Genomic DNA, 230,686 nt, shown 5'->3' with positions numbered 1-230,686 from the left:
AATACCCGGGTTCGCAACGACAAGATCCGCATTGAGCAACCAGTCCATTTGCCAGCTTCCTGCATGCAATTCAACATGCTCAGGTAGCTGTTCACGTCCCGGTGGGTTATCGCGAGTATCGATGACTTTAACTTCAAGCTCTAGAGGTAAACGAGATAGGTGCTTAACAACAGAGAGCCCGGTAATACCGAGCCCTACTACGACAACCTTGTTTATCCCCTGCCAATGCTGCATGGACATGGTGTGTTTTCCTTAACGTACTTTCAGAGTCGCTAGACCAATCAGTACCAATACAATTGAGATAATCCAGAATCGAACGATAACGCGAGGCTCTGGCCAGCCTTTTAGTTCGTAGTGATGGTGAATCGGCGCCATACGGAAGATACGTTGACCACGTAACTTGTATGAACCAACCTGTAGAATCACGGACAAGGTTTCCATTACAAACACACCGCCCATAATCACTAGCACAAACTCTTGACGAACCAATACCGCGATAGTACCTAGTGCACCACCTAAAGCTAATGAGCCAACATCGCCCATAAAGACTTGAGCAGGATACGTGTTAAACCATAAGAAGCCTAAACCAGCTCCGACAATCGCAGTACACACCACCACCAGCTCAGAAGCATGAGGGATATGAGGAATATGCAGGTAGTTAGCGAAGTTGACGTTACCTGTCGCCCAAGCAATTGCAGCAAAACCAGCAGCAACTAACACAGTAGGCATAATCGCAAGACCATCTAGGCCATCCGTTAGGTTCACCGCGTTACTGGTACCTACGATAACGAAGTAAGTCAACACGATGTACATCAAACCAAGCTGCGGCATTACTTCTTTAAAGAAAGGCACGACAAGTTGAGTCGCTGCGGTATCTTTACCATGAGCATACAGTGCGAATGCCACAACTAGAGCGATAGCAGATTGCCAGAAGTACTTCCAACGAGCGATTAGACCATCAGTGTTTTTACGTACCACTTTGCGGTAATCATCGACAAAACCGACGGCACCATAACCGCCAAGAACGAAGATCACGGCCCATACATAAGGGTTAGATAAGTCCGACCAAAGCAAAACGGTAATAATAATAGAAGATAGGATCATGATACCGCCCATCGTTGGCGTACCACGTTTGCTAAAGTGCGACTCTGGCCCCTCATTGCGCACCACCTGACCAATTTGCAGCATCTGCAAACGGCGAATCATACGTGGCCCCATCCATAATGAGATACCTAGCGCAGTCAATACGCTTACAATCGCTCGGAACGATAGGTATTCAAATAAACGGAAAAATGAGAAATATGGCTGTAGCAGCTCTGCAAGCCAAATGATCATGAATACATCTCCTTCAAAGCAGCGGCTATTTTACTCATACCCGCACTATTTGCGCCTTTAACAAGTAAAGTTTGAGGCTCAGAATGTTGCGAGATTCGCTGCTTAATAAATTCAATCATAGTGTTGTGAGTATCAAAGTGAGTACCTTGGCAAACCTCGCTAATTGCTTTGGTATCTTCGCCGTAGGTCAACACATACTCAAAATTAAATGGGGCTGCATGTTCCCCGACTTGGCGGTGAAGTGCAAGACTTTCCTCGCCTAACTCTGCCATGTTACCCAAAATGAGCCAATGGATGCCGCTAAAACCAGCTAACAGATCAGCAGCAGCCTTCATTGCCGGTACGCTCGCATTATAGCTGTCGTCGATCAATTTGATCGTATCCGTCAGTTCAATAGCCTCAACTCGACCTTTTGCTTGGCTTGGATTTGCTAAACCCGACACGACCATATCTAAGCTTGCGCCTAACTCTACCGCCAATGCAGTCGCAGCCAAAGCATTCGCCACATTGTGTTGGCCAATAATACCGAGATGAATCGATTTCGAACCTAGTGGTGAATGTAGATTAAACGACGCTTCGCCAAGATCATTCAAACTCACGTTGTCTGCGTAATAATCGGCGCTACGATCGGTAATCGAGAACGTTTTAACTTGCTTATCAGCCAGAGCTTGCTGCCAGTAGTCACCACCGTGACTATCTAAGTTCACAATCGCCACACCACCAGATTTCAAACCTTGATAGATTTCACCTTTGGCTTGTTTAACACCATCAATCGAACCAAAACCTTCTAAGTGTGCTGCTGCAACATTATTAACCAGCGCCACATCCGGTTTCACTAATTCAGAGGTATAAGCAATTTCACCAATGTGGTTCGCACCAAGTTCAATCACCGCATAATCATCTTGCTCGGTTGAACGAAGTAACGTTAATGGCACGCCGATATCGTTGTTAAAGTTACCCGCAGTAAACAACACCTGGCCTTGCTGAGCCATAATGCTGGCGACCATTTCTTTTACCGTCGTTTTACCACAACTACCGGTAATCGCGACGGTTGGCGTTGCTGCTTGTTGATGTACATAAGCGCCAATTTTACCAAGAGCAATACGCGTATCAGCAACCACCAATTGAGGAATCTCAATCTCCAACTGGCGACTAACGAGTACCGCTGACGCGCCAGCATCAACAGCTTGCTGAACAAAATCGTGCGCATCAAAACGTTCGCCAATCAACGCCACAAATAAAGAGCCCGATTCAATCTGACGCGTGTCGGTCGATACCAAATCAATTTGGCAATCATTGCCAACTAACTCAGCCTCAATCTCTGGGCAAATTTGCTTCAAGCTAAATGAAATCATGCGGATAATCCTAGTAACTGCTGAGCCGATTCACGATCTGAGTAATGGACTGTTTCAGTGGCCAATACTTGGTAATCTTCATGGCCTTTACCAGCCAATAAAATAATGTCTTGCGGTGATGCGTTATCTAACGCATGTTGCAACGCTTTGAAGCGATCATGCTCGACGATGGCGCTTTGTGGAGATTGCATACCCGCCAGCATATCTTTGATGATGGCTTGTGGGGATTCACTGCGTGGGTTGTCATCGGCTAAAATGACGTAATCCGCTAATCGCTCACCAATTTCGGCCATCATCGGACGTTTACCTGCATCGCGGTCACCGCCGCAACCGAAGATAGCCCAAAGCTTACCTTGGCAGTGAACACGCAGCGCCAGCAGTGCTTTTTCTAGCGCATCTGGTGTATGGGCGTAATCTACCACCACTTTAGCTTGGCTCGGATTAGCAAATAGCTCCATGCGACCTAATACCGGAACAAGCTGAGTCGCAGTTTCAATCAACTGCTGCTTATCAATACCCAATGCCAGCAAAGTAGTAAATGCGAGTAAGGCGTTACTCGCATTGAATTCACCAATCAGCGGAATACTCAGTTCACCTGAACCAAAACTGCCATCAAATTGAATATCGATACCCGACTCTGAGTAATCCACTTGATTGGCCCAAACTGCACGTTCAAACGCAGTCGGCTTAAGAGACACAGCAATGGCATTGTCTAAGCGAGCCATCCATGCATGGCCAACGTTATCATCCACATTGATGATCGCTTGATCGCATTGATGCGTACTAAACAGAGTAAACTTCGCTTCGCCGTATTCTTCCATCGTGCCATGGTAATCGAGATGGTCACGGCTCAAGTTTGTAAATACGCCAGCAACAAAAGGCAGCGCTTTAACTCGGCCTTGGACAAGGCCATGTGAAGAGACTTCCAACGCCGTGTAATTAGCACCTTGCTCGGCTAGTTGAGCAATCGAGCTTTGTACTTCAACCGCATTACCGGTCGTGTTCGCAGCGGGCTGAAGATTGTCTAGAAAGCCGTTACCCGTTGTGCCCATTACCGCTGCACGTTGACCAACTAAATCTAGCCATTGCGCAATCAGTTGGGTGATAGTGGTTTTACCATTGGTGCCGGTTACACCAATCAATTGGTTGTTATGGTCAGCGTATAAACGACCTGCTAGCTCAGACAAAATCGAGCTCAAATCAGCAAGATACACCACCAATACACCATCATGGTGCTCAGTCACACCATGACTTTTCTGCTCGCATGCCTCAGCAATAACCGCATTAGCGCCTTGTTTAATGGCTGATGGGATAAATTTCCGACCATCAACAGCATGACCTTTAATGGCAATAAAAGTCGTTCCATTAATGACTTTACGGCTGTCCAGCTCTAGAGAATGAACTTGGATATTTGAACCTTGCTGCTCAAACGAAGGTTCAAGCCATGGCGCAAGTAGTTCTGATAGAGTGAGTCTTTTCGACATTCCTAACTCTCACTATTCCTGTTTAAATCTATTTTCGTCCGGTGCGACGTTTAGGATCTGCAAGCTACTTTTCATTATTTCAGAAAAGACAGGGCCCGCGACCGAACCGCCGTAGTAGTTATCACCTTGAGGTTCATTAACCACCACCACCAACGCAACCCTCGGGTCACTAGCAGGTGCCACACCGGCTGTATAAGCAAAATATTGGTCACCATAACCGCCTGCGACCGCTTTACGTGACGTACCGGTTTTAGCCGCTACTCGATAGCCTGGCACGGCGGCTTTCGTTGCCGTACCACCGGGTTGAGTCACCGTTTCAAGCATACCCAGCACTAATCGAGCATTGTGCTCATCAATCACTTGGCGTGAAAAATCTTGCTGGTTATTTTCGATAATATGAACTGGCTGATATTTACCATAATTACCTAACGTTGCATAAGCATGAGCGAGCTGCAAAGGCGTAATGGTTAAGCCATAACCAAACGATAATGTCGCAATTTCAAATTTCGACCAGCGTCGGCGGTTAGGGAAAATACCTTGCGTTTCACCCACTAGGTTTAAGCCAGACACCTCACCAAAACCAACCGAGCTATACATACCGAGTAACGCTTCTAATGGCATATCAAGCGCCAACTTCGCGACACCGATGTTACTCGACTTTTTCAAAATAGTCGTAAGGTCCGCTTTGCCTACTTTAGATACATCACGCACACGACTACCACCCACTTGCATAATGCCGTGACCAGTATCGATGATCGTATTTTCATCCGCGGTGCCGTTTTCTAACGCGGCTAGAACCACAAATGGTTTAATGGTTGAGCCCGGCTCAAACGCATCCGTGATGACGCGGTTACGCATTTTTGCTGATTGCAAATCAGAACGGTTGTTTGGGTTATAAGAAGGCGCATTCACCATGGCTAACACGGCGCCGGTTTTTACATCTAAAATAACCGCAGAGCCAGACGTTGCTCGGTAGTCGGCAACGGCCTGCTTAATCGCTCGATAAGCAATCGCTTGAAGGCGCTGATCGACAGTTAACTCTAACGGCTTACCCTCTTCACGCTCTTCTAAAGAAATATTTTCCACCACACGGCCGTATCGGTCTTTACGGATAATGCGCTTACCCGCTTCACCAGTCAGCCATTTATCGTAACTGCGCTCTACCCCTTCCAAGCCATGACCATCAATACCAGTCACACCAACTAAGTGGGCACTAACTTCACCTGCTGGGTAGTAGCGACGAGATTCCGCCTTCAAACCGACACCGGCTAGCTTAAGTTCACGAATATAATTTGCCATCGCAGGGCTAACTTGACGCTGTAAGTAGATAAAACGGCGCTTTTTATTAGCATTGATTTTATCGATCAAACCTTGGCGCTCTAAGCCAAGTACATCGGCTAGCGCATGCCAACGGTCTACATCTTCAAGACCGCCTTTTTTGAAAATAGTGGCAGGGTCGGCCCAAACCGCTTCTACTGGCACGCTCACTGCCAAGGCTTCACCATTACGGTCAGAGATAATACCGCGTGCAGAATGCAAGGTTTTGGCGCGAATCGAACGCATGTCGCCTTGTTTAATTAAATTATCCGGTTCAATGATTTGGATATAACCGATGCGCGCCACCAAAGCAGCAAAGATAAGAAAAACAAAGAATAGGACGAGATAAAAGCGCCAGCGAATCAGCTGTGGCGGCTCAGGTTGGGTTTGTTTAGCAGCAGGCTTGGCTTTCGTTGAACTCATGGTAAATCAATCACCACTTCTTTATCAGAGTCAGGGCGCTTCATTTCAAGTTCTTGCTTGGCGAACTCTTGAACTCGGCTATGCTCCGCCAGTGCAGTTTCTTCCAATAACAAGTTGCGCCACTCGTTGTCGAGGCGCTCACGCTCGACCAAAGCTTGGTCTTTTTCTGAAATGGCTTGTCGGGTGTGATGGGTGGTAAATACCACTCCCATTGCGCTAGCAAAAATAACCATCAGCATAAATAGTGGGAGCTTGCCAACAGTGAGCAAGTCGAGCGCGATAATTTTAGCTAGGTTAGGAGTGGCTTTTGACATGATTAATTACAGCTTTTCGGCAATACGTAATACTGAGCTACGCGAGCGAGTATTGTGCTCAACTTCTTGTTTGCTTGGCTTAATCGCTTTGCCGATTGGCTTCATATTCGCGCTTCCAAGCTCTTTGATCTGAGCCTCTGTCAGTGGGATGCCATGTGGCACTTCAGGGCCTTTACTCTCTTTACGAATAAAACGTTTCACCATGCGATCTTCTAGTGAATGGAAGCTGATGACAGACAAACGACCTTCTGGCGCAAGAATACTTGCCGCACCTTTCAACGCCGTATCAATCTCTTCTAGTTCACTGTTGATGTAAATTCGAAACGCTTGGAAAGCACGAGTCGCAGGGTGCTTTTTCTCTTTAAAGCTTTTTGGCGCAACATCTGAGATAAGTTTTGCCAATTGACCAGTACGCGTTAATGGTTCGTTCTCTTCGTTTTCACGATAAGCCACAATCCCTTTAGCGATGCGACGTGCGTGTTTGTCTTCACCAAACTCACGGATGACCCAAGTAATATCATCAAGGTCTGCTTCCATTAGCCATTGAGATACTGGAATGCCTGACGTTGGGTCCATACGCATATCTAATGGGCCATCTTTCATAAAGCTAAAACCACGTTCAGCATCATCAAGCTGTGGAGAAGAAACCCCAAGATCGAGTAGCACACCGTCTACCTTACCCACTAAGTTGTAGTCTTTCGCGTATTCAGCCATACCGGAGAATGGACCATGAATAATGGTAAAGCGAGGATCGTCAATTTTGTTCGCTTCTGCGATGGCTTGAGGGTCACGGTCGATGCTGTATAAGCGGCCGTTTTCACCTAGCTGAGATAAAATGGTACGGCTATGACCGCCGCGGCCAAAAGTACCATCAATGTAAATACCGTCAGATTTGATCGCTAGGCCATCAATGGACTCATGCAACAATACCGATACGTGTTTAAATGCTTCTGTCATAGTTATCTCTTCTCGCCGTCGCATTGACGCGCTTTAACTCTTCAGTGTACTGATTTAGTCGCTTATCGCCACCCTTGAACGCATGCATCACGTGACATTGCGCTAAGTTTATCGCTTGAGTTATTGTTTTCGTCAATAAAAAGCAAAAAACCCACCATAACCGTAGGATTATGGTGGGTCTCGAATAGGTGGAGTCGACGTATAAGCCGGGTTCTGTTCCGCTTGCGCGGCAGTAGCCATTCGTCTAGGCCAGCAATCGCTCACTGGCTCAAGCAACCTACCCGCCTCCTTACGCGAGCAACGCAATGTGGAGGCCTATTTGGTCTTGCTCCGGGTGGAGTTTACCCTGCAACGAACTATTGCTAGTCGTCCGGTGCGCTCTTACCGCACCCTTTCACCCTTACCTGATCCCTTACGGGCCATCGGCGGTCTTCTCTCTGCTGCACTTGTCGTAGGCTTACGCCCCCCAGGCGTTACCTGGCACCCTGCTCTTTGGAGCCCGGACTTTCCTCCCCTTTGTCAGTCTCCCGAAGGACGTCAACGCCAGTCTCCCAAAGGACTTCAGCGTCAGTCTCCCGAAGGACATCAACAAAGCAGCGACTACCCAGTCAACTCCGAGGGCGGATTGTATAGGGATTGCCTCACAGTGTCTAGCGAGATCACAGATATGATGTAATGCACCGCTCAAGTGCCGTGTTTTTGTACAAATTAGCCTAAAAGATTAATCTAGGTTGTCTAAACCCCATTTGTACAATGCGTTTTTCTTCAAGTTATAAATTTCAGCGGCTAAAGCGGCTGCTTTTTTCAATGGCAGTTCTTTAGTCAAAATGGCAAGCGTGCGTGTTGCTTCTTCAGGTAAGCTCTCTTCTACAGTTTCACGATGACCGTGAATTAGAAGCACCATTTCGCCACGCTGTTGATTTTCATCTTGTTTAACCCATTCAACCAATTCACCTAATGGTAGACCTTGGAAAGTCTCAAACGTTTTGGTGATCTCACGAGCAAGCACCACTTCACGCTGCGGGCCTAAAATGTCGAGCATATCGGCTAATGAGTCTAAAATGCGGTGTGGTGATTCATAAAAGATACAAGTGCGTTCCACTTTCGCGATTTCAAGAAACTTATCTTTGCGGCCTTTGCTCTTAGGTGGTAAGAAACCTTCAAAACTAAAGCGATCAGATGGCAATCCTGAGGCACTTAGTGCGGTAATAACGGCACATGCACCAGGAAGAGGAACAACTTTAACGCCCGCCTGACGACACTGAGACACAAGGTGGTAACCTGGATCACTAATAAGCGGCGTACCAGCGTCTGAAACCAGCGCAATAGACTGCCCAGACAGTAATTTCTCAACTAATACTTGTGCTTTTTGTTGCTCATTGTGATCATGGAGCGGATAGGTTTTGGTAGTAATGCCAAAATGAGACAACAATTTCCCCGTATGACGGGTATCTTCTGCAGCAATCAGATCGACACTTGATAGCACTTCTATCGCGCGTTGGGTAATATCACCCAAATTACCGATTGGAGTCGGTACAATGTAGAGAGTTGGGATCTGTGCAGGTAAGGTTTTGTTATCTGTCATTTGTTTAGCATCACTTCAACGATTAATATAGACACAATTTTATACGGAATTAACGAAGAACTCATGGCCAAGAATAACCAAAAGCGATTAAGTGTATCACGCTTACTCACTCCTGTAGCCCTTGCAGTGACATTAGCGGCGTGTTCGTCTACTTCATCGACGTCAAACTACAATTATGTCGACATCACGCTCGATCCTGTTCAACCAGCGACCAACTACCTAATGCGAGCTGACAGCAGCGAAGGCAGTATGCAAAACGACTGGTTGATCATGGCACTTAAAGCCGCGGTAAAAGCCAATGACACCCAACAAGCCGAATTGCTTATCAAACGCCTGTCTCGCCAATCTTTGACCGATAAACAGCAAGCAGAATGGCAACTTGCACGTGCAACGCTGCTTAACGACCAAGAGCAATATCAACAAGCTCTTGAACTACTTAACTTCCGCCCATCATGGCGATTAGTCGATGAACAGTGGCGTGAATATCACCAGCTAAGAGCCGATCTGTTTGGCGAACAGCAAAACTACTTCGAAGCGGCACGTGAGCTCTCTCAATTGTCTCAATACGAAGCTCGTGATCAACAAGCGTTCATTGCAGAAGCAATTTGGCAAAACCTAACGCAATACCCTGAACAGCAAATCACGGAATTCTCTATCGATGTTAACGATTCTGAGTTTGATGGCTGGCGTCAACTAGCGATTTATAACGCGACATTGGGTAGTAATATCAGTCAGCTGAAAAATACCATTGAGCAATGGCTGGCAGAAAACCCAACGCACCCTGCTGCAGAGTACACACCGCAGTCAATTCAAGACATCTTGAATCTTGAAATATCGAAGCCTCTAAATACTGCGCTGCTGTTGCCACTAACTGGTAAGTTTGCCAAACAAGCTGAACTTATCCGTGATGGTTTCATCCTACAGATGATGAACGATCCTCAGCGCGATGCGAACGCAACGTTAACCGTCATTGACACCAACACAACGGATGTTGAGTCGTTACAAGCGACCTTAATTGAAAAACAGGTCGATTTTGTGGTTGGCCCGCTAGTGAAAGACAACATCACTAAACTTAAGCAAACTCGTAACAGCCAAGGGTTACCAATACCTATGCTCGCGTTGAATATTCCTGACGAGCTAGAAACCGGAACTAGCGTTTGTTACCTTGCGCTTTCGCCAGAACAAGAAGTCGCTCAAGCAGCAAAACACTTGTTTACTGAAGGTTACCGTTACCCGCTAATTCTTGCGCCAAAGAACCGTTTAGGTCAGCGCGCTGTCGAAGCCTTCGATGAAGAGTGGAGCAAATACAGCAACAATAAAGTTGCCGTTAGCCTATTTACTGACAAGCGCCAACTGCAAAAAGACGTGAACAATGCGTTTGGTCTACAAGAAAGCCAACAGCACATCACCCAAATGCAATCTTTGCTACGCATTAAGCTTGAAAGCCAACCTCGCAGCCGCCGTGATGTAGATGCTGTCTATATTGTTGCTGGCAGCTCAGAGCTAACGTTAATTAAACCATTTATCGAAGTGGCGATTAACCCAGACACAACACCACCTAAGCTATTCTCAAACTCACGCAGTAATAGCGGCCGTCAGCAATACGAAGACTTAACTGGCGTGATGTTCAGTGATATTCCGTTATTGATTCAGCCAAATAGCGCAATCGAAGCACAAATGAACCAAATGTGGCCAAAAGGTTCTAATGCAGAGAAACGTTTACAGGCACTGGGTATGGATGCGTACTTACTGATGGAACAACTACCACAAATGAAAGTGGTACATGGCTACAGTATCGACGGTAACACAGGCAAACTCAGTATTGATGAGCACTGTGTAGTACAGCGCGAAATTAGCTGGGCAGAACACGGCAATGGGACTGCTGAGTAAGTTTCGAAAAGGCAAACTGTATGAGTCCGCAGCCGAGAATTACCTTAGTGGTTGCGGCCTCAAACTAATTGAGCGAAACTTCCATGCCAAAGGGGGCGAGCTTGACCTCATCATGCGAGATGGCAGTGCCATTGTGTTTGTTGAAGTTCGCTACCGCAACACAACCAATTATGGACACGCAGCTGAAACTGTTACTTATACTAAACAACAACGCCTGATTAAGGCTGCAAATGTTTGGTTGCTAAAACAAGGCTTGTCCGTTTACACCACCGAGTGTCGATTCGATATAGTCGCTATTCATCAACAAGGCGACGATATCGAATGGATTAGAAACGCAATTACTCAAGGATAATCAATGCTCGAAAGCATTAAAGAAAGTTTTACTGAAAGCATTCAAATCCAAATCGCAGCGGCAGAAGCGCTGCCGGATGCCATTACCCATGCCGCTCAGGCTATGGTTTCAAGCCTACTTAACGGCAACAAAATCCTTTGTTGTGGTAATGGAGGCTCTTCGTCTAACGCGCAGCAGTTTGTCTCTTGTTTACTTAACCGTTTTGAAACTGAACGCCCAAGCTTACCAGCTATGGCTCTGACGTCAGACAACACCACGTTAACCGCAGTCGCCAACGACTACCATTACGAGCAAATCTTCTCGAAGCAAGTACGTGCGTTTGGCCAGCCGGGTGATATCTTACTGGCGATCTCGACCAGTGGTAACAGTAAAAACATCATCAAGGCAATGGAAGCCGCGGTAACTCGTGATATGACCATCATTGCGTTAACTGGCAAAGATGGCGGTGAAATGGCAGGTTTGCTCGGCGAGCACGACGTTGAAATTCGAATTCCTTCGCAACGCACTGCCCGCATACACGAAGTGCACATGGTGACCCTACACTGCCTATGCGATCTGATTGACCAAGTTTTATTCCCAGCTCACGAAGAGTAACGAAATGAAATTATTAAAAGCCCTAATGCTCAGCGCAGTACTCCTCTCAACCACTGGTTGTGCTGGGGTGTTTGTTGCTGGCGCTGCGACAACGGTAAACCTAGTCACTGATACTCGAACCACAAAAGAGATCTGGAATGACAATAACATTGAGTTTGAAGTTGCAGGCATCACTAATAAAGCCCCTTACCAAGGGCAAGTGCGAATCACAGCAAGTTCATACCGAGGTACAGTGGTATTGATGGGACAATCCAAAGACGAACAGCTTTTGGATCAATTTATTCAGCAAGCTCGCGAAGTGAAGGGGGTGAATCAAATTCACAACCAAGTTCGCATTAAAGAGCCACTCTCACTTGGCCAAATCAGCCATGACAGCTGGATAACGACCAAAGTGAAATCAGCACTCCTCACCAATGAAGAACTTAATGGCATCAAAGTGAAAGTGATCACTGAAGATAAAGAAGTGTTCTTGCTTGGCTACGTATCGCGCCATCATGGGGATGTCGCGACTGAAGTTACGCGTAATATCTCTGATGTGAAGCAAGTGATTAAAGCTTTCCAATATGGCGATTAATCGAGCTTAACGCATACAAAAAATAACGAACACAAAAAAAAGCAGCGTTAATACGCTGCTTTTTTATTACTCTTTGACTACTTGACCACTCGTAAGCTCGGGCGACCTTTTGGTCGTGGAGGCTCATCGTCAGGTGTCGTAGCGTCTGATTCAGCTTCGGTTTCTGTCGCTAGAGAAAGAGATGAAGGCTGCTCATCAACCGTGTCGATAAACTCTTCTTCAATTTCGTCAAACTCTTCCATGTACGCTTCTTCTGGCTCAAACATTGTACCTGCGCCGTTTTCACGAGCATAGATAGCTTGAACCGCATACAAAGGCACAATCACAGTATGTGGACGGCCACTGAAGCGAGCGTTGAAAGTAATCTCATCATCACCTAGCTGTAGGTTACCAACTGCACGAGGAGCAACGTTCAGGATAATTTGTCCATCTTGGATGAATTCTTCTGGTACGCGCACGCCTGGTAATGTTGCCGCCACAACAAGGTGAGGAGTTAGATCGTTGTCCACCAGCCAATCATAAAATGCACGAAGCATATATGGTCGGCGTGGTGTCATGTTAGCAATATCCATTAGCTCGAGATTAACGAACTAGACGCATTTCGCGCTCAGCTTCTGTTAGAGAAGCTAGGAATGAATCACGCTCAAATACACGGTTCATGTAAACTTTAAGCTCTTTAGAACCAGGACCAATCAGGTCGATACCTAGTTGAGGAAGACGCCATAGTAACGGTGCTAGGTAGCAGTCGATCAGGCTGAATTCTTCACTCATGAAGTATTCGTATTCTGCGAATACAGGGCCAAGAGTAAGCAGGTCATTACGCAGTTTGTTACGTGCTGCTTCTGACTCTTCTGCTGTACCGTTAACAACTTTCTCAGCCAGTGAGTACCAGTTCTTTTCAATACGGTAGATCATCAGACGGCTGTTACCACGAGCAACAGGGTAAACCGGCATTAGAGGTGGATGAGGGAAACGCTCATCTAAGTACTCCATGATGATTTTAGAGTCGTAAAGTGCTAGTTCACGATCTACTAGAGTCGGAACCGTTTTGTATGGGTTTAGCTCAATCAATTCCGCAGGTAAGTTTGCTTCATCAACTAACTCAACTTCTACGCTTACGCCTTTTTCGGCTAGTACAATGCGTACCTGATGGCTATACATATCAGATGCACTTGAGAATAGAGTCATTACGGAACGTTTATTGGCAGCTACAGCCATGGAGCCCTCCAGCACACTTACAGAAATAAAAAACAATGGAGGCTATGCCTCCATTGTAAACAGTCAAATATGGTAATTAGCACGGTATGATAGCATAATTAATGCACATCACGCCAATACTCTTTCTTCAGCAACACGACAAGTATTGTGAAGATCACTAAGAAGCCCATTACCCACCAGCCTAGAGCATGACGCTCTAGTTTTACGGGATCGCCTGAGTATTCGAGGAAATTCACCAAATCTCGCACTGCATCATCGTACTCTTCTTGGTTTAACTCCCCAGTACCGTCAGACTCTACTCCGACAATCACTTGAACAGTTTCACCATCTACCTGTTTCTCACCGTAGATAGGCATTGGAATACCTTGCAGCTCTTCTAATACATGCGGCATACCTACGCTTGGGAAAACAATATTATTCACACCAAACGGTCGCGCAGGGTCGGCGTAGAATGAGCGCAAATAAGTGTACAACCAATCCGTCCCCCGAACACGAGCCACTAAAGTGAGATCAGGTGGCGGCGCACCAAACCATTGTGCAGCAGATTTATCAGGAATCGAATTTTCCATCAAATCACCAACCTTGGCATTAGGGTCAAAGATCAGGTGCTCTTTCATCAATTCGATCGGAATACCAATATCACGCGCCACACGTTCATAACGTTGATATTGAGTTGAGTGACAACCAAAACAGTAATTCATGAATAACTTAGCGCCATTTTGCAGTGACGCTTGATCGTTCAGATCATTATTCGCTTTATCTAAAGGTACGTTTGCGCCCGCAGCCATGGCTAAAGATGGCAACAAAGCAAATAGCATTACAATCCACTTTTTCATTTGAATGTCACCCTCTCTGGTAATGGCTTCGTTGCTTCATTTTTACTGTAGAAGAACAGCAACACGAAGAACATGAAATACCCCAAACTGAAGATACGTGCGAGCAATGTATATAAATCGGTTGCTGGCAACGCCCCGAGAATGCCGAGTGCGATAAAGCTAATGGTGAACTGGATAATGTTAATTAGGTGGAACTTACTGCGATAACGATAAGAACGCACTTTACAGCGATCTAACCATGGCAGTAGGAACAACACGACTATCGCCCCGCCCATGGCTAACACACCTAACAACTTGTCAGGTACGGCACGCAAGATGGCGTAAAATGGCGTGAAGTACCATACCGGAGCGATATGCTCAGGAGTTTTAAGTGGGTTTGCCGCTTCAAAATTTGGTGGCTCAAGGAAGTAGCCGCCCATTTCTGGGTTGAAGAACAACACATAACAGAACAAGAACAAGAAACCAGCGACACCAATCAAGTCTTTAACCGTTCCGTATGGGTGGAAAGGAATCGAGTCAATGATGTCATATTTCTTCGAATAGTAATCATGGAACTTAAACTGAGTTTTATAGTTTTCACCCATTGAACCTTTCGGTAGCTTGGTTTCAATACCGTCAGGGTTGTTCGAGCCGACTTCGTGCAACGCCAATACGTGCAGTACCACAAGCAGCAGTAACACAATCGGTAGCGCGATAACATGTAAAGCAAAGAAACGGTTCAATGTCGCGCCTGAAATGACGTAATCACCACGAATCCAAAGCGTCAGGTCATCCCCAATCACCGGGATAGCACCAAATAGAGAGATGATTACTTGCGCGCCCCAATAGGACATCTGTCCCCATGGTAATAGATACCCCATAAACGCTTCTGCCATCAGCACCAAGAAAATCAACATACCAAATATCCACAGTAGCTCACGTGGCTTTTGGTAAGAGCCATAAATCAGCCCACGAAACATGTGTAGATACACGACAACAAAAAACGCCGATGCCCCAGTTGAGTGCATATAACGCAGCAACCAACCGTATTCGACATCACGCATGATGTATTCAATCGACGCAAAAGCGCCATCTCCCGATGGCACATAATTCATGGTTAACCAGATACCAGTAAGGATTTGATTCACTAACACCAACATGGCGAGCGAGCCAAACAGATACCAAAAGTTAAAGTTCTTTGGCATTGGGTATTCAGACAAATGCTTTTTGTATGCATTCATCGCTGGTAAGCGTTTTTCAAACCAATCGAGTAGTGCTTGCATTATGCTTCTCCCTCTTCATCCAAACCTATGATGATCTTGGTATCACTTAGGTACATGTGTTTGGGAACCACTAGGTTTAATGGTGCAGGAACACCTTGGAATACACGACCAGCCATATCGAATTTAGAGCCGTGGCATGGACAAAAGAAGCCTGATTTCACACCTTGAACTTGTTCATTAAAACTGTCAGGTAAATAGGTAGGAGAACAACCAAGGTGAGTACAGATCCCAACAGCGACGAAATATTCTGGCTTGATGGAGCGGTAGGCATTTTGAGCATACGTCGGTTGTTGTTCTTCGCCGGATGCGGGATCACGTAATTGACCGTCTAATGCCGCCAGCGCATCAACAATCGCTTGCGGTCGACGAACTACCCAAACAGGCTTACCTCGCCACTCGACTCGAACCATCTGGCCTTGTTCTAACTTACCGATATCGACTTCTACCGGAGCACCAGCGGCTTTCGCTTTATCACTTGGGTTCCAAGATTTTATAAAAGGGACGGCGACCGCAGCTGCACCTAACCCACCAACAACTGCTGTTGTCGCGGTTAGGAAGCGCCTACGTCCGTTATTTAAGGGCGCATTGCTCATCCAAACATTCTCCCATTGGCTCCGTATGGATGTTTGTTATTCCTTCTCCAAGAGCACGGCTAACAAACTTATTTTTGTTGTATTTATCTGATTAAAAAATGATAAATAAAACCCTACTTTTTGACAAGGTAAAGCTACTTTTTTGTAACATTTATGAACAACAACGCCAAAGGCGTCACAAAAGAAAGGGTTTTTCAACAAGTATAGAATTCAGGAATGAGAGTGGGAGAAATTATAGAGATTTAGAAAAACAAAAAGCCTGGCATATAGCCAGGCTTTGAATCCACATCCAGCATAAGCTGTAAGCGATATCTTCGTAAAAAGATTAACGCTTAGAGAACTGTGGACGACGACGTGCTTTACGTAGACCAACTTTCTTACGTTCAACGCAACGAGCGTCACGAGTAACGTAACCAGCTGCACGTAGAGCAGGACGGAAAGACTCATCGTATTCCATTAGAGCACGTGTGATACCGTGACGGATCGCACCAGCTTGACCTGAAATACCGCCACCTTTAACAGTAACGTATAGGTCTAGTTTCTCAGTTAGTTCAACTAGCTCTAGAGGTTGTTTAACAACCATGCGAGAAGTTGGACGACCAAAGTACTCATCAAGGCTACGCTTGTTGATTACAATGTTGCCGCTGCCTGGTTTAATGAAAACACGTGCAGCTGAGCTTTTGCGACGGCCAGTGCCGTAGTATTGATTCTCTGCCATTTTCGAAATCCCCGATTAGATGTCTAGTACTTGTGGTTGTTGAGCAGCATGGTTGTGCTCAGCGCCAGCGTAAACTTTTAGCTTACGGTACATAGCACGGCCTAGAGGACCACGTGGTAGCATACCTTTAACAGCTAGCTCTAGAACCATTTCTGGCTTACGATCGATCAGCTTTTCAAAAGTGATTGATTTTAGGCCACCTGGGAATTCAGAGTGACGGTAGTACACTTTGCCTTTAGCTTTGTTGCCAGTTACAGCAACTTTCTCAGCATTGATAACAACGATGTAATCGCCAGTGTCAACGTGAGGAGTGTATTCAGCTTTGTGTTTGCCACGTAGGCGAGATGCAATTTCACTTGCTAGACGGCCAAGAGTTTTACCTTCAGCGTCTACAACGTACCAGTCGCGTTTTACAGTTTCTGGTTTAGCAACGAAAGTTTTCATGCTAATAATAACCCGTTAAATTAATTTAAACTTAAAGGAGCAAATGCTCCCACTGTCTAAGAGCCCAGTCATCACCCCTTCGAGTGGTTGGCACTCTCGACCTCAATTTCGAAATAACTTCGATATTAGGTCTGCAGTAACGGTGGGTCGCAGGATTATAGAGAAGTGAGCTGAAAAAATCACCTCTTTTTTCAACAAAAATCTGACTTTTCCGCCTCTATCCCTTAAATAGCGCCGAATGCAGTAAATATGCCTGTTAATCCAGAGCTATCAGACAGAAATATTATTTAGTGCGCTTCAATTTATGAAGCATCACTTTATCTATACCACCTAGTTGTCGTTAAGCGAGGTGCTCTTTTGCTAAATACTCGTGGCTTTGCATTTCCGTTAAGCGAGAAAGACAGCGTTTGAATTCAAATTCCAATTGCCCCTGAGTGTATAACGCCATCATATCCACTTCTGCGGAGATAATAAGTTTTACATGACGTTCATAGAACTCATCCACTAAAGCAATAAAGCGGCGCGCCGCATCATCTAACGTATGTCCCATCTGTTTCACATCCGCTAGCAATACCGTGTGATAGATTCTGGACAGTTCTATATAGTCGTTTTGACTGCGGGCTGTTTGACAAAGCTGAGCAAAACTTGCGTGCAGTACGCCATCAGTCGCCTTTATAACGTCAAGCTGGCGATGGTTAATCTCAATTTGAGTTTCCGAGCTTTTACCTTCACCTGCCAACTGAATGTAGTAGCGGTTTAAATTATCATGCGCTTGCTGATCGAGTGGGAAGTGATAGATCTCTGCTTGATCTAACGTTCTGAGACGATAATCAACGCCACTATCAACATTTAATATTTTGCAATGTTGCTCAATCAGTTTAATCGCAGGTAAAAAGCGCGCCCTTTGTAGACCATTTTTGTAGAGATCATGAGGAGGGATATTCGAGGTCGCAACAAGCACGACGCCTCGCTCAAATAAGCACTCAAATAGCTTACCCAAAATCATCGCATCGGTAATATCCGATACAAAGAACTCATCAAAGCAAATGATCTCCGCTTCCTGCTTAAACACATCCGCCACTTTTTCTAATGGGTCACTCACTTCGCCTAAAGCAGAGAGCTCATCATGTACTCGATGCATAAATCGATGAAAGTGCACACGCATTTTTTTATCTGTCGGTAGCGTGTCAAAAAAGGTATCCATCAAGTAGGTTTTACCACGCCCCACCCCGCCCCAAAAGTACAGACCTTTGGGTTCTTGTGGCTCTTGCGGCTTCTTACCTAACCATTTTTGCAAACGAGAAACAGGCACAACGGGCGTATTCAAATAGTCGATAAACTCACGGTATAAGTTATCCAGAGCTTCAACGGCCATGTGCTGAGCTGGGTCTTTTTGAAACCCATTATTTTCAATATCGTTATGGTAAATCTGTAGTGGTGTCATTGGGCGGCCTTCTAAATTCTTCTTAAATGACTACATAGAGAAGACAAAAATAATCGACACGATAACCGTATGGATGTGGGTATTAGGTCTCGCGCATTTTTCTTTATTGGATGAGTTTCTCATAGTACCATGTCGTATAAGCATGTGTAACCACCCGGTAAATAACATGTTAAATCACAATAATAAGGAGCAATTATGCCTTGGATTTATGCCCTTGTCGGTCTGCTAGTGGGTACTGTGTTAGGAATGATCATCTCGCGCCTTACTACCCCTGGATACAAAAAACAAAAGAGTGTTCAAAAAGAACTTGATGCTGCAAAGTTCGAGTTAGAGCAGCAAAAACAAGACCTCACTGATCACTTTGCTCAAAGCGCAGAAATGCTTGATACCATCGGTAAAGAGTACACCAAGCTTTACCAGCACATGGCCAAAACTTCTTCAGAGCTACTGCCAAAACTGCCTGAGCAAGATAACCCATTTGCTAAAAAAATTACTGAAAGCAATGCGCAATCAGCAAATTCTCAATCCGATGACGCTAGCTTAGAACAAGCACCAAAAGACTATGCGTCTGGCGCAACTGGTCTGCTAAAAGAACAGAAAAAAGAAATCTTAGATTCCGGTGAAGTCGTTACCGCTAAGGCTTCTTAGCTGTTGAACTTGTGAACTTTGTTCAGTTTTTCAAGTCATAACTTCTATAACAATGATTGGCTTCCCTATTCAATAAGTAGCGGAAGCCTTAATTGAGCCTCATTGAGTTGTTACCCGTAACAGTCAATAAAGCGCTTAATAAGTAGATCAGTATCAACAGGAGTTATGCAATGAAAAAGCAATTGCTTGCCTTAACAATTCTCTCTCTTAGTGTCAGTTCAGCTTTAACCACTCTTCCGGTCTCTGCGGCTATTCCACCAGCCGTATCAGGCCAACAACTCCCTAGCCTTGCACCAATGCTAGAAACAGTAACCCCTGCGGTAGTCAGCATTGCAGTTGAAGGGACACAAGTCTCGAAACAACGTATTCCAGAACAATTTCGATTTTTCTTTGGCGATGAGTTCCCAGTAGAGCAACTTCAAGAGCGTCCATTTCATGGTTTAGGCTCAGGAGTCATCATTGATGCGAAGCAAGGCTATGTGGTCACCAACTTCCACGTTATTCGCGGCGCAGAAGAGATTCGCGTAAAACTGGATGATGGACGCGAGCTCGATGCTGAACTCATCGGCGGAGACGAGAAAGTAGATATCGCATTACTCAAACTTGAAAGCGCGAAGAATCTCACTCAAATAAAAATCAGTGATTCCGATGACCTTCGCGTTGGCGACTTTACGGTGGCTATCGGTAACCCATTTGGCTTAGGTAAAACGGTGACATCAGGGATAGTCTCTGCCCTAGCCCGAACTGGCTTAAACATCGAGAACTTTGAAAACTACATTCAAACCGATGCGGCCATTAACAGCGGTAACTCGGGCGGTGCGTTGGTTAACCTCAACGGTGAGCTAATTGGTATCAATACCGCAATCTACGGGCCTAACGGCGGCAACGTAGGTATCGGCTTTGCCATTCCAGCAAACATGATGAAAAACCTTACTGACCAAATAATTGAATTTGGTGAGGTCAAACGTGGTCTGCTCGGTGTGCAAGGTAGAGAACTCTCTCCTGAACTCTCTGAGGCGATGGGGTATGACTCAAGCAAAGGCGCGTTTATCCAACAAATCGTGCCTGACAGTGCTGCTGAAAAAGCGGGGCTTCAAGCTGGAGATATCATCACCTCAATTAATGGCAAAAAAGTGGATAGCTTCTTAGAGCTACGCGCCAAGATTGGTACCATTGGTGCTGGTAAGTCAGTCGAGCTTGGTGTGTTCCGCGATGGAAAACACAAAACCTATAACATTACTTTAGGCGAGCAGATCGACATTAAGACTAGCGCGAAGAAACTTCATGATGGCTTAACGGGTGCAGAACTCACCAACACCACCTCTAGCGATACGATTGCCGGCGTAAAAATTTCGTCCGTAGCGCAAGGCTCACCTGCTGAGGCCTACCAGCTGCAAAAAGGCGATATCATCATTGGTGTTAACCGTCAGCGCGTGAAGAACTTAGCGACACTACGTAGCTTATTAGAAAAGCAACCAAGTGTATTAGCACTACAAGTGCAACGTGGTGAACAAACACTCTATATCGTTATTCGTTAGATTAATGAGAAGTTGATTTCAAAGGGCAGTCCCATGTGGGTCTGCCCTTTTGTTATTTGCTCATCTAATGCTATTCTTCCCTGTTCAATAACTGCCTAATTTATTTGAGGAAGGTATGCTCAATTTCCTACTGCGATCAATTGCTCTCGGCTTAGCTACTGCTGTCTTGCTTTTGTTAGCTGTCCCTTCATTGCGTTCCAATATCCTTCCCGAGAATATTACTAACCCTGTGACCAGCTTTGATTCGCTGCAAGTCTCGTTCAATGAAGCGGTAAGACGCGCTGCACCGGCGGTAGTTAACATATACAGCCGTAAGTACACCGAAGAAGATCGCTCAAAGCTTTCAACCCAAGGGTTGGGCTCTGGAGTAATTGTCAGCGAAAAAGGCTACATCATTACCAACTACCATGTCGTTGCACAAGCTGATCAAATTATCGTGGCCTTACAAGATGGCCGCGTGGCAGCGGCACAATTAATCGGTAAGGATCGCCGCACTGATATTGCGGTATTACAAATCGAAGGCAATAGCCTACCCGTTATCCCTCTCAACCCTGATTACAAAGCCAAAGTGGGCGATGTTGTGCTCGCGATTGGTAACCCATACAACCTAGGTCAAACCACCACCTTTGGTATTATCTCTGCGACAGGTCGTTCATCGATCAGTGCTGGCGGCCGTCAAGCCTTTATCCAAACCGACGCTGCGATCAACGAAGGTAACTCAGGTGGTGCTTTGGTGAACACGCAAGGCGAGCTTGTCGGCATCAATACCGCCTCATTCCAGCAAGCAACAGACTTTGAAACCTACGGTATCTCCTTTGCGATCCCTTACTCGTTAGCCAATCGCATTATGAACCGTATTATCGCCGATGGTCGTGTTATCCGAGGCTACATTGGTATTGATGGCCAAGACATTACCGCCGTCACTGCGCGACTATTAGGTAACGAGCATATTGGTGGCATCGTTGTACTTGGTGTTGATCCAAATGGCCCTGCGGCGAATGCCGGCTTTGAAGCCCAAGACATCATCTTGAAAATAGATGGTCATAAGGTGAATGGTCGCCAAAGTGTACTTGAGATAGTGACCGATTTACGTCCTGGTACAAGCGTCGAAGTGTTGATACTGAGAAATGGCGAAGAGATAACGTTACCTGTCACTATCGAAGAAGACACGCGCGAATAGCGGTCAAGCAAACATAAGCATAAAAAAATCCCAGCTCTATAAGCTGGGATTTTTATTTTATCTTACTAGATTATTCGTCTTCGCTTGATTCACTCGCGCCTTGTTCAGCTTCCACTTCAATACGAGTGACGCGTTGCAGACCTCTCGGCAGCAAGCCACCACGGCGACCACGCTCACCACGGAAGTTTTCTAAATCGCTAGCCTTCAGTCCAAGCTTACGCTTACCTGCGTACAGAGTAACTGAACACCCTTGAGGAATAGAGATAAGGTGCGAAACAATCTCTTCACGCTCCTTCGCTTTCGCAGCAGGAATATTGATGATCTTGTTACCCTTACCTTTACCTAACTGCGGCAGCTCCTTGATTGGGAACAACAGCATACGGCCTTGGTTAGTAATCGCTAAGATTTCATCGCTATCTAAATCACCAATGGTATGCGGTTCCATCACTTCAGAATTTTGCGGCAAGCTGACTAACGCTTTACCACTCTTGTTCTTAGACAGCAAATCACTGCCTTTACATACGAAACCATAGCCCGCATCTGAGCCTATCAGCCATAGCTGATCTTCTTCACCCATGATCACTTGGCGAATCGACGTACCCGCATTGATGTTTAAGCGACCTGTAATTGGCTCACCTTGGCTACGTGCAGAAGGTAGTGAGTGCGACTCAAGTGAGTAGCTGCGACCATCGCTGCCAAGGAACACAGCTTGCTGATTACTCTTACCTCGAGCTGAAGCAAGGTATTTATCACCTGACTTGTAGTTGAGGTTTTCAGCGTCTACGTCATGGCCTTTAGCATGACGAATCCAACCTTTATCAGAAAGCACTACAGTGATTGGTTCACTTGGTACTAGGTCGCGCTCTGTTAACGCTTTCGCTTCAGCACGCTCAACCAGTGGCGAACGACGGTCATCACCGTACTTCTCTGCATCGGCTTTGATTTCTTTCTTCAGTAGCGTGTTTAGACGACGCTCAGAACCAAGTAGCTGTTCTAGCTTCTCACGCTCTTTTTCTAGCTCATCTTGTTCACCACGAATCTTCATTTCTTCTAGCTTCGCTAGGTGACGAAGTTTCGTATCTAAAATCGCATCCGCTTGAATATCAGTAATGCCGAAACGTGCCATTAGCACGGCTTTCGGGTCGTCTTCCGTCCGGATGATTTCAATCACTTCATCAAGGTTTAGGTACGCAACCAACAAACCTTCTAAGATGTGTAAACGTGCCAACACTTTATCTAGGCGGTGTTGGAGACGACGACGTACAGTAGTACGACGGAACTCAATCCACTCAGACAAAATTTGAACTAAACCTTTCACCTGTGGACGGTTATCAAGGCCAATCATGTTCAAGTTAACACGGTAGTTACGCTCTAAATCCGTTGAGGCAAACAGGTGGTTCATCAACTGTTCGCTGTCTACACGGTTTGAACGAGGCACAACTACGATGCGTGTTGGGTTCTCGTGATCGGATTCATCACGCAAATCATCAACCATCGGCAGCTTTTTCGCGCGCATTTGATTAGCAATTTGCTCAAGCAGCTTCGCACCCGATACTTGGTGTGGCAAAGACGTGATAACAATATCCGAGCCTTCTTTGTGCCAAACCGCACGCATCTTAATGCTGCCACGACCAGTGCGATAGATTTTTTCCAGATCCGCTTTTGGCGAGATAATTTCCGCTTCTGTTGGATAGTCAGGGCCTTGAACAAAGTTCATTACATCTGACAGTTCAGATTTCGGATTATCAATCAGGTGAATCGCCGCTTCCGCCACTTCACGTACGTTGTGAGGTGGAATATCCGTTGCCATACCAACAGCGATACCCGTAACACCATTCAGTAGAATATGAGGCAAACGCGCAGGCAACATTTGAGGCTCTTTCATCGTGCCATCAAAGTTCGGCTGCCACTCAACGGTGCCTTGGCCTAATTCACCAAGCAATACCTCAGCAAACTTAGACAGTTTCGCTTCGGTATAACGCATTGCCGCGAAGGATTTTGGATCATCCGGCGCACCCCAGTTACCTTGACCATCAACCAGTGGGTAACGGTAAGAGAATGGCTGAGCCATAAGCACCATGGCTTCATAACACGCTGAGTCCCCGTGCGGGTGGTATTTACCCAACACGTCACCAACGGTACGCGCAGATTTTTTGTATTTTGCAGCCGCTGATAAACCCAGCTCAGACATTGCGTAAATAATACGACGTTGAACCGGTTTTAGGCCGTCACCAATGTATGGCAACGCACGGTCCATGATCACGTACATTGAGTAATTTAGATAAGCGTCTTCAGTGAACTTGCGCATTGGCAACTGTTCAACGCCATCATAAGTAATTTCTGTCGACATTCGTTAAACCTCTGCCATATCGCCGTTGCTTTGTAACCAAGAGCGACGATCGTCTGCTCGTTTCTTACCAAGCAGCATATCCATCATTTCCATGGTTGCTTCGCTATCATCAATAGTTAGCTGTACCAAACGGCGTGTGTTTGGATCCATGGTGGTCTCGCGCAGCTGAAGTGGGTTCATTTCACCCAAACCTTTGAATCGCTGTACGTTGATCTTGGCTTTCTTCTTCGATAGACGCTCTAAGATGCCATCTTTCTCGTCATCATCAAGGGCATAGAACACTTCTTTGCCACAGTCGATACGATACAAAGGCGGCATTGCCACATAGATATGACCCGCTTCCACAAGAGCACGGAAGTGACGAGTAAACAGCGCACAAAGTAGAGTAGCAATATGAAGACCATCCGAGTCCGCATCGGCTAGGATACAGATCTTACCGTAACGTAAGCCTTCAAGATTATCGTTGTCCGGGTCGATACCCAAAGCAACAGAGATGTCATGAACTTCTTGAGATGCAAGCACTTGGTCAGCTGAGACTTCCCAAGTATTCAAAATTTTACCACGCAGTGGCATCACAGCTTGGAACTCACGATCACGTGCTTGTTTTGCAGAACCGCCCGCCGAGTCACCCTCGACAAAGAAAATTTCAGTGCGGTTTAAGTCTTGTACTGAACAATCCGTCAGCTTACCCGGTAGTGCAGGGCCTGAAGCAACCTTCTTACGCACCACCTTTTTGCTCGCACGCATTCGGCGGTGAGCATTGGCAATACACACTTCAGCTAGCTGTTCAGCTAATTGAGGACGTTCGTTTAACCATAAGCTGAACACGTCTTTTACAACACCAGCAACAAATGCAGCGGTTTGACGAGAAGATAGGCGCTCTTTAGTTTGACCCGCGAACTGCGGATCTTGCATCTTCACCGATAACACGTAAGAACAACGGTCAAAGACATCATCGCCAGTTAGCTTCACACCACGAGGCAGTAGGTTGCGGAATTCACAGAACTCACGCATTGCATCTAATAGACCTTGGCGTAAACCGTTAACATGCGTACCGCCTTGAGCCGTAGGGATCAAGTTAACGTAACTTTCGGTGATCATCTCACCGCCTTCTGGCTGCCAGATTACCGCCCAATTGGCCGCTTCAGTTTCCGCAGAAAACTCACCAGCGAATGGAGCTTCGGGCAAAACAGGGAAGCCTTTTACGCCTTCCGCTAAGTAATCATTTAGGCCATCTTCGTACAGCCACTTGTGCTCATTACCATTTACTTTATCGCTAAAGGTAATTTCCAAGCCTGGACAAAGAACGGCTTTTGCTCGTAGGTTATTCACCAAACGAGTTACAGAGAAGTTAGCCGAATCAAAGTATTTCGCTTCTGGCCAGAAGTGTACGCTAGTACCTTTGTTGCGACGGCCACAAGTACCTGTCACGGTCAGGTCAGAAACTTTATCGCCATGCTCAAATGCAATTTCATACACTTGACCATCACGACGTACTGTCACTTCAACACGCTTAGACAGCGCATTCACAACCGAGATACCTACCCCGTGCAAACCACCTGAGAACTGGTAGTTCTTGTTCGAGAACTTACCACCAGCGTGAAGCTTACATAGAATCAACTCCACCCCTGAGACTTTCTCTTCAGGGTGAATATCCACGGGCATGCCTCGACCATCATCAATTACTTCTAATGATTGGTCAGCATGAAGAATAACTTGTACCTTTGAGGCATGTCCGGCTAGCGCTTCATCGACACTGTTATCGATAACTTCTTGGCCCAAGTGGTTCGGGCGCGCTGTATCCGTATACATCCCTGGTCGGCGACGTACTGGCTCCAAGCCATTAAGAACCTCAATGGCCCCAGCATTATATTGTTCAGTCATAATACGGAATATCGTCGTAGAGATTTAATTGGTCACTTTGCAGGCAACTGAGTAAGTATTGTGTCTATTCGGCTAAATATTGACTCAAACGCTGAATCTATCAGCGTTTTACAACTGCAATAGTCTAGGGAGAACATAGTCTGGAAGAGACCTGTTCATGTCAAGCGAGTTAGGTGAGTAACTCGCAAATTTATGACTCTTCCCTCAGAGATATGGGTAAGTCGAGAAAATTATGGCTATGAGTGAAGAAAACGAGAAACGCTTATTTCATGGGTTACAGTGCTAAGAACTGGATAATCTGCTCAGGGTATCGCTCAAAGTCGATAAAACTATGGTCACCACCCTGCTCAACCGTTTGTTTAGAGTCAGCATACTTCGCTACCGCTTGGCGATAATCGAGTACTTCATCTTCAGTCTGCTGCAACAACCAAAAATCTTCAGGCTGCTTCAATACATTCACATCCAATTGTTTAAGCTCATCAATATGGTGCGGTTCAAGCAAGTAACGTTCATGAGTATATGGGTTTTCTTGCTCGCCGAGATAATCAATAAGTAACTCATATGGCTTCACCGCAGGGTTTACCAAAACCGCTTTAAAGCCAAACTGATTATTCAGCCACGTCGACATATATCCGCCGAGCGAACTGCCCACTAAGCCAATCTGATAGTCTGCTTGGTATTGCCCAACCAAAGCTAACAAGTGCTCCGCCGCTTGTTTAGGAAAACAAGGCAATTGAGGCACTACGACTTTGATATCCGGACGATGCTGCTCACAATAACTCTTCATCACATTCGCTTTGTGAGAAAGCGGAGAACTATTGAAGCCATGGATATAAAGGAGTAGTGACGGTTTCATGCTTAGTAACCTGTAGAGTCAAAATTCGGTAAGAACGAGCCTTTCGCTAAACGTTTAACACGTGTATCAAAACGACCGTCAGCATGAAGCTCAAGCTCACGCCAACCAGGGGACGTTTCATCCAGTGCAAAGTCATCGCTGTTCGGCTTAAATTGGACACAAGTCGATGGCGTTGCCATTGCAATCGCGCCGCTTTTTTCTACCTGCATATCTTGGTGCACGTGGCCACACAACACCGCCTTAACGTTATTGTGTTTTTCAATAACTTGCCAAAAATGTTCAGCATCTTTAAGCGTATGCTGATCGAGCCAAGCACTGCCCACAAGAATGGGATGATGGTGAAGCAACACAAGGGTGTGTTTGTCAGGGTGCTCTGCTAACTTTCGATCTAGTAATTCAAGCTGCTGATCGCTTAAGCGACCGTGAGGCACACCAACAACTTGAGAATCGAGCAAAATCATTTGCCAATGCTCACCAAGCATAACGTGCTGGGTTTGAATGATTTGCGGAGATGGTAAAACAGAGTCCATGCTTGGCTTGTAGTCATGGTTGCCCGGCAACCAGTAACAAGGCTTCTGTAAAGGCACAATCCCTTGCTCAAAGCGTTGGTACGATTTATCAGTATGGTCTTGAGAAATATCACCAGTGGCAAGAATTGCATCGAATTCAAAATCAGTATTTTGAATCGCTTCGACGACCGCTTCAAAACTACCATTCGTGTTGACGCTCAACAAACATCCATCCTCATTTTCAAACAAATGAGTATCGGTAATTTGGAGTAATTTGATGCTGTCTTTCACTGCTGAACTTGACGTCACTTTCAAAATAAAAACCTAGATATTTAAGGGTGTTCGGCTAATACCATGTCTGAGACAAAACGATAACCAATCACCTAAAAAACGGTTCAATTGTGCTTTTTCATCCTTTTGAACCATTTTGTCATTCGGGTAGTCATATCGAGCTTGAACTCGATTAACGTATTCACTACTGCATACTTCTGCCACACGAGCATCGTGGTAGAGCCTGACAGACATTTTTGGCAATGGAAACACAGGAACGTCATCACTTTGACAAATATCAACCAAAGTTGTGTACTTTGTGACTTCTCCCACCTGTATTTGGTACGACATACTAGCAGCTTGATAGCAACGAACATCTCCTACCTCTGCTCTTTGCGGTATCAAGGCATTGAGCTTGGCATAATTCGTTTCATATACACGCATCAATTCTGTTAAATCAACATGATACGGTTTGTTTGGTGCTAGTTGTCCCATTCGGTCTTCAAATGCTGATAATTAAGTTGCAACCATTGCAAAGCAATTATTGATGCGCCGTTTTCAAAACGACCATCAACCACCCACTGATAGGCCTGCTCTCTGCTCACGACATGAACGCGAATATCTTCACCTTCATAGTCTAAACCATGTACGCCGTGCGCGGTGCTGGCATCGACTTCGCCCACATACACATCAAGCATCTCTGAGCATCCGCCAGAGGAGGGATAATAAGACGTGACCTTTTCAAGACGAGATACATCGATGCCCGCTTCTTCAACGGCTTCACGACGAACAACCTCTTCCGCTTGCTCATCTCGGTCAATGATGCCTGCAACAATCTCAAGCTGCCAAGGGTGAGCATGCTCTAATGCGCCCACTCGGATCTGCTCGATCAGTACAACTTGGTCTCGTACCGGGTCATAAGGCAACATTGCCGCTGCATGACCACGCTCAAACATCTCACGTTCAATCTCTTGGCTCCAACCACCTTCAAACAACTTATGCTTAAAGCGGTACTTCACCATTTTAAAAAAACCTTGGAACAGCGTTTGTTTTGAGATTATTTCCACATCTTCAGGTGTAAACTGAGTGGGTTGTTTTTCAGACTGTTGCATTTGGCACCTCTGTCAGTGAACCTTATAGTTTACTTGTAGACTTATTAATGCGCTATCGACCTACTTCAACTTTTTATACAAAATTTATATTTATTTTTAAATCGAAGTGGTTTTTATTGCACAGATGGACAATTAAGTGTAAAAGAATGCAAAGTTTAGAGTGAATTAGCATCAATATGAGTTAAACTCTTGAACAATAGAACTCAATTTTAATTTGGCAGGAATCAAACCCATGAAAAAATTGCTTCCACTATTCATCAGTGCAGCATTAGGTAGTCTCAGCACTTCTGCTTGGGCAGATACGCTGGCAGACATTTATAACCAAGCAAAAGAAAACGATCCTACGCTGCTTAGCGCCGCTGCAAATAAAGACGCAGCTTTTGAAGCTATCGAAGAGAGCCGCGCGCCATTACTTCCTCAAATCAGCTTAACTGCGGGTTACAACTTAACTCGTGGCGAAACCAATCTAGACGCAGCAAATGCGCCAGATCGCGATAACGACCAGAACGCACTGACAGCAGGCATTGCCTTCTCGCAAGAGCTTTACCAACGTTCAAGCTGGATTTCACTTGATACGGCAGAAAAAAGCGCTCGCCAAGCAGATGCAAGCTATGCATCTATTCAGCAAGCGTTAATTTTACGCGTTTCGACCGCTTACTTTGACGTATTACGTGCGCAAGACAACCTAGAATTCGTTCGTGCCGAGAAAGCAGCCGTAGGCCGCCAACTTGAGCAAACTAAGCAACGTTTCGAAGTCGGTCTATCAGCGATCACTGACGTACATGACGCGCAAGCTCAGTACGATGCAGTATTAGCTGATGAAGTACTGGCAGAAAACAGCCTAGTAAACAGCTACGAAGGTCTGCGTGAAATCACAGGTCAAGAACACTCAAACCTTGATGTACTTGATACTGCTCGTTTCTCGGCAAGCAAAACTCAAACAGCAATCGATACGCTGATTCAAGAAGCTCAAGAGAAAAACCTTAGCCTACTGAGTGCTCGTATCAAGCAAGATATTGCTAAAGATAATATTTCACTAGCAAGCTCTGGCCACCTACCATCGCTGACGTTAGATGGCGGTTACAGCTACGGCGACATCTCAAGCAGTGCTGACTCGGATGGCACAACCAACAACTTTACAGTTGGTGTTAACCTAGCAGTGCCGCTATACACAGGTGGTAAAATCACTTCAAAAACTAAGCAAGCTGAATTTAACTACGTAGCTGCTAGTGAAGATCTTGAAGCTGCTTACCGTAGCGTAGTAAAAGATGTGCGTGCGTTTAACAACAACATCAGCGCATCTATTGGTGCACTACGTGCTTACGAGCAAACAGTGGTATCAGCGCGCTCAGCTCTTGAAGCTACAGAAGCTGGTTTCGATGTTGGTACTCGTACTATCGTTGACGTACTAGACTCAACACGCCGCCTATACGATGCGAATAAGAGCCTATCTAATGCTCGTTACGATTACATCCTAAGTGTTCTACAACTTCGCCAAGCGGTTGGCACACTAAGCGAACAAGACATTCTAGATATCAACTCAGGTCTAAAGCCAGCAAGCTAACCTCTGCTTGATAGCCGAAGATGAAAAAAGCCAGCTCATTGAGCTGGCTTTTTGTTTTATGGATGATCCAGCGCTACACAGTCGTGTCTGAGATAAGATTGTGCTTATTGAGCAATCGATACATGGTTGCACGCGAAACACCTAACTCTTTCGCTGCCATTGAAACTTGCCCTGAGTGGGATTCAAGCACCAATAGCAAAGCATCACGTTCACTACGTTCACGAATGCTTTTCAGGCTACGTTTACCATCACTGCGCTTTGGTAAGTCCAAATGCGGCTCATCAAGCATCACAGTGTCAGACATTAACACCACGCGTTTAATCTGGTTCATTAGCTCACGAACATTACCCGGCCAATGGTAACGGGTTAACGCGCGAGTCGCCTCTTCAGTAAAGCTACGCGCTTGTGCGTTATATTCTTTGGAGTATTCCATTAAGAAATGACGCGCCAAAATAGAAATATCACCAGCGCGCTCTTTCAAGCTTGGTACATTAATTCGCAATACATTGATGTAGTGGTACAGCTCTTCATTGAAGTCACCATCGATCAACGCTTTTTCAATATCAGCGGAGTTCGCAGCCAAGATGCGTACATCCACTTCTTTACGACCCTCTTCTGTTTCCACTGTTCCCTCTTGAAGGAAACGCAATAGATTCAGCTGCTGTGATCTCGGCAGTGTGAGGATATCGTTGAGCAATATCGTTCCGCCATCTGCTCTTTCTAAAATCGAAGGTTCTGAACTGTCTTCTCGGTGAATACCAAACAAATCGCTTTCGATACGACGCTCAGACATGGCACGACAGTTCACCGAAAGAAACTCTTTCTGCGCGCGAGCTGAGGTATTATGGACAGCGCGCGCTACGGTCTCCTTACCAGTGCCGCTCTCCCCATAAATTAAGATACTGACGTCAGTTGGACCAATGCGCTTAATTTGATCACGTAGACGCTTCATTGGCACTGATTCACCAATCAGCCCCATATCGTTGTTGTTACCATAGTGAGGCCAGACTTTTTTCTCGAGTTTGAGCATACCAAGTTGGTGCCCAATGGTACTAAGCAGTTGAGCATCTGGAATTGGCGCGGTAAAAAAGTCGATACAGAAGTTCACAATGAACTGACAGATCGTATCTGAGCTTAACTGTGACTCTCGAATAAAAGCAATCCAACGAACTTGCTTGTGGTTACTAACCAAATTAGCAATGCCATTTAAACTAAATTCATCGTGACTTAAATCAACTACACCAATACAAGGGCCGGTTTCAGCAAAGAGCGTATTTGCTTTACGTAAATCTGCGCATTGAGTACAGCGCCAACCTACTTGCTCTAATACTGATAGCCATGGTTCATAACTACCACCAACCACAATCAACGAGCCAGGGACAGAATCCATTCGGAATTGACTACCCATTGAACTTCTTCCTTATATTAATCATTTTATAATTATTAGTGCCGCCATGAGCACATCAACAAAGTTGATACACTATAAGGGGCTGACGATAATAATCTGTCTCAAAATTAAGACATAGTCGCAAATTATGTTTTCACCAAATTGTTCTGCGATTCCTATTCAGAAAAAACATGTAACAAAGGTTACTAATGCCGCATACATTCACTGCCAGGTCATGCTAAATGCTGCAAATAAACTGTGACTAAGCATCATTAACGACAGAATTTTGGGTATAAAAAAACCACCCGAAGGTGGTTTTGCTAGTCAACTCAAGGTTATTTCCGTACCGATTACGCTTGAGGACGCATCGCTGGGAATAGGATCACGTCACGGATAGTGTGCGTGTTGGTAAATAGCATCGCTAGGCGATCAATACCGATACCTTGGCCAGCTGTAGGCGGTAGGCCGTGCTCTAGTGCAGTGATGTAGTCTGCATCGTAGAACATTGCTTCATCATCACCTGCATCTTTTGCATCAACTTGCGCTTTAAAGCGAGCATCTTGGTCTTCTGCATCGTTAAGCTCTGAGAAACCATTCGCAACTTCACGGCCACCGATGAAGAACTCAAAGCGGTCTGTGAAGAATGGGTTGTCATCGCTACGACGTGCAAGTGGAGAGATATCCGCTGGGTAGCCAGTGATGAATGTAGGTTGGATTAGCTGAGGTTCAGCTGTTTCACCAAAGATCTCTTCAAGTAGCTGACCACATGTCCAGAACTTCTCTACGTAGATATCTAGTGATTTAGCAATAGAAACCATTAGCTCACGATCTTGAACACCTTCTTCTGTTAGCGCTTGAATATCAGCGTGATCAGGGTTGTAGTGTTTGATCGCTTCAAGCATAGTCATACGCGCGTATTGACCACCAAACTCAACCGTTTGGTCACCGTAAGGCATTGATGTCGCACCTAGCACTTCTTGCGCTACTGAACTTAGCATGCTTTCTGTTAGGTCCATCAGATCTTTGTAGTCTGCGTACGCCATGTAGAATTCAATCATTGTGAATTCTGGGTTGTGACGAGGAGAAAGACCTTCGTTACGGAAGTTACGGTTAATTTCGAATACGCGATCAAAACCACCAACAACAAGGCGTTTTAGGTAAAGCTCCGGAGCAATACGTAAGAACATTTGTTGATCTAGTGCGTTATGGTGAGTGATGAATGGACGCGCAGAAGCACCACCAGGAATCACTTGCATCATTGGTGTTTCAACTTCCATGAACGATTTAGATTCCATGTAACGACGAATCGCAGAGATCAGCTTAGAGCGAATCTTAAATGCCGTACGAGAGTCTTCGTTCACGATAAGATCTACGTAACGTTGACGGTAACGCATCTCTTGGTCAGTTAGACCGTGGAACTTCTCTGGTAGTGGACGAAGTGCTTTAGTTAGCAACTCGTACTCTTCCATGTTTACGTATAGGTCGCCTTTACCAGATTTGTGCAGCGCACCTTTAACACCGATGATGTCACCGATATCAAGACCTTGGTATTTCTCTTTAAGCTCTTTCTGTACGTCTTTTGCAGCATAAGCCTGAATGCGGCCAGAAGTCTCTTGGATAACAAGGAATGGACCACGCTTAGCCATAATACGACCAGCAATTGCCACTACATGGTTAAGCTCTTCTAGCTCTTCCTTCGTCTTCTCACCGAACTCTTTCTCTAGGTCGCCCGCTAGTGCATCACGACGGAAGTCGTTTGGGTGGCCATTTGCTTTGCAGCTCTTTCGGATCTCATCCAATTTCGCGCGGCGCTCAGCAATCAGCTTGTTTTCTTCTTGTAGATTTTCGTTTTGAACAGCATCAGTCATTTTCGATGTATCCTGTCGTTGGTCGGTGAAAAGCTTACAGGCCTGATTTTAGGCTAGCTTCAATAAATTTGTCTAAGTCGCCGTCAAGAACCGCTTGAGTATTACGGTTTTCAACGCCGGTGCGTAAATCTTTAATGCGCGAATCATCCAATACGTAAGAGCGGATTTGGCTACCCCAGCCGATGTCCGATTTCGCATCTTCGTTCGCTTGCTTCTCAGCATTCTGTTTTTGAATCTCTAACTCAAACAATTTCGCACGTAACTGCTTCATCGCTTGGTCTTTGTTCTTATGCTGAGAACGGTCATTCTGACATTGCACTACTGTGTTGGTTGGTACGTGGGTAATACGTACCGCAGACTCAGTGGTGTTAACGTGCTGACCACCAGCACCTGATGCACGGTATACGTCGATACGCAGATCAGATGGATTGATATCGATTTCGATGTTGTCATCAATCTCTGGGTAGATAAATGCAGACGCAAATGAAGTATGACGACGGCCGCTTGAGTCAAATGGTGACTTACGAACCAAGCGGTGAACGCCCGTTTCTGTGCGAAGCCAGCCGTAAGCGTACTCACCAGAGATCTTCACAGTTGCGCCTTTTAGGCCAGCAACTTCGCCCTCTGATACTTCAATAACTTCAGTTTTGAAACCTTTCGCTTCAGCCCAACGTAGGTACATACGTAGCAGCATTGAAGTCCAGTCTTGAGCTTCTGTACCACCGGAACCTGATTGCAAGTCGATGTAACAATCTGAAGCATCGTGATCACCAGAGAACATACGACGGAACTCTAGTTTCTCAAGTTTTGCTTCAAGCTCAGCCAGCTCTGGCTCGATTTCATCAAAAGTTTCTTGATCTTCTTCTTCAACAGCCAGCTCTAAAAGACCATCTACGTCTTCCACACCCTGTTCAAGTTGATCGATCGTTTCAACAACCGCTTCTAGTGATGCACGCTCTTTACCTAGTGCTTGTGCACGCTCAGGCTCATTCCATACATCCGGTTGTTCTAGTTCTGCATTGACCTCTTCTAGACGCTCTTTCTTGGCGTCATAGTCAAAGATACCCCCTCAGGATACTTGTGCGCTCAGACACATCCTGCAGACGGTTTTTAATAGGATTGATTTCAAACATGGTTGCTCAATATCTATGAGTAGAATTTAACCGAGGAATTGTACTGAAAACTGTGATGAAGATACAGGAATTTTTTATTAGGCATTCGATAAACAAAAATAAAAAATCCCCCGCCACGCTTGACGTGACGGGGGATTATTATTCTTATTCGATGATGAATTTATGCAGTTTTACGCTCTAGATTCACTTCATTTGACTTACTAATGAAAAAGGCACAAATCATTGCAGCTACTGTTGGTAGCAACCAAGCCATACCTACATCAAATAATGGCAACATATCCAGAGCAGAAACGTCAGCACCAATGAATTTAGCCGCATCAATCAGAGCAAATAACAACGCTACTAACATCACTACAGGGTAAGCCACACGAGGGTTTGGCAGCTTATGACGGATGAACGTCAATGCAATCAGTGCAATCGCTACTGGGTAAAGTGCGAATAGAACTGGGATAGATAGCGTGATTAGCTGAGATAGACCAACGTTAGCGACAACAGCACATGCTACGCCGTTGATTAATACCCATTTTTTGTAAGAAATAGGCGTTAGTGAACTAAAGTAGTCAGAACACGCTGAAATTAGACCAATTGCCGTTGTTAAACATGCAAGCAATACAATCACTGACAGTACGATTTGACCGTAAGGACCAAATAGCGCTTGAACGTATAGACTTAGAATTGCACCACCGCTTTCAACACCAGCCGCAATCGCTGAACTTGTCGCACCTAGATAGAATAACGAGATGTAAACGAACGCTAGACCCGCAGCAGCGATCAGAGCAGCAAAGATCAGGTATTTAGCCGTCGCACGTTGCTCAGTAATGCCTTTATTGCGGATTGCTTCAACAATCAAAGTACCAAACATCAGCGCACCAAAGGTATCCATGGTGTTGTAACCATCTAGGAAACCTTTTTGTAGCGGGTGAGATAAGTATTCACCTTGAGCTGCCACAATTTCACCTTGAGGGTTCAAAAATACCGCTGTAGCCAAGATCACTAAACCGATAAATAGTACTGGCGTTAGTACCTTACCAATCACATCAATCAGCTTACCTTGAGACCACGAGAACGACATCGCGACTGCAAAGAAAATGATAGAGAAGATGGTCAAATGCATTTGCTGAACGTCAGCAAAGAAAGGCATTACTGCCATTTCGTATGCCACAAGGCCAGTACGAGGCGCAGCAAAAGCAGGGCCGATAATGATAAAAATAAGCACAGTCATCAAGACTGCTGCTTTAGCCGGGATATCTTGAGTCAGTTTTTCCCAAGAGCCACCCGCAACAGCAATAGCAACGATGGTAATTAGAGGAAGACCTACCGCTGTTAATAAGAAACCTGTCATCGCAGAAAGTACATTTTCACCGGCAAGTAGACCTGCTGGCGGTGGGAAAATGATGTTGCCTGCACCCAAAAAGAACGCGAAAAGCATAAAGCCCAACGCAAGAATATCTGTTATTTTTAACGTCTGATTCACAGATTAACCTTTACTTTAATGATAGATGTTGTGTCTGCCTAGATGAGCAAAAATGCCCTCTGAGCTATATAATTTAGAAAAGAATAATGACTAAATACACAACTATCCGCAACACTAAAGCAAAAAACACCATATAAATTTACACATTAGAGCAAAAAGCAGTGATTATCACTACGTGAGAAATTTATACCAGTGTTTTACACTAAACAATTTCACAACAAAACATTATATAAATAGAACATATATCTATACATTAGATCCACAACAGTAAATATCACTTTATATCAATTTATTTTCAGAACAATTAATGAGCAAAGAAATTCGTAAAACAAAAGGCTTTAGATTCAAACAGTTCGAGATTGATGGCGGACAATGCGGCATGCCAGTCAGCACCGACGGGGTACTTTTAGGTGCTTGGTCAAACATTCAACAAGCCCACTCAATCCTCGATATCGGCACAGGCACTGGATTGTTGGCACTAATGTGTGCACAAAGAAATCCCCATGCTCAAATAAAAGCGATTGATATCGACTTGGAAGCGGCGAACACCGCAAACTTGAACTTCAGCAACAGTCCTTGGTTAGCACGTCTAAATGTCACGCACTGCAACTTACTCAGTCATCCGTTTGAACATCCGTTTGACGCCATTATTTGTAACCCGCCCTACTTCAACAGCGGTGAACAAGCGAATAACCAACAAAGAGCAACAGCAAGGCATACCGACAGCCTGAGCCATATTGATCTATTGAAGAAGTGTAAGTCACTGCTTTCAGAAAGCGGTAATGCTAGCTTTGTTTTGCCGATAACAGAGGGAGAAGAATTTATTCGCCTAGCGCTAGAGATGGGCTTTGCTCTTAATAGACGCTGTGAAATTAGCCCTACTGAGACTAAACCCGTCAATCGACTTCTGATCGAATTGGCCTTAACTCACAGCACTACAACCCGTCAGCAGCAGTTAACCATTCGCAACAAGTTGGGTTACACTGAGGACTTTATTGCCTTAACTAAAGATTTTTATTTGAAGATGTAGCAAATAAGGTGTGATCCTAATCACCTTACGCACTATACTATGCAGCCTTATTTTTACGTCCTAACTTTTCATCCTTAGGAATCACGCCAAAACGGCTTGTGGAGACTCTACTGTGATCAAAAATTTTGCAGAACTCGATTTAGATCCAAACCTGCTCATTGCCATTGAAGAAATGGGTTATGAACGCCCAACTCAAGTGCAAGCACAAGCGATCCCGCAAGCATTAGACGGTCGTGATATTTTAGCCTCTGCGCCAACGGGTACAGGTAAAACAGCGGCATTCGTATTGCCTGCTCTTCAATACCTACAAGACTTCCCACGTCGTAAGCCGGGGCCTGCTCGTGTACTTATTTTGACGCCAACTCGCGAACTTGCCATGCAAGTCGCTGATCAAGCGCGCGCGTTAGCCAAACACACTAAGCTAAACATCTTCACTATCACTGGTGGTGTTCAGTACCAAGAACACGCAGATATTCTATCGACCACTCAAGATATCGTCGTAGCAACGCCTGGCCGTCTGATGGAGTACATCAACGCTGAGCGTTTTGATTGCCGCGCAATTGAATGGCTTATCTTAGATGAAGCAGACCGAATGCTAGACATGGGCTTTGGCCCAACCGTCGACCGCCTATCTCAAGAATGTCGCTGGCGTAAGCAAACGCTATTGTTCTCTGCAACATTAGAAGGTAAAGGCGTTGAAGGCTTTACTGCGGATCTTCTTAAAGAACCAGCAGAGATCGATGCGGAGCCTTCTCGTCGTGAACGTAAGAAGATCGCTCAGTGGTATCACCGCGCAGACACGATGGAGCACAAGCTCGCATTACTAAAAGTGATTGTGACGGAACAAGCTGAACGTTCAATCGTGTTCCTAAAAACACGTGAGCGCCTAGCTGAGCTTCGCATTGAACTAGAAAAAGCGCAAATTCCGTGTGCATGGATTCAAGGTGAAATGCCTCAAGATCGCCGTAACAATGCGATTTCTCGTTTCCGTGATGGCACTGTAAACGTTCTACTGGCGACTGACGTTGCGGCTCGTGGTATCGACTTGCCAGACGTAAGCCATGTAATTAACTACGACATGCCACGCAGCGCTGATGTTTACCTACACCGTATTGGTCGTACCGCTCGCGCAGGTAAAAAAGGTAATGCTGTTTCTCTAGTAGAAGCGCACGATCAGCCAATGCTAGACCGCGTGGCTCGTTACGTGAAAGAAGACATTAAAGAACGCTTCATTAAAGAACTGCGTCCAAAGCACAAAAAGCCAGTGTTCAAGAAAAAGAACAAGAAGAAAGACGACAAGAAAAAGTCTGCGGCTAAAAGCAAAAAGAAAGTCGCGAAGAAGAAAAAGTAACGCGAACTGAAAGCTTAAATCACTAATAATAAAAATGCCGCTTCAATCATGAAGCGGCATTTTTGTATCTATCATTTCAGCTCTAAAACAAAGCGATGACCAAGCTCGCATTGAACACTGAAAGATTTCTTCAAAGCATTTGGCGTAAGAACAAGGCGATAAGTAAACTCAGCCTTGGGAAATCACTACCAGTACATCTTCTAAGTAGTTGGTGTCAGAACAAGGCGACGAGATAACTCATCGCCATGAACATAGTTTACCTATGTGATTGGTGTGAGTTAACGAAGTCAACACAGTTATCACACCAAATACAACGAAGATTAGTGTTCGCGAGTCGCGCGGAACTCTACGTCTGGGAATCGCTCCGATGCTAAGTTCAAATTAACCATAGTTGGTGCAATGTACGTTAGGTTATCGCCACCATCTAGTGCTAGGTTTGACTGGTTCTTACGTTGGAACTCGTCCAGTTTCTTCGCATCACCACACTCTACCCAACGCGCTGTCGCCACGTTTACACCTTCGTAGATGGCTTCTACGTTGTATTCTGCTTTCAAGCGAGCAACAACCACATCAAACTGAAGCACACCTACTGCACCTACGATTAGGTCGTTGTTTTGTAGCGGACGGAATACCTGTACGGCACCTTCTTCTGAAAGCTGAACTAAGCCTTTTAGTAGCTGTTTCTGCTTTAGAGGATCTTTTAGGCGAATACGACGGAACAGTTCTGGCGCAAAGTTTGGAATACCTGAGAACTTAAGGTTTTCACCTTGAGTGAAAGTATCACCAATCTGAATTGTACCGTGGTTATGAAGACCAATGATGTCACCTGCGTATGCTTTTTCGGCACGCGCACGATCACCCGCCATAAAGGTAACTGCGTCAGATATACTCACTTTTTTACCTGTACGAACGTGGTTCATCTTCATACCTTGGCTGTATGTACCTGATACGATACGCATGAAAGCAATACGGTCGCGGTGCTTTGGATCCATGTTCGCTTGGATTTTGAAAACGAAGCCCGAAAACTCTTCTTCGTTTGCTTCGACATCACGCTCAACCGCTTTACGAGTTTGTGGCGCTGGCGCCCACTCTGTTAAGCCATCAAGCATATGGTCAACACCAAAGTTACCTAGTGCTGTACCGAAGTAAACTGGCGTTAGTTCACCGGCTAGGAAAAGTTCGTGATCAAACTCTGGACAAGCACCGATCACTAGCTCTAGCTCTTCACGCACGCTTTCAGCCAGATCTGCACCCACTTTTTCATCAAGCTCTGGGTTGTCTAGACCTTTAATGATGCGAACTTCTTGAATCTCATGGCCGTGGCCTGATTCGTACAGAATCGTCTCATCGCGGTGAATGTGGTACACACCTTTAAATTCTTTACCACAGCCGATAGGCCATGTGATTGGCGCGCAAGACATGCCCAGTTCGCTTTCAACTTCATCCATTACTTCCATTGGATCACGAACGTCACGGTCAAGTTTGTTCATAAACGTTACGATTGGCGTGTCACGTAGACGCGTAACTTCCATCAGTTTACGAGTACGATCCTCGACACCTTTCGCTGCGTCGATCACCATCAAGCATGAGTCAACGGCCGTTAGTGTACGGTAGGTATCTTCTGAGAAGTCTTCGTGTCCCGGAGTATCAAGAAGGTTTACAAGGCAGTCATTGTATGGGAACTGCATTACAGAGGTCGTTACCGAGATACCACGCTCTTTTTCCATCTCCATCCAGTCCGACTTCGCGTGCTGGTTAGAACCACGGCCTTTTACAGTACCCGCTTTTTGGATCGCGTTTCCGAATAACAGAACTTTTTCAGTAATTGTGGTTTTACCCGCATCCGGGTGAGAGATAATCGCAAACGTTCTGCGCTTGCTAACTTCTTGTAGGAAAGACATAACCGCCCTTTGATGATCTTAAAGCGTAAAAAGGGCAGTAAACACAATACTGCCCTTGAAATTTGAGTGCGGATTATACAGAAGTCGAGGCTGTTTCTCTATAGGAACAGAAAACTCATGATGATGGCGTCTTCTTTGCCGTTAGCCGTTGGGTAATAGTGACGGCGACGGTCTACTTCATTAAAGCCTGTCGACTCATACAAGCCAAAAGCAACTTGATTACTTTCACGTACTTCAAGCCAAGCGCTTTCCGCTTTTGCTTGCTCACACATGCTGAGGAAATGCTCGAGTAATACTTTACCGTAGCCCTTGCCTTGCTGACTTGGATCCACCGCTACGTTGAGTAACGTCACTTCTCCCACGATGTTCTGCGCGTAGAAATACCCCACCAGCACTTCATCATCAAACAAAACATGATGGCAAGCGCCACGACTGTTGACGTCGCGAATCATTGATTGTGACCAAGGGTGAGAGTGAGCCGACTGCTCTATTTGCCAAATCGTATCAAGATGGGATTCAGCTAAAGGAATAAGTTGTAATGACATTTGGGTTCTAAAACCTAGTTGTAAGAACAGATTTGCTGCCAAAGAGCTTTACGATATTGAGTGTTACCTTCAATCTCGCTCAATTGAGGAGAGGTAAGCACCTTCGCTTGAATATCGCCATTCGACTCGCAACCTGCAAACCATAACCACTCAATTTGATCCGCACTTAACTGAGGTAACTGCTCCGGAAATAAGTGTAATGCTTGCTGGAGAGAAAGCTTCATACTCTTTAGCACACGCTCAAACAGTTCCGCACTTTCACCTTGTGGTAAATCAGGCGACACTAACAACAATTTACATTCACTTGGTAGCTCAATTGCAGGTGCTTGATAGCCAGCTAAACGCTGGGGATGAGCAAGCTGATAGGCATCAATACCCATTTGCTGTAAGTAAGCGATCTCATCATTTTGCATGGGTAAAATTTCGTCTTAAACAGTCTGTTGATATGCGGGCTATCCTAACACAAAGGAGTGGCCAACAAAAAAGGGGCACCAGCCCCTTTTACGCGATGATTACTCTGTAAAGATCCAGAACTATAGCTCTGAGAACTCAGGGCAGTATTGGATTAATCCTTGGCGTTGGTCAAATTCACCTTCTGCCATTGCCAGTACTTGGAAAGCGCCCGCTGGGACATCCCACTCACAGCGCATTTGCTTACTTTCAGCAGCTTCAAAACCAAAGCGGCCGTAGTAACTTGGGTCGCCAAGTACAACACAAGCTGGGTAACCAAACTCAAACAGTGAAGATAAACCTTCACGAATCAATTTATCGGCAATACCTTGCTTGCGGTATTCTTCTTTCACAGCCACTGGTGCTAGGCCTTGCCAGTTTAAGTCTTCACCTTCGAGAGTGACTGGACTAAACATCGCGTGACCAACCACTTCACCTTCATCAGTACAGGCGACAAGGGATAGAGTTAAATGGCTGTTTTCACGCAGCTTCATCACCAGATTGGCTTCAGCTTCTGTCTCAAATGCAGATTTTAATAGGCCATCAATAACCAGAATATCTGCTGGAGCTTCAGTTCGTATAAGCATTCGCTACCTCATTTTGTATCACTGGGGATTGTACGCCCTTATGAACAAAATCGGCTAGTTGATTTAGTAGCATTTGTAACGGCTTTGGCAGAAGTTCAAGGTCTACGCTGTCCATTAGGTTCTTCACTTCAAGACCTAGCTCGGTATCCCCTTCAATAGAAAGGCGACGCTGGAAGAACAAAGTATCTGGATCTTCTTTACGACCGGCAATCAGCACTAAGTCATTTAAGTTACCGCTAAATGACACGTCTTCTTCTACCTCGCCATCAGCAACAATCAGCTTGTCGTCTTCGTAGCTGATATACCAATGCAATTTCATATCTTTTACTTCAACTTTCAACCACTTGTCTTCAAGGAACTCAAAATCGCCATCTTCTAAAGCCTCTTTAAAAACCATTTTCAAGCTATCTAGCAAGGCTTTTTTTTGTACAGACTGAGGCAATAAGTGGACTGGAGATCGCAAAATTGATGCTGCATTTTGAACTAATTGAGTGCGAATCTTGTTAATCACGCGGGTTATCCGTTACTTTGTAAAAAGAGATGTTCATCATAAGCGATGAATCACGGACGATACCTGTTATGTATCAAAAAATGACGTAATGACAACAACTCTTTAAAGTCACTACAATCGCAGTTATAGTAGGCCATTCGCTACATAACAACTGCTAAGATGTTTTGTGTCAGCCATATGGAGAATTGGTACACCTCTGATGCCATCGCAACAACTACAGCATTGGTTTAAAAAAATCACGGCCCACGGTCCGTTTTTTTCCGCCATTTTGGATAGCCAACATAACTATGTCATGGTTAATGATCGCTATTGTGAAATCGCCGGGCTGACCAATGATGAACTGATCGGCATGAATGATAGCCAAATCCTTGGTGAGCAGTTTTATTCACACCTCAAACCTTACTATCAGCGCGCTTTCTCAGGCGAACATCTTGAAGCTGAAATTACGCTTGATGAAATTGATTTAGAAACCTGCTTCCATTGCAGTCTTTCTCCTATCGAACTTGACGGCAAAATCCAATTTGTTGTTCTTCACGCGATTGATACGTCAGAAAAACAAATTTTAGTCCGCTCATTAGAAGAGTCTGAAAGTAAGTTCAGCACACTGACCGCCCTGCTTCCTGATGGTTTGTTGTTGGTTGAAGATGATTGCATCTTATCCGCAAACCCAGCCGCTGTGCGCCTTCTCGGTTTTGAATCTTCCGCAGATTTATTAGGCGAAGATTTAACTCGCTTGTTCATTGATGAAAAGACCAAGACTGTATTCAACAACAAGCTGAGCTTGCTCCTGCAAAATTCACCTTTTGTCTGTCTAACGGGCCCCCGCTGTGGATTTGAACGCAAGGTGCAGCTAAAAGCAGACAGCGCCGTTATTTTGGGCAGTGATTCTCAGATTGTCTTGATCCAAGATGCTGAGCAAAACGCCGCACCAACTACTGCTGGCACAGTGGAAGATGCCAATATCGACTCACTGACAGGCACATACAACCGCTTTGGTTTTACTAAGCGCCTAGAGCAATTGATTAAGAACGAAACGCCTTTAATCATGCTCTATCTTGATATCGACAACTTTAAGAACATCAATGACTCACTGGGTCACCATATTGGCGACAAAGTCATTAAAGAAGTCTCTTCTCGTCTTAAACGTCTTCTGCCGCAACAGGCGGTATTAGGGCATTTAGGAGGAGATGAGTTTGGTTTGATCTTGCCTGAGCCAGAAAACAACCGCATGGTTGAGATGCTGTCAGATAGAATCATTTCACTCATTAACCAACCTTTCGATTTACACCACTTCAGTAAGCGCCTTGCTTGCTCAATTGGTAGTGTGGCTTATCCGGGCGATGGCAATGATGCACGTATCCTACTGCAAAATGCCGACACCGCCATGTACGAAGCAAAAGATCGCGGCCGCAACCGTCTGATTAAGTTTAACGATCAGATGAACAAAGAAGCGCGCATGCGTCTATGGCTTGAAATCGAACTACAAAAAGCGCTGCAACAAAACGGCCTTGAGGTTTGGTACCAACCAAAAGTGAACGCCCGTGATTTCAGCATTAATGGCGCAGAAGCACTGATTCGTTGGAAACACCCAGTCGAAGGCTACATCAGCCCGGGAGCCTTCATCCCTGTTGCTGAGCGTGCGGGTCTAATCGAACATTTAGGCCGCGTGGTCATGCGTGAAGTTTTCAACACGGTCAAACGTTGGAAAATCCAAGGTATTTTACCGGGACGTGTTGCCATCAACCTATCGCCAGAACAGTTTGGTAACCCAAAACTTATCGACTACATGGAAAAGCTCCTGCGTACTACGGAGTTAGACCCTAGCTGCATTACGTTTGAGTTAACAGAAAGCGCAGTAATGAGTGACAGCGACCACACGCTGCAAATGCTTAACGCGATTAAAAAGTTAGGCTTCTCGCTGTCCATTGACGATTTTGGTACAGGGTACTCATCACTTTCTTACCTTGCGCGCTTCCCGTTAGATGAGCTTAAAATCGACCGCGCGTTTATCAATGAAATCGACACGCTACCGAAGCAGGTGACGGTGATTGAAAACATCATTAATCTTGGTAAATCACTAAACCTCACCGTAGTTGCTGAGGGTGTTGAGACTCAACAACAAGCAACACTGCTTTCCAACCTCAACTGTAACTCAATTCAAGGCTTCCACTTCTATCGCCCACAGCCAAAACAAGAAGTCGAAGAGCTGTTTGTGCAAAATCGCCGACATAAGAACTAACACACCTATAACACGTCCTCAAAAACCTACTCCATTGGAGTTAATTGCTAGTTAACTCACTCAAACCTGCCTTACATCAAATTTGCCATTCATAATTCTTCATAAAATGCGAGGCAACTATGAAAGCAATTGGTTTAGTAGAGCAATGGAACTTCTATGCCCAGCAGGTAACTTACCTGCATTGAAAACAGCGATAGATTGCGGAGCAGACGCGGTGTACATCGGCTTTAAAGATGATACCAATGCTCGCCATTTCGCTGGCTTGAACTTCACTGGTAAAAAACTCGATAAAGCAGTCCAGTACGTTCATGACCATAATAAAAAAATTCACGTTGCGTTGAACACGTTCGCTCATCCTGATGGCTTTGAGCGTTGGACTAACGCTGTCGATCGCGCTGCAGATGTCGGCGTGGATGCTCTTATCGTGGCGGATATCGCGGTATTAGAATACGCTGCGCGTAAATACCCTAACTTAGAGCTGCACCTATCCGTGCAAGCTTCGGCGACCAACGTAGCCGCTATCGACTTTTACAAAAATAATTTCAACGTTAAACGCGTTGTCTTGCCACGCGTACTTTCGATTCATCAGGTAAAACAGTTATCACGTAATATGACCAGTGATGTTGAGCTAGAAGTGTTTGCTTTTGGCAGCCTATGCATCATGGCGGAAGGTCGTTGTTACCTATCGTCATACATGACTGGTGAATCACCAAACACGGTTGGTGCTTGTTCTCCAGCTAAATACGTTCGCTGGCAAGAAACCGATAAAGGTCTAGAATCTCGCCTTAACGATATTTTGATTGATCGTTATAACCAAGGTGAAAACGCGGGCTACCCTACCCTATGTAAAGGTCGTTTTACCTCAGACCTCGAAGGGGGCGAAAAGCCATACCACGCACTGGAAGAGCCAACGAGCTTGAATACTCTGTCGCTTCTGCCTGAGTTGTTTGCAGCTAATGTTGCCTCAGTGAAGATTGAAGGTCGCCAACGCAGTCCTGCTTACGTAGAGCAAGTCACTCGAACATGGCGCGCAGCCATTGATCGCTACTTAGCTAACCCAGAGGCTTACCGAGTGGAAGCAGCATGGGATGCTACCTTAGCCAATGTCTCCGAAGGTACACAAACTACCTTGGGTGCTTACCACCGTAAATGGCAATAAAGCAGAGAGTAAGACAATGAAATATGCATTAGGCCCACTGCTTTACTTTTGGCCAAAGCAAGACGTAGAAGGTTTCTACCAGCAGGCGCAAGACAGCTCTGCCGATATTATCTATTTGGGTGAGACGGTTTGTTCAAAGCGCCGTGAAATGAAAGCTGCCCATTGGTTTGATATTGCTAAACAACTGGCAGACAACGGCAAGCAAGTGGTGCTTTCAACCATGGCTTTGCTTGAAGCGCCAAGCGAAGTTAACGTAATGAAGAAGTACATCGACAATGGTGACTTCTCTATCGAAGCGAATGACGTATCTGCGATTCAACTTGCCCATGAACATAAAGTGCCGTTTGTGGTTGGCCCTGCCGTCAACACTTACAACGCCCACACGCTAAACCTATTCCTAAAACAAGGGATGACACGTTGGTGTATGCCTGTTGAACTTTCTCGTGAATGGTTGAGCAATGTGCTGACTCAGTGCGATGAGATCGGTATTCGCAACAAATTTGAAGTAGAGGTGTTTAGCCATGGTTATCTACCCCTTGCCTACTCTGCTCGCTGTTTTACAGCTCGCGCAGAAGACAAAGCAAAAGATGACTGTGAAACCTGCTGTATTAAATACCCAACCGGTATTCAAGTGCGAAGCCAAGAGGGCCAAGAGGTGTTTAACCTTAATGGCATTCAAACTCAATCTGGCTACTGTTACAACTTAGTCAACGATCTGCCAAGCATGCAAGGTTTGGTCGATGTGGTTCGCTTGAGTCCATTAGGTGTTGAGACTTTCTCTGAAATCGAAAAATTCCGCGCTAATGAACAAGGCAACAGTCCTGTAAGCGCACTTGATCGTCAGTGTAACGGTTACTGGCATCGCTTAGCGGGTTTAGAGGTTAAAAGCATCTAAGCCAATTTAAACGCCGATATACACAAAAGGGCTCAATTGAGCCCTTTTAGTTTTTATTGAGCGAGAGTATTACGCTTGCTGCGCCGCTAACTCTGGCATTTGATGGCGTCGCACGTCCTTTATCAGCATAACAATCACCACCAAACTTAGTGCAATGTTGGATAGCGGGAATGCAATCCAAATACCGTTAATTCCAAACAGTTTTGGCATTAACCACAAGAATGGTAATTGCACTGCCATGTTACCAATGGTCACGAACATCGCTTTACCACCGCGATTCACCGCTTGATAGTAAGCTCCTGCCACCACTAAGAAACCATCTAAGAACAGCGCAAACATGTGCAGTCTCAAACCTAAAATAGCATTCTCAATTAACGCTTCATCTTGATTGTTGAATACCGCCACGAACTCACGTGGGAAAAGGTTCAACAACACAACAAACGCAACACCACCGAGCACTGCAACACCCATCGCCACTTTTAACAACTTCAGGATATTCTCATTGTTTTTAGCGCCATGGTTATAACTGACTAACGGCTGCATACCATTAGCAATACCTTCCGCTGTGAGGTAGTAGACCGTTACGATATAGCCAAGGATGGCATAAGCACCAATCAACACTGAGCTACCATATTGAGCAAACAATGAGTTATGTAGCGCCACCATCATAGAGCCATAGGCATACATGAAGAAACTCGATACACCAATCACAAAGATCTGTGGCACGACAGACCAGTTAATACGTAAATCATCGATACTTAGACGTAGCTTCGCTCGGCTAGAGAAGAAGTAAGCCAAACCAAGCCCAGTTACCACCATCTGCGCAATCGCAGTTGCGATAGCTGCGCCCTGCAACTCCCATTGCAAGTGAGCAATAAACAGGTAATCCAATACGATGTTTATCACTGCGCCAATCACCATCAGCAATGTGGCCAGATTTGGGCTGTCGTCATTACGCAGTAAAAATGGCATCGCAATCGAGCCTAACGTAAACACACTGGCGATGATCAAAATATGCAGATACTGAGCGCCTAACTCAAACACACGTCCGGTCGCCCCCTGCCAAAGCAGAAAATCATCAGCAAATAAAAACAGCGCTCCCGACACTACAGGCGTCAAAGCGAGCAATAATAACAAGCCCGTTGCCAGAATATGTTTCGCAGCAGCTAAGTTTTTCTCGCCTTGCTTAATTGAAGCAAGCGCGCCAGTACCTACGCCCACCAGCATACCAATACCGAGAATAGAGCCAATCACCGGCCATGCGACATTAATACCCGCTAAGCCATCTGCCCCCACGTAGCGCCCAATGAAAATACCATCGACCACCTGATATAAACCGTTGACCAGCATCGCGGCAACCGTTGGGATCGCATAGCTCCAAAATTGTTTGTATATCGACTTTTGCATTCTTCTTACCAAACGATAATCAATCTAAGCGATTGAATAAAATAGTTAGCAAAGCTAACTAAAACGGCAAATTTTTACTTCAGTGCTTTGTTGAGCAGTTGAACTAGAGATTGAGCTTCTTGCTCCGAGAGATTGGCATTCAGATCGTTAGCGATCTGTTTATACACCACTTGTTCAAGTGACAGATCCTTAATCACTTTTTCGGTCAATATAACCCGCTTAGCACGCGCATCTTCACTGCACGCAACGCGTCTTACTAGACCTTTCTTTTCCAATCGAACCACCATATTTGAGGCGGATGGCTTGGTCACTTCAAGCTCTTGCGCTAGATCGGTAATTCTGACCCCTTGCGGGTATTGCTGAATCACCTTTAGGTAATCAAACTCGTTAAAGCTGAGCTGACACATAGGATCTTCTTTGGCATGCACTCGCCACGCCTTGGAACAAAAACGTTCTAGGCTAATTAAACTTTGTTCTAATTGCATTGCGCTTCAACTTAGTTAGCAAGGCTAACTATTTTAGCCATTTTTTAATCATACGCAATAAAAAACCGCCTTGCGGCGGTTTATGTCAATTGCGTTGGTATCACTACTGCGTTTTCTGCTCTAATTTTGCTTTCGCTAACTGCTCTTCTTTCACTTGATTAAAGATACGAGTTAACTCCAAAAACGAATATCTGTGCTCAACGTATTCAAAGACATTAAAGGAAATCGCTAGCTTATACATAGAAATAGCTCGAGCGTAATCGCCTTCTTTTTGATAGCGCTTACCTAGATAAAAGTAAGTTTCCGTTAAGCGCTGTGCGAGTACCGTATTATCACGAGTTCCAGCTAAAATCGCTTTAAACGTTTGTTCTTCTGAAATTTGGTTCAATGAGATAGCGACCAATACCCAGCCCCATTGATCGTCACGCTGCTGATAAAGCGCCATCAACTGCTCACGCGCAGCAACCGGATCTTTCTCTAACTTGATCAAATACAACCAAAGCGCACGGAATGGATCGGTTGGATCTTCTGCAAAGTGTTTTTCCATATCTTCCAAAGCAAGATCGATACGGTCACCGTAATAAAGTGCAATAGCGCGATTGCGCACTGAATATGAGTTAGTTGGATCTAAATCGAGGGTTGAATCAAACGCTTCATAAGCGGCATCAAACTCACCGACTTGAGTAAGGTAGACACCTAGCAGGTTAAAGACATCTGGCTGAGCCGGATTGAGCTTTAGAGAGTGATTGTAGTCTAAACGCGCAAGATCCCTTAAACCAACACTGTCGTAGTAATTACCACGCTCAAACAGCATCTTCGCTCTTACTTCATCAGGGAGGTTTGGACGTTGCAATAGTTGGCTCAAGCGAGCAATTTGCACTTCCTGCTGCACACTGGCTTGCAACGGCACTGCCATTGGTGGGTATAGCCACTGCTGCTGGCTATCCTTGGTTGATGCACAACCCGTCGCAACCAAAATACTCAAGCTAAGCGTTACGGTTTGAAACCATTTCACGTATATCTACTCCTATTATCCACTTTACAGTGTATACCCAAACTGAGTATCCGTTGTCTCTTTGTCTGGCTACCACGTTAAGCCGATAAATTAACCGATTCATTGCGCATTAAAAAAGGGAGCGCGAGGCTCCCTTTATATCATGCTTTTAGCGTTACACGCTAATCTGAGAATTATTCAGCAGCAGGTTTTTCGTCTGCAGCTTCAGTTTTCTCTACCGCTTCTTTCATGCTTAGACGAACACGGCCTTGACGGTCGATTTCAAGCACTTTAACTTGAACTTCTTGGCCTTCAGCAAGGTAGTCAGATACTTTCTCTACACGCTTGTCAGCGATTTGAGAGATGTGTACTAGACCATCTTTACCAGGAAGGATAGTAACGAATGCACCAAAGTCCGCTAGACGTGCAACTTTACCTGTGTAGATACGGCCTACTTCAACTTCAGCAGTGATCTCTTCGATACGACGAATTGCTTCTTTCGCAGCTGTACCTTCAGTTGCAGCAATCTTGATTGTGCCGTCGTCTTCAATTTCGATAGTTGTACCAGTCTCTTCAGTTAGAGCACGGATAACTGCACCACCTTTACCGATAACGTCTTTGATCTTCTCAGCGCTGATCTTCATAGTGTGAATGCGAGGAGCAAACTCAGAGATATCTTCACGAGCACCAGAGATAGCTTCATCCATTACAGATAGGATGTGCTTACGTGCACCTTGCGCTTGGTTAAGAGCAATTTGCATGATCTCTTTAGTGATACCTTCGATCTTGATGTCCATTTGAAGTGCAGTGATACCAGTGTTAGTACCTGCTACTTTAAAGTCCATGTCACCTAGGTGGTCTTCGTCACCAAGGATGTCAGAAAGAACAACGAAGTCGTCGCCTTCTTTAACAAGACCCATTGCGATACCCGCAACAGAAGACTTGATTGGAACACCAGCATCCATAAGCGCTAGAGACGTACCACATACAGAAGCCATTGAAGAAGAACCGTTAGATTCTGTGATTTCTGATACTACACGAACTGTGTATGGGAACTCATCTACAGATGGCATTACTGCAGCAATACCACGCTTAGCTAGTTTACCGTGGCCGATTTCACGACGCTTAGGAGAACCTACAAAACCAGTTTCGCCTACACAGTATGGAGGGAAGTTGTAGTGTAGTAGGAAGTGATCTTTACGCTCACCTGTTAGCTCGTCGATGATTTGAGCGTCACGTTGTGTGCCAAGAGTCGCTGTAACGATAGCCTGAGTTTCACCACGAGTGAATAGTGAAGAACCATGAGTACGAGGAAGAACACCAGTACGAACGTCTAGCGCACGAACCATGTCTTTTTCACGGCCATCGATACGTGGGTTGCCCGCGATGATGCTGCGACGTACAACTGTCTTCTCTAAATCGTGGAAGATAGTGTGAACTTCTTTTAGGTTCAGCTCTTCATCTTCTGCTAGAAGTGCTTCGTTAACTTCAGCTGCAATCTCGTGGATGCGGTCGTAACGAGCCATCTTTTCAGTGATTTTGTAAGCATCAACTAGCTTAGCTTCCGCTAGCTCAGCAATCTTAGTAACAAGCGCTGTGTTTTCAGCAGGCGCAACCCAATCCCATGCTGGAGTAGCAACTTCAGCAGCGAATTCGTTGATTGCGTTGATAACAACTTGCTGTTGCTCGTGACCAAATACAACGGCTGATAGCATCTCTTCTTCAGTTAGGTTGTCAGCTTCTGATTCAACCATAAGAACAGCGCCTTCAGTACCTGAAACAACAAGGTCAAGCTTAGAAGTCTCTAGCTCAGTGTTGCTTGGGTTAAGTACTAATTGACCATCGATGTGACCAACACGTGCTGCACCGATAGGACCGTTGAACGGGATACCAGAGATAGCTAGTGCTGCAGAAGTACCGATCATTGTAACCATGTCTGGTTGAACGTCAGGGTTAACAGACATTACTGTCGCGATAACTTGTACTTCGTTTTTGAATGCGTCTGGGAAAAGTGGACGGATTGGACGGTCGATTAGACGAGCCGTTAGTGTCTCACCTTCAGATGGACGACCTTCACGCTTGAAGAAGCCACCAGGGATTTTACCAGCAGCGTAAGTACGCTCTTGGTAGTTTACTGTTAGCGGGAAGAAGTCTTGACCTTCTACTGCTTCTTTTTTGCCAACTACAGAAACGAATACAGATGTATCGTCCATAGTTACCATAACTGCAGCCGTAGCTTGACGCGCAATAACGCCAGTTTCTAGAGTAACCGTGTGGTTACCGTACTGGAACGTTTTAACAACTGGTTTTTCGAACATGAAAATTCCTTGTTGGATTTTGAGTGAATCCACCACTACCAATCGCGACTAGTGAAAGCAGGCTACCTCACCTCCCATTGAGCCTTGTCAAAAGAAAGACCAATAAAAAGCTAACCAACTTTTAATAGCCGCGACCATTTGGTCGACTTACGTGACTGTAGTTAGTGGACAAAAATGCCGCTATTCCGAAACCTATCGCAAGGTTACGAAAATAGCGGCACGATTATAGACTAGTTCGAGGGTTAAATCCCGTAGAATTTGTTGAAACTGGTCAACGCAAAAGGGACCGCAAAGGGCGAATATCTGAAAGCGAAACAATGACCATCATTATTGCTTTTCATATGTCGCATCCACGTGACTTTAAGAATTTTTATCTTAGTATCAATTTAAAGCACACCACTTTGCCCTTAGGCGTCCTCTAGAATTTCACAGTCAGGGAACGCATCGCGGAATTTTTGCGGAGCCCTTATCGACTCATAGCCCTGCTCTGCGTCATAGCCCCAGCGGTACAGAGGCTCTGCCGCACGACGCAAGTCGAGCTTCTTCAGTTTTTTTAGCTTGAACAGCACCTTGGGAAACTCAGTAAAGTGGTTAAAGGAGAGATCCAGCTCCTCCAACTCAGTTAGCTCAGCCAATTTCGGCGGCAACTTTTCCAAATGATTGAAGCTCAAGTTGAACTTCTTCACCTGCAAGTAGCGTTCAAAATTAGCAGGCAGCGCATTCAAGTAGGAGTTGTGCAGGTCAAGCTCAGTGATCCGCGTCTGCGCTGGCAGCGCTTCCGGTAAGCGAGTCTTCGGACTACCTAACTCATAGCTGTTCTGCATGTAGATGTCAGGGGAGCGATGGCAATTGGTCAAATGCTCCTCATCGGCACCTTCCAGCACCAACTCAAAGCCACAAGCTCTATTCCAGTTGAGGCACTCCCCTTCCACAAACGAGCGGGTAATGGCTTGGCGGCGCTCACACTCCTCTTTCTGAGTCAGCAACCACAACAGACCCTCGCCATAGCGGTCAAAGTAGGCTTTGGAGAAATCGATACACAGAGGACGTCCCCAACGTTTAGTCAAGCCCTTGAGCTTCTTAAACATCGGCCCTTCACCGGTTGGGTGGCCCTCCCAGTTCAAACCTCGCAGATCCGCCTCGAAGAAGATGCGATCTTTTACCGCCAACTGGAACAGGTCGTCCCCCTTGCCTGCCAACAATTGCTGTATCGATTTACGCAGTGCTTTATCGCTGGTGGTTTTCAGAATCAGGAACAGCGGCATCCACATCACTTCAGTGACGCCCCCTTGAGCTAACATCTCCACCGCCACTTGATGGGAGGCTTCATCTGGGGAGTTCAGCATCGTCATCACGGTATCAACCATACCGCTGTCTATGGCTTGCTCCTGCTGCAAAAACTGCGGCGCCGCCTGCTCAAACCACTGGCTTAGGGCAGTATCGTCGATCAACAGATGATGCTGCAGATCCAGCAGCTCGGTCTGCTTCGGATTGGCGCCAACCAACACGTGGGTCACACTGTCGGTCAACTTCTTGCTGATGCTAAAGCCCAGCTCCTCGGCCTTGGCCTTGAGCTCAGTGACCTTAAACCCACTCTTACCGCATACAAACAGCACAGTATCGCTACCTAAGGCCCGACGAGTTAACGCCTGCTCGGCGTTGGCCCTCAACCAGGCGTGGGCATGTTTCTTAAATGGAGAGTACTTCGCCTCAAGGAAGGTCAAATGGAAGCGTCCCTCCATCTGAGGAAGGTCTCTTGGTTTTGGCGCATGATACAGCTGTTGCCAATATGTTTGGCGCTGCTCAAGAGTTAGCGGGGCATTAAGCAAAATCTTCCGCTGTTTGTTGAGGGCTTCACTACGAGCCACTTGGTCGTAGATGCCAAACTCCACCTCAATCTCTGGAGGCATTCGCATCAAGAAGTCGGTGCGATCGCCGCTTTGTGCCGTTAGGTCAAGAGCCAGACGATTTAGCGACGGTGCGGTCAGCAGTTGATCCAATGCAGGCAATGTTGTGCACGGACCATGATGGCTAAACTGCTCGATTCTAATCTCGGTGACGCCGGTCATGGCACTCAGATCCCCAAGTTGCTCGGTAGGTCCGTTGCTCACTCGAAGCCGAGTAATGCCGGAATGCTGACGCAATGTTAACGGCAGCTCTACATCGGTAAAACCTTCCAGCTGTAAATAATCCAATTTGGTTAGCGCGCTAAGCACCTTAGCCTCGCCCAACTCTCCCGAGTCACGCAGCTCCAATTGAGTCAGCTGTGGTGAGTTTTTCAGGCCGTCCAGTTGCGTAAATGGCACACCGGTGGCAAACAGGTGCTCCAAGTACGGCAAATTAAGATCACCAACCACTCCTTTGCCCTCTGAGAACAGATAGATTGAAGTTAAGGATTGCAGCGGCGCTACCAGTTCCGTCAAGTTATAACTGGCGTTGTGAGGCAGGAACATCAAACGCTCAGCGCTGCCCAGTTGGCAAAAGAGATCACTGGCAACCTCAGTGCCATTTAATCCCACATTTAGGTGTAGCTCCTTCACAGATTTAGCTCGAATCAAGCCCCCGGGAGCCACAATTAACTTATCGGCCTCCAGTCGTATCTCATCAAGTTCAGCGTTTCCAGCATCGATAATTCGCTCTATCTGCATCTGGCAATGGGGAGAAATAGAGATCTTCTTAATTGAGTCGGGCAGCAGCAATTGCTCTACCTGCATCTTGTAAGACTCACCATTGTAGTGGCGACAATAGAGGTGTAGCTCCTTCAGCTCCTTGGCCCCAGAGAGGTTTAAGGCCAGTCGTTCAACTTCATCTACCCGCAGATGTAACGATTGGAGGCGGCTTCCTTCAGGCAGCTCCAAAACCAAAGGTCCCTTCTCCACCTCAAGGTAGAGCTTGGTGAGAGCCTGACAGTGTTTGAGATAACCCAATTGGTTGGCTTGGGTAACCACCGCTCCCCGAATCGCCTTAAGGTTTTTAACCATCTCAGGCTTAACATCGGAAAGCTCCAGCGGATTGTTTTCGCAGTTGAGAATCTTGAGATTAGGAAACGCCCTGAACATCTCGGCATCAATGGGGCGCAGAGGCTCCAGATAGCTACCGAAATAGAGCTCTTCAACGTTGGGGAAAGCTCGACCGATCTTGTTCCAGTCAGGGGCAACTTCACTCACGCGGTAACGCAGATTGGTGACGTCCGGGTGGATATGTTCCAACTGTTCCAGATCATAGTCATACAAAGAAGCTTTTTTTGTCATCGAAAATTGTATCCTAATTCATTAATCCTGAAGCACTTCGCACTCTGGGCAGGCTTCTAAAAATGCCTGCGGCACACGCAATTTGTGATAGTGCGAGCCATAATCATCATCCAGTCCTGGACGAGTGGCACGACGAAAATCGAGCTTCTTCAGCCAAGGCATCTTCAATAACACCTTGGGAAATTCACGGAAGTGGTTAAAGGAGAGATCCAGCTCCTCAAGCTGGGTGAACTTAGTCATTGCGCTCGGCAGGGAGTCCAACATGTTGTGGACCAAGCTTAAACTGGTGATCTCGGTAAATTGGTCGGCACCTTTTGGCAGCGTACTCAATAGGCAGTTGCCCAGATCCAGACGACGAATAGTACGCCCGTTGGCCAACTCCTTTGGAATCTCGACTTTCACTGCGCCCAGTAGGTTATCTCTATTGAGATAGAACATCGGATGCCAGTGCAAGTTAATCTGGGATTCCCTGTTCCAGAACTCCTGAATCTGATCCATCCCCATGCCTCGACGCCAGTTAAGACAATCACCCTCAACCAGTGATTCCAGCATCGACAAACGCAGCTCAGCTGGGGTCTTTTGCAGCATCACGTAAATAAGGCCTTCGCCATAACGCCTAAAGAACAACTGCGCAAACTCCATGCACAACACGTCGCCCCACTTTCTGCGCTGCTTCTTAAGCTTATCGACCATCACGCCCTGCCCCTTAAGGTTGCCATAATCGTCGAGGCCGCGGCAGTTGTGAAACAGGATGCGATCGTTCACCGCCAGTTGGAAAGCTTCATCCCCCATGCCCGCCAGCAGATGTTTGATCTGCTTACGAAAGCCATTGTCGGCAGTGGTTTTCAAAATAAGGAACAGCGGCAGGCGCATCGCTTCGGTCACCCCGCCCTGTTCCAACATCTGTACGGCAACCTTGTGGGATGCTTCATCGGGAGAGGCCAACATCTCCAATACACTGGCCTCCATCGATTCGCCGCCCTGCTGCTGCAGAAACTTAGGCGCGTTAGCTTCGAAGCACTGCTGCAGCACCGAATCATCAATGATGGCGTGGCGATCAAGATCGAAACTCTCGGTGTTCTTAGGTGCGCTGCCCAACAAAATGTGAGTGACCTTGTCATCCAGTTTCTTGCTGAGGCTAAAGCCCACTTCCTCGGCTTTAGCTTTGAGTTCAGTAGCTTTAAAGCCACTGCGTCCGGAAACAAACAAAATACTGTCGGCACCAAAAGGTCTCTGCTGCTGATTGTGCTGAGCCAATTGGCTTAGCCACGCTTTGTGCTGCGCTTTAAAGCGGTTGTACTTAGCCGCCATCATCGTCAAATGGAAATTAGCCGGCATCGTTGGCAGCTCAGCGGGCTTATACACAGTAGCCAAGATATTCAGGTAGCCCAAAGACTCCTCATCACTTAAGTGAGAGCGCTTTAAGATCTGCCACTCCGCCGCCAATTTTTCACTGCTGATGTCTAGTTTCAACTCCGTATTTAAGTTGATCCAGGCGGGATCAAACTGGTTCAGTTCGATGTCTAGGCGCAGCGATTCTAGTGCGGGAATGGTGACCAAGTCCTGCTGATCTGGCAATGATGCTTGCTCATGACGCCAAGGCTGAATCCATACGTCAGCAAGAGCGGTCATCTGACTCATGTCCCCCAGTCGAGGCAAGGTAACTGAGAGCAAGTTCAGACGCTCAATGGTGCTACTGCTCAGTACCGACGCCGGTAGCTGCTCCAGTTCTCCCCCTCGCAGGGTCAAACTGGTAAGCTCCGGCAGCTCAGGCATCTGCGACACTATGCCCTTTAGTAAAAAATTACAGTCGTTCAGTTTTGGGCTGTGAGCCAACCAATCCAGTTGATCGCCGTTTAAGCCAAAAACCCACGCTCTGGTCAGCTTTGGCAGTACCAACTCATTGGCTTGCTCTAGCGTCCCACTGGCATTGCGGTAATTAAAATCCTCCACCACCATCCCATGAGGCAGCAGTAGCCCTGGAATCTGGGTCTGTTCGCACTTAAGTTCAAACTTAGTAGCCCGAGTCAGCTTGGCAAACAGCGCCGGAGGCAAAGGCGGTGTCGGCTCGGTTAAGGTCAGAGTAAGTCGATTCAACTCCTTAAGTTCACCAAGAAGATCCTCCGCAAGCTCAGCGGAGCCCAGATTCAGAGTTAACTGGTTTAAATTTTGGTTGGCACCTAAGATAGAGCCGGGCAGTTTGCCGACACAATGGGCATCTAAGGTGAACTCTTGCAGTGAGCTTGGCAAACAAAGCTGATTCACAGACAGAGCCGCCGGGCCATCATCATAGTAATCCAGTTGCCCCAAAACTACGGAGGTCAGTTGGCTGTTCTCAAGATCACAACTAAGCGCACTCACCTGAGACTCCAGCCCCACCTTAAGTACCTTCAAAGAGGATTGGTCACTGATGGCAACCTTAACGCTGGACTGGTATAGGCGCACTGTCAGCTCGGTTAATTTTGGCAGGCTTGAGAGCAGCGCCAGATCCTCATCGCGGCATTGGCTCAGTTTTAGTTTTTCCAAATTGGCCAGGTGCTCTGGATTGACGTTCTCCAATCTCACCGACAACTTATCGCGACTTCGAGTCGGCATCTCCAGTTCAGACAAGTTAGGGAACTGCTGGAAAAACTCCGCATTGATCTCTTTGCGACCACCCACGCGGCCAAGCTCCTCAAAGGTCAGCTTACGCAACCGAGGGAAGGCTCGGCTGAGCTGCTGCCAGCTCTCCATCGGCTCATCACTATCATAAAACAAATGCTCGACATCAAGGTGTACTGATTCCAACAGGGAGTCGTGATTATAATCTTCCAGTTCCACACTCTGCATGGAGCCTCCTTACGGTTCTGTTCTGGGTGGGGACGCGACAAAGGCACGGCAACAAGGGTGACTAACGTGAATCACCTCTAAAATTCGATTAGGTTCAACTTCGAAACGCAGAGTGGCAACAGAAATTTATTCGCTCAGTCGAGCATGGTGGATAGGTTTCTAGATGAGTACTGCGAGGTTTCGTCTGTGTACGATTACTGCGCGTACCGGGCTTTACGTTAAAATCACCAGCCATCGCTTTCAACGAAATGCTCCTAAAGCTCTTACTATTAAAATCGAACGTGGATTGACCACCTGAGCATTATATGGATAATTCATGTTAAATCATATAGTTAATCTGGTTCACGCTATAAACAACGCCAATCTATCACGAATCCTAGTCAAACTGATGCTCAATGAGCCCTTTTACGGCCATTATCTGAGTAGTTTTCATAAGGCTACCCTAGAGCGAGACGACGAAGGAACCGCTCCTCTTGAGATAAAGCTCAAAGAAAACAGTAACATTCAGTTCATATGCCACTTTGTACCTTGGGGCGCATTGAGTGAGTCTCAACAGCTGGGGGCACTAAAACATGAAGCTCTGCACTTAGTATTAGGGCATCCCTTCGGCCGCCACCAATACGCAGACTCAGCCCGTTTTGATCTGGCGGCCGATCTAGTGGTAAATCAATATCTCAGCCCTGACCAATTGGCGCCAAATGCCCCAACTCTCGAACGGGTAAACCAGTGGCTGACAGGGCTCGGCCATCCAGAGTTAGAGCCCCATCGCGAACTGGGCTACTACTACCAAAGACTGCCCCAAAGCAACCAACTCCCGGGCAATCAGGGCTTTGACGGCGCAGGGCTTGGGCACCAAAGCTGGAACGCACTGGGCCAACTCGATGAAGCTCATCGCTCTCTGGTGAGTCAGCAACTAGACAGTAAGCTGGAGGAAAGCGCTCAACGCACCGAGCAAGTAAACACCAGAGCGCGAGGCCTTTTGCCCGCAAGCGTACTGGAAGCACTTGCCCAGGCCATTGCTCGTCGTCGCCCTACAGTTAACTGGCGTCGCCTACTAAGGTTGTTCGCCTCTAGCGCTCGGCGCACCTCAGTAAAAAACACACTAAGACGACCTTCGAAACGCTACGGTACCACTCCCGGAACCCGCATTCAGCCTCATCAACACATTCTGATCGCCATAGATACTTCGGCCAGTGTCGATGACCAACAGCTCAAGTGTTTTTTTGAGGAGCTACACCATATCTGGCGTGCCGGCGCCGAACTCACCATCGTTGAATGCGATACCGAGATTAAAAGTCAATACAGTTACCGTGGTGAACCGCCGAAAGCGATCAGTGGACGCGGAGGCACCAGCTTTGACGCACCCATTGAAATGGCCAATCGACTGCGGGTTGATGCCACCATCTACTTCACCGATGGTGAAGCGCCGCCGCCGGAGATTTCGGCGCGGGCACCTATTCTGTGGCTTATCCATAACGACAGAACTTCGATAAAAAACACACCTCTTCGCCAATGTGGTCGGGTGATCCCCATGGCCGATACCAATACCATCACCGAAACCAGCACGAGACATTCATGACACATAGCCACAACTACAGCTACTACGGTTTAACCTGCCAAGCGCCGGAAGTGCGCAGCTTCATCGAGCATCTGCTACCTAAATTAGGTCAGCGCAGCGTTCCTGTCTGCATCTGGGGCCGTCACGGCATAGGTAAAACCCAGATGGTGGAGCAGATCGCCAAAGAGAGAGGAATGCAGTGGCGCACCATTGCTCCAGCTCAGTTTGAGGAGATGGGGGATCTGTTGGGAATGCCTCAGGTAACCCAAAATGAACAGGGAGAAAACGTAACTCAATTTGCCGCTCCCCACTGGGTGCCGACCGAACCCGGCCCAGGTATCCTACTGATTGATGACGTTAACCGCGCCGACGAGCGCATCCTTCGAGGCATCATGCAGCTGCTGCAAAACCATGAACTCATCAGCTGGGCACTGCCTGAAGGCTGGCAAATTGTGCTTACCGCAAACCCAGATGGTGGCGACTATTCGGTCACACCAATGGACGACGCTATGCTGACTCGCATGATGCACATCACCATGGAGTTTGATGCGAAAGCGTGGGCATTGTGGGCAGAAGGTGCCAACATTGACCCTAGAGGCATCGACTTTGTGTTGACCTACCCCGAGCTGGTCAGCGGCGAGCGCACCACCCCTCGCTCTCTGGTGCAGTTCTTCCAAGCCATTGCGCCAATTGAGGATCTTAAGTCTCAGCTGCCACTAGTGAACATTCTTGCTCGCTCCTGTTTGGATGAGACCACCTGTGCCGCGTTCATCGCCTTTGTGGAACAGAACCTAAGTAAGCTAGTTTCGCCTCAGGCGATGGTGGAGGCCAAATCCTTCGATAAGGAGATCGCTCCGCAAATTGAGCGCATCGCCGGCGGTGCCGCACCACGAATCGATATTCTGGCCACCCTGTGTACCCGCCTCCACCACTATCTGAAAGTCAGTGGCATTAAGCTAAAACCAGCTCAAATTGGCAATGTGCAGGCGTTTCTTAAGCTGGGCTTCCTGCCAAACGATCTGCGTCTTGGACTGATGCAGGATCTGATGAACAGCGGCAATGCTTCAGTGAAAGGGGTATTAGCAGATGCGGAACTGGCTAAGCTGTTCCTAAGTAACGCTTAACCTTGTTACCCCTTCCCCAAAGAAAAAATGCCAGTTCGCTTAGCGAACTGGCATTTTTATTTAAGGCAATTGATCACTTACTTTTCAGTAAGGACATAACTAATAGAACTGTCAATTTATGAATTTCAGATACAAAAAAGGGGCATATAGCCCCTTTTAAACAAACTGTTCTATGCAGCCGCTGATTAGCGACGTAGGCCTAGACGCTTGATTAGGTCTTGGTAACGCTCTAGGTTCTTACCTTTTAGGTAATCTAGAAGCTTACGACGACGAGAAACCATACGTAGAAGACCACGACGGCTGTGGTGATCGCCTTTGTGTGCTTTGAAGTGACCTTGTAGGTGGTTGATAGAAGCTGTAAGTAGAGCTACTTGAACTTCTGGTGAACCAGTGTCGCCTTCGCCTTGTGCGTATTCTGCAACGATTGCTGCTTTAGTTTCTGCATTCAGAGACATAATTCTCTCCTAATAAGAGTAGGTTTAAAGTTGTAGCAGCCGATCTCTGATTCAGCCGCTACGCGAAGCGCGGATTATATGAGATGTATAGCGCTTAAGCAAGCTGTTTCCAGTTCGATGATTTCTGGTACACTTAGCAACAATGCAAACTACCCCAAACAGTTGAAGTCACCGCTCATTTGATACATAAAAGAGCGCCCCAACCGTCTGGGTTCAGATCTATCTGATATTTACAGGACTCACTATGAAAATCGGCATCATTGGTGCAATGGAACAAGAAGTTTCCATCCTTAAACAAGCTATCGAAAACTGCCAAGAAGAGAAAAAAGCAGGTTGTACTTTCTTTTCTGGTCAACTGAATGGTGTTGACGTTGTTCTGCTTCAGTCAGGTATTGGTAAAGTGGCTGCTGCTGTCGGCACAACAATCCTACTTAACGAGTACCAACCTGATGTAGTCATTAACACAGGTTCTGCGGGTGGCTTTGACTCAAGCCTAAACCTTGGTGATGTGGTTATCTCTACCGAGGTGCGTCACCACGATGCTGACGTAACGGCATTTGGTTACGAAATGGGTCAAATGGCACAGCAACCAGCGGCTTTCATCGCTGATGCAAACCTAATGGGCGTGGCAGAAAAAGCACTGGCACAAATGGAAGACAAGCACGCGGTACGTGGTCTTATCTGTACTGGCGATGCGTTTGTTTGTACTGCTGAGCGTCAAGCATTTATTCGTAAGCACTTCCCATCTGTTATTGCAGTAGAAATGGAAGCATCAGCGATTGCACAAACTTGTCACCAATTCCAAGTACCATTTGTTGTAGTACGTGCGATTTCTGACGTAGCAGACAAAGAAGCAAGCATGAGCTTTGACGAGTTCTTACCTCTTGCTGCTAAGAGCTCATCAGAAATGGTGATTAAAATGGTTGAACTGTTGAAGGCTTAATTGCTTACGCTCATGGAAGAACTATTTCATCAGTTTTATTCAAACGGCGCACTCCTTGTTCTTTGGGGCGCGCTGCTTTGCCAGGCGATTCTCCCTTTCCCTCGAGAAGCCCATCCGGCCATTTTATGGCATAAATTTGCTGAGCTATTAGCAAGCAAAGTAAATAACAATAACAGTTATTCTCAAAGCCTGCTTTCTGGCTCATTAGCTTGGCTGCTTATGTTAGCGCCAATGCTCGCTGTGTTAATCGCACTAAAGACCCTCGTTTGGCAACCGGTATTGTTTGAACTCGCGTTTCTTATTCTCGCTTTAGATTGGCGAAATACTGAAAGGTTTGCCAATCAATTTGGTCAACTGCTGGCCAAAGAGGATAAGCAAGCGGCCAAGCAACTGATTGATCCGCTTATCAACCGCTCAACAGATACCCTATCTTTGATGGGGCTAGGTAAAGCAGCAACAGAAACCGTTATCATGAGTTACAGCCGTAACGTGGTTGGTGTGCTGTTTTGGTATGCCATTGGTGGTGGCATTGGTGCCTTTATGTATCGAATGGCAATTGAACTTGCTCGTGCTTGGTCACCTTCCCGTCAACGATTTAGCCCATTTGGCATTCCAGCCATTCGCGCTTTAGCAGCGCTTGATTTCATTCCGTTGCGACTGTTTGCGCTAATGCTGTTGGTTGGTCAACGTAGTAAAGCGACAATGCAACTGCTCAAACAGCAAGCAGCATCATGGCCATTACCCGGCCCTGCTTGGGTTCTGGTTACTGTCGGCAGTAAACTTGAGTTATCCCTATGCGGCCCTGCCATTTATGACGGTAAGAAAAGTGTTCGCGCAAAATTAGGCGGACGAATTGCCCCATCCGCGATTCACTTAGATCAGACCCGTAAATTGTTACTCAGCCGAATTTGGGTTTGGCTCGTACTTCAAAGCCTTATCATGGGCTTCATCTATCAAGGATTGTAATGTTCCGTTTTTCTCTACTGTTGTTCAGCAGTTTGGTTTCTTTTTCCTCTTTGGCGCAATCGTTTGAGCGAGTAATCAGCCTTGCCCCTTCTGCCACTGAGCTGGCCTTTGCCGCAGGGCTTGGTGACAAGCTTATTGCCGTGAGTGAACGCAGTGATTACCCACCAGCCGCCAATCAACTAGAAAAGATCGCCAATTACAAAGGCATTAATGTCGAGCGCATCATCGCTTTACAACCAGATCTAATCATTGCTTGGCCATCAGGCAACCCACCAAGAGAATTGGAAAAATTACGTCAATTTGGCTTTAAGATGTATGAAACCAATACTCGCTCACTGGAAGATATTGCGCGCAATATCGAAGACCTGAGTCAGTTTGCGGATGACCCAACTCAGGGTAAGAAAAACGCACAACAGTTTCGCCAGCAACTTTTAGCCCTTAAGCAGCGTTACCAAACGGATAATACCGTCAGCTACTTCTACCAACTGAGCGAAAAACCAATCATTACGGTGGCTCAGGGGAAATGGCCAAGTGAGGTATTCAGCTTTTGTGGTGGTGAAAACATTTTTGAAAAAGCCGCGGCCCCTTACCCACAAGTTGGCCAAGAACAAGTGCTATTGGCAAACCCTGAAGTAATTTTCACTTCTCGTCACGCAATCGAAAATAACACCATGTGGCAACCATGGTATGACCAACTGCGAGCGTTACAAAACGACCATGTTTGGACACTGACCTCTGACTGGCTGAACCGCCCGACCCCACGAACTGTGCGCGCCATTGAGCAAGTTTGTGAGCACTTCGAAAATGTGAGAAAAAACCGTTAACGGTACTAGATTTTATTTCGTACTATGCCTCGCCGAGCAAACGTTACCTGCTCGGTGAAAATATCAACAGCTAACAACAATATGAGAACTTAGTAACATGGACTCCATGCTGCTTTATACAATTGACCTTTTTGGTACTGCTATTTTTGCTATCTCTGGCGTGCTGCTTGCGGGCCGCTTAAAAATGGACCCATTTGGTGTCGCGGTGCTTGCCAGCGTAACCGCGATTGGCGGCGGTACTATTCGTGATATGGCTTTAGGTGCGACGCCTGTTTTCTGGATTACCGACACCAATTACCTTTGGGTGATTATTATTACCTGTCTACTGACGATGCTGATTGTACGTCGACCGAAACGCTTAGCTTGGTGGATTTTACCTGTCTGTGATGCGATTGGTCTTGCGGTCTTCGTTGGCATTGGCGTCGAGAAAGCCATGGCTTATCAAGACTCTGCGATGGTCGCGGTGATCATGGGGGTAATAACCGGTTGTGGCGGCGGTATTATCCGTGATGTGCTGGCTCGTGAAGTACCAATGGTACTACGAAGTGAAGTCTATGCGACCGCCTGTATTGTCGGCGGGGTGTTCCACACCACAGCACTGGCTATGGGTTATAGCAACTCAACTGCATTCTTAGCTGGGGTCTTCTTTACCCTATTGATTCGTCTCGGTGCAATTCGCTGGCATTTATCTCTGCCAACATTTGCTTTGCACAAGCCTTCAAACTAAAGCTCAGAGAAAGAACAAATAAAAAGGTCGTCTAATTTAGACGACCTTTTTCTATTCCGCTGCACTTACGTTCAGTCTATGGCTGAACGCGACGCAACACTTGCTTAAGTGCATCAAAATCGTTTGCGAGATCTTCTGACAGTAGATCCATCACCGCATGTTTAGCTAGTGGGCCCGGCAACTCAATATCGCTACCTAAAATGTCATCCACCACTTCCTTAAACTTCGCAGGATGCGCAGTACATAGGAATAGGCCTGTTTCACCTTCCGCCAATTGCTCTTCAAGCACACGGTAGGCAATAGCACCATGTGGCTCACATAGGTAACCTAGTTCGTTTAGATCACGCACAGATTGAGCACTTTGCTCATCAGTCACTGCACCTTTACCTAAGGTTTCTAAACCCCATTCTTTCACTCGGCAAAGTTCTTCAATGCGAGGCCAGTTGTTTGGTTGGCTAACGTCCATTGCATTTGATGTGGTTGCCACTGTTGGTTTTGGATCCCACTTACCTGTTTCTAGGTAACGTGGCACCGTATCATTGGCATTGGTCGCGGCAATAAAGCGCTTGATTGGTAACCCCATTGCTTTAGCTAGCAAACCCGCAGTTAGATTGCCGAAGTTACCACTTGGCACTGACACAACCAAGTTTTCTCGTTGTTGTTTAGTCAGTTGAGAAGCGGCTTCGAAGTAGTAACAGATTTGCGCCATTAGACGGCTAATATTAATTGAGTTAGCCGAGTTCAAACCAATCTCTTCACGCAGCTCAGCATCATCAAAGGCTTGCTTCACTAGCGCCTGACACGCATCGAAATCGCCATCAATCGCAACGGTATGAATGTTCTTACCTAAAGTACAGAACAGCTTTTCTTGCAGTGGGCTGATCTTACCTTTCGGGTAAAGAATCACGACATTGATATCTTCCATACCGTAGAAAGCGTGCGCCACTGCCGCACCCGTATCACCAGATGTTGCAGTTAAAATAGTAATCTTACCGCCATTTGAAACCGCGGCTAAAGATTGCGCCATAAAGCGACCGCCAAAATCTTTAAACGCAAGGGTTGGGCCATGAAAAAGTTCGAGCGCGTAAACGCCGTCTTTAACTTGCTTAATCGGTGCTGGGAATTGGAATGCCGCATCAACCATAGAATTAACTTGCAGCTCTGCAAGCTCTTCACCGATCAATGCCGATAGAATCTTGGTACTGCGAGCAACGAAATCTTGCTCCAGTAGCGCATCCACATCATCAAACTTAGGCAGTTCAGATGGGAAAAATAGGCCTTGATTACGACCTAACCCTTGGCGAACGGCTTGGCCAAAGGAAACTTGTTCATCATTTTCTTTTATATTGTAAAGCTTCATAGCTCACTTCCTGTTACTTTCGAACCTTGCTTGTCTAAGCGACAAACGTGAACGAATCCTTCCTGATTTTGTACATAATTTTGTTCGAGCCATCGAGCTACACGCTCAGCAGTATCCTGCTCTTTACAGACACTAAACAGTGTTGGGCCACTGCCTGAAATACCTGTTGCTAGCGCACCTGCCGATGCCGCATATTTACGTGCATCAGCAAATCCCGGTAGCAGTTTCTCACGATATGGTTCTGCGATCACGTCTTTGATCATTTTTGCAGCGAGTTCAGGCTGGCCTGAATGACACGCATGGATAAAACCCGCTAAGTGGCGGCCATGGGCGATGACATCTTGGCGACGGTATTGCGATGGCAAAATAGAACGCGCTTCCGCCGTAGACACTTTAATGCCCGGATAGGCCATGACCCAATACCACTCATCAAAACATGGTACTTCTTGGCTAATTACACCTAACTCTTCAAGCATCAACTGCAAGCCACCTAGGTAGCATGGCGCAACATTATCGTAGTGAATGCCACCTGAGATTTGGCCTTCCATCTCACCCATTAACGCCAGCAGTTCTGTCTCGTTTAATGGTTTAGCATGAAATTGGTTCAACGCGTCTAACGCAGCGACAATCGAACACGCACTTGAACCTAACCCCGAGCCAATCGGCATGTTTTTCTCTAGCGTCATTGCGACAGGTAGAGCTTCAACACCTTTCTTTTCCAACTCGCGACAGTAAACTCGCCAGCAGTCATAAACGATGTTTTCTTTAGGATCAGTAGGTAGCTTTGAAACAAAGTCACCCGCAGTATCTAGCGTGAATGGTTGCTCGCCTTTTTTGACCAATACTCGGTCACCCAAGAGCGTGCCATCAATCGGCGACACTGCTGCCCCCAATACGTCAAAACCAACACTGACATTACCAATTGAAGCGGGCGCGTAAACAACCACATCCATACCACTACTCATATCACTGCTCATCATTAAACCCCTAGCTTCCAACCTAACGTGCGCATCACATCAGAGAACACACCTGCGGCAGTCACCGCTGTACCCGCTCCGTATCCACGCAGCACCAATGGAATTGGGCTGTAGTAACGGCTGTAGAACGCCAGTGCGTTTTCGCCATCTTTAATCTTAAACATTGGGTCATCACCATCCACTGCAGCAATGCTCACTCGGCACTTACCATCGACAATCTCACCCACGTAACGCAACACTTTGCCTTCTTCTGCCGCATCTGATGCGAGTTTTTGGAAATAAGCATCCGCTTCAGGTAGACGAGCCATAAACTCTTCTACGCTGCCTGAGTCATCAAAACCTGGTGGCAGTGCTTGGTCAACAATCACATCTTCAAGCTCTAGGTTCATACCTGCTTCACGCGCCAGAATAAGTAACTTACGCGCGACATCCATACCCGATAGGTCATCACGTGGATCCGGCTCAGTAAAGCCATTATCTTTAGCAATGTTTGTAGCTTGGCTTAGCGTCATGCCTTCATCAAGCTTGCCGAAGATGTAAGACAGTGAGCCAGATAGAATGCCAGAAAAGCGCTCTAGTTCATCACCTGCCGAAATGAGATTTTGTAGGTTTTCGATAACCGGAAGGCCCGCACCTACTGTTGTTTCGTACATCAACTTACGACGAGAGCTACGCGCAACATCACGAAGTTGGTGGTAGTAAGCCATACTCGCTGTATTAGCCTTCTTGTTTGGCGTCACAACATGGAAGCCCGCCGCTAAGAAATCAGCATACTGCTCGGCGATTTTTTCGCTCGACGTACAATCAACCAATACTGGGTTAATAATATGGTTACGCTGAACCAATGAGGTCAAACGCGGTAAGCTAAACTCTTCGCTGATACCGTTGAGGCGATCACGCCAGTGATCTAGCGGTAGGCCTTCTCCATCAAGTAATACGCCCTTACTATTCGCAAGACCACAAACTCGTAATACGATGCCCTTCTCTGCCAATTTAGCTTGTTGACGCTGAATCTGATCCACCAGCTCACCGCCAACGCCGCCAACACCAACAATGAAGACATCTAAGAAGTGTTTCGAGTTAAATAAGTTCTCATGACACGCTTTAATTGCCTCTGAGATTTTATCTTCAGGAATCACCGCCGAAATTGCTCGCTCTGAAGAGCCCTGAGCAATCGCAACGATATTTACGTTAACTTCGGCTAATGATGAGAAGAACTGAGATGCCACGCCACGAGATGTACGCATACCGTCACCAACCAGTGTCACGATAGCCACATGGTCAATAAACTCGACTGGCTCTAGAAGGCCATCTTTTAACTCAAGTTCAAAAGAATCACGCAATGCTTGTTGCGCGCGCACTTTGTCTTCAGCCTCAATACAAAAGCTAATGCTGTACTCAGAAGAAGATTGTGTGATCAGCACAATTGATACACCCGCAGATGACATCGCGCCAAATACGCGGCTTGCCATACCAACCATGCCCTTCATGCCCGGGCCTGACACGTTAACCATTGTGAGATCGCTTAGTGTCGTGATGCCTTTGATAGCAAGGTTGTCTTCACCGGTATCTTGACCAATCAGCGTACCTGCACCTTGCGGATTAAAGCTGTTTTTAATCAGGCATGGAATGTGGAACTGAGCGATTGGGGCAATAGTCTTCGGATGCAGAACGGACGCACCGAAATAAGACAGCTCCATCGCTTCTTGGTAGCTGAGTGACTTAAGCAGACGAGCATCATCAACCAAACGAGGGTCGCAGTTGTAAACGCCATCAACGTCAGTCCAAATTTCACAGCAATCCGCACGTAGACATGCCGCTAACACAGCAGCCGAGTAATCTGAACCATTACGGCCTAGTGTCACCAACTCGCCTTTTTCATTACCCGCAGTAAAGCCCGGCATGATGTTGACATGACCTTGAGGCAATGGGTTTTGACGGAAGTTTTGTGTTGAAACATCCACATCAACCATGGCTTCTAGGTAATCACCACGAGCAAATAAGTATTCTACCGGGTCAATCAGGCTGGCTGGCTGACCTTTTGCCTCCAGCACGGCTTTCATTAGCTGAATCGACACACGTTCACCTTTACTGATGATACGTGCGTTGACGTTATCTGGGCACATCCCCAGCAAACTGATGCCGTTTACATATTGGCGTAATTGATTCAGCGAAGTTTTAACTTGGTTGTCATAGCCACTACCATCGATATTTGGTAGCACCTGCTTTATGTCTTGGAAGAGGTCACGGAAGGCATCTTCTAAAGCCGCGATTTGCAGCTCTGCATCGCCTTTTTTTAACGACGCTTCAATCACCGCCACTAGCTTGTTGGTTGTTTTACCCGGTGCAGAAAGCACCACGGCTACATCTTCTTGTTGGGCATTGTTCGCTATGATATCCGCGGCACGTAAAAAACGATCCGCATCGGCTAACGATGAGCCACCAAATTTTAAAACTCGCATCCCTGTCTCCAAATTCTCTTATAAATTGGCATAAAAAAAGGCCTGTACCGAATGGGTTACAGGCCTTTTTTTGAATTTCTTTCGCTTAGCAGCCTGCCCCAACGCGTGTGGTGTCGGTAATAATAATGGTTGTGGTCATTACTGTTAGGCTGTTATGAAACATATGGTTTTGTTGAATATTGTGTGTTTGCTTACCCATACAATTACCTTATTCACTAACAACTAGTCAACGAAAAGTTTCTCTTTTTTGCTTTTTAACTTGTTTAATATTCAATCAAGGTGGATAAAACGACGCCAAGATCACAGTGAAACTGTGCACTTATGTCATAATAACGAATTGGAATATAAATCTTGCGACTAGTTCGGAAGTTTTATGCTTTACTTACAAGGCAGTGGAAAATGAACAGCGAATAGTCTGGAGCGGCGTATGAAAAAAATAATCAGCCTTACTCTTGCTTTGCTTAGCGGCACAGCTGTCGCGGCTGATCTACCTATTTTACCGACACACCAAAGCCATACCCCGTTTAAACCTTTTATTTCCAGTGAAAGCAACCAGTACAGTTTCGATTCTTGGACAATCGATAGTGGCTACTCTTACAGTCTGTTTGATAATCTAGATTTGTATGTAGGTGCCCGTTTGAATAACGGAAAAAATAACGAAGGTGGATTCTTAAGTGGTGTGAGTTACCAAGTGTCCCCTCGTCTATCGGTAAAAAGTACTTTGCATTCATACTCCGACATCAGCGCACCTAATGGTAAAGAAGAAGGGATTGGTGCAGAGGTATCAAGCCGCGTTCAGCTCACCGATAACATCGATTTGCATGCCACCCTCGACTATCAAGAGTGGCAGCAAGGTGTTGAAGTCGGCTTAGGGTTTCGGTTCTAGTTCCAATTAAGCAACTCAGTTGACGTCAAAATTCCATTCCAATCCGCATAGATATAATCACCCGGTTGAATCATCTGGTTTTGAATCGTCAACGTCACATTAACTTCGCCAGCGCCGCGCTTTTCGGTTTTAAATGGACAAGTGCCTAGCGCTTGAATACCAAGCTCCATCTCAGCCATCATGGCAACATCACGAACTGCACCATACACAATGACGCCTTCCCAGTTATTCTCTATCGCTAAAATCGCTAACTGATCACCCATCAGTGCTTTTTGGCAGGAGCCATTTCCATCAACAACGAGCACTTTACCTGTGCCGTCTTGCTCTAGCATGTCACGAACCTTAGAGTTATCGTGGTAGCAACGTACTGTGACGATTTCTCCCCAAAAAGCACTTCTACGACCAAAGTTACTTAGTGGTAAATTTACGTAAGTGACGTGATCTTCAAACTTGTCACAAATATCCGGCGTAATATCTCTCATGTTTCCTCCATGATGCTAATTTTGAATTCCTTATCTAAGCCGAAACAACCATTCTCCTAGATTAATTTCTGTTCGATCTGCTAAACACGATAACAAAAATAACCGCTTACCCTGTACAAAATAGATCGCATTTTGGTGATATTTTTGCGCTAGATCTATCGCTTGTTGTTTCGAGATTACAATTGCAAAGCTCTCTTCCGACCAAGAAAAGTCTTCGTTGCCCACCACAACACTAACACAAACTTTGCGACGAACATCACGACGTAAATGACTATTTTTTAAGCCATTTTCCTGTTCTGAACAAATGACACTATGGGGGTTACTTGCGGTAATAATCGCAAAATCTTGTTCGGGGAATGGGGCAGAAAACTTTAAGTAAGGATCACTATATGCCTGCCATAACTCAGCATCTATCATCATATAATCATTAATTTTACATTTATCAGTTACTATTAATATTTGTTACATCGATTCTCTTGATATAAATCAACAAAGTGCATGGAATTAACATTTGAGCATTGTTAGCATGCTGTTAACTATATAAAATTCGTTTCAACGCCTAATAGAACAAATGAGGACAAGGGACCTCTTCTGTAAGAAAGTAACACCAAGGACGGCGGGTTACCAAAGACAGTGTTTTTTTAAACTCTTTGGTTTATTATCAATAGCAAATTATCTGTATGTAATATTTTTGCCTAGAATTTATTCTATTAGCACAATTTTTTCACAAGTTTAGGTACCGCCAAATGCAAACCCCGCAGATTCTTATCGTTGAAGATGAGCAAGTAACTCGTAACACTCTAAAGAGTATTTTTGAAGCAGAGGGATACGCTGTTTATGAGGCCAGCGACGGTGAAGAGATGCACCAAGTGCTTTCTGATAACCAGATCAACTTGGTAATCATGGACATCAATCTTCCAGGTAAAAATGGTCTTCTTCTTGCGCGTGAACTTCGCGAGCAAGCTAACGTAGCACTGATGTTCTTAACTGGTCGTGATAACGAAGTAGACAAGATCCTTGGTCTAGAAATCGGTGCAGATGATTACATCACTAAACCATTCAACCCTCGTGAGCTGACTATCCGTGCTCGTAACCTACTAAACCGCTCTATGAACGCAAGCGCTGTTCAAGAAGAGAAACGTAGCGTTGAGAAATACCAGTTCAACGGTTGGGTGCTAGACATCAACAGCCGCTCTCTAGTAAGCCCAGATGGTGACAGCTACAAACTACCTCGCTCAGAGTTCCGTGCTCTACTACACTTCTGTGAGAACCCAGGTAAGATCCAAACTCGTGCCGATCTTCTTAAGAAGATGACTGGCCGCGAGCTTAAGCCACACGATCGTACCGTTGACGTAACGATTCGTCGTATCCGTAAGCACTTTGAATCTGTTTCTGGTACACCAGAGATCATCGCAACGATTCACGGTGAAGGCTACCGCTTCTGTGGTGACCTAGAAGACTAATTTAGTCTTTAGCAGAAACTAAAAAGGAGCCCATCGGCTCCTTTTTTTATTTTCGCATAACGAACAATCTTGAGGATTACTCGTTTTCTACTGGCTCACGAAAAACCACTAGGCGCTTTGGTGCAACTCGACCATGGTCATCAATCTGAGCAACACCAATAAATAGCTTCTCTTCGCCACTTGTCATACGCACTGTTCCTTCAGCTGGCGCACCCGCTACCTGTACAGGCATACCATGCTGAACAAGATCGGTCAGTTCTGCGTTCATGTTCACCTCTGGAAGGTCAGCTACCGCAGTATCCATTGGCATTAACAGTGGGTCTAAAAGCTCTTTCGGTGCTTTTTCTTCGCGATGAGCTTGCTCTAATAGCTCGTTAAGCTGCTCTAACGTGACCATTTTCTCGTACGGGTATTTTGCAACCGCTGTACGACGAAGCATAGTTACGTGAGCACCACAGCCTAGCATCTCACCTAGATCATCAACGATGGTACGAATGTAAGTGCCTTTCGAGCAGTGCACTTCCATCTCTACTTCATCGCCTTCAAAACGATGCAGCACGATGTCGTACACGGTGATCTTACGAGCTTCGCGCGGCACTTCGATACCTTGGCGGGCATATTCATACAGAGGCTTGCCTTGGTATTTAAGTGCAGAGAACATCGAAGGAACTTGATCAGACTCGCCACGGAAGCTCTCAACGCATTCCGTCAGTTTATCTAGCTCAACGTTCACCGGACGCGTTTCTACCACCTCTCCGTCCGAGTCAGACGTATTGGTACGCTCACCAAGCTTCGCGATAACACGGTAGCGCTTGTCTGAATCAAGTAGGAACTGGGAGAACTTGGTCGCTTCCCCTAAGCAAATAGGCAGCATGCCTGTTGCTAGAGGGTCAAGCGCACCTGTGTGCCCCGCTTTCTCAGCGAAGTAGATACGCTTAACTTTTTGCAATGCGTCGTTAGAAGAGATACCAGTAGGCTTATCCAACAGGATAACACCATCAATAGGACGACCTTTACGACGACGAGCCATTACTCTTCGTCCTCACGACCAGAGTCTTTTTGCTTCTGCTTATCTTGGCTTACTACTTCGCTTACCAAGTTAGACATACGCATACCTTCAACTAATGTGTTGTCGTAGTGGAAGCGAATTTCTGGAGTAAGGCGCAGACGAATGCGCTTACCTAGCATCATGCGAATGTGTGCTTCATGTTCACGAAGCGCAGTTAAGCATGATTCAGGAGTTTGCTCACCCACACATAGGAAAGTAACGAAGACCTTCGCGTAAGCAAGATCACGTGACACTTCTACATCAGAAATGGTCACCATACCTAGACGAGAATCGCGCACTTCACGTTGCAGGATCATCGCTAATTCTTTTTGCAGCTGCTGCGCTACGCGCTGCGTGCGGCTAAATTCTTTTGACATAACTTTTCTCTTATTAGAAAGAATGGGGGGATGGATAATTCCAGCCCCCCATGGCGTATTCAACAACCTATTACTGCATGCCTAGGGCTTGCGAGTAATTTTAGTCAATTAATCAAGAGTACGTTTAACTTCAACGATTTCGAATACTTCGATTTGGTCGCCTACGCGAACATCGTTGTAGTTCTTAACGCCGATACCACATTCGTAGCCGTTCTTAACTTCTTGAACGTCATCTTTAAAGCGACGTAGTGACTCTAGTTCACCTTCGTAGATAACTACGTTGTCGCGTAGAACGCGGATTGGGTTGTTACGCTTGATAACACCTTCTGTAACCATACAACCAGCGATTGCGCCCAGTTTAGGTGACTTAAATACGTCACGAACTTCAGCAAGACCAATGATCTCTTGCTTGAATTCTGGAGCAAGCATACCGCCCATTGCTTGTTTCACTTCGTCAATCAATTGGTAAATGATTGAGTAGTAACGTAGATCTAGGTTTTCGTTTTCAACAGCACGACGAGCAGATGCATCAGCACGAACGTTGAAACCTAGGATGATAGCGTTAGATGCTGCCGCTAGAACTGCGTCAGTTTCTGTAATACCACCAACACCAGAACCTACGATGTTAACTTTAACTTCTTCAGTAGACAGTTTACGTAGCGAGTCAGCGATTGCTTCAACAGAACCTTGTACGTCAGCTTTCAGTACTACGTTCAGCTCAGCAACTTCACCAGCAGCCATGTTAGAGAACATGTTCTCTAGTTTCGCTTTCTGTTGACGTGCAAGTTTCACTTCGCGGAATTTACCTTGACGGTAGTTCGCTACTTCACGTGCTTTACGCTCATCACGTACAACTGTTGCTTCGTCACCTGATGCAGGAACACCAGATAGACCTAGAATCTCTACAGGGATAGAAGGACCAGCAGTCGTTACTTCTTGGCCATTCTCATCGCGCATTGCACGTACACGGCCGTATTCTTGACCACATAGTACGATGTCGCCCTTACGTAGCGTACCAGATTGAACTAGAACAGTAGCAACTGGACCACGACCTTTATCTAGACGAGATTCAACAACAACACCAGACGCCATGCCTTCTTCTACAGCTGTTAGCTCTAGAACTTCAGATTGAAGAAGGATAGTTTCTAGAAGACCATCGATGTTAGTACCTTGTTTCGCAGAGATGTGAACGAACATGTTCTCACCGCCCCATTCTTCAGGGATAACGTCGTATTGCGCCAGTTCGTTTTTAACGTTGTCTGGGTTCGCATCTTCTTTATCGATCTTGTTCACAGCAACAATCAGAGGAACGCCTGCCGCTTTCGCGTGCTGGATCGCTTCGATTGTTTGTGGCATTACGCCATCGTCTGCTGCTACTACTAGAACTACGATATCTGTCGCTTGAGCACCACGAGCACGCATTGCAGTAAACGCCGCGTGTCCAGGAGTATCAAGGAACGTAATCATGCCGTTCTCAGTCTCAACGTGGTAAGCACCGATGTGCTGTGTAATACCACCCGCTTCACCTGAAGCAACGTGAGCTTTACGGATGTAGTCAAGTGTAGAAGTTTTACCGTGGTCAACGTGGCCCATGATAGTAACAACAGGAGCACGTGGTGTTGCTTCTGCATCGCTATCACGATCGCTTAGTACCGCTTCTTCTAGCTCGTTTTCTTTACGAAGAATAACCTTGTGGCCCATTTCTTCAGCAACCAGTTGTGCTGTTTCTTGGTCAATCACTTGGTTGATAGTCGCCATAGCGCCCATCTTCATCATCACTTTGATAACTTCTGTGCCTTTAACAGCCATCTTGTTAGCAAGTTCAGATACAACGATAGTTTCGCCAATCACAACGTCTGCTTTCGCTACAGTTGCTGTTTTGTCGAAGCCTTGCTGCATTGAAGTTGGTTTAGCAAGTTTACCTTTGTTGCGGCCTTTGCCACCACGTTGGTTGCGCTGGTTACGGTCAGGCGTTGCTGCAGCTTTTTTCTTCTTCTTACGACGTGCACCACCCTCTTCACGACGGTCTGCCGCGTCTTCCGCTTCACGAGCGTAAGATGAAGTAGTTACGTGGTAGTCAGAGTTTTCCAACTCTTTAGTTTTCTTCTCTTCTTCGCTCCAACGAGCGGCATTTTCTTCTGCTAACTTGCGCGCTTCCTCAACTAGCTTAGCTGCTTCTTGTTCAGCTTTGCGTTGAGCTTCAGCATCTTGACGACGTTTTAGTTCGTCTGCTTCTTTCTTCGCTTGGTCGTTAACTTCAGCGTTTTTTGCATTCATTTCTTTTTTAGCCTTATCAGCTTGTGCGCGTTTGGCCTTTTCTTCAGCTTGGCGTTTTGAATCCGCTTCTTGCTTCGCTTTCTCTTCGGCCTCGCGTTGTGCTTTCTCTGCAGCTTCGCGTTTTGCAAGCTCTTCAGCTTCACGCTTCGCAAGCTCTTCTGCTTCACGTTTCGCTGCTTCCTCAGCCTCACGTTGTGCGTCGTCTTCGATAGTGCTGCGCTTCACATAAGTGCGCTTCTTGCGCACTTCTACCTGAACATCCTTACTCTTGCCGCCACCAGCGTTAACACTCAGAGTGCTACGAGTCTTACGTTGCAACGTTAGACGTGTAGGCTCTGATTCACCCGACGTATCGCCGTGTTCTTTTTTAAGATGGCCAAGAAGCGCTTGCTTCTCGCTATCTGTAACTGTGTCGCCGCTTGCTTTTTTCATTCCTGCATCAGCAAGTTGTTCAATTAAGCGGTCAACTGGTGTACCAATCTCTTCACTAAGAGCTTTTACTGTAAGTTGTGTCATTCCGCTTCCTCCTTGCTGAATTATTATGCTTCTTCGCCGAACCAACAGATGTTACGTGCAGCCATGATAAGCTCACCTGCGCGCTCTTCTGTTAGTCCATCAATACCTTCTATGTCATCAATACCTTGGTCAGCAAGATCTTCTAGTGTGATTACACCTTTTGCTGCCAGTTTGAATGCCATTTCACGTTCTAGACCTTCTAGGCCTAGTAGGTCTTCTGCTGGCTCTAGACCTTCGAACGACTCTTCTTGCGCTAGGGCAATTGTCGTTAGAGCGTCTTTCGCACGGCTACGAAGTTCTTCTACAAGCTCTTCGTTTAGACCATCAACTTCTAGAAGCTCAGCTACTGGTACGTAGGCTACTTCTTCTAATGTTGAGAAACCTTCTTCAACAAGAAGCTCTGCAAAGTCTTGCTCGATATCTAGGTACTTCATGAAGTTATCTAGAGATGCTTGAGACTCTTCAGCGTGCTTCTTCTGTAGGTCTTCAACAGTCATTACGTTCAGTTCCCAACCCGTTAGTTGAGACGCTAGACGAACGTTCTGACCGTTACGACCGATAGCTTGCGCTAGGTTGTCAGCTTCTACTGCGATGTCCATTGAGTTGGTATCTTCATCAACGATGATAGATGCAACATCAGCTGGCGCCATTGCGTTGATTACGAATTGCGCTGGGTTATCGTCCCAAAGAACGATATCGATACGCTCGCCGCCTAGCTCGCCAGATACAGCTTGTACACGTGCACCACGCATACCAACACAAGCACCAACAGGGTCGATACGTTTGTCGTTTGTTTTCACTGCGATCTTAGCGCGAGAACCTGGATCACGTGCCGCACCTTTAAGCTCGATGATCTCTTCAGCGATTTCTGGCACTTCCACGCGGAATAGCTCTTTAAGCATTTCTGGCTTAGAGCGAGTCACGAACAGCTGGAAACCACGTGCTTCTGGCGCAACTTTGTAAAGTAGACCACGAACACGGTCACCTGGACGGAAGTTTTCACGAGGAAGTTGGTCATCACGTAGGATTACCGACTCTGCGTTGTTGCCTAGGTCAAGCACGATAGTCTCGCGGTTAACTTTCTTAACAACACCAGTTACTAGTTCACCTTCGTTGTCGATGAACTGCTCAACAATTTGTGCGCGCTCAGCTTCACGTACTTTCTGTACGATAACTTGTTTCGCTGTTTGAGTCGTAATACGGTCAAACTTCACTGATTCGATTTCGTCTTCAACGTAATCGCCCAGTTCAATGCTGTCGTCATCAAAACGAGCTGCTTCTAGAGAGATCTCTTTTGTTGGGAACTCTACTTCTTCTACTACTAACCAACGACGGAAAGTTTCGAATTCGCCCGTTTTACGGTCGATAGCAACGCGAACGTCGATTTCGATATCGCGCTTCTTTTTAGTTGAAGTAGCTAGAGCGATTTCTAGTGCTTCAAAAATACGCTCACGAGGTACCGCTTTTTCGTTCGATACTGCCTCTGCTACCGCTAAAATTTCTTTACTCATTTGATATAGCCTCTAAGGTCAATGTTTAGGGACCTAAAATTTAGGGATCAGGTTAGCTTTTGAAATGTTGCTTAACGCAAACTGCTCTTCATTACCTTCAACGGTAACAGAGATGGTCTCGCCATCAACAGAGTGGATAGTACCCTTCCATTTGCGACGGTTACCTACAGCCATTTTCAAAACCATGCTCACCTCGTGACCAATAAATTGCTCGTAGTGTGCTGCTTTGAAAAGTGGTCTTTCTAAACCTGGAGAAGACACTTCTAGGTTGTAAGCCACAGTGATTGGATCTTCAACGTCCATTACTGCACTCACTTGACGACTTACTTCTGCACAATCATCAACAGTAATGCCATTCTCATGGTCAATAAAAATACGCAACGTTGAGTGTTCGCCTGCGCGAATAAATTCTAATCCAACTAACTCATAACCTGATGCTGCTACAGGAGCTTCAAGCATTTCAGTAAGTTGTCTTTCTAAACCAGTCATTTAAACCACTCCAGAAACAAAAAAAGGGCTCAGAGCCCATTTTAAATTCCAAGCATTTACCCAAATTCTTCCGTTGGAAAAATTTAGATAATAAAAAACCCCGATAAGTCGGGGTTTTTTATTGCTGGACCCTGATACGTTAAACAGAATCTGCTTAACTCGCAAAGCGTAGTATTGATTGCTTTGCGCAAACTTGTCCTTTTCCATTCTTTACATAAAAAGAAAGGTATTGGTTGCGGGGGCCGGATTTGAACCGACGACCTTCGGGTTATGAGCCCGACGAGCTACCAAGCTGCTCCACCCCGCGTCCGACTTGCTGAGCATTATACGCTCAAACAAAGGTTTTACAAGTTTGTAAATCAATGGTGCCGAGAGAGGGACTCGAACCCTCACACCTAAGGCACTAGCACCTCATGCTAGCGTGTCTACCAATTTCACCATCTCGGCAGCTAAATCTTTTTCTTAGCTAAGAATGATTAGCTTATTGCGGGATTTCTTCGCTCACTGGAGCTGGAACATCACTCGCTACGTCATCAGCCACTTGCTCAACAACTTGACCAGCTGTAGGGTCAATCCATTGAGATTCAGGTTTGTGCGTTGAAATATTACCAAGCACTAGGCTGATTACGAAAAATACTGTTGCAAAAATTGCAGTCATTCGGGTTAGGAAATTACCTGAGCCGCTTGCGCCAAACACTGTGTTTGATGCGCCAGCACCGAATGAGGCTCCCATATCTGCGCCTTTACCTTGTTGAATCAACACTAGGCCGATTACACCAATCGCTGCCAACAGGTAAATCACAAGTAGAACTTCAAACATTATTTGTCCACCTATGTTCCAAATTGTTAGGCCAGCGCCGCTCTTTTATTTACTTAGCAAGTAATTTTCGGAACAAGGCTAGCGACCTCCTTAATGAAGGCCGAGCAATACTAGCGAAACACGTCAACTCTGACAAGAGAAAAATAACAAAAAAAACTAACTTGAGAATCGATTGCTCAAAAAAGGGGCAAAAGCTCAATTTCAGCTATACCCTTCTCTAACAAAGAAAAAGAGAGGCCTTACGACCTCTCTTTATCTGCTTGATTCTCAATAATTGTACGAATTAAAAACTCGCTTTTACTGCATCAGCAATTTTCAGTGCAGAGCTCTGAACTAATTCAGCATCTTCACCCTCAACCATGACACGAATCAAAGGCTCTGTGCCTGATTTACGCAGTAATACTCGGCCTTTTTCACCTAACTCCGCTTCAACAGCTGAAACTGAATCTTTCACCGCTTGCGCTTCTAGCGGGTTAGAATCGCCGCTAAAACGGACGTTTTCCAATACTTGCGGGTAAAGTGTCATGCCTTGAGAGAGTTCATGCAGTGACATTTCACTGCCCACCACTGACGCCAATACTTGTAGCGCTGCCACAATCGCATCACCTGTGGTGACTTTATCAAGTAAGATAACGTGGCCTGAGTTTTCAGCGCCAATCTTCCAGCCTTTCTCAAGCAGTTTTTCCATTACGTAGCGATCGCCTACCGCTGCGCGTACAAATGGAATACCTAGTTGTTTCAGGCCATTTTCCATCCCAAGGTTGGTCATTAGCGTACCAACTACACCACCTTTTAGTTCGCCACGGCGAAGCGCATCACGAGCGATAATGTAAGCAATTTGGTCACCATCAACTTTGTTACCAAGGTGATCAACCATGATGATTCGGTCACCATCGCCATCAAATGCCAAGCCAAGCGCTGCGCCTTCTTCAACCACACGTTTTTGTAGCGCGCGAACATCTGTCGCACCTACTTCTGCGTTGATGTTAGTGCCATTAGGCTCCACACCCATAGGAATAAGGTCTGCACCCAGCTCTTTAAACACGTTTGGCGCAATGTGGTAAGTCGCGCCATGAGCACAGTCAACCACGATTTTTAGCGATGCTAAGCTTAGCTCTGATGGGAAAGTGCTCTTACAAAATTCAATGTAACGACCTGCTGCATCATTTAGACGGCTCGCTTTACCAAGCTCTGCAGATTCCACACATTCAATTTCTTTATCCAGCTCAGCTTCGATAGCCAGCTCAACTTCATCTGGTAGTTTTGTACCTTCTGACGAAAAGAACTTGATGCCATTGTCGTAGTATGGATTGTGCGATGCAGAGATAACAATACCTGCTTCAGCACGGAACGTTTGAGTTAGGTAGGCAACCGCAGGAGTTGGCATTGGACCAGTAAAGGTGGCCTTAAGACCCGCAGCAGCAAGACCTGCTTCTAAGGCTGACTCAAGCATGTAACCAGAAATGCGCGTATCTTTGCCGATAATTACTTTCTTAGTACCTTGTTTTGCAAGCACTCGACCAGCAGCCCAACCAAGCTTTAATACAAAGTCAGGAGTAATAGGGTACTGTCCCACTTTGCCTCGAACACCATCGGTGCCGAAATAACGTCTTTTATCAGACATGATGTTTCCTTTTTATTTTTAAATTCATCGATTATTCAATGTCGCAGTGACCACTTTCACTGCATCGAGGGTCTCCTCGAAGTCGTGGACACGAATGATCTGAGCGCCTTTTAATGCCGCAATAGTAGCGCAACTTACGCTTGCCGCAACACATTCTGCCGGCGTTTTATCCAATAGTTTAAACAACATCGACTTACGTGACATCCCCGCAAGTACTGGAAGATTGAATTGATGAAACTGTTCTAAATGAGCCAACATATGATAATTATGGTCTAGCGTTTTACCAAAACCAAAGCCGGGGTCAAGAATCAACTGTTCACGCTTAATACCAACCGCTTCACAAGCATCAATACGCTCTTGTAAAAATTGCCCAACTTCTTCCATCAAATCATCATAGTGAGGATTCGCTTGCATGGTGCGAGGTTGACCTTGCATGTGCATCAAGCAAATAGGTAAACCAGCTTGTGCAGCGACTTCCAACGCTCCGGGCTCAAGTAAAGAGCGCACATCATTAATAATATCTGCGCCGGCCTCTGCCGCTTGACGCATCACTTCGGCTTTACTGGTATCAACCGAAATCCACACGTCATGCTTAGCTCGAATCGCTTTAATAACCGGAATCACGCGTTGTAGTTCTTCTTCAAGCGCAACATCCGGTGCGCCAGGTCGTGTTGACTCGCCACCAATATCAATAATCGTCACGCCCGCTTCAATCATCTTTTCCGCTTGTTGAAGGGCATTTTCTAACGAGTTGAATCGGCCACCATCAGAAAATGAGTCCGGCGTTACGTTGAGAATCCCCATTACTTGAGGCGTCGATAGATCTAAGGTTTTATTGTTCGCAGTAATTTTCATCATAAATGCAAAAACCCCGAGTTGCCCCGGGGTTTGTTCTTATTTACTTAATTACTCTGAGTCTTTCTTTTCAGACTCTTGAGTATCAGTATTATCTTGTGCTTCAGCAGTTTCTGGTTGAGTTTCTGCTGGCTCTTGCGCTGCAGGTTTTTCTTCCGCTTTCACTTCTTCAGTTTTTGCTTCAGTCTGAGGCATCTCACCCCAACCTGCTGGTTCACGAATGACTTCTTTACGTTGCATTAGGTCTTCAATCTGACCCGCATCGATAGTCTCGTACTTCATCAACGCATCTTTCATTGCGTGCATGATATCCATGTTGTCTTGGATAAGTTTCAGTGCACGGTCGTAGTTGCGATCGATGATGGCACGAATCTCAGAGTCAATCAGCTTCGCAGTATCATCTGATACGTGTTTAGTCTGAGTAACGCTACGGCCTAGGAACACTTCACCTTCTTCCTCTGCATACAGGAGAGGACCAAGTTTTTCAGAGTAACCCCATTGAGTCACCATGTTACGCGCTAGGTTAGTCGCTACTTTAATATCGTTTGACGCACCAGTAGACACTTTATCAGCACCGTAAATAAGGTCTTCAGCGATACGACCACCGTAAAGTGTCGCGATCTTGCTCTCTAGGAACTGGCGGCTGTAACTAATCGCATCTTGCTCTGGCAAGAAGAAAGTCACACCCAATGCACGGCCACGAGGAATAATCGTTACCTTATGTACAGGATCGTGCTCTGGAGACAAGTAACCCACAATTGCGTGACCAGCTTCGTGATACGCTGTCGATTCTTTGATCTCTTCCGACATCACCATCGACTTACGCTCTGCACCCATGTTGATCTTGTCTTTCGCTTTCTCAAACTCAACCATAGATACGTTGCGCTTGTTGCCACGAGCTGCAAATAGAGCGGCTTCGTTAACAAGGTTAGCAAGGTCAGCACCCGAGTAGCCCGGAGTACCACGCGCTAGAAGTGAAGGCTCAACGTCTGCTGCTAGTGGTACTTTACGCATGTGAACTTTCAGAATTTGCTCACGACCACGAACATCAGGAAGACCAACCACAACTTGGCGGTCAAAACGACCAGGACGAAGAAGCGCAGGGTCAAGTACGTCTGGACGGTTAGTTGCTGCGATAACGATAATACCTTCGTTACCTTCGAAACCATCCATTTCAACCAGCATTTGGTTCAGTGTTTGTTCACGTTCATCGTGACCACCACCAACACCAGCGCCACGTTGACGACCTACCGCATCGATTTCATCAATAAAGATGATACAAGGTGCAGCTTTCTTCGCTTGCTCGAACATGTCACGCACACGAGATGCACCAACACCCACGAACATTTCTACGAAGTCAGAACCTGAAATAGTAAAGAACGGTACTTTCGCTTCACCTGCAATTGCTTTTGCAAGGAGCGTTTTACCCGTACCCGGAGGACCTACCATCAAGACACCTGTAGGAATCTTACCACCCAGCTTTTGGAAGCGGCTTGGGTCACGTAGGAAATCTACTAGCTCTTTCACGTCTTCTTTCGCTTCGTCACAACCCGCAACGTCAGCGAATGTTGTCTTGATTTGCTCCTCGCTCATCATACGAGCTTTGCTCTTACCGAAAGACATCGCGCCTTTACCGCCGCCGCCTTGCATTTGACGCATGAAGAAAATCCATACACCAATCAGTAAGATCATCGGGAACCAAGAGATGAAAATAGTACTTAGAAGGCTTGGCTCTTCTGGTGGAGTACCTTTTACAATCACATTCAATTTGATTAGGTCATCAAGAAGTTTTTGATCGTAAATAGGCATGTAAGTTACAAACTTACCACCACTACGAGGAACGAAAGTAATTTCGCTATCTTTAAAGGTCGCTTCCTCAATCTTGCCTTGGCCAACGTCCTGTACGAATGTGGTGTAATCAACCATTCTGCCGTTGTTTTCACCAGGCCCGAAGCTCTGGAAAACCGACATCAATACTACAGCGATTACTAGCCACAGAATTAAATTTTTTGCCATGTCACTCAAGGTGTCAGCCTCTCGATAACTAATTGTAATTAAAGGTAGGGTACTACAGTTTGAAAACTGTAGCTATAGTGTTAACTGCTGCTCAAACAAGCAAATAGTTAACCTTTGTAACCAGTGGCTACGATATATACTTCGCGAGAACGAGCTCTTGAAGAATCTGGTTTGCGAATCTTCACAACTTTGAACATATCGCGAACATCTTTCACGTATTGGTCGAATCCTTCACCTTGGAAGACTTTCACCACAAAGCTACCATTAGGTGCTAGAACTTGTCGACACATATCTAATGCTAGTTCAACAAGATACATTGCACGAGGTTGATCGACAGATAAATTTCCTGCCATGTTCGGAGCCATGTCCGACATCACAATATCAACCATGTCTGGTTGTATACGATCAAGCAATGCTTCTAGTACAGAATCTTCGCGGAAATCGCCCTGCAAAAAGGCCACCCCAGCAATGGAATCCATTGGTAAAATGTCACACGCAATGACTTGGCCTTCGTCACCAACAATCTTAGCCGCATATTGAGACCAACCACCCGGAGCCGCGCCAAGATCGACAACTGTCATGCCTGGCTTTAGTAATTTGTCTTTTTCTTGAATCTCTTCGATCTTAAAGATCGCACGCGAACGGTAGCCTTTTTTCTTAGCTTCGTTTACGTATCTGTCATCAAAATGTTCTTTCAACCAACGGCCAGAGCTCGCTGAATGTTTTTGTTTACTCATCTGATTCCTAATAAATAGAGAGACGCCATGCTCTATATCTTACTCATTGTGGTTAACAACAAGTGGGCTTTGACCAATAAATTATAGTCTTCAAGCATAGATGGCGTTAAAATGACGTTTTTCAACCCTAATATTAAATAAAATTGGCCGCGTAATGAACCTAAGCACTAAACAAAAGCAGCATCTAAAAGGCCTAGCGCACAGTCTAAAACCTGTCGTGCTTATGGGCGCAAACGGACTTACTGAAGCTGTTCTAGCGGAAATTGAAATCGCTCTAGATCACCACGAGCTGATCAAAGTGAAAGTCGCTTCTGAAGATCGTGAAACGAAAAACCTTATCGTTGATGCGATCATTCGTGAAACTGGCGCAGAAAAAGTACAAGTAATCGGTAAAACGTTAGTACTTTTCCGCCAAACTGAAGAGCGTAAAATCGAGATTCCACGTAAATAATAGCGTTTACGGAACAAGAAAAAGGTCGCCTAGGGCGACCTTTTTGCTTTCTGAGTGTTCGCTTAGATGTATTCTACGCGGTCAATCTCGAAATCTTTGTCGCCACCAGGAGTGGTAATCACAACTTCGTCACCTTCCATCTTACCGATAAGGCCACGAGCGATTGGTGAACTTACTGAGATGCGACCTGTTTTAATGTCTGCTTCATCATCACCCACGATTTGGTAAGTTTTCTCTTCGTCAGTATCAACGTCAATCAATGTCACTGTTGAACCAAAGATAATCTTACCTGTGTTATCCATTTTGGTTACATCAATAACTTGAGCAACAGATAACTTGTATTCGATATCACGAATTTGAGCTTCACAGATACCTTGCTCTTCACGAGCCGCGTGGTATTCCGCATTCTCTTTTAAATCACCTAGCTCGCGCGCTTCAGCAATCGCTTCAGAGATCTGCGGGCGAAGTTTAAGTAGTCGATCTAATTCTACACGTAGCTGTTGTTCGCCACGTAATGTCATTGGAACTTTTTCCATCATATACCTCTATGCCAAAGCAAACTTTGGACAAAACAAAACTACCCAACCCGTGGGGTCAGGTAGCGAGTGCAATTATTCATTTCTTTTAGTGTAAACAAACTCTGAGACTAAATCATCTTAATTCCATTCGACTCGCCTGCTATCTCACATTGCATGCAGTTTCTTACCTTAATTTCTGCTAATTGCGGATAAATCCATACTAATAAAAGCTAAAAAAAAGAAAAAATGCACATCTTTTCGGCTCGGTTCATATAAATAAAAAGTGCCTGATAATTAGCAACTTACACCAAACACCCACCATAAAAAACAGCGTTCAAAACCCAAATTTATATCGTTTTACTAACGAACACCGGAACTTTGGCGGTACAACTTGGCTCACGAATTATCCACCCTAGCCTTAGAGAAGTGTTTGATTTTATTCGCTCTAAGTTACTAGTGGATATCGTTATGAAGTCGGGTTCTAACTGGCTTCAACTTAATAAAACGATTTATGGACAGAAATTAGGACTAATAAGATGAACAAAACTCTGATTGCTCTAGCAGTATCAGCTGCAGCAGTAGCGACTGGTGCACACGCAGCGGAACTCTACAACCAAGACGGTACATCTCTAGAAATGGGCGGCCGCGCTGAAGCTCGTCTATCTCTAAAAGATGGCAACGCAGATGATAAATCACGTATCCGTCTAAACTTCCTAGGTAAAACAGACATCGGCAACGGTCTATACGGTGTTGGTTTCTACGAAGGCGAGCTAACTACAGCAGATAAAGGTCAAGCGACTGACACAGACGCAGACAGCCTAACTAACCGTTACGCGTATGCTGGTATCGGCGGTGCATTCGGTGAAGTTACTTACGGTAAAAACGATGGCGCTCTTGGCGTAATCACAGACTTCACTGATATCATGGCATACCACGGTAACTCAGCGGCTTACAAAATTGCTATCGCTGACCGTACTGACAACATGATCTCGTACAAAGGTCAATTTGCAGACCTAGGTGTGAAAGCAAGCTACCGCTTCTCTGACATCACTGAAGTAACTCCTACAAACAGCAACAACACTCACTACGATAACAACGATGCTGACGGTTACTCACTATCTGCTATCTACGCACTAGGCGAAACTGGTCTTAAACTAGGTGCGGGTTACGCAGACGGTAACCAGTTTATTAAAGACGACGCAGGTCAAAACCACCTTACAGATCGTAGCCAATACATGCTTGCTGCGTCTTACTCAATCAACGACCTATACTTCGCAGGTACTTTCGTTGATGGTCAAGATAAAGACAAAGCAACAGGCGACAAAACTGACCTAACTGGTTACGAATTTGCAGCGGCTTACTCACTAAACCAAGCGGTATTCTCTACAACATACAACTACCTTGAGTCTAAAGAAGGTGGCGTTAAAGCTGACGAAGCAGACAACATCGCAATTGACGCGACTTACTACTTCAAGCCTAACTTCCGCGGTTACGTTTCTTACAACTTCAACCTAATTTCTGAAGATGCAAGCAAAAACATTACAAAAGCAGATGCTGAAGATGAACTAGCACTAGGTCTACGTTACGACTTCTAATTGCTGACTATAAGTCACAAACTTCAAACGCCTGCTCGCTTGCAGGCGTTTTTTTTATATACTCAAAGCAATTTTCGTCAATTTGGCTCTTTTAACCGCTATGAAATTTTCTTCGCGTGTCCTACTCACTGCAAGTGCGCTTCTGTGTTCAGCCCAAGTATTTGCCTATGCCCCGCTTGATCATCTACCAAAAGGCAGTCGCGTTGCTATTGCTATTGAACCTCTGCAAGAAACGACGCCCTACCTAACGACATCAAATCGCGATCAGTTTTTTCCACCCGCTAGCACGTTAAAAGTCGTCACCGCTTTAGCCGCTAAATTGCAGTTAGGGGATGACTTTCGCTTCACCACAAAAATCGAAACCAACCAGCGAGATGTGGTTATTCGCTTTAGCGGCGATCCAACATTAAGGTCTGACGATTTAAAACAACTACTCACCAGTGCAAAGCAACAAGGTTTAAAAGAGATTAAGGGTGATCTTTGGCTTGATGGTTCTGTATTTACAGGCTACGAACGCGCTGTAGGATGGCCTTGGGATATCGTCGGCGTCTGCTACAGCGCGCCTTCCGCAGCGATCAGCTTAGATGAAAACTGCGTCCAAGCCTCCATCTACTCGCAAGAGAATGGTGCAACGCGCGTCTACACGCCTGAGCACTTTCCTATTTACGTTAACTCAACGGCAAAAACCGTCACTAAAGAATTTTATGAAGAGAGCAACTGTGATTTAGAGTTACTGACCACGCCAGATAACCATTACCAATTGCAAGGCTGTCTTGTTGAACGTAAAAAACCATTACCGCTGAAGTTTGCGGTACAAAATCCAGCTCTTTATACCCAACGAATGCTGCACAGCACACTAAATCAATTGGGGATTAAACTGAGAGGGGATATCCGTATTGGCCAACCAAATACTGGCCCTTATCGTCAGATTGCCCGACATGACTCTGCTAAGCTGCCTGAGCTACTTAGCGTAATGTTACGTAAATCTGACAACTTGATTGCCGACAATCTGGCCAAAACTATTGGCGCTCAGTACTTTAACCAAGCTGGCAGCTACAACAATGGCACTGAAGCAATTAAGCAACTGCTATTAGAAAAAGCAGGAATTGACCTCGCCCACACCAAAATTGTCGATGGTTCGGGGCTATCGCGTAACAACCTTTTCACTAGCCAAGACATGGCATCAGTACTGCGCTTTATCTGGAAAAATGATGCTCAGCTCAATTTGATCGCATTGATGCCAACCTCTGGCGAGAATGGCACATTAAAATACCGTCGAAGTATGCGTAATGAACCTATGAAAGGAAAGCTTATTGCGAAGAGTGGTTCTGTCTATGGCAGTAAGAACATGGCAGGATACGGACTGGATAGTCATGGCAATCCAGCGACCATTTTTGTTCAATATGTCGCGGACTACCACCCAGTTAAAAAGGACGATGATAAACCTACCATCGCCCCTATTACTCAATTTGAACAGCTGTTCTATCAGGATGTGCTGAAATACAGTCAGGCTAAAGCTAAAAAGTAATTAACCACAGTGAAGTAAATCCACATCCCCGATATATCGACCACAGAGGCCAATACAGGGCTAACCAGCACCGCAGGGTCTAGCTTGCAAGCCCGAGCAACAATGGGCAGTAAGCCTCCCAACGTGGTCGATATCGTCACCTGCACAAACAAAGCCACAGCAATAGCAACAGCAATCGTGGTTAAGTCAAAGCCCCCCGCAGAGCTACTATCACTAAACAGTATCACTCGAGCGATAATGACCACCGCAATCGCAAATGCCAAACAAACCGCAACTCGGCTTTCTTTCCAAAGCACAGACAACCACTGCCGCTTACGCAGCTCTCCGGTTGCTAAAGCCCGTATGACCAAAGTTGCCGCCTGCGAACCAGTATTACCACCAGCCGCAGCAATCACCGGCATATACACCGCAAGCAATACTAACTGGCTGAGCATGTCTTCATACTGAGCGATGATTAGCCCAGACACAATGCCAAGTAGAGCTAACGCCACAATCCAGCCAATGCGCTGTTTAACATGCTCCATCACTGAAGTGGTTAAATAGCTGGCACTTAAGTTGGCTTCGGAATAGATCAACCCCAGTTGGTGCGCATAATGGCGCGCCAACTTCTCTTGGCCACTTTCTTCTAATAGTGATAAAAGCTGCTGAACATAGCCTAGCGAGCAGTGATGTAAAATCCCTACCGCTTCTTCTATCGGCATAACAGTCAACAAGTGAACCTGATGTGTTTGATCGTATTGTAAAAAGGCTTTCCTAGCCGCACCAATTTCTTCTAAAGAAAAATTGGCAGAATTTTCCATATAGATATTGTTCATTACCGTCATGGCGAATCTCCCGATTAGCTTAAGGTAACGACCATCAGATACGCCGAGCGAAATCATCGAAAAGCAGCAACAACACATAGCCACTAGCCGCATAACAAATACGCTAAGAAGTATCGAAATCTAAAATGAAAAGAGAAAAAGAAGAGGAATCAAAGGATGCCCTACCCGATAGGTAGAAGCATGGAGTGCCAATACCAAAGCGGGTTACATTTCTCCCTTCGTCTTATTCATCCCACAACTGGGAGGATGGTCGGTATTGTTCATTAATAACTCCAAATAAACTGCCGATTTAGCAGCGCGCAGATGATAGCAAATTACGACAAGCATTCCCACGATTGGGCATCAAAAGCGCAATAAAAAAGCGCCTATTAAGGCGCTTTAAATCATTCAGTGCAAATGTACTCTATTACTTAACCGTAATACGAGCGAATTTACGTTTACCCACTTGGAATACGTAAGTACCAGCTTCAGGTGCAAATTTGGCATCCGCTACTTTTTCACCTTCAATCTTAGCCGCACCCTGCTTAACCATGCGCATTGCTTCTGACGTAGAAGCACATAGACCCGCTTCTTTAAGAAGGTTGCTCACTGGTAGGCCTGCTTCAAACTCAAATTCTGGCATGTCGTCAGGAATTTGGTTTTTAGCGAAGCGGTTCACGAACTCTTGCTCAGCGGCATCAGCATCTGCTTCAGAGTGGAAACGAGCAATGATCTCTTTCGCCAGTAAAACTTTGATGTCGCGTGGGTTTTTACCTTGCTCAACATCAGCTTTGAACTGCGCGATTTCACCTAATGGGCGGAAAGACAGCAGCTCGTAGTAGCTCCACATAAGATCATCAGAGATAGACATGATCTTACCGAACATCTCGCTAGGTGCTTCACTAATACCGATGTAGTTGTGAGCAGACTTAGACATTTTCTTCTCGCCGTCTAGACCAACAAGAAGTGGCATCATTAGAACAGCCTGTGGTTTTTGACCGTTCGCTTTTTGCAGTTCACGACCCATCAGAAGGTTGAACTTCTGGTCAGTACCGCCAAGCTCTACGTCAGTCTCCATTGCAACTGAGTCATAACCTTGAAGCAGCGGATACATAAACTCATGAATAGCAATTGGCTGACCGCCAGCATAACGCTTTTTGAAATCATCACGCTCTAGCATACGAGCAACCGTTTGGTGCGACGCTAGACGAATCATACCCTCAGCACCTAAATCAGATAGCCACTCAGAGTTGAATGAAATTGTTGTCTTAGCAGGGTCTAGAATCTTAAATACCTGCTCTTTATATGTTTCAGCGTTTGCTAGCACTTGCTCGCGGCTTAGCGGTGGACGCGTGGTGTTCTTACCAGACGGGTCACCAACCATTGCAGTAAAGTCACCAATAAGGAACGTTACTTCATGTCCAAGCTCTTGGAACGTGCGCAGTTTGTTGAAAATAACTGTATGACCCAGATGGATATCTGGCGCTGTTGGATCGGCACCCAATTTAATGCGTAGAGGGCGACCCTCTTTCAGCTTTTCAATCAGTTCTTCTTCAGGAATCAGTTCCTCGACACCGCGCTTAATCTCGGCCAGTGCTGCTTCAATACTCGCCATTCTTGTTCACTCCCACAGATTTGGCAAAAAAATGGTAATTTTACATCTTACTTGAATAGCGATGCTTTTTGAAACCAGTTAGACTAATCAGCTAGCATTTTTATTGAAATTTTAGAACGGACCAAGATGTTGTCTCTTTTAGCTCGGTTGCCACGGATGCACCAAGCACTGATTGTATTTATCACATTACTTATCGTGGTGGCTCTATTGCTGCCGGACTCTAAGTCTCTGCGTACAGAAGAAGGCTTTTATAAAGTAGGCCAAACTTACCCATTAGAAATCAAACCAGAAAACTTAACCGCCACAGAGCAAGCCTCCCCACTCGCCCAACTTCGCTGGGAAAAATATCAAGTTCAATCCGGTGAAAGTGCCGCTGTCGTTTTTCAACGCGCAGGCTTATCTTCTCGTTTGCTGTACCAACTGACGACCACCAATAACGAAATTGAACGCCAATTAACTAAGCTGCGCCCCGGTGACGTATTGCAGTTTGGTTTTGACGCCAACGATGACCTTATCCAAATTAAGCGCCAGCTCAGTGCATACGAAACGTACCTCATTACCAAAAAAGGTGACGTTTTTGTCGATGAGATTGACCAAAAAGAAGTGGTACATCAATACAACTACGCCGAAGCGTCAATCACTTCTAACTTCTGGAATGCGGCGATCACTGCCGGCCTAACCGCTAACCAAATCATGGAACTTGCTGGCATCTTTGGTTGGGATATCGATTTTGCCCTCGATATCCGCACTGGCGATAGCTTTAAAATCCTCTATCAAGAAAAAATCGTTGAAGGCGAAGTCGTGGGTCGCGGAAAGATCATTGCTGCGATATTTACCAACCAAGGCGACACCTTCAAAGCGATTTTGGACGACAACACCGGCAATTATTACGATGAAAAAGGGCGCGCGATGAAAAAAGCCTTCTTGCGCTCACCGCTCGATTTTCGCCGCGTAACGTCAAACTTTAACCCGACTCGTCGCCATCCTGTAACAGGAAAAGTCCGCGCGCACCGCGGCACAGATTACGCAGCACCTGTTGGCACGCCAATTTGGGCCGCCGGTGATGGCATCGTGCAGAAATCGAGTTATAACCAGTTCAATGGTAACTACGTTTTCATCAAACATAGCAATACCTACATTACCAAGTACTTGCATTTAAAACGCCGCACAGTAAAAACAGGTCAACGCGTTAAACAAGGCCAAACCATTGGTACTTTAGGCGGAACCGGCCGCGTAACAGGCCCGCACTTACACTATGAATTTTTGGTTCACGGCGTACATAAAAACGCTCGTACAGTGAAATTGCCGCAGTCGAAATCTCTCAAAGGTAAAGCGAAACAAACCTTTATCGCCAATGCCGAGATTAGGCTGAACAAGTTAGAACGCTACCGAGAATTACTCGCGAATAAATAAAAACAAAGCGCTGGTTTCGACCAGCGCTTTTAGTTTATAGAAGCTTGAAAACGAAGTCGGCGGCTACACCTTTACTTCATCAGTTTGCTCAGATTCTTGAGCCAAATTATTACGGCTAAACATCAACAGACATGGCGTCAGCACTAGCGTTAAAACAGTTGCAAATGCCAACCCACCAGAGACAGCAGTCGCTAATTGAGACCACCATTGAGTACTTGGCGCGCCAAACTCAACCTTCTGATTAATCAAATCAATATTCATCTCAAGCACCATTGGCAGCAAACCTAAGATAGTGGTCACGGTGGTCAGCAATACGGGTCTTAAACGCTGTACCCCTGTGCGTAAAATCGCTTCTCGCTTATCTAAACCGCGCCGGCGTAACTGGTTAAAGGTATCAATCAATACAATATTGTTGTTAACCACGATACCCGCCAACGCAATCACCCCGATACCAGACATCACCACCCCAAATGGCTTTTGGAAAATCAGTAAGCCAGCAAACACCCCAACAGTTGAGAACAGCACTGCGCTAAGAATCAAAAACGCCTGATAGAAACTGTTAAACTGGGTTATTAAAATGAGCGCCATCGCCACCAAAGCAACTAAAAACGCATTTTGCAAAAACGCCGAAGAGTTTTGTTGCTCTTCATTTTGGCCACGCAATTTAAAGCCCACATTAGGATTTAGCCCAAGATCATTTAAAGCTTGTTCAATCTTTGGTAGTTCAATTGCTAAGTTATAGCCATCATTCATGTCTGCCTTAATGCTGATCACTCTTAAGCCATCAACGCGATGAATCGTATCCTGTTTTTGATCAGGCACGATACTGGCAAAGTTGGTGATCGGCACCATCCCTGCCGGAGTTTTCACCCGTAGCTCATCAAACTTGCCAATATCGCGCTTGTCTTCTGGGTAACGAACCAAGATATCGACTTCTTCAGTCGCGTCATCAGGTAAGTAATCTCCGATGGTTAAACCATTCGTCACGAACTGAACCGTGTTACCCACCAAAGTCGCGTCAGCGGCAAAGCGAGACGCGTCATCACGACGAATGTCGACCTTCCAATCAATGCCTTCTTTGCTCGAATTATCACTGATGTTGGTAAAGGCAGGATTCTTATCTGCCCACGCTCTTACCTGCTTGGCAGCAACATCAATCTCCGTTAAATCATTACCAGTGACCTCTATAACTAAATCACTTTCAACCGGAGGACCGGCATCAGGGAATTTGTATTCAATCTCCACCCCGGCATAACTGTCCGTGATCTGCTTAAGCTCAGCGATGATCTCTTTCACGCTGCGTCGGTATTGCCAATCCACTGGGGTAATTTGAATTTGACCAATCACATCATCGCCGCCAGTGCGAGTGTAGACGCTTTCAAACTCATCATGACCAATCATTTTTACTTCTATCTGGCGCATTAACTGATCTTTTTCGTTAATCGCCAGATCGCCATAAGAGCGAACTTTGATGGTAAAAAATGGCGGATCGACCTCAGGGAAAAACTCAGCGCCTAAGCCCGCTTTGGAATACGCGGTGCCCACTCCAACCGCCAGCAAAATCGCTAACCCTAAGATTTTAAGCGGATGGCCAATCGCAACTCTTAGTGTGTGGTAATAAAACTTGGTTAAGCCCGTTGCTTGGGTAAAGTCCCCTTCATGTAGCGCCATCATTCGCTTGCGGTTCGTGTCTGTCACATTTTGCGGCTTACCAAATAGGCCTCCGAGCACTGGCACAAACAACATTGCCATCACCAAAGACGCCGCTAACGTAGCAATCAATGTGAGCGGAAGGTACTTCATGAACTCACCGGTAACATCCGGCCAAAATAGTAACGGAGCAAACGCCGCTAAGGTTGTCGCGGTCGATGCCGTAATTGGCCATGCCATGCGCTTCGCCGCATCACGATAAGCTTGCTTTCGTTCAACACCTTCTTGCATTCGCCGATCAGCAAACTCAGTCACCACTATCGCGCCATCCACTAGCATACCGACTGCCATGATGAAGGAGAAAAGCACCACAATATTGACCGTAATACCAAATAAGGCCAGCACCAACAACCCGGTTAAGAATGCTCCGGGAATAGACACACCAACCAACAGTGCGGTTCTTACCCCTAAGATCGCGATGATGACAATGACCACCAAAATAATCGCCGATAGGATGTTATTTTGCAGATCGTTAAGCATCATCTTAACGTCATCAGATTGATCCCATGTGTATTTGACCAATAGGTTATTCGGCCACTCCGGCGTTTTCTGCGCTTCAGTGAGCACTTGCTTAACGAGCTCTACCGTCTCTATGATGTTTTCGCCAGCACGCTTACTGACATCAAGCACGATCGCCGACTCTCCATCTAAGCGAGCATAACTTTCTGGATCGCGAAAGGCGCGACGCACTGTGGCAACATCAGCAAAGGTGATCACCTGCTTGCCATCGACTTTAATCGGCAATTCAAGTACGTCTTTTAAAGAATCAAATACCGAAGGCACTTTGACAGAAAAGCGTCCGTAGCCAGTATCAACAAAGCCAGCAGCAACCACTCGGTTATTCAACGCAATTAGATTGTAAATATCCGCTTGATCCAAGCCATAGCTTTCCATCAGAAGGGGATCAACAACGATTTCAACAATGTCTTCGCGATCGCCAGCAATTTTCACCTCTAATACTTGGCGATAGCTTTCCAACTTATCGCGCAGTTTACGAGCGATTTGAACGATGGTTCGCTCAGGTACTGTTCCGTACAACACCAAACTCAAGACTGGCTCTTCCGAAGCCAAAGTGACTTCATTTACAGTAGGTTCATCGCTGTCTTCTGGGAGCTTAGGCTTAGCTAAATCGACCGCCTCACGCACGTCAGCCATAGCTTTATTAAGATCGACACCGACAGAGAATTCCAACACCACCGAAGCATGGCCTTCCGACGCGGTAGAGGTCATCTCTTTCACCCCTTCCAACGAGCGTAACTCTTGTTCAATAGGACGAACGAGTAAACGCTCAGCGTCATTAGGGGAAATGCCTTGGTGACCAACTGAAACATAGATGATAGGAATGGCAATATCAGGGCTCGACTCTTTAGGAATCGTAATATAGGTAATCAGCCCCGCGATTAAAATAAACACAAGCAGAACCATCATAGTACGAGTGCGCGCAAGCGCTGCATCAATGATTGCAAACATAGCGCCTCCTACTGTTTACCTTGCTCAACCGCAATCACTTGATCACCATCGCGTACGAAGCCTTGTCCGGTGGTGATGATATCCACTTGCTCACCTAACCCCGTTAGCCACACCCCATCTTGCTCTGCCTTTACCAACTGAATAGGCACAAACTTCACCGTCTCTTGCTCTAGCGTTTTCACCCCTAAATTGCCTGACTCATCTAAAGCTAACATGGCTGGAGTCACTTTAACCGCGGATTGCTGCTGAAGATTGAGCGCCACTTCCGTACTAACCCCGGCCGGAATTTTTTGCTCAGGATTCGCTACTTCGACTTCAATGGGGAAGGTATTGGTTGATTCAGAAGAAACACGCGAAATGTAGCGCACCTTACCTTGGGTCTCTTGACCATTGATAAAGCGAATAGTCGCTGGCTGATTCAGCTTAAGATCTTGAATATGGCGCTCGCTAACATCCGCCTCAATCACCAATTTACTAAGATCAATTAGGGATGCCACAGGATCGCCAATACCCACAAAATCTCCTTGCTCGATAAATAGATGATCCACAATGCCATCAAACGGGGCGGTTACTTGAGTATTCGCTAACGCGATTTGTGCATTGGTGACCGACGCTTTTGCTTCAATTAATGCAGCCTGAGCATTGGCAAAGGCAACCTCACCTTGCAAACCACGCTTTTTCAGCGCTTGAGCAGCCTTATACTCTTTTTCTCGCACATTCAGCATGGCTTTAGCACGCTTAAGTTGAATATCGAGATCACCTTTATCAATCGCAGCAATGACTTGGTTCTTAGTCACCGAGTCGCCTTTATCAACCTGCAATCGAACAATTTTACCGGCGTATTCTGCACCGAGCTTCGCTTGGCGATCCGGCGCGGTTCGACCATACAAGTCGATGGTTTTATGAGTAGGTTCTGAATGAAAAGTTTGAAACGCCACTTTGGCAAGAGGGATATTTTGTGTGGTTTGCTGTTTCTGAGCCGTTTCATCTTCAGCTTTTAGAGCACCAAGACCAAGCCAAAGGCTCAGTAGCGCAATAAGAAACAGCGAAACAATATAGGGTTTGGTCGCCAAATAACGCGACAAAGACAACTTAGCCATAACTATCCTTTTATTTACATAAGCCTACTTCCTAATGGCTCATGACGTCTTTTACTGATTTAGCAATAAGTGTGATCAGATTAGGACGGTCGGTAATTTGAAGGTTGTGACTAAAAAGCCAATTCAAACAACCTAATAAAATCAGCACTGACGTTTTTTTACTCAACCTAGAATAACAAGGATGACGCGGATAACAAGTTTATAAATTACCCTAAATTTATAATTTACTAGAATATGATATCGATCTATCTCGAATAGCGGCGCATACCAAACCATCGACAATAAAAAGGCCGCCTTATGGCAGCCTTCAGACAATTCAGTATTGAATTCAATTACACGCTAAATGACGCACCACAACCACAAGTTGTTGTTGCATTAGGGTTATTTACGAAAAAGCGTGAACCTTCTAGCCCTTCAGTGTAATCAACCACACCACCGATCAGGTACTGCAGACTCATAGGGTCCACAACCAGCGTTACGCCGCTGTTTTCAATTGTAGTATCACCGTCATTAACGTTTTCATCAAAAGTGAATCCGTACTGGAAACCACTACAACCACCACCAGTGATGTAAACACGTAATTTCAGCTCTGGGTTTTCTTCTTCTGCAATCAATGCATTTACACGCTGTGCGGCTGCATCAGAGAACTTTAGGGGAATGCTAGCTTCGCTCACGACGACCTCTCTCACTTCATAGTTCTACTTCTAGTCTAGATGGCCTATGCCATGCTTAGAAATAGCGACAATTTTTTATACTTAATGATGGGATTATCTAATACCTGAGTGTAGCGTTCAAGTATTCACCAACAATCTCTGCAAGTATCCACTGATTCACTCTGATTTCTAAGGCAATTGCGTTGAAATTGCGCAGAATGTGCTAGAAAGCATTTCTTGAAGTGGGGCAGACAGGTACAATGCCTGCCAAATTGGTCCGAGCAATCAAAAGAGGATATATCAATGACCAAATCAGCAGAACTGTATCAAAAGGCACAGAATACCATCCCAGGTGGTGTGAACTCTCCAGTACGTGCTTTTAATGGTGTAGGCGGAGCCCCGATTTTTGTGGAGCGCGCTGATGGCCCTCTTATTTTTGATGCGGACGGAAAAGCCTACATTGATTACGTAGGTTCTTGGGGCCCGATGATCCTTGGCCACAACCATGCCATCATCCGCGAAGCAGTGATCAATGCAGCGCAGCGTGGTCTGAGCTTTGGTGCTCCTACTGAACTAGAAATCAACATGGCAGAATTAGTTTCTGAGCTTGTGCCTTCAATGGAACAAGTTCGCATGGTGAGCTCTGGTACTGAAGCAACCATGAGTGCGATTCGTCTAGCTCGTGGCTTTACTGGTCGCGATAAGATCATGAAGTTTGAAGGTTGTTACCATGGCCACGCTGACAGCTTGCTAGTAAAAGCAGGTTCTGGCGCACTCACGTTAGGTCAACCTAGCTCACCGGGCGTTCCGGCTGATTTCGCTAAACATACCCTAACGGCAACATTTAACGATTTAGACTCTGTACGTGAGCTATTCGCGGCCAACAAAGGTGAAATTGCTTGTATCATCGTTGAGCCAGTGGCTGGCAACATGAACTGTATCCCACCGGTTGACGGCTTCCACCAAGGTCTACGTGAAATCTGTGACCAAGAAGGCGCGCTACTGATCTTTGATGAAGTGATGACGGGTTTCCGCGTTGCACTGGGTGGCGCTCAAGCACACTACAACATCAAACCAGACTTAACCACACTAGGTAAAGTAATTGGCGGCGGCATGCCTGTTGGCGCATTTGGTGGTCGTAAAGATGTGATGCAATACATCGCACCAACAGGGCCTGTTTACCAAGCTGGTACACTTTCTGGTAACCCTGTTGCCATGGCTGCAGGTTTTGCCTGCCTAAATGTACTTCGCAACGAAGGCAATGAAGAGCGCCTAGCAAGCAAAACTAAGCAGCTTGCACATGGCTTTAAAGATTTAGCAGACAAACACGGTATTCCATTAGTGGTCAACCAAGTAGGTGGTATGTTTGGCTTCTTCTTCACTGAGCAAGAAAGCATAACCTGCTACGAAGACGTAACGAAATGCGACGTTGAACGCTTTAAGCGCTTCTTCCACCTAATGATTGATCACGGTGTTTACCTTGCACCTTCAGCATTTGAAGCAAGCTTTACTTCTTTAGCGCACGGTTCGAAAGAGATTGAAGCAACATTAGAAGCGGCTGACCGCTGTTTTGCAATTTTGGCTCAAGACGCTTAACCAAGACTCAAATAAGTTAAAGGCTGCGAGAATCGCGGCCTTTTTTATTGCCAGTTGAAAACTACCAGCAGCCCAATACCCACCACTAATAAACTAAACCAAGGAATACGTCTCTTTGGTTTTTGATGATTTTCTTGACTACATTTATCGTTATTGCAACAACCCATAATATTAACTCTCGATTGATAACGCTCTGATTTAGAGCCATTATACTGCTAACCTCTTTACCTATTGGACAACATTGTGTCAGATAAGATCAAAATTACCTCAAGCCACTGGGTGCTCGTTGCTGCACTGCTTGTTGCAGCCGCCGCCTGTTTTTTGTTGGTCGAGCCTTATATAAACTCCATTGTGATGGCCTTCATCATCTCTTTACTGATGTTCCCTATCCACGAATGGATTGAAAGCAAGTTGCCCAATCATAAAAACGTTGTCGCTTTGCTCTCATGCATCGTACTGACGTTTATTATTGTCATCCCACTATTATTTGTCTTTGCCGCCATTATTCAACAAGGCTCCTTGTTCTCACAAAACACGTATCACTGGGTGACTCATGGTGGTATTCAGCAAGTGTTCGAGCATCCATGGGTGACAAAAGGACTCAGCTTGATCAACACTTACTTGCCATTTGACGAAATCAACCCACAGGGCATTGCCTCGAAAGTGGCCGAGTTCGCCACTTCGTTTGGCTCGAACTTAGTAGGTATCAGCGCTAAAATTCTTGGTGATGCAACTAACTTCTTGATGTCATTCTTGTTGATGTTATTTGTTCTGTTCTTCCTACTGCGCGATCACGACAAAATCATTTCAGCTATTCGTCATATTTTGCCTTTATCTCGTAGCCAAGAAGACAAACTGCTAGAAGAGATTGAGCAAGTATCTAAATCGGCGGTTATGGGATCATTCCTCACAGCGATTGCACAAGGTTTTGCTGGTGGTATTGGTATGGCTATCGCCGGATTCCCAGGTTTGTTCTGGGGTACCATGATGGGTTTTGCGTCCTTTATCCCCGTGGTGGGCACAGCCCTAATTTGGGTGCCTGCGGTCACTTACTTGTTCTTAACTGGTGATACCTTCTGGGCCTTTGCCCTGCTTGGTTGGAGCGTAGCTATTGTTGGCTCAATTGATAACTTACTGCGCCCATTCTTAATGCAAGGCAGCGCGGGCATGAATACGCTCATGATCTTTTTCTCGCTGTTAGGTGGTTTACACTTATTCGGCCTAGTCGGCTTAATTTATGGCCCACTGATCTTTGCAATCACCATTGTATTGTTCAATCTTTACGAAGAAGAGTTCTCCGACTTTCTAGACTCTCAAGATAAGACCTAAACCAAACCATACTGATAGTTTTAAGCGAGGGAGGATTGTGAGAGAATCCTCCCTCTTTTTATTTAACCGATATCAATCGAGCTAAACCATGTCTGCCTATATTGCCCCAAGCCAAATTGCCGAGCGACAACTGGCTTATTTCTCAGGAAAACACGTCGTCATCGCTGGTGAAGCGGAAGACCTTTTCCCTGTAGAACTTGCCGAACACTGTGAATCTGTCACCGTGTTTACTACTCATTATGGCTATGCGCGTAAGATGCAAGGTTACTCTAAGGTAACCACTGTATTTGGAGCGGAGTTCGATCAAGACACCCAAGCGGACATGGTGCTGCTGTACTGGCCAAAAGCGAAAGCAGAAGCTGAATTCTTACTTGCGATGCTAATGGCCAAGCTAGGTACAAATACTGAAATCGTTGTTGTGGGTGAAAATCGCTCGGGTATAAAAAGCATTGAAAAGATGTTCAAACCTTACGGCATCATCACTAAGTACGATTCTGCTCGTCGCTGTTCGTTCTATTGGGGTCAATGCACTCAAGAGGTGAAACCATTTAACCTCCAAGATTGGTTTAAGAGCTATCAAGTTGAATACCAAGGCCATCAACTAACGATTAAAAGCCTACCCGGCGTCTTTAGCCATGGAGAGTTCGATATCGGCAGTAAGTTGCTGCTCGATACCTTGCCGACACTGAAAGGTAAAGTGCTCGACTTTGGTTGCGGGGCTGGCGTCATTGGCAGCGTCATGGCAATACTCAACCCTGCAATTGAGCTAGAGATGTGCGACGTGAGCGCGCTTGCAGTAGAGTCAAGCAAAGCAACGCTAGCGGCTAATAATCTGCAAGGCCACGTATTCGCGACAGATGTATACTCTCAAGTATCATCAAACTATGAGTTCATCATCAGTAACCCACCTTTCCACTCAGGGTTAGATACCAGCTATAGCGCGACTGAAACGCTACTTGCTGACGCGCCAAAGTACCTTAATGCTGCAGGTCAGCTGATCATCGTGGCTAACAGCTTCCTCAAATACCCTCCGATCATTGAACAAGCATTTGGTAATTGTGAGACGCTAAATAAGACTAATAAATTTGTCATTTACCACGCGAGCAAATAACGTCACGCCCAGAATTAACGTCAATTCTGGGCGTTTTATACTCTCCCATCACTAAAACTGCGCCTCTATCCACGCTTTCCGTGCTACTTACTTGTCAAAGTAAAAAAACTCGTTAATTTTGTCATTTTAGGAATATCTACGTTTTTAACGGTAAGCAGTCCGCTTGCTGTATTTCACGGAAAGTCATACATCTAATATGTTCAAGTTGTACCGAAAGCAAAGGTTTAAGCGCCTGCAAAATACGCTCATGTTGGCGTTTTTGGTGCTGAGTATTACCCCTTTAACCATCACGGCACTGTTCTTCCTTCACTCACACAGTCAGGACTTGCAAGAGCAGAGTACCTCTCACCTAATCTCTGTTCGTGATAGTAAGCACCAGCAAATCGTCGATTATCTCGATGCGAAAGAGTCGGAAGTGATGGGTTTTGTCCGTTCTGAACTGGCTTATGCAAGTGGCGGTCGCTTTTATGGCCTCGTCAATGCGTTCCAAAGTTTAGGCTTAGACATCGAGCAAGCGCGCGAATATGCGCAAAAACGTTATCTTGAAGGCTCTGGCGATCAAATAAAAACCGCGATTTTGCCGCAATCTCAAGTTTACAATGGCACGGAACGTTATCGCTTATTGCACAAGCGTTACCACCGCGCTTATTTAGAGTTGCTTAAACGCTCTGATTTCGATGATATCTTGCTGGTCGATATCAACGGCAACGTCACCTATTCGATTTACAAACATGACAACTACGGTACCAACCTATTAACGGGCAAGTACCATGATGACAACTTAGGTAAAGCGTTTAAAACTTTGCATGACAAAGTGACTGCCACGCGCAAAACCAATGAAGAATATACGCCCGTTATTTTCTCTGACTTTGAAATGCAGCAAGGCAAATACGTGGCATGGTTAGGCGCGCCGATCATTCAACAAGGTCACTTACACAGCTACGCAATGTTCCGCCTACCAAACAACAGCCTAACGAAGCTAATCGCGGACAATAACCAAACTTGGGATATTAAGACTCTGTTAGTGGGCGCTGACTACAAGTTGCGAACCCTCGCCTACGAGCAACAGGATGTCGACAATAACCGCACCATTATTGAACGTGCATTTACATCCGATTCTGAAGTAGGCACTTACAAAAATGCTCTGGGCGAAGATACCATTGCTGCATATAGTCACATCAAAGAAAAAGGCATTAATTGGGCACTGGTGGTTGAAGTCCCTGAGAAACATGCCTTTGCGCGCGTGCAACAGCTGGAAACCGTCTTCGTGTTTGCGATGCTGTTTGCCATCATTTTGGTGGTCATCGCATCACACTATCTCTCCAACTTCATTACTGCTCCACTTCTTAAGCTGACATGGTCGGCTGAGAAAGCCTCTGCGGGCGATCTCAACGCGGAGATTAATACCGAACGTAAAGATGAAATCGGCCGTCTGGCCGTCAGCTTTGAACGTATGCAGCGTTCTATTCGTGAGAAGATTGAGCTGATCAAAAAGCAAAATGAAGAGCTTGAGAACAATCTAAAAGTCATTCAAAAACAGAATGATGAACTTCAGCTAGCCAATAAACTGAAAGATGACTTCTTAGCAACGACCTCGCATGAATTACGCACACCATTACACGGTATGGTCGGTATTGCTGAAGCATTAATATCAGGTGCGAGCGGGCCAATTACCGCTGATCATAAGTACCAACTCGACATCATTATTAGCAGCGGTCAACGCTTAACGACCTTGGTTGATGACCTACTCGACTACCATAAAATGCGTTATGGCAATTTGGATATAGAGCTCAGCGCAGTTGACCTTGCGAGTTCAACTCGATTGGTACTTGAACTGTCATCTCATCTATTGGGTAACAAGCCAATTCGCATCATTAACCAAGTTCCGGTCGAGGCTTTGTGGGTCGCAGCTGATCCACAGCGCCTTGAGCAGGTTCTATACAACCTTGTCGGCAATGCAATCAAGTACACCCGTGAAGGTAAGATTGTCATTTCCGCGTCCGTTGTAGATGACAACATTCGCGTACAAGTCGTGGATACAGGCCAAGGTATCCCTGCCGATCAACTGGAACACATCTTTGAGCCATTAATCCAAGCAGGTCAAGACTCAAGCCGTTACCGCCAAGGTGCGGGTTTAGGGTTATCAATCAGTCGCCAGTTGATTGAACTGATGGACGGTTCACTGTATGTCAGCAGTCAGCCGATGGTGGGTACTACCTTTAGCTTTACCCTGCCACTGGCTACAGAAGAGCAGATAGAGCAGGCCAGTCACTTAGACAGCTTGCATTTCAGAGCACCAGAAAACAATGAAACCGCAGAGCTACCTCCTGCAAGCTTGCCAGAAAACCCTGATGGCCCGCTGCTGTTGGTGGTGGATGACGAACCAGTCAACCTACGGGTGCTCGAAAGCTTCCTACGCCTCGCCGGTTACCAAGTGCGTACCGCTAAAGATGGCTACGAAGCACTGCAGAAAATTGAAGAGGAAAAACCTGAGTTATTGCTACTCGACATCATGATGCCGGGCATTAGTGGCTACCAAGTCTGTCAGACTCTGCGAGAAAGCTATGACCATACGCAACTACCTATCATCATGTTAACGGCCCTCAACCAGCCTGATGACCGAGTGCGCGGTTTTAACGCCGGCGCTAATGACTACCTGTCTAAGCCATTTAATAAGCAGGAGCTCGCAGCCCGTATCGTTGCACACCTAACCGCTAGCAAGGCCGAGCAGCGACGGGTTGAGAATCAACAGCTATTAATCGAGTTGAAAGAACGTGCCAACGTAGAAGCAAGCCTACTTGAAACACAAGGCCGATTACTAGAACAACTCGAATCTGCGCCTGAGGCCATCATCTGTATTCGTGAAGATGGACGTATCCGCTTTGCCAACGAAGCCGCTTCTCGTCTATTTAAGCGTTCGACAGAACAATTAAAACGCTCCAACGCAGAAGAAATCCTCGCACCACGCTTCCTTGATGTAGACCAAGATCACTTCTGTGGCAACGTTGATATTTATGTTGAAGACGTTCGCCAACACGTCTCTGCGGATATTCTCAAGTTACCACAGGCTTCAGGGCTTAAATCGATGTACATCTTCAATGTCGGTGGCGGCATCAATGCGGTAAGGATTAACAATCTAGAGACGGCGATCGAGGCGCTTTCAAGCTACGCATTTGACGGCGATAAAGGCAAGCTGCAGCAGTTAAAAGAGCTCGGTGGTGAGTTTACCCGCCTTGCAGATAAGGTCACCGGAGAATCTCAGTCTAAGCAAGAAATCATGCGTGAAGTATTGGTAGACGCCATGACAAGCGCGATCGATTACTGGGAGAGTGCGACGGGGCAAACTAAGTTCACCTTTGCCGAGCAAAGTGGCTTGTGGCGCGTTTACCTTGACCGCAGTACGCTACAAACACGTACATTGGATAAATACCTGCGTATTGAAACGCTACCAAAAACGCCGCGTTGGCGCACCGTGCTGAACTCATTAGATTACATCCTTGAGCATTGTAAGGAACCAACGTCACAACGTACTCATATTGAAGAGCAGCGTGATAAGTTACAGCATTTATTAACGAGCTAAACTCGCCTCCCTAGTTTAAAGGCCCGCACCAAATGCGGGCTTTTTTTTTTACTTCGAGATAATCATTCTCATTACAGTTTTTACACGTCGAAAAACAACTTCTCAAACCACGTTAAATCACTCATTTTTCATGCTTAAAAATCGCTGTAAAAAACGCTAAAAAAGCCCTATTGTGCATTTTTGAATCGATATTGAGAGGCCACTCACAACAATTCGGCAGTTTTAAATTAGCGTGAGAAAATAACCTCAAAACTGGCTAGTGATGAAGATCTCAGATAAAAACCAACCATTCAAACAACTTAAAAATCAAAACCCAAAAGGTAAGCGACCACTAACTTAAGCATTGTCACCACCGGATATATGCGACCTGGTTCAAAGTGTGTTTTTTAACCAAATTTGCGCAAAACCAACGTTAATTAACGTTATTGACGAGATGATGATATGTTTTGACGTTTTTAACGGGAATGCCAATTGCTAAACAATCGTTTTCGGTGTCTTCTAGCTATGCCTAAGGCCTACAGGCCACTCATGTTTACTAACTTTCCTCCGAAGTTTTTAAACGAGCATTGAGGTAGGCCTTAGAGGAGTGTTCATCAATTGATAACATTCGTATCCATAAGTGAAATGAAAGCAAATAGTAAGGAACAGCTATGCTTGCCAACATTAAAAAAACAGCACTAGCAACAGCAATTATCGCAACAGCTACAACTGGCTTTGCGTCAGTAGCAACTGCAGCTGAGAAAAGTGAACTAACGATCCACCCTAAAGAGTACACAACTTTCGTACGTAACTTTAACCCGTACCTAGGTGCTACTAACCTTCATACTACTCGTGACTTCATCTACGAGCCGTTAGTAGTATTCAATGAAATGCACGGTAACACTCCTGTATTCCGTCTAGCAGAGAACTTCACAATTGCTGACGACCTATTGAGCGTTACATTTGATCTACGTAAAGGCGTAACTTGGTCTGACGGTGAAGCATTCAACGCAGACGACGTTATGTACTCTTTCAACCTAGTTAAAGAGAAGCCTGAGCTAGACCAATCTGGTATCAACGCATGGGTAACTAAAGTTGAAAAACTTAACGACTACCAAGTTAAGTTCTACATCTCAGAAGCTAACTCAAACGCTCCTTACGAAATCGTTAAGGTTCCTGTAGTAGCAGAACACATCTGGGCTAAAGTGAAAGATCCAGCAACATTCATGAACGAGCAACCAGTAGGTACTGGCCCGTTCACTGAAATCGCTAACTTTACTCCACAACTATACCTTCAGTGTGCTAACCCTAAATACTGGGATGCTGATAACCTAGACGTTGATTGTCTACGCGTTCCTCAAATCGCGAACAACGACCAGTTCCTAGGTAAAGTTGTAAACGGCGAAATGGACTGGACTTCTTCGTTCATTCCTGACATCGACCGTACTTACGCAGCAGCAAGTCCTAACCACCAGTACTGGTACCCGCCATCAGGTACTCAGGCGTTTGTTGTTAACTTCAAACACCCAGATCCTGTTAAGAACGAAGTACTAACTAACGTTGACTTCCGTCGCGCGTTCTCAATGGCTCTTGACCGTCAAACTATCATCGACATCGCATTCTACGGTGGCGGTACAGTGAATGACTTCGCATCTGGTCTAGGTTACGCATTCAAACCTTGGTCTGATGAAGCGACTCACAACAAGTACAAAGGTTTCAACACGTACAACGTTGAAGGCGCTAAAGAACTTCTAGCGAAAGCTGGTTTCAAAGATGTAGATAAAGACGGTTTCGTTGATTCTCCATCTGGTAAGCCATTCGAGCTTCTAGTTCAATCTCCAAACGGCTGGACTGACTTCAACAACACAGTTCAACTTGCAGTTGAGCAACTAGCAGAAGTAGGCATCAAAGCGAAAGCACGTACTCCAGATTTCTCTGTGTACAACCAAGCGATGCTAGAAGCAACATATGACGTTGCTTACACTAACTACTTCCACGGTGCGGATCCACACCTATACTGGAACAGCGGCTACAACTCAGCGCTTCAGTCTGGTGACGGTATGCCACGTTTCGCAATGCACTACTACAAAAACGACAAGCTAGACAGCCTACTAAACAGCTTCTACAAAACTGCTGATAAAGCGGAGCAGATGGAAATCGCTCACGGTATTCAGAAGATCATTGCAGCTGACCAAGTAACTGTTCCAGTAATGTCTGGTGCATACATGTTCCAATACAACACAACTCGCTTTACTGGTTGGTGGAACGAAGAAAATCCTAAGGGTCGTCCAAACATTTGGGACGGTATCCCAGAGCGTCTACTTCACGTACTGGACCTAAAACCAGTTAAGTAATCGACGTTTAATCTTGCGGCGTACGTTCAGTACGCCGCTTAATCCCCCCACTCTCGTTAGTTTAGATATGGCGCTCGTCGTCAGGGGATTATCTACGCTCAATTTTGTAGTTCGCTAGGAGCGTCCTGAAACCAGGAACAGGGAAAATCTGGGTGTGTAAGGTGTAAGTTATGGGTTATTTTTTAAGACGTTTGTCATTTTATCTTGTCGCCCTTTTAGTTGCGGCAACACTAAACTTTATTATTCCGCGAGCGATGCCAGGTGACCCAGTTACCATGATGTTCGCGAATGCTTCAGTTCAGGTAACACCTGAACGTATCGCAGCAATGAAAGAACTACTAGGTTTCGTCGATGGCGGCCTATTTGTTCAGTACATTGCGTACATGAAAAATATTTTAAGCTGGGAACTGGGTACTTCGATTCAATTCTACCCTCTATCAGTAAACAAACTTCTAGGTGGTGCATTTGGTTGGTCACTATTCCTAGCAGGTACTGCTGTAATTATCTCGTTCTCGCTTGGTTCAATTCTTGGTATCTACGCTGCATGGAAACGCGGTAGCAAATACGATGCATTTGTTACTCCGGGCATGCTTGTTGTACAAGCCGTTCCTCAGGTAGTAATCGCGATGATCGCACTATTTACCTTTGCAATCGGCCTTAAATGGTTCCCAACTGGCTACGCATATACACCGGGCACCACGCCTGACTGGACAAGCTGGGAATTCATTAAAGACGTAAGTTACCACGCTGTACTCCCTCTATTCTGTGCAACTATCGTTCAGATTGGTGGTTTCCTAGTTAACATGCGTAACAACATGATTAACTTGCTAGCGGAAGACTACATCACCATGGCGAAGGGTAAAGGCCTTAACGAAAAACGTGTTGTATTCAACTACGCTGCACGTAACGCGATGCTTCCAAGTGTAACCGCGCTTTCAATGGCACTAGGCATGGCAATCGGTGGTCAGCTAATCATCGAAATCATCTTCAACTACCCAGGCCTAGGTTCAGTACTGTTCAACGCGATTAAAGCGCGTGACTACCAAGTACTTCAAGGTCAGCTACTAATCATGACTCTGTTCATGCTGTTCTTTAACCTACTAGCAGACATGCTATACGTTGTTCTAGACCCTCGCCTACGTAAGGGAGGCAAATAATCATGAAAGGTTTCCTAAAACTCATCGGTAATAACCCGATGGCACTTACGGGTAGTATTATCCTTGCTCTTTTCCTGTTCATTGCACTGTTTGCACCGTTTTTAGCAAAACATGCGCCAGACAAACGTACAGGTAACCCACATGAATACCCTGCGCCAGTCGTTAAACTAGCGCAAAGCAGCCCAGATGGTTGGGTAGCGACAAACCTTGCAGATGACCGCCGTACTCTGATTATGTCTAAAAAAGCAGATCACGTGATGGGTACAACACGTATGGGTCGTGACGTTTGGTCTCAATTCGTACACGGTGCTCGCGTATCGCTAGCAGTAGGTTTCGGTGCTGGTATCACAGTATGTTTCCTAGCAACCATCATTGGTATTTCAGCTGGTTACTTTGGCGGCAAAGTGGACGATGTGTTAACTGCAGCCATGAACATCATGCTGGTTATTCCGCAATATCCACTACTGTTTGTATTGGCAGCCTTCATCGGTGAGGCAGGGCCACTGACAATCTCCTTGATTATCGGCTTTACAGCCTGGGCATGGGGTGCTCGTGTAATACGCTCCCAAACACTTGCCCTACGTGAAAAAGAGTTTGTTAAAGCCGCTGAAGTTCTTGGTGAATCTTCATGGCGCATCATCTTCGTTGAAATCTTGCCAAACCTTATCCCTATCGTGGGTGCAAGTTTCATCGGCTCGGTTATGTACGCAATCATGATGGAAGCGACTATCTCGTTCCTAGGTCTAGGTGACCCGAACACAGTGAGCTGGGGCATCATGCTGTACAACGTACAAACGTCTTCTTCAATGCTAATTGGCGCATGGTGGGAACTACTAGCACCTTGTATGGCGCTGATTCTACTGATGACTGGTCTAGCTCTACTTAACTTCGCGGTTGATGAAATTGCTAACCCGCAGCTACGTTCTCACAAAGGTATGAAACGCTGGAAGAAACTTGCAGCGCAAGACAAAGAAGAACGTGAGCCTGAGCTACCACCACAAAATGCACTTTGGAGCGGAGATAAATAATCATGACTGCACCACTAATTTCTATCCGCAACCTTTGCGTTGACTACATTACAGAAGCGGGCGATGTCCGCGCCTGTAACAACGTAAGCTTTGATATTGCACCGGGCGAGGTCTTTGGCCTTGCCGGTGAGTCTGGCTGTGGTAAATCAACTGTAGCCTTCTCACTAATGCGTCTACATAAGCCGCCAGCGTTTATCACTGGTGGTGAGGTTATCTTCAATGGTGAAGATATCCTCAAATACAGCGACGAACGCATGCAAGCGTTCCGCTGGAGCGAGATGTCTATGGTGTTCCAGAGCGCGATGAACGCGCTCAACCCTGTACTGACTATGGAAGAGCAGTTCTGTGACGTAATTATGCGTCACACGAACATGACTCGTGAGCAAGCTCGTAAGCGTGCTGAAGGTCTACTTGAAATTGTAGATATTCACCCTAGCCGTCTGACTGACTACCCTCACCAATTCTCTGGTGGTATGCGTCAGCGCCTAGTTATCGCTATCGCGCTCGCTCTTAACCCGAAAATGATCATCATGGATGAACCAACTACAGCACTAGACGTAGTGGTTCAACGTGAAATCCTACAAAAGATCTACGCACTAAAAGAAGAGTTCGGTTTCTCGATTCTGTTTATTACTCACGACCTTTCATTGATGGTCGAGTTCTCAGACCGTATCGGCATTATGTACTCAGGTGAGTTGATCGAAGTTGCTCCGTCGAAGGAAATTTTAACTAGCCCATACCACCCTTACACCAAGGGCTTGGGTAGCTCATTCCCTCCACTGACTGGCCCAAAAACGAAACTTACTGGTATTCCGGGTAACCCATTAAACCTACTTGAAGTACCACAAGGTTGTCGTTTCCAAGCTCGTTGCGACCGTGTACATGAGAAATGTACTCAGGTGCAAACTCAGTTGAGACAGATTGAGCCAAATCGCTTCTCAAACTGCCACCTTTACGGTGAGCCAATTGCCCAGACCAAGATCTAGCAATGTCAAAAAATAAGCAAAAATAAAATTATTCTGGAGACAATTATGAGCAAAGATTTCGGCGAACTACTGGTTGAAGGTAAGAATCTTGTCAAAGATTTCCCTATCAACAGTAATGCCCTAAAACAACCAATGATGCGTGCGATCAATGACGTGTCATTCAAGATGTACAAAAGCCGTGGTTTAGCCGTAGTAGGTGAATCAGGCTCAGGTAAATCAACCACCGCTAAGATGATTGCAAAAATGTACGCGCCAACCTCAGGTACGATTGAGTACAAAGGCCGCGACATTCTAGACATCAACTCTAAAAGCGATTTGATGCACTACCGTGAAGGCGTGCAAATGGTTTGGCAAGACCCGTTTGGCTCGCTAAACCCTACGCACAACATTTTCCACCATATCGCACGTCCGCTTCTTATTCACAAGAAGATCAAACCGGGCAATAAGAAGGAACTTGAAGAGCGTGTGTACGACCTACTTGAACAAGTTGGTCTGATTCCACCAAAAGAAACTGCACAGAAATTCCCTCACCAGTTATCTGGTGGTCAGCGTCAGCGTGTAAACCTTGCACGTAACATCGCGGTAGGTGCAGAAGTCGTATTGGCGGACGAACCAACCTCAATGCTAGACGTATCGATTCGTGCAGGTGTTCTTAACCTGATGGAAGAGATGAAGTTTGAGAAGCAAATGTCTCTACTTTACATCACGCACGATATCGCGACAGCTCGTTACATTGCAGAAGACCTAGCGGTTATGTATGTGGGCCACATGGTTGAATGGGGTGATACTGAAGAGATCATTCACGATCCTCAACACCCATATACGCAGCTATTGGTTTCTGCGGTACCGGATCCAAGTAAATCGATCCACGAGAAGTTGAAAGGTAACAAGGGTGAAATCCCTCTTTGGACACCAGAATCAGCAGGTTGTCCATTTGCAGGTCGTTGTCAGCAAGCATCCGACAAATGTCGTGAACGCCTACCAGGCGTAACACAGTTGTCTGACAACCACTTTGTACGCTGTTACCTATACGAAAACTAAGCAACAACGAGCCAAGAGAGGTCTCTTGGCTCAATCTCTTTCCTTACAGCTACAGACAGATTTTTTGCGGAGATATCAATGCTGCTAATCACTAACCATATTGGTTACGAATCCCTTGGGCCTAAGCAGGCTATTTTGATGACCAAGAAGCCACGCTTGTCTACATCCACTGCCTTACTGGTGTGTGCGGATAGTCATCAAACTGTAGCGACATTAGATGTCGAGAAAGGCACTAAAGTCGCCAACTGGCACCAAGGGTATTTTTTTCGCATTGATTTTTCTGTTTTTAACACGCAGGGCAATTACTACCTAAGAGTCGACAATGTTCGCTCAGATGAGTTTGAAATCGGTAGCGGCGTTCTAATGCAACAGACTTTCTCTGATGTGTTGCACTACTTCAAATCACAGCGCTGTGGTGGCATCTTCGATAAGCAAGATCGCCAAGCGCCATTGCTAGGTAGCGATCAAACCGCTGACGTTCATGGCGGTTGGTATGACGCTTCTGGCGACGTAAGCAAATACTTAAGCCACCTCTCTTACGCCAATTACCTCAACCCGCAACAAATCCCGATGGTGGTTTGGAACATGCTAAAAGGGTTAGAGCTACTGGGTGAGAATGAAAAATTCGCTAAATATTCACAAGTTCGCCTGACAGAAGAAGCACTATTTGGCGCAGACTTCTTGGTACGCATGCAAAACCAAGCTGGCTTCTTCTACATGACCGTATTCGACAAATGGTCGAAAGACATTAATCAACGCGAAATCTGCGCTTACGCAACTCAAGACGGTCATAAATCTGATGATTACCAAGCAGCCTTCCGCCAAGGTGGCGGTGTATCAATTGCAGCTTTAGCTTCAGCAGCTCGCCTAGATGTGAGCGGAGAGTTCTCTAGTGCAGACTACTTACAAGCGGCAGAAACTGGCTACTGGCACTTACAAGAAAACAACTCTCAATACCTCAATGATGGAGAAGAAAACATCATTGATGAGTACTGCGCATTGCTTGCAGCTGTAGAGCTGTACCGCACAACGCAAGATGAAAAATATCTTATTGAATCTCGTCGCTGGGCAGATCGTCTAGCGGCTCGTCAAACCTCAGATTCTGAGGTAGCACATTACTGGGCAGCCAATACTGATGGCTCTCGTCCATACTTCCACGCAGCAGAAGCAGGCTTACCTGTTATTGCTTTGTGTGAATACCTCTCGATTGAAAGTGATCGTGAGGCTTATCAAGCAACCAAACAAGTTGTCGCTCAAGCGATCGACTTTGAGCTCACTATCACCAATAACGCTGCGAACCCATTTGGCTACCCACGTCAATACGTCAAACCCGTTAACGGGGAAAAACGTGAGGCGTTCTTCGTCGCTCACGACAACGAGTCAGGTTATTGGTGGCAGGGTGAAAACGCACGTTTAGGCTCTTTGGCAAGCATGGCTTACCTAGCTCAAAATCACACCAAAGATGGCGAGCAGCAAAAACAGCTCGCGCAGTTTGCTCAAAACGCTTTGAACTGGATTGTCGGTCATAACCCTTACAACATGTGTATGTTGGATGGTTTCGGCCAAAACAACCCTGATTATTTACCTCACTTAGGCTTCTTTAATGCCAAAGGTGGTGTTTGCAACGGTATTACAGGCGGATTTGAGGACGAGGAAGACATTGCCTTCAACCCTCCGGGCCAGAAAGATGATATGTTGCAGAACTGGCGATGGGGTGAGCAATGGATCCCTCATGGAGCGTGGTATTTGCTCGCGATCATCTGTCAATTCAATCACTTTGACAGCTTAGAGGACTAATCCCATGACTCTGTACCGAATTGGTATCGACGGTGGCGGCACATCTTGCCGCGCACGCATCCGCGACGAACAAAACAACCTTATTGGCGAAGCAAAAAGCGGCAGCGCCAACATTATGCTGGGCGCCGAAGTTGCAATGGCATCCATTGTAGAAGCCATTACTGAAGCCGCGAAACAAGGCGGGCTAACCGAACAAGATTTTGCCAATATGCACGTAGGCCTGGCTCTAGCAGGCGCTGAGCACAAAGGTTCATGGCAAAAATTCATGGCGCTTTCCCATCCATTTGCTTCGATGACACTTAATACCGATGCCTATGGTGCATGTATTGGTGCACACAATGGCGATGATGGCGCAATCATGATTGGCGGCACAGGCTCATGTGGCATCTACCTTGAAGGTGGTCAGCAACATGTTGTCGGCGGTCGTGAATTTCCAATTTCAGATCAAGGTGGCGGCGCCGTCATGGGCCTTCGCCTTATTCAGCAAGTTTTGCTGGCTTACGATGGCATTGTAGAGAAAACCCCACTTGCAGCGCACGTTCTTAATCATTTTGATAATGATGTCGATGCGATTGTTGAGTGGTCTAAAGGCGCAATCCCTAAAGATTACGGACAGTTCTCTCCCGCTATTTTCCAACACGCTTACCAAGGTGACCCTTTAGCAATTTCAATGCTGAAGCAAACTGCGGCAGATATCGAGATGTTCCTCATTGCCTTGAATAAGAAAGGTGCTACACGCATCTGTCTAATGGGTAGCATCGCAGAACGCATTCAAGATTGGCTCTCCCCTCCAGTACAACAATGGATCGTAAAACCTCAATTCGATGCAATTGAAGGTGCGATTATGTTTGCTGGTAAGCCAGAGCATAATCTGTATTAAGGATTTGTAGATATGAGCTATCGCGTTGACCTAACCGTTCTCTCAGAACAAAAACAGCATTGCCGTTTTGGTATAACGCTTCACAACCTTTCAGACCAAGATCTGGTTGATTGGAAACTGCAGTTTATTATCGATCGTTATATTCTTCCCGATAGCTTTACTCATGGTGAAATTAAGCAAGTGGGTAGCTTTTGCACCGTCACACCGGATGTAGAAGTTCTCCCTGCTAACCAACACTTCTACTGTGAATTTAGCATCAACACCGCTCCATTACGCTTCTATACCGATGGCTTTAAAGACGCGCTCGTGATTGAGCATGATGATGTGAAGCACCCAGTGAGCATTACACCAATTGCACTCGCTTCGCCTTACCGACAGCGCAGTGAAGTCCCTGAAGTGGATGGAGCGGAATTATCACTCATTCCTCGCCCGAATAAGGTGGTGGCATTTGATGGTCACTATGTACTGACGCCAACAAGCCAGATTACTCTGCAAGCCACGCTAGCAGAGAAAGCAGCGACTTGGCTGCAAACCGAACTAAAAAGTCTTTACAATTTCGAAGCAAGCCCAATTGGCCACAGCGATATTCTATTTCGTAACAACCCAACCCTAGACGAAGGTGAGTATTCACTCACCGTTTCAAACAGTGGTATTCGACTTGAAGCGGGTTCTCATGCTGGTTTTGTCCATGCGAGTGCAACCTTAATTCAACTGGTTGTAAAGACAGAGCAAGACAACACGTTGCGCATACCTTACATAAAGGTGACCGATGCTCCGCGCTTTAAGTACCGCGGCATGATGTTGGATTGTGCTCGTCATTTCCACCCACTAGAGCGCGTCAAACGCCTTATCAACCATTTGGCGCACTACAAATTTAACCAGTTCCATTGGCATCTAACCGATGATGAAGGCTGGCGCTTAGAGATCAAGGCTTACCCAGAGCTGACTGAAATCGGTTCCGAACGCGGTCCAGGTAAACTACTCGAACCTCAATTCAGTAGCTTAAACACGGTCCACAAAGGTTACTACAGCCAAGATGAAGTGCGCGAAGTCATCGCTTACGCTGAAGAACGCGGCATTACCATCATCCCTGAAATTGATATTCCGGGTCACTGCCGTGCGGCACTAAAAGCGCTGCCTCACCTGTTACTTGATGAAGCAGACCAATCTCAGTACCGCAGTATTCAACACTACACCGACAACGTTATTTCTCCGTCGTTAGTGGGTACTTACGAGTTCCTCGATAAAGTACTGACAGAGGTAGCTCAATTATTCCCATCACCTTGGGTACACATCGGTGCGGACGAAGTACCTGATGGTGTGTGGGTAAATAGCCCAAGTTGCCAAGCCTTGATGGAAAACCACGGTTACCAAAACAGCAAAGAGCTGCAAGGACATCTACTGCGTTACGCAGAAAAGCGCCTACAGCTTTTAGGCAAACGTATGGTGGGTTGGGAAGAAGCTCAGCACGGTAACAAGGTAAGCAAAGATACCGTTATCTATTCATGGCTAAGTGAAGAAGCAGCACTCAACTGTGCTAGCCAAGGTTTTGATGTGATTTTGCAACCTGCGCAATCGACCTACTTAGATATGACACAAGACTACTCACCAGACGAGCCGGGAGTAGATTGGGCGGCGGTCATTCCTTTAGAAAATGCTTATCGCTACGAACCTCTGCAAGAAGTTCCAGAAAGCGACCCAATTCGTAAACGAATTCTCGGCATTCAATGCGCGCTTTGGTGTGAAATTATCACCACCCAAGAGCGTATGGATTACATGATGTTCCCACGCTTAACGGCAATGTCTGAAGCGTGTTGGACCAACAAGTCCCAGCGTAACTGGGAAGATTATTTATCACGTTTGAAAGGCCACTTCCCTCTGCTAGATCTTCAAGAGGTGAAATACCGTCATCCGTGGAAATCGAAACAATCAACAAACAATTAGTTTTTCTAGCTTAAAAATTTAACCACCTTAGAGTGGCTTGGTAAAAAGGAAATTAAGATGAAATACGGCTATTTCGATAATGACAATCGTGAATATGTCATCACACGCCCAGACGTGCCTGCACCATGGACGAACTACTTGGGCACAGAAAAATTCTGTACTGTTATCTCTCATAACGCGGGCGGTTACTCGTTCTACAACTCACCTGAGTACAACCGCGTGACTAAGTTCCGTCCGAACGCGACATTCGATCGCCCAGGACACTACGTTTACCTACGTGATGATGAGACGGGTGATTACTGGTCAATCTCATGGCAACCAGTTGCAAAAAGCCTAGACGAAGCAAACTACGAAGTTCGTCATGGCTTGTCTTACTCTAAGTTCAAGTGTGAGTACAGCGGCATCACTGCAACTAAGACTCTGTTCGTACCGAAAGGTGAAGATGCAGAAATCTGGGATGTTGTGATTAAGAACACTTCAGACAAACCTCGTACTATCAGTGCGTTCTCTTTTGTTGAGTTCTCATTCAGCCACATTCAATCTGACAACCAGAACCACCAGATGTCTCTATACTCTGCGGGTACTGAGTACAAAGATGGTGTGATTGAATACGACCTGTACTACAACACCAACGATTTCGAAGGTTTCTACTACCTAGCATCTACATTTGACCCAGATTCATACGACGGTCAACGCGACAGCTTCCTTGGCTTATACCGTGATGAAGCAAACCCACTAGCAGTAGAGCAAGGTAAGTGTTTCAACACGGCGCAAACTTGTTACAACCACTGTGGTTCGCTACATAAGCAATTCACAATTCAACCGGGTGAAGAAGTACGCTTTGCTTACATCCTAGGTATTGGTAAAGGTAACGGTGAGCGTCTACGTACTAAGTACCAAGACCTTGCTAACGTTGATGCGGCATTTGCTGGCATTAAAGAACACTGGAACGAGCGTTGTGACAAGTTCCAAGTGAAATCACCAAACGAAGGCCTAGACACCATGATCAACGCTTGGACGCTTTACCAAGCAGAAACCTGTGTGGTTTGGTCTCGCTTTGCATCATTCATCGAGGTAGGCGGCCGTACTGGTCTTGGCTACCGCGATACTGCACAAGACGCAATCTCAGTACCACACGCGAACCCAGCGATGACGCGCAAGCGTATTGTTGACCTACTGCGTGGTCAGGTTAAAGCGGGTTACGGTCTACACCTATTCGATCCAGATTGGTTCGATCCAGAGAAAGCAGACGTTGAGCCGTCTAAGTCACCAACGGTTGTACCTACTCCTTCAGATGACGACAAGATCCACGGTATTGAAGATACCTGTTCTGATGACCACCTATGGCTAGTACCTACCATCTGTAAATACGTAATGGAAACCGGTGAGCACAAGTTCTTTGATGAAGTGATTCCATACGCAGACGGCGGCGACGCTAGCGTTTACGATCACATGAAAGCAGCTCTAGACTTCTCTGCTGAATACGTTGGTCAAACCGGTATCTGTAAAGGCCTTCGTGCTGACTGGAACGACTGTCTAAACCTAGGCGGTGGTGAGTCTTCAATGGTGTCATTCCTACACTTCTGGGCTCTGCAAGAGTTCATCGACCTAGCGAAGTTCCTAGGTAAGCAAGAAGACGTAGAGAAATACACTGAAATGGCAGCGAACGTGCGTGAAGCATGTGAAACGCACCTATGGGATGACGAAGGCGGTTGGTACATCCGTGGCCTAACTAAAAATGGCGACAAGATCGGTACAGCACAACAAGCTGAAGGTCGTGTACACCTTGAGTCAAACACACTAGCGGTTCTTTCTGGTGCGGTTTCTCAAGAGCGCGGTGAAAAAGCGATGGACGCGGTTGATGAGAACCTGTTCTCTGAATACGGTCTACACCTAAACTCACCATCATTTGCAACGCCAAACGATGATATCGGTTTTGTTACTCGCGTTTACCAAGGCGTGAAAGAGAACGGAGCAATCTTCTCTCACCCGAACCCATGGGCATGGGTAGCAGAAGCAAAACTAGGCCGTGGTGACCGTGCAATGAAGTTCTACGATGCACTAAACCCATACAACCAAAACGACATCATTGAAAAGCGTGTGGCTGAACCATACTCATACGTTCAGTTCATTATGGGTCGTGACCACCAAGACCATGGTCGTGCAAACCACCCATGGCTAACGGGTACTTCTGGTTGGGCTTACTTTGCGGTGACGAACTTCATTCTAGGTGTTCGTACTGGCTTCGATGGTCTAACTATTGACCCATGTATCCCAACTGACTGGCCTGGTTTCGAGGTAACTCGTCAATGGCTAGGCGCAACTTACAACATCAAGGTACAAAACCCTGACTCAGTAAGTAAAGGCGTTAAATCTATCACGGTTAACGGTGAGCAAATCACTGGCGCTTCTGTCCCTGTACAAGCAGAAGGCAGCGTAAACGAAGTTATCGTTACTCTAGGCTAATCGTCATGGGCAACCAGCAATGGTTGCCCTCTTTCCCCGAGGAATTCCCCCATGATTCAATTTGGTACGGGCGGCTGGCGCGCCTTTATTGGTGAAGAGTTCACTAAAGATAACGTTCGTCTTGTCGCACAAGCACTGGCAAACATCATCAACCAAGAATCGGTAGCAGACAAAGGCTTTGTTATTGGTTACGACCGTCGATTCTTATCTGACAAAGCAGGTCGTTGGTTCTCTGAAGTACTGGCTGCCAATGGCGTAACCGTTAGCTTCATCGACAAGTTTGTTCCAACACCGATTGTCATGTTCAAAGCAAAAGAGATGGGCTGTGCTTACTCTGCGTGTATTACAGCTTCTCACAACCCTGCGGATTACAACGGCGTAAAAATCTTCATTGAAGGTGGCCGTGATGCCGATGAAGTGATCACCAAGAAAGTAGAAGAGCAAATCGCTCAGCTTTCTCAAGATCAAGTTAAGAGCGTTGAATTTGAGCAAGCAGTGACAGACAAGTTGATCTTACCGATCAACCCAATGAACGAGTTCGTTGATTCGATCATCAATGCTATCGATATTGAAGCGATCAAAAAAGCCAACCTTCGCGTTCTGATCGATCCAATGTTTGGCGTAGCGAAAAACGCGCTGCAAACGGTATTGATCAATGGTCGCTGTGACGTTGACGTAATCAACGATGGTAAAAACCCTGATTTTGGTGGCCTAATGCCATCACCAAGCGCTGCAACGCTTTACCGTCTAAAACACCTAGTCGCAGCTGAAGGCTACGACATCGGTATCGGTACCGATGGCGATGCTGACCGCCTAGGTATTATCGATGAGAAAGGTAACTTCATTCACCCGAACGAAGTGCTGATCCTACTTTACTACTACTTGCTTGAATACAAAGGCTGGAAAGGCTCAGTAGTACGCAACATTGCTACAACTCATATTCTTGACAAGATTGCCGCTGATCACGGCGAGAAGAGCTTTGAGGTGCCTGTAGGCTTTAAGCACATCAGTTCACAAATGGAAGCGGATGATTCACTCATCGGTGGTGAAAGCTCTGGTGGTCTTACAATCCGTGGACACATCAAGGGTAAAGATGGGGTGTTTGCTTCAAGCCTATTAGTAGAAATGATTTCAGTAACTGGTAAGAAACTGTCTGACCTATTGGATGAAATTTATACCAAGTACGGCTACGCCTACACAGCTGAAGGTGATTGCACCTTCAAGCCTGCGCAAAAAGAGACGCTTTACAATAAGATTTACGTAGAAAAACAGCTACCTGAGTTTGACTATGAAATCGAAAAAGTGAGCTATGAAGATGGCGCAAAAGTTTACTTTAAGAATGGTGGCTGGGTCATCGCCCGCTTCTCTGGTACAGAACCGTTACTGCGTATCTTCGCAGAAATGGAAGACCAACCAACCGCTGAGAAGGTTGTAGAACAAGTAAAAGCTTTCCTTAAACTATAACTTTACCAAGCACCTACACCCTATAGGTGAAGAGCATTTGCCCGGCTTATACGCCGGGCTTTTTTTAGCTAAAACGCAAGCACACCTTGGGTTTCAACTTTTACTGATACCGCCTGACCAATCTCTAACGGCTCAGAAGAACTGGCAAGTAAGTGGCTACCATTGGCGTTAATCACATAGCGACAATGATCACCCATGAACTGCTGCTCAGTGACATACACACTGCTCTCTTCCGCCGCGCTGATTTGCACATGTTGCGGTCTCAGTAACAACTCACAACTGGCATTAAAGTCTATCGCTTGCTGAGCATGCGCTTCAATTACACCTAATTCAGTATCATACTCGCTCTCTGACATGCGCTTAGCGACCAAATAACTGCCGCCACCAAGAAAATCCGCAACAAACTTACTTGATGGCTGATAATACAGCTCGCTAGCCGTGCCATATTGCTCGATCACCCCGCGGTTCATGACCGCCATCTTATCAGCAAACGCGAATGCCTCTTCACGACTGTGAGTCACGAATATAGCTGTCACGCCTTGTTGTTTAAAGATACTGCGGATCTGAGCAATCAGCTCATGTCGCACCTGAGTATCAATATTCGAAAACGGTTCATCCAACAGCAACAAGTCAGGCTTGTAAGCCAACGAACGTGCTATCGCCACACGTTGCTGCTGACCACCTGAAAGCTGATGCGGGTAACGATCGCCAAATTCAGATAAATGAACTAACTCAAGCATCTCTTTAACTTTACTCTCGCGCTCACTCGGTGATGCGGAGCGCAAACCAAAGCCAACATTTTGCTCAACCGTCAAATGAGGGAACAAAGCATAGTCTTGAAAGATCATGCCGATATTACGCTGCTCTGGTGGTAACCAGTTTTTACCATCATCAATGGTCATGCAGTTCAAACTCATTGAGCCAGAGCTGAGCGGAAGCAAGCCAGCAATGGCTTTCAGTAATGTTGTTTTACCACAACCACTGGCACCTAATAGACAGACAATTTCGCCTTGTTCTACTTGTAGTGAGAGGTCTTCAAGAACCGTAGTCTGCTCATCGTATTTGCAGGTTAAATTGTTGATTGATAATGCGCAGCTCATTAATGCACCTGCTCCAAAGATCGGTTAACCAATACCAGTGGAATTAAGCCCACCAGCACTAACAATACAGCGGGCATTGCCGCCAGTTCTAAATGCTCATCTGAAGCAAAGTTATACACGTAAGTTGCCAATGTTTCGAAGTTGAATGGGCGCAGCAGCAATGCAGCATTAAGCTCTTTCATTGACTCGATAAACACCAATAAACCCGCAATCAACGCACCACGACGAATCAAAGGTAGATGCACCTTAAACAACATCATATTAGGTTTGCAGCCCATAGTTCTAGCTGCCATATCGAGTGAAGGGGGAACTTTACTTAAACTGCTTTCAATACTGCCAATAGCTACTGCGGAAAAGCGCACCACCATAGCAAAAATAATCGCAAACATAGTGTCAGATAAAAACAGTCCCGGAGGCGTTCCTCCCATGGCTTTCACGGTATCATTCACCAAATGTTCGATTACAGAATTAGAGCCCAAGACACCAATCGCCAATACTGTTCCCGGTACTGCGTATCCCAGCGATGAAAAACGCATAAACCCAAGCGCAAGACGATCTGAACGAAGCCGATAGAAAAAATTAACGACTAAAGCGATTGAAACTGCAATTAATGCCGAAATAATAGATACATAAAGGCTGTTCACTGCAAACTCTTGAAACTCAGGCGTCCAGCTTTGAGCAAAATACTTGTAACCATAAATACAAAGTTGACCAAGCGGGAAAATAAACGCTATTGCGACTAAGCCCCAACACCAAGTCAATGCTAACCATTTTTTCCAGCCTTTCAGCTCATAACGAAAATCTTCTCGACTACTGAACTGATTTTGAAATAGCTTTTGTCGACGGCGGCTGTAACGCTCAGCAGATAGCAGTAAAACTAAGAACATCAGCATAATACTTGAGATCTTCGCTGCAGCTGGTAAGTCATTATAGCCATACCAAGTATCGTAAACCGCTGTGGTCAGCGTATTAACCGAGAAATAGCTTACCGTGCCAAAGTCCCCAACCGTTTCCATCGCCACAAGCGATAAGCCCACCGCAATCGCAGGGCGTGCTAGCGGTAAAGAGATACGGAAAAAACTCTGCCAAGGCGAGCACTTAAGCAACCTAGCTGACTGGAGTAACGACACGTTCTGCTCCATAAAAGCAGCACGACATAGCAAATAGACGTATGGATACAACACCAAGGATAAAACGGTAATCGCACCGCCTAGTGTACGAATATCAGGAAACCAATACTCTCTCGCCTGCCAACCAGTGAGATCACGTAATAAGACCTGTACAGGGCCAGCAAAATCAAACCAATCGGTAAAAATATAACCCACAATGTAGCCAGGCATGGCGAGAGGCAAAACCAAAGCCCATTGCAACACACGTTCGGAAGGGAGACGACACATGGCCATCAGCCATGCAGACGGGACGCCTAGAATCAATGACAACAGCAAAACACCCGCAACCAAAGCAATCGTGTTAAAGATATAGGTTGGCATGACGGTGTTCATTAAGTGAGTAAACAGCTGCTCTGTATCCTCACCGAAAGCGGTAATAAATATCGCTAATATAGGCAAAACCAGCAGCAGAGCCACTGCTCCACTGCTGGTTTTCCAGAAATTATTCTTTTCTTTCATATCTAGTCTGTGAGATATACAAGATGTAAATGCGCTTACAAATACATCTCATATACCTTTTAGAGGTTAAGGTGTTGTTATACCTCTAGACTAGATTAAAGGTCAAATTTCACTTCATCTAGAAGTTTAATTGCCGCAGCGTGGTAATTTGCGATTTCATCTAGAGAGATGTCATCAGCTTTGAACTCACCCCAAGAAGCAACTAGCTCAGATGGTTTAACACCTGGCTTAACTGGGTATTCGTAGTTTACTTCAGCGTACATGCCTTGAGCTTGGTCGCCAGCTAGGAATTCCATCAGCTTAACTGCGTTGTCTTTGTTTGGAGAGTACTTAGCCATCGCCATACCAGAGATGTTTACGTGCGTACCTGTTGTCTTCTGGTTAGGGAAGTTGATGTAAACAGAATCAGCCCAAGCTTTTTGCTCAGCGTCGTTTACCATCTTACCTAAGTAGTAGCTGTTACCAAGAGAAACGTCACATAGACCTTCTTTGATCGCTTTAACTTGTGCACGGTCGTTGCCTTGAGGCTTACGAGCTAGGTTTGCTTTTACGCCTTCTAGCCATGCTTTAGTTTCAGCTTCGCCTTTATGAGCAATCATAGAAGAGATTAGAGAAACGTTGTATGGGTGCTTACCGCTACGAGTACAGATTTTACCTTTGAACTCAGGCTTAGCTAGGTCAGCGTAAGTGAAGTCTTCACCTAGTTTACCTACTCGGTCGCGAGAAGAATAAACACTACGAGTACGAGTTGTTAGCGCAAACCACTCGTTGCCATCATCTTGAAGCTGAGCTGGGATGTTTTTCTCTAGCACTTCGCTATCTACTTTTTGAACTAGACCTTGTTTAGTCAGTTCCGCTAGACGGCTGATGTCTACCGTTAGGATTACGTCCGCAGGGCTGTACTCGCCTTCTTGAGCTAGCTTCTCAGCCAGACCTTTTTTCGCGAACTTAACGTTAACTTTAATGCCTGTCTCTTTAGTGAACTCGTTGAACATTGGCTCAACTAGGAAAGGTTGACGGTAAGAGTATACGTTCACTTCTTCAGCAGCCATTGCTGTCGGGGCTAAAGTAGTACATGCAAGTGCTGAAAGTGTTAGCAGCTTTTTCATAGTGTTAATCCTTTACTTTCTAAATGATAATTTTTATCAGTCGCGTTATTATATTCATGTGCTTCGGGAAAACAATTCTTAAAAATGAAAAACCTGCCTCGGAGGGCAGGTTTATTGAGTTGAAATATTGTAACCGTTTATGTCTTTTGAATATAAACAGCGCTTTGCTTATTATTTCACCGTCACAAATTCAGGGTACGCACCGACACCGCAATCATGCATGTCCATACCTTCCAGCTCTTCATCTTCTGATACGCGGATGCCTATTGTGGCTTTTAACACGCCCCATACCACTAAGCTTGCTAGGAATACCCAGCCAAAGATGACGGCTGCGCCAAGCAGCTGAGTCGCAAAACTTGCATCACTGTTGCTTAGTGGAACAACCATTAGACCAAACAGACCGCACACACCGTGCACTGAAATCGCGCCCACAGGATCGTCAATCTTAAGCTTATCTAGGCCAATGATGCTAAATACCACAAGCGCACCTGACACTGCACCAATTGACACTGCGTACACTGGAGAAGGTGATAATGGATCAGCGGTAATGGCTACAAGGCCAGCCAGAGCGCCGTTCAAAATCATGGTTAAATCCGCTTTGCCCCAAGTGGTTTTACATACCAGTAGTGCTGCAATCGCACCTGCCGCCGCTGCTGCATTAGTATTTAGGAAGATTTGACCTACCGCAGTCGCATTCTCGAAGTCAGACACCATGAGCTGAGAGCCGCCATTAAAGCCGAACCAGCCAAACCAAAGAATAAAAGTACCTAAGGTTGCAAGTGGCATGTTTGAACCCGGAATTGGGTAGATTTCACCATTTTTACCGTATTTGCCCTTACGAGCGCCTAGTAACAATACGCCAGCTAGTGCCGCGGCAGCGCCTGCCATGTGTACGATACCTGAGCCTGCAAAGTCACTGAATCCAGCCTCTGAAAGGAAGCCGCCGCCCCAAGTCCAGTAGCCTTCCACTGGGTAAATAAAGGCAGTTAAAACTGCGGAGAAGATAAGGAAAGACCAAAGCTTCATACGTTCCGCCACCGCACCTGATACTACAGACATGGCTGTAGCCACGAATACGACTTGGAAGAAGAAGTCAGACTCGAGAGAGTGATCCGCCCCTTCGGCTTGCGTGCCAATGAGCGCCCCAAATGAAGGAAGCCAGCTGCCTTCTGCGTTATCGACATACATAATGTTGTAACCCACCACTAAGTACATGGTGCACGCTATCGCGTATAAACAGACGTTTTTAGTTAAAATTTCGGTGGTGTTTTTCGAGCGTACCAAGCCCGCTTCTAGCATGGCAAAACCTGCCGCCATCCACATTACCAACGCACCAGAAATGAGGAAGAAAAAGGTGTCGAGTGCGTAACGAAGTTCAGATACTGTTGATGCTAATTCCATGAGATATCTCCAATCCTTGAGAGTTAAAGTGCTTCTGCGTCCATTTCGCCAGTACGAATACGTACCGCTTGGCTTAGGTCATACACAAAGATCTTTCCATCACCGATTTTTCCGGTATGAGCCGCTTTGCTGACAGCCTCGATCACACGGTCAACGTTTTCAGCCTGCGTGGCGATCTCCAGTTTCACCTTTGGCAAGAAGTCCACTTGGTACTCTGCTCCACGATAGAGCTCGGTGTGGCCTTTTTGGCGACCAAATCCTTTTACTTCTGATACGGTCATCCCTTCGATACCCACATCAGCTAGTGCTTCACGTACATCATCCAATTTGAATGGTTTGATTATGGCGTTGATTAGTTTCATTGCGTCCTCTCTCAAAGCTCTCGTTGTTTTCTCCTTACAATCCAAGTGGCGTGCCAGCTTTATAAGTCATTGTTTTATAAAGAATGTGGTTATTTTCAATCAAACTTGCACAAAAAAAGCGCACCAACCTGGTGCGCTTATTCCCAACTTTAAAGCATTCAATGAGCTTTGCTCATTGATGGTGCTAAAAACGTTTTACGAAAGCCTGCCATTGCTCTAGCAGATCAACAAAATCTTCCATTCCGCAACTTGCGGTGCTCTCGCTTTGGTACAGATCAAACTCACTATCCGCTTCGAGTTCATTATCATGAGAGAGAACATTCTCTTCAATGACCACTTCATCGCCACATACAATTAATGAGATTTCGCGGCCAATGCGTTTATACTCTTGTACTGCGTTTTGCTTAGCTTGATCTAACAAATCAAACACTTGAGCAATAGCGTCTGCATCTGTACCTAATTCTTCCTGAACCCAACGTCCCACGATTTCATGCCCCATCGAGCAATGGCAATAGTAATTGCCTTCTAAGGTGTTCTTTTTAAATTCGTAGTCCATCTTTTTCTCTACGGATGTGTTTTCTCGGTGCTATTATCGACCAATTATCGGCAACACTCCAACGAATCTTCTATGCAGTTAAATGAGACCATCGCCCGTCAGATTGTCGAGCGCACCATGAAAATCATTCCCCACTCGATTAACGTCATGGATGATAAAGGGCGAATTATTGGCTCGGGCGATCGGGCTAGATTGCAACAAAAACATGAAGGAGCGGTGCTCGCGATTACCGAACATCGCGTCGTTGAGATTGACGAAGCAACCGCACAGCACCTTAAAGGGGTAAAGCCGGGGATCAACTTACCAATCATCTATCTTGATCAAGTTATTGGCGTTATCGGTATTTCAGGTACTCCCGAGCACGTGCAGCACTACGGTGAGCTGGTCAAAATGACTGCTGAACTGATCGTTGAGCAAGCCGCATTGATGTCACAAGTTGAATGGAACAAACGTCATCGTGAAGAGTTGGTATTACAGTTAATCCAAGGTGCAAAGCTCAACGATACTCAACTCAATACGATCGCTGAAAGGCTAGAACTGGATTTGAGCCAACCTCGAATTGCCGCTGTAGTAAAAGTCATTCCGGATAAAAATCAGTCATTCTCACTAGAACACTTACAGCAATTGGTGCATTTATTAGAATATCCAGAGCGAGATAATTTGGTCGGTATTCTTTCGGTGTCAAAAAACGAAGTTGTGGTACTAAAGCCTATCTCTCTCACTGAATCAGGTTGGTCAAAGCAAGCCGAAACCAAGCGAATCAATCAACTCCTAAAACGAGTGAAGAAACTCAGTAATTTCTCGATAAAAATCGCCCTTGGTGAGTTCTTTTCTGGGGTTGATGGTTTAGCCAAATCTTATGAAACTGCGCAACTCACGATGCAATCCGTTAGCGCTCAATCTGGAGAAGTCTTTTTCTATCAAGATCATAAATTACCAGTATTAATGAGCTCCATTTTGAGTGAACCATGGAAGGCAGAACAATTACGCCAACCTTATGATTTATTAAAACAATATGACACTAAGGGAGTATTAATCCGCACTCTTACTGAGTATTTTGTACAAAATTGTGACGCATGTCAGACTTGCCAAAAACTTCATATTCACCGAAATACTCTTAGATACAGGCTAGAAAAAGTAGAGCACGTTACATCTTTAAGTATCAACAACTTAAATGACATTTTACAGCTATATATTGCTATTAATTTATTCGACACAAAATAGCCAATTTGTGCAAACGCACAAAAACATTGCCATTTGTTGGTGTTTTATTTGTCATAACGGCTAAAGACGACTTTTACTTCAGTCCCTATATTTGGCGAAAAATTATTCTTACAACTTTTCTTCTGGAAATAGAACATGATTGAAGTCTCTACTCTCGGCGCTCTCGCAGCGCTCGTCGTCGCGATAGCATTAATTCTAAAAAAAGTACCGCCCGCATATGGCATGATCATTGGTGCCCTAGTCGGTGGTGTTATTGGTGGTGTATCGCTCACTGATACCGTTGGTTTAATGATTGGTGGTGCACAAGGCATCGTCACCGCGGTATTACGTATTCTTGCAGCTGGTGTGCTTGCTGGCGTACTGATTGAATCAGGCGCAGCAACCTCTATCGCTGAAACCATCGTTAAGAAAGTCGGCGAAACTCGCGCACTACTGGCGCTGGCACTCGCAACTATGATTCTAACTGCGGTTGGCGTGTTTGTTGACGTTGCGGTTATTACTGTATCTCCTATCGCGCTTGCGATTGCTCGTCGTGCTGACATTTCTAAAACGGCAATTTTGCTTGCCATGGTTGGCGGCGGTAAAGCGGGTAACGTAATGTCTCCAAACCCGAATGCGATTGCAGCGGCAGACGCATTTGATGTACCACTGACTTCTGTGATGGCTGCGGGTGTTGTTCCGGGCCTGTGTGGTCTTATCTTGGCTTACTTCATCGCTAAACGCTTAGTGAACAAAGGCTCTAAAGTAGCAGAATGCGAAGTTGTCGCGGTTGATCACAGCAAGCTGCCTACCTTTACTGCTGCGATCATCGCACCTCTCGTTGCGATTGCACTACTCGCACTACGCCCTATCGCAGGTATTAACGTTGATCCACTGATTGCCCTACCACTTGGTGGTCTGATTGGTGCCGTCGTGATGGGACGCTTTAAAGACACTAACCACTTTGCAGTCTCAGGCCTAAGCCGCATGGCACCGGTCGCGGTAATGCTACTGGGCACCGGTACTCTTGCAGGTATCATCGCAAACTCTGGCCTAAAAGATGGCCTAATCAATATTCTTACCGCGTCAGGCCTACCTTCATACCTACTGGCGCCGATTTCTGGTGCGATGATGTCGCTAGCAACCGCTTCAACTACCGCAGGTACTGCTGTTGCTTCTAACGTATTCAGCCACACCATTCTTGAACTAGGTGTGCCGGCTCTTGCTGGTGCGGCAATGATTCACTCTGGTGCAACGGTGCTAGACCACATGCCACACGGTAGCTTCTTCCATGCAACAGGTGGTGCTGTCCACATGGATATCCGTGAGCGTCTTAAACTTATTCCTTACGAATCAGCGGTTGGCTTAATGATCGCATTCGTTTCTGTCATGATGTTTGGTGTATTCGGTCTGTTTGTATAAGGCTCTGAGGTTAAAAATGAAAATTGTAATTGCTCCTGATTCATACAAAGAAAGCTTAACGGCAATGGAAGTGGCTACTTCGATTGAAAAAGGCTTCCAACACGTATTACCTCAAGCGGAATACATTAAACTACCGATGGCCGACGGTGGTGAAGGCACTGTGCAATCACTGGTCGATGCGACAGGTGGTGAGATCATCCATCATCAAGTAACGGGTCCATTAGGCCAACAAGTAGAAGGTTTTTATGGCCTACTCGGTGATGGCAAAACGGCCATCATCGAAATGGCAGCAGCATCTGGTTTGCATTTGGTTGAGCCAGAGCTTCGCAACCCACTGCTAACCACCACTTACGGTACGGGCGAGTTGATTCGCGCAGTATTGGAGCGCGGCGTAGAGCACATCATTGTCGGCATTGGCGGCAGTGCAACTAACGATGGTGGCTTAGGTATGGCTCAAGCCTTAGGCATTCGTATGCTAGATTCTGCGGGTAACCCGCTCGGTCATGGCGGCGGTGCTTTGGCTAACCTAGCCACCATTGATACCTCTAATTTAGATCCTCGCTTAGCGAATGTTCGCCTAGAGGTGGCATGTGACGTAGATAACCCTCTATGCGGTGCGAAAGGTGCTTCTCACGTATTTGGCCCACAGAAAGGGGCAACGCCAGAGATGGTCGAACAGCTAGACAATAACTTAAGCCACTATGCTGAGGTCATGAAAACGCAGTTAGGCAAAGATGTAAAAGAGATGGCGGGTGCTGGTGCAGCCGGTGGATTGGGCGCGGCTTTACTGGGTCTGCTAGATGCAGAACTTAGACCGGGTATCGAGATCGTAATGGATGCGGTAAACCTAAGTGATGTGTTAAAAGATGCCGATCTTGTCATTACAGGTGAAGGACGTATCGACAGCCAAACCATTCATGGTAAAACCCCTATTGGTGTCGCACGTTGCGCCAAACAATACGACCTACCTGTGATCGGTATTGCGGGTTGTTTATCGGCTGATTGTGGCGTGGTGCATGCGCATGGTATCGATGCTGTGTTTGCGGTCGTTAATCGCTCAGTTGATTTGGCCACCGCACTCAAAGAAGCAGCGGAGAATGTAGAGATCACGGCTCGCAACGTAGCAACAATCTACAAAATGCAAAAATAGCTCTAAGCCTGTTAATAAGGTAAAAAAAACCGCTGAATATTCAGCGGTTTTTTATTGCTATCAATACTGATTAAGCCGGTTCTTGGAAGATAACCGTGTCTGCTTTTTGCGTGTACTGACCCATACGATGGAAATTTAGATAACGGTAAGTATCAGCCGCTGTCGCATCAATCTGCTGCGCGTACTGTAGATACTCTTCCTTAGTTGGAATCTTACCTAAAATCGCACCTACCGCTGCAAGTTCAGCAGACGCTAGGTACACATCCGCACCTGTACCTAAACGGTTCGGGAAGTTACGTGTTGAAGTAGACATCACTGTTGCTTTATCTGCCACACGCGCTTGGTTACCCATACAGAGTGAACATCCCGGAGTTTCAATACGAACCCCTGCACGGCCGAAGATACCGTAATAACCTTCTTCAATCAGTTGGTCTTTGTCCATCTTCGTTGGTGGCGCAACCCATAGACGGGTATCAAGTTGACCATTGAACTTCTCAAGCAGTTTACCTGCCGCACGGAAGTGACCGATGTTCGTCATACAAGAACCGATAAACACTTCATCAATCTTGGTATTTTGAACTTCAGACAACAGACGCGCATCATCTGGGTCATTTGGCGCACATAGAATTGGCTCATCAATGTCAGCCAAATCAATTTCAATGATGTGCGCGTATTCCGCATCAGAATCCGCTTCCATTAGCTCTGGGTTTGCAACCCACTCTTCCATCGCTGTAATACGACGCTCGATAGTACGGCGGTCACCGTAGCCTTCAGAGATCATCCACTTCAACATGGTGATGTTCGAGTTAAGGTATTCTTCAATCGACTCTTGAGAAAGTTTAACGGTACAACCCGCAGCAGAGCGTTCTGCTGATGCATCTGATAGCTCAAATGCTTGCTCAACGGTTAAATGCTCGACACCTTCAATCTCAAGTACTCGACCTGAGAACTCATTGATCTTACCTGCCTTTTCAACGGTCAGTAGACCTTGTTGAATCGCGTAGTAAGGAATCGCGTGGACTAAATCACGTAGAGTGATGCCTTCTTTCATTTCGCCTTTAAAGCGAACCAAAATAGATTCTGGCATATCCAATGGCATAACACCGGTTGCTGCTGCGAATGCAACCAAGCCTGAACCTGCTGGGAATGAAATACCCAGAGGGAAACGAGTATGTGAGTCACCACCTGTACCGACAGTATCTGGTAGTAGCATACGGTTTAGCCACGAGTGAATAACACCATCGCCCGGACGAAGTGACACACCACCACGGTTCATAATGAAATCAGGAAGCGTGTGGTGAGTGTTTACATCAACCGGTTTAGGGTAAGCAGACGTGTGACAGAAAGACTGCATTACAAGGTCAGCAGAGAAGCCAAGACAAGCAAGGTCTTTCAGCTCATCACGCGTCATTGGGCCAGTGGTATCCTGAGAACCCACGGTGGTCATTTTTGGCTCACAGTATTGACCAGCGCGAACACCCTCAACGCCACATGCTTTACCAACCATCTTTTGAGCTAGGGTATAGCCTTTATTTGAAGCAGTTGGATCTACAGGTTTAGCAAATAGATCGGTTTCTTCTAAGCCAAGCGATGTGCGAGCACGGCTAGTTAGGCCACGACCGATAATCAGTGGAATACGCCCACCAGCACGAACTTCATCAAGCAATACTTTGCTTAGTTCAAAGCTAGAAATTTTCGCATCACCTTTGCGTACAACGCCTTCGTATGGGTAGATGTCAATTACATCGCCCATATTCATATCTTGTACGTTAAGCTCAATCGGTAGTGCACCTGAATCTTCCATCGTGTTGTAGAAGATTGGAGCAATCTTACCACCTAAACAAATACCGCCAGTGCGCTTGTTTGGTACGTAAGGAATGTCATCCCCCATGAACCACAATACTGAGTTGGTCGCCGATTTACGTGAAGAACCAGTACCAACCACGTCGCCAACATAAGCCAGTGGAATACCGTCTTTTTGCAGTTCTTCTATTTGAGCGATTGGCCCTACGCTACCAGGTTCATCTGGGTTGATGCCATCACGTTCCATTTTAAGCATCGCTTTAGCATGCACAGGAATATCAGGACGAGACCACGCATCAGGGGCTGGTGACAAATCATCGGTGTTGGTTTCACCGGTGACTTTAAAGACTTTAACGGTGATTTTTTCTGCGACTTTTTCTTTCGAAGTAAACCACTCAGCATCCGCCCAAGACTGCATAACTTGTTTAGCGTACTGGTTGCCTGCTTTGGCTTTGTCTTCCACATCATAGAACGCATCAAACATCAGCAGAGTATGTGATAACGCTTTTGCTGCGATAGGAGCAAGTAGCTCATCATCAAGAAGGGCAACCAAAGGTTCAATATTGTACCCACCCTGCATAGTGCCAAGAAGCTCGGCTGCTTTCTCGCGGCTCACCAATGGTGATTCGACTTCTTGCTTAGTAACGGCAGTTAAAAAACCCGCTTTAACGTATGCGGCTTCATCTACACCCGGTGGAATTCGATTTTCAAGAAGATCAAGAATAAAGGCTTCTTCACCTTGTGGCGGGGCTTTAAGCAGCTCAACAAGTCCTGCAACTTGCTCAGCATCTAGTGGTTTAGGTACTACTCCTTCGGCAGCACGTTCTTCGACGTGTTTACGGTAGGCTTCAAGCACGACTTATTCCTCTCATTGCGGTCCCTCCTCAATTTATAATTTCTATTAATAAACCTGAGGAGCAACATCCTTGGAAACTTTGGCTCTCCATTGCCACTTTTGTCATTCTTTTTAGACTGATAAACAGCGCCAGAGAGGCCAAACTGTGGGCGGCATGATAGCAAATTTAACGATAAATTAAAATCTCATCATTTTGACCAACATAGCAACTTAAGACTAAAGTCCTATGTTTTCATCTGCTATCGCACCTAACAAATAAACTACCAAAAAGGCAATTTGTCTATTTATTTCAGCTATTTGAATGTTGTCCCTATAATCAAATACACTGAATCAAACTCATTCTCAGTACGGCCATAAGCCAACATAATTGGCCCGAGTGGCGAATCAACACCCGCAAACAACGAGCCGCCAACATACAAAGGTGCATCCTCTAATTTGATATCGGGGTCAGACCAAACCCCGCCGTATTCTAATGATGCGCCAACGTAGAACGGCGAGGTAAACAGACCGAAATCGTTGTCAAACCAACGGTAGCGGTAAACCAAACTACCAAATGCTTTGTTTTGTCCAACTAAGCTATTTCTCGGAATTCCAGATAGATTTAAGAAACCACCTAGCTCCTTTGGATCGATAGGTAGACTGGATTTTTGACTTTCGATAAAGCCAGTATCAACAGTTGCGACCAAAGTATGGCGATCGACACTATAAGCACCGATAAAGGTTGCACCAAACTCATAAACCGTATCGTTCTCTTCACTGCCTTCAACCAATATCGAATTACCTGATATTTCATCACGAGAAATCAAGTAATCCAAATCTAGATACATACCTCGAGTCGGAAGACTAAAACTATCCAATGTATCAATTCGATAGTTAGCAAACACACCTAAACGCTTAAAAGATGCATCGCCTAACGAAGGTAATGATGAAAAACCACCATCGCCATCGGTATAACGACCACCCAATTTAAACTCACGCCATAGGGTTTGCTGGTAACCTAAAGCGACCTCCGCTACCCACTCAGTATATGTCACAGGTAAAAAGTCCTGCGTTGCTTCAAGTGTAGTATCATCAAATCCATTTACCGGAGCATTTCGGTTTTGGTTACTATAGCTAACACCCAAAGTGGTAAATGCCTTTTGACTAGAGAAAAACGGGCTGAATAGCTCTGCCTCGAACGCTTTGTCTGTGCCCATTTCAACGTTAGCGCGCAGCTCTGCACCGTGAGAATTTAAATCGGTAAAGTTCGTTGATACACCAATCGAATATTGACTATCGGTACTAAAGTCATCTTCGAGGAAGAAACGGAAATTAACGTAGTTTGGCCCCCACGCTTTCTCATTTACATCAACGACAAGCACATCTTCGTCATCACGCTTTTCATACTGATAAGTAATCAGTTCAAAGCGGTCTAAGGCATACAAATCTTGCACACTGCGTTCAATTTCGGCGGTGCTTAGTATTTGGTTAGCGTCTAAGTTTAGGCGATTCTCAAGCAAATCATCGGTGTAGTGAGTGTTGTTGTTGACCACCACATCACTTACTACAATTTCATCACCATAACGCAATTGTTTACGCGCGTGTTGCTTACGGTCGATGTATTGTTGATATTCCGTGCTAGACACAGATAACGCGGCAAGCTGCTCTTTCGCTCTCAAAGCTACTTGGTAACCTGTCTGATACGCCTCTGGCATACGATCAAACTCTGTCGTTTCCATTTCACCCACCTCTGGACGCAGTAAAATATCGTCCTCAGATAAGGTTTCTGCTTGCTTCGCAGTGCTGCGGCGCACTAAGTAGTTAGACAGTTGATCGGCCACGGTAAATAAATCAGTAAAGTCTTCTTCGGTTTTATAGTCAGTACTGATATCAACCGCGATAACGATGTCTGCGCCAAGATCACGGGCCACATCGACGGGCATGTTGTTGGTCACGCCGCCATCCACCAGCAGACGATCGTTAAGCTGATAAGGAGGTAGAGCGCCAGGTACTGACATACTTGCCATCATGGCATCAACCAAGAAGCCATCAGAAATAATCACAGGCTCTAACTTGACGATATCTGTCGCCACAGAACGGTAAGGAATAGCCAGTTGATCAAATGAGCTGAATGCAGGTAAGTTCCCTGAGGTTTCACGCAAGATTTTTAGCATGTTCTGCCCTTGCACAACCCCACGAGCTGCCTTGATTTCCCCCCAACCTAAGCCAAGGTCGGTGGTCAGTTGGTAACGGTCTTCATATTCTTTATCACGCACTCGACGCTGACTGCGATCAACGCGATCTCGGTAGCCATTGTTCCAATCTATCGTGGTGATAAAACTTTCGATTTCATCAGCGCTCATGCCCGTCGCATACAAACCACCCACATAGGCACCCATGCTGGTACCCGTGATGTAATCGACTGGAATCTTCATCTCTTCAAGTGCTTTCAATACACCGATATGGGCAGCACCTTTAGCGCCACCGCCAGCTAATACAACCGCGACTTTAGGACGCTCATCTTGAGTCTCTGCAACGGCTTCAGCTCGAGCTAAACTAGGCAAAGCGACTAAAACAACCATTAATGCATGGCAAAGCTTCTTCACGACGAACATTCCTTTATCGATGACTTCTAAACTGTTTTGGGTGACTACCAGCTGAATATATTTTTCAACCATTGTGCGGGTTGGTTGTCACACTCTTGCTGCAACTTACCATTTTCATCCCAAACTGGCAGCTTAAAATTGTTACTACAATCAAGCTGTAAGTCACCTTTTTCAGTTTTTGCAAAACCTAAAGTACTGATGCCTTTTGGCCAAGGTAAGCTTAGCTGAGTCGGGATTCGATGCTGCAAATATTCCGCATACACGCGTAGAGCGCCGCTAGAGCCGGTTAATTTGGTCGATTTATTGTCATCACGCCCAAGCCAAATGGTAGTCACCTCTCGGCCATCAATACCCACAAACCAGCTATCGCGAGTATCGTTACTGGTGCCGGTTTTACCTGCCAGCGCAGCCCAAGCGAACTGACTATTTAGGTAACGACCCGTCCCCTCAGCAACCCCTCGTTTCATCGCGTAAGTGGTTAACCATGCGGCGCGCTGATCAACCGTTTGTTTTGCGCTAGGTAACGATTGAAACAGGATCTCCCCTTCCATATCGACTACAGAACGTAACGCGGAAAGTTTCGCTTGCTTGCCCGAGTTGGTCAGAGTTTGGTACATCTGCGCCACTTCAAATGGTGTTAGGGTAAATGAACCTAAAAACATCGACGGCACAGGACGAACTTCACTGCGCGGCACACCTAGTTGTTCTAAGGTATCCACCACGTTATCAATGCCTAATTGCATTCCCAATTGAACAGTTGGGACGTTAAGAGATTTCGCGAGCGCAATGTAAAGAGGTACATCACCACGGAACTTACGATCGTAGTTACGCGGCGACCACACATTGCCTTTCGAGCCCTTAAGACTGATTGGCTTATCATTTAACGTCGTCGCTAAGTTATAGCGCTCAGGCTGTTGCAGCGCAGTTAGGTACACGGCTGGTTTTGCCAAAGAACCAATTTGGCGACTGGCATTTAATGCTCGGTTGAAGCCATCATAACCTGTGCGTTTGCCCCCCACCATGGCTCGAATTTCACCACTATGGCGATCAACCGCTATGGCTGCGCCCTCAAGCGAGTTACCTGCCACTTTTGCCAGTTGAGGGATCTTTTTCTCTATCGCTTTTTCTAGCTGATCTTGTGACACCGGATCGAGCGACGTAAACACGCGTAGCCCTTTGCCCGACTCATACGCGTCCCCTACCTTTTGCTTTAGCTCGATTTTCACTTGTTGGAAATAAGCCGGCTGACGACTAGCGATTTGTGGGTTCTTTTGAATATCTAACGGACGACTGGCCGCTTGCTCATATTCGCTCGAGGTTAATAAGCCTTGTTGCATCATCAAGCGCAGCACCAAATCGCGACGTTTCTGTGCGCGCTCAGGATAACGCACAGGATTGTAATACGATGGGCCTTTTACCATGCCTACCAATAGTGCCAACTGATCAATGCGCAGCTCTTGAATCGGCTGACCGAAGTAAAGGCGAGACGCCAAGCCAAACCCATGGATCGCCTCCCCACGGCTTTGGCCTAAGTACACTTCGTTTAAATACGCTTCTAGAATTCGATCTTTGTCGTAACGGTAATCTAAAATAAGCGCTATGTAAGCCTCACGTACTTTACGCCATAAGGTTCGGTCGCTATTTAGAAATAGGTTCTTCGCCAACTGCTGAGTTAACGTACTGCCACCTTGTACCGTGCGACCAGCTTTTAAGTTCACCACCATGGCACGCGCAATGGCTAGTGGTGATACCCCTTCGTGCTGATAAAAGTCTCGGTCTTCGGTCACCAACAAAGCATCCACCATCACTTCCGGGAACTCTTCACGGCGTAAGAACAAACGCTGCTGATCTTTGTTTTTCTCTAGCATACCGAGCATTTTCGGTTCGATCCGTAGGTAACCAAAATCCTTCTTAGTCTCTAAAGATTGGATGCGCTGCAAGCCGCTATCACTGAAGTAGAGCATCACATGGCGATCAGGCTCTGGACCATCGGTAAACTCAAATGGGCGTCGAATTAGCTCAATCTTAGTTGAAGAGGAAGAGTACTCACCCGGATATTTAGGTTGGCGAACTTTACGATAATTGAGTACATCCAACTCATTACGCACCTCTTTGATGCTGATGCCGTCGCCCGGAGAGAGCGTTAAAATGCGTGCATAAACCACGGTCGGCAACTCAAAAAGCTGACCTTCAAATTTCTGCTTAACAATATTATCGAGATAGATACCGACAAACAGCAAAACCGCAAAACCTGCAATGGCTAACTTCCAGCTAATGCTCCACAGCTTTTTGAGCCATGAAGATTGCTTACTCGAATTCCCTTTATTGCTCGACTTAGCACGAGGGCGCTTAGTCGATTTTTTCGCAGGCGTCTTACGTGTGGTTTTGGTGGTTTTCTTAGTCATTATTTATCTTGTTCTGTATTTATTTCAGTCACTACTTGTGCAGCTGACGTTTTGTTTTACTGGTCGCTTCATGATTAGCAGGATCATCAGGCCACACGTGTTTAGGGTAGCGACCTTTCATCTCTTTTTTAACTTCTGAATACGCTCCTGACCAAAAACTTGCAAGATCACTGGTCAATTGAAGAGGTCTTTGCGCCGGAGAGAGTAATTCTACCACTACTGTTTGCTTACCTAATGCGACTGTTGGCGAAGTTTGCTCGCCAAACATTTCCTGCATACGAACAGACAGTACGGGTGGCTGCCCTGTTTGATAACGAATTTTTTTGTTGCTGCCAGTGGGGACTCGGTAATGCGTTGGCAGCCATTGGTCGATCTCTTGGCTTAAAGGCCAGCCCAGATAGGCATTAATCGCTTCGGTTAGATTCACTTTATTGAGTGATTTCGCTGAGGTTACACCAACCAAATACGGCGCAAGCCACTCCTCCAAAGAATCAAGCAACGCTTGCTCTTGCACGTTTGGCCATGCTTGTTCCGGTAGCCATTCGCTCGCACAACGAATGCGAGTAACAAGTTCACTTGCGCTCTCTGTCCAGTTCAAGCAACTCAAACCTTTACGACGCACAAAGTTAAGCAAAGCCTCAGTCATCTTTTCAGTAGGAGGGTTGGGTAGCGCTTTACGAGCGATAATCAAACGCCCCCATAAAGTACGCTGCTCAGCCACTAAGCGGCCTTTACTCTCATCCCAATCCGCGACGTCTTGCTCGATAAACAACTCAGCAAGATCTGTTTGCAGATCCGTAATATCGAGCGATACGGCTAAATTAAGCAAGGAAGAGTCCGAGCGACCACGCATTAAATCAATCGCTATCAGATAGTCTTGGTCAGCCATAGGATCGTCTTGCCTCGCTTCAACGCCATGACCGTTGGCTAAGATAAATTTACCCTGTTGGCTAACACCTTGATGGACACCTCGGTTCTGAGCCAATCGGTCAGGGTATGCCAAAGCCAGTACTAACCCCACGAGTGACTCATTGATGTTATTCGCCTTAAATGGCGAATTCAGTTTCTGCCCGAGCGCTTGCGCTCGGCGACTCACCATACTTTGCTTACTGTGCTTACCTTGCTTAAATCGATGAACACTATGGAGCAAATCAGACACATTGCGCTCAGGTTCTTCAATCAAAGCAGCGACCGCTATCGCCGTATCTAACCACCCAGAGTGCTGCTTAGCATGCATCAGCATCGCCATGGATCGAGGCTCACCGCCCAACTGTTGAGCTTGCTGACCCAATGGCGTGAGCTGATGACTATCATCCATTAAACCAAGACGCTGCAAAAGTTGCCTCGCTTGATTGAGGCCTTGCGCAGGAGGCACATCCAACCAACACAGATCCGATGGGTCAACACAACCCCACTGCGCCAACTCCATCGCTAAACCAGATAAATCCGAATGGTTAATTTCTGCACTTGGTACAGCAGGCTGTTGATTGAGCTGGCTTTCACTGTACAAGCGCACGCAAATGCCCTCTTCTATACGGCCAGCACGGCCAGCGCGCTGCTCAGCAGAAGATTGAGCAATACGCACCTGTTCCAACTTGGTGACGCCGGTTTTCAAATCGAATTTCGCCACTCGCTCTAACCCCGAATCCACCACAATACGAATGCCTTCAATGGTCAACGACGTTTCTGCAATATTGGTCGCCAATACCACCTTGCGACGGCCTTGCTGCGCAGGCTGAATCGCTTGTTGCTGCTGTTTAAAATTAAGCTGCCCATGCAAAGGGCACACATCAATATCACTCGCTAGTTGGGTAAGCCTTTCTTGTACTTGATGAATGCTGCCAACACCGGGCAAAAATGCCAGTAAAGAACCAGACTCTTGGCTCATCAATGAGGTAATTTGCCTTGCCATCACATCAACAAAATAATCATTGGCTTTAAGCGGTAGATAACGTTTTTCTACCGCAAAAGCGCGGCCTTCAGATTCGACATAGTTAGCCTCAGGCAAGAGCGCCATCAAAGCATGTTGATCTAAGGTGGCCGACATAACGATCAGCTTAAGATCTTCTCGCAGCGCTTCTTGAATTTCCAAACTCAGTGCCAGAGCCGTATCAGCGTGAATACTGCGTTCATGAAACTCGTCAAAAATGATCATATCGATACCAGTAAGCTCGGGATCGGTCTGAATCATTCTCGTCATCACCCCTTCGGTGACGATCTCTAATTGGGTATTGGCGCTCACCTTATTCTCACCACGCACGCGATACCCCACGCGCTGCCCAACCTCTTCACCCAACTGCTCAGCTAAATAGCGAGCGATATTTCTAGCCGCCAAACGACGTGGCTCAAGCATAATTATTTTGCTCGCAACCACTTGTTCTAATAGTAATTGCAGTGGGAAATATGTTGATTTACCAGCGCCGGGAGCCGCTTTAACAATCAGTTGAGTATGAGAGCGAACACCTGATAAAAGCTCAGGCAACACAGCTTGAATGGGCAGTTGTGACAAAGGAAAGGCCTTGTGATGTAATGATGGTCACATTGTATAGAAGAATCCTAGTCAGACCAAAATGAAGTTCGAACCAAAGCTACAAGCTGCAACGCTTATTAAACGCTATAAACGCTTTCTCGCTGACATTACTTTGCCAGATGGCAGCGAACGCACTATTCATTGTGCCAACACTGGCGCGATGACAGGTTGTGCAACTGCGGGTGATACAGTGTGGTTTTCTACCTCCGACAACCTTAAACGCAAGTACCCAAATAGCTGGGAATTGACCGAAACACCAGCAGGCCATCATATCTGTATTAACACCGCACGCGCCAACCACCTAGCAGTAGAAGGTGTAGAGCAAGGTGTAATTTCTGAATTACAAGACTATGCTCAACTGCGAACTGAAGTGAAATATGGCCAAGAAAATAGTCGAATTGATATCTTGCTCAGCGATGAATCAAAGCCAACATGCTATATAGAGGTAAAGAGCGTCACCTTATTGGATGAAGGGGCACAACAAGGCCAAGGCTACTTTCCTGATACCGTGACCACTCGAGGACAAAAACACCTACGTGAATTGGCAGAAATGGCTAAAAATGGAAACAGAGCGGTACTTTTATTCATTGTTTTGCATTCAGGTATTGAAAAAGTTTCTCCAGCGCACCATATAGACGCCAAATATTCACAATTACTGAAAACCGCGATTGAACAAGGAGTGGAAGTCCTGTGCTACAAGGCAGAACTTTCCCAATGTGAGATGAAACTCGTAAAGGCTGTTGATTTTTGTTATCAAAGTTAAAAAATGATGCCGTCTTCACATTGACAATAACTTTACTCAACAGTATTTGCCTCCTAAAGTTCTTTTTGCTATAGATACCCGCCTTAAAATTAACTGCTCAAGCAGTTGACTAGGTGTTAGTAGGAGATGCTGCATGCCAGAATCGAAGAAAAAAGCGCTAGGCATCCTAGCCATTGCAGGTGTTGAACCATACCAACAAAAAGCAGGTGAAGAATACATGTCACCTGAAATGTTGGATCATTTCAAAAAGATTTTAACCGCTTGGCGCGACCAGCTCAGGGAAGAAGTAGAGCGTACTGTCCACCACATGCAGGACGAAGCAGCTAACTTTCCTGATCCCGTTGACCGTGCTTCGCAAGAAGAAGAATTCAGCCTAGAGTTACGCAACCGTGACCGTGAGCGTCGTTTGATCAAGAAGATTGAAAAGACGCTAACTAAAATCGAAGAAGACGATTTCGGTTTCTGCGAATCTTGTGGTGTTGAAATTGGCATTCGTCGTCTAGAAGCGCGTCCAACCGCTGACCTTTGTATCGACTGTAAAACACTTGCAGAGATCAAAGAAAGACAGATGCAAGGTTAATCAAACCTGCATATTGAGAAAAGGGAGCGTATTGCTCCCTTTTTTAGTTTTATTATTTAGCTTTCTGGCGAAACCCAGTTTTTCGTTATAATAGCCCCATCAACCTACTTAACCGCATTTACTATGAGTTACATTGGTCGCTTTGCCCCATCGCCCTCTGGCCCGCTGCATTTTGGTTCGCTTGTTGCCGCTATAGGCAGCTACTTTCAAGCGAAATCACAACAAGGTAGATGGCTAGTCCGTATTGAAGATCTCGATCCACCGCGTGAAATGGCAGGTGCTTCTGAACTTATTTTGAACACATTAGAAGCCTACCAACTGCATTGGGATGGTGAAGTCGTCTATCAAAGCCAGCGCCATGATTTATACCAGCAACAGATAGAGCAATGGCTAGAACAAGGCCAAGCTTATTACTGCCAATGCACCCGTAAAGCGATTAAAGCCTCTGGCGGTTTTTACCTTGGCACATGCCGAGATGAAAAGCTTACGGGTAGCGAGCCTTACGCGATTCGTCTAAAGATGACTCACCCGGTTTATCACTTCAATGACCAAAAACATGGTCAACTGGCGATTCCTAAAGCATTGGCAGATGAAGATTTTATTATAAAGCGCCGCGATGGCTTATTTGCGTATAACCTTGCGGTAGTATTAGACGATATTGATCAAGGTGTCACTGAAGTGGTGCGAGGTGCAGACCTAATTGAGCCAACTGGCCGACAAATGAGTTTGTATCAAATGCTTGGCCATCAACCAGTTAGCTACTTACATTTGCCGCTTGCATTAGATGAACGTGGCAATAAGCTATCCAAGCAAAATCATGCTCCGGCGATTGATAACAGTAATCCAAAGCCCGCTTTAATAGAGGCAATGCGCTTTCTTGGCTTTGAAATGAATACGGATATTTGCCAAGCCTCATTAGCGGAAATCATCGCTTGGGGAGTGAGTAATTGGCAGATAACCCAGCTACCTAATTCAACCGAGATCACACCAATATTCTCAAATCGGCCTTGTTAGGCTATTATTAGCCGCAAATTCGCCTCTGAGCGTTAGAATTTAATGGAAGCAAAGCGGGATTTTGAAACCTGATTTTGCCAGAAGCACATGAATAAAAACGACTATACACCCAGCGAGAACGTGAGTATCACCGAGCTCGCTCTAAATATTATTACTCGCCAAGAGCACAATATTTCGCGCAAACAGATCAGTGACAATGCACTGAAGGTGCTATACCGACTTCATGGTGCTGGTTTTGATGCGTACCTTGTTGGCGGTGGCGTGCGTGACCTATTGCTTGGTCAAGCGCCGAAAGACTTTGATATTGCCACCAACGCAACACCCGAACAGATTCGCCAGCTATTCAAAAACTGTCGCCTAATTGGCCGTCGTTTCCGTTTGGCACACATCATGTTTGGCCGCGATATTATTGAAGTAGCAACTTTCCGTGGCCACCATCAAGAGCCGAGCAAAAATGTCTCTCAGCAATCAAAAGAAGGCATGCTGCTACGCGATAACGTGTATGGCACCGTCGACGAAGATGCAGAGCGCCGCGACTTCACCATCAATGCGATGTATTACAACATCGGCGACTACTCAATCCACGATTACGCCGGTGGAATGGAAGACCTTGAAGATAAGTTAGTCCGTCTGCTTGGTGATCCAGAAACACGCTACCGCGAAGACCCAGTGCGCATGCTGCGCGCTGTGCGCTTTGCCGTGAAGCTTGATTTTGATATTGAAGAAGACACCGCTGCGCCAATCGAAGAACTTGCCCATCTACTGCAAGATATCCCTGCTGCGCGTCTGTATGAAGAATCACTGAAAATGCTGCAATCAGGTTACGGCCTAGAAACCTACCACCTGATGCGTGAATACAATCTGTTCCAACAGATGTTCCCAGCGGTAGCTGAGTTCTTCACTGAAGAGTACGATTCAAAGACTGAGCAGATGCTCGATCTAGTGCTTGATTCCACCGATCTACGAGTAGAAGAAGGTAAGCGCATCAATCCTGCGTTTATGTTCGCTGCGATGTTGTGGTACCCACTGCTGGCGAAAGCGGAGCAGCTAATGGAGACCCGCAACCTTTGCCATTATGATGCGGTAATGGAAGCAAGTAATTACATCTTGGACGACCAAGTTCGTAGTATCGCTATTCCTCGTCGTCACACGGCAACCATTCGTGAAATTTGGCAACTGCAATTGCGCTTACCTCGTCGCAATGGCAAACGCGCCTTCCGCCTAATGGAGCTAAACAAGTTCCGTGCGGGCTACGACTTCCTAGAAATGCGTGGCGAAATCGAAGGTGGTGACACTGAGCAACTGGCGAAATGGTGGAACACATTCCAAAACGCAGGGCGTAATATGCGCCAAGCGATGGTTGCAGATATGGATGGCAGCAGCCAAAAACCGAGCAACTACCGTCGTCGTAAAAACAAACGCAGCAGCAACAAGAAAAACCGAGCTGAATCATGATTACCGCCTATATTGCGATAGGCAGTAATCTTGCCGATCCTGTCGGTCAGGCAAACGACGCGATTGAAGCATTGAAATCAATCCCTCGTAGTGAGTTCCTGTGTGCATCTCAGCTTTACAGCAGCACACCAATGGGACCACAAGATCAGCCTGACTACATCAACGCTGTTGCGGCAATAAAAACCGAATTAACGCCACTTGAACTCCTCGATTGCACTCAAGCGATTGAGCTAGAGCAAGGGCGCGTCCGTAAAGATGAACGCTGGGGCCCAAGAACCTTAGATCTCGATATCATCCTTTACGGCAATGAGGTGATGGATTCCGAGCGGTTGACCATTCCACACTATGGAATGAGAGAAAGAGAGTTTGTTCTCTATCCGCTTGCTGAAATCGCACCAAATTTACAACTCCCTGATGGGACTGAGCTGCAACAACTACTTACACAAGTAGATCGTAATGGGCTCCGTATTTGGCTATCTTAGCCAGCTCCTAGTAAGGAAATTCAATGAAAAAAATTTCAATCAACGACCTGATGAAGTGGAAACAAGAAGGTCGTAAATTCGCTACTTCTACTGCATACGATGCAAGTTTTGCTCAACTGTTTGAAGACCAAGGCATGCCTGTTCTTCTTGTGGGTGATTCTTTAGGTATGGTTTTACAAGGTGAAACTAGCACTCTACCTGTAACAGTGGATGATATTGCTTACCACACGCGCTGTGTGCGCGCTGGTAGCCCGAATTGCTTACTAATGGCTGATATGCCATTCATGAGCTACGCGACGCCTGAGCAAGCGTGTGAGAGTGCAGGCAAGCTGATGCAAGCTGGCGCTAACATGGTGAAAATTGAAGGCGGTGATTGGCTTGTAGATACGGTAAAAATGCTGACTGAACGTGCGGTTCCTGTATGTGCACACCTTGGCTTAACGCCACAATCAGTCAACATCTTTGGCGGCTTTAAAGTTCAAGGCCGAGAGCAAGAAAAAGCGGACCGCATGGTTCGTGATGCACTAGCATTACAAGAAGCAGGTGCGCAAATCGTACTACTTGAATGTGTACCAGCGGAGCTTGCGGCTCGTATTACTGAAGTTCTAGACGTGCCTGTTATAGGAATTGGGACAGGTAATGTAACAGACGGTCAAATTTTGGTGATGCACGACATGTTCGGAATTTCGGCGAACTACATGCCAAAATTCTCGAAAAACTTCCTTGCTGAAACCGGCGACATGCGTAAAGCTGTAGCAAAATATATTCAAGACGTGGAAAGCGGTGCCTTCCCTGATGAAGCGCACACCATTGCTTAGAGGATATCATCATGCAAACTTTTGCTGACATTTCGGCTCTGCGCGAGCAGATCAAACAGTATAAGCGTGACGATCGCAAAATCGCTTTTGTCCCAACCATGGGTAACCTGCACGAAGGTCACTTAACGCTTGTACGCAAAGCACGCGAACACGCAGATGTGGTCGTGGTAAGTATTTTCGTTAACCCGATGCAGTTTGATCGTGCAGACGATCTGAACAACTACCCTCGTACACTAGAAGACGACTTAAGCAAACTTAACGGTGAAGGTGTTGAGTTAGTCTTTACTCCAACGCCGGAGTCAATCTACCCAGAAGGGCTAGATAAGCAAACAGCGGTTGATGTACCGGGCTTGTCTACGATGTTAGAAGGCGCGTCGCGTCCAGGTCATTTCCGTGGTGTTTCGACCATCGTAACTAAGCTGTTCAACATCGTGCAACCTGACTTCGCTTGCTTTGGCGAAAAAGACTTCCAGCAGCTGGCTATCATCCGCAAGATGGTGGAAGACTTAGCCATGGACATCGAAATCATTGGCGTACCAACGGTACGTGAAATGGATGGCCTAGCAATGAGTTCGCGTAATGGCCTACTGACACTGGATGAACGCCAACGCGCTCCCGTTTTAGCTCGCACTATGCGTTGGATCAGCAGTGCTATCCGTGGCGGTCGTGATGATTACGCTTCAGTGATTGAAGATGCAAGTGACCAACTACGTGCCGCAGGCCTACAGCCAGACGAGATCTTCATTCGTGATGCACGCACCTTGCAAACCATCACCGCAGAAACCACTCAAGCCGTTATCTTGATGTCCGCTTTCTTAGGTAAAGCTCGCCTTATCGATAATCAAACGCTTGATATGGTGACTGAAACCAAAGAAGAGCCAGCAGAAGCAACCGAAGCCGCAGCTGAAGATTCAGAATAATCTCAACACATACTCATAAAAATTGAGCGTTATTTAAGAGATACGAAAAAGGGTTGGCATTGGCCAACCCTTTTTATTTGTCTGCAATTTGCAGCGGTTATTTGTATAAGCTCGGCGCGTGTTCATCCGGCTGATTTTTGAAGCGGCGATGGAGCCACATCCATGCCGAAATATCACGGCGAATCATACGTTCAAGCTCGCCATTGATTACTCTTGCGGCTTGCTCTGGGTTGCGTCGTTCAACCTGATCACTGATATCATCACCGACATAAAGGGTGTACTGATTATCTTTACGTACACTCACACCAGAAATAACCGCACACTTAGAAGCATCAATCAGCATGCTACTACCTGTAGTAGTACAGGCATGTTCAACACCGAAGAATGGCACATAAACCGCTGAACGACGCCCATAGTCATGATCCGGGAGATACCATAAACGGTGCCCTTGTCGCAGCAATTTCAACATCGCTTTCACGTCTTTACGATCCACCATCTTATGACCGCTGCGTGTTCTACCACGGTGCTGAATAAACTCATAAGCTGGGTTGGTATGCGCACGATACACACCGTACCCCTTAGTAAATTGACTAAAGAACATCGCCGTAAGTTCAAGGTTTAAGTGGTGGCTACATACCACCAGCACACCGCGGTTGTTCACAACCTGCTCTAGCAACGCTTCTTTATTTACGATGTTACTGAGCGCTTTAAGACGCCACTTTGGCCAAAACCAAGCCATGCCGGTTTCTAACAATGCCATACCGGTATTGGTCATGTTCTTTTCAAAAATGTCATCACGCTCTTGTTGTGACATTTCAGGGAAACTGAGCTCAAGGTTACGCTTGGCGATTTTGCAACGCTTCTTACCCACAACTTTAACTAGACGGCCTAACAGCGCGCCAAGGAGTTGAATAAGGCGAAATGGCAGTATGTTAACGATCAGTGCTAACAAGCCGAAACCGAACCAAACCGGCCAATATTTAGGAGTTATTAGTGACCAAGTGAACTTTGGTCGAGGGACTGTGTTCATAGAAATATCTCGTAAAATGACGCTTTGAGCCTACATAATGGAAATAACGGCCAACAAGGCAGAAGTTCCAATATGAAGGCTAGGCCAGTTTACGAGACATTGAAGCAATAATCTTTAAAAGATTACAAATATATGGCGTATATGGCTGTTATGACCTTAAACCGATGCCTTTTGTCACCAAATAATGGGCAATTGCGTATAAAACCACAACAAAAACGCTCAACACGCTGAATGCAGTCACAATACCCACATCAGAAACACCCAAGAAGCCATAACGGAACGCATTCACCATGTAGACGATTGGGTTCACTTTCGATACGCCCTGCCAAAACTCCGGCAACAAGCTAATGGAGTAAAATACGCCGCCTAAGTAGGTCAATGGGGTTAACACGAACGTCGGGATAATCGAAATATCATCAAACGTCTTGGCATATACGGCATTGATTAGGCCGCCTAAAGCGAATACCACTGAGGTCATAAACACAGTAGCGATAATCACGCCCCAATGCTCGACCTGCAAATCAACAAACAGCAGCGACACGAATGTCACGATAGTACCGACCAATAAACCACGTACAACGCCCCCCATCACAAAGCCCGCGATGATGACGTAGTTTGGCACTGGCGCGACCAATAGCTCTTCAATATTGCGCTGGAACTTTGCACTAAAGAAAGACGACGCGACATTAGAATAAGAGTTAGTGATCACCGACATCATGATCAAACCCGGCACAATATATTCCATGTAGCTAAAGCCGCCCATTTCACCAATGCGAGAGCCAATCAAACTGCCGAAAATGATGAAGTACAGCGTCATGGTAATCGCTGGTGGCACTAACGTTTGCACCCAGATACGAGTAAATCGGTTAACCTCTTTGGTCAATAAGCTACAAAAAGCTGTCAAGTAGAGTTTATACATCTTGCACACCTCGGCTCTGTTTCTGAACGATACTGACAAACAGCTCTTCTAATCGATTTGCCTTATTACGCATCGACATGACTTGAATGCCCTGCTCCGATAATTGGCTGAATACATGGTTTAAACCTTGCGTTTTTTCCAACTCAATTTCTAGCGAGCCATTAACCAAGGTTTGCGAAATCACGCCTTGCAGTTGCGGTACTTCCCCTTCTCCTGCGAGATCGAGAATAAAGGTTTCTACATCCAATTTTGCCAACAAGTCTTTCATGCTGGTGTTCTCAATCAGCTCACCACGGTTGATAATACCGATGTTGCGACACAGCATTTCTGCCTCTTCGAGGTAATGAGTGGTCAAGATGATGGTAATGCCTTGCTGCTGGTTGATCTCTTTTAAGAAATCCCACATTGAGCGTCGCAGCTCAATATCCACCCCTGCGGTTGGTTCATCTAAAATCAGCAGTTGAGGCTCATGCATCAATGCGCGAGCGATCATCAATCTACGTTTCATACCACCAGACAAGTTACGCGCACGTTCACTGCGTTTTTCCCACAGTTCGAGTTTAGTTAGGTACTTTTGCGCACGTTCTTTGGCTAAGGCTTTTGATACGCCGTAGTAACCCGCTTGCTGTAATACGATTTGCTCAACGGTTTCAAACTGGTTGAAGTTAAACTCTTGAGGCACCAAACCTAGGTTTTGCTTGGCTAATTCAAGATCGGTATCAATGTCATAACCAAAGACTTTAACCTGACCGGAGGTCTTATTTACCAATGAAGAAATCACTCCAATCGTGGTCGACTTACCTGCACCATTTGGTCCAAGCAACGCATAAAAGTCGCCTTTTTCTACGTTAAGGCTGACCCCTTTTAGCGCTTCAAAACCGCCTGCGTAGGTTTTTCTTAATTGCTCAATTTCTAATGCATACATAGCTATTTGCTTTTTACCATTCGATATTAGCATTGAGTTTATCGTCGAATGACGATGAATACAATTAGACCTTTCTAATTTATTAGAAATAAAAAACGCCAATGACAAAATCATTGGCGTTTCAAATAGGGTGATTAAGGTAACCTAAGCTGCGCTGATATTCTCATGTTCATAACTATCGACATGCTTAATCGCTGCACGCAGCGCTTCGTAACGGAACGAGAATGTATTCTCTACTGGCACAAGATCCAAGATATGGAACTTCTCTAGCTGCTGCCAGATGGTTTTGTTCGGACATAACAAGTAAACCGCACAGTTAGCATCTAACGCGTCATTAATGGCATTTTCTAATGCAAGACCAACGGTAACGTCAATCATAGGTACATCTGTCAAATCCAGAATCATCGCTTCATAATCAGAAATACTGCTGTGCTGACGCGATATCGCTTTAGAGACACTGAAGATCATCGGGCCTGAAAGATAGAAGAACAGCACTTTGCCATTGGCCTTATCTAATAAGCCCCGTTCGCTGTCCGTCAGTGGGACATCATCTTCATCAGCATCACTGATGGCTTTCACTTGGCGCGCTTGCTCACGGCTCAAGCGTTCGATGATGATGATGTTCGAGATGAATACCCCAAGGCCAACTGCGACAATCAGGTCGACAAACACGGTCAAAAGCATTACGCCATACATGATGGCCATACCCTGAACACTGACCTTATGCGCGCGCTGGATGAAACTCCAATCAAGAATATTGAAACCCACGTACACCGCAATACCTGCCAATACGGCCATTGGGATAGGCTCGGTTAAGCCCCCCGCGACTAACACTACCAAAGCCAACATCAGCGCACGAATGACACCTGAAAGCGGCGAACGTGCTCCCACTTGAATGTTGGTCACGGTGCCCATGGTTGCACCGGCGCCCGGCAATGCACCAAATAGACCAGACAACATGTTAGCTAAACCTTGGCCACGTAATTCTTTGTCGGAATCATGCTCTTTACGTGTCAGTGAATCCCCAATTACGGCGGTCAATAAGGTATCGATACAACCTAATGTACCCAGAACTAACGCATCAATGACCATAGTGGTCAGCATTTCAGGGTTGATATGCGGCATTACTAACGATGGTAAACCCGCGGGAATTTCACCGATACGACGAATCGCATCAGTATCAAAGACAATCACCGAAAGCAGTGTCACTGCGACCAACGCCACCAACTGTGCAGGGACATATTTACGATATTTATCGGGGAAGAAAAACAAAATGCCAAGAGTTAACAAGCCTAAAAAGAGCTCACTAAACTTCATATTTGCTAAGGTATCTGGCAGTGCTGACAACGTCCCCATTACACCGCCAGAAGGGGCGGCATGACCAAGCAAAGGCGACAATTGCAGAATAATCAGTATTACACCGATACCGGACATAAAGCCGGATATGACGCTATAGGGCATCAAAGTAACGTACTTACCTAGTTTTAGCGTGCCAAGTAATACCTGAAATGCGCCCGCCATCATAACCACAGTAAAGGTCATAGCCATGCCCGTTTCTGGGTACTTAGCCATCATACTGGTTAACACTGCGGTCATGATTACTGTCATCGGGCCGGTTGGCTCCGATATTAAGGTAGAAGAACCACCAAACAAGGCGGCAAATAAGCCCACCATGATTGCGCCCCACAAGCCGGCTTCTGCACCAGCGCCCGAGGCGACACCAAAGGCTAATGCTAAAGGCAACGAAATAATCGCAGTGGTGACACCACCAAATAAATCACCCTTAAAATTGATGTCTTTAAAACGATCTCCGAACAAACTATCGCTCCCTGTTCAATGCCGATAACTGGCGTAACTGTAACAAATGTTATGAGTTACTTAGAAGTGTTAAGTTAGATAGATTTTCTAGGTCTTATCACTGCAATGATTAAATGAGGCTAAGTTTATGGTTTTTCTGGCTTGAAGACGTCAGATGAGTAGAGGTAAGCGTAATTTTAACGAGATTGGAATTGTAACATTGTGTATATTATCGCCTAGAAAAACTAGGGATATAGTGAACACAATGCCAGAAATCAAACAACTATTTGATAATAACTCTAAATGGTCAGAAGAAATCAAATCAGAACGACCAGAATATTTCGCTAAATTAGCACAAGGACAAAAGCCTGATTTTCTTTGGATTGGCTGCTCAGATAGCCGTGTCCCAGCCGAGCGACTCACTGGCCTTTTTTCTGGCGAGTTGTTCGTTCATCGTAATGTGGCTAACCTGGTTATTCATACCGATCTTAACTGCTTATCTGTCGTTCAATACGCAGTCGATGTTCTCAAGGTTAAACACATCATTATTTGTGGTCACTATGGGTGTGGTGGTGTGAACGCCGCTATTGATAATCCAAAGCTGGGATTAATCAACAACTGGCTACTGCACATTCGCGACATCTACCTCAAGCATCGTAGCTACCTAGACCAAATGCCAGAGCAAGAGAAGGCAGACAAACTCAGCGAGCTTAATGTTGCTGAACAGGTATATAACCTAGGGAATTCCACCATTATGCAAAACGCATGGGAACGCGATCAGGAAGTGGAAATTCATGGCGTGGTGTATGGCATTGATGATGGTCGCTTGGAATATCTAGGGATCCGTTCTCACTCACAAGAGACGGTGGAAGAATGCTATCAAACAGCCCTCGAGAAGATCCTAAACCCTGATTACAAACTATTGTGTCGCTAACACGAATTTTCTAGCGCGCTTAAAAATAATAAACCCATCGCATGCGATGGGTTTTCTTTTGCTATTTAGTTAGGTTTCATTATTCCTGAGGAACAACCTTACCAATGTATGGTAGATGACGGTATTTTTGTGCGTAATCAATACCAACACCCACAACGAATTCATCAGGGATCTCAAAACCGATCCATTTAACTGGCACATCCACTTCACGGCGTGAAGGTTTATCTAAAAGCGTACAAATCTCTACTGATTTAGGCTCACGTAGTGATAAAATCTCTTTCACTTTGCTTAGCGTGTTACCCGTATCAATAATGTCTTCTACTAACAGTACATCTTTACCTTTAATGTCATCATCTAGATCTTTTAGGATACGGACATCACGAGAGCTTTCCATCGTATTGCCGTAGCTAGACGCTGTCATAAAATCAACTTGGTGTGTCAGATCAATCGCTCGCGCTAGGTCCGCCATAAATACAAATGAACCACGTAATAGACCTACTAAGACTAAATCTTCACTACCTTTGTAGTGCTCGGTGATCTGCTTACCCAGCTCCTGAACACGTTCGCTAACTTCCTGCTCAGAAATCATTACTTCTACTGTATGTTTCATACCAATCTCATTTATTCAATTTCAGTACCGAACCCATAAAGCGTAGATCAGATACTGGCGGATGTTTTCAAGCGCGTAGTTTAACACCAGCAAAGAAGCAGAATAAACCTCGCCACTGCAAGAAATCGATGAAACAGCTTCAAACAGTATGACATTAAGCACGGTTACTAATAAAAGTGATTATAAATTGTACTGAAAATATTGACCTTCAAAATATGCACCATTACACTCATTGGTGCTATATGCAATTAATAAAATACTAACTAGGGCAAAGCCCAGTGACCCACCATTGTGTGCAGCTAACCGAAGAGAAAGCGCACGTGTAGAACAATGACGGGTAAACAACTCAAATTGGCAAGGATTTAAAAAATGGACTCAATTGCAAAAAGACCTCGTACGCGTCTTTCCCCAAAAAAACGTAAGCAACAACTCATGGACATCTCTTTAGAGGTGTTTGCTCGTCGTGGTATTGGTCGTGGTGGTCACGCTGATATCGCAGAAATTGCACAAGTTTCTGTTGCCACCGTATTTAACTACTTCCCAACTCGTGAAGACTTAGTCGATGATGTACTGAACTATGTGGTTCGTCAGTTCTCGAACTTCCTATCAGATAACATTGACCTAGACTTACATGCGAAGGAAAACCTATCTAACCTTACGTCAGCAATGGTTAACCTAATCGCTGAAGATTGCCACTGGCTAAAAGTATGGTTTGAATGGAGCGCGTCAACGCGTGATGAAGTATGGCCACTGTTCGTTACCACTAACCGCACTAACCAATTGCTAGTACAAAATATGTTCGTGAAAGCGATTGAACGTGGCGAAGTGTGTGACCAACATGACCCAGCGGATCTTGCAACGTTATTCCACGGCATCTGTTACTCACTGTTTGTACAAGCGAACCGTACACACGATGAGAAAGCACTGCTTAAGCTAACTGATAGCTACCTAAATATGCTGTGCATTTACAAAGCTGACTAACACTTGTTGAAATGACAAAGGCTGATGCAGAACATCAGCCTTTTTTAATGCCCGCTAGATACAAAAAAACCGCTGATGAATCAGCGGTTTTTATCATTTAATCTTCAAGAAAAATCATTTTTTCTTTTTAACTGCTTTCTTGTTTGGCAGGTCAGTGATTGAACCTTCAAATACTTCAGCGGCTAGACCTACAGACTCATGTAGAGTTGGGTGAGCGTGAATCGTTAGTGCGATATCTTCTGCGTCACAACCCATTTCGATTGCAAGACCGATTTCGCCAAGTAGTTCACCACCGTTAGTACCCACGATAGCACCACCGATTACGCGGTGAGTTTCTTTATCGAAGATTAGCTTAGTCATACCATCTGCACAGTCAGATGCGATTGCACGGCCTGAAGCTGCCCATGGGAATGTCGCCACTTCGTATTTGATGCCTTCTGCTTTCGCTTCTTTTTCTGTCTTACCAACCCAAGCAACTTCTGGCTCAGTGTACGCAATTGAAGGAATAACTTTAGGATCGAAGTAGTGCTTCTTACCAGAAATAACTTCTGCTGCAACGTGGCCTTCATGCACACCTTTGTGAGCAAGCATTGGTTGGCCAACGATATCACCGATAGCGAAGATATGAGGTACGTTTGTACGCATTTGCTTGTCTACGTTGATGAAGCCACGCTCATCAATTTCTAGACCCGCTTTCTCACCATCAATTAGTAGACCGTTTGGCACACGACCGATCGCAACTAGAACAGCATCGTAGCGCTCAGCTTCTGCTGGTGCTTTCTTGCCTTCCATTGAAACGTAGATACCATCTTCTTTCGCTTCAACTGCCGTTACTTTCGTTTCTAGCATTAGGTTGAACTTGTCTTTGATACGCTTGGTGTAAACCTTAACGATATCTTTGTCCGCCGCAGGAATGACCTGATCGAACATCTCAACAACGTCAACTTGAGAACCTAGAGAGTGGTAAACCGTACCCATTTCTAGACCGATGATACCACCACCCATGATAAGCAGCTTTCCTGGAACTTCTTTCAGCTCTAGTGCATCTGTAGAATCCCAAATACGTGGGTCTTCATGTGGAATGAATGGTAGTTTGATTGGGCGAGAACCCGCAGCTACGATTGCGTTATCGAAGTTTACTGTTGTCGCTTCGCCTTCACCTTCTACAAGGATAGAGTTAGGACCAGTAAATTTACCGTAACCACTTACTACTGTAACGTTACGCATCTTAGCCATACCGCTAAGGCCGCCAGTCAGTTGGTTTACAACTTTTTCTTTCCAGATACGGATCTTGTTGATGTCAGTTTGTGGTTCACCGAACACGACACCGTGATCAGCCATCGCTTTCGCTTCTTCGATCACTTTAGATACGTGAAGTAGCGCTTTTGATGGGATACAACCAACGTTTAGACATACGCCACCAAGAGTGCTGTAGCGCTCGATAAGTACAGTCTCAAGACCTAAGTCTGCACAGCGGAATGCAGCGGAGTAACCAGCAGGACCAGAACCAAGTACAACAACTTGGGCTTTAATTTCTTTGCTCATTTTGACCTCTTGTAGTCATTATCCCTAACAGGCTGAGTGGGTATTGATGTTATTTGTTCAAAGGGTTTTATTTTAAACAGCTATTTTCAGACCGTTAATAGTTTACAGAGATGTTAACGATGTGAAAAGTAAATCAATTTAGCCTGTGAGCTAGACAACAATTCGACTTTTAAACCTAACTACCACGAAGGCAAGTCGGATTATTTAAGATTCTTGGGGACTAAGCCCCTAGTAATAGAGGCGGCTATTAGGCCGCCTCTCAATCCGTTCAATTATAGAACTAGACGACGGATGTCTGATAGTGCACCGTTTAGGAAAGTGATGAAGCGCGCACCTTCAGCACCATCGATCACACGGTGGTCGTATGATAGAGACAGTGGAAGCTGTAGGCGAGGTTCAAACTCTTTACCATTCCATACAGGTTTCATTTCAGACTTAGACACACCTAGGATACCAACTTCTGGTGCATTTACGATTGGCGTAAACGCTGTGCCGCCGATACCACCAAGGCTAGAGATTGTGAAACAACCGCCTTGCATGTCAGCTGCAGTTAGCTTACCAGCACGTGCCTTCTTAGACACTGCCATTAGCTCTTCAGATAGCTCGTAGATGCCTTTCTTGTTCACGTCTTTGAATACAGGAACAACTAGGCCATTTGGCGTATCAACTGCGATACCTACGTTTACGTACTTCTTAAGAATGATGCTTTCGCCATCTTCAGATAGAGAAGAGTTAAACGCAGGGAACGCTTCTAGTGCTTTAGCAACTGCTTTCATGATGAACACAAGAGGAGTGATCTTCATGCCAGTGTCTTTCTTCGCTTCGATTGCGTTCTGTTCTTTACGGAATGCTTCTAGCTCAGTGATGTCTGCGTTATCCCACTGTGTAACGTGAGGGATCATTACCCAGTTACGGTGTAGGTTAGCACCAGAGATCTTCTTGATCTTAGAAAGTTTCTGAACTTCAGTCTCGCCGAACTTGCTGAAGTCAACTTTTGGCCAAGGTAGTAGACCAAGCGCAGAGCCGTCACCGCCTTTGCCAGCTGCCGCAGCACCAGACTCAAGACGCTTAAGCGCATCTTTAACGTAGTTTTGAACGTCTTCTTTTAGTACGCGGCTCTTACGGCCTGTACCTTTCACTTTCGCTAGGTTTACGCCAAATTCGCGAGCTAAACGACGTACAACTGGAGACGCGTGAGCGTATTCGTTGTTCTCTTGGAACTCATTTGCTGCCGGTGCTTCTGCTTTAGCTGCTGGAGCAGGTGCCGCAGCAGGCGCTGGATTTGCTGCTACTGGAGCAGGTGCTGCGCCCGCTACCTCAAATACCATGATTAGAGAACCAGTCGTTACTGAATCGCCTTCAGCAATCTTGATCTCTTTAACTGTACCTGCGAATGGTGCTGGAACTTCCATAGAAGCTTTGTCGCCTTCAACAGTGATTAGAGATTGCTCTTCTTCCACTGTATCACCAATTTTAACCATGATCTCAGTAACTTCTACTTCGTCACCGCCGATATCAGGAACGTTTACTTCTTTGTCCGCTGCAGCTGCTGGAGCCGCCGCTGGCGCTTCTGCTGCAACAGGAGCTGGAGCCGCTGCTGCTGGAGCACCAGAACCTGCCACCTCAAATACCATTACAAGAGAACCAGTTGTTACTGAATCGCCTTCAGCAATCTTGATCTCTTTAACTGTACCTGCGAATGGTGCTGGAACTTCCATAGAAGCTTTGTCGCCTTCAACAGTCAGAAGAGATTGCTCTTCTTCTACTGCATCGCCAACATTAACCATGATTTCAGTTACTTCTACTTCATCGCCACCGATATCTGGAACGTGAACTTCTTTCAGTTCTGCCGCTGCTGCTGGAGCTGGAGCTGCTGCTGGAGCTGCTTCTGCCGCAGGAGCAGGTGCAGCTTCAGCTGCACCCTCGGCTTCGAAAATCATGATAAGAGAACCAGTCGTAACAGAATCGCCTTCCGCTACTTTGATTTCTTTAACGATACCTGCTTGAGACGCTGGCACTTCCATAGAAGCTTTGTCGCCTTCAACAGTGATCAGGGATTGCTCTTCTTCAACCTTGTCGCCAACGCTTACAAGAATCTCAGTAACTTCAACCTCATCCGCACCGATGTCAGGTACATTAATTTCGATTGCCATTGCTTATTTACCTTCTAGTTAAGCGCTGTATTAAGCGTATTGTGGGTTTGTTTTTTCAGTGTCAATGTTGAACTTAGCAATTGCTTCAGCAACAACAGACTTCTCAACATCACCACGTTTCGCTAGTTCAGTTAGTGCAGCAACTACTACGTAGCCTGCGTTCACTTCAAAGTGACGACGTAGGTTTTCACGGCTGTCTGAACGACCAAAGCCATCAGTACCAAGTACTTTGTAAGACTCAGTTGGCATGTAAGCACGTACTTGCTCAGCGTAGTTCTTCATGTAGTCAGTTGCCGCGATTGCTGGCTCGCTACCTAGAACTGTTGTGATGTAAGGTACTTTCGCTTCTGCTTCTGGGTGAAGCATGTTGTAACGCTCTGCGTCTTGACCGTCACGAGTTAGCTCGTTGAACGATGTTACAGAGAATACATCTGAAGCTACGCCGTACTCTTCGCTTAGGATAGTCGCTGCTTTACGTACTTCGTTCATGATAGTACCAGAGCTCATGAGCTGAACTTTACCCTTAGCACCTTCGTGAGACTCAAGCTTGTAGATACCCTTACGGATGCCTTCTTCAGCGCCTTCTGGCATTGCTGGCATTGCGTAGTTCTCGTTCATTACTGTTAGGTAGTAGTAAACGTTCTCTTGCTCAGGACCGTACATGCGACGGATACCGTCTTGCATGATTACCGCTAGCTCGTAAGCAAACGTTGGGTCGTAAGAGATACAGTTAGGGATAGTGTTCGCTTGGATGTGCGAGTGACCATCTTCGTGCTGTAGACCTTCACCGTTCAGTGTTGTACGACCAGCTGTAGCGCCTAGTAGGAAGCCACGAGCTTGTTGGTCACCTGCTAGCCATGCCATGTCACCAATACGTTGGAAACCGAACATTGAGTAGTAGATGTAGAACGGGATCATTGGCAGATCGTTTGTGCTGTAAGAAGTCGCAGCAGCAACCCAAGATGCCATTGAACCTAGTTCGTTGATACCTTCTTGAAGAACTTGGCCTGATGTTGCTTCTTTGTAGTAAGAAACGATGCCTTTATCTTCTGGTGTGTATTCTTGACCGTGTGGGTTGTAGATACCAACCTGACGGAATAGACCTTCCATACCGAACGTACGTGCTTCATCACAGATGATAGGAACAATGTTCTTACCAATGTTCTTATCTTTAAGCAGGATGTTCAACGTACGTACGTAAGCCATAGTCGTTGAGATTTCACGCTTTTGAGCACCTAGTAGAGGAGCGAACTCTTCTAGCTCAGGAACTTTAAACTCTTGAGTGAAGTTTGGAAGACGAGCAGGCGTGTAACCGTGTAGAGCGTTACGACGTGCGTGCAGGTATTCGTATTCAGCAGAACCTTCTTCCAGTTTTAGGTAAGGAAGTTCAGCTACTTTCTCATCAGAAAGGATGTCTTGTAGGCCTAGACGGTCACGTAGGTATTGTACGTGAGTCATGTCCATCTTCTTAACACCGTGTGCGATGTTCTTACCTTCTGCAGCTTCACCCATGCCGTAACCTTTAACAGTCTTAGCTAGGATTACAGTTGGCTTGCCACCTGTCTCTTTTGCATTGTTGAATGCAGCGAACAGTTTAGAAGAATCGTGACCACCGCGCTTAAGCTCGAAGATCTGCTCGTCAGTCATGTCTGCAACTAGTGCAGCTGTTTCTGGGTACTTACCAAAGAAGTGCTCACGTACGTATGCGCCATCTTTAGATTTGAATGTTTGGTAGTCACCGTCGATAGTTTCGTTCATTAGTTGAAGAAGCTTACCTGTGGTGTCTTTAGCTAGTAGAGAATCCCAGTTGCTACCCCAGATAACTTTAACAACGTTCCAACCTGCGCCTTTAAATAGGCCTTCAAGTTCTTGGATGATGCTACCGTTACCCATTACAGGGCCGTCTAGACGCTGTAGGTTACAGTTGATTAGGAAACATAGGTTATCTAGCTTCTCACGCGCAGCGAAAGAAATTGCACCACGTGATTCTGGCTCATCCATCTCACCGTCGCCTAGGAAAGCGTACACACGTTGAGCAGAAGTATCTTTAAGGCCACGGCCTTCTAGGTACTTAAGGAAACGCGCTTGGTAAATAGCAGAGATAGGACCAAGACCCATAGATACTGTTGGGAACTGCCAGAACTCAGGCATTAGTTTAGGGTGTGGGTATGAAGGGATACCTTTACCGTCTACTTCTTGACGGAAGTTGTCTAGCTGCTCTTCAGTTAGACGGCCTTCAACAAATGCACGAGAGTAGATACCTGGAGAGATGTGACCTTGGTAGTAGACTAGGTCGCCACCGTCTGTCTCGTTAGGAGCACGGAAGAAGTGGTTGAAACACACTTCGTAGAACGCTGCAGCTGACTGGTAAGAAGCCATGTGACCACCTAGGTCTAGGTCTTTCTTAGATGCACGCAATACGATCATGATTGCGTTCCAGCGGATGATTGAACGAATACGACGCTCAAGAGTTACATCACCAGGGTAAGCTGGTTCTTGTGCTGCTGGAATAGTATTGATGTAGTTTGTGTTGATACCTGTTGGCATATCAACACCATCTAAACGTGCTTTTTCTAGAACGGTTTCTAGTAGAAACTGTGCGCGTTCTACACCTTCTTCACGAACGACTGATTCAAGGGCTTCTAGCCAATCTTGAGTTTCCAGTGCATCTACGTCATGCTTCATGTCAGACATGGCGATCTATCCTTCTGTTGGTTGGATCTACTTATTCGTTACCCTGCTGAATTCGACGAAGTGAGCGCTCACGGCGTGATTCTTCTCTCGTCAAATCCAACAATGTTTCTTCAATATAAGCCAAATGTGAGTGAGACATTTCACGCGCCTTTTCAGGCTGACCTGAAACAATCGCATCCACAATATTAGCTCGGTGTTTGCTGACTTTATCCACCACGTCTTCGCGGCGGTGCAGTAACTTTAAATTCTGTAAAATATTTTGCTCTAGCAAAGGGGCAAGGCTGCGAATGATGTGTAATAACACCACGTTGTGCGCCGCTTCCGTTAAAGCAATCAAAAACTGCATTACGGCAGCAGCTTCAGCTTCAACATCTTGCTTGCCTTGCTCTTTGGTAATGCACTCAAGCGACGCTTGAATACGAGCAAAATCTTCATCGGTTCCACGCAATGCTGCAAAGTAAGCTGAGATACCTTCCATCGCATGGCGCGACTCCAATAAATCCAGCTGAGTTTCAGAGTGACTAGACAATAAATTTAGCAGAGGATCGGAAAAGCTTTTCCAAATTGTCTCGCTAACAAACGTACCGCCGCCTTGGCGACGAGTAAGAAGGCGTTTAGCTTCCAAGCGTTGAATGGCTTCGCGAATTGAAGGACGAGACACATCAAACTGTTTAGCCAGTTCGCGCTCTGGTGGCAATTGTTGCCCCGGAGACAGTGTTCCCTCCACGATCAGCCTTTCTAACTCTTGTTCAATAACATCAGAAAGTTTCGGCTGACGAATCCTTTGATAAGCCATATTTATTGTTCTTCTACTGATTGCAGTTAATTGGTATTACCAATTTTATGTTGGGCAAGAAATTAACATAATTTAAACGCAAGTTCCAGACAAAAGTTGACCCAAATCATAGAACCGCTATAGCACATACACTTTGATAACAATAGATGATTAAAACAGCAATCAAATTGGTCTTACCAATTACAATATGTAAACAGATGGGAATAAAGCGTGCTAGGCATCACAGGGTAATTGGTAAGTTTTAAATGAATATGAAAGGATGTTTGAAAATTAAGTAAGAAGTGAGCAAGTGTCAGTGAAAATGATATTGCGACTAAGGCTTTCCAAATGTTCACAGAAACAAAAAAGCGAAGCCATGTAGCTTCGCTTTCGTTAAGGGGTTTTCTGTTACTTTGCTTCTATATGGTCAATCATGAGCTGCAAAGATTGATTGCCGCGAAACTCATTAATATCCAACTTATAGGCGAGATGCACTGTTTTTACCGACGCATCTGGCCAACGACGTAAATCGACATTAAAAGCAATACCATCAATCATCACATTGGTTGGATGACCTTTAAATAATGGCTCTAGCATCAACTTCAAGTGCTTCTCACCCACCAATTTTTGGTGCAGCACTTTAAACTCGCCATCAAAAATAGGTTCAGGGAACGCTTGCCCCCATGGCCCACCAGCGCGGAGCATTTGCGCCACATGCATAGAGAACTCTTCCGGCTTTAGCTCACCATCGGAAAGTACGACTCCTTTAAGCGCCGCTTCATCAAGATCTTGTTCAACCGCTTCATCAAACAAACGCGAGAAACGTTCGAAGTTTTTCTCTTCAATCGAGAGACCAGCCGCCATCGCATGGCCGCCAAACTTAAGAATCAGCCCCGGATTTTGCGTATCGATACGATCTAAAGTATCACGCATGTGCAATCCAGGAATAGAACGACAAGAACCTTTGATTAGGCCATCTCCTCCATCCGCAAATGCAATCACCGGACGGTGGAACTTCTCTTTAATACGAGAGGCAAGAATACCAATCACCCCTTGATGCCAATCACGTTGGAACAACACTAGACCATAAGGTAGCTTGGCATTTTCACCAAACTGCAGACGCTCACAAAAAGCCATCGCTTCTTGTTTCATACCTTCTTCGATTTCTTTGCGTGTTTGGTTTAGGCCATCTAACTCACTTGCCATTCGACGTGCTGCGTGGATGTTATTGCTCATCAGAAGCTCTACACCAAACGACATATCATCTAAACGACCTGCCGCATTAATGCGTGGCCCTAGTGCAAAACCAAAATCAGAAGCGACCAAACGGCTAGCGTCACGCTTTGCGACTTCAATTAATGCTTGAATACCCGGACGAGCCTTGCCTGCGCGGATACGTTGCAAACCTTGGTGAACCAATATGCGATTATTTTCATCCAATGCCACTACGTCTGCGACAGTACCCAGCGCCACAAGGTCGATAAGCTCCATCAACTTAGGTTCCGCCATACCTTGCTCAGCAAACCAACCGGTTTTACGCATCTCTACGCACAGCGCCATCATGAGATAAAATGCAACACCAACCCCTGCTAGAGATTTCGAAGGGAAAGCACATTCTTGCAGGTTAGGGTTCACCATCGCATCCGCTTCAGGTAATACCGATCCCGGCAAGTGATGGTCAGTCACTAATACATCTAAACCTTGCTGCTTGGCGTATTTCACCCCTTCAATCGATGACACTCCATTATCAACCGTCATGATCACTTGTGCGCCAATCTCTATCGCTTGATCGACTACTTCCGGGCTTAAGCCATAACCATCTTCAAAACGATTTGGCACTAGGTAATCAACGTTTTGGCTACCCAGCATACGCAGCGCTAACACCGATAATGCAGAACTTGTCGCACCATCTGCGTCAAAATCGCCAACGACGATAATGCGCTTACCTTGACGAATCGCAGCAAATAACAACTCTACTGCACGTTCAATACCATGCAGTTGTTGGTATGAATGTAGCGCTCTAGCAGCTGTATCTAACTGGCTAGGGTCACTAATACCACGAGTAATGTAAATGCGTTTAAGTAAAGGAGGGATGGAGTCAGGAAGTAGAGTCAGATCAGCGTCTGGGCGACGTTGGATTTCTATCATAGCTATTGGCCGACGTTCTGAAGAAAAGGTCGCCACCTCAATATGGAGATGGCGAACGAGTATTTTATTGTGCTTGTTGCAAGCGCTTAATCAATTGCGCTGGCGGTAGGTAACCACCGACCATCTCACCATTTGGTAGGAAAATCGCAGGCGTGCCGCTGATGCCCAATTCACGACCCAGCGCGTAGTGCTGTTTAATGATCGATTGGTATTTAGCAAAGTCTTTGCTTTGCGCCGGGAACTCGCGGTTCACCTTACCATCATGCATCGCCGTTTGTGGGTTTTCAGCTCCCCAAATGCTTGCCATTTGGTCAGCAACATTACCTGTTGGTCCTTGGCGTGGGTAAGCCATGTAACGAACCGTAATACCTAAATCGTTGTAACCCTTCATTTGGTTATGTAGACGCACACAGTAACCACATGTGATGTCTGTAAATACTGTCACAACGTACTTTTCATCATCCGCTTTAAACTCAATCATGCTGTCTTTAAAGGCGGCGATTTTCTCGGCGTTGATCGGAGCTTGACGCTTAGCCAATACATCTTGGTAACCGCCTTTTTCATCCAATTGATAAAGCGTACCCGCAATGAAATATTCACCATCAGGAGAAGCAAACAACACACCACCAGTCGTTTGAATTTCAACAAGCCCATCAATATCAGCCGGAACAACATTCAGAATTTGCAAACCCAACGGCGCAAAACGCTGCTCTAATTTGCTCTTATCAATGGTCACTTCATTACTTGCTTGCGCTACAAAAGAAGTCGCTGCGATAAATGGCAGCGCAAGTAAAGTCATTCGGCGTAATACGCTCATTATTTTCACCTTTTCATTAAGCCCTTGGATGGTGCTCACTGTGTAGTTGTTTCAGTCGCTCAGTAGCAACGTGAGTATAAATTTGTGTGGTCGACAAGTCACTATGACCTAGCAACATCTGCACCACGCGTAAGTCTGCCCCATAATTCAATAAATGGGTAGCAAACGCATGACGTAAAACGTGAGGTGACAAGGATTCTGTATCAATTCCTGCTAGCACCGCGTAGTGTTTAATACGATGCCAAAAGGTTTGACGGGTCATTTGTCTTGCTCGTTTGCTAGGAAATACCACATCGGAAGTATTTTCTCCCAGTAACTGAGACCGCCCTTGTTGGATAAAAGTTTCAATCCAATCGATGGCATTTTCCCCCATCGGCACCAAGCGTTCTTTACCACCTTTACCCGTCACTCGCACGACCCCTTGGCGCAAACTGATGTTTTCCATGGTTAAACTCACCAACTCAGTCACACGTAATCCTGTCGCATACAAGAGTTCTAGCATGGCTTTATCACGCAGTTCTATTGGGTCATTGGGGTCAGGGGCATCAAGCAGCGCATCCACTTGCGCTTCGCTCAGATCTTTCGGCAGCCGCTTGGGTAGTTTAGGGCTAACCAGTAATGCACTCGGATCATCGGCACGCACTTTTTCACGATGCAAATATTGAAACAAACGACGAATGGCTGAGAGCATTCTTGCTCGTGAGGTTTGTTTATAGTCTTGGTCAACAAGCCATGTTTGGTATTCTTGCAGCCCCGATAGACTAATGAAATCGAGCCGATAATTGTGCTCATTCATCCACGTCAGCAGTTTAAACAAGTCATTACGATAAGAAGCCAAGGTGTTCTCAGATAACCCTCGCTCCATCCACATCGCATCTAAAAATTGTTCAACCAGCCCTTGGTCGGGTGACATTACTTCTGACACAAACACTCTCTAATTTTTGACTCTGTAATTGTCTTTACTGTAAATGCATACAGCAAACAAAGCCATAAAAATTCTGTTAGTGACGGATATTCGCTGCAAAGTCGGCCATTTTGTGGTTAGAATTCGCTACCCAAAGATTAACAAAGAAATACTCACCATGAAGATAGGTCTATTTTACGGTTCTACCACCTGCTATACCGAAATGGCAGCAGAGAAGATGCGCGCCATTATTGGTGACGATTTGGTGGACATTCATAATGTGAAAGAAACTCCGCTATCGTTGATGGCCGATTACGACTTGCTACTGCTGGGTATTTCAACTTGGGATTTCGGCGAAATCCAAGAAGATTGGCTCGAGATCTGGGATTCGATCAACGGTATCTCACTACGGGGAAAAACAGTTGCGCTATTTGGTTTAGGAGACCAAGAAGGCTACGGCGAATGGTACCTAGATGCGATGGGCTTACTGCATGACGAAGTGAAAAAATGTGGTGCTAACATTATCGGCTATTGGCCAAATGACGACAAATACGAGTTTGAAGCCTCGAAAGCCTTAACTGAAGATGGCACTCAATTTGTTGGTCTTGCGTTAGATGAAGACTCGCAATATGAATTAAGTGATGAGCGAATCGCGACTTGGATTGAACAAGTGTTGGTTGAATACCAAGAATCTCTGTAATGCCTTGATGGCCGATGACACGTCATCGGCCTACTGACTTTAAAACTCGTTCACCATTCGTCTGTAACGCGGCCAATCAAACACCAAACCCGGATCGGTTTTGCGTAAAGGTGCGATATATTGATGTCCGGTAATTCTTGGTAAGGTTATCTGCGGATAAGTGCGCATAAGGTGTTGGGTAATGCTTTGCAGCGCCTGATATTGTTCATCGGTATAGGCGAGATAATCACTGCCTTCAAGTTCAATCCCTATCGAGTAATCATTGCACCTATCTCGCCCCGCAAAGCTCGAAGCACCAGCATGCCAAGCGCGGTCTAAAAACGATACGAACTGAATAATCTCACCATCGCGGCGAATCAAACAGTGAGCAGATACGCCCATGTTATGAATCACTTTAAAGAAAGGATGTTCATCAGGGTTTAGCTTGCCAGTAAAAAACTGCTCAATGTACGGCCCTCCAAACTGACCGGGCGGCAAACTGATGTTATGGATAACCAACAACGAAATATCACTACTATCACTGCGCTGATCATAATAAGGCGATGGTACATGTTTCGCGTTCTCATACCATCCTTTCGAGTCAATCATCTCTTGGTTCTCACTTTCCATAACTGAGTGCAATTTTAACTTTTTACCAATGAAATGCGAGATTAATGGCTGAATTTCACTCTCAGTCAGCGTATCATGCCCACCTCTGTTCAACTGCGTATTAGATTTGCGATGAAAAACACACACAACAGCCAAGAACGTCTCGAATATTTGAAACAGCAACTGCCTCTTGAAATCTCTCGCTCTGTTAGCGATACCCTCAAAGAAGATTTAGGTGGCACACTTGACCCTGCGGCTGATATCACAGCGAGTCTAATCCCTGCTGACGCAAACAATGTTGCGACAATCATTACTCGTGAACATGGCGTATTTTGTGGCCAAGCATGGGCAGATGAAGTGTTCAAGCAACTTGCAGAGCAACCAAACGGCAGCCAAATCGATATTGAATGGCATGTTCAAGATGGTGATGCGGTTGAGCCTAACCAAGTACTTTGCACATTAACGGGTAATGCTCGTATGTTGCTAACGGGTGAGCGTAATGCAATGAACTTCATTCAAACGCTATCAGGCTGCGCAACCACTGTTGCTAAATACGTGAAGCAAATTGAACATACCGAATGTCGCCTACTCGACACGCGTAAAACCATTCCTGGCCTTCGCAGCGCACTAAAATATGCCGTTGCTTGCGGTGGTGGCTTTAACCACCGTATTGGTGTATTCGATGCGTACCTAATCAAAGAAAACCACATCATTGCTTGTGGTGGCATCACTCAAGCTATCTCTACGGCAAAACAGCTTAACCCGGGCAAGCCTGTTGAAGTAGAAACCGAAAGCTTAGAAGAGCTAAAAGAAGCGATTAATGCAGGAGCTGACATCATTATGCTGGATAACTTCACCACTGATATGATGCGCGAAGCGGTGAAAATCAACGCTGGCCGCGCAGCACTAGAAAACTCGGGCAACGTGACCCTTGAGACCATCGGTGAGTTTGCTGCGACAGGTGTCGATTACATCTCTGTTGGTGCTTTAACTAAGCACCTTAAAGCGATGGACCTATCGATGCGCTTTAAGTAACAGCTCAACATCAAAACGGTCTTAAAATAACACAACAACTAGGCTACTTTATTAAGTGGCCTTTTTTACGCCCTAACTCAAGGATTAGGAGAGTTAAAATGAAAATGCTATTCATGATGGTATTAGGCATGCTCGCCATTTCAGGCTGCGCAAGCGTCGATGAAACCATTACGGTTGTTGATGAAGGCATCTCTTCCGTCGCAGACGATTTGAATCGCAAAGTACACGGCGATCTTAATTAGTGATAACCGGAACAAGAACCACCGGTACAAGAGCAACTGAGATAAAAAAGCCCTCTCGAATGAGAGGGCTTGTTCATTATAGCTTTCGTCTTAGCAGCATTATCGCAATGGTTAAGAACACGATACTTGGCATGACCGCGCCAAACACGGGTGGTATGTTGTATACCAAGCTGAGCGGGCCAAAGAACTCACTCGAAATATAGAACGAGAAGCCCGCAACAACCCCCGATAGAATTCGCGCACCCATGGTCACACTACGCAACGGACCAAAAATAAACGACAGTGCCATCAGCATCATTACAGCAATCGAGAATGGCTGAGTCACTTTGCGCCAAAATGCCAGCTCATAGCGAGAGGCATCTTGTTCTGACGCTTTCAAATAGTTCACGTAATCATACAAACCAAATAGTGATAGCTCTTCAGGTTTAACCGTCACCACAGCAAGCTTGTCTGGTTCAAGCGAAGTGGTCCAATGAAACTCAGGCAAACTAACTTTAGACAATTGAACCTTGTCATTCATGTAAGTTACTTGCACATCCTTCATTAACCATTGGTTATTAGCAACGTAGTCCACTTGCTTAGCATAAAATACATTCTCGAGCTTTTTGTCATCATTAAAGCGCCACATGTTCATGCCATAAATGGTGTCGTTCTCTACCTTACCAATGAAGATAAAATCATTGGCATCACGAGCCCAAACCCCCGTACGCACAGACATGATGGCACCATTAGAGGTAGCGAACGCACGTAAATCACGCGCCATCTTTTGGGCTTGAGGTGCCCCCCATTGACCGAGCAAGGTCACGATGATCATCAAAGGAATCGCCGTTTTCAGTACCGAAACACCAATGTTAAGCTTTGAGAAACCTGCCGCCTGCATTACCACCAGTTCAGAGCTAGACGCCAACATACCTAAGCCGATCAAAGCGCCCAATAACGCCGCCATTGGAAAGAACATTTCGATATCACGAGGAATACTCAAACCAACGTAAAAGAGCGCTTGAAGTAAGTCATAGCTGCCTTCACCCACTTTACGAAGTTGCTCTACATACTTAATGATCGCAGATAAACCGACAAAGGTTGCGAGCACCAAAGATGTGGTCGCGATAATGGTTTTACCAATGTATAAATCTAAAATCTTAAACACGACTTAGGCTGCCTTTCTCTGTCTTAATTTATCTTTAAAGCGTCGAACAGGAATACTGTCTAGCATGTTAACCCCAAGCGCTGTAATCAACAGTGCACCGTTGATAGGCCACATACCTACCGCAGCAGGGATAGCACCATCTTCCAATGCTGATTTAGTTGCACTGATAGCTAGGAAGTAAGCCAAATACGCCAAAATCGCTGGCCCCATCTTAGCGAAGCGGCCTTGACGAGGGTTTACCGCAGACAGTGGCACTACCAACATGGTCAATAATGGAATACATACCACCAGCGAGATACGCCATTGCAGTTCCGCTTGCGCTTTAGGATCGGGGTTAGAGAACAAATCTAAGGTTGGAATCGCTTCCCAATCACGCCCTTTACGTCTTACTTCGCTTTGACCAATCAAACCTTCATATTGGCTAAAATCAGTCACCATGTAATCAATGCGTGTTGGTACACCTTCATAACGAGTACCATCAAACATTCGGATAACTTGACGCCCATCACTGAGCTCTTTCACTTCACCTGATTGAGCAAAAGAGACACTAGGAAGAATCGAATCACGCGGGCGCATCTGTGCAACGAACACATGCTTTAATTGGTCCCCATCGATGTCATCAATAAACACCACCGACGAGCGATCAGGCGTTGCTTGGAAATGGCCTTTCTTTAAAAGATCAACACTGTTTTCAGATTGAACTTGCTCTTCAAGCTGAATCAATTTTTCTTGGCTATACGGGGACAACACAAACGAGTTAGCCGCAGCAGCAACACCGGTGATCACGGCTAAATAGAGTGCAGCACGAATCAGAAATTTATTCCCGATACCGGTCGCATTCATTACGGTAATTTCACTTTCCGCGTACAAACGCCCAAAGGTAATCAAAATACCTAGGAATAAACTGAGCGGCAGCATGAGTAAGCCCATCGATGGCATACTCAATGAGACATAATGCATCACCAAACTGGCAGGGATTTCACCATCGGATGCATCAGCCAATACTCTGATCAACTTTTGACTCAAAAACACCAAAAACAGGATGAAAAAGATCGCAAACTGGCTCTTGAGTGTCTCGCGGATCAAATATCTAACAATAATCACGCTGAAATTACCTATACAAAACTTGTTTTTTTGATTGAATCACTATAGTTTCCCGTTGAACCCTTTATTTTTTTAAATTTTTGCTAGGTGTTAGCAGGCTTATTTAAAGGTAGTTCCGATTAAGGAATCAACAAGTAAGCGAACATTATCTAACATTTAGTTGTAAATGTCTTCAGGATGTAGGAGTACGCATGGAGTTCAGTGTAAAAAGTGGCAGCCCTGAGAAGCAGCGCAGCGCTTGTATCGTCGTTGGCGTCTTTGAGCCACGTCGCCTTTCTCCAGTTGCCGAACAGCTAGATAAAATTAGCGATGGCTATATCAGTTCACTGCTTCGCCGTGGTGATCTAGAAGGAAAACCAGGTCAGATGCTGCTATTGCACCAAGTACCTGGCGTGCTTTCAGAGCGCGTTCTGCTAGTCGGCTGTGGTAAAGAACGTGAGCTTGGTGAGCGCCAATACAAAGAAATTATCCAAAAAACCATCAACACTCTTAACGAAACTGGTTCGATGGAAGCTGTATGCTTCTTAACTGAGCTACACGTTAAAGGTCGCGATACTTATTGGAAAGTTCGCCAAGCAGTAGAAGCGACTAAAGATGGTCTATACACCTTTGATCAATTCAAGAGTGTTAAACCAGAAACTCGTCGCCCACTTCGCAAGCTGGTATTTAACGTACCAACTCGCCGCGAGCTAAACCTTGGTGAAAAAGCGATTGCGCACGGTCTAGCCATTTCTTCTGGTGTAAAAGCATCGAAAGATCTTGGCAACATGCCACCAAACATTGCTAACCCAGCTTACCTAGCCTCTCAAGCACGCCGCCTTGCTGATGATTACGAAACTGTAACCAGCAAAATTATTGGCGAACAAGAGATGGAAAAACTGGGCATGACATCTTACCTAGCGGTAGGTCGTGGCTCTAAAAACGAATCTATGATGTCTATCATGGAGTACAAGGGCAACCCAGATCCTGATGCAAAACCAATTGTACTGGTCGGTAAAGGTCTAACCTTCGATTCAGGCGGTATCTCCATCAAGCCAAGTGAAGGCATGGATGAGATGAAGTACGACATGTGCGGTGCTGCATCTGTATTCGGTACTATGAAAGCACTAGCAAAACTGAACCTACCAATTAACGTTGTTGGTGTTCTTGCTGGTTGTGAAAACATGCCAGGCAGCAATGCTTACCGTCCAGGCGACATCCTAACGACTATGTCAGGTCAAACCGTTGAAGTGCTAAACACCGATGCTGAAGGTCGCTTAGTACTTTGTGATGCTCTTACTTACGTTGAGCGCTACGAGCCTGAGTGTGTGGTTGATGTCGCGACGCTAACTGGTGCTTGTATCATGGCACTTGGTCACCACATCAGCGCGGTTATCTCAAACCACAACCCGCTATCTCATGAGCTAATCAATGCTTCTGAGCAGGCGAGCGACCGTGCATGGCGTCTACCAATGGCAGATGAATACCACGAGCAACTAAAGAGCCCATTTGCTGATATGGCAAACATCGGTGGTCGTCCTGCGGGCACAATCACTGCTGGCTGTTTCCTATCTAAATTTGCTAAGAAGTACAACTGGGCACACATTGACTGTGCAGGTACAGCTTGGAAATCAGGTGCAGCTAAAGGTTCTACAGGCCGTCCGGTCTCAATGCTTGTCCAATTCTTGCTAAATCGCAGCGGCCAAGAGACCGAGGAATAATCCTCACAATATCGAAAAGGGCCGCAAGGCCCTTTTTTAGTATTGAATGAAGGAAAATAGCCCATGGCAAACGCAACGTTTTACGTTATCAAGCCAGATAGCCCACAAGCGGAAACTCTCGGGTTTCACCGCTACGTAGTTTTTCTTGCTCAGCATTTTGCTAAGCAAGGAGCTAAAGTGTATTTAAATGCGCAAGATAAAAGTGAAGCGGAGCAACTTGCGGAGCTATTTTGGCAAATTGAGCCAGAAAACTTCATTGCCCACAATCTCGTTGGCGAAGGGCCTCGTTATGCGTCACCTATTGAAATTGGCCATCAAAAGGTAAAACCGAGTTGGAACCGTCAATTGGTAATAAATTTGGCTGAAAATGAGACAACCTTTGCGAACAAGTTTGCTGAGGTGGTAGACTTCGTGCCTTGCGAAGAAAAAGCAAAGCAGCAAGCAAGAGAAAGGTATAAAATTTACCGCCAAGCCGGTTTTCAAATGCAAACGTTCGAAATCGAACATAGCTAAAACCAGCGAAAACACACTGCGCAATCCTTATAGTTAAGGCGATCTTCACAGAGAAGCCTCACTTATAAAGATTGACGCAAATTAACCCATTAACCAGAACACACTTCCTCTAAATGATTGGTGGTGTATCTAGGCGGCAAAATGAGCGAACCCTCTGAGCATATGTTTTATATGTGATTGAGGTGAGCGAATGCAGCCAACAACGATACAACGCCAAGTATGACGAGGAAGAAAGATGAGCGATATGGAAAAGACATACAACCCAACAGCTATCGAACAAGCTCTGTATCAGACTTGGGAAGAGAAAGGCTACTTTAAGCCACACGGTGACACCACTAAAGAATCATACAGCATCATGATCCCGCCACCGAACGTCACTGGTAGCCTACATATGGGCCACGCGTTCCAAGACACTATCATGGATACTTTAATCCGTGCTGAGCGTATGAAAGGCAAAAACACGCTTTGGCAAGTGGGTACTGACCACGCTGGTATCGCGACTCAAATGGTTGTTGAGCGTAAAATCGCTGCTGAAGAAGGCAAAACAAAACATGACTACGGTCGTGATGCATTCATCGACAAAATTTGGGAATGGAAAGGCGAGTCTGGTGGCACTATCACTAAACAGCTTCGTCGTCTTGGCGCATCTGTAGATTGGGACCGCGAACGTTTCACTATGGATGACGGCCTATCTAACGCAGTAAAAGAAGTCTTTGTACGTCTTTATGAAGAAGACCTTATCTACCGCGGTAAGCGCTTGGTTAACTGGGATCCTAAGCTACACACTGCTATCTCAGACATCGAAGTAGAAAACAAAGACAAAAAAGGCCACATGTGGCACTTCCGCTACCCTCTAGCGGATGGCGTTAAAACGGCTGATGGCAAAGACTACATTGTTGTTGCGACCACTCGTCCTGAAACCATGCTTGGCGATACAGGTGTTGCGGTTAACCCTGAAGACCCTCGCTACAAAGATCTTATCGGCAAAGAAATCATCCTACCTATCGTTGACCGTCGCATCCCTATCTTAGGTGATGAGCACGCGGACATGGAGAAAGGCACAGGTTGTGTGAAGATCACCCCTGCGCACGATTTCAACGACTATGAAGTAGGTAAGCGTCATAACCTACCAATGATCAACATTCTGACTTTCGACGCGAACGTACGCGCTGAAGCAGAAGTATTCACCACTAACGGTGAAACAAGCGACGCATACAGCACTGAACTTCCTACTAAATACCAAGGTATGGAGCGTTTCGCTGCACGTAAAGCTATCGTGGCAGAATTTGAAGAACTTGGCCTCCTAGACGAAATCAAAGATCACGACCTAACCGTTCCTTACGGTGACCGTGGTGGTGTGGTTATCGAGCCAATGCTAACTGACCAATGGTACGTTCGTACTGAGATTCTGGCTAAGCCAGCAATCGAAGCGGTTGAAAACGGCGACATTCAATTTGTGCCTAAGCAATACGAAAACATGTACTTCTCTTGGATGCGTGACGTTCAAGACTGGTGTATTTCTCGTCAGCTATGGTGGGGTCACCGTATTCCTGCATGGTACGACAACGACGGTAACGTATATGTTGGTCGCACTGAAGAAGAAGTTCGTGCAGAAAACAACCTAGCACCTGTTGTTGTTCTTCGCCAAGACGATGACGTACTGGACACATGGTTCTCATCTGCGCTTTGGACGTTTGGCACACAAGGTTGGCCAGAAGATACTGATGCACTGAAGCAGTTCCACCCATCTGATGTGCTTGTCTCTGGTTTCGATATCATCTTCTTCTGGGTTGCGCGTATGATCATGATGACGCTGCACTTTGTAAAAGATGAAGACGGTAAGCCACAAGTACCATTCAAGACCGTTTACATGACAGGCCTTATCCGTGATGAAAACGGCGATAAGATGTCGAAGTCTAAAGGTAACGTACTTGACCCAATCGACATGATTGACGGCATCGACCTAGAGTCTCTAGTTGCCAAGCGTACTGGCAACATGATGCAGCCTCAGCTTGCTAAGAAGATTGAAAAGAACACGCGTAAGACGTTTGAAAATGGTATCGAACCATACGGTACTGACGCACTGCGTTTCACTCTTGCTGCGATGGCTTCAACTGGCCGTGACATCAACTGGGACATGAAACGCCTAGAAGGTTACCGCAACTTCTGTAACAAGCTATGGAACGCAAGCCGTTACGTACTGATGAATGCAGAAGACAAAGACTGTGGCTTTGGTGAAGGTGAGATTGAATTCTCACTAGCAGACAAGTGGATCGAATCTCAGTTTGAACTTGCAGCGAAAGAGTTTAACGCTCACCTAGACAACTACCGTCTAGATATGGCGGCAAACACTATCTACGAATTCATCTGGAACCAATTCTGTGACTGGTACCTAGAGCTAACGAAACCTGTTCTTTGGAAAGGTACAGAAGCTCAACAACGTGGTACTCGCCGCACATTGATCACAGTTCTAGAGAAGACACTACGTCTTGCTCACCCAGTGATTCCATACATTACAGAATCTATCTGGCAAAGCGTGAAGCCTCTGGTAGATGGCGTTGAAGGCGACACCATCATGCTACAAGCTCTACCCCAATACGATGAAGCAAACTTCGACGAAGCTGCGCTACAAGACATTGAGTGGGTGAAAGCATTTATTACTAGCATCCGTAACCTACGTGCTGAATACGATATCGCGCCAAGCAAACCACTAGACGTGATGCTAAAAGCAAGCGAAGCTGATGCAGCGCGCCTTGAGCAAAACCGCCAAGTGCTAATGTCACTAGGTAAGCTTGAAGAGATTAAAGTCGTGAGCGAAGGCGATGAGCTACCAGCATGTGCAACGGCACTTGTAGGTAAAGCTGAGCTGCTTATCCCAATGGCTGGTCTAATCGATAAAGATGCAGAGCTTGCTCGTCTTGATGGCGAAATCAAGAAGACGCACGGTGAGATCAAACGCATCGAAGGTAAGCTAGGTAACGAAGGCTTCGTTGCTAAAGCACCTGAAGCGGTTGTCGCGAAAGAGCGCGAGAAACTAGACGGTTACAAAGAAACGCTAGTGAAACTAGAAGAGCAGAAAGCAACGATTGCGGCGCTATAATCTAGTTTAAAACCTAAGCAAAAGGCAGCGAGTTATCGCTGCCTTTTTTGTAGGTGAAGTGTCGATGGCAAATAGTCTGACGATTATTACTGCTGCAAATCTTCAATCCGTTGCTGCATTTCTGGGTGAGTACTGATCCACTCCGGTATTTCAAACTGGCTGGTATTATCGAGCAACTCAAATATTTCAACCATCGGCTGGGCACTGCCATAAATATCAATCATTGCTTGTTTGGCAAACATATCAGCTTGTTGCTCAGCTTGCCTAGAACGACCATTACTCAACAAAAAAGCCCCAATACCTGCCATTGAATCAAGAGCTCCTGTTGCTTCACCCGTTAATACCGCCACACCTATCGCAACAATACTCGACTCCACAACTTGAATCATGACGTGGCGATGATGCACATGCCCCACTTCATGCAAAATAATGCTATCCAACTGCTGATCGTTTTGCGCTAATGATACTAAGCCATCAAGAACCACGATGGTGCCGCCCGGAAAAGCAAACGCATTCGCTTGCTCATCCATAGAACGAAATACCAGCTCAATGGGCATCCCCTGATAGTCAATAGTGACAAGATGCTGCTTAAGCCTTTCTCGGACTTTTTTTCTCACTTCAAACGGAACATTACTGGCTGACCAATGACGTTCGAATTGAGAAAAGACTTGTTCTCCAAATTTCTGCTCTACAGAAGCAGGAACAGCAGAAACGATCGCTCGACTTGCCCAAGGCACACCATAATAGAAACCTGCAATCGTCAACGATATACACAAGAGAACACTGGCTAAAACAGCAAGCCAATATCGCTCCAGCTTTACTAACCAAGCATTTTTGTTGGAGGCTATCGCTAACTCTTTAAGTGAATCGCTATTATCAGCGTCGAAAGCCCAACCTGACGGAAAAGTTAACCGAATAGGCAAATTCCCAACCGAATCGCTGAATTTAACCTGATCTAACGAAACCAGTTCTTCGTGGTCCGTAAATTGGAGGCGAAATGATGTTTGATTGTAAAGCGTCAACACAGCTCGCTGTTTATGCGAGCTGTGAGGTGGAAAGGCATAACCTTCGAAGCGCATTAACCGATGCCTATACCGACGTCAAAGGCTTCAGCGATTTCATCTGAAGCCGCAGAACGAATATTCGAGTCACTACTTTTTGCATCTAATTGACTAACATCACCAATTACCGTCGTTCTTGACGCTACGTATCGAGCGGTGCGCACCATAACCCATGGTCGAGCCAAACCAAAAGTGACGATTTGCGCCAACAGGTTAGAGAAAATTAACCAAGCATAACTCGATGCGGACAACGAGGACTCAAAGTTATATTCAGGCTTATCACCATTAGATAATTGAGTCTGAGAAAAAATGTAATTTCGGATACGAGCAGCGATAAAGGCAGTCATAACAAAACCAAACGCAAGGAATACCAAGTAGTAGGTAACCATCATGATCGGGGCCACTACTCCCGAATAAAGCAGATTATCTAGACCATAGAATGTGCCGCCCAGTACAGTAAAGAACCCTACTGCAAAAATAATCAGCAATATTCCCAAACCAACTAATGCTGCAAACAGAAATATTTTAACAAATTCAGCCGTCTTAATTTCCGCACTAAACTCTCGTTGGCCGTATCGGTAACCATTCAAAAAGTATTTATACACCCCTTGCATCACCCAAGCTTGGCCAAACAGTAGTAGAGCAAGCAAACCAATTACACCGATAGTCAAAGCAACTGCAGAGCCCGCAGCCCCAGCTACAGAAATTATAACTACGGCTAAAATGAATCCTACGAAGACACAGACTGCACGACCAAACAAAGTGATATACGCATCTTTTAACGATCCCGCAAAAGAGAAACGAACATTAGCAAAGCTCGTCATTGCACAATCAAATCGTGCATTGCTCCATAACAACCAAGGTAAAGCGACATAAAAGGCCAATAATAATATGGAAGAAATGATTGGGTTCATGGTGCTCAGTACAACCCAAGCAATCACGCAGCCCACCGCAATTAAGCGGCCTTTAAGGATCTGTATCGGTGTTGCATGGTATTCAAAACGTTCTTGAGCAATTTGTGTGTTGCCATAGAAATAACGCTTAGTACGTACCTTTGCCTATGCAGAGTAAATCCCAAGAGTAATTATTGAGAGTAAAACATTAACAATCCAGATACCGAAGAACTCTCCAGCGCGACCATTAAATAAAACTGAATTTCTCACTTGTGTAGATTCCATCTTCACTAATCCCAAAAGCTGTTATAAAACAAAAGGAAGCAGAGAGTAACAAGTTATCAGAATAAGTGCATCATAATGCATAGCGTGCGGTCATATTTATAGCTGCAAATCACACTCTAAAAGTAACATTACACCACTCTATTCTTAGCCTTACCTTCAACAAAGGCCTGTATATTGCCAACTAGCGTTTCTAATAACCGTTGAATCGAAGAGTCACTCCCCCACGCTACATGAGGGGTTAACAGCAGATTAGGCAAATGAATGTTCGCAAGTAACGGATTAGATTCATCGGCCGGTTCTTGAGTAAAGACATCCACTCCGGCACCAGCAATCGCACCATTGTGTAATGCAGCCACCAAAGCGGATTCATTCACCAAACCGCCGCGGCCTGTGTTAATCAAGATGGCGGAAGGTTTCATTAAAGAAAGCTCTTTAGACGCAATCAAATCTTGGGTGTGTTGATTGAGAGGACAATGGAGGCTGATTACATCTGCGTATTGCAATACTTGCTCAAAAGGTAAAAAGCCTTCACGACATTGCTGCGCCCCTTTTCGCTCAGCAAACAGCACCTTCATACCAATTGCTTTCGCCAGTTGAGCCGTCGCTTGACCAAGCGCGCCACTACCGACAATACCCATGGTTGAGCCCCCCACATCACCGATAGGATGAGTAAAAAAGCAAAACTGCTGTTCTTTTTGCCAAACGCCTTGTGCAATATCTCGGTGATAGCCAAACAAGTTACGTCTTAGAGCATAAACCATCGCGATCACATGCTCAGGTACAGAGCGGGTTGCGTAACCTTGAACATTACAAACCGCAATCTGATGTTGCTGACAAAAATCGATATCAACGTTATTAAAGCCAGTCGCGCAAACTGCAATTAGCTTAAGTTGGGGAAGATGGCGAAGTTCAGCCTCAGAAAAAACCACTTTATTAGTGATGACAATGTCCGCCTGCTGCAAACGCTCAATCGTAAGTTCTGCTGGAGTCGAGTCGTACTCAATCCATTGATGGTCAAAAGGAAGATGGGGAAGGTCTATATGAGCAGGAATGGTCGATCTATCAAGAAAGACAACAGTAGGTAGCGACATAAGTTCTCCTTAACGCGCTACCTAATGAGGACTGAATATTTTACCTAAGAACGCGGTAGCGTTTTGTAATCAGGTAATTTTCGCACAGGATCGAAAACATTAAGTACCACAGCCTGAGCTTCTGGGTAGAAATCACATGGCACAAACAAACTACGCAGCCATTCACAACGAGGATGATAAAAGCTCAGCTCTGCCGCGTGCAAATCCAAACGGTCTGAGAAAGTAAAAGCTTCACCTTCTGAGTAAAACTCATCCCCAACGATTGGGTGTCCTAATGCCTGCATATGAACACGCAACTGATGTGAGCGACCAGTAATCGGCAACAAGCGCACAATCGTGGTTTTCTCTTCTCGCTTAGCGACTTGATACAAGGTTTTTGAAGGTTTGCCTGTCTCCAAACATACCTTTTGTTTCGGCCTATTTGGCCAATCGCAGATCAATGGCAGATCGATCTCACCTTGCTCCTGTTCAACATACCCCCAAACTCGTGCATAGTACACCTTATGGGTTAGACGATATTGAAACTGTTTTTTCAGTGATCTTTCTGCGTATTTATCTTTAGCCAAAACCATTAAACCTGAGGTTGACATGTCTAGTCGATGCACAACTTGAATATCTGGGTAATCGCTTTGTAAACGACTCCACATGCTATCGAAGTGCTCTTCTAATCGCCCTGGTACCGACAGTAGCCCTGACGGCTTATTAACCGCGAGGATCTGCGGATCCTCATAAACAATCTCAACCCATGGATCTCTTGGTGGGTTGTACTCTAGCATTGCCATTGGTTATTCCAATTTCTACCTGTCAAAAGGCAGGTTACGACATAAAACTTCCGGTGGCTTTTAAACAAACCACCGGAAATGGCTTAATGATTTAGATTCTAGGCTAGTTGTGTGAAACAACAATCAGACGCAATGAATCTAATTGGTATTGCGCTTGAGAGATGTAACCAGTGAGCTGTTTGATTTGCTCATCAATAGCGTCGATCTCTTCATCACGAATATTCGGGTTAACTGCTTTCAATGCTTGCAGGCGTTCAAGTTCGGCGTTCAGGCTAGTTTGCATTTCTTGCTGAGCTTGTTCGCGAATCTTAGTCACTTTATCGCCCACCAGAGCTTCACCAGCAGTGATCAATTGATGCACTTGCGCTTGAACGGAAGAAACCAGTTTAGTTGCAATATGGCGGCCTACTGGGCTTAGCTGACGGTTAAAGCTTTCAAACTCAACTTGCTCAGACAAGTCATTGCCTTTGCCATCCAACATGATGCGGATTGGCGTAGCAGGCAGGAAGCGAGTAATACCACTGCGTTTCGGTGCTTGCGCGTCCACTTTGTAGATCAGCTCAAGGAGCATAGTGCCAACAGGCAATGCTTTGTTCTTCAGTAGAGACATGGCAGTTACGCCCACGCCTTCACTCATCAGCAGATCAATACCGCCTTGGATCATTGGGTGTTCCCAACTAATGAAGTTCATGTCTTCACGAGAAAGCGCCGTTTCACGATCAAAGGTAATGGTCGCCCCTTCATAAGGTAGACCCGGGTAGCTTGGCACCATCATGTGCTCAGATGGCGTTACTACCAATGCATTTTCACCTTTGTCATCTTGGTTAAGACCAATCGTATCGAATAGGCTTAGAGCAAACGTAACAAGGTTGGTATCACCATCAGTCGAGGCGATACTATCAACGATAGCTTGCGCTTTTTCACCGCCATTTGAGTGCATTTCTAATAGGCGGTCACGGCCTTGTTCAAGCTGAAATTTTAGCTCTTTGTTCATCTTCGCCGATTGCTCAATGATGTCGTCAAGCTCGGTGGTATCACCAGAAGCTAGCATCTCAATTAAGCTTTCTGAATACTGGTCGTAAACCGCGCGGCCAGTTGGGCAAGTTTCTGCAAACGCATTCAGACCTTCATCAAACCAACGAGCAATAATCGCTTGTGACGTACCTTCTAGGTATGGCACGTGAATATCGATATCACGGTTTTGACCAATACGGTCTAAACGGCCAATACGTTGCTCAAGCAGATCTGGGTTAAATGGCAAATCAAACATCACTAGCTGGTTAGCGAACTGGAAGTTACGACCTTCTGAGCCAATTTCACTACAGATAAGCACTTGTGCACCACCCTCTTCTTGAGCGAAGTAAGCGGCCGCTTTGTCACGCTCTAGAATCGACATGCCTTCATGGAATACAGTTGCGCGAATGCCTTCACGCTCACGCAAAGCTTGCTCAAGTTGCAATGCGGTGCTGGCACGTGAAGCAATCACTAGAATCTTCTCAGCGCGCTTATCTTTTACTTTTTCAATCAACCAGTTCACGCGAGAGTCAAACTGCCACCAGCTTGCATCATCACCTTCAAACTCTTGGAAGATTTCTTCTGGGTAAAGGTTCTTAATCGCGCGTGCTTCAGGAGTCATTTTGCCACCGATCATGCCTGCCACGCGCATAGACGTCGTGTATTGCTGAGGAATCGCCATCGGCATAAGGTGGACGTTACGTTTCGGGAAACCTTTTACCGCTGCGCGAGTATTTCTAAATAGCACGCGGCCAGTACCGTGACGGTCCATCAAGTTATCGATCAACTCTTGGCGAGCCGCCGCTTTCGCTTCTTCTTCGCTATCGCTTTCGATAATGCGGAACAAAGGTTCAACGTCTTGTTCTGAAAGCAGTTCAGTAATTTGGTTTTTCGCTTCATCCGCTAAAGTTTGACCTGAGAAAAGCGCGCTAACAGAGTCTGCAACCGGTGCATATTGCTCTTCCTCTTTTACAAACGCTTCATAATCGTAGAAACGGTCAGAATCAAGCAGACGTAGACGGGCAAAATGGCTCTCGCGACCTAGCTGTTCAGGCGTTGCAGTTAGCAAAAGGACACCCGGTGTCTTTTCCGCTAAACCTTCAACCACTTGGTATTCACGGCTTGGTTTTTCTTGGCTCCACTCAAGGTGATGTGCTTCATCGACAACTAAGAGATCCCATTCACCTTCTAACGCCTGTTCGTAACGCTTACGGCTCTTACGTAGGAAATCTAATGAACACAATACATATTGTTGGGTGTCAAATGGGTTATCTGATTCAGCGAATGCTTCAATGCAGCGCTCTTCATCAAAAATAGAGAAATGCAGGTTAAAGCGGCGCATCATCTCTACTAACCATTGGTGCTGTAGAGTTTCTGGAACCACGATAAGAATACGCTCTGCACGACCCGCTAACACTTGTTGGTGAATGATCATGCCCGCTTCAATGGTTTTACCTAGGCCAACTTCATCAGCCAGAAGTACACGTGGTGCATGACGGCGACCGACTTCATGGGCAATATATAACTGATGAGGAATAAGACCAGCGCGCATGCCACATAGGCCACGCATCGGGCTTTTGTGCTGCTGATATTGGTTAACCAATGCGCGATAACGCAGAACGAAGTTATCCATACGGTCAATTTGACCAGCAAATAACTTATCTTGAGGTTTGTTAAAACGAATCTGGTTGCTCAGCATGATTTCACGCAGAGCTACATCCGCTTCTTCGGTGTCTTCACGTACACCAACGTACGTAAACAGACCTTGGTCTTCAATCACTTGCTCAACTTTCAATGACCAACCTTGTTGGCTTTCTACTGTATCTCCAGCATTAAAGCTCACACGAGTCACAGGAGTATCGTTACGCGAATAGACTCGGTTTTCTTCAGAAGCGGCAAACATTAATGTCACAGTGCGAGCATCCAATGCCACTACAGTTCCTAAACCCAGATCGCTTTCCGTATCGCTGATCCAACGTTGGCCCAAAGCAAATGTCATGAATCGACTACCTCATTTAATAAATTTATTATTTATCTTAGCTGTTCTTGCGCCATTTCAAAGGCGGCTGACGGGGGTAATTATAGGTCAGCGATGGCGCAGAAAAAGGTCGCTAATATTACTGCAAGCTGTGACTTTGGTCACGTACAAAGCCCGCATTTCACAACAAATATTTTTGCAGCTAAAGAGTGACATCAAAGTGTAAGAAAACGATGGCACAACAAGAACTGTGGATTGCCTATACTTACGTTAACGCATGGGGCATTTCTTTACTTAACCACTTGCGTAACCCCAGCGTTACCCTCGGCTAGCTCGAGGGCAAAAGGTCGAACTACACGGGTTTGCAGTCTTTGACGCTCCCGCTCGTTCAGCAGAGCAGTTGAAGACAGGCAAACAGATCTGTACAGCAGCACGCCGACTCAGGCAGGAGACGCTTATGGGTGATACGGATAGAAAACTTTTCGTACTTGATACCAATATCCTTCTTCACGAACCTTTCGCCATTTATTCCTTTCAAGAACACGACGTGGTCATTCCGATGACCGTATTAGAAGAACTCGATCGAATCAAAGACAGTAAACGTGATGTGGCACGTGATGCTAGAGTCGCTATACGTGCGTTAGAAGCACTTTTTAAAGAGTCTACCCCGGATGAAATCTCCGAAGGGATCCCCATTAACCGAGATAAACACGATACTGGCAATATCGCTATTTTGGCCGACTTCGAACTGCAAGAAACCGTCAAAGCCTTTGCCGATAAGGCTGGTGATAATCGCATCCTCAATGCGGTGCTATATTTACAAAACAAGCGCGCACCTCGAGAAGTCATTCTGGTCACCAAAGACATCAATATGCGTTTGCGAGCCAAAGGTGCTGGCGTTCGCTTTGTTGAAGATTATCGAACTGACCAACTGATCGATGATGTTCAATACCTCACCAAAGGGTTTCAACAGGTATCCGGGCATTTCTGGGAGAGTGTTGACCAAGTCGAAAGTAAAAATCTGGCAGGCCGAACGTTTCATACTTTAGATCGTGAACCTTTTGATCCCACTTATCTCAATCAATATGTGATTGATGAAGGCAGCGATTTTGTTGGTCGCGTGACAGAAATCGAAGCCGATAAATTGACTCTTAAAGACCTCAGCCGCGAACGTTTAATGCATCGACGAGCTTGGGATATCACCCCGAAAAATATCTACCAAGCGATGGCATTGGACGCCCTCCTCGACCCTGATATTGATTTGGTCATTCTGACCGGAGCCGCAGGGAGCGGTAAAACCCTATTAGCGCTCGCTTCTGCACTAGAACAAACCATAGAAAAAGGGATGTTCGACAAAATCATTGTCACTCGAAACACACCCGATATTGGTGAGTCCATCGGCTTCTTACCCGGAACAGAAGAAGAGAAGATGCTGCCATGGCTTGCTGCGGTTACTGATACTTTAGAGGCGCTGCATAAGAATGACCATTGTACTGAAGGCTCACTCAAATACATCTGCGATAAAGCCAACATTCAGTTCAAATCCATTAACTTCATGCGTGGGCGCTCAATTCAAAATGCATTTGTATTGCTCGACGAGTGTCAAAACCTCACAGCCTCACAAATCAAAACCATCATCACCCGATGTGGTGAAGGCACTAAAATTGTCTGCTCTGGTAACTTGGCGCAAATCGACTCCCATTACTTAACCCCTGTGACGTCAGGATTAACTTATATGGTCGAGCGCTTTAAAGACTTTGAAGGCAGCGCCAACATACACCTAAATGGTGTAGTACGAAGCCGTCTCGCAGAGTTCGCAGAAGAAAACCTATAAACATAATTAGTCAACAAAACCGATAAAAGATGCTTTTATCGGTTTTTAGTTAAAATAATTATTCACAATATATACATTTTTATGTTTAACTAAATCCTTCATTGGTCGCGACTAACAATAAGGGAATAAGGCATGGCTTTTAATTTACGTAACCGCAGCTTTGTCAAACTGCTCGACTTCACTCCGCAAGAAATTCAATTCTTGTTGGATCTGTCTGCAGATTTAAAAAAAGCGAAATATTCAGGAACTGAGCAGCCAAAACTGCAAGGTAAAAACATTGCTCTAATCTTTGAAAAAGCCTCTACCCGAACTCGATGTGCCTTTGAAGTGGCCGCCTTTGATCAAGGTGCTCAAGTTTCTTATATCGGCCCTTCTGGCTCACAAATTGGTCATAAAGAATCGATGAAAGACACGGCACGCGTACTAGGAAGAATGTACGACGGCATTGAATATCGCGGCTTTGGTCAAGCGATTGTAGAAGAGCTGGCTGAACATGCGGGCGTTCCTGTGTGGAATGGCCTAACCGATGAGTTTCACCCAACGCAAATCTTAGCCGATCTGCTGACGATGCTTGAACATGGTCGAGGTAAGCAATTACATGAGATGAAACTGGCTTATCTTGGTGACGCACGCAACAACATGGGTAACTCTCTTATGGTTGGTGCGGCAAAAATGGGATTAGACATTCGCTTAGTTGCGCCAAAAGCCTTCTGGCCAGAGCAGCAACTGGTAGATACCTGCCAAACCATTGCCGAGCAAACAAGTGCAAAAATAACCTTAACCGAAAACGTAGAAGAAGGCGTAAAAGGTTGCGACTTCCTCTACACCGATGTTTGGGTATCAATGGGAGAATCAGAGCAAGCTTGGGAAGAGCGTGTGGCGTTAATGAAACCCTATCAAATCAACATGGATACCATTGCAAAAACCGGCAATCCGCAAGTGAAGTTCATGCACTGTTTACCCGCTTTCCATAATGATGATACCACCGTGGGTAAAGAAGTCGCAGAAAAGTATGGCATGAAAGGGCTAGAAGTCACTGAAGAGGTGTTTGAATCTCACCATTCGATTGTGTTTGATGAAGCTGAAAATCGCATGCACACCATCAAGGCTGTGATGGTTGCCACACTCGGTAGCTGAACGCCAAAAAGGTAACAAATAGAAGCGAGACGTAATCGCTTGCGCTCACAAAACTTCAGCGTATAATGCTCGGCAATTTGTCTGGAGGTTGTAAAAAATGCCACGTAATTCGTGTTCTACAATGCGCTTTACTTGCCGTAAGCAAACATGCTTACTGATGGCCTATTTTACAACATTCACCGATTTCTAAAGCCTCCCTTATTGGGGGGCTTTTTTATTGCCTAAATTTTATTCTCAGATAGGGACGATGATCATGACTAACACGCTTTTCAACAAGCACATCATTTCGATTCCAGAACTGTCGCGCGCAGAACTTGAACTCATTGTAAAAACTGCAAGCCAATTGAAATCCGAACCCAATACCAATCTGATTAAAGATAAAGTTATCGCGAGCTGTTTCTTTGAGCCATCGACTCGTACTCGCCTATCATTTGAAACTGCAATTCAACGCATTGGTGGCAGTGTGATTGGCTTTGATAACGGCGGTAACACGTCGCTAGCGAAAAAAGGCGAAACGCTCGCGGATTCTGTACAGGTTATCTCTTCTTACGTGGATGCCTTTGTGATGCGTCATCCACAAGAAGGCGCTGCTCGCCTTGCTTCTGAATTCTCCAAAGGTGTGCCTGTGATTAACGCTGGGGATGGCGCAAACCAACACCCAACGCAAACTCTGCTCGACCTTTTCACTATTGCAGAAACTCAAGGCCGATTAGATGACCTCAACGTAGCTTTTGTTGGCGACCTAAAATATGGCCGCACCGTGCATTCTCTCACTCAAGCATTAGCCAAGTTTAACAATGTGCGCTTCTTCTTTATCGCTCCCGAAGCTTTAGCCATGCCCGATTACATCTGTGAAGAGTTGGATGCAGCAGGCATTCAATATAGCTTGCATACCGATATGGAAACCGTGGTTCCTGAACTCGACATCCTATATATGACTCGCGTACAAAAAGAGCGCTTTGATGAATCAGAGTACGCACACATTAAATCGGCTTACATCCTTACCGCCGCTCTACTCAAAGACGCGCGTGAAAACCTGAAGGTGCTGCACCCTCTACCACGCGTTGACGAGATCACCACTGATGTCGACAAAACTCCACACGCCTACTACTTCCAACAAGCAGAAAACGGCGTCTACGCCCGTGAAGCTCTGCTAGCGCTAGTTCTCAATCAATCACTGTAATCGAGGAGAAAAACTCATGACTAAAGAAACTCAATTGCAGGTAGAAGCAATTAAAAACGGCACGGTTATCGACCACATTCCTGCGCTAATTGGCATTAAAGTTCTCAAACTGTTTAATATGCACAACAGCCAGCAGCGCGTGACAGTCGGCTTGAACTTGCCCTCTTCCGCTCTTGGGCACAAAGACTTACTAAAAATTGAAAATGTCTTTATCAGCGAAGAGCAGGCAAGCAAACTGGCCTTGTACGCCCCGCATGCCACCGTCAACCAAATCGAAAACTACTCGGTTGTGAAAAAGTTGCCTCTGGAATTACCAGAGCAGATCAACAATGTTTTTGAGTGCCCAAACACCAACTGTATTACTCATGGTGAACCGGTTGAAAGCAGCTTCAAAATATTTGAAGCCAAAGATGATATCCGTTTGAAGTGCAAATACTGTGAGAAAGTATTCTCTCGTGAAATTGTGACCGAGCGATAATCTATAAGCCTTTGTGCAACTAGCATAATACCTCACTTTACTGGCTTATTTGGTGGGGTATTTAGCGCTTTACCTAGTGGCTGATTGAAGGCAAACTGTTTGCCATTCATTCCGTAACATCATTGGAAATAACCATGACTAAAGTACTTCATACAGAATCTGCTCCAGCAGCAATCGGCCCATACGTACAAGGTGTTGATCTTGGCAGCATGGTTCTTACTTCTGGCCAAATCCCTGTAAACCCAGTAACAGGCGAAGTATCAGCAGAGATCACCGTGCAAGCACGCCAATCTCTGGACAATGTAAAAGCGGTAGTTGAAGCATCAGGCCTAACGGTTGCTGATATCGTGAAAATGACTGTTTTTGTCAAAGACCTAAACGACTTTGCTGCGGTAAACGAAGTTTACGGTGCATTCTTCGACGAGCACAAAGTAGCAAACTACCCAGCACGCTCTTGTGTTGAAGTAGCACGCCTACCAAAAGATGTAGGTATCGAAATCGAAGCCATTGCGGTTCGCAAATAATCGAAAACCACATTGTAAAATATATAAAGGCGAGCTGAAGCTCGCCTTTATTGTTTTGCGTTTGTGAGAAGGCTATTTAAAGCCTTTCACTTTCTTGATCAGATCGTAAGCGTTTTGAATCTCTTGTGATTTTTCTTTCGCTACGTTCATCATCTCAGGCGGTAAACCTTTCGCCATCAATTTATCCGGGTGATGCTCATTCATTAATTTACGATAAGCGCGTTTGACGGTTTTACTGTCTGAGTTTTCACCCACACCCAATACGTTGTATGCATCGGCCAATTGATTAGCGGGAGAAGCTTGTTGCTGCCAACTACCTGACTGTTGCTGACCGCCCGATTGACCACCAAAACCGCCTTGCTGAAAACGGAAAGCCGCTTCTTGCATGCGCAAACGTTGTTCCAGCTGTTGTGATGAGAAACCAAGACCAACTGCGATTCGATGTAGTACTTCACGCTCACTCGGGTGAATATCACCATCAGCAAAAGCCGCTGAAATTTGTAGCTCAAGAAAGAACTGCAATAAGTCAAAACGACCGCCAGTTGAAATTTTAACTTTCTCAAGAATTGAAGTAAGTGGAAAATCGCTAGATTTACCTTCACGGAATGCATCCTGAGCAGAGCGACGCTGCTGACCATGAAGACTCATTCGATCCATCATCGCGCTCGCCAGTTCAATTTCCTGACGCGTCACTTGCCCTTTCGCTTTAGCTACATGGCCCATCACGGCAAATGCCGCTTTAAAGAACTCTTCTTGTCGTTCAGCTTGGCTCGGGCCGCTAAAACCTGATGTGTGAAAACCCGCTTGGCTTAGACGGCGTGCCTTATCAAATTGATGTCCAATAAAGAAACCAATCACAGCTCCCAGTACGTTGCCCAACAGCAAACCAAAAAAGGTCCCCAGAATTTTGCCAAAAATATGCATTATGTGCTCTCAATCTCTGAATTTTTTCATCGTAGCGCGGTCTTATAGTGCCGGATGAATGAATTTCCTTTATGATAAAGACCGTTTTATTTTTATTCGGTCGTCCATTTACCGGATTTATCAAGTTCAACAGGATAGTAAAACTCGATGTCACGTTTTCCCCGCACGTTACTTGCCGCTTCAATCAGTGCCGCTGTATTTGCGTCTCAGGTTCAAGCTAATGAAGCCATAGTAGACGATAGTGTGCAGGAACTGCCCGCTATAGATCAATGTTTGATCGACGAACCTGAAGCAGAAAACCCAAATCAGCAACCCATCAATGTTGAAGCCGACAGCCTTCAAGCGGTGAACGGTAACAAAGCCACTTACAGTGGTAATGTAGTTGTGGTGCAAGGTAAGAAACGAATACTTGCAGACAATGTTACAATGCACCAGCAGGATAATGTTGTGGTCGCAGAAGGTAATGTAACCTTCAGCGATGGCGAAGTTAAAACTATTTCTGATAAAGCAGTGAATAACCTCAACACTGACCATCTGGAATTAACGAACACAAAATACCAGTTCCTGTGTGAGCCTGGTCGCGGTGACGCGGTTTACGTGACTAAAACAGGTAAAGCCATCTATGAGATAGAAGACGGCTCGCTAACTTCATGCCCAGAAGGAAATAACTCTTGGCGTATGAAAGCATCTAGCATCGAAATCGATCAAGATGAAGAAGAGGCGACTTTCTATAACCCTCGCTTCGAAATTCAAAGCGTACCAGTGTTCTACCTGCCATTCCTAAAAGTGCCAATTGGCGACACTCGTAAGACAGGTTTTCTTTACCCAACGATTTCTTACGGCTCTAGTGATGGTCTTGAATTCGAAGTTCCTGTGTATTGGAACATAGCACCAAACTATGACTTGCTAACCACAGTCAAATACATGGAGCAGCGAGGTACTCAACTCGATAATAAATTCCGTTATTTAACCGATTTTGGTAGCGGACAAATCGAAGCCGAGTATTTAAACGAAGATAAAAAGTACCCAGAACAAGGTGATCGCTGGGGTTTCCAATACACCCATAGCGGCATTTTCAATCAAGCGTGGAAACTAAACGTTGACTACTCAAAAGTTAGCGATATTAACTACTTCTCCGATGTAGACTCTAGTATCGGTAGCCGCGAAGATGGACAGCTCATTCAAGAAGCTGAAGTGACCTATCGTTCAGCTATGTGGGATGCTTCCATTCTAACGCGAGATTTCCAAGTATTGACGGAAAACGGCAATTTACCGTATCGAATCTTACCTCAGCTCAAGTTTAACTTTTACGCTCCAGAGCTGATGCGCTTCTTAGATTTTGATGTGATCAGCCACGTCTCGCGCTTTGACACTGATGATGGCAGTAAGCCATCTGCAACACGAGCACATATCGAACCGGGTCTCACTATCCCAATTGGTACAACTTGGGGGAGCTGGACAACCGAAGCTCGTCTATTAGCGACCTATTACCAACAAGACCTTGATGGTATCAACTTGAGTGACAGCCAATATGATGGCTATAACTTGAAAGAAACCACCTCTCGCATTATCCCAGAATTTCGCTCTCACGCAGGTATTGTGTTAGAGCGCGATGCTTATGTATTTGGCGGCTATACACAGACTCTTGAACCACAAGTTCAATACCTGTACGTACCAAAAGAAGACCAAAGTGAGATTTATCTCTACGATACCACCCTACTACAAACGGATTACTACGGGCTATTCCGTAGCCGTAAATTCAGTGGGGTTGATCGGATTGCCGCAGCGAATCAATTTAGCTACGGCGCTTCAACTCGCTTCTTTGACGATCAATATAAAGAACGCTTGAATATCTCGTTCGGTCAAATTTTCTACTTAGATAAAGATACCAAGAACAATACCTCGATCAATGCGGATCAAGAGAAAACCAACTACTCAGCTTGGGCTGTTGAGATGGATTTCAACTACAACGATTACCTGTTCTACCATGGCGGTCTTCAATATGACATTGACTCAAGTGAACTGCAGTTAGGTAATAGTACGCTTGAGTACCGTTTTGCAGATGGCTACATTCAAGGTAACTACCGTTACGTAACCAAAGAATACATCGAAGAAACTGTTGATTTTGATATTGACTCCATCACCCGTGATGGTATATCGCAAGCTGGTATAATAGGCGCTTACCAGTTATCTTCAAAGTGGAACGCAAGTGCTCAATACTTCTACGATCTCACAACGGATGAAGCATTAGAGTGGCTAGCTCAACTGAATTACCGCGATGATTGCTGGTATATCGGTTTTACCTACAGCAACCAACTAAGACGTTGGAACGGTGACTTTATTAATAGTGAAATTGCAGAGCCCGTCTACGAGAATAACTTTAGTGTCAACTTTGGTGTAACCGGTTTTGGCACAGCTATCGGTTCAAGTTCAGCGGTTGCTGGCCTTACAGGAGCGGGCAACTCGCTTGGCTACGGCCGCCCATTCTTCTTAAACAACTAATTATTACGCTGGCTCAAACGTGAGCTGGCATTAACGTCTATAGGGTTTTAAATGAAAATTTGGAAACACGCGCTACTGACCCTAGTAGCCGCTTGCCACTTTGGTGCTGCGAATGCTCAAGTGATTGAAATGGATAAAGTGGCCGTCATCGTTAACGAAGGCGTTGTACTACAAAGTGACATCGATACTGCACTAAAAACACTTCGTGCTAATGCGAAAAAAAGCGGTCAAGCACTACCAAGTGATGATGTGCTACTTGAACAAGTGACCGAGAAACTTATTGTTGAAGCCATTCAGCAACAAGAAGCCGAGCGTATTGGTGTACGTGTTGATGACAGCCGAGTCAATTCAGCTATCGAAGATATCGCCAAGAACAACAACCAAACTGTAGATCAGATGATTGCGTCAATTAGCGAAGAAGGCATCAGCTACAGCGAATTCCGCAATCAAATTCGCAAAGAGATCGCAGCAAATGAAGCGCGTAACGCGTTGGTTCGTCGCCGTATCAACATTCTACCCGCTGAAGTTGAAAACCTCGCCGATGCGCTAGCCCAAGAAACCAGTGCTACCGTTCAATACAAAATTGGTCACATTCAATTGCGTGTAAACGATGGTGAAGACAAATCAGAAGCAGAAGCACTTGCCAACGATCTCGTCGAAAAGCTAAACGATGGGGCAGACTTTAGCACCTTGGCTTACTCATACTCAAAAGGTCCTAAAGCACTTGAAGGTGGTGATTGGGGATGGATGCGTAAAGAAGAGATGCCAACGATCTTCGCTGATCAAATCAAACTGCAAAACAAAGGCAGCATCATTGGTCCATTCCGCAGTGGTGTGGGTTTCCACATTCTAAAAATTGAAGATGTTAAAGGCCTAGAAACTGTTGCTGTAACAGAAATCAACGCGCGCCACATCTTAATTAAACCGACCGTTATCCTTAGCGATGAAGGCGTTCAGAAGCAACTTAAGAGCATTGTTGCTCAAATCAATGCCGGCGAAGCTACCTTTGGTGATATGGCTCAACAATACAGCCAAGACCCAGGCTCTGCTGCGAAAGATGGTGAGTTAGGTTACCAAACCTCGGATCTCTACGTGCCTGAGTTCAAACATCAAGTTGATACTCTGCCTGTAGGCCAAATCAGTGCACCATTCCAAACCGTTCATGGTTGGCATATTGTTGAAGTGCTAGACCGTCGTGAAGTTGACCGTACTGACTCTGCATTAAAGAACAAAGCATACCGTATTTTGTTTAACCGTAAGTTCAATGAAGAAGCCAATGCGTGGCTACAAGAAATCCGCGCGAGTGCCTTTATTGAAATGGTAGGAGACGAGCGCAATGTCAATTAAACGTATTGTTGTCACCGCGGGGGAACCTGCGGGCATAGGCCCAAATCTTGTTTTAGCTTTATCCACTCAAAGCTGGGACCATCAAATTGTGGTGTGTGCAGACAAAACAATGCTAGCCGAGCGAGCAAAACTGCTCGGCATTGATGTTGAGCTTCATGATTACCAAGCCGAGGCAAAAGCCGCTGCGCAGCAAGCAGGCTCTCTGATTGTCGATCATGTCGATTTACATACTCCAACTGTGGCCGGTGAGCTCAATGAAGCCAACGGCCATTATGTATTGCAAACTCTTGAACGTGCGGCCCAAGGTTGTATGAATGGTGAGTTTGACGCCATCGTGACAGGCCCAGTCCACAAAGGGGTAATCAACCGAGCGGGAGTGGCATTCAGTGGACATACTGAGTTTTTTGCCGAGAAATCCAATACGCCTTTAGTAGTGATGATGTTGGCTACCGAAGGGCTTCGTGTTGCTTTAGTGACGACTCATATTCCTCTTGCTTACGTTTCAAAAGCGGTGACGGAAGAACGTTTAGAAAAAATCATCGATATTCTGCATACCGACTTAGTAGAAAAATTTGCTATTAGTCGCCCAAACATCTATGTTTGCGGGCTTAATCCTCATGCAGGGGAAGATGGCTGTTTAGGGCGAGAAGAAATTGACACTATCACGCCGACATTGAACAAGATAAAAGATCAAAAAGGCTACAACCTTATTGGTCCGCTTCCAGCAGATACCATCTTTAATGAAAAGTATTTAAACGATGCCGATGCAGTCTTAGGCATGTACCACGATCAAGTTCTGCCTGTTCTGAAATATAAAGGCTTTGGACGTTCAGTAAATATTACTCTTGGTCTACCCTTTATTAGAACATCAGTCGATCACGGTACAGCATTAGAACTTGCAGGGACGGGGCAAGCGGATACAGGGAGCTTCCGAACAGCGCTGACGCATGCAATAGATTTAGTAGAGAAAAAACAATGAGAAATGATGTCCACTTAGGGCACAAAGCGCGTAAACGTTTTGGTCAAAACTTCCTAAACGATCCTTATATCATTGATGGTATCGTATCTGCCATCAACCCTAGGCCTGGTCAAAACCTGGTTGAGATTGGTCCTGGCCTTGGCGCAATTACAGAGCCAGTAGGTCGTGAAGTCGATAAGTTTACTGTTATTGAACTTGACCGAGATCTTGCAGAGCGTCTACGTAACCACCCTGAACTGGCTGACAAATTGACGATTCATGAAGGCGATGCGATGCGCTTCGACTTCACGCAGCTTGTAAAAGAAAACAACCCGCTGCGTATCTTCGGCAACCTACCATACAACATCTCTACGCCATTGATGTTCCATCTTTTTGAGTTTCATAAAGACATTCAAGACATGCACTTTATGCTACAAAAAGAAGTGGTTAACCGTTTAGCAGCAGGCCCGGGCAGTAAAGCTTATGGCCGTCTAACAGTGATGGCGCAATACTACTGTAAAGTAGTTCCTGTTTTAGAAGTACCACCAACTGCATTCGTTCCGCCACCGAAGGTCGATTCAGCAGTGGTACGTTTAGTGCCTTACGATGTGCTACCACACCCAGCAACTAGCCTAAAATGGCTAGACCGCGTATGTCGCGAGGGTTTCAACCAACGTCGTAAAACCGTACGTAACTGTTACAAGTCACTTTTGAGCTTGGAGCAGTTAGAAGCGCTAGGCATTAACCCATCGATGCGCCCTGAGAACCTTACCTTAGAGCAATTCGTTGCAATGGCTAACTGGCTAGATGCGAATCACGCACAGCAGCAATAAAGCTAACTCTAAGGGCGCATCAGCGCCCTTTTGACTAAATGAAGTACGAGGAGGCCGCATGGATGTTTCTCAGCCTTGTATTAAAGTCCAAGTCCATACCAAATACATTCCCGAGCAATCAGAGCCTGATAGCAAGCGCTATATCTTTGCCTACATCATCACCATCAAAAATTTAAGCACTCAAACGGTTCAACTTATCAGCCGTCGATGGCTGATTACTGATGCTAACGGTAAACAGATGAGTGTGGAAGGTGAAGGTGTCGTGGGACAGCAACCCTTTATTGCAGCAAAGGATGAATACACCTATACCAGTGGCACTGCGATTGAAACGCCTGTTGGTGTGATGCAAGGTCAGTACATTATGCTCGATGAAAAAGGCAAAGAGTTTGCAGCTGAAATTGAACCATTCCGGTTGGCCATACCCAACGTACTCAATTAATTCGATTTTTTAAGGTAAATAACGTGTCGACCTACATTGTCGGAGATATTCAAGGCTGCTTCGACGAATTGCAGCACTTACTCGAACAAGTCCAATTTAACCCAAGCAAAGATCAACTTTGGATTGCCGGAGATCTCGTTGCGAGAGGCCCTAAATCGCTTGAAACTTTGCGCTTTATGAAAGAATTGGGCGATAGTGGTAAAGTCGTTTTAGGCAATCATGACCTTCATTTACTGGCGGTGTCTCTTGGGATTCATCGAGTAAAAGAGAAAGACAAAACCGCGCCGATTTTTGAAGCCGACGACAAGCTAGAATTATTGGAATGGCTACGCAAACAGCCATTATTGCTTGAACACCCTGAGTTCGCTATGTGCCATGCAGGCATCTCTCCGCAATGGGATTTAACAACAGCACGAGCAGCCGCTCGTGAAGTTGAACTGGTATTACAAAGTGACCAATGGACATGGCTGATAGAAAACATGTACTGCAACCTGCCGGATCTTTGGAACGACAATCTGCAAGGCATTGATCGATTTCGCTATATCATCAATGCATTTACCCGTATGCGTTTTTGTTACCCTGATGCTCGTCTCGATATGGACAGTAAATTACCACCACAAGAAGTGACCGACGGTTCTTTGATTCCTTGGTTCAAACTTGATTCACGCAAGGCGATAGAAAAGCCCGTTATCTTTGGCCATTGGGCAGCATTGGAAGGTCTGTTCACAGAAAAAGAAATTGGTTTAGATACAGGCTGTGTGTGGGGTGGTTCGCTTACCATGCTGCGTTGGGAAGATAAACAATACTTCACTCAACCTGCACTTTAATCTTAACAATGTATCGACAAATAACAAAAAGGAGAGCGACGCTCTCCTTTCTTAATTTTAACCGTTTAACAGCTTACTTCTCTAACACCACAAAACGCATGTTGTATGCGTTCTTTTCATCAGCAATAAACGCTTCTGAGTAGCTTTCAACAAACTCTACTCCCCATGCAGGGAACTGAGTGTCACCTTCGATCTTGGCATCAATGTGGGTAACGTAAAGCTTATTCGCAAGCGGCAAGCAGGCAGCATATATTGCACCGCCACCGATGATCATTGCTTCCTCAACGTCTCCGGCTGCTTGTAATGCTTCCTCTATAGAGGTCACAGTAACTACCCCTTCGATTTCAAGCTGACTATCACGACTGATGACAATGTTGGTTCGTCCCGGCAGTGGGCGGCCAATCGACTCATAAGTCTTGCGCCCCATAATAACGGGTTTGCCCATCGTGCAACGTTTAAACCAAGCAAAATCCGCTGGTAGATGCCATGGCATTTGATTGTCTTTGCCAATAACTCGATCGTTTGCCATCGCGGCAATCATACTGATGATCATTCAAAAACCTCTTAAACAATAGGTCGACGACGATAAATTAACAGACCCGGCATAGCAAGACCAACCGCTAAGCCCGCAATGATAAACATCGCTTTTAGAAAATTAGTGGTGAGCATTGCAAACAACTCTGGGCTAAAGCCTTTATGATTTAGTTCGACTAAAGCAATCATAGCTTTGAACGCGAATACCCCAGGTACCATAGGGATCAATGAAGCCACGGTAAACACCTTTGGGTGAGCAAAGAACTTATGTGACCAATGAACACCTATCATACCGACGAGTGTCGCTGCGAAAAAGGTTGCCCACTCGATAGGGATACCAAAATGCATCATTAGATAACGAGAGCCATGGCCTATCGCTCCACCTATCGCACAATACATTAACGCTTTCTGTGGCACATTAAATACCAATGCAAAACCGACCGCAGGGATCGCCGCGAAGAACATATCGTTTAGCAAACCGAGCATAAGATCCATTGTGATCATACCCACCCCCATGTACCTAATACCGTCATCGCTGCGACAATGCCTAAACAGGTTGCCAAAGTCAGCAAGCTTGCCATAACAAAGCGTGCAATCCCCATGTTGATGTAGCCTTTCAACATATCTGCGACGGAGTTTATCAATGGCACACCCGGTACCAACATCAATACCGACGATGCCATCACCACAGATGGTAAGTTACCAAACTCGTAAACCACAGCTTGAACCGAGATAGCGGTAGTAACAAAAGCCGTCACGGCAAAGTTGACCAGTGGATTGAAATGTCGATGGCCGATTTCTTGACGAACAATCATCCCAACAGAAGACGCTAAAAACGTCATAGCAAAGACCGTCCAATCACCGCCAGCGAGACGGCTGAATGCCGCACATGACAAACCAATCATCACGACTACTAACCATCGGTTGTAACGCTTCGGACTGATTTGATTAAGCTTATGCTGAGCAAGATAGTCATCAATGATCCCACGCTCTAGCATGATGCAAATACGTTGGACCTGAGTGATAACCCGCATGTTAATGCCACGGTCAGCACATCGTCGGGCGGTAGTAATACAGTGACCATGATGAACAGTGGTTACAACAAGAGAACTGGCAGACAAAGATACTTCCACTTCGTCCATACCACATGCAAGGCCAATACGCTGCATGATGTTTCCCACTAAGGTGCTTTCTGCACCGTGAGCTAGCAACATTTGCCCTGCCTGAGCGATTAAGCGAGAAACCGCTCTCTGCTTAGAATCCATGATTGGCTCTTAACTCCATTTATACAACAACTTCCCAAACTAGGGAGAAACAATAATAACGACATCATTTATTAGAACAAACACACTATTGTGCGGGAAAATTCACCAAGCGACTTTGATTTAAACGTAAAAAAACCGCAAATAAATTGCGGTTTTTATTAGTAAACTCGATTAATCGCGAACGTAAACAACGTGACCGTCGTCTTCTTCATCGTCCCAATCATCCCAGTCGTCATCATCTTCAGTCACAACGTCGTTACCCGCCATTGCGTCTTTGTGGTAATCGTCCCACATAAAGTTTACTTTTTCTTCTTCAGAAACTTCTTCTTCTTCACGTGGCAACGCTTCCATAAAGTCAGCGAGTTTGTAACACAACTCTTTAGTACCTTGCTTGTTCACAGCAGAGATCTTAAAGAATTGATCTTCCCAACCGAGTGCTTCAAGAATACCTTGGATGATCTCATCCGCCTCTTCTTCAGGCATCAGATCAACTTTGTTGAACACTAACCAACGTGGCTTACCAGCAAGCTTCTCGCTGTACTGCTCTAGTTCGTCGATGATCGTTAACGCATTTTGCACTGGATCAGATTGATCAATTGGCATGATATCAATCATGTGCAGAAGCACACGACAACGCTCTAAGTGTTTTAAGAAGCGAATACCTAAGCCTGCACCGTCTGCCGCGCCTTCAATTAGGCCCGGAATATCAGCAACAACAAAGCTCTTCTCTGGAACAACACTGACTACACCCAAGCTTGGGATTAGCGTTGTAAACGGGTAATCAGCCACTTTCGGCTTAGCCGCTGATACAGCGCGGATAAAGGTTGATTTACCTGCATTTGGTAAACCAAGCATACCTACATCAGCCAGAAGCAATAGCTCTAAGCGAAGTTCACGAACTTCACCTTTCGTACCCAGTGTCTTTTGACGCGGAGCTCGGTTCACTGACGATTTGAATCGCGTGTTACCTAAACCGTGCCAGCCGCCTTTCGCGACCATCATTTTTTTACCATGATCGGCAACTTCAGCCACGACTTCATTAGTATGAATATCAACAGCTCGTGTACCTACTGGTACGCGTAAGATCTTGTCTTTACCACGTTTACCAGTACAGTTACCACCGCGGCCATTCTCGCCACGTTCCGCTTCATAGAAGCGCTGAAAACGGTAATCGATTAGAGTATTGAGGTTTTCGTCAGCAACGATGTAGATATCGCCGCCATCACCACCATCACCACCGTCAGGGCCGCCTTTAGTAACGAATTTCTCACGCCAGAAACTCACTACACCACTACCGCCATCACCGGCTTGAACTTTAACTACCGCTTCATCAACGAATTTCATCTGTCACTCCGCATTTTGTGCGTTGTAATACCACGTACAAAGTCATATAGACTCAATTGACAATGATATAAATTCTAGCAGATTCCACATCCAGATCGATCACCTTGATCTTCGATCTCTGCCACTAAGGAATGTATATAAGGAGACTCTATCCAAAGTGTCTTTATATCAACTCCTAACCAAAAGCTAGGTTGCTATAAATAAAAAACCCCGCCGAAACGGCAGGGCTTTGATATTCAGGTAGAAACGAAATTATTCAGCAGATTCGATGCTTACAAATTTACGGTTCTTAGGACCTTTCACTTCAAACTTAACTTTACCGTCAGTTAGAGCGAATAGAGTGTGGTCTTTACCTAGGCCAACGTTGTTACCAGCGTGGAACTTAGTACCACGTTGACGAACGATGATGTTACCTGCAAGAACAGATTCACCACCGAAACGCTTAACACCTAGGCGTTTGCTTTCTGAATCGCGGCCGTTACGAGTAGAACCACCAGCTTTTTTGTGTGCCATTGTTAAACTCTCCTAATCAATTAAGCGTTGATACCAGTGATTTTCACTTCTGTGAACCACTGACGGTGACCTTGTTGCTTACGTGAGTGCTTACGACGACGGAACTTAACGATTTTAACTTTATCGCCACGACCGTGTTGTACTACTTCAGCAACTACCTTGCCGCCCTCTACTAGAGGAGCGCCAACTTTAATGTCTTCGCCGTTTGCAACAAGAAGAACTTTATCAAATTCTACAGTTGCGCCCGTTTCAACGTCTAATTTCTCTAAACGAAGGGTTTGACCTTCGCTTACACGGTGTTGTTTACCACCAGATTGGAAAACAGCGTACATATCTTACTCCGCTTTTTCCGCACAGCCATATGCGTATGTATTGCATCTTGGGTGTGCGCTAAACTAATCATCAATAGGGCGCAGATTCTACAGAAGAGATGTCCCTATGACAAGCCATATTTTGAAAAAAATGGCGAAAAGGTAATCGCCAATTAAAAGTGCCGAGATCATGCCCTTAAAGCATGTATTTAGCAACGTTTTTTAGTGTATTATTCATCTTTAAAAGTAGATCGAAAGACCAGACAGGTTCTAACCTCAGCCGGAATTACAATGGATTTTAAAGCTATCCAAACGCTTACTGCCACTGACATGGCAAAAGTGAACGAAACAATTCAAGCCCAGCTCAACTCTGACGTATCACTAATTAATCAATTAGGCTTCTATATTGTCAGTGGTGGTGGCAAGCGCCTACGCCCACTACTTGCAGTCTTGTCTGCTCGTGCTCTTGGATATAAAGGAGAGGCTCATACGACTGCTGCGGCATTTATTGAGTTCATTCACACAGCAACTCTGTTGCACGACGATGTCGTCGATGAGTCAGACATGCGCCGCGGTAAAGCGACCGCTAACGCAGCGTTTGGTAATGCTGCGAGCGTATTAGTCGGCGACTTCATCTACACCCGTTCATTTCAAATGATGACTGAACTTGGCTCAATGAAAGTACTTAAACTGATGAGCGATGCGGTGAACGTGATTGCCGAAGGTGAAGTTCAGCAGTTAATGAACTGTAACGATCCAGATACTACCGAAGAAAGCTACATGCAGGTTATCTACTCAAAAACCGCGCGTTTGTTTGAGGCAGCTGCGCAAATTGGTGCCATCTTGAATGATGCCCCAGAAGAAGTAGAAACCGCATTGCAGAACTACGGTAAGTACCTTGGTACTGCTTTCCAACTTATCGACGATGTAATGGACTACACTGCTGATGGTAAAGAGATGGGCAAAAACGTGGGTGACGACCTTGCAGAGGGCAAACCTACTCTACCTCTGCTTTACGCAATGCAGCATGGCAATGCAGAACAAACCGCAATGATCCGCGAAGCGATCGAAAAAGCCAACGGCATGGATCGTTTGGATGATATTCTCGCGGCAATGGATCAAACAGGATCTTTAGAATACACCCGTAAGAAAGCGGATGAAGAAGCGGACAAGGCGATTGCAGAGCTGGCTATTCTACCTGAGTCAGAATATAAGCAAGCGCTTGTGACAATTGCGCACCTTGCTGTCAATCGCAGCAAATAGCCCTGATATATAGTTACGTCTATATATAAAGAGAAAGGCAAGCATGACGCTTGCCTTTTTTGTCTCTATCTATACTCAGTAATACTTATCACAACCAAAATGTAACTGTTCTTGATTGATTACGTCATCCATATCAACCGCTAACTGATGATGAGACTCCAATTGCTCTATCAGCAATGAGTCAGTTTGAGGATCAATAACGAGCACTTTCCCTACCCCAAACTTGGTTTCAATCAGCATTCCTTTTTGAACATTTTCAATATCCATAATCACTTTCCACATACGATGGTCTTGTGATTAATTACGCTTACAGTATTGAAAGGATCAAAAAAGCCGACTTCATCAGCCGGCTTTGCAATCATAACGATGTGATTCGATTACACGAACTCTACACCTGTTTTGATATCGCCATTGAGAGTCTCTAGCATGCCATCAAGTGCTGCTTTCTCGAAATCACTCAATGCACCGTAGCTAAGTACTTCTTCAACACCTTCTTTACCGAGTTTCACTGGTTGTGCGAAGAACTCAGTATGCTCACCGGCACCTTCTACGTAAGCACACTCAACAACACCTTCTTCACCCTGAAGCGCTTTAACTAGAGCCAAACCGAAGCGACAAGCCGCCTGACCCATTGATAGCGTTGCAGAACCACCACCCGCTTTTGCTTCCACAACTTCAGTACCTGCATTTTGGATACGCTTAGTTAGTGCAGCAACTTCTTCATCAGTGAACTCAACACCTTCAACTTGAGAAAGAAGAGGGAGAATTGTCACACCAGAGTGACCACCGATCACTGGTACGCGAATATCACCTGGATCTTTATCTTTAAGCTCAGCAACAAATGTTTCTGAACGGATAACATCTAGAGTTGTGACACCGAAAAGCTTACGCTTGTCATAAACGCCTGCTTTTTTTAGAACTTCTGCCGCGATAGGCACTGTGGTATTCACTGGGTTGGTAATGATACCAACACACGCTTTCGGACAAACTACGGCGATTTTCTCTGCTAAAGATTTCACGATACCGGCATTCACATTGAACAGATCGGCGCGATCCATACCAGGCTTACGAGCAACACCTGCTGAAATCAAAACCACATCTGCACCTTCTAGAGCAGGGGTTGGGTCTTCACCAGCATAACCTTTAATCGCGACAGGCGTTGGGATATGACTAAGATCCGCGGCAACGCCAGGAGTCACAGGCGCAATATCATAAAGTGCTAGATCAGAGCCTGCAGGAAGGCGATTCTTAAGTAGTAGGGCTAGGGCTTGGCCGATGCCGCCAGCGGCACCAATAACAGCTACTTTCATCGTAGTTCTCCTTGAGATTTTATCTCACTTATATAATGTTTTTAGTAGGGTAAATTTTAATCACGTTACGAGTTCAAGCTATAATAACCCATCCATGATTACAATTATTTAACGTCAGCTTTGCGAGGTTGCGCAATTCGAGTTTTACGTGCTACAAAATCAAATGATATTAGCACGTTATTCCCCTTTTTTGACAAGGGTTTAAATAAGAATTCTGTCAAAATGGTAACCCCCCAAACTGTCAAAATTTAATGCCAAATTTACAGTGACGCTCTAGACATATTTTGCCCCTACGGCTGGCAGAAAGTGCATAGCTATGCGAGACTATTCACTTGATTTGACTACGAGAAAAATAGAGAACCATGCGTCATTCAGAAAAACAAGATAACCTCGTACGCGCGTTTAAGTCCCTACTCAAAGAAGAGCGATTTGGCTCTCAAGGCGATATTGTTGAAGCGCTAAAAAACGAAGGCTTTGAAAACATTAATCAGTCCAAAGTCTCTCGCATGCTGACCAAATTTGGTGCAGTGAGAACACGTAATGCAAAAATGGAGATGGTTTACTGTCTACCAGCTGAACTGGGCGTCCCTACTGTATCGAGCTCCCTGCGTGAGTTGGTACTTGATATTGACCACAACAATGCGTTGGTTGTTATCCACACCGGCCCGGGTGCGGCACAGCTGATTGCACGATTGCTTGACTCTCTCGGTAAATCTGAGGGCATCCTTGGAGTGGTCGCAGGCGACGATACCATCTTCATCACTCCAACTCTTAACATCACAACTGAACAGTTGTTCAATTCGGTTTGTGACCTATTCGAGTACGCTGGCTAAGTCATTGCTTGCACATCAATTTCCATAAATCACATCATTTTAATGGTGTGATTTATGTCACATCTTAACCAAAACTCAACCCGCCTCATACTTTCTGCATAAATCATTGATAGAACAGCATTTTATCTTGTTGTACAGAAGAAAATTCTAGGTAACAAAATAGCTAATATTGCTAAAATGTTTAACATTCATGTAATTATGTGTGGTTTTTTTGGTATTATTCAGCCACTTTTTCATCAAATGGATTGAAAAAGATGCCGTTTCCAATATAGGAAACTCCCAAAGCAACTACACTTGCAGAGGGGTTAATAATGAATAAAGGAAGGGAAATTCATGGCATTTAACAAACTTATTAAGGTCGGCGCAATTGCTGCTGCCGTTATGGGCGCTGGTGCAGCGAACGCACAAGAGTTCATCACTATTGGTACTGGTTCAGTTACAGGTGTTTACTACCCAACAGGTGGTGCGATTTGTAAGCTAGTGAACAAAGGCCGAAAAGACCATAACATTCGTTGTTCAGTTGAATCGACAGGTGGTTCGATTTACAACGTGAACACTATCCGTGCTAACGAACTGGATTTTGGTATCGTGCAGTCTGACTGGCAATACCACGGTTACAACGGTACAAGTAAGTTTGCTGAACAAGGCCCGTATAAAGAGCTACGTGCAATGTTCTCTCTACACACAGAACCTTTCAACATCATTGCTCGTACAGACGCTGGTATCGAAAACGTTGCTGACTTAGCTGGTAAGCGCGTAAACATCGGTAACCCAGGCTCTGGTGATCGCGCAACTATGAGCGTTGTGATGGATGCAATGGGCTGGACTAACGACAGCTTCAAACTGGCTTCTGAGCTAAAAGGCTCTGAGCGTTCACAAGCACTTTGTGATAACAAAATTGATGCATTCGTGTACGTTGTTGGTCATCCAAACGGTTCAATCAAAGAAGCGACTACATCATGTGACGCTAAGCTAGTCTCTGCGACTGGCGAGAAGATCGATCAAATCGTATCTGACAACCCATACTACGCATTCAGCACAGTACCTGCTGGCATGTACCGTGGTACTGAAAAAGACGTAAACAGCTTCGGTGTTGCTGCAACAATGGTGACAACCACAAACGTTTCAGACGAAGTTGCTTACAACGTAGCAAAAGCAGTATTCGAAAACTTCGATACGTTCAAGCGTCTACACCCAGCGTTTGCAAACCTGAAGAAAGAGGACATGGTGAAAGCAGGTCTTTCAATCCCTCTACACCCAGGTGCCGAGAAGTACTACAAAGAAGTTGGTCTTCTTAAGTAGTCTTTCGCTCTAGCAAGGAGGCCAAGCGCCTCCTTGTTTAATTCAGCTCAATCGCAGCTGAATATCTTTTAGATTTCACTCCTTGAAATCGACTCTCTTATATACCTATTACATCAAACTAATAAGCATTTTCTCAGCTATTCACTAAACTGAAAGATGCAAAACACTGGTTCAAACACAACAACAATACGGACCATTTATAATAAGGACAAAGTACATGACGCAGACAAGTTCACCGTCGCAAGATGTGCAAGAAATGGTAGCACAATCAGATACCGGAGCCCGATCGCCGTCAGGGATTCCCGGTCGTATCCTCTGGTTTGTGCCATTATGTTGGTCTCTCTTCCAACTTTGGTATGCCTCTCCATTACCTTTTATTTTTGATTTTGGCGTACTCAATGACACTGAAGCCCGTTCAATACACCTAACCTTCGCGGTTTTTCTTGCCTTCACTGCTTATCCGGCGTTAAAGGATTCACCTCGTGATCGCATTCCCGCATTGGATTGGATTTTGGCTTTAGCCGGCAGTTTTTCTGCTGCCTATATCTATATTTTCTATACTCAACTAGCCGATCGCTCAGGTGCACCAACCACCATGGATATCGTGGTTGCGGTAACGGGTATGCTACTGCTTTTAGAGGCGACTCGCCGCGCGTTAGGCCCACCGCTAATGGTGGTTGCAGCAGTATTCCTCCTGTACACCTTTGCTGGCCCCCACATGCCAGACGTAATTGCCCATAAAGGGGCAAGCTTAAACAAAGCGATGTCCCACCTATGGCTAACAACCGAAGGTGTATTTGGTGTGGCTTTGGGTGTTTCCACCTCATTTGTTTTCCTATTCGTGCTGTTTGGAGCAATGCTTGAGCGCGCTGGCGCTGGTGCTTACTTTATTAAAGTAGCCTTCTCGCTACTTGGTCACATGAAAGGTGGTCCTGCAAAAGCAGCCGTTGTGGCATCTGGTCTTTCCGGACTTGTTTCCGGTTCTTCGATTGCGAACGTAGTGACCACTGGTACCTTTACCATCCCATTAATGAAGCGAGTTGGCTTCCCGGGCACTAAAGCAGGCGCGGTAGAAGTTGCAGCTTCTACTAATGGTCAGCTGACTCCACCAATCATGGGTGCAGCAGCCTTTTTGATGGTGGAATACGTTGGTATTTCTTATGTAGAAGTAATTAAAGCTGCGCTACTTCCTGCACTAATTTCATACATCGCTCTTATCTACATCGTGCACTTAGAAGCGTGTAAAGCTGGTATGACAGGTCTTCCTCGTCGCCACACTCCAACCGTAATTCAAAGCTTGCTCTCGTTCACAGGCACTATCTTAGGTCTATGTGTGATCAGCGCTGCGGTTTATTACGGTGTGGGTTGGACAAAAGATGTGTTCGGTGAAGCTGCTACGCCAATTGTCGCTGTCGCTCTATTGATCTCATACATTGGTCTACTCAACGTTTCTGCGAAATACGCAAAAGAAGGCGCAATTGAAATTGATGCTGAACTAACAGAAGTGCCAGATCCTGGCCCTACTGTGAAATCTGGTCTGCATTTCCTATTGCCAATCGTTGTATTGGTTTGGTGTTTGACCGTTGAACGATTCTCGCCAGGTCTCTCTGCTTTCTGGGCAACAGTATTCATGATCTTTATCTTGATCACTCAACGCCCTTTGATCGCACTGCTTTCTAAGCAAAATGACATCATGGAACAAACGAAAGCGGGTTTTGTCGATTTGGCAGAAAGCTTGGTTTCAGGTGCGCGTAATATGATTGGTATCGGTGTTGCTACAGCAGCAGCTGGTACGGTTGTAGGTGTGGTTACCCTAACGGGTATCGGCCTTGTAATGACTGAGTTCGTCGAGTTTATCTCAGGCGGTAACGTTGTCTTGATGCTGCTATTCACCGCTGTGATCAGTTTGATTTTGGGCATGGGTCTACCCACGACTGCAAACTATATTGTGGTTTCAACCCTAATGGCTCCTGTTATTGTCACCTTAGGTGCACAGCATGGCCTTATCATCCCGCTGATTGCCGTTCACTTATTTGTGTTCTATTTCGGTATCTTAGCCGATGATACGCCACCAGTTGGTTTAGCCGCATTTGCCGCCGCAGCAATCGCGAAATCCGATCCAATTCGAACCGGTATCCAAGGCTTTACCTACGATATTCGTACCGCGATCCTGCCGTTCATGTTCATCTTTAATACCCAACTGTTATTGATGGGAATAGACAGTTGGTGGCACTTGATGCTCACCATCATATCTTCGGTCATAGCCATGTTGATATTCTCGGCGGCCACCCAAGGTTGGTGGTTCACGAAGAATAAGTGGTGGGAAACCGTGCTGCTTCTTGTTCTGACTTTCTCATTCTTCCGCCCAGGCTTCTGGTGGGATATGGTTTACCCAGCCAAAGTGCTTTCTCCGGGAACCGACATTGCTCAAATCACCGAATCTCTCGATGTAGGTCAATCCATTGAGTTACGCGTTTCCGGTGAGAACCTTGAAGGTGACTATATTGAGAAAACTGTTCGCCTACCATTTGATGACGATGCCATCAGTGCGGAAGATCGAATCAGCTCAATGGGTCTCATGCTAACGGAAAATGAAGGCAGAATGATTGTTGATATGGTCGAGTTTGACAGCCCTGCGGAGGCTTCAGGCGTTGATTTCGACTGGCAGATTAATTGGGTGGTTCAAGATGCGGATCGTCCAATGAAAGAGTGGGTATTCTTACCTTGTCTACTTATATTGTTAGCGATGGCCGCCAACCAAAAACGTCGTGTACGTAGAGAGCAGCTCACCGCCTAATGAATATGGCCCCGTAAACTCGGGGCCAAATCGAGAAATAAATAAATGTATAAACAAATTCTTGTACCAGTGGATTTAAACGACAAAGGTTTTTCTGATCGTGCGGTGGAACTTGCAGTGTGGCATGCCAAAACATCCAATGCAGAGATCCAGTTACTTAACGTATTACCCGGTATTCACATGTCTATGGTTGCCAGCTACTTTCCAAAAGATGCTGCGCAAAAAATGAAAAAGGATGTTGAGAACCAACTCAAGACCTTTGCTAAGCAACATATTCCTGACGATGTTATCCATAAAGTACACATAGCTGAAGGCAAGCCATATAAAACCATCTTGCGTTATGCCGACAAGCTTGGCATTGATTTAATTATCATGCCTAGTCACAAACGCTCTAAAATTGACAAGGCAGTACTCGGTTCGGTTGCGAGTAAAGTTGTACAAAGCTCACCAATTAATGTTTTAGTGGTGAAACCGCAAGGTTAATCTCAATTAAGCAAGGCGCCCATAGGGTGCCTTGATAGTATTTACCTATCAATTTTATCAAATTTTCCAATTTTATTTATTTAAAAGACTCGCCGATAATGATGTTAACTCCTTAGTTAAGACCATCATTATGAAAAAGACACTCACCTTCGCCAGCCTACATTTTACCGTCGCTTTTACCGTTGCGTACTTGCTTACGGGTGACATCATCATCGGTAGCATGATTGCGATGCTTGAACCGGCAGTAAATACCGTCGCTTTCTATTTTCATGAGATGGTGTGGCAAAAATCAACAGCGTTAAGACAGCTCGCTCAATCCGCAAAAGTGAAAACCACCAGCTTTGCCATTGTCCACTTTAGTGTTGCCTTCGGTGTCGTTTACTTAATGACGGGAGATGCATTTGTTGGCGGGGTAATGGCCGCCATCGAGCCAAGCATTAATACTTGTGTCTATTACTTCCATGAGAAAATTTGGCTACGTAAACAGCAACCAACTGAGTGGGCTTGCGCCCACTAAACTCAATTATACTGGGAAGTGGGTCACACAGAGGTCTTCACTCAGCCCAATATTAAAACGTTGCAGCTGGCCATCTAGCTCAACTTCAAGTTGATAAAGATCGTTAGGGTTAGGCTGACTTAAATCTGCATAGATAGGGGCTTCAACCTGAAATAATGCCGAAGTATGATCGCTACGAACATCAATGGGCAAATGATAAGTCATACCATTAAAGCTTACCGATGCTGAAACCAGCCCGGGGCGGTAGGTTTTATAATGTAGGTCGACCATAAACTCACAACCACCACCATGATGCCATATTTGTTCTGTGGTGATGTGCTCTAGGCGCACGTTACGAATGAACTGCAAATAAGGCGCTTGCCAGATACCTATTCTCGAATCGTTTTTATGAACTGTATCCGCGCCCAACGGACATACCTGTTCATTATCTTCATCATCCAGTAACCACTCGTCGTCATCATGCAGAAATAGAATCTCAAAGCGATTACGGCCTAGCTGTAAATATGGACGAATATCTTTTTTGTATTGAGCCTGACTGCCATCACAATCAAACACTGCCACACCATTTACTCGAACCTCTGCATGGTAATCAATGCCACCAATCACTAAATCGACGGCGGAGAACGAAAGCATAGCGTCATCCACTTCAATATCATGCATCAAGTGCCATTCTTGCTCAGCAATAGCTTGTTCCGTCAGTTCATCAGGCAGAACTTGGCTTAAAGGAGCAGGAAAACTCACATCATCTTGAGGGATTGAAAGGTCGGTCAGCGGAGACAACTGCCATAAACCAGAAAGGGAAAATTGCATGGCTACAAACTTGCGCTAGATCAATATTAGCCAAGATTATAATGAATCTATGTGAGTATAGATACAAAAATACCAGCTTGGTCGCTGGTATTTGTAATGGTTGGATGAGATGAAAAATTACTCTTCATCGTCCTCATCATCTGGGTAGATCGCATCTTCACCTTCGTAGTAAGTGCCCCAACCATCGTAAATAATGTCGTATTTTTCTGCTAGGTTAACTAGCTTCTCAACCTGCTCGTCGATCGCTTCTGCGTTTAGCGCTGATTGCATAGTTGCATCGCAACAAAGCAGTTTATTGCCATCTTCGTCTTCAGTTTCTTCTGCTTCTAGAACTTCGAAACCCATTTTGAATGCTTCAACTACTGCTTTTTCAAGCGTATCGAAATCTTCTGCGAACAAGTGGTGTTCGATCTCATACAGAGAATCTGGATCACTGCCATCTTCAAGCAAGGCTTGGATAATATCGCGAGTATCTTCCTTTTGAATTTCAATTAATTCTTCTACAGATAGATATTCATCTTCATGAGACATATTTGTGCTCCAGATAGTGATCAAATAGATTGGTTTTCAACGCGACGAAATATCGCATGGATCTCGACAAATTACTAGGGGATGTTGAGCTTTAACGGCGATTTTTACGTTATCTAAGCGACTTAATCCATGGCAAAGATCCTGAGCATTCAAACAAGATCGCAAAGCGTGATCTTAGGTCAAGTTTTAACCTCACAAGCAATTTGGAAGATTGTTCGGCTAAATGATCTCTTATTTTAGGCGTACATATGCGTATTTATTATCTTCGTTTGCATCTACTCAAGGTCAATCAAACTGCATAAGCATGAATTTATGCACGCATAAGACGGTATTAACTGCATAGTTAGTTAGGTGACCATGCTTAGTTAGTGAGCCCTTAACGATAAACAATTTGCATTGTCACTCATTATCACAACCCTCTAGCTAATTATCCTTAAATAGAATTTACCCCCACAAAAAAGCCGAATAGCAACTAAATAGCAAACAACATCACCAATTAAACGACATAAAGCCCCAACTACCTCATTTGCAACTTGCGTTTAAGGTTGTCATAAATAGCCTAAGATTATTTGTAAGGATGCAAAATGAGTAAGTTGTATGTCGGATCGGAAGTAGGCCAACTAAGAAGAGTACTGTTAAATAGACCAGAAAGAGCCTTAACCCACCTCACCCCCTCTAACTGCCACGAGCTGCTGTTCGATGATGTTCTAGCAGTAGAAGCAGCGGGAAAAGAGCACGACGTGTTCGCTAATACACTGCGTAATCAAGACGTCGAAGTATTACTTCTTCATGACTTACTGGTGGAGACGCTAGCGGTTCCTGAAGCAAAGCAATGGTTATTAGAAACCCAAATCTCGGATTTTCGTTATGGGCCGATGTTCGCTCATGATTTCCGCCATTACTTGGCTGAGATGGATAACGAACATCTCGCTACAATCTTACTTGGCGGCTTAGCCTACTCAGAATTACCCATCAAATCGGCGTCGATTTTGCCTAAGATGCATCGACCATTAGATTTTGCGATTGAACCACTACCCAACCACCTATTTACACGAGACACCTCTTGTTGGGTTTATGGCGGAGTATCACTTAACCCAATGATGAAACCCGCTCGTCAGCGAGAAACCAACCATTTACGCGCCATTTATCGTTGGCATCCAACCTTCGCAGGACAAGACTTCATCAAGTACTTTGGCGATGAAGATCTGCATTACGACAATGCCAATATTGAAGGCGGTGACGTATTAGTTATCGGTAAAGGCGCAGTATTAGTCGGCATGTCGGAACGAACAACGGTTCAAGGGGTTGAAAATCTCGCTGCGCAACTGTTTAAACACGGCCAAGCGAAACAAGTGATCGCGATAGATCTTCCTAAGCACCGTTCATGTATGCACTTGGATACGGTCATGACTCATATGGATGTCGACACCTTCTCTGTCTACCCAGAGACCATGCGTAAAGATCTCGATACTTGGTGTTTAACGCCTGAATCAAATGGCGATATCCATGTGGAACAGGCTCAAAGCTACATCTCTGCGATTGAAAATGCATTAAACCTTGATGCCCTAAAGATCATCACCACGGGTGGTGACAGTTATGAAGCAGAACGTGAGCAGTGGAACGACGCCAACAACGTCCTCACCGTAAAACCGGGGGTAGTCATTGGCTATGAACGCAACGTTTATACCAACGAGAAGTATGACAAAGCCGGAATTGAGGTACTGACCATTCCGGGCAATGAATTAGGTCGTGGTCGCGGCGGGGCTCGCTGTATGAGCTGCCCAATTGAGCGTGATGATATCTAATTCCCTGTCATGTTTTAAAACGAAAAAAGCCGCGTTATCACGCGGCTTTTGATTTTCTAATCGTTGGTAACGCTACAAACGTATTTGATTACTCAGTACCACCGACAGTGATTGAATCTAGCTTCAAGGTTGGTTGACCGACACCAACAGGCACACTTTGCCCTGCTTTGCCACACACGCCAACACCGCGATCAATACTTAGATCATTACCGACCATAGAGACTTGCTGCATCGCTTCAATACCCGAGCCTATCAAGGTTGCCCCTTTTACTGGACGAGTGATCTTACCGTCTTCAATTAAATAGGCTTCTGACGTCGAGAAAACAAACTTGCCTGATGTGATATCAACCTGACCACCACCAAAGTTAGGTGCGTAAAGGCCTTTCTTAACCGTTGAAATGATCTCTTCAGGGCTATGCTCACCCGGCAGCATGTATGTATTCGTCATACGTGGCATTGGTAAATGCGCATAAGATTCACGGCGGCCATTACCCGTTGGAGCAACGCCCATTAAACGCGCATTTAGCTTATCTTGCATGTAGCCTTTCAATACACCATTTTCAATCAAGGTATTGTATTGACCTGCCACACCTTCATCATCGACGTTCAGCGAACCGCGGAGATCTTTCAGTGTGCCATCATCAACGATCGTACAATGCTTAGAGGTCACTTGCTCACCAATTCTGCCACTAAAGACTGAAGACTCTTTACGGTTAAAGTCACCTTCTAGGCCATGTCCTACCGCTTCATGTAACAGAACACCGGGCCAACCTGAACCTAAGACAACCGGCATTGCACCTGCTGGTGCTGCATCAGCTTCAAGGTTAACCAATGCCATACGAATCGCTTCATCAGCGAACTGATACGCTACCTGCATCCCTTCGCTGTCGGTTAGGAAATGATCGTAAGTAAAGCGGCCACCGCCACCAGCACTGCCACGCTCACGACGATCGCCCTTTTGAGCAAGTACCGTAATCGACAAACGCACCAATGGACGCACATCACCGGCGTAAGTGCCATCAGTTGCAGCCACGAGCATTTGCTCATGCACACCACTTAAGCTAATGGAAACTTCTTGCACCAGAGGTTCTTTGGTACGGATATACGCATCAAGCTCTTTGAGCAATGCGGTTTTCTGTTCTTTCTGCCAACTTTCTAGCGGGTTTACCGCACCGTAATAAGCTTGGTTATCTGAGCGCTTAAACACTTGAACTTGAGCATTTTGACCTTGCTGAGCAATACCACGCGCCGCAATTGCACTCTGTTTTAAACCATCAAGTTGAATCTGATCGGAATAGGCAAAACCGGTTTTTTCACCGCTTACCGCTCTAACCCCTAGCCCGCAATCAATATTGAATGAGCCATCTTTGATGATGCTGTCTTCTAGCACCAAAGATTCATGCCAACTGGATTGAAAGTAGATATCGGCATAGTCAATTTGACGCGTTGCAATACTGCCTAAAGTGTCAGCAAGATCTTGCTCTGTAAGGCCAGCAGTATGCAATAGTGCTTCTTCTACATGATTAATTGTCATAGTTTGCTCTTAATTCTTTATCTGATTGCTGAATCGGCAATGAGCCATTGTGGGCATTGCCGTTCTTATCTCATCCACTGCGGATAAATCTATTTCTACCAACAAATTTACAGGTTGGTCAGCTAAACTTGCGATAACTTCTCCCCATGGAGAAATCACCATTGAATGTCCCCACGTTTGCCGCCCACCATCGTGCGTCCCCACCTGATTCACAGCCACAATCCAAGATTGTGTCTCAATCGCACGGGCCATCAATAAGGGCTGCCAGTGGGCTTTTCCGGTCACTGCGGTGAACGCGGCCGGAACCAACAGTACATTTGCGCCACGCTGCGCAAGTTCACTGTAGAGTTGTGGGAAGCGCACATCATAGCAAATACTTAAGCCCAAATGAGCAAAAGGCGTTTCAAGGGTTACGATTTTATCCCCTGCCTGAAACGTTTTCGACTCTCGATAACGATGATGACTATCGGCGACATCCACATCAAACATGTGTAGCTTATCGTAATGGCTGACTAAACTCCCCTTGTCATCAAATACAAGGGTGGTAGTGGTAACACCGTTCACCCTTTTAATAGGCATACTACCAAGCACTAGCCACACTTTATGCCTCGCAGCAATCTCTTTCAAAGCGGATTGTATTGGGCCGTGGTCGAGTAACTCAGCTGCCGCGTGATAATCACTGCGAGAGCCAAAGACAATCGCGTTTTCAGGCGTCATGACCCAAGTTGCTCCTTGCTGGGCAAGCAATCTTACCTGCTCGGCAATGTAGGCTAGGTTGTCATACGGGTCTCTACCGGATGTCATTTGAATCAGACCAACTCTATCCATGAGTGCTCCTTGCTATTTTATCGCGTCACGCAAATTCTTCGGCAGTTTAAACTCGCCCTTGCTTCTAGATAGCTCTTTCACCACTGGAGAATCAAACGGTCCTTTCACTTCATAATCCACTTGTGAGAAGACTTCGACCACCGGAGAAATGACCGTTGTGATCGCCAAGACATACAGTGCTGTTTGTGGTGTCACGGCAAACGCAGTCAATACAGGGATGCCAGAAGTAATATCCGGCACAAAATTCACTTCCGCATCAACGGTTCGTGAGTTCAAATTCGCGAGGCCTTTAATCGACATTTCGCCAGCTACTGCATCCATTTGGATGTTATTGGTAACGAAAATACCGTTCTTAATTTCGCCGCTACCTGTAATGGAGTTAAATGCCATCCCTTTGTCGAATACATCACTGAAGTCGAGCTGCATTTTACGAATGATCGAATCAAGGCTGAACATTCCAAGGAACTTCGCTGCGCCACTTACATCGGAAATCACCCCTTTGCCTAAGCGCGAATCAACCTGACCAGAAAGAGAATTTACTTTCATTGACCATGGCGCACCATTCCACTCTAGGTTAGAGCTAATCTTAAACGGCGCTTCTTGTACCCCTGATGAAATACCAAATCGCTCCATCACTTCACTGTTATTCTCACCGGATACATTTAGCTGCATCTTAGTCTTGCTGCGCTCACCATCAAGCAACCAGCTACCTTGCATTTCCAGTTCGCTACTACCGCTTTTCACGGAAAGCTGTTTCCACTCCACGCGCTTTCCTTGACGCTGTAAATCAAGCAGGACATGACCAAGCTTGTAGCCCTGAACCCATAAATCATCAATCGCGAGCGTCACGTTCGGTACTTTTTTGTGAAATGCGCGGTCAAACTCTGAAATCAATGGTGCATCTTGCTCGTCCGCTTCAAATAAGCGTTTGTTTTTATGAGCCTCATCATCAAGCATAGGCAAGAAAACATGCAGGCGTTCGAGTTTCACACTCAAATCATAAGGCTCGATGTAACTCGCCTCACCTTCCACTTCTTGACTGCTGACATTCATGTGCCAGCCAAGATTTTTACGCTTAGCCGTAAAGGCAACGTCATTCCAATCAATGCTAGCCAATTTCAGTTCATCAACATTAATATCGACACGCTGAGGCTTAGGCATAGTAGGCGTGTTCATCTTAGCTAGCGCTGAAGTTTGCACATCATTTGATGGCGTTAATGCCTCTAACCAAGCATCCAAATCAAACTGTTTGGCACGAATACGTAACTGATGGCCGACGATCGGACTGATTTTATAGCTGCCTTTACCCAAAATAAGGTTGGTGGCTTTTATTACTGGCATGTCGGAGCCAATATCGATTTCAGCTTGATACTTAAAATCTGGCAATTGTAGACGGGCGGTAATGCTCTCTTGATTACCTGAAGCTTGCATACTGGCTTTACTGCGCATCGCTGCTTTTTTCCCCAATGGATATGGGTAATCGCTAGCCAGCATTTGCAAATCAGCCGATGCATCCACTTGATAAGTAAAGCCAATATCATTGAGTTGAATATCAACGTTCGTTTGCCAAGGTACGTGACCGCTTATAGGATCTAACCACTTCTGCCCAACGTAAGGAGCAAGCGGCTCAACCGCCCATTCTCCTAACACATCAATGCCTACTGAATAACCTTTTCCGGCATTTTCACCATTAAAGTCAATCGAGATAGGTTGAGACAAAAGATCTGCGGCAAGGCCTGCACCTTTGACTACATCATTATCAAATTCAATTCGACCAGAAACTTTCGCTAACTCCATTGGCGGCGTTTCTATATTGACTTGGTTTTGAGCGAGATCTGCGTATCCCCATGCGCGGGTATCGAAGTCATCAAATGGGATATGAAGTTTAAACTCAGACTTTACTTCACCTTGCACTTGAATCGTGGTTAGGGCTGCACCAACCGAATCAACCAGTGGCGAAGCCGTCATGTAATCACGCACCGCATTACCTTGCGCCACTGCGGTCGCTTCAATTTCAATATGGCCATTCTCAGCAAGCTCTGGGATTCGCCCCGTAATACGTTTGGCATCGACATCCATGAGCTTAGCGCTGCGCGAGTCCAAATACATGGCGTCGTTTTGAAACAATAGATCGAGCTGTAAATCGGTGATTGGCGGCCATGCCGTATCGAAACTAAACTTGGCTTTCTTCAAACCTACCCAAGCTTGGAACATGCCATCGTGCTTACGATAAGGAAAGTCAGCTAGCTCACCATACCAAAGCAACTTAGCGGTATTCACCTTACCACCTTGAATGGCGCTGGAGAGGTAATCCGTAAGCTCTAAACCAAGCGCTAACGTTGGTAAATAGCGCCATGTTTCGCCAGCGTTATACAAATCCGCTTCAGCGTAAAAAGATAAGAATGGGCTTTTATCAACCGGGAAATCTAGACGAAATGCTCCCAACACCTGCAAATCGGGCGTCGCGGCAGTCACTTTATCTGCCCATAAACGCCAACCTTGCTCACCAAGATTTTGCCAAACGATATCCACTTGGCTTTGCTTAATGTTCAGTGGCGCTTGAAATACATCACCATAAGGCAACACATCATCAATCAAACTGACTTGCGCTTTGGCTTGTTGAGTATTGCCTACAACAGTTGCTTGCAGATGATGCAGTTCAGGCAATAGCTCCCACTGCTGCATGCTCGCTTGCGTCAAGGTCGCCGAGTATTTTAAAGACTCGACTGAATCCGCCATCGAAATGCGGATATCTTCTAGCTGACCACCAAGTTGCAACTTTTGTAATACATCAGTCAAAGACTTGGATTCTGGTGCAAGCTTAATCAGTGGCGAGATGGCCTCAAGATCCAGCTGAGAGACATTAAGCAACCACTGTTCTGGCTGCCAATTAAATGCCATATCAAATTCAGGCCATGGGTTGTTATCGGTAAGTAGCTTAAGTGAGTGAGCATTTACTTGCCAACCTTGGTCGCTCGGCTCTAGAACAAATACTCCCGACTCGAAGACAAGCTCATGCTTTTGCCCTTCTTGCCAAGTGAGCTCTGATGGCAGCACTTCCACATACGCATTGATTGGCTTGCTTCGAGATAGAGTCAGCCAACTGTTTAAGCTCACTTGGCCTTTTTCAATCCCGGTTTCACTTTGCAGGTATTTGGTCAACCAAGGGGTTACCAACACATTGTCTGCCGCCAGATAAAATTCACCACTCACTTCTTTCAGTGAGCCATGGTCAACAAAGTTGGCTTGAACATCTAATGAATTGAGTTGTGTGCCGGCAATCGTAATTTCACCATCAACTAAATGTCGGCGGCCTTGGTTTTGCCATTTTAAACGGGCGATATCAAGCGTTCGTTCATCACCATTCACTGCCGTTAGATGAACTGTGGAATCATATAATGAAAATCGGTCTAACTGACGAAGCAACAATTGGTCAATCTGCTGAACCACATTTTGCTGCTCACCTTGAGGGGCTAACTGTTCAACGCCATCCTCTTTGACCCACTTAATCGAGCGCACATCTAAGTTCAGGTTATGAATATTAAGATCAGCAATCACGGGTTGCAGTTGCGAAAGGGATTGGAACAGATCAAATTCCACCTCAACCGTTTGAGCCGTAAATTCGATACCGCTGGCTTTCGGGGTCTGAACGACGACATTCGCAAGAGAGATAGAGGGATGAGTATTGCGCCAAAAGCCACTGATAGACTCGACTTGAAGCTCAAACTGCGTTTCTTTACTAAGCCAAGTGAGTAACTCGGCTTGATAATGATTTAAATTAGGTAAAGCGACTCTCAAGGCGGTGATTGCGATGGCCAATAGAACCAACGCACTCACCAATCCCCATTTGATCACTTGGGTAAAATGAGAAATAACGACCTTCATGCTCGCCTTACATCATTACCACATCAAACTGCTCTTGAATATAGAGCGGCTCTGCTTGTATTTTCACTTGTTTACCAATAAAGACTTCTAGTTCAGCCAATGCATGCGACTCGTCACCATGTAAAGTCTCAGCCACCGCTGGAGAAGCATAAACCACAAATTTGTCTGCATCGTAAGCACGATTAACACGAGTAATCTCGCGCAGAATTTCGTAACAGACACTTTCCACTGTTTTGACGCTCCCGCGCCCTTCACATGTTGGACAAGTAGAACACAGCACATGTTCAATGCTTTCACGCGTACGTTTGCGAGTCATCTCGACTAAACCAAGATTGGTGAACCCATTGATGTTGGTTTTTACACGATCTTTCGCCAAAGCTGCTTCTAATGAGCTCACCACACGTTTACGGTGCTCTTCAGAAATCATATCGATAAAGTCGATAATGATGATACCGCCCAAGTTTCTCAAACGAAGCTGACGCGCGATCGCTTGAGTGGCTTCGATATTGGTATTGAAGATGGTCTCTTCAAGATTACGACGACCGACAAACGCTCCGGTATTAATATCGACCGTTGTCATCGCTTCAGTCTGATCGATGATCAAATAACCACCAGATTTGAGCTCAACCTTACGCTCAAGTGAACGTTGAATCTCGTTCTCTGTGTCGTACATGTCGAAAATAGGTTTGTCACCTTCATACAGCTCTAACTTCTCAGTCAGCTCTGGTACGTACTCCGACGTAAACTCTTTGAGGTTTTCAAACTCCAAACGTGAATCGACAATAATATTAGTCAATTCAGTGCCTACGAAGTCACGTAAAATACGCTGCGATAAACCTAACTCACCGTATAGAGTTGACTTGGTTTTGTACTTAGCGCGGCGCTCATTCACTTTAGACCATAAGCGTTTTAAGAATGCGGCATCTTGAGAAAGCTCTTGTTCATCCGCGCCTTCTGCTGCGGTACGGATAATAAAACCACCATCTTCGTCGCAATAGTGAGCGACCACTTTCTTTAAGCGTTCACGTTCTTTTTCACTTTCAATGCGCTGTGACACACCCACATGGCTAGCACCCGGCATGAAAACAAGATAACGAGAAGGCAGGGTAATATCTGTTGTGAGGCGAGCCCCTTTTGTGCCCAGCGGATCTTTCACCACTTGAACCACGATATCTTGACCTTGGCGCACCAGCTCAGAAATATCACGAACTTGGAATTGCTGCTTTTCATTTTCTGCAACGCATTCGGTATGTGGAACAATATCGGAGGCATGCAAAAAGGCCGCTTTGTCTAATCCAATATCGACAAACGCAGCTTGCATTCCGGGAAGTACTCGACTCACTTTCCCTTTGTAAATGTTACCTACAATGCCGCGCTTCGCTTCTCGCTCTACGTGGACTTCTTGTAAGACGCCCCCTTCGATCATTGCCACACGAGTTTCACTCGGGGTCACGTTGATCAACAACTCTGCACTCATGAGCGCACCTCTATCTGAAATTATAAAAATTGGCGCAAGAGCTGGTCAGTTTCAAATAGTGGTAGGCCTACAACAGCGTAATAACTGCCTTCTATCCTAGTAACGAACCTTCCTCCAATTCCTTGGATACCATAACTGCCAGCTTTATCGCATGGTTCGCCTGTTTGCCAATATTGTTCAATTTCTAATTCTGACAATGGCTTAAACCATACGTCGGTAGTTACCACTACCGTTTTTTGCTGTTCTTCTGTTGCCACTGTTACCGCGGTCATGACTTGATGAGCACGGCCAGACAGTTGGCTAAGCATTTGTTTTGAGTGGGCCAAATCTTGTGGTTTTTCTAATACACGATCATCGCAAACAACAATCGTATCTGACCCAACAACAATCGACTGAGGTGCAAGCTTTACCCCAGCCATTGCTTTATCTTGCGATAAGCGGGCCACATAAACGCTAGGCGTTTCATGTGGCTGCATTTGTTCTTCAACATCTGGACGAACAATCGAAAATTGATAGCCCAGTTGTTCTAACAACTCTTTACGACGCGGCGAACCAGACGCCAATACCAAAGGCTTTGTCATCTTTACCTCACATGCCAATGACGACGAACGCGACGCATCAGTAGGAACATCCAAGGCCATAGCACGCAGTTAATTAAACCACTCCACAATGACATTGGGTTAAATGTAATGTCTTGAATTAGATATTCGCCAAAGAAAATCATCACTTCTAAAGCAACCGACATGACACCTATCACTATCGCTTGCTGCCATAACGCCATGTTACGTATAACAAGGAAGTTAAGCGCGACAATATAGATGACTATCGACATCATCATGCCACGAATACCTAATGTAGAACCTAAAAGAAGATCCCACAACAGACCAAGCACTAACGCTGTACCGACGTTAACGCGATTTGGTAACGCCAACACCCAATAACAGGTGACCAGCAACAACCAAGATGGACGCAGAAGATCGAGCACACCCGGCCACGGGATCGTTTGTAACGTGAGAGCAATAACAAACGAGGCAAACAACACCATCTTGCCTTTAAACACACTATTGCCCATCGCTTGATCCTTCTATCATTCCTTCAGGGCTGACCTGCTGAACTTTTTCTTGGCGAGAGTCACTTGGCCAAATCAATAGCAAGTAGCGAAGTCGTTCAAAATCTACCACTGGGTCGGCCTCAATCACCGCAAACTCGCGCTGACTGTCACGCTCTACTTTTGCAATATGTGCCACTGGGTAACCTTCAGGGTACACACCGCCAAGCCCGGAAGTCACCAGTAGGTCTCCTTCTCGGATATCAGTGCTGATTGGAATGTGATCCAGATGAATACGATCGACTTTGCCGTTGCCAGAAGCAATCACTCGGATATCGTTACGAATCACTTGCACCGGAATGGCACTATTGGCATCCGTTAACAGCAGTACTCGACTGTTATGCGCGGAAACAAAGGTAACTTGTCCAACAATCCCTTTTTCATTCGCGACAGGCTGACCAACGTAAACACCGTCAATCTGTCCTTTATCAATCACCACTTGATGGCGATAAGGGGAGGTATCGACAGCCATCACCTCGGTCACCACTTTACGTTCATCACGGACGAAAGATGAACCCAGCAGTTTACGCAGGCGTTGGTTTTCCTCTCGATATTGATCGAGCAGCAATAAATCGTTTTTTAAACGCAGCACTTCTCGTTTAAGAACACGACTACTCTCCATCGCATCTTGTCGCACGCTAAAACGCTCGTAAACCCCATCAAACATAACCCTTGGTAGATCAGCCACGTATTGAATTGGAGCCACGACGCTGTTTAACAAATAGCGTACTTGAGCGAAGGCACCTAAACGACTATCAGCCAGCATAAGGCTGGCTGATAGAATCACGGCGAAAAATAGGCGTAATTGAAGTGAAGGTCCTCGGCCAAAAATCGGCTTCATGGATTGTGAGTTCCTTTAATCTTTCTTTTACTGCTTAAGCTTTACTTATATGGGCTTAAGCCTATGCGATTATTCTTCGCTAAATAGATCGCCACCATGCATGTCGATCATTTCAAGAGCTTTACCGCCACCACGAGCCACACACGTTAGTGGATCTTCAGCGATAACAACTGGAATACCCGTTTCTTCTGTCAATAGACGGTCTAGATCTTTCAGTAGTGCACCACCACCAGTTAGAACCATACCGTTCTCTGAGATGTCAGAAGCCAGTTCTGGTGGACATTGCTCTAGTGCAACCATCACAGCAGAAACAATACCCGTTAGCGGCTCTTGTAGCGCTTCTAGAATCTCATTTGAGTTTAGACTAAAGCTACGCGGCACACCTTCAGCAAGGTTACGACCACGAACTTCGATCTCTTCTACGTCATCACCTGGGTAAGCAGAACCGATTTCATGTTTGATCTTCTCTGCTGTCGCTTCACCAATCAAGCTACCGTAGTTACGACGAACGTAGTTAATGATCGCTTCATCAAAACGATCACCACCGATACGTACTGAAGAAGAGTAAACCACACCGTTTAGCGAGATAACGGCAACTTCTGTAGTACCACCACCGATATCGACCACCATTGAACCTGTCGGCTCAGATACGCGCAGACCTGCACCAATCGCTGCCGCCATTGGCTCATCGATAAGGTAAACTTCGCGAGCACCTGCGCCTAGTGCAGATTCACGAATCGCACGACGCTCAACTTGCGTTGAACCACAAGGTACACAAACAAGAACACGTGGGCTTGGTTTTAGAACGCTGTTGTCATGCACTTGTTTGATAAAGTGCTGCAACATTTTTTCTGTCACGTAGAAATCAGCAATTACGCCATCTTTCATTGGACGAATAGCAGAGATATTACCTGGAGTACGACCTAGCATCTGTTTTGCTGCATGGCCTACGGCTGCAACGCTTTTGCCTGCGCTTTTACGATCTTGTCGAATAGCAACTACGGATGGCTCATCAAGAACAATACCTTGTCCTTTGACATAAATAAGAGTGTTGGCTGTACCTAAATCGATTGATAGGTCATTAGAAAAAATGCCACGAAGTTTCTTGAACATGTTCTTCGTTCGTCCTGAAAGAATTAGAAGATAAAAATTGTTCTAAATGTACCAATGCCTTGCCATCACAGCAAGGCATTGTCTTATAAAGATGGAGTGAAACCCGCAATTTCTAACAGTTTCCTTACGTAGCGCAGGTTTTTGACAATTTTATTGGTCCGATAAATTAGTTCCCAACTAAGTTAGGTTCCGCCCTAAAGATCACTTTATCGTTGCCACGGAAAATTCCAAACGTTGCAACTGTGGATGGATCTTCGTCCCCTTGACCTCGCCAGTTGTATTGCAACCAAGGCTGATTAAGCCCTGAAGCGCCGCAATCAACATCTGTTATTAATCGCTGCGGTGAGGTATGTTCAACGGGCGTTGTCGCGGTATCATCAAGCATGATCCAAAAACGGGCTTGCTCACGCTCATTTGAGCTATTTGGCGTCGCTTGCAAGCCTTGATAAAGGCCTGAGGAAACACTTTGCACTGAAGATACACCCGATAGCGCACTGTCAGAGCCTGAGTCTTCATCATCTTGCCAAAGTATCTGTTTACACACGTGACTCGCATTCGATGAGAGTTTTGAAAGATCATCGTCATCATTAACGATAAAGGCTGAACCATCCCAATATTCCACTCTTAAAGGCACATTAAGAGTATGCTCAGATGTGCCTCCAGAGCTTCCCATTACCATACGGCCATAGCGCACCGTTGGCTGAGTTGGGAAGGCTTGCTCCAATAATACAGACGAATCAGAGAACGAGACTGGATCGCTTCCGCTGATGGTAAAACCAAAATCAGTCGTCGTTGTGCCACTACCATAGTTAAATGGGCCGTTTGGCATGGTGAACATGACTTTTTTGCCACTCACAGTCTCTGTTTTGACTAAAGAGCGGGTCACCTGCGCGTCTAAATCATTCAAAATCCAGTATGAATCAATACCTGTCGCAGGTTCAGGAGCTGACCATTTAATAGCCGACAAGTCAGCGGAGAAACGAAGCTCATTGTTCACAACAGAGTCACCTTTAGCGGCAAATAATGCCTGTAGTTCTGGGGCAAACAAGTGGTAGTTGTGCAAAACAGACGTACTATCAAATGCATACGCACCAACCATTATTTGAGTTAAGAAAAACTCTTGCCCCATGTACGCAATGTATTCCTGCTGAGACTCTCCTTGGAAAGACGATGCAGTAATGGAAAAACGGCTAGGGTAAAAGCGGCCAATCTCTCGTTGACCAATATCGATGCCACCCAGTATGCCCGCATAAAAACTAGTATCGTTTCCACTCGCAGCAAAGTTAAAACTGCCCACCTCTGTTACCGAGATATCACTAAGTGGAATGGATGACGTTCCCGCATAATTGTTTTGCGCGCCAGCGTAACTTAACGAACCATCTTTGCCGCCATCCGAACTAAGAGGAGTAGCCACACTGTGCGAAAGCACGACTTTAGAATTGTACGTTGGATCGTTTTTAAAGAAATTATCCGTCACTGGCAATTTGCAAAACTCATCCGCTTTTGCTTTTTGCGTTAAGCGGTAGCTATCCAATGAAGAACTATAGATTACAGGTTTTACGGTTAAATCAAACTCCTTACCAGCTTGTAAGAAAGCATCGCCTCCACTCGCATCGCCTCCTGAATTGCTCGCGTAGTCACATATCGCAAATGTCCAAGGCCGAGCTTTGAACTTTAATTCACCTTTAATGGTCTGTGTTTGACCTGATGGGCAATCTTGAACATTAGCCCCAAAATCATCACAAGATATAGTATCAATTAATTCGCCAGTATATTGGCCTGCATCATTAAACTGAACCGAAGCGAGCACACTACCATTTGCCCAATTATTACCATTGGCAAGGAAGGTCAGATCCCCTTGGCTATCAGACCAAGCTCCGGGATTGAAGGTCTTGTTCACCAAGTTGGCTTGAGTCAGTGTTTTGCTATAGTTGCCTGTTAATTTAGTACCATCTGAAGAACAAGCTAAAGTATTTATGATAATACCTTCGCTTTTTCCTGCAATGAGCTGTTTTTCGTCACCACCATTAACGTCAAACTTTAATGGTACAAATACTACATCGCTCGTGTCTTTAATCGATGAATCAGCAACAACGTGAGCCTCTACCGCAACGGCCTCGTAGTTATGATTACTCTTTGTGCCTAAATTAAATTCAAAGCGACCGTTAGTTTGATCAAACCCAACATAAGTAAATGAGAGAGCACCGGAAACTTTCGAGCTTAGAGAAACTCTATCGTCGCCAACATCTGTGATTTTTTGGCCATCTTTATCAAACACTTCCACATAGACTTTCTTAGTATCTTCACACGTTAAATGGAAATTGTTGGGCACAATGTTAATTGAAGCAATTTTGGGTTTAAGAGGTTCAAAACAGTTCAGCTTATTGCTCGCTTGAATAGTATTATTACGACCACTCAATGCAATAGAGTGAGCGGTTACACCACCGACTATATTGTTATTCTCTGCTGAAAAGTTAAACCCGTTATCATCGCTTTCTGCAAGATGATCTACGTACACGTAACCATTGATAGTAATATTATCTGCATCATTCTTAGGATAGAAATGCGAATATTTTCCGTGACCTAGAATCAACAAATCTTCACTTGGGCGTTTATTTGAGCCAGCATTGATCTTCACACCTGATTTTTCGAAATGTATATATTTGTAATGTATTTCTGTAGGACCAAGGATTTCTAAGGCTACATTCTCTTCGGCAAACTTAAGAGTTTTGAAATAATACACCCCACCTTCCAATGTTAAAGTTTTGTCTTCTTTAACCGTCACATCTTTATACGTTCCAGGTTTTAATCGACAGTTATACTCTTTTCCGTCTTCACAGGATTTGTCAGATCCTTCACTGGTAGGCGCCCAAACTAATGTTGGAGGAAAATTCTCAACAGGTAAATCTGTGGTAGTTTTACAGTCACCATACGTTCCATCAGGAAAACGGCAGTCCTGAGTCCCCGTTTGAGCAATTAAGAAAAATTCATCTTTAAAATCTGACACTTGAACATAGTTTCCACTTCCCGGAGAAACTTGCAGAGCACCATGAGGAATCACAGAATCAGGATCATTGGGATCTATTTGGTAAACATTGTTAGTTTGTACTGTATTTGGCACATAAGGACAGATATCTAATGAAAATACTGGCGGATCGACAGGCTCAACAGGATTACTATCACATCTTAAATTATGTAACTCATCTCGATCGTCATCATTCTCTATTAGGGCTTGAGCTTTCTTTGTACCAATATTAATCACTTGAGAAGAACGTGACTGCTCTACCCACTTACCACTTTGTTTTAAGTAATAAGTAAATTCTCCAATGTAACTTTGAGATTGGTGGCTGTTGTATGCGAAATCAATGCGAATCTCAGCATGCTTATCATCATCGATACGAGGGTCATAGAAGATGGCATCTTTTTCATCGTCATCATTTGACCAAAGTTTAATTGGCTTCTTACTATCACGAGTCGTGATATAAAGGACTTCCTCTTCAAAATCATCATCATCGTCGTCATCGGCATCTTGCGTTGACAAAGAACCGACTTCACCATAATCAACAAATATGGAAAAATCTTTATTCAGTTTGACATTACAAGTACGAATTTCGTCATCATCTGCCCAACTAGAAAAACTAACGAGAGACAGAACCAGCATCCATAATATCTGTTTCATTCTATAGACTCCCTAACCCAGATCTCTTCTGAGCGTTCGACCAAACTTTTTTCACTGCCACAGCTCACTTTTGCTGTGAGTTTGAAATAATTCATCTCAGCAAGCGTCCCCACTGGCTCACAGCTCGCTCGCACTAGCTTGCAATTAGCCACTGAGTGGAAGTTATTTGCACTATCGACAACGGTATCAATCGCCATCGTATTGGAACAATTTGCTGCAATCGCACTACTTGGACTATTCAATGGATAAACAATTGTCAGCGCTTCTTCATTAACGGCTTGAGCGAGCATCCACGCTTGCGTGCCGAGTAACTCTTTCACATGAGCATCGGTATTGGAGAACTCAATTCGAGTTAGCGTCGTAGCGAGAAAGCCCATCACTACGAGGACAAAAATCACCACAACATATAAGCTGCCTAATTGTCGATTTCGATTATGGGACATTCAGCACCTGTACATCTTGTTGGAAATGAGTCAACTCATCGTTCTGACTGAACTGCAAGTCAGCATGAACGACACCATTGTATTGCACGTTTGCTGGCTGATAACTGATGGCACCACTAACACTCACCCAAGCGGCATCAGTCAACGGAGCCATATCCGCTGACACGGCAGTGTTACCTTCACCACGCACAACTCGGTTATCGGTACTGACACAATAGGTAATTTGGCGATTACCATCGGTAATATAATGGCGGTTAACCACTGAACCACCGACCAAATTGTTCGCCTGATTAGGCAACACAAAGGTTGATCCAACTGCGCCTGAAATCGTCAATGTGTCAACGCTGGTTGGAGTGAGAGCAAAACTGTTGTTCAGCACTGATAAATTCTGATTGTCATTTAACTGTTCAGTTGGGTTAATCAGTAATGTTAATCCATCCAACGAACTTACTGACGCACTTAGGTTACCAACGATAAATTGAATATCTGCACCTGAAACACTGTAGAACCCCGACTCGACAATCGGGTAAAAAGAAATACAACGCTGGTTAGTACCATAATCAACAAACACATTTGGTACCGCGTGACGAACCTCTCGCGTCAACTTTTCCATCACAAACTTGGCTTGAGTTTGTAAACGTTGGCGATCCACTGTGGTCGCATAGCCCTGAGTACCCAACTCAACAAAACCTGCAATACCCAACACCAAAATACCGCCGACAATGATGGTCAGCACCATTTCAATTAAAGTGAAACCACGTTGCTTCATTAGTAGTTTCCTCTATAGGCAGTTAAGGTGAATGGCGGTTGGCTACCGGCAGTAATGGTCATATCGATTCGTTTCAGCATTTTTGCATTGGAGTTACTGCACGGTGCGAGGTTATCTGGCGTACAACTTCCGAAGTAAACCACATCCACTGTCATATCAAAGTTATGATAACTGCTCTCTTTTCCAGAGTCGGTCAAAAGCAAGTTTAAATCCTTGCATGCTCCAAGCGGTGTTGAAGTCGTCCAACAGCCAATATAGTCATCCACATCATCGTATTGACTTGGCGTCTCCGTACCATCAGGCCCAAGAGGAGTAGAGGTAAATCCACTGCATGATATTGAATCACAGCGACTATCACCGCCGAGCTGGTTATTCTGCTCATCAAAGTTGCGCGACAAAATTTGCCCCATCACACTTTGTCCTAGCGCCGAAGCGCGAGATTGATAATGAGGATCGGCAGAGCGTGTAATTTGCGGAGAAAGAAAGTAGACAATCGTCAGCATTGCGATACCCATCACCACAATAACGATAATACTTTCAATTAAGGTAAAACCATGTGGGCGTTTTATCATAAGCACCCCGAGCTAGAGATAAGGCCATTGGGACAAATCGTAACAGACGTTGAACTTGCACCGGTTTTATCACTTATCGTAATTTCAAGCGCAGAGGTAATGTTCGGATTACCTAACAAATCAAATTGTACTTGAGATAGTGCCGATGAGAACACGACATTATCATCACTGACCCAATTGCTCGACATGTCAGAGCGTTCAGAGCACGCCAATGTAGAACCTATGCAATCGGCGCTGATTTCAAGCGTCAGCTCATTGAGAGCAGCTGTTACATCAGAGTTGGATTGCATTCGAGTCAACTGAACCTGCCTAATAACAGAAATGGCATTTTCTTGAATTGCAAACGCAGAGAAGCTACCGACGCCGATATAGCGGCTCGCAGCATATACAGAAACGATGGCCAACAAAATGATCACGACAATCAGTTCGACCAATGTGAAACCTTGGGATTTTTGGAAAGTCATTCTACCTTCGCCAGATGAAAGTAAACTTTAGCAGTATACCGTAATATTTATGCAAAAGGTTTGAATAGTAGGGATTTTTGAGACGGGGTAGAAAAAAGGCCAGCTTAGCTGGCCTTTTAAAATGATTATTGAGAGCTATCACAGATGTTGCCAGTATTATCGACAACTGAGACTCTCGCTGGGTTGTTAGCATCTGCCTGCGTGTATTGAACACAAGATGTTGTGTAAGCAGGAATACCAAATGTAATTGCTTTTGGAGTAGAGTTTGCAACGTCTTCGATAAACACAAAATCACCGCCGCTTTCTAGACCTTGAACGATAGCTGAAATAGCTGAAGATGTAGCTTCAGGGTAACCATAAACAGTATTAATATTGCCACTACCAACACCTGAGCTAACAGCTACTGGTCCAGCATTTGACTCTTCACCAGCAATAGCTGCTTTACCATAAATCATCGATGAAGCACCTTGAACTGCACCAGCTAAACCTTCAAGAGTAGCATTACGAGCATCATCTTGTAGGTTAAGGAAACGTGGTGCTGCAGTTACTGCAAGAATACCCAGAATAACAATTACCACCACTAGTTCGATCAGGGTGAAACCGCCTTGTCTTTTCATAGTATCAATCTCTCTATGTTTAATATTATCGCAGTTTTACTGCAAGGTTACGGTCACACGACCGGTTTTGAGTTCATACTCAAACTGATGCTGAGTGCCACCTTCTTGCTGAATGTAAATGCAAGAATCTGAGCTAACATCCGCTTGAGCGGTATATTTGACGTTTTTGTCATTTTTTGCGTTGTCAACAGTATCAACTTTTGGTGGATTCTGAAGCAAGTTCTCCATCAAAGAAACACAGCTTTCATGCGTTAAGTCACTCGGAAAACCAACATTTCCTTGTTTCAGCGCATAAGGGTAACCATCACGAAAACCCGTAGAGTTTCCGTTCGCGCTTTCAGAACGAGTCAACCAAAAGTCCACTCCGTCGTAATTGACGAAGTTATAACGTTCATTATCTATTGTCTCTGATGGGCGAGCTTCTGCCTCCCACTGAGCTCTTGCGGAAAGAACGCCAGTTGCGAAACCACCCGCAACGCCTTCAATACTGGCTTTTTTTGCTTCATCAGTCACATCAAGAAAGCGCGGCAAAGCGGCAACCGCCAATAAACCGACCACGACAATCACTACCACAAGTTCAACTAATGAGAAACCAGCTTGTTTATTATTCATAATTCTTCAACCCGCTTTTTAGTACAACGTATTATACGCGTCTAATACAATATTACTAGCCGACTTGCGTCAAAAAACATAACCTGACGAAAAGCTGACGCCAACCGAGAATTTATCCTGCTTTAGTTCCATACTTAAAGCATGCCCTCTACTATAAAAGTACTCACAACGATAATCAGAGCCCTCTGAGTTATTTGTGATTTTTTCCGGTAAAGATTCAAAAACACGCTTTTCTTGATAAAGCACGTCTAACCAAAACTCACAATCAACTTGTTGCGCATTATTGATCGGTTTAACCCAACCTGAATGGGTATAAACGATCTGCTTGCCTTCTATAGTTAATGCTTCTGGCTGTTTCGCAAGTAGCCATTGCTGTTTAAAATAACTCGCACGATCAACAAGCCGCTTGCTTACAAGTGCCAAAGCTGTATCGCTCGCCTCTTGCTCAATATCTTTCCAGAACAGCATAAAGGCGAGGACCAATACCAAAACAACTAATAACCAAATTGTCCAGCGAGAACGTTCTAAATTGCTCGCCATGCGCTAGCCCTTAATCGCGTCCAACATGCCCCACATAGGTAAGAAGATACCTAGCGCTAAGATAAGAACCATACCAGCAACAATCACTAGCAATATTGGCTCAATTCGGGCTGTTAATGTCTTAAGGTCATAATCCACTTCTCGATCATAAAAGTCTGCGACTTCGAGCAACAACTCATCAATTCGACCCGTTTCTTCACCGACCGAAATCATCTGAATAACCAAAGAGGTGAAGATACCGCTATTAATCGCGGTACTTGATATGGTGCCGCCGGCTTCAATTGACGACTTCATCTCCAATAAGCGCGCTTCTAAGAACTTGTTATCCAAAGCTTCAGCCGATAGAGCAAGTGATTGGTTTAACGGCACGCCTGCTTTTAGCATCAGCGCGAAAGTGCGAGCAAAGCGCGCCATTTGCGCTCGATTCACCACACTCCCCACAACAGGCATACGCAAACGAAACTTATCCCATTTTTCCCGTCCTTGTGCGGTTTGTCGCCAAGCGCGAAAAGCAAACAAAGCACCGATTATCAAGGCCAACATTAAGCCCCAGTAATTGACGAAAAAGTTCGATGTCGCCATCAAGATACGTGTAGGTAAAGGAAGCTCGACACCAAAACGAGCAAACATACTGGAAAATTGCGGTATTACTTTAACGTTCAAAATGAACAAGGCTATCACAATGAAACTGATCACAAACGTTGGGTAACGCATCGCCGTTTTAATACGTTTACGGGTTTCAAGCTCTTGTTCGTAATAGTTAGCAAGCTGCAGTAAGGCTTCATCTAAACGACCGGTGTTTTCACCCACACTCAACATAGAGACAAACAGCGGGCTAAATACTTTAGGGTGCAACTGCATAGCGGCCGATAAGCTGCGACCATTGGTCAGCTCATTCGTGACATCTTCCAGTGCTTCTTTGAGTTGTTTGTTGGCGCAATTTTGCGTTAAGCCTTTCATTGAGCGTAATAAAGGCACGCCCGCTTTGGTCAAGCTGAACATTTGACGACAGAAAATCACCAAGACTTCTAACGGTACGGCTGGAGTAAACAAGCTTTTTAAATCAACATTTAATGCTGAGCCGCTACTCCCTTCTTTAATTTCTAACGGAATAACGCCTTTAGCCATCAAAGATTCAGCCGCAAGCTCAGCGGTGGCAGCCTCAACCTGACCCGTCACTTTGCTACCGTCTAGGTTACGTCCTTGATAGTTAAATACCGACATAATTGACCTTACAAGTAAATAGCTTGAACACTGCCTGACGAATCACCTTCGCCAAGATTCATCACTTCGTCGAAACTCACTACATTTTGTAACGCCAACTCCATTGCAGACGCCAATAGAGGCTTGTAGTTTGGTGAAGTGCGAGCCACTTTGGCAAAACCTACGGCATCATTCGCACGCAGGGCATCCATCATATCTTGCTCAAGCTCGAGGATTTCAAACACACCAATACGACCACGATAACCCGTCAGATTACAGTTCTGACAGCCCTTGCCGCGAACAAA

Annotated in this window: 192 protein-coding genes, 2 tRNA genes, 1 other RNA gene, 2 pseudogenes and 1 other annotated feature (2 of these 198 only partly in view); of the genes and pseudogenes, 76 read left to right on the top strand and 121 right to left on the bottom strand. The window is 45.6% G+C overall.

Translation table 11 applies throughout. The annotated features are described in order from the left end of the window. From murD to rsmI, 9 genes are all read right to left on the bottom strand, one after another. A protein-coding gene (gene murD, locus OH461_RS10205; RefSeq protein WP_270020570.1) for a UDP-N-acetylmuramoyl-L-alanine--D-glutamate ligase crosses the window boundary here: on the bottom strand, positions 1-234 show its 5' portion. The gene continues 1,089 nt to the left of window position 1, outside the view; 234 of the gene's 1,323 nt are visible here — the first part of the coding sequence; its start codon is at positions 232-234; its stop codon lies off the left edge, out of view. 18 nt (positions 235-252) lie between these two features. Further along, the gene (mraY, locus tag OH461_RS10200) at positions 253-1,335 is read right to left on the bottom strand and encodes a phospho-N-acetylmuramoyl-pentapeptide-transferase (RefSeq protein ID WP_270020505.1); all 1,083 of its coding nucleotides are present in this window, start codon (positions 1,333-1,335) and stop codon (positions 253-255) included. Next, positions 1,332-2,690 (bottom strand): UDP-N-acetylmuramoyl-tripeptide--D-alanyl-D-alanine ligase, encoded by a 1,359-nt coding sequence (locus tag OH461_RS10195; protein WP_270020504.1) that lies wholly within the window; start codon positions 2,688-2,690, stop codon positions 1,332-1,334. The genes mraY and OH461_RS10195 overlap by 4 nt, the downstream gene beginning before the upstream one ends. Then, positions 2,687-4,174, bottom strand: a complete 1,488-nt coding sequence (gene murE / locus OH461_RS10190) for a UDP-N-acetylmuramoyl-L-alanyl-D-glutamate--2,6-diaminopimelate ligase (protein ID WP_270020503.1) — start codon at positions 4,172-4,174, stop codon at positions 2,687-2,689. The genes OH461_RS10195 and murE overlap by 4 nt, the downstream gene beginning before the upstream one ends. A gap of 12 nt (positions 4,175-4,186) precedes the next feature. Beyond that, positions 4,187-5,914, bottom strand: a complete 1,728-nt coding sequence (locus OH461_RS10185; protein WP_270020502.1) for a penicillin-binding transpeptidase domain-containing protein — start codon at positions 5,912-5,914, stop codon at positions 4,187-4,189. Then, entirely contained in the window at positions 5,911-6,228 is a 318-nt protein-coding gene (gene ftsL / locus OH461_RS10180) for a cell division protein FtsL (protein WP_443088453.1), read from the bottom strand. Before ftsL ends, OH461_RS10185 begins: the two co-directional genes overlap by 4 nt. A 6-nt stretch (positions 6,229-6,234) precedes the next feature. Next, on the bottom strand, positions 6,235-7,185 hold the full coding sequence (gene rsmH / locus OH461_RS10175) for a 16S rRNA (cytosine(1402)-N(4))-methyltransferase RsmH (RefSeq protein WP_270020501.1): 951 nt from the start codon (positions 7,183-7,185) through the stop codon (positions 6,235-6,237). A gap of 186 nt (positions 7,186-7,371) precedes the next feature. Then, an RNA gene (gene rnpB / locus OH461_RS10170) (RNase P RNA component class A) lies at positions 7,372-7,801 on the bottom strand. Between the two features lie 105 nt (positions 7,802-7,906). Further along, positions 7,907-8,770 (bottom strand): 16S rRNA (cytidine(1402)-2'-O)-methyltransferase, encoded by an 864-nt coding sequence (rsmI, locus tag OH461_RS10165; RefSeq protein ID WP_270020500.1) that lies wholly within the window; start codon positions 8,768-8,770, stop codon positions 7,907-7,909. A 63-nt stretch (positions 8,771-8,833) separates the two neighbouring features. On the opposite strand from rsmI, the gene OH461_RS10160 reads away from it, so the two are divergent. Genes OH461_RS10160 through OH461_RS10145 form a run of 4 tightly spaced genes read left to right on the top strand, consistent with a single transcriptional unit; the run spans position 8,834 to position 12,180 of the window. Continuing rightward, a complete protein-coding gene (locus OH461_RS10160; protein ID WP_270020499.1) occupies positions 8,834-10,660 on the top strand; it encodes a penicillin-binding protein activator in 1,827 nt (608 codons plus the stop codon). After that, positions 10,644-11,012 (top strand): YraN family protein, encoded by a 369-nt coding sequence (locus tag OH461_RS10155; RefSeq protein ID WP_270020498.1) that lies wholly within the window; start codon positions 10,644-10,646, stop codon positions 11,010-11,012. The genes OH461_RS10160 and OH461_RS10155 overlap by 17 nt, the downstream gene beginning before the upstream one ends. A gap of 3 nt (positions 11,013-11,015) precedes the next feature. Next, positions 11,016-11,606, top strand: a complete 591-nt coding sequence (locus tag OH461_RS10150) for a phosphoheptose isomerase (protein ID WP_260259794.1) — start codon at positions 11,016-11,018, stop codon at positions 11,604-11,606. A gap of 4 nt (positions 11,607-11,610) precedes the next feature. Further along, the gene (locus OH461_RS10145; protein ID WP_270020497.1) at positions 11,611-12,180 is read left to right on the top strand and encodes a BON domain-containing protein; all 570 of its coding nucleotides are present in this window, start codon (positions 11,611-11,613) and stop codon (positions 12,178-12,180) included. Positions 12,181-12,257: 77 nt separating this feature from the next. Here the strand turns inward: OH461_RS10145 and sspB are convergent, their stop codons facing one another. The 8 genes from sspB to zapE form a co-directional block, all read right to left on the bottom strand. Further along, the gene (gene sspB, locus OH461_RS10140) at positions 12,258-12,752 is read right to left on the bottom strand and encodes a ClpXP protease specificity-enhancing factor (protein WP_270020496.1); all 495 of its coding nucleotides are present in this window, start codon (positions 12,750-12,752) and stop codon (positions 12,258-12,260) included. A 10-nt stretch (positions 12,753-12,762) separates the two neighbouring features. Next, a complete protein-coding gene (sspA, locus tag OH461_RS10135) occupies positions 12,763-13,398 on the bottom strand; it encodes a stringent starvation protein SspA (protein WP_270020495.1) in 636 nt (211 codons plus the stop codon). A 98-nt stretch (positions 13,399-13,496) separates the two neighbouring features. Continuing rightward, a complete protein-coding gene (locus OH461_RS10130; RefSeq protein ID WP_270020494.1) occupies positions 13,497-14,234 on the bottom strand; it encodes a cytochrome c1 in 738 nt (245 codons plus the stop codon). After that, positions 14,231-15,496 carry a cytochrome b gene (locus OH461_RS10125; protein WP_270020493.1) on the bottom strand — a complete coding sequence of 422 codons (1,266 nt, stop codon included), beginning with the start codon at positions 15,494-15,496 and terminating at the stop codon, positions 14,231-14,233. The genes OH461_RS10130 and OH461_RS10125 overlap by 4 nt, the downstream gene beginning before the upstream one ends. Continuing rightward, the gene (petA, locus tag OH461_RS10120; RefSeq protein ID WP_270020492.1) at positions 15,496-16,089 is read right to left on the bottom strand and encodes a ubiquinol-cytochrome c reductase iron-sulfur subunit; all 594 of its coding nucleotides are present in this window, start codon (positions 16,087-16,089) and stop codon (positions 15,496-15,498) included. The genes OH461_RS10125 and petA overlap by 1 nt, the downstream gene beginning before the upstream one ends. A 325-nt stretch (positions 16,090-16,414) precedes the next feature. Beyond that, complete coding sequence (gene rpsI, locus OH461_RS10115) at positions 16,415-16,807, bottom strand: 30S ribosomal protein S9 (RefSeq protein ID WP_038866232.1); 393 nt, start codon at positions 16,805-16,807, stop codon at positions 16,415-16,417. 15 nt (positions 16,808-16,822) lie between these two features. Next, positions 16,823-17,251, bottom strand: coding sequence for a 50S ribosomal protein L13 (gene rplM, locus OH461_RS10110; protein ID WP_260259801.1), 429 nt, complete (start codon positions 17,249-17,251; stop codon positions 16,823-16,825). Positions 17,252-17,591: 340 nt separating this feature from the next. After that, positions 17,592-18,695, bottom strand: a complete 1,104-nt coding sequence (gene zapE / locus OH461_RS10105) for a cell division protein ZapE (RefSeq protein WP_270020491.1) — start codon at positions 18,693-18,695, stop codon at positions 17,592-17,594. A 195-nt stretch (positions 18,696-18,890) separates the two neighbouring features. Here zapE and zapG point away from each other — a divergent pair, with 195 nt between their 5' ends. The 3 genes from zapG (at position 18,891) to degS (ending at position 22,061) form a co-directional block, all read left to right on the top strand. Then, positions 18,891-19,343: a Z-ring associated protein ZapG gene (zapG, locus tag OH461_RS10100; protein WP_270020490.1), complete on the top strand. Its 453-nt coding sequence runs from the start codon at positions 18,891-18,893 to the stop codon at positions 19,341-19,343. Positions 19,344-19,513: 170 nt separating this feature from the next. Beyond that, positions 19,514-20,881, top strand: a complete 1,368-nt coding sequence (locus OH461_RS10095) for a Do family serine endopeptidase (protein ID WP_270020489.1) — start codon at positions 19,514-19,516, stop codon at positions 20,879-20,881. A 115-nt stretch (positions 20,882-20,996) separates the two neighbouring features. After that, positions 20,997-22,061: an outer membrane-stress sensor serine endopeptidase DegS gene (gene degS / locus OH461_RS10090; RefSeq protein WP_270020488.1), complete on the top strand. Its 1,065-nt coding sequence runs from the start codon at positions 20,997-20,999 to the stop codon at positions 22,059-22,061. Positions 22,062-22,131: 70 nt separating this feature from the next. On the opposite strand, the gene parC is transcribed toward degS, so the two are convergent. The 6 genes from parC to nudF form a co-directional block, all read right to left on the bottom strand. Beyond that, complete coding sequence (parC, locus tag OH461_RS10085; RefSeq protein ID WP_270020487.1) at positions 22,132-24,411, bottom strand: DNA topoisomerase IV subunit A; 2,280 nt, start codon at positions 24,409-24,411, stop codon at positions 22,132-22,134. Positions 24,412-24,414: 3 nt separating this feature from the next. After that, positions 24,415-26,295: a DNA topoisomerase IV subunit B gene (gene parE, locus OH461_RS10080; RefSeq protein ID WP_270020486.1), complete on the bottom strand. Its 1,881-nt coding sequence runs from the start codon at positions 26,293-26,295 to the stop codon at positions 24,415-24,417. A 274-nt stretch (positions 26,296-26,569) separates the two neighbouring features. Continuing rightward, positions 26,570-27,151: an esterase YqiA gene (gene yqiA / locus OH461_RS10075; protein ID WP_270020484.1), complete on the bottom strand. Its 582-nt coding sequence runs from the start codon at positions 27,149-27,151 to the stop codon at positions 26,570-26,572. A gap of 2 nt (positions 27,152-27,153) precedes the next feature. After that, positions 27,154-27,975 carry a 3',5'-cyclic-AMP phosphodiesterase gene (gene cpdA, locus OH461_RS10070; RefSeq protein WP_270020483.1) on the bottom strand — a complete coding sequence of 274 codons (822 nt, stop codon included), beginning with the start codon at positions 27,973-27,975 and terminating at the stop codon, positions 27,154-27,156. Between the two features lie 9 nt (positions 27,976-27,984). Further along, complete coding sequence (locus OH461_RS10065) at positions 27,985-28,425, bottom strand: DUF1249 family protein (RefSeq protein WP_270020482.1); 441 nt, start codon at positions 28,423-28,425, stop codon at positions 27,985-27,987. Beyond that, on the bottom strand, positions 28,413-29,042 hold the full coding sequence (gene nudF, locus OH461_RS10060; protein ID WP_270020481.1) for an ADP-ribose diphosphatase: 630 nt from the start codon (positions 29,040-29,042) through the stop codon (positions 28,413-28,415). The genes OH461_RS10065 and nudF overlap by 13 nt, the downstream gene beginning before the upstream one ends. Before the next feature lie 232 nt (positions 29,043-29,274). Here nudF and tolC point away from each other — a divergent pair, with 232 nt between their 5' ends. After that, the gene (gene tolC, locus OH461_RS10055) at positions 29,275-30,606 is read left to right on the top strand and encodes an outer membrane channel protein TolC (protein WP_270020480.1); all 1,332 of its coding nucleotides are present in this window, start codon (positions 29,275-29,277) and stop codon (positions 30,604-30,606) included. Between the two features lie 73 nt (positions 30,607-30,679). Here tolC and vpsR read toward each other — a convergent pair whose 3' ends face one another. From vpsR to brnQ, 4 genes are all read right to left on the bottom strand, one after another. Further along, positions 30,680-32,014: a cyclic-di-GMP-binding transcriptional regulator VpsR gene (vpsR, locus tag OH461_RS10050; protein WP_270020479.1), complete on the bottom strand. Its 1,335-nt coding sequence runs from the start codon at positions 32,012-32,014 to the stop codon at positions 30,680-30,682. A 329-nt stretch (positions 32,015-32,343) separates the two neighbouring features. Continuing rightward, positions 32,344-33,861, bottom strand: a complete 1,518-nt coding sequence (gene lysS, locus OH461_RS10045) for a lysine--tRNA ligase (protein ID WP_260259814.1) — start codon at positions 33,859-33,861, stop codon at positions 32,344-32,346. A 34-nt stretch (positions 33,862-33,895) separates the two neighbouring features. Next, positions 33,896-34,994 (bottom strand): peptide chain release factor 2 gene (prfB, locus tag OH461_RS10040; protein ID WP_270020478.1). Its coding sequence is split into 2 segments (ribosomal slippage): positions 33,896-34,918 and positions 34,920-34,994, totalling 1,098 coding nucleotides; the frame shifts between segments, so codons are not numbered across the junction. Between the two features lie 160 nt (positions 34,995-35,154). Beyond that, complete coding sequence (gene brnQ, locus OH461_RS10035) at positions 35,155-36,468, bottom strand: branched-chain amino acid transport system II carrier protein (RefSeq protein WP_270020477.1); 1,314 nt, start codon at positions 36,466-36,468, stop codon at positions 35,155-35,157. A gap of 307 nt (positions 36,469-36,775) precedes the next feature. On the opposite strand from brnQ, the gene OH461_RS10030 reads away from it, so the two are divergent. Together OH461_RS10030 and srmB are read left to right on the top strand one after the other, a co-directional pair. Further along, positions 36,776-37,498 (top strand): tRNA1(Val) (adenine(37)-N6)-methyltransferase, encoded by a 723-nt coding sequence (locus tag OH461_RS10030; protein ID WP_270020476.1) that lies wholly within the window; start codon positions 36,776-36,778, stop codon positions 37,496-37,498. Between the two features lie 112 nt (positions 37,499-37,610). Beyond that, complete coding sequence (gene srmB / locus OH461_RS10025; RefSeq protein WP_270020475.1) at positions 37,611-38,849, top strand: ATP-dependent RNA helicase SrmB; 1,239 nt, start codon at positions 37,611-37,613, stop codon at positions 38,847-38,849. Between the two features lie 320 nt (positions 38,850-39,169). On the opposite strand, the gene prfC is transcribed toward srmB, so the two are convergent. The 5 genes from prfC to ubiT all read right to left on the bottom strand — a co-directional run bounded on the left by prfC (position 39,170) and on the right by ubiT (position 42,843). Continuing rightward, the gene (gene prfC, locus OH461_RS10020; protein WP_270020474.1) at positions 39,170-40,750 is read right to left on the bottom strand and encodes a peptide chain release factor 3; all 1,581 of its coding nucleotides are present in this window, start codon (positions 40,748-40,750) and stop codon (positions 39,170-39,172) included. A 98-nt stretch (positions 40,751-40,848) separates the two neighbouring features. Continuing rightward, the gene (gene rimI / locus OH461_RS10015; protein ID WP_270020473.1) at positions 40,849-41,295 is read right to left on the bottom strand and encodes a ribosomal protein S18-alanine N-acetyltransferase; all 447 of its coding nucleotides are present in this window, start codon (positions 41,293-41,295) and stop codon (positions 40,849-40,851) included. 14 nt (positions 41,296-41,309) lie between these two features. Continuing rightward, the gene (locus OH461_RS10010) at positions 41,310-41,708 is read right to left on the bottom strand and encodes a DNA polymerase III subunit psi (protein ID WP_270020472.1); all 399 of its coding nucleotides are present in this window, start codon (positions 41,706-41,708) and stop codon (positions 41,310-41,312) included. Between the two features lie 120 nt (positions 41,709-41,828). Continuing rightward, complete coding sequence (locus OH461_RS10005) at positions 41,829-42,332, bottom strand: GNAT family N-acetyltransferase (RefSeq protein WP_270020471.1); 504 nt, start codon at positions 42,330-42,332, stop codon at positions 41,829-41,831. Then, a complete protein-coding gene (gene ubiT, locus OH461_RS10000; RefSeq protein WP_270020470.1) occupies positions 42,316-42,843 on the bottom strand; it encodes a ubiquinone anaerobic biosynthesis accessory factor UbiT in 528 nt (175 codons plus the stop codon). Before ubiT ends, OH461_RS10005 begins: the two co-directional genes overlap by 17 nt. Before the next feature lie 199 nt (positions 42,844-43,042). Here ubiT and OH461_RS09995 point away from each other — a divergent pair, with 199 nt between their 5' ends. The 3 genes from OH461_RS09995 to OH461_RS09985 all read left to right on the top strand — a co-directional run bounded on the left by OH461_RS09995 (position 43,043) and on the right by OH461_RS09985 (position 47,136). Beyond that, positions 43,043-45,082: a bifunctional diguanylate cyclase/phosphodiesterase gene (locus OH461_RS09995; RefSeq protein ID WP_270020568.1), complete on the top strand. Its 2,040-nt coding sequence runs from the start codon at positions 43,043-43,045 to the stop codon at positions 45,080-45,082. Between the two features lie 145 nt (positions 45,083-45,227). After that, a complete protein-coding gene (gene ubiU / locus OH461_RS09990) occupies positions 45,228-46,241 on the top strand; it encodes a ubiquinone anaerobic biosynthesis protein UbiU (protein WP_270020469.1) in 1,014 nt (337 codons plus the stop codon). A 16-nt stretch (positions 46,242-46,257) separates the two neighbouring features. Further along, positions 46,258-47,136 carry a U32 family peptidase gene (locus OH461_RS09985; RefSeq protein ID WP_270020468.1) on the top strand — a complete coding sequence of 293 codons (879 nt, stop codon included), beginning with the start codon at positions 46,258-46,260 and terminating at the stop codon, positions 47,134-47,136. A 69-nt stretch (positions 47,137-47,205) separates the two neighbouring features. On the opposite strand, the gene OH461_RS09980 is transcribed toward OH461_RS09985, so the two are convergent. The 4 genes from OH461_RS09980 to pnp all read right to left on the bottom strand — a co-directional run bounded on the left by OH461_RS09980 (position 47,206) and on the right by pnp (position 52,340). Next, positions 47,206-48,543, bottom strand: coding sequence for an MATE family efflux transporter (locus tag OH461_RS09980; protein WP_270020467.1), 1,338 nt, complete (start codon positions 48,541-48,543; stop codon positions 47,206-47,208). A gap of 74 nt (positions 48,544-48,617) precedes the next feature. Beyond that, positions 48,618-49,028: a MarR family winged helix-turn-helix transcriptional regulator gene (locus tag OH461_RS09975; protein WP_270020466.1), complete on the bottom strand. Its 411-nt coding sequence runs from the start codon at positions 49,026-49,028 to the stop codon at positions 48,618-48,620. Positions 49,029-49,131: 103 nt separating this feature from the next. Beyond that, a complete protein-coding gene (nlpI, locus tag OH461_RS09970; RefSeq protein WP_270020465.1) occupies positions 49,132-50,043 on the bottom strand; it encodes a lipoprotein NlpI in 912 nt (303 codons plus the stop codon). A 173-nt stretch (positions 50,044-50,216) separates the two neighbouring features. Continuing rightward, a complete protein-coding gene (gene pnp, locus OH461_RS09965) occupies positions 50,217-52,340 on the bottom strand; it encodes a polyribonucleotide nucleotidyltransferase (RefSeq protein ID WP_270020464.1) in 2,124 nt (707 codons plus the stop codon). A gap of 260 nt (positions 52,341-52,600) precedes the next feature. On the opposite strand from pnp, the pseudogene OH461_RS09960 reads away from it, so the two are divergent. Beyond that, positions 52,601-52,735: pseudogene (locus OH461_RS09960) on the top strand (IS982 family transposase); the annotation flags it as partial. 12 nt (positions 52,736-52,747) lie between these two features. Here OH461_RS09960 and OH461_RS09955 read toward each other — a convergent pair. Together OH461_RS09955 and OH461_RS09950 are read right to left on the bottom strand one after the other, a co-directional pair. Then, positions 52,748-55,591, bottom strand: a complete 2,844-nt coding sequence (locus OH461_RS09955; RefSeq protein WP_270020463.1) for a BRCT domain-containing protein — start codon at positions 55,589-55,591, stop codon at positions 52,748-52,750. A gap of 21 nt (positions 55,592-55,612) precedes the next feature. After that, positions 55,613-58,420 carry a leucine-rich repeat domain-containing protein gene (locus OH461_RS09950; protein ID WP_270020462.1) on the bottom strand — a complete coding sequence of 936 codons (2,808 nt, stop codon included), beginning with the start codon at positions 58,418-58,420 and terminating at the stop codon, positions 55,613-55,615. 316 nt (positions 58,421-58,736) lie between these two features. On the opposite strand from OH461_RS09950, the gene OH461_RS09945 reads away from it, so the two are divergent. Both OH461_RS09945 and OH461_RS09940 read left to right on the top strand, forming a co-directional pair. Further along, positions 58,737-59,999 (top strand): vWA domain-containing protein, encoded by a 1,263-nt coding sequence (locus OH461_RS09945; RefSeq protein ID WP_270020461.1) that lies wholly within the window; start codon positions 58,737-58,739, stop codon positions 59,997-59,999. Continuing rightward, positions 59,933-61,102: an ATP-binding protein gene (locus tag OH461_RS09940; RefSeq protein WP_333482222.1), complete on the top strand. Its 1,170-nt coding sequence runs from the start codon at positions 59,933-59,935 to the stop codon at positions 61,100-61,102. Before OH461_RS09945 ends, OH461_RS09940 begins: the two co-directional genes overlap by 67 nt. 185 nt (positions 61,103-61,287) lie before the next feature. On the opposite strand, the gene rpsO is transcribed toward OH461_RS09940, so the two are convergent. After that, positions 61,288-61,557, bottom strand: a complete 270-nt coding sequence (gene rpsO, locus OH461_RS09935; protein ID WP_070972367.1) for a 30S ribosomal protein S15 — start codon at positions 61,555-61,557, stop codon at positions 61,288-61,290. A gap of 244 nt (positions 61,558-61,801) precedes the next feature. Here rpsO and mtnN point away from each other — a divergent pair, with 244 nt between their 5' ends. The 4 genes from mtnN to OH461_RS09915 all read left to right on the top strand — a co-directional run bounded on the left by mtnN (position 61,802) and on the right by OH461_RS09915 (position 65,017). Next, entirely contained in the window at positions 61,802-62,500 is a 699-nt protein-coding gene (mtnN, locus tag OH461_RS09930; protein WP_270020459.1) for a 5'-methylthioadenosine/S-adenosylhomocysteine nucleosidase, read from the top strand. Between the two features lie 12 nt (positions 62,501-62,512). Beyond that, complete coding sequence (locus OH461_RS09925; protein WP_270020458.1) at positions 62,513-63,466, top strand: cobalamin biosynthesis family protein; 954 nt, start codon at positions 62,513-62,515, stop codon at positions 63,464-63,466. Then, positions 63,466-64,290, top strand: a complete 825-nt coding sequence (gene btuF, locus OH461_RS09920) for a vitamin B12 ABC transporter substrate-binding protein BtuF (RefSeq protein WP_270020457.1) — start codon at positions 63,466-63,468, stop codon at positions 64,288-64,290. Before OH461_RS09925 ends, btuF begins: the two co-directional genes overlap by 1 nt. A 97-nt stretch (positions 64,291-64,387) precedes the next feature. Next, the gene (locus OH461_RS09915; protein ID WP_270020456.1) at positions 64,388-65,017 is read left to right on the top strand and encodes a TRIC cation channel family protein; all 630 of its coding nucleotides are present in this window, start codon (positions 64,388-64,390) and stop codon (positions 65,015-65,017) included. A gap of 76 nt (positions 65,018-65,093) precedes the next feature. On the opposite strand, the gene thrC is transcribed toward OH461_RS09915, so the two are convergent. From thrC to thrA, 3 genes are read right to left on the bottom strand one after another with little or no spacing between them, the layout of a single operon-like run. Then, positions 65,094-66,377: a threonine synthase gene (gene thrC, locus OH461_RS09910; RefSeq protein WP_270020455.1), complete on the bottom strand. Its 1,284-nt coding sequence runs from the start codon at positions 66,375-66,377 to the stop codon at positions 65,094-65,096. After that, positions 66,374-67,330, bottom strand: a complete 957-nt coding sequence (gene thrB, locus OH461_RS09905) for a homoserine kinase (protein ID WP_270020567.1) — start codon at positions 67,328-67,330, stop codon at positions 66,374-66,376. Before thrB ends, thrC begins: the two co-directional genes overlap by 4 nt. A gap of 26 nt (positions 67,331-67,356) precedes the next feature. Further along, positions 67,357-69,816 (bottom strand): bifunctional aspartate kinase/homoserine dehydrogenase I, encoded by a 2,460-nt coding sequence (gene thrA, locus OH461_RS09900; RefSeq protein WP_270020454.1) that lies wholly within the window; start codon positions 69,814-69,816, stop codon positions 67,357-67,359. Between the two features lie 31 nt (positions 69,817-69,847). After that, positions 69,848-69,964, bottom strand: a sequence feature (Thr leader region). A gap of 279 nt (positions 69,965-70,243) precedes the next feature. Between thrA and OH461_RS09895 the strand changes: the two genes are divergently transcribed. Next, on the top strand, positions 70,244-70,702 hold the full coding sequence (locus OH461_RS09895; RefSeq protein ID WP_270020453.1) for a ribonuclease regulator: 459 nt from the start codon (positions 70,244-70,246) through the stop codon (positions 70,700-70,702). Here the strand turns inward: OH461_RS09895 and OH461_RS09890 are convergent. Both OH461_RS09890 and OH461_RS09885 read right to left on the bottom strand, forming a co-directional pair. Beyond that, positions 70,699-71,184 carry a putative 4-hydroxy-4-methyl-2-oxoglutarate aldolase gene (locus OH461_RS09890; protein WP_270020452.1) on the bottom strand — a complete coding sequence of 162 codons (486 nt, stop codon included), beginning with the start codon at positions 71,182-71,184 and terminating at the stop codon, positions 70,699-70,701. The genes OH461_RS09895 and OH461_RS09890 overlap by 4 nt on opposite strands. Before the next feature lie 30 nt (positions 71,185-71,214). Continuing rightward, positions 71,215-71,604 (bottom strand): DUF3293 domain-containing protein, encoded by a 390-nt coding sequence (locus OH461_RS09885; RefSeq protein WP_270020451.1) that lies wholly within the window; start codon positions 71,602-71,604, stop codon positions 71,215-71,217. 326 nt (positions 71,605-71,930) lie between these two features. Here OH461_RS09885 and arcA (OH461_RS09880) point away from each other — a divergent pair, with 326 nt between their 5' ends. Beyond that, positions 71,931-72,647, top strand: a complete 717-nt coding sequence (arcA, locus tag OH461_RS09880; RefSeq protein ID WP_270020450.1) for a two-component system response regulator ArcA — start codon at positions 71,931-71,933, stop codon at positions 72,645-72,647. 76 nt (positions 72,648-72,723) lie between these two features. Here the strand turns inward: arcA (OH461_RS09880) and truB are convergent, their stop codons facing one another. The 12 genes from truB to rlmE form a co-directional block, all read right to left on the bottom strand. Further along, on the bottom strand, positions 72,724-73,677 hold the full coding sequence (gene truB / locus OH461_RS09875) for a tRNA pseudouridine(55) synthase TruB (RefSeq protein WP_270020449.1): 954 nt from the start codon (positions 73,675-73,677) through the stop codon (positions 72,724-72,726). After that, a complete protein-coding gene (gene rbfA / locus OH461_RS09870; protein WP_260259846.1) occupies positions 73,677-74,072 on the bottom strand; it encodes a 30S ribosome-binding factor RbfA in 396 nt (131 codons plus the stop codon). Before rbfA ends, truB begins: the two co-directional genes overlap by 1 nt. 108 nt (positions 74,073-74,180) lie before the next feature. Then, a complete protein-coding gene (infB, locus tag OH461_RS09865) occupies positions 74,181-76,865 on the bottom strand; it encodes a translation initiation factor IF-2 (protein WP_270020448.1) in 2,685 nt (894 codons plus the stop codon). A gap of 23 nt (positions 76,866-76,888) precedes the next feature. Then, positions 76,889-78,376 carry a transcription termination factor NusA gene (gene nusA, locus OH461_RS09860; protein WP_270020447.1) on the bottom strand — a complete coding sequence of 496 codons (1,488 nt, stop codon included), beginning with the start codon at positions 78,374-78,376 and terminating at the stop codon, positions 76,889-76,891. Between the two features lie 33 nt (positions 78,377-78,409). Continuing rightward, positions 78,410-78,865: a ribosome maturation factor RimP gene (gene rimP, locus OH461_RS09855; protein WP_270020446.1), complete on the bottom strand. Its 456-nt coding sequence runs from the start codon at positions 78,863-78,865 to the stop codon at positions 78,410-78,412. 230 nt (positions 78,866-79,095) lie between these two features. Further along, positions 79,096-79,172: transfer RNA gene (locus tag OH461_RS09850), tRNA-Met, on the bottom strand. Positions 79,173-79,228: 56 nt separating this feature from the next. Further along, positions 79,229-79,312 (bottom strand) — tRNA-Leu (locus OH461_RS09845). Between the two features lie 34 nt (positions 79,313-79,346). Next, positions 79,347-79,685: a preprotein translocase subunit SecG gene (gene secG / locus OH461_RS09840; protein ID WP_270020445.1), complete on the bottom strand. Its 339-nt coding sequence runs from the start codon at positions 79,683-79,685 to the stop codon at positions 79,347-79,349. A gap of 283 nt (positions 79,686-79,968) precedes the next feature. Further along, positions 79,969-81,309 carry a phosphoglucosamine mutase gene (gene glmM / locus OH461_RS09835; protein WP_270020444.1) on the bottom strand — a complete coding sequence of 447 codons (1,341 nt, stop codon included), beginning with the start codon at positions 81,307-81,309 and terminating at the stop codon, positions 79,969-79,971. Between the two features lie 24 nt (positions 81,310-81,333). Further along, on the bottom strand, positions 81,334-82,164 hold the full coding sequence (folP, locus tag OH461_RS09830; protein WP_270020566.1) for a dihydropteroate synthase: 831 nt from the start codon (positions 82,162-82,164) through the stop codon (positions 81,334-81,336). A gap of 51 nt (positions 82,165-82,215) precedes the next feature. Beyond that, a complete protein-coding gene (gene ftsH, locus OH461_RS09825) occupies positions 82,216-84,180 on the bottom strand; it encodes an ATP-dependent zinc metalloprotease FtsH (RefSeq protein ID WP_270020443.1) in 1,965 nt (654 codons plus the stop codon). A gap of 107 nt (positions 84,181-84,287) precedes the next feature. Continuing rightward, positions 84,288-84,917 carry a 23S rRNA (uridine(2552)-2'-O)-methyltransferase RlmE gene (rlmE, locus tag OH461_RS09820; protein ID WP_260259853.1) on the bottom strand — a complete coding sequence of 210 codons (630 nt, stop codon included), beginning with the start codon at positions 84,915-84,917 and terminating at the stop codon, positions 84,288-84,290. Positions 84,918-85,071: 154 nt separating this feature from the next. Here rlmE and yhbY point away from each other — a divergent pair, with 154 nt between their 5' ends. Further along, positions 85,072-85,368, top strand: coding sequence for a ribosome assembly RNA-binding protein YhbY (yhbY, locus tag OH461_RS09815; RefSeq protein WP_270020442.1), 297 nt, complete (start codon positions 85,072-85,074; stop codon positions 85,366-85,368). Between the two features lie 62 nt (positions 85,369-85,430). Here the strand turns inward: yhbY and greA are convergent, their stop codons facing one another. Then, positions 85,431-85,904, bottom strand: a complete 474-nt coding sequence (greA, locus tag OH461_RS09810) for a transcription elongation factor GreA (RefSeq protein WP_260259938.1) — start codon at positions 85,902-85,904, stop codon at positions 85,431-85,433. 518 nt (positions 85,905-86,422) lie between these two features. Between greA and OH461_RS09805 the strand changes: the two genes are divergently transcribed. Then, on the top strand, positions 86,423-87,481 hold the full coding sequence (locus tag OH461_RS09805; protein ID WP_270020441.1) for a porin: 1,059 nt from the start codon (positions 86,423-86,425) through the stop codon (positions 87,479-87,481). 100 nt (positions 87,482-87,581) lie between these two features. Further along, positions 87,582-89,009, top strand: a complete 1,428-nt coding sequence (dacB, locus tag OH461_RS09800) for a serine-type D-Ala-D-Ala carboxypeptidase (protein ID WP_270020440.1) — start codon at positions 87,582-87,584, stop codon at positions 89,007-89,009. On the opposite strand, the gene OH461_RS09795 is transcribed toward dacB, so the two are convergent. Continuing rightward, positions 88,988-89,833, bottom strand: a complete 846-nt coding sequence (locus OH461_RS09795; RefSeq protein WP_270020439.1) for a magnesium transporter — start codon at positions 89,831-89,833, stop codon at positions 88,988-88,990. The genes dacB and OH461_RS09795 overlap by 22 nt on opposite strands. Before the next feature lie 406 nt (positions 89,834-90,239). Beyond that, positions 90,240-91,427: a tyrosine--tRNA ligase gene (gene tyrS / locus OH461_RS09790; protein ID WP_270020438.1), complete on the bottom strand. Its 1,188-nt coding sequence runs from the start codon at positions 91,425-91,427 to the stop codon at positions 90,240-90,242. Positions 91,428-91,553: 126 nt separating this feature from the next. On the opposite strand from tyrS, the gene OH461_RS09785 reads away from it, so the two are divergent. Then, positions 91,554-92,840, top strand: a complete 1,287-nt coding sequence (locus tag OH461_RS09785; RefSeq protein ID WP_270020437.1) for a peptidoglycan DD-metalloendopeptidase family protein — start codon at positions 91,554-91,556, stop codon at positions 92,838-92,840. Positions 92,841-92,903: 63 nt separating this feature from the next. Here the strand turns inward: OH461_RS09785 and OH461_RS09780 are convergent, their stop codons facing one another. The 3 genes from OH461_RS09780 to erpA form a co-directional block, all read right to left on the bottom strand. Further along, the gene (locus tag OH461_RS09780; protein WP_270020436.1) at positions 92,904-96,020 is read right to left on the bottom strand and encodes an efflux RND transporter permease subunit; all 3,117 of its coding nucleotides are present in this window, start codon (positions 96,018-96,020) and stop codon (positions 92,904-92,906) included. 8 nt (positions 96,021-96,028) lie between these two features. Then, positions 96,029-97,120, bottom strand: a complete 1,092-nt coding sequence (locus OH461_RS09775) for an efflux RND transporter periplasmic adaptor subunit (protein WP_270020435.1) — start codon at positions 97,118-97,120, stop codon at positions 96,029-96,031. Positions 97,121-97,452: 332 nt separating this feature from the next. After that, on the bottom strand, positions 97,453-97,794 hold the full coding sequence (erpA, locus tag OH461_RS09770; protein ID WP_260259862.1) for an iron-sulfur cluster insertion protein ErpA: 342 nt from the start codon (positions 97,792-97,794) through the stop codon (positions 97,453-97,455). A 282-nt stretch (positions 97,795-98,076) separates the two neighbouring features. Between erpA and hemL the strand changes: the two genes are divergently transcribed. The 14 genes from hemL (at position 98,077) to OH461_RS09700 (ending at position 120,485) form a co-directional block, all read left to right on the top strand. After that, positions 98,077-99,369, top strand: coding sequence for a glutamate-1-semialdehyde 2,1-aminomutase (gene hemL, locus OH461_RS09765; RefSeq protein WP_270020434.1), 1,293 nt, complete (start codon positions 98,077-98,079; stop codon positions 99,367-99,369). A gap of 243 nt (positions 99,370-99,612) precedes the next feature. Then, positions 99,613-100,698, top strand: a complete 1,086-nt coding sequence (locus OH461_RS09760) for an AI-2E family transporter (protein WP_270020433.1) — start codon at positions 99,613-99,615, stop codon at positions 100,696-100,698. An 88-nt stretch (positions 100,699-100,786) separates the two neighbouring features. After that, positions 100,787-101,809 (top strand): 16S rRNA (guanine(1207)-N(2))-methyltransferase RsmC, encoded by a 1,023-nt coding sequence (gene rsmC / locus OH461_RS09755; RefSeq protein ID WP_270020432.1) that lies wholly within the window; start codon positions 100,787-100,789, stop codon positions 101,807-101,809. Between the two features lie 196 nt (positions 101,810-102,005). Continuing rightward, positions 102,006-105,389: a hybrid sensor histidine kinase/response regulator gene (locus tag OH461_RS09750; RefSeq protein ID WP_270020431.1), complete on the top strand. Its 3,384-nt coding sequence runs from the start codon at positions 102,006-102,008 to the stop codon at positions 105,387-105,389. A gap of 650 nt (positions 105,390-106,039) precedes the next feature. Next, on the top strand, positions 106,040-107,722 hold the full coding sequence (locus OH461_RS09745) for an ABC transporter substrate-binding protein (RefSeq protein ID WP_270020430.1): 1,683 nt from the start codon (positions 106,040-106,042) through the stop codon (positions 107,720-107,722). A 170-nt stretch (positions 107,723-107,892) separates the two neighbouring features. Beyond that, positions 107,893-108,879 carry an ABC transporter permease gene (locus OH461_RS09740; protein ID WP_260259868.1) on the top strand — a complete coding sequence of 329 codons (987 nt, stop codon included), beginning with the start codon at positions 107,893-107,895 and terminating at the stop codon, positions 108,877-108,879. Between the two features lie 2 nt (positions 108,880-108,881). After that, positions 108,882-109,907 (top strand): ABC transporter permease, encoded by a 1,026-nt coding sequence (locus OH461_RS09735; protein ID WP_260259869.1) that lies wholly within the window; start codon positions 108,882-108,884, stop codon positions 109,905-109,907. 2 nt (positions 109,908-109,909) lie between these two features. After that, on the top strand, positions 109,910-110,893 hold the full coding sequence (locus OH461_RS09730) for an ABC transporter ATP-binding protein (protein WP_260259870.1): 984 nt from the start codon (positions 109,910-109,912) through the stop codon (positions 110,891-110,893). A 45-nt stretch (positions 110,894-110,938) separates the two neighbouring features. After that, positions 110,939-111,934 carry an ABC transporter ATP-binding protein gene (locus tag OH461_RS09725; protein ID WP_270020429.1) on the top strand — a complete coding sequence of 332 codons (996 nt, stop codon included), beginning with the start codon at positions 110,939-110,941 and terminating at the stop codon, positions 111,932-111,934. Between the two features lie 78 nt (positions 111,935-112,012). After that, positions 112,013-113,731, top strand: coding sequence for a glycoside hydrolase family 9 protein (locus tag OH461_RS09720; RefSeq protein ID WP_270020428.1), 1,719 nt, complete (start codon positions 112,013-112,015; stop codon positions 113,729-113,731). A gap of 4 nt (positions 113,732-113,735) precedes the next feature. Then, positions 113,736-114,611, top strand: a complete 876-nt coding sequence (locus OH461_RS09715) for an N-acetylglucosamine kinase (RefSeq protein WP_270020427.1) — start codon at positions 113,736-113,738, stop codon at positions 114,609-114,611. Between the two features lie 12 nt (positions 114,612-114,623). Beyond that, on the top strand, positions 114,624-116,555 hold the full coding sequence (locus OH461_RS09710; protein ID WP_270020426.1) for a beta-N-acetylhexosaminidase: 1,932 nt from the start codon (positions 114,624-114,626) through the stop codon (positions 116,553-116,555). A gap of 57 nt (positions 116,556-116,612) precedes the next feature. Further along, on the top strand, positions 116,613-119,021 hold the full coding sequence (locus OH461_RS09705; protein ID WP_270020425.1) for a GH36-type glycosyl hydrolase domain-containing protein: 2,409 nt from the start codon (positions 116,613-116,615) through the stop codon (positions 119,019-119,021). A gap of 51 nt (positions 119,022-119,072) precedes the next feature. Continuing rightward, positions 119,073-120,485: a phosphoglucomutase/phosphomannomutase family protein gene (locus OH461_RS09700; protein ID WP_270020424.1), complete on the top strand. Its 1,413-nt coding sequence runs from the start codon at positions 119,073-119,075 to the stop codon at positions 120,483-120,485. Positions 120,486-120,553: 68 nt separating this feature from the next. Here OH461_RS09700 and OH461_RS09695 read toward each other — a convergent pair whose 3' ends face one another. From OH461_RS09695 to OH461_RS09670, 6 genes are all read right to left on the bottom strand, one after another. Beyond that, complete coding sequence (locus OH461_RS09695) at positions 120,554-121,585, bottom strand: ABC transporter ATP-binding protein (protein WP_270020423.1); 1,032 nt, start codon at positions 121,583-121,585, stop codon at positions 120,554-120,556. Next, a complete protein-coding gene (locus OH461_RS09690) occupies positions 121,585-123,213 on the bottom strand; it encodes an ABC transporter permease (RefSeq protein WP_270020422.1) in 1,629 nt (542 codons plus the stop codon). The genes OH461_RS09695 and OH461_RS09690 overlap by 1 nt, the downstream gene beginning before the upstream one ends. Positions 123,214-123,308: 95 nt before the next feature. Further along, positions 123,309-124,322 carry a Fe(3+) ABC transporter substrate-binding protein gene (locus tag OH461_RS09685; RefSeq protein WP_270020421.1) on the bottom strand — a complete coding sequence of 338 codons (1,014 nt, stop codon included), beginning with the start codon at positions 124,320-124,322 and terminating at the stop codon, positions 123,309-123,311. 171 nt (positions 124,323-124,493) lie between these two features. Continuing rightward, positions 124,494-125,723 carry an ammonium transporter gene (locus OH461_RS09680; protein WP_270020420.1) on the bottom strand — a complete coding sequence of 410 codons (1,230 nt, stop codon included), beginning with the start codon at positions 125,721-125,723 and terminating at the stop codon, positions 124,494-124,496. A gap of 23 nt (positions 125,724-125,746) precedes the next feature. Continuing rightward, positions 125,747-126,085, bottom strand: a complete 339-nt coding sequence (gene glnK, locus OH461_RS09675) for a P-II family nitrogen regulator (RefSeq protein ID WP_004742633.1) — start codon at positions 126,083-126,085, stop codon at positions 125,747-125,749. Positions 126,086-126,269: 184 nt separating this feature from the next. Continuing rightward, positions 126,270-126,641 (bottom strand): YacL family protein, encoded by a 372-nt coding sequence (locus tag OH461_RS09670; RefSeq protein WP_270020419.1) that lies wholly within the window; start codon positions 126,639-126,641, stop codon positions 126,270-126,272. 72 nt (positions 126,642-126,713) lie between these two features. On the opposite strand from OH461_RS09670, the gene OH461_RS09665 reads away from it, so the two are divergent. The 3 genes from OH461_RS09665 to OH461_RS09655 all read left to right on the top strand — a co-directional run bounded on the left by OH461_RS09665 (position 126,714) and on the right by OH461_RS09655 (position 130,416). Next, entirely contained in the window at positions 126,714-127,865 is a 1,152-nt protein-coding gene (locus OH461_RS09665) for a sugar diacid recognition domain-containing protein (protein WP_270020418.1), read from the top strand. Between the two features lie 135 nt (positions 127,866-128,000). Continuing rightward, positions 128,001-129,266, top strand: a complete 1,266-nt coding sequence (locus tag OH461_RS09660; protein WP_270020417.1) for a GntP family permease — start codon at positions 128,001-128,003, stop codon at positions 129,264-129,266. Positions 129,267-129,282: 16 nt separating this feature from the next. Then, the gene (locus tag OH461_RS09655; RefSeq protein ID WP_270020416.1) at positions 129,283-130,416 is read left to right on the top strand and encodes a glycerate kinase; all 1,134 of its coding nucleotides are present in this window, start codon (positions 129,283-129,285) and stop codon (positions 130,414-130,416) included. A 70-nt stretch (positions 130,417-130,486) separates the two neighbouring features. On the opposite strand, the gene acnB is transcribed toward OH461_RS09655, so the two are convergent. The 4 genes from acnB to hrpB form a co-directional block, all read right to left on the bottom strand. Beyond that, entirely contained in the window at positions 130,487-133,075 is a 2,589-nt protein-coding gene (gene acnB / locus OH461_RS09650) for a bifunctional aconitate hydratase 2/2-methylisocitrate dehydratase (RefSeq protein WP_270020415.1), read from the bottom strand. Positions 133,076-133,368: 293 nt separating this feature from the next. Further along, entirely contained in the window at positions 133,369-135,636 is a 2,268-nt protein-coding gene (locus tag OH461_RS09645; RefSeq protein WP_443088456.1) for a patatin-like phospholipase family protein, read from the bottom strand. A gap of 68 nt (positions 135,637-135,704) precedes the next feature. Then, positions 135,705-138,065: a penicillin-binding protein 1B gene (gene mrcB, locus OH461_RS09640; protein WP_270020414.1), complete on the bottom strand. Its 2,361-nt coding sequence runs from the start codon at positions 138,063-138,065 to the stop codon at positions 135,705-135,707. Between the two features lie 31 nt (positions 138,066-138,096). Further along, entirely contained in the window at positions 138,097-140,574 is a 2,478-nt protein-coding gene (hrpB, locus tag OH461_RS09635; protein ID WP_270020413.1) for an ATP-dependent helicase HrpB, read from the bottom strand. A gap of 61 nt (positions 140,575-140,635) precedes the next feature. On the opposite strand from hrpB, the gene sfsA reads away from it, so the two are divergent. The 7 genes from sfsA (at position 140,636) to panC (ending at position 146,627) form a co-directional block, all read left to right on the top strand. Further along, positions 140,636-141,358, top strand: a complete 723-nt coding sequence (gene sfsA / locus OH461_RS09630) for a DNA/RNA nuclease SfsA (protein WP_270020412.1) — start codon at positions 140,636-140,638, stop codon at positions 141,356-141,358. A gap of 133 nt (positions 141,359-141,491) precedes the next feature. Next, the gene (gene dksA / locus OH461_RS09625) at positions 141,492-141,938 is read left to right on the top strand and encodes an RNA polymerase-binding protein DksA (RefSeq protein WP_270020411.1); all 447 of its coding nucleotides are present in this window, start codon (positions 141,492-141,494) and stop codon (positions 141,936-141,938) included. A 123-nt stretch (positions 141,939-142,061) separates the two neighbouring features. After that, positions 142,062-142,952: a tRNA glutamyl-Q(34) synthetase GluQRS gene (gluQRS, locus tag OH461_RS09620; protein WP_270020410.1), complete on the top strand. Its 891-nt coding sequence runs from the start codon at positions 142,062-142,064 to the stop codon at positions 142,950-142,952. An 87-nt stretch (positions 142,953-143,039) separates the two neighbouring features. Beyond that, positions 143,040-144,407: a polynucleotide adenylyltransferase PcnB gene (gene pcnB, locus OH461_RS09615; RefSeq protein ID WP_270020409.1), complete on the top strand. Its 1,368-nt coding sequence runs from the start codon at positions 143,040-143,042 to the stop codon at positions 144,405-144,407. After that, positions 144,404-144,889 (top strand): 2-amino-4-hydroxy-6-hydroxymethyldihydropteridine diphosphokinase, encoded by a 486-nt coding sequence (folK, locus tag OH461_RS09610; protein WP_270020408.1) that lies wholly within the window; start codon positions 144,404-144,406, stop codon positions 144,887-144,889. Before pcnB ends, folK begins: the two co-directional genes overlap by 4 nt. 23 nt (positions 144,890-144,912) lie before the next feature. Beyond that, the gene (panB, locus tag OH461_RS09605; RefSeq protein ID WP_270020407.1) at positions 144,913-145,707 is read left to right on the top strand and encodes a 3-methyl-2-oxobutanoate hydroxymethyltransferase; all 795 of its coding nucleotides are present in this window, start codon (positions 144,913-144,915) and stop codon (positions 145,705-145,707) included. Between the two features lie 11 nt (positions 145,708-145,718). Continuing rightward, positions 145,719-146,627, top strand: coding sequence for a pantoate--beta-alanine ligase (panC, locus tag OH461_RS09600; RefSeq protein ID WP_270020406.1), 909 nt, complete (start codon positions 145,719-145,721; stop codon positions 146,625-146,627). A gap of 97 nt (positions 146,628-146,724) precedes the next feature. Here the strand turns inward: panC and lpxL are convergent, their stop codons facing one another. The 4 genes from lpxL to OH461_RS09580 all read right to left on the bottom strand — a co-directional run bounded on the left by lpxL (position 146,725) and on the right by OH461_RS09580 (position 151,319). Continuing rightward, positions 146,725-147,657: an LpxL/LpxP family Kdo(2)-lipid IV(A) lauroyl/palmitoleoyl acyltransferase gene (lpxL, locus tag OH461_RS09595; protein WP_270020405.1), complete on the bottom strand. Its 933-nt coding sequence runs from the start codon at positions 147,655-147,657 to the stop codon at positions 146,725-146,727. A gap of 148 nt (positions 147,658-147,805) precedes the next feature. Next, positions 147,806-148,576: an ABC transporter permease gene (locus OH461_RS09590; protein ID WP_270020404.1), complete on the bottom strand. Its 771-nt coding sequence runs from the start codon at positions 148,574-148,576 to the stop codon at positions 147,806-147,808. Continuing rightward, positions 148,569-149,501, bottom strand: a complete 933-nt coding sequence (locus tag OH461_RS09585; protein WP_270020403.1) for an ABC transporter ATP-binding protein — start codon at positions 149,499-149,501, stop codon at positions 148,569-148,571. The genes OH461_RS09590 and OH461_RS09585 overlap by 8 nt, the downstream gene beginning before the upstream one ends. Before the next feature lie 144 nt (positions 149,502-149,645). Continuing rightward, positions 149,646-151,319: a SulP family inorganic anion transporter gene (locus tag OH461_RS09580; RefSeq protein WP_270020402.1), complete on the bottom strand. Its 1,674-nt coding sequence runs from the start codon at positions 151,317-151,319 to the stop codon at positions 149,646-149,648. Between the two features lie 244 nt (positions 151,320-151,563). On the opposite strand from OH461_RS09580, the gene can reads away from it, so the two are divergent. Next, positions 151,564-152,232, top strand: a complete 669-nt coding sequence (gene can / locus OH461_RS09575) for a carbonate dehydratase (RefSeq protein ID WP_270020401.1) — start codon at positions 151,564-151,566, stop codon at positions 152,230-152,232. A 79-nt stretch (positions 152,233-152,311) separates the two neighbouring features. On the opposite strand, the gene hpt is transcribed toward can, so the two are convergent. Beyond that, a complete protein-coding gene (gene hpt / locus OH461_RS09570; RefSeq protein ID WP_270020400.1) occupies positions 152,312-152,842 on the bottom strand; it encodes a hypoxanthine phosphoribosyltransferase in 531 nt (176 codons plus the stop codon). Positions 152,843-153,211: 369 nt separating this feature from the next. On the opposite strand from hpt, the gene OH461_RS09565 reads away from it, so the two are divergent. Then, the gene (locus tag OH461_RS09565; RefSeq protein WP_270020399.1) at positions 153,212-153,823 is read left to right on the top strand and encodes a LuxR/HapR/OpaR family quorum-sensing transcriptional regulator; all 612 of its coding nucleotides are present in this window, start codon (positions 153,212-153,214) and stop codon (positions 153,821-153,823) included. 114 nt (positions 153,824-153,937) lie between these two features. Here OH461_RS09565 and lpdA read toward each other — a convergent pair whose 3' ends face one another. The 7 genes from lpdA to xerD all read right to left on the bottom strand — a co-directional run bounded on the left by lpdA (position 153,938) and on the right by xerD (position 164,868). Then, positions 153,938-155,368: a dihydrolipoyl dehydrogenase gene (gene lpdA / locus OH461_RS09560; RefSeq protein ID WP_270020398.1), complete on the bottom strand. Its 1,431-nt coding sequence runs from the start codon at positions 155,366-155,368 to the stop codon at positions 153,938-153,940. Positions 155,369-155,640: 272 nt separating this feature from the next. Further along, complete coding sequence (gene aceF / locus OH461_RS09555) at positions 155,641-157,521, bottom strand: pyruvate dehydrogenase complex dihydrolipoyllysine-residue acetyltransferase (RefSeq protein WP_270020397.1); 1,881 nt, start codon at positions 157,519-157,521, stop codon at positions 155,641-155,643. A gap of 30 nt (positions 157,522-157,551) precedes the next feature. Continuing rightward, positions 157,552-160,215, bottom strand: coding sequence for a pyruvate dehydrogenase (acetyl-transferring), homodimeric type (aceE, locus tag OH461_RS09550; RefSeq protein ID WP_270020396.1), 2,664 nt, complete (start codon positions 160,213-160,215; stop codon positions 157,552-157,554). Between the two features lie 31 nt (positions 160,216-160,246). Further along, entirely contained in the window at positions 160,247-161,011 is a 765-nt protein-coding gene (pdhR, locus tag OH461_RS09545; protein ID WP_260259907.1) for a pyruvate dehydrogenase complex transcriptional repressor PdhR, read from the bottom strand. Between the two features lie 387 nt (positions 161,012-161,398). Continuing rightward, positions 161,399-163,138, bottom strand: a complete 1,740-nt coding sequence (recJ, locus tag OH461_RS09540) for a single-stranded-DNA-specific exonuclease RecJ (RefSeq protein ID WP_270020395.1) — start codon at positions 163,136-163,138, stop codon at positions 161,399-161,401. A 64-nt stretch (positions 163,139-163,202) separates the two neighbouring features. Beyond that, entirely contained in the window at positions 163,203-163,955 is a 753-nt protein-coding gene (locus OH461_RS09535; protein WP_270020394.1) for a thioredoxin fold domain-containing protein, read from the bottom strand. 16 nt (positions 163,956-163,971) lie between these two features. Then, a complete protein-coding gene (gene xerD / locus OH461_RS09530; RefSeq protein ID WP_270020564.1) occupies positions 163,972-164,868 on the bottom strand; it encodes a site-specific tyrosine recombinase XerD in 897 nt (298 codons plus the stop codon). Positions 164,869-165,037: 169 nt separating this feature from the next. On the opposite strand from xerD, the gene fldB reads away from it, so the two are divergent. After that, on the top strand, positions 165,038-165,559 hold the full coding sequence (gene fldB / locus OH461_RS09525; RefSeq protein ID WP_270020563.1) for a flavodoxin FldB: 522 nt from the start codon (positions 165,038-165,040) through the stop codon (positions 165,557-165,559). A gap of 39 nt (positions 165,560-165,598) precedes the next feature. On the opposite strand, the gene ampD is transcribed toward fldB, so the two are convergent. Next, the gene (gene ampD / locus OH461_RS09520; RefSeq protein WP_270020562.1) at positions 165,599-166,147 is read right to left on the bottom strand and encodes a 1,6-anhydro-N-acetylmuramyl-L-alanine amidase AmpD; all 549 of its coding nucleotides are present in this window, start codon (positions 166,145-166,147) and stop codon (positions 165,599-165,601) included. 132 nt (positions 166,148-166,279) lie between these two features. Between ampD and nadC the strand changes: the two genes are divergently transcribed. Beyond that, positions 166,280-167,182 carry a carboxylating nicotinate-nucleotide diphosphorylase gene (gene nadC, locus OH461_RS09515; RefSeq protein ID WP_270020393.1) on the top strand — a complete coding sequence of 301 codons (903 nt, stop codon included), beginning with the start codon at positions 166,280-166,282 and terminating at the stop codon, positions 167,180-167,182. A gap of 98 nt (positions 167,183-167,280) precedes the next feature. Further along, positions 167,281-167,424: a hypothetical protein gene (locus OH461_RS09510; protein WP_270020392.1), complete on the top strand. Its 144-nt coding sequence runs from the start codon at positions 167,281-167,283 to the stop codon at positions 167,422-167,424. 76 nt (positions 167,425-167,500) lie between these two features. On the opposite strand, the gene lptG is transcribed toward OH461_RS09510, so the two are convergent. Next, positions 167,501-168,571, bottom strand: coding sequence for an LPS export ABC transporter permease LptG (gene lptG / locus OH461_RS09505; protein ID WP_270020391.1), 1,071 nt, complete (start codon positions 168,569-168,571; stop codon positions 167,501-167,503). Between the two features lie 3 nt (positions 168,572-168,574). Beyond that, the gene (gene lptF / locus OH461_RS09500; protein ID WP_270020390.1) at positions 168,575-169,675 is read right to left on the bottom strand and encodes an LPS export ABC transporter permease LptF; all 1,101 of its coding nucleotides are present in this window, start codon (positions 169,673-169,675) and stop codon (positions 168,575-168,577) included. A 191-nt stretch (positions 169,676-169,866) separates the two neighbouring features. Between lptF and pepA the strand changes: the two genes are divergently transcribed. From pepA to OH461_RS09485, 3 genes are all read left to right on the top strand, one after another. Further along, entirely contained in the window at positions 169,867-171,375 is a 1,509-nt protein-coding gene (gene pepA / locus OH461_RS09495) for a leucyl aminopeptidase (protein ID WP_270020389.1), read from the top strand. Positions 171,376-171,438: 63 nt separating this feature from the next. Further along, on the top strand, positions 171,439-171,888 hold the full coding sequence (locus tag OH461_RS09490; protein ID WP_270020388.1) for a DNA polymerase III subunit chi: 450 nt from the start codon (positions 171,439-171,441) through the stop codon (positions 171,886-171,888). 244 nt (positions 171,889-172,132) lie between these two features. Further along, positions 172,133-174,988 (top strand): valine--tRNA ligase, encoded by a 2,856-nt coding sequence (locus OH461_RS09485; protein ID WP_270020561.1) that lies wholly within the window; start codon positions 172,133-172,135, stop codon positions 174,986-174,988. Positions 174,989-175,074: 86 nt separating this feature from the next. Here OH461_RS09485 and OH461_RS09480 read toward each other — a convergent pair whose 3' ends face one another. From OH461_RS09480 to rapA, 5 genes and pseudogenes are all read right to left on the bottom strand, one after another. Next, a complete protein-coding gene (locus OH461_RS09480) occupies positions 175,075-176,067 on the bottom strand; it encodes a M48 family metallopeptidase (RefSeq protein WP_270020387.1) in 993 nt (330 codons plus the stop codon). Beyond that, positions 176,067-177,227, bottom strand: a pseudogene (locus tag OH461_RS09475) (YjgN family protein). The gene OH461_RS09480 and the pseudogene OH461_RS09475 overlap by 1 nt, the downstream one beginning before the upstream one ends. Positions 177,228-177,355: 128 nt before the next feature. Beyond that, on the bottom strand, positions 177,356-178,318 hold the full coding sequence (locus tag OH461_RS09470; RefSeq protein ID WP_270020386.1) for a D-2-hydroxyacid dehydrogenase: 963 nt from the start codon (positions 178,316-178,318) through the stop codon (positions 177,356-177,358). A 44-nt stretch (positions 178,319-178,362) separates the two neighbouring features. Continuing rightward, positions 178,363-179,100 carry a bifunctional tRNA pseudouridine(32) synthase/23S rRNA pseudouridine(746) synthase RluA gene (gene rluA, locus OH461_RS09465; protein ID WP_270020385.1) on the bottom strand — a complete coding sequence of 246 codons (738 nt, stop codon included), beginning with the start codon at positions 179,098-179,100 and terminating at the stop codon, positions 178,363-178,365. 103 nt (positions 179,101-179,203) lie between these two features. Continuing rightward, positions 179,204-182,113, bottom strand: a complete 2,910-nt coding sequence (gene rapA, locus OH461_RS09460) for an RNA polymerase-associated protein RapA (RefSeq protein WP_270020384.1) — start codon at positions 182,111-182,113, stop codon at positions 179,204-179,206. Positions 182,114-182,549: 436 nt separating this feature from the next. Between rapA and OH461_RS09455 the strand changes: the two genes are divergently transcribed. The 5 genes from OH461_RS09455 to OH461_RS09435 all read left to right on the top strand — a co-directional run bounded on the left by OH461_RS09455 (position 182,550) and on the right by OH461_RS09435 (position 187,248). Beyond that, positions 182,550-183,926 (top strand): PhoH family protein, encoded by a 1,377-nt coding sequence (locus tag OH461_RS09455; RefSeq protein WP_270020383.1) that lies wholly within the window; start codon positions 182,550-182,552, stop codon positions 183,924-183,926. Positions 183,927-184,058: 132 nt separating this feature from the next. Then, the gene (gene argF / locus OH461_RS09450; RefSeq protein ID WP_270020382.1) at positions 184,059-185,063 is read left to right on the top strand and encodes an ornithine carbamoyltransferase; all 1,005 of its coding nucleotides are present in this window, start codon (positions 184,059-184,061) and stop codon (positions 185,061-185,063) included. A 253-nt stretch (positions 185,064-185,316) separates the two neighbouring features. Continuing rightward, positions 185,317-186,246 (top strand): aspartate carbamoyltransferase, encoded by a 930-nt coding sequence (gene pyrB / locus OH461_RS09445; RefSeq protein WP_270020381.1) that lies wholly within the window; start codon positions 185,317-185,319, stop codon positions 186,244-186,246. Positions 186,247-186,262: 16 nt separating this feature from the next. Further along, on the top strand, positions 186,263-186,724 hold the full coding sequence (pyrI, locus tag OH461_RS09440; protein WP_260261480.1) for an aspartate carbamoyltransferase regulatory subunit: 462 nt from the start codon (positions 186,263-186,265) through the stop codon (positions 186,722-186,724). A 134-nt stretch (positions 186,725-186,858) separates the two neighbouring features. Continuing rightward, positions 186,859-187,248, top strand: a complete 390-nt coding sequence (locus OH461_RS09435; protein ID WP_270020380.1) for a Rid family detoxifying hydrolase — start codon at positions 186,859-186,861, stop codon at positions 187,246-187,248. Positions 187,249-187,320: 72 nt separating this feature from the next. On the opposite strand, the gene djlA is transcribed toward OH461_RS09435, so the two are convergent. After that, a complete protein-coding gene (gene djlA, locus OH461_RS09430; protein ID WP_270020379.1) occupies positions 187,321-188,172 on the bottom strand; it encodes a co-chaperone DjlA in 852 nt (283 codons plus the stop codon). Between the two features lie 147 nt (positions 188,173-188,319). Between djlA and lptD the strand changes: the two genes are divergently transcribed. Genes lptD through apaH form a run of 6 tightly spaced genes read left to right on the top strand, consistent with a single transcriptional unit; the run spans position 188,320 to position 195,078 of the window. Continuing rightward, a complete protein-coding gene (lptD, locus tag OH461_RS09425) occupies positions 188,320-190,674 on the top strand; it encodes an LPS assembly protein LptD (protein ID WP_270020378.1) in 2,355 nt (784 codons plus the stop codon). A 51-nt stretch (positions 190,675-190,725) separates the two neighbouring features. After that, on the top strand, positions 190,726-192,021 hold the full coding sequence (gene surA / locus OH461_RS09420; protein ID WP_270020377.1) for a peptidylprolyl isomerase SurA: 1,296 nt from the start codon (positions 190,726-190,728) through the stop codon (positions 192,019-192,021). Further along, positions 192,011-193,000, top strand: a complete 990-nt coding sequence (gene pdxA, locus OH461_RS09415) for a 4-hydroxythreonine-4-phosphate dehydrogenase PdxA (RefSeq protein WP_270020376.1) — start codon at positions 192,011-192,013, stop codon at positions 192,998-193,000. The genes surA and pdxA overlap by 11 nt, the downstream gene beginning before the upstream one ends. Then, positions 192,997-193,812, top strand: coding sequence for a 16S rRNA (adenine(1518)-N(6)/adenine(1519)-N(6))-dimethyltransferase RsmA (rsmA, locus tag OH461_RS09410; RefSeq protein WP_260261486.1), 816 nt, complete (start codon positions 192,997-192,999; stop codon positions 193,810-193,812). Before pdxA ends, rsmA begins: the two co-directional genes overlap by 4 nt. A gap of 58 nt (positions 193,813-193,870) precedes the next feature. Continuing rightward, positions 193,871-194,251 carry a Co2+/Mg2+ efflux protein ApaG gene (apaG, locus tag OH461_RS09405; protein ID WP_260261487.1) on the top strand — a complete coding sequence of 127 codons (381 nt, stop codon included), beginning with the start codon at positions 193,871-193,873 and terminating at the stop codon, positions 194,249-194,251. Positions 194,252-194,274: 23 nt separating this feature from the next. Beyond that, on the top strand, positions 194,275-195,078 hold the full coding sequence (gene apaH / locus OH461_RS09400) for a bis(5'-nucleosyl)-tetraphosphatase (symmetrical) ApaH (RefSeq protein ID WP_270020375.1): 804 nt from the start codon (positions 194,275-194,277) through the stop codon (positions 195,076-195,078). Between the two features lie 73 nt (positions 195,079-195,151). Here the strand turns inward: apaH and folA are convergent, their stop codons facing one another. The 6 genes from folA to rplU all read right to left on the bottom strand — a co-directional run bounded on the left by folA (position 195,152) and on the right by rplU (position 199,066). Further along, positions 195,152-195,631, bottom strand: coding sequence for a type 3 dihydrofolate reductase (gene folA, locus OH461_RS09395; protein WP_270020374.1), 480 nt, complete (start codon positions 195,629-195,631; stop codon positions 195,152-195,154). A gap of 11 nt (positions 195,632-195,642) precedes the next feature. Continuing rightward, complete coding sequence (locus OH461_RS09390; protein WP_270020373.1) at positions 195,643-196,128, bottom strand: threonine/serine exporter family protein; 486 nt, start codon at positions 196,126-196,128, stop codon at positions 195,643-195,645. Further along, on the bottom strand, positions 196,113-196,877 hold the full coding sequence (locus OH461_RS09385) for a threonine/serine exporter family protein (RefSeq protein ID WP_270020372.1): 765 nt from the start codon (positions 196,875-196,877) through the stop codon (positions 196,113-196,115). Before OH461_RS09385 ends, OH461_RS09390 begins: the two co-directional genes overlap by 16 nt. A 171-nt stretch (positions 196,878-197,048) precedes the next feature. Beyond that, positions 197,049-198,221 (bottom strand): Obg family GTPase CgtA, encoded by a 1,173-nt coding sequence (gene cgtA / locus OH461_RS09380; protein WP_270020371.1) that lies wholly within the window; start codon positions 198,219-198,221, stop codon positions 197,049-197,051. A gap of 252 nt (positions 198,222-198,473) precedes the next feature. Next, positions 198,474-198,734: a 50S ribosomal protein L27 gene (gene rpmA, locus OH461_RS09375; protein WP_027251812.1), complete on the bottom strand. Its 261-nt coding sequence runs from the start codon at positions 198,732-198,734 to the stop codon at positions 198,474-198,476. A 20-nt stretch (positions 198,735-198,754) separates the two neighbouring features. Then, positions 198,755-199,066 carry a 50S ribosomal protein L21 gene (rplU, locus tag OH461_RS09370; RefSeq protein WP_000271393.1) on the bottom strand — a complete coding sequence of 104 codons (312 nt, stop codon included), beginning with the start codon at positions 199,064-199,066 and terminating at the stop codon, positions 198,755-198,757. A 270-nt stretch (positions 199,067-199,336) separates the two neighbouring features. On the opposite strand from rplU, the gene ispB reads away from it, so the two are divergent. Then, a complete protein-coding gene (gene ispB, locus OH461_RS09365; protein ID WP_270020370.1) occupies positions 199,337-200,308 on the top strand; it encodes an octaprenyl diphosphate synthase in 972 nt (323 codons plus the stop codon). 75 nt (positions 200,309-200,383) lie between these two features. Here ispB and OH461_RS09360 read toward each other — a convergent pair whose 3' ends face one another. Both OH461_RS09360 and mdh read right to left on the bottom strand, forming a co-directional pair. After that, entirely contained in the window at positions 200,384-200,575 is a 192-nt protein-coding gene (locus tag OH461_RS09360) for a hypothetical protein (RefSeq protein ID WP_270020369.1), read from the bottom strand. Positions 200,576-200,685: 110 nt separating this feature from the next. After that, the gene (gene mdh, locus OH461_RS09355) at positions 200,686-201,618 is read right to left on the bottom strand and encodes a malate dehydrogenase (protein ID WP_270020368.1); all 933 of its coding nucleotides are present in this window, start codon (positions 201,616-201,618) and stop codon (positions 200,686-200,688) included. A 362-nt stretch (positions 201,619-201,980) separates the two neighbouring features. On the opposite strand from mdh, the gene argR reads away from it, so the two are divergent. From argR to OH461_RS09330, 5 genes are all read left to right on the top strand, one after another. Continuing rightward, entirely contained in the window at positions 201,981-202,451 is a 471-nt protein-coding gene (gene argR / locus OH461_RS09350; protein WP_260261497.1) for a transcriptional regulator ArgR, read from the top strand. 333 nt (positions 202,452-202,784) lie between these two features. Beyond that, complete coding sequence (locus tag OH461_RS09345) at positions 202,785-203,753, top strand: TAXI family TRAP transporter solute-binding subunit (RefSeq protein WP_270020367.1); 969 nt, start codon at positions 202,785-202,787, stop codon at positions 203,751-203,753. A gap of 217 nt (positions 203,754-203,970) precedes the next feature. Continuing rightward, a complete protein-coding gene (locus OH461_RS09340; protein ID WP_270020366.1) occupies positions 203,971-206,550 on the top strand; it encodes a TRAP transporter permease in 2,580 nt (859 codons plus the stop codon). 45 nt (positions 206,551-206,595) lie between these two features. Next, positions 206,596-207,033: a universal stress protein gene (locus OH461_RS09335; protein ID WP_270020365.1), complete on the top strand. Its 438-nt coding sequence runs from the start codon at positions 206,596-206,598 to the stop codon at positions 207,031-207,033. 130 nt (positions 207,034-207,163) lie between these two features. Then, on the top strand, positions 207,164-207,550 hold the full coding sequence (locus OH461_RS09330) for a DUF2061 domain-containing protein (RefSeq protein WP_270020364.1): 387 nt from the start codon (positions 207,164-207,166) through the stop codon (positions 207,548-207,550). Between the two features lie 6 nt (positions 207,551-207,556). Here the strand turns inward: OH461_RS09330 and OH461_RS09325 are convergent, their stop codons facing one another. Both OH461_RS09325 and rraB read right to left on the bottom strand, forming a co-directional pair. Beyond that, on the bottom strand, positions 207,557-208,360 hold the full coding sequence (locus OH461_RS09325) for a glycosyl hydrolase 2 galactose-binding domain-containing protein (RefSeq protein WP_270020363.1): 804 nt from the start codon (positions 208,358-208,360) through the stop codon (positions 207,557-207,559). 117 nt (positions 208,361-208,477) lie between these two features. After that, a complete protein-coding gene (gene rraB / locus OH461_RS09320; RefSeq protein WP_260261503.1) occupies positions 208,478-208,891 on the bottom strand; it encodes a ribonuclease E inhibitor RraB in 414 nt (137 codons plus the stop codon). A 584-nt stretch (positions 208,892-209,475) separates the two neighbouring features. Here rraB and arcA (OH461_RS09315) point away from each other — a divergent pair. Beyond that, complete coding sequence (gene arcA, locus OH461_RS09315) at positions 209,476-210,696, top strand: arginine deiminase (protein WP_270020362.1); 1,221 nt, start codon at positions 209,476-209,478, stop codon at positions 210,694-210,696. Between the two features lie 88 nt (positions 210,697-210,784). Here arcA (OH461_RS09315) and tldD read toward each other — a convergent pair whose 3' ends face one another. From tldD to OH461_RS09225, 18 genes are all read right to left on the bottom strand, one after another. Then, positions 210,785-212,230 carry a metalloprotease TldD gene (gene tldD, locus OH461_RS09310; RefSeq protein WP_270020361.1) on the bottom strand — a complete coding sequence of 482 codons (1,446 nt, stop codon included), beginning with the start codon at positions 212,228-212,230 and terminating at the stop codon, positions 210,785-210,787. Between the two features lie 9 nt (positions 212,231-212,239). After that, complete coding sequence (locus OH461_RS09305; protein ID WP_270020360.1) at positions 212,240-213,058, bottom strand: carbon-nitrogen hydrolase family protein; 819 nt, start codon at positions 213,056-213,058, stop codon at positions 212,240-212,242. Positions 213,059-213,070: 12 nt separating this feature from the next. Next, positions 213,071-216,943: a YhdP family protein gene (locus OH461_RS09300; protein WP_270020359.1), complete on the bottom strand. Its 3,873-nt coding sequence runs from the start codon at positions 216,941-216,943 to the stop codon at positions 213,071-213,073. 7 nt (positions 216,944-216,950) lie between these two features. Next, positions 216,951-218,420: a ribonuclease G gene (rng, locus tag OH461_RS09295; protein ID WP_270020358.1), complete on the bottom strand. Its 1,470-nt coding sequence runs from the start codon at positions 218,418-218,420 to the stop codon at positions 216,951-216,953. 20 nt (positions 218,421-218,440) lie between these two features. After that, positions 218,441-219,001 carry a Maf family protein gene (locus tag OH461_RS09290; RefSeq protein ID WP_270020357.1) on the bottom strand — a complete coding sequence of 187 codons (561 nt, stop codon included), beginning with the start codon at positions 218,999-219,001 and terminating at the stop codon, positions 218,441-218,443. Between the two features lie 2 nt (positions 219,002-219,003). Beyond that, positions 219,004-219,492 (bottom strand): rod shape-determining protein MreD, encoded by a 489-nt coding sequence (mreD, locus tag OH461_RS09285; RefSeq protein WP_270020356.1) that lies wholly within the window; start codon positions 219,490-219,492, stop codon positions 219,004-219,006. Then, positions 219,482-220,369: a rod shape-determining protein MreC gene (gene mreC, locus OH461_RS09280; protein WP_270020355.1), complete on the bottom strand. Its 888-nt coding sequence runs from the start codon at positions 220,367-220,369 to the stop codon at positions 219,482-219,484. Before mreC ends, mreD begins: the two co-directional genes overlap by 11 nt. Positions 220,370-220,438: 69 nt before the next feature. Further along, positions 220,439-221,482, bottom strand: coding sequence for a rod shape-determining protein (locus OH461_RS09275; RefSeq protein WP_260261513.1), 1,044 nt, complete (start codon positions 221,480-221,482; stop codon positions 220,439-220,441). 166 nt (positions 221,483-221,648) lie between these two features. Next, positions 221,649-225,161 (bottom strand): DUF6701 domain-containing protein, encoded by a 3,513-nt coding sequence (locus OH461_RS09270; protein WP_270020354.1) that lies wholly within the window; start codon positions 225,159-225,161, stop codon positions 221,649-221,651. Further along, positions 225,158-225,604: an MSHA biogenesis protein MshP gene (locus OH461_RS09265; RefSeq protein ID WP_270020353.1), complete on the bottom strand. Its 447-nt coding sequence runs from the start codon at positions 225,602-225,604 to the stop codon at positions 225,158-225,160. Before OH461_RS09265 ends, OH461_RS09270 begins: the two co-directional genes overlap by 4 nt. Next, on the bottom strand, positions 225,594-226,373 hold the full coding sequence (locus OH461_RS09260; RefSeq protein ID WP_270020352.1) for a PilW family protein: 780 nt from the start codon (positions 226,371-226,373) through the stop codon (positions 225,594-225,596). Before OH461_RS09260 ends, OH461_RS09265 begins: the two co-directional genes overlap by 11 nt. Next, a complete protein-coding gene (locus OH461_RS09255) occupies positions 226,373-226,945 on the bottom strand; it encodes a type II secretion system protein (protein ID WP_333482221.1) in 573 nt (190 codons plus the stop codon). The genes OH461_RS09260 and OH461_RS09255 overlap by 1 nt, the downstream gene beginning before the upstream one ends. After that, complete coding sequence (locus OH461_RS09250) at positions 226,942-227,409, bottom strand: type II secretion system protein (RefSeq protein ID WP_270020351.1); 468 nt, start codon at positions 227,407-227,409, stop codon at positions 226,942-226,944. Before OH461_RS09250 ends, OH461_RS09255 begins: the two co-directional genes overlap by 4 nt. 125 nt (positions 227,410-227,534) lie before the next feature. Then, positions 227,535-228,026 carry a type II secretion system protein gene (locus OH461_RS09245; RefSeq protein WP_270020350.1) on the bottom strand — a complete coding sequence of 164 codons (492 nt, stop codon included), beginning with the start codon at positions 228,024-228,026 and terminating at the stop codon, positions 227,535-227,537. Positions 228,027-228,062: 36 nt separating this feature from the next. Then, on the bottom strand, positions 228,063-228,638 hold the full coding sequence (locus OH461_RS09240; RefSeq protein WP_270020349.1) for a prepilin-type N-terminal cleavage/methylation domain-containing protein: 576 nt from the start codon (positions 228,636-228,638) through the stop codon (positions 228,063-228,065). 69 nt (positions 228,639-228,707) lie between these two features. Further along, the gene (locus OH461_RS09235) at positions 228,708-229,106 is read right to left on the bottom strand and encodes an MSHA biogenesis protein MshF (RefSeq protein WP_270020348.1); all 399 of its coding nucleotides are present in this window, start codon (positions 229,104-229,106) and stop codon (positions 228,708-228,710) included. Positions 229,107-229,181: 75 nt separating this feature from the next. Further along, a complete protein-coding gene (locus OH461_RS09230; RefSeq protein ID WP_270020347.1) occupies positions 229,182-230,402 on the bottom strand; it encodes a type II secretion system F family protein in 1,221 nt (406 codons plus the stop codon). Positions 230,403-230,410: 8 nt separating this feature from the next. Continuing rightward, positions 230,411-230,686: the end of a GspE/PulE family protein gene (locus OH461_RS09225; protein ID WP_270020346.1), read on the bottom strand. Its footprint extends 1,449 nt past the window's final position; the window shows 276 of its 1,725 coding nt (coding positions 1,450-1,725); its start codon lies beyond the right edge, outside the window — the gene reads right to left on this strand; it ends in the stop codon at positions 230,411-230,413.

Origin of the sequence: Vibrio sp. LaRot3 (genome assembly GCF_027587025.1) — a bacterium.
In the GTDB taxonomy this organism is placed as follows: Bacteria; Pseudomonadota; Gammaproteobacteria; order Enterobacterales; family Vibrionaceae; genus Vibrio.
The sequence above is the reverse complement of the archived record's forward strand: the minus strand, read 5'-3'. Positions and strand labels throughout refer to the sequence as shown.

What these genes read in the sequence shown, in the direction of transcription:
- OH461_RS09895 (WP_270020453.1), top strand. Translation starts at nt 70,244, where the DNA reads ATGAAAAAAATAATCAGCCTTACTCTTGCTTTGCTTAGCGGCACAGCT.
- OH461_RS09655 (WP_270020416.1), top strand. Translation starts at nt 129,283, where the DNA reads ATGAAAATTGTAATTGCTCCTGATTCATACAAAGAAAGCTTAACGGCA.
- OH461_RS09435 (WP_270020380.1), top strand. Translation starts at nt 186,859, where the DNA reads ATGACTAAAGTACTTCATACAGAATCTGCTCCAGCAGCAATCGGCCCA.
- yqiA (WP_270020484.1), bottom strand. Translation starts at nt 27,151, where the DNA reads ATGAAACCGTCACTACTCCTTTATATCCATGGCTTCAATAGTTCTCCG.
- rraB (WP_260261503.1), bottom strand. Translation starts at nt 208,891, where the DNA reads ATGTCTCATGAAGATGAATATCTATCTGTAGAAGAATTAATTGAAATT.
- OH461_RS09700 (WP_270020424.1), top strand. Translation starts at nt 119,073, where the DNA reads ATGATTCAATTTGGTACGGGCGGCTGGCGCGCCTTTATTGGTGAAGAG.
- rlmE (WP_260259853.1), bottom strand. Translation starts at nt 84,917, where the DNA reads ATGAGTAAACAAAAACATTCAGCGAGCTCTGGCCGTTGGTTGAAAGAA.
- pyrB (WP_270020381.1), top strand. Translation starts at nt 185,317, where the DNA reads ATGACTAACACGCTTTTCAACAAGCACATCATTTCGATTCCAGAACTG.
- OH461_RS09805 (WP_270020441.1), top strand. Translation starts at nt 86,423, where the DNA reads ATGAACAAAACTCTGATTGCTCTAGCAGTATCAGCTGCAGCAGTAGCG.
- rsmH (WP_270020501.1), bottom strand. Translation starts at nt 7,185, where the DNA reads ATGACAGAAGCATTTAAACACGTATCGGTATTGTTGCATGAGTCCATT.
- infB (WP_270020448.1), bottom strand. Translation starts at nt 76,865, where the DNA reads ATGACACAACTTACAGTAAAAGCTCTTAGTGAAGAGATTGGTACACCA.
- OH461_RS09645 (WP_443088456.1), bottom strand. Translation starts at nt 135,636, where the DNA reads ATGGTTGTTTTAGTCGCTTTGCCTAGTTTAGCTCGAGCTGAAGCCGTT.
- tolC (WP_270020480.1), top strand. Translation starts at nt 29,275, where the DNA reads ATGAAAAAATTGCTTCCACTATTCATCAGTGCAGCATTAGGTAGTCTC.
- rbfA (WP_260259846.1), bottom strand. Translation starts at nt 74,072, where the DNA reads ATGTCAAAAGAATTTAGCCGCACGCAGCGCGTAGCGCAGCAGCTGCAA.
- OH461_RS09795 (WP_270020439.1), bottom strand. Translation starts at nt 89,833, where the DNA reads ATGACGGTAATGAACAATATCTATATGGAAAATTCTGCCAATTTTTCT.
- rpsI (WP_038866232.1), bottom strand. Translation starts at nt 16,807, where the DNA reads ATGGCAGAGAATCAATACTACGGCACTGGCCGTCGCAAAAGCTCAGCT.
- thrC (WP_270020455.1), bottom strand. Translation starts at nt 66,377, where the DNA reads ATGAAGCTTTACAATATAAAAGAAAATGATGAACAAGTTTCCTTTGGC.
- OH461_RS09585 (WP_270020403.1), bottom strand. Translation starts at nt 149,501, where the DNA reads ATGTATGCATTAGAAATTGAGCAATTAAGAAAAACCTACGCAGGCGGT.
- rimI (WP_270020473.1), bottom strand. Translation starts at nt 41,295, where the DNA reads ATGTCATTACAACTTATTCCTTTAGCTGAATCCCATCTTGATACGATT.
- OH461_RS09785 (WP_270020437.1), top strand. Translation starts at nt 91,554, where the DNA reads ATGTTGTCTCTTTTAGCTCGGTTGCCACGGATGCACCAAGCACTGATT.
- OH461_RS09915 (WP_270020456.1), top strand. Translation starts at nt 64,388, where the DNA reads ATGGACTCCATGCTGCTTTATACAATTGACCTTTTTGGTACTGCTATT.
- OH461_RS09975 (WP_270020466.1), bottom strand. Translation starts at nt 49,028, where the DNA reads ATGCAATTAGAACAAAGTTTAATTAGCCTAGAACGTTTTTGTTCCAAG.
- petA (WP_270020492.1), bottom strand. Translation starts at nt 16,089, where the DNA reads ATGAGCAATGCGCCCTTAAATAACGGACGTAGGCGCTTCCTAACCGCG.
- OH461_RS09300 (WP_270020359.1), bottom strand. Translation starts at nt 216,943, where the DNA reads ATGAAGGTCGTTATTTCTCATTTTACCCAAGTGATCAAATGGGGATTG.
- folK (WP_270020408.1), top strand. Translation starts at nt 144,404, where the DNA reads ATGATTACCGCCTATATTGCGATAGGCAGTAATCTTGCCGATCCTGTC.
- zapE (WP_270020491.1), bottom strand. Translation starts at nt 18,695, where the DNA reads ATGACACCACTACAGATTTACCATAACGATATTGAAAATAATGGGTTT.
- OH461_RS09470 (WP_270020386.1), bottom strand. Translation starts at nt 178,318, where the DNA reads ATGTCGCTACCTACTGTTGTCTTTCTTGATAGATCGACCATTCCTGCT.
- dksA (WP_270020411.1), top strand. Translation starts at nt 141,492, where the DNA reads ATGCCAGAATCGAAGAAAAAAGCGCTAGGCATCCTAGCCATTGCAGGT.
- OH461_RS09685 (WP_270020421.1), bottom strand. Translation starts at nt 124,322, where the DNA reads ATGAAAAAGCTGCTAACACTTTCAGCACTTGCATGTACTACTTTAGCC.
- OH461_RS09885 (WP_270020451.1), bottom strand. Translation starts at nt 71,604, where the DNA reads ATGATGATAGATGCTGAGTTATGGCAGGCATATAGTGATCCTTACTTA.
- OH461_RS10160 (WP_270020499.1), top strand. Translation starts at nt 8,834, where the DNA reads ATGGCCAAGAATAACCAAAAGCGATTAAGTGTATCACGCTTACTCACT.
- folP (WP_270020566.1), bottom strand. Translation starts at nt 82,164, where the DNA reads ATGAAAATTACTGCGAACAATAAAACCTTAGATCTATCGACGCCTCAA.
- mdh (WP_270020368.1), bottom strand. Translation starts at nt 201,618, where the DNA reads ATGAAAGTAGCTGTTATTGGTGCCGCTGGCGGCATCGGCCAAGCCCTA.
- OH461_RS09670 (WP_270020419.1), bottom strand. Translation starts at nt 126,641, where the DNA reads ATGGACTACGAATTTAAAAAGAACACCTTAGAAGGCAATTACTATTGC.
- surA (WP_270020377.1), top strand. Translation starts at nt 190,726, where the DNA reads ATGAAAATTTGGAAACACGCGCTACTGACCCTAGTAGCCGCTTGCCAC.
- OH461_RS09690 (WP_270020422.1), bottom strand. Translation starts at nt 123,213, where the DNA reads ATGAAAGAAAAGAATAATTTCTGGAAAACCAGCAGTGGAGCAGTGGCT.
- folA (WP_270020374.1), bottom strand. Translation starts at nt 195,631, where the DNA reads ATGATCATCAGTATGATTGCCGCGATGGCAAACGATCGAGTTATTGGC.
- OH461_RS09725 (WP_270020429.1), top strand. Translation starts at nt 110,939, where the DNA reads ATGAGCAAAGATTTCGGCGAACTACTGGTTGAAGGTAAGAATCTTGTC.
- mrcB (WP_270020414.1), bottom strand. Translation starts at nt 138,065, where the DNA reads ATGACTAAGAAAACCACCAAAACCACACGTAAGACGCCTGCGAAAAAA.
- lpxL (WP_270020405.1), bottom strand. Translation starts at nt 147,657, where the DNA reads ATGAACACAGTCCCTCGACCAAAGTTCACTTGGTCACTAATAACTCCT.
- rpmA (WP_027251812.1), bottom strand. Translation starts at nt 198,734, where the DNA reads ATGGCACACAAAAAAGCTGGTGGTTCTACTCGTAACGGCCGCGATTCA.
- fldB (WP_270020563.1), top strand. Translation starts at nt 165,038, where the DNA reads ATGAAGATAGGTCTATTTTACGGTTCTACCACCTGCTATACCGAAATG.
- prfC (WP_270020474.1), bottom strand. Translation starts at nt 40,750, where the DNA reads ATGTCTTTCCTACAAGAAGTTAGCAAGCGCAGAACGTTTGCGATTATC.
- parE (WP_270020486.1), bottom strand. Translation starts at nt 26,295, where the DNA reads ATGACTGAACAATATAATGCTGGGGCCATTGAGGTTCTTAATGGCTTG.
- lptD (WP_270020378.1), top strand. Translation starts at nt 188,320, where the DNA reads ATGTCACGTTTTCCCCGCACGTTACTTGCCGCTTCAATCAGTGCCGCT.
- OH461_RS09270 (WP_270020354.1), bottom strand. Translation starts at nt 225,161, where the DNA reads ATGAAACAGATATTATGGATGCTGGTTCTGTCTCTCGTTAGTTTTTCT.
- OH461_RS09260 (WP_270020352.1), bottom strand. Translation starts at nt 226,373, where the DNA reads ATGAAGCAACGTGGTTTCACTTTAATTGAAATGGTGCTGACCATCATT.
- OH461_RS10145 (WP_270020497.1), top strand. Translation starts at nt 11,611, where the DNA reads ATGAAATTATTAAAAGCCCTAATGCTCAGCGCAGTACTCCTCTCAACC.
- OH461_RS09230 (WP_270020347.1), bottom strand. Translation starts at nt 230,402, where the DNA reads ATGTCGGTATTTAACTATCAAGGACGTAACCTAGACGGTAGCAAAGTG.
- OH461_RS10010 (WP_270020472.1), bottom strand. Translation starts at nt 41,708, where the DNA reads ATGCAAAATGATGAGATCGCTTACTTACAGCAAATGGGTATTGATGCC.
- ubiU (WP_270020469.1), top strand. Translation starts at nt 45,228, where the DNA reads ATGGAACTTCTATGCCCAGCAGGTAACTTACCTGCATTGAAAACAGCG.
- panB (WP_270020407.1), top strand. Translation starts at nt 144,913, where the DNA reads ATGAAAAAAATTTCAATCAACGACCTGATGAAGTGGAAACAAGAAGGT.
- OH461_RS09695 (WP_270020423.1), bottom strand. Translation starts at nt 121,585, where the DNA reads ATGAGCTGCGCATTATCAATCAACAATTTAACCTGCAAATACGATGAG.
- sfsA (WP_270020412.1), top strand. Translation starts at nt 140,636, where the DNA reads ATGAAGTTCGAACCAAAGCTACAAGCTGCAACGCTTATTAAACGCTAT.
- OH461_RS10195 (WP_270020504.1), bottom strand. Translation starts at nt 2,690, where the DNA reads ATGATTTCATTTAGCTTGAAGCAAATTTGCCCAGAGATTGAGGCTGAG.
- OH461_RS09240 (WP_270020349.1), bottom strand. Translation starts at nt 228,638, where the DNA reads ATGAATAATAAACAAGCTGGTTTCTCATTAGTTGAACTTGTGGTAGTG.
- pdxA (WP_270020376.1), top strand. Translation starts at nt 192,011, where the DNA reads ATGTCAATTAAACGTATTGTTGTCACCGCGGGGGAACCTGCGGGCATA.
- ftsL (WP_443088453.1), bottom strand. Translation starts at nt 6,228, where the DNA reads ATGTCAAAAGCCACTCCTAACCTAGCTAAAATTATCGCGCTCGACTTG.
- aceE (WP_270020396.1), bottom strand. Translation starts at nt 160,215, where the DNA reads ATGTCTGACATGAAGCATGACGTAGATGCACTGGAAACTCAAGATTGG.
- OH461_RS09955 (WP_270020463.1), bottom strand. Translation starts at nt 55,591, where the DNA reads ATGACAAAAAAAGCTTCTTTGTATGACTATGATCTGGAACAGTTGGAA.
- OH461_RS09995 (WP_270020568.1), top strand. Translation starts at nt 43,043, where the DNA reads ATGCCATCGCAACAACTACAGCATTGGTTTAAAAAAATCACGGCCCAC.
- hemL (WP_270020434.1), top strand. Translation starts at nt 98,077, where the DNA reads ATGACCAAATCAGCAGAACTGTATCAAAAGGCACAGAATACCATCCCA.
- OH461_RS09290 (WP_270020357.1), bottom strand. Translation starts at nt 219,001, where the DNA reads ATGACAAAGCCTTTGGTATTGGCGTCTGGTTCGCCGCGTCGTAAAGAG.
- OH461_RS09360 (WP_270020369.1), bottom strand. Translation starts at nt 200,575, where the DNA reads ATGGATATTGAAAATGTTCAAAAAGGAATGCTGATTGAAACCAAGTTT.
- mtnN (WP_270020459.1), top strand. Translation starts at nt 61,802, where the DNA reads ATGAAAATCGGCATCATTGGTGCAATGGAACAAGAAGTTTCCATCCTT.
- glnK (WP_004742633.1), bottom strand. Translation starts at nt 126,085, where the DNA reads ATGAAACTAATCAACGCCATAATCAAACCATTCAAATTGGATGATGTA.
- lysS (WP_260259814.1), bottom strand. Translation starts at nt 33,861, where the DNA reads ATGACTGATGCTGTTCAAAACGAAAATCTACAAGAAGAAAACAAGCTG.
- OH461_RS09945 (WP_270020461.1), top strand. Translation starts at nt 58,737, where the DNA reads ATGTTAAATCATATAGTTAATCTGGTTCACGCTATAAACAACGCCAAT.
- arcA (WP_270020362.1), top strand. Translation starts at nt 209,476, where the DNA reads ATGAGTAAGTTGTATGTCGGATCGGAAGTAGGCCAACTAAGAAGAGTA.
- thrB (WP_270020567.1), bottom strand. Translation starts at nt 67,330, where the DNA reads ATGGATGTGGTTGTTTACGCGCCCGCTTCAATTGGTAATGTCAGTGTT.
- OH461_RS09335 (WP_270020365.1), top strand. Translation starts at nt 206,596, where the DNA reads ATGTATAAACAAATTCTTGTACCAGTGGATTTAAACGACAAAGGTTTT.
- OH461_RS09740 (WP_260259868.1), top strand. Translation starts at nt 107,893, where the DNA reads ATGGGTTATTTTTTAAGACGTTTGTCATTTTATCTTGTCGCCCTTTTA.
- OH461_RS09735 (WP_260259869.1), top strand. Translation starts at nt 108,882, where the DNA reads ATGAAAGGTTTCCTAAAACTCATCGGTAATAACCCGATGGCACTTACG.
- OH461_RS09715 (WP_270020427.1), top strand. Translation starts at nt 113,736, where the DNA reads ATGACTCTGTACCGAATTGGTATCGACGGTGGCGGCACATCTTGCCGC.
- degS (WP_270020488.1), top strand. Translation starts at nt 20,997, where the DNA reads ATGCTCAATTTCCTACTGCGATCAATTGCTCTCGGCTTAGCTACTGCT.
- OH461_RS10130 (WP_270020494.1), bottom strand. Translation starts at nt 14,234, where the DNA reads ATGAAAAAGTGGATTGTAATGCTATTTGCTTTGTTGCCATCTTTAGCC.
- murE (WP_270020503.1), bottom strand. Translation starts at nt 4,174, where the DNA reads ATGTCGAAAAGACTCACTCTATCAGAACTACTTGCGCCATGGCTTGAA.
- greA (WP_260259938.1), bottom strand. Translation starts at nt 85,904, where the DNA reads ATGGAAAAAGTTCCAATGACATTACGTGGCGAACAACAGCTACGTGTA.
- mraY (WP_270020505.1), bottom strand. Translation starts at nt 1,335, where the DNA reads ATGATCATTTGGCTTGCAGAGCTGCTACAGCCATATTTCTCATTTTTC.
- truB (WP_270020449.1), bottom strand. Translation starts at nt 73,677, where the DNA reads ATGGCTCGTCGTCGTAAAGGTCGTCCTATTGATGGTGTTATCCTGTTG.
- OH461_RS09255 (WP_333482221.1), bottom strand. Translation starts at nt 226,945, where the DNA reads ATGATAAAACGCCCACATGGTTTTACCTTAATTGAAAGTATTATCGTT.
- OH461_RS09265 (WP_270020353.1), bottom strand. Translation starts at nt 225,604, where the DNA reads ATGTCCCATAATCGAAATCGACAATTAGGCAGCTTATATGTTGTGGTG.
- btuF (WP_270020457.1), top strand. Translation starts at nt 63,466, where the DNA reads ATGTTCCGTTTTTCTCTACTGTTGTTCAGCAGTTTGGTTTCTTTTTCC.
- OH461_RS10150 (WP_260259794.1), top strand. Translation starts at nt 11,016, where the DNA reads ATGCTCGAAAGCATTAAAGAAAGTTTTACTGAAAGCATTCAAATCCAA.
- OH461_RS09745 (WP_270020430.1), top strand. Translation starts at nt 106,040, where the DNA reads ATGCTTGCCAACATTAAAAAAACAGCACTAGCAACAGCAATTATCGCA.
- pnp (WP_270020464.1), bottom strand. Translation starts at nt 52,340, where the DNA reads ATGTTCGAAAAACCAGTTGTTAAAACGTTCCAGTACGGTAACCACACG.
- tldD (WP_270020361.1), bottom strand. Translation starts at nt 212,230, where the DNA reads ATGACAATTAATCATGTAGAAGAAGCACTATTGCATACTGCTGGCCTT.
- OH461_RS09275 (WP_260261513.1), bottom strand. Translation starts at nt 221,482, where the DNA reads ATGTTCAAGAAACTTCGTGGCATTTTTTCTAATGACCTATCAATCGAT.
- parC (WP_270020487.1), bottom strand. Translation starts at nt 24,411, where the DNA reads ATGTCGACAGAAATTACTTATGATGGCGTTGAACAGTTGCCAATGCGC.
- panC (WP_270020406.1), top strand. Translation starts at nt 145,719, where the DNA reads ATGCAAACTTTTGCTGACATTTCGGCTCTGCGCGAGCAGATCAAACAG.
- OH461_RS09345 (WP_270020367.1), top strand. Translation starts at nt 202,785, where the DNA reads ATGGCATTTAACAAACTTATTAAGGTCGGCGCAATTGCTGCTGCCGTT.
- secG (WP_270020445.1), bottom strand. Translation starts at nt 79,685, where the DNA reads ATGTTTGAAGTTCTACTTGTGATTTACCTGTTGGCAGCGATTGGTGTA.
- pcnB (WP_270020409.1), top strand. Translation starts at nt 143,040, where the DNA reads ATGAATAAAAACGACTATACACCCAGCGAGAACGTGAGTATCACCGAG.
- thrA (WP_270020454.1), bottom strand. Translation starts at nt 69,816, where the DNA reads ATGCGAGTTTTAAAATTTGGTGGCTCATCGTTAGCCGATGCGGATCGT.
- OH461_RS09385 (WP_270020372.1), bottom strand. Translation starts at nt 196,877, where the DNA reads ATGGATTCTAAGCAGAGAGCGGTTTCTCGCTTAATCGCTCAGGCAGGG.
- OH461_RS09940 (WP_333482222.1), top strand. Translation starts at nt 59,933, where the DNA reads ATGTGGTCGGGTGATCCCCATGGCCGATACCAATACCATCACCGAAAC.
- OH461_RS10155 (WP_270020498.1), top strand. Translation starts at nt 10,644, where the DNA reads ATGGGACTGCTGAGTAAGTTTCGAAAAGGCAAACTGTATGAGTCCGCA.
- gluQRS (WP_270020410.1), top strand. Translation starts at nt 142,062, where the DNA reads ATGAGTTACATTGGTCGCTTTGCCCCATCGCCCTCTGGCCCGCTGCAT.
- yhbY (WP_270020442.1), top strand. Translation starts at nt 85,072, where the DNA reads ATGAACCTAAGCACTAAACAAAAGCAGCATCTAAAAGGCCTAGCGCAC.
- rplU (WP_000271393.1), bottom strand. Translation starts at nt 199,066, where the DNA reads ATGTACGCTGTTTTCCAATCTGGTGGTAAACAACACCGTGTAAGCGAA.
- rsmI (WP_270020500.1), bottom strand. Translation starts at nt 8,770, where the DNA reads ATGACAGATAACAAAACCTTACCTGCACAGATCCCAACTCTCTACATT.
- rpsO (WP_070972367.1), bottom strand. Translation starts at nt 61,557, where the DNA reads ATGTCTCTGAATGCAGAAACTAAAGCAGCAATCGTTGCAGAATACGCA.
- OH461_RS09390 (WP_270020373.1), bottom strand. Translation starts at nt 196,128, where the DNA reads ATGGGGGTGGGTATGATCACAATGGATCTTATGCTCGGTTTGCTAAAC.
- OH461_RS09680 (WP_270020420.1), bottom strand. Translation starts at nt 125,723, where the DNA reads ATGGAATTAGCATCAACAGTATCTGAACTTCGTTACGCACTCGACACC.
- OH461_RS10065 (WP_270020482.1), bottom strand. Translation starts at nt 28,425, where the DNA reads ATGGGACAACTAGCACCAAACAAACCGTATCATGTTGATTTAACAGAA.
- OH461_RS09730 (WP_260259870.1), top strand. Translation starts at nt 109,910, where the DNA reads ATGACTGCACCACTAATTTCTATCCGCAACCTTTGCGTTGACTACATT.
- hpt (WP_270020400.1), bottom strand. Translation starts at nt 152,842, where the DNA reads ATGAAACATACAGTAGAAGTAATGATTTCTGAGCAGGAAGTTAGCGAA.
- can (WP_270020401.1), top strand. Translation starts at nt 151,564, where the DNA reads ATGCCAGAAATCAAACAACTATTTGATAATAACTCTAAATGGTCAGAA.
- glmM (WP_270020444.1), bottom strand. Translation starts at nt 81,309, where the DNA reads ATGTCTGATAAAAGACGTTATTTCGGCACCGATGGTGTTCGAGGCAAA.
- OH461_RS09780 (WP_270020436.1), bottom strand. Translation starts at nt 96,020, where the DNA reads ATGTTTGCAATCATTGATGCAGCGCTTGCGCGCACTCGTACTATGATG.
- nusA (WP_270020447.1), bottom strand. Translation starts at nt 78,376, where the DNA reads ATGAGTAAAGAAATTTTAGCGGTAGCAGAGGCAGTATCGAACGAAAAA.
- aceF (WP_270020397.1), bottom strand. Translation starts at nt 157,521, where the DNA reads ATGGCAATCGAAATTAATGTACCTGACATCGGTGCGGATGAGGTTGAA.
- OH461_RS09535 (WP_270020394.1), bottom strand. Translation starts at nt 163,955, where the DNA reads ATGAGCGTATTACGCCGAATGACTTTACTTGCGCTGCCATTTATCGCA.
- OH461_RS09490 (WP_270020388.1), top strand. Translation starts at nt 171,439, where the DNA reads ATGGCAAACGCAACGTTTTACGTTATCAAGCCAGATAGCCCACAAGCG.
- nadC (WP_270020393.1), top strand. Translation starts at nt 166,280, where the DNA reads ATGAAAAACACACACAACAGCCAAGAACGTCTCGAATATTTGAAACAG.
- argF (WP_270020382.1), top strand. Translation starts at nt 184,059, where the DNA reads ATGGCTTTTAATTTACGTAACCGCAGCTTTGTCAAACTGCTCGACTTC.
- recJ (WP_270020395.1), bottom strand. Translation starts at nt 163,138, where the DNA reads ATGATAGAAATCCAACGTCGCCCAGACGCTGATCTGACTCTACTTCCT.
- OH461_RS10095 (WP_270020489.1), top strand. Translation starts at nt 19,514, where the DNA reads ATGAAAAAGCAATTGCTTGCCTTAACAATTCTCTCTCTTAGTGTCAGT.
- arcA (WP_270020450.1), top strand. Translation starts at nt 71,931, where the DNA reads ATGCAAACCCCGCAGATTCTTATCGTTGAAGATGAGCAAGTAACTCGT.
- OH461_RS09705 (WP_270020425.1), top strand. Translation starts at nt 116,613, where the DNA reads ATGAAATACGGCTATTTCGATAATGACAATCGTGAATATGTCATCACA.
- OH461_RS10185 (WP_270020502.1), bottom strand. Translation starts at nt 5,914, where the DNA reads ATGAGTTCAACGAAAGCCAAGCCTGCTGCTAAACAAACCCAACCTGAG.
- mreD (WP_270020356.1), bottom strand. Translation starts at nt 219,492, where the DNA reads ATGGGCAATAGTGTGTTTAAAGGCAAGATGGTGTTGTTTGCCTCGTTT.
- xerD (WP_270020564.1), bottom strand. Translation starts at nt 164,868, where the DNA reads ATGTCACCCGACCAAGGGCTGGTTGAACAATTTTTAGATGCGATGTGG.
- vpsR (WP_270020479.1), bottom strand. Translation starts at nt 32,014, where the DNA reads ATGGGTAGTCAATTCCGAATGGATTCTGTCCCTGGCTCGTTGATTGTG.
- tyrS (WP_270020438.1), bottom strand. Translation starts at nt 91,427, where the DNA reads ATGGCGAGTATTGAAGCAGCACTGGCCGAGATTAAGCGCGGTGTCGAG.
- OH461_RS09330 (WP_270020364.1), top strand. Translation starts at nt 207,164, where the DNA reads ATGAAAAAGACACTCACCTTCGCCAGCCTACATTTTACCGTCGCTTTT.
- OH461_RS10125 (WP_270020493.1), bottom strand. Translation starts at nt 15,496, where the DNA reads ATGCAAGCACTACTCGATTGGTTTGAAAAACGCTTACCAGCGATGAAT.
- rsmA (WP_260261486.1), top strand. Translation starts at nt 192,997, where the DNA reads ATGAGAAATGATGTCCACTTAGGGCACAAAGCGCGTAAACGTTTTGGT.
- OH461_RS10030 (WP_270020476.1), top strand. Translation starts at nt 36,776, where the DNA reads ATGAGCAAAGAAATTCGTAAAACAAAAGGCTTTAGATTCAAACAGTTC.
- ispB (WP_270020370.1), top strand. Translation starts at nt 199,337, where the DNA reads ATGGATTTTAAAGCTATCCAAACGCTTACTGCCACTGACATGGCAAAA.
- nudF (WP_270020481.1), bottom strand. Translation starts at nt 29,042, where the DNA reads ATGCAACAGTCTGAAAAACAACCCACTCAGTTTACACCTGAAGATGTG.
- sspA (WP_270020495.1), bottom strand. Translation starts at nt 13,398, where the DNA reads ATGGCTGTAGCTGCCAATAAACGTTCCGTAATGACTCTATTCTCAAGT.
- rsmC (WP_270020432.1), top strand. Translation starts at nt 100,787, where the DNA reads ATGTCTGCCTATATTGCCCCAAGCCAAATTGCCGAGCGACAACTGGCT.
- rapA (WP_270020384.1), bottom strand. Translation starts at nt 182,113, where the DNA reads ATGACATTTGCTTTGGGCCAACGTTGGATCAGCGATACGGAAAGCGAT.
- OH461_RS09480 (WP_270020387.1), bottom strand. Translation starts at nt 176,067, where the DNA reads ATGCGCTTCGAAGGTTATGCCTTTCCACCTCACAGCTCGCATAAACAG.
- OH461_RS09985 (WP_270020468.1), top strand. Translation starts at nt 46,258, where the DNA reads ATGAAATATGCATTAGGCCCACTGCTTTACTTTTGGCCAAAGCAAGAC.
- rluA (WP_270020385.1), bottom strand. Translation starts at nt 179,100, where the DNA reads ATGGCAATGCTAGAGTACAACCCACCAAGAGATCCATGGGTTGAGATT.
- OH461_RS09890 (WP_270020452.1), bottom strand. Translation starts at nt 71,184, where the DNA reads ATGAGAGATATTACGCCGGATATTTGTGACAAGTTTGAAGATCACGTC.
- OH461_RS09305 (WP_270020360.1), bottom strand. Translation starts at nt 213,058, where the DNA reads ATGGATAGAGTTGGTCTGATTCAAATGACATCCGGTAGAGACCCGTAT.
- zapG (WP_270020490.1), top strand. Translation starts at nt 18,891, where the DNA reads ATGCCTTGGATTTATGCCCTTGTCGGTCTGCTAGTGGGTACTGTGTTA.
- lpdA (WP_270020398.1), bottom strand. Translation starts at nt 155,368, where the DNA reads ATGAGCAAAGAAATTAAAGCCCAAGTTGTTGTACTTGGTTCTGGTCCT.
- apaG (WP_260261487.1), top strand. Translation starts at nt 193,871, where the DNA reads ATGGATGTTTCTCAGCCTTGTATTAAAGTCCAAGTCCATACCAAATAC.
- sspB (WP_270020496.1), bottom strand. Translation starts at nt 12,752, where the DNA reads ATGGATATTGCTAACATGACACCACGCCGACCATATATGCTTCGTGCA.
- mreC (WP_270020355.1), bottom strand. Translation starts at nt 220,369, where the DNA reads ATGAAGCCGATTTTTGGCCGAGGACCTTCACTTCAATTACGCCTATTT.
- rimP (WP_270020446.1), bottom strand. Translation starts at nt 78,865, where the DNA reads ATGACTGGTTTAGAAAGACAACTTACTGAAATGCTTGAAGCTCCTGTA.
- pdhR (WP_260259907.1), bottom strand. Translation starts at nt 161,011, where the DNA reads ATGGCTTATCAAAGGATTCGTCAGCCGAAACTTTCTGATGTTATTGAA.
- OH461_RS09455 (WP_270020383.1), top strand. Translation starts at nt 182,550, where the DNA reads ATGGGTGATACGGATAGAAAACTTTTCGTACTTGATACCAATATCCTT.
- OH461_RS09485 (WP_270020561.1), top strand. Translation starts at nt 172,133, where the DNA reads ATGGAAAAGACATACAACCCAACAGCTATCGAACAAGCTCTGTATCAG.
- OH461_RS09925 (WP_270020458.1), top strand. Translation starts at nt 62,513, where the DNA reads ATGGAAGAACTATTTCATCAGTTTTATTCAAACGGCGCACTCCTTGTT.
- OH461_RS09720 (WP_270020428.1), top strand. Translation starts at nt 112,013, where the DNA reads ATGCTGCTAATCACTAACCATATTGGTTACGAATCCCTTGGGCCTAAG.
- argR (WP_260261497.1), top strand. Translation starts at nt 201,981, where the DNA reads ATGCGTCATTCAGAAAAACAAGATAACCTCGTACGCGCGTTTAAGTCC.
- OH461_RS09245 (WP_270020350.1), bottom strand. Translation starts at nt 228,026, where the DNA reads ATGAAAAGACAAGGCGGTTTCACCCTGATCGAACTAGTGGTGGTAATT.
- OH461_RS09750 (WP_270020431.1), top strand. Translation starts at nt 102,006, where the DNA reads ATGTTCAAGTTGTACCGAAAGCAAAGGTTTAAGCGCCTGCAAAATACG.
- djlA (WP_270020379.1), bottom strand. Translation starts at nt 188,172, where the DNA reads ATGCATATTTTTGGCAAAATTCTGGGGACCTTTTTTGGTTTGCTGTTG.
- OH461_RS09250 (WP_270020351.1), bottom strand. Translation starts at nt 227,409, where the DNA reads ATGACTTTCCAAAAATCCCAAGGTTTCACATTGGTCGAACTGATTGTC.
- pepA (WP_270020389.1), top strand. Translation starts at nt 169,867, where the DNA reads ATGGAGTTCAGTGTAAAAAGTGGCAGCCCTGAGAAGCAGCGCAGCGCT.
- pyrI (WP_260261480.1), top strand. Translation starts at nt 186,263, where the DNA reads ATGACTAAAGAAACTCAATTGCAGGTAGAAGCAATTAAAAACGGCACG.
- cgtA (WP_270020371.1), bottom strand. Translation starts at nt 198,221, where the DNA reads ATGAAATTCGTTGATGAAGCGGTAGTTAAAGTTCAAGCCGGTGATGGC.
- OH461_RS09325 (WP_270020363.1), bottom strand. Translation starts at nt 208,360, where the DNA reads ATGCAATTTTCCCTTTCTGGTTTATGGCAGTTGTCTCCGCTGACCGAC.
- OH461_RS09660 (WP_270020417.1), top strand. Translation starts at nt 128,001, where the DNA reads ATGATTGAAGTCTCTACTCTCGGCGCTCTCGCAGCGCTCGTCGTCGCG.
- OH461_RS09565 (WP_270020399.1), top strand. Translation starts at nt 153,212, where the DNA reads ATGGACTCAATTGCAAAAAGACCTCGTACGCGTCTTTCCCCAAAAAAA.
- OH461_RS09775 (WP_270020435.1), bottom strand. Translation starts at nt 97,120, where the DNA reads ATGGCTAAGTTGTCTTTGTCGCGTTATTTGGCGACCAAACCCTATATT.
- OH461_RS09340 (WP_270020366.1), top strand. Translation starts at nt 203,971, where the DNA reads ATGACGCAGACAAGTTCACCGTCGCAAGATGTGCAAGAAATGGTAGCA.
- dacB (WP_270020440.1), top strand. Translation starts at nt 87,582, where the DNA reads ATGAAATTTTCTTCGCGTGTCCTACTCACTGCAAGTGCGCTTCTGTGT.
- OH461_RS09710 (WP_270020426.1), top strand. Translation starts at nt 114,624, where the DNA reads ATGAGCTATCGCGTTGACCTAACCGTTCTCTCAGAACAAAAACAGCAT.
- OH461_RS09950 (WP_270020462.1), bottom strand. Translation starts at nt 58,420, where the DNA reads ATGCAGAGTGTGGAACTGGAAGATTATAATCACGACTCCCTGTTGGAA.
- ampD (WP_270020562.1), bottom strand. Translation starts at nt 166,147, where the DNA reads ATGATTGACTCGAAAGGATGGTATGAGAACGCGAAACATGTACCATCG.
- OH461_RS09590 (WP_270020404.1), bottom strand. Translation starts at nt 148,576, where the DNA reads ATGTATAAACTCTACTTGACAGCTTTTTGTAGCTTATTGACCAAAGAG.
- OH461_RS10005 (WP_270020471.1), bottom strand. Translation starts at nt 42,332, where the DNA reads ATGCTTATACGAACTGAAGCTCCAGCAGATATTCTGGTTATTGATGGC.
- ftsH (WP_270020443.1), bottom strand. Translation starts at nt 84,180, where the DNA reads ATGGCAAAAAATTTAATTCTGTGGCTAGTAATCGCTGTAGTATTGATG.
- OH461_RS09235 (WP_270020348.1), bottom strand. Translation starts at nt 229,106, where the DNA reads ATGCTGTTCTGGAAAGATATTGAGCAAGAGGCGAGCGATACAGCTTTG.
- rplM (WP_260259801.1), bottom strand. Translation starts at nt 17,251, where the DNA reads ATGAAAACTTTCGTTGCTAAACCAGAAACTGTAAAACGCGACTGGTAC.
- OH461_RS09665 (WP_270020418.1), top strand. Translation starts at nt 126,714, where the DNA reads ATGCAGTTAAATGAGACCATCGCCCGTCAGATTGTCGAGCGCACCATG.
- OH461_RS09510 (WP_270020392.1), top strand. Translation starts at nt 167,281, where the DNA reads ATGAAAATGCTATTCATGATGGTATTAGGCATGCTCGCCATTTCAGGC.
- OH461_RS09980 (WP_270020467.1), bottom strand. Translation starts at nt 48,543, where the DNA reads ATGCAAAAGTCGATATACAAACAATTTTGGAGCTATGCGATCCCAACG.
- rng (WP_270020358.1), bottom strand. Translation starts at nt 218,420, where the DNA reads ATGAGTGCAGAGTTGTTGATCAACGTGACCCCGAGTGAAACTCGTGTG.